Here is a 230686-nt window from a genome sequence, read left to right as displayed (position 1 = left end):
TTCTTTTTTTAGTTCGTAGAAACGTTTTTTATTTTCCTTAAGTGGCGCAACTTCAAAGCTATTGGTGATACGTTCACCTTTAGGCATTTGTTTAGTGATTTCCTCTAAAGCCTTCACCCACTTGTCTTTATTAACGTCCCCTACCACCGAGAAGGTTACGTTTTTAGCGTGAACGATGCGCTCGTAATATTTTTTTAACTGCGCTGAGGTGATTGCATCGATACTTTTATCATCACCGATAAGGTCGCGAGAATAAGGATGACCCTTAAAAATCTCTTCCATGAAGTTTAAAACGCAAATTTGTGCCGGGCTGTCGTTGCGGGATTTAATTTGATTTTTAATCACCACTTTTTCGCGCTGTAAAATACTTTCAGGGAATTGAGGCGCTAGTAGCGTGTCGGCGTAGACCTCAAGCATCTTATCTTCAAAGGGTGATAAATAATCCATTGAAAGACCTGCAGAGTTTCTGCCGCCAAAGGCGCCAAAACCTGCTGCCATTTCGTCCACTTTTAGATTGATATCATCTTCAGTAAAGTTTTTCGATCCTGAAAGCCAGTTGCGTGAAAAGAGTTCAGTTAAACCTGTTTCATTGTTGTTCTCGACTCTTAATCCACCCAGGAACGCGGCTTTCATTGCAACGTATGGAGTGTCTTTTTGCTCGCGAATTAGCAACGTCGCTCCTGATGATAGAACGATTCTATCAGTTTCAGGCGTGTGTTTAACCGCTTCAGTATTAATTTTAAATTTCTTCGCAACGAATTTTTCTTTTTTCGGGCCGATCTTAGCTTTGCTTAAAGAGGCTTTTAGGTCCTTCGCAAAACTGCGCAGGATTTTTTCGGCCGCCTTTTTATCCATGTTAGTCATTAGTGAAAGACCAAAATTATCTGGTTTCAAATATTTCTTCGCGACCTTTTGAATATCTAGGGGCTTTAAAGAATAAACTTGTCTCATGTATTTACGATAGTAGTCGTGATCTTGATAGTAAAACTCGTTACTTCCCGCTTTACGGGCAATGTTATCCACAGTTTCCACAGAGTAGACTTCATGGCTAGCGAAGTTAGTGATCGCCTTTTGCACTTCTGCCGCGGTTGGTGGCTCTTCTATCATTTTGATTAACTCAGGGATTAGCGTGTTCAGGGCCTTACCTAGATTTTCTTTTTCTAGGTTAAATGAAACAGCAAAAAGACCGTCATCCTGCATGGAATAACTAAATGATCCAACTGAATTCGTTATAGGCTCACGAATGCGCAGGCTTTGCATCAGGCGTGAGGAATCACCTTGCCCCAAGATTGCTGATAGCACCTCAAGAGCTGCGATGTCCTTGTGTTTTACATTAGGAATACGCCAAGTAAGATAACCTGTTGTTTGTTCAAACTTCGCTTGTTCGACTTTGATGCGAATATCTTTTTGCGCTGGTTCCTTAGGGCGAGATACTTTTTTAAGTTTATACGGTTCGAAATCGCCGAACATCTGGTCGACTTTTTTGCGCATCTCTTTGGATTCGAAATCACCGGCGATAACTAGATACATGTTCGAAGGAACATAACGGCTATGATAGTAGTCCAAGATTTTCTTCGCAGATACTTTGCGAATCACTTTGTCATAACCTATGACCGGTAAACCATAGGGATGTTTTTTAAATACGTTAGTGAAAAGAAGCTGGCTTGCGCGGCGACCAGGGCTGTCTTGCCCGCGTTTGATTTCCTCGATAACAACTTCACGCTCGTTATCAATTTCTTTTGGATCAAACGTTGGGAAGCCCATCATTTCGCTGATCACGTCCAAAGCGACATCAGAAAATTGCTTAGAAATAGTGACGTAAAAAACAGTTTGGTCAAAGGATGTATAGGCATTTAGCTCCCCGCCAGAACCTTCCACTGTCGAGGCAATTTCGCCGACGCCATACTTGCGGGTGCCTTTAAAAACCAAGTGCTCGATAAAGTGAGAAATGCCCTCTTCTCCCTTTTTTTCATCGGCAGAGCCCGTTTTCACCCACATTTGAACTGAGACCACAGGTGACTTATGACTTTCTAAGAAAAGGACTTTAAGACCGTTTTTTAGTTGAAATTTTTTAGACATACTCTAGATAACTCCCATGGCATTTGGCGTCTACGTTCACATTCCTTACTGTATTCAGCGCTGCACTTATTGTGACTTCGCGACTTACGAGCAAAGTAAAATCTTGCCGCCGGATCAGTACGTGGAACTTCTGTTTAAAGAGATCCGCCAGAAGCATCGTTACTATCCACCACAAAGTCTTGATACGATCTACTTCGGTGGAGGAACGCCAAGTCTGATTCCTGCTCATCTTATTGTAGCTATTATCAAAGAGCTGGGTAGGTTTGGGTTTACAACTAGACCGGATACTGAAATCACAATTGAAATCAATCCGGCTACCATCAACAAAGAAAAGTTAAAAATCTATCTTGATAATGGCGTGAACCGATTCAGTGTTGGTGCTCAAACTTTTGATGATCGTTTGTTAAAAATGGTTCACCGCGAACATTCAGCAAAACAAACTTTGGAAACGCTGGACCTTTTGCGGGAGCACAATCTTAATTTCAGTTTCGATATTCTTTTTGCCCTACCTTCCCAAACTGTTGATGGATTGAAAAACGACGTAAAGATCGCAATCGAACAAGGTGCAAAGCACATTAGCCCCTATTGCTTAACAGTTCCTGATGGACATCCACTTTCAAAAGGTCGTCCGCTGGAAGAAGAGCAAGTAGAGATGTTTGATATTATTGCCAACGAACTGACTGCCAAAGGATTTCAGCAGTACGAAATTTCAAACTTTGCACTGCCAGGCTTTGAATCACGACACAATATGCTTTATTGGGTTGATGAACCCTATTGGTCCCTAGGATTAAGTTCCCATAGTTATTCCAAAGAATCTGCTTGGGGAACCCGTTACTGGAACATCAATAACATCAACGATTACCAGAAGCAGATATTGGCTTTTGATGGGCAAGAGTTCGCTAGCCCCGCAAAACACCTTCCTGAAAACCAATTTGAAATTCTTGAAATGCATCAAGCCCTCACGGACTTTTGTCATACTTCGATGCGTCTTATGCGCGGCCTAAATGTGGCGCAACTTCAAAACAAATTCCCACAAAATGTCAGCGATAAGGTGCTAAGTATTTTAGCGCGCCTTCAAGAAAAATCCTGGGTTAAGAATGACTCTGGGCATTGGTATCTCACGCGTGAAGGACTGGTTCTTAGCAACCGAGTTTTTCAAGAACTTACATTCTTGTCTGAAGACGTCTAAACCCTTTAAGCTTTTCACCTCCGCACATTGACAATACCGTATGAATACACAATCTTAGTTATTACTCTCCGCCAGTAAAATTTATGGCGGGGCCAGCCTATGGTGGACCCGTCCGCCGTAGCTTTAGCGAAGGTGGATCATGTCGGAAGAAAATAACTCTCAAAATCCAAACCAAACACAAGGTTCGTCGCAAGGTGATGCCGCTCCTGCCTCTGATCTTCAAAAGCTTCAAGAGCAAGCAGAGAAGTTCAAGAATGATTATCTTTATCTAAGAGCTGAGTTTGAAAACTATAAACGTAACGCCGTTAAAGAACGCAGTGATTTACTGAAATACGGTGGCGAGCGTTTTATTCGTGATCTTCTTGATGTGGTTGATAATTTCGAACGCGCTTTGCAAGTGAACGTAACCGCTGAAACTATTTCTACCTTCAAACAAGGTATTGATATGACCGCTCAGGAACTAAAGTCCCTGCTGCAAAAACATAACGTCACTGAAGTTCCTTCTCACGGTGCTGCTTTTGATCCTGCCGTTCATGAAGCGTTGGGTAGCGAGCCTACAGATGCTGTGGCGCCTGGACATATTTCTAAGGTTTATAAAAAACCATATAAGCTTCACGACAAAGTGATCCGCACAGGACAAGTGGTCGTTGGTAAAAAGCCAGAATAAAGAGGGTGTTGATTGTCTAAGAAGGACTTTTACTCCATATTGGGTGTTCCAAGAACAGCAACGGCTGATGAACTAAAAAAAGCTTATCGCAAGCTTGCTATGCAATATCATCCGGATAAAAACCCGGGTGATAAAAAGTCTGAAGAGAAATTCAAAGAAATTAGCGAAGCCTATGATGTTCTAAGTGATACCAAGAAACGCGAAATGTATGACCAGTTCGGCCATGCTGGTTCCCAACAAGGGTTCGGCGGTGGACCTGGAGGTTTCGGTGGCTTTGGCGGTTTCGGTGGCGCAGGTGCTGCTGGGGCCGGTGCAGGCGGTGGTCATGGTGACCCCTTCCAGGATATTTTCGGTGATGTCTTCGGGGACATTTTTGGTGGTGGTCGCGCTGGTGGACAGCGCACTCGCCGTCAGCAACAGGCTAAGGGCACTGATCTTCGCTACACTTTAAATATCTCATTTGAAGATTCCGCTTTAGGGGTTGAAAAAATCATCAGCTTCATTCGTCACCGTGGGGGCAAAGAAGAATCAGCAAAGCTTGCTGTGAATGTTCCCGCAGGCGTAAAAGAAGGCCAGCGTTTAAAACTTGCCGGTGAAGGAGATCTGCCTTCAGGCGCAAGCTCCCCTGGTGATCTTTATGTGATCATGCATATTCAAGAGCATCCGTTATTTAAACGAAACGAAAATGATGTCATCTTGGATCTTCCTATTAGCTTTACTGACGCCATCATCGGTACCAACGTTGAAGTACCAACTTTGACTGGCAAAGCGATGATTCGTATTCCGCCAGGAACACATTCAGGACAAACTTTCCGTCTTAAAGGAAAGGGTTTTCCGAAGATTGGCGGCTTTGGCTCTGGCGATATGCTGGTCAAAGTTTTAGTCGATACTCCAGATCATTTAACGAATAAGCAAAAAGAACTCGTCGAAGAATTGGCGAAATCTGTTGAGTCCACCCCGATGGTGAAAGCCTTTCAGGAAAAAGTGGCACAAATCATGAGGAACAGAAAATGACATTGAAGTTTTCTTTGTTAATGGGTGCTTGCCTTTTAGTTTCTTGCACTACGGTCGCAACTAAAAAAAGACCGCCGTTTAAAGCTCCGGTGGCAGCCACGACAAAAAAACCTCGTACCATGGGTGGAATGACTCCATCCAAACCTCCCGTTGGAAAAGAACCTGTGGCGGAAGCCCCGGCTGAGCCAGCTAAACCTGTTGATGGCCTAGTATACCTTAAGGGGCTTGTGAACCAATCTGTGCAAGCTCCAAACAAAGCAGAGCAAGAAAAACATCGCCTTCATGCAATTGATATAGTTGAAAATAAATTAAATGATGAGCAGCTAGAAGAAGTAGCAGACTCTTCTGACTATGGTTATCTAAGAGCCCACGCGATGTTTCGCTTAGGCGAACTAGCTTTAGAAAGAAAAGATTCTTCTGAAGCTAAAAAGTATTTTAATGGTGTGATCGAGTTTTTGCCAGGCAGTGATTTAGCTTTACGCTCTCAGGATTTAATATCTCATTTGGATGCGGCGAAAAATGTTAAATCAGAAGTCGTCGGAGTTGTTTTGCCATTAAGTGGTAAAAACGCAGCCCAAGGTCAACGCGCTTTGCGTGGCCTTGAGATGGGTCTTGGTTTACATATTCCTGGTTCAGGCTTTCAATTAGCTGTGATGGATAGTGAAGGCAATCCAGACTCTGCTCGACGTGGGGTTGAACGCTTAGTGAAAGAAGATAACGTCATTGCGATTGTGGGAAGCTTGCTTAGTAAAACCGCTCCCGCAGTAGCTGCTAAGTCAGACGAATTAGGTGTGCCGTCGTTAGCTCTTTCCCAACGTTCAGGACTGACTGAAATCGGTTCTAATATTTTTAGAAATTCACTTACAAGCGGCATGCAAGTAAGAGCCTTAGTTCGAACAGCCATGGAAGATTTAGGAATGAAGAAGTTTGCAATTCTTTACCCTAATGATGCTTACGGCACTGAGTTTACAAATATCTTTTGGGATGAAGTTTTAGCGCGCGGTGGACAAATCACAGCGGTGCAAATTTATTCTACCAAGGAGACTGACTTTCGCTTAGTGATTCAACGTCTAGTTGGAACTTATTATGGTGAAGCCCGTATGGATGAATTCGCTGTTCGCAATAAAGAGCTGCAACAGTCTGATAAAAAACGTTCAGCACGACATTCGAATATTGAAACTGTGCTGCCGCCGATTACTGACTTTGATGCGATTTTCATCCCCGATAGCGTAAAAGCCATGGGCCAGATTGCAGCGATGCTTTCTTATAACGATGTGAAGAACGTAAAACTTTTAGGAACAAATCTTTGGAATACCAAAGACGTCGCCCGTCGCGCAGGCAATTTTGTTAACGATTTAATTTTCGTCGATAGCGTTTCACCAGCAGCGCAGACGAAGTCGCGCTTTTTTGCTGAATACAAAAGTGTCTATAACGAAGACCCTTCACTTATTGAAATTCAAGCCTATGATGCGGGTCTAATCCTGCGTCAGTTAGTCGCTTCGGGCGCCACCACTCGAACTGAGCTATCGTCGCGTCTGACGCAGCTGAAGCGGTTTCCAGGGGCTTTAGGACCTTTAAGCATGAATAATGATCGTGAGATCGAACGTCCATTAACCGCTTTAACCGTATCTAAAGGTGAAGTGGCTCCCCTTAGCCTTACCAAATAGGGCCCATAAGTTTTTTTAATGACGATTTTTTAACCCCGCCCACGGGGTCCCCGGTCTTAGGAACACGAGCAGCGAGGGGCTGCTTAAATCTGAAGAAAGGGGTTAGTTATGACGAGTCGTATATCTGAAAACTTAATGATGGAGTGTCGCAGGAAACTTTTAATGGCGAAGCAAGATGTCCTTAATCGCTTCCGCACTGCACAGCGCGAGCTCGTTCATACAGAAAAAGGCGGAGACGAAGCCGATCAATCCGTCGCCCACATCGAAGAACATTCTTTTTTAGTTTCTCAAGAAAGAATGAGAAATCAGCTTCTTGAAATTGAAATGGCACTAGGCCGCATCGAACAAGGCACTTTCGGAATTTGTGAAGAGACTGAAGAAGTAATCGAAGCAGATCGCCTACTTGCAATTCCATGGACACGTTTAAGCATTGAAGGCGCAGAGTTAAGAGAAGCAGTCAGTCGTAGATTTGCACGGTAAGAGAATTTAAGCACGGCGCTATGGACATGCTTACTAAAGCGTCACGCAGTGCTTTTTTGATGACTTGATCTCATTCCCCCGTAATAAGGAAGCCACTTTCGGCCATGATCATCATATCGGGGGGTGAGATGAACGCAACCGAACTTTCGGAAAAAGACCTACAAGATTTAAGAGAATCTTTGTTATTTCAAAAGAGCTCTATTCTTAATAAGACACACGAGTTCAAAGAAGAACAATCCAATCTTTCATCAGTTGCTGATGAAGCAGAGATCGCTTCTTTAGATATCACAACAAATATTTCTATTCACTTGCATGAGCGTGATCGCACTGCTCTTTATGCAATTGAAAAAGCACTAGGTAAAATTGCTGACGGGACCTACGGCCAATGTGAAGCTTGCAGCGAAATGATCAATGCTCGCCGACTTCAGGCCAGACCATTCACAGCCCTTTGTATTGAGTGCATGGAAGAACAAGAAAGCCATTCTAATTTGTTCCAATAAATTCCTGTCCTGACATGGATGTCAGTCCAATTTTTCAGAATTGTTCTAAAATTGGATTCAGCGAAAACAATTACACGCCGATCAGATTCATACCAAGAAAACTAAATTCCCGCATATTTTACGCGGAGGAGCGGTATGAGTTTTGACGATAAAGTTTTAGAAATCCCACAGACCCTTCCCATGTTACCTGTGAGAGACATCGTTGTATTTCCCTACATGATCATTCCATTGTTTGTAGGTCGCGATGCTTCTATCCGCTCAGTAGAGGAAGCTTTAGCAAAAAACCGTCTTATCTTTTTGGCTTCACAAAAGGACATTACTGAAGAAAATCCTTCGCCAGACAATATCTACACAGTAGGTACTGTTGCGATGATCATGAGAATGAGAAAACTTTCTGATGGTCGCGTAAAAATCCTTATTCAAGGTGTGGCTAAAGGCCGCGTGAAGAATTTCACTAAGACTTCTCCTTCATTTGAAGTTGCAGTTGAAAAAATCGAAGAAACACCAACACAAAAAACTGTTGTTGAAAACGAAGCACTAATCAGAACAGCTAAAGAGCATATCGAAAGAATCATCGCTCTTGGCCGTCCTCTTTCTCCGGACATCCTTTTAGTTTTGGATGATGTTTCTGATCCAGGTCGTATCGCTGACCTAATTGCTTCAAATCTTGGTGTGAAAGTTCAAGACGCCCAAAAAGTTCTTGAGACTTCTGATGCAACAGAAAGACTTAAACTAGTTAACGAAATCCTGGCTGCAGAACTTGAAGTTATGCAAACTCAGCAAAAAACTCGTGCGAGCGGCAAAGAAGACATGTCGAAATCGCAAAGAGAATACTTCTTGCGTGAGCAAATGAAAGCTATAAAGAATGAGCTTGGCGAAGGTGATTCTAAATCTGAAGAGATGGATGAACTTCGTGACAAGTTAACTAATGCTGGCATGCCTGCCCAAGTAGAAGCAGAAGCTCTTAAACAACTAGGTCGTTTAGAGCGTATGCATCCAGATGCTTCTGAGGCTACAATGGTTCGCACATACCTAGACTGGATGGCGGATCTTCCTTGGAATAAAAAATCTGACGATTTCATCGATCTTAAACGTTCAAAAGAAATTTTGGATGAAGATCACTATGAATTAGAAAAAGCTAAAGACCGTGTCATGGAATTCTTGGCTGTACGTAAACTTAAGCCAAATCTTAAAGGTCCAATCCTTTGCTTCGGGGGTCCTCCGGGTGTAGGTAAAACTTCCCTTGGTAAATCTATCGCTAGAGCAATGGGCCGTGAATACTTCCGTATCGCCCTTGGTGGTGTGAAAGATGAAGCGGAAATCCGTGGTCACAGAAGAACTTATGTTGGTGCAATGCCTGGTAAAATCATCCAAGCTCTTCGCCAATGTAAAACGAACAACCCAGTTATCGTTCTAGATGAAGTTGATAAATTAGGTTCTGATTTCAGGGGTGACCCATCAGCAGCGATGCTTGAGGTTCTTGATCCAGAACAAAATGCAAGCTTCCGTGATAACTATTTGAATGTTGATTTCGATCTTTCAAATGTGTTGTTCATCGCTACTGCTAACGTGTTGGAAAATATCCCACCAGCTTTACGCGATCGTATGGAAATTTTAAATATCCCTGGTTATACCGAGAACGATAAACTATTGATCACGAAAAAACATCTGATCAGAAGACAAATCGAAGCTAACGGTATCACTGAAGAAAATATCAAGTTTACTGATGAAGGTATCAAATACCTTATCGCTGGCTACACTCGTGAAGCAGGTCTTCGTAACCTTGAGCGCGAAGTAGGTTCTGTTTGCCGTAAAGTCGCTAAAATGGTTGTTATGGAGGAAACGAAATTCGTTGAAGTGACTCCAGATACAGTACCAGAGCTTCTTGGTCCTCCACGTTTCCAACGTGATGACAAGTTTGCTGATTCCCAAGTAGGTGTTGTGCAAGGTCTTGCATGGACTTCTGCTGGCGGTGAAGTACTAACTATCGAAGCTTTGAAAATGAAGGGTAAAGGACATCTTGCACTGACGGGCCAACTTGGCGACGTCATGAAAGAATCTGCTCACGCAGCAATGTCTTACGCTCGTGCTCATCAAGAAGAATTGGGAATCCCAGAAGACTTCTTTGAAAAATATGATGTGCACGTTCACTTGCCTGCAGGTGCTATCCCTAAAGATGGACCTTCAGCTGGTATCACTCTTACAACAGCGCTTGTAAGCTTGATGACAGGAACTCCAGTACGTCACGATATCGCGATGACTGGGGAAGTGACCTTGCAAGGTCGAGTTCTACCGGTAGGTGGAATCCGTGAAAAGTGTCTAGCTGCTTTGAACTTAGGTATTACTAACATCATCATCCCGCTTGCTTGCAAAAAGGATCTTGCTGATATCCCTAAGGTCTTTAAAGATAAGATCAACTTTATCTTTGCAGAAAATCTTGATGAAGTGTTTGCAGTTGTTTTTGATAAAACAGCGACAGGCCAAGACAAGAAACCTGTGAAGAAAGAATCTAAGAAATCTCGTGGCCTTGCCGCCTAATTTCTAGATAACAAAACATCGCTCCTCCCGAAACGATGAAAAAGGGTCAGAAGTAATTCTGGCCCTTTTGTTTTTAGGGGAACACATGTTCATTCTGAGTCACCCATAAATACCAAATGCTTTATAAACATTACGAGTTAATACGGTAGGCTAAATTTACCTTCCTAGTCTTGTCCCTCATATTCCCTGTCTTTAGACTGTAAGACAGCATGAAGGTCTTAGATTTAGCGATCGTTTCAGATAATAAGAAATTCCGTCACCGAGCGAACTTCCTCGCTCAGGATTTTCATTTTGATTATAAGGCCTATAGCACCGTTGATAATTTTTTCTGCGACGAAACCTATAAATTAGTGACCTGTGTTTTACTTGATTGCAGTTTTTGTAAAACATCCGATGACGTTTTGGAACTTACTCGCGACGCTAAAAAAGTGGCGAAAGAAAGCTATCTTATCATCGTGGTTGGATCGATGTTCACGGCTGACACGTCAAATGCTGTCAAGGAAGCCGGAGCTTCACTTGTGCTATTAGAAAATGAATTCTTTTCCTCAAGCAAAACAGAATTCGTTTTGTCGCAAACAATTCGCTCAGCTTTCATACCGGTAAAAACCTGCGATCTTATCGAAGGCACGAAAGTAAGCTTTCCGCTTTATCATTTAATGCCTGCGAACTCGCGCTTTCTAAAAGTTATCAAACCCGGCATGAAGGTAAGAAAAGATTTTCTTGAACGCTACGAACCGATTGGCGAGCTTTATTTAAGACGGGAATCCTTTAATGCTTGGGTGAAGTATTCTACAAACCTTGCTAAAGAAGACGAACTTTCCGTGGCGCGCCTGTGCCGCTTAAGATTTTTGCAACTGAATCATTCCTTTACTATTTTAACGTTGCTTATCGGAGATCAAAGTTCCGGAACTTCTTTTAACAAAGGTCGCCAATTGTATGAAAATGTGCGCGAACTTTGTGGTGAACTACTTACCGCGCTTAAAGGAATTTCAGATCCTTGGACTATCGTTAATAATTCTTCGATCGGAGATTTCGGCTCGTTAGAACGCGCCCCAGCCATCGCAGCTTATGCGGGGCTGTTAAGTCTTCAAGCTAAGATTGGTGATCCTGAAGAAGTCATGATCGGCGCCCTGCTTGCCGATATTGGGTATTTAGATTTAAGTCCCTCAACAACCTTTAAAATTCGTAACAACGATATTCAGGGTCTTAATGCCGAAGAGTTGATGGAATATAGAAAGCATCCTATTTTTAGTTTGAATCAATGTCTTAATCGCAAGCTGCCACTGTCTGACTCTATCAAATCCATCATTTTGCAATCCCACGAGCGCACCGATCAGACAGGATTCCCCCACAAAGTTCGTGCTGATAAAATTGCTGAAGAAGCGATGCTGGTGCGACTGTGTTGGGAACTTGATTCAAAAAGCCAAATTCGTTTTGGCGCTATTCGCGCCGAGATTGCAACGTTGAAGGAAGATCTTGCCCACTCGGCGATGAAAGAAAAAGGCAACTACTCCCCCGAATTCTTAAGCAAGACTTTGGGTGTGCTTCAACCTCGCAACTCACCTATCTTTAGTTAATTTATTTCTTATTTATTTTTGTTAAAAAGCAGAAAAATGTAGGCCTTTAGTCCTCCAGGACCTTTAGGAACTAACTTAGTAATACTAATATTAATGTTAAGAGGAATTTGCATGCGCACATTGGATCTTGCGATCATTTCAGAAAGTAACGTCTTTCGACAACGAGCTGAGCTTGTCGGAAGTCTTTTTACTTTTGAATGCATGACCTATCCCAGCGATGAAGCATTTTTCATGGAATCCAATTTGTTCAAGAATGTTTCCTGTCTTCTTTTTGATTTCTGCAAACCTCAAGATATCAAAGATATTACTGGCACCTTGCACGTTGCTCGCCAGGTTTCGCCAGCAAGTTATATTCTGGTCGTCTGCAATAAAATGAGCACTGAAGAAATGGATATGGCAATTTCAGCAGGCGCTTCACGTATTATCACGCAACAAGAATACTATGATTCAAGTAAACCTGAATTCGTACTTAGTCAGGTGATCAAATCGGTATTTGTGCCGGTGAAGACAATGGATCTGGTTGAGGGCACCACCCCGACATTTCCGCTTTATCACTTCATGCCTTTGAATCGTCGCTTCTTGAAAGTCTTCAATACAAACTCAATGTTAACTAAAGATTTCTTAACGAAGTTTTCAAATGCCGGAGATCTTTACGTGCAACGAGAAAGCTTGGATTTGTGGCAGGAATACACTTCTGGTTATGTCGCAAAAGACAGTGCCGAGGCTTTACAAAAATCTAGGCAAAAATTCCGTCAATTGAATGAGTCGTTTTTAAGTCTTGCACTTCTTGTTTCTGATCGCAGCACCCCGGCAACTTTTGCTAAAGGGAAAGAGCTTTATTCCCACTGTGAAAAGTTCTCTGCTGATCTTCTTTCGTCATTATTAGATTTAGAAGACCCTTGGTACATTATCAGCAGTTCTGCTGTTGGGGATTATGGTTCCATTGAAAGAGCTCCGGCAGTTGCCGCCTATGCTGGATTTATGAGTGCGACATTAAAGGTGGGATCTCCAACAGAAGTGATGATTGGTGCGTTGCTTGCTGATATTGGGTATTTGGAATTAAGTCCTTCCGTTGCAGCAAAGTTGCGAACAAATAGAACCCATGAAATGAATGCTGAAGAGCGAATGGAATATCAAAAACATCCGATCTTTAGCTTAAATCAATGTCTAGCCCGTCGTCTTCCGTTATCTAATAATATTAAAGAAATTATTTTACAGAGCCATGAGCGTGTTGACCAAAAAGGTTTCCCGCGTCGCCCCAGAGCCGACAAACTTTTAGAAGAAGCAATGTTAGTTCGTTTGTGTTGGGAATTGGATCAACAGTGCCAAGGACGCATGGGCGAGCGCAAGCCTGACATTCGCGAAATTAGACGACAGTTTTCTAGAGCCGCAATGAATGAAGTTGGTAACTACAATCCCCGCTTAATCGTCAAAGCAAACAGCGTTCTTTTGCCCGCGGTTTTTTAACATAGATCCTTTTGATTTCTCATTAGTCTTTTCAATTTCTTGATAATCACTTTTTAATATCTTGGTGAAACAAGAAAGCAACCTCACGTCAGGTGGACATACCGGTTTGTGGGACATTGCGGGATTTTCCTGCTTTGCTACACTTATTTCCTATTACGCCTACTATGTGACAGGTATTTACTTTTTAGAAATTTCCAAAGGGCAGCTTGATACTGGGGATATTGGTATCATCGCCTCTTCCTTGAGTTATGCGGGTGGATTCATTCTTCGCCCCATTGGCGGCATGTATTACGGGGCTCTTTCCGACTTGCGTGGAAAGAAATTAGCCTTTGTTCGCGCACTTAAATTTTTGGCGATTGTTTCGTTTAGCTTTATTTTTATCGATGTGGATATTCTTGGACCAAAACTGGCGGTCACTCTAGTGATGGTTTTACGATTGGTTCAGGGATTTTTTATGGGTGGCGCTTCAACACTGGGATTGATTTACCTTTATCAACTTTCTCCAGATAATGAAAAAGGGAAATTCACATCGCTACTTCAGATGTCAGCGCCTGCTGGGTATGTAAGTGCGATCGCTCTGATTCTAATAACTCGTTTGGTTTTTCCCGCGCAGGAATTGGGACACTGGGGGTGGCGGATAGCTTATGCTTTCTGTGGATTTCTTTATCCTATTGCGATGTATGTTGATAAAAACTTTCCCGATATTAAATCTCACACTATTTCTGAATGGAATGTTGAAACCTTTAAAAATCATCTGCATGGTTTTTTCGGCGATACACCCTTGATGAAAAGAATTTTAACCTTTCCACTGTTGGTCACCGCCTCTGCCGGAGTGATGTTTTTCTTTTTCATCGTCTTTAGAGGCTACTTCATGGGCCCCGTCTTAAAACTAAGTACAGACCAATCCAGTTTTATCATTGGTATTTCAAGCCTGCTTGCCTTGCCTTTTTTTCCGGTGTTTGGGTGGATGTCTGATAATTATGGGCGCTTAAAATTTGTTTTTAGCGGTATCATTTTAGGCGCTCTATTTTTTATTCCATTTTTTAAGGGGCTTGAATTTACCAATCTAGTTCAAGATCGATATATGGAGATGATCACATTGATCGTTATTTACGGAATACTGCTGACTTTAAGCCAAGCAAGTTTAGCCGCTCTATTGTGTGATCTGATGCCTAAACAATATATCGGGCTTGCCTTTGGCTTTACTTATAATTTTGGTTTGATTTTGCTGGGTGCTGTTTTGCAAACGATGACGACTTCTTACTTTGAACAAACGGGAGATATCTATCACGGCCTTCAGATAACTTTGGGCGTGATCGTCGTGTGCGGCATACTTGCCTTTTTCACCAGACCTAAGAATTCAAATATTTAAAGAGAGAAAGTACGGGAGGGGGCCTTCGGAAAACCGAAAGCCTTCTATTGTTTAAAACCCTTAAGGCGGTCGTTTTCTTGTTCCAAAACGCGCACTAAGGTTTTTAAGTCTGACACTTCGTCTTTGAGTTGGAAGATTTGTTCTTCCTTTTCTTGTAAGATTTGGGTGTAGGCTTTTTTAAGTTCGTTTAAAAGTTTGTTTGCGGCAGTGAGGATCGGCTCATCCTTGTTTGCTTTGACGGATTTATCTAGGTCCTGAGCCTTTAAATCATCTTTTGAAGAAGCAGACATAGTGTCGTTACCTTTCATCATTCCTTGATGAGCACCCACCAAAGCAAGGTCGCTTTCTTGGGAGGGGCGATGTACTCTTTGATGGGTACCCATCGGTTCGTCCATGATGAAGTACTTGCCGTCTTCAAATCGGTAATTGATGTCGTCGGCTTTGATTCTACGGCGGAGTGTGCTCACACTAATTTTATATTTAGTGGAGTAATCCGTTAGCGGTAACCAAGAACCATAAGTTTCAACGTTCATCAAATCCTCTAACTTCAGCTTCTGCTAAAGCTTCTGCAAGCCTTTTGGTTAGGTGGTCACCCTACTCAGCCTGCATAGCCAACACTATCACACGACTTCGGTCTGTCAAATTTAGAATCAATGCATATTCAAGAAGTTTTTAATTTCAGGACCTTGATCTGGCTATTCAACGCCTATTCACTGGACTTTTGTCTGACTACGCAACCCTTAGTCATGCTGTAAAATCAAATGGCGAAAGAATTCTTTGCTCCTTTCCCATGAAAATTCAATACTTAAAGAGATGGTACGTATTCGTGATAAGAAAAAGATTGCTCTAGTTCTTAGTGGTGGCGGGATTAAGGCCGCTGCTTTTCACATCGGCGTTTGCCTTGCATTGCAAGAAAAAGGCTTCAAGTTCGCCGGTGGAACTAAAGAGATGGTGCGTCAGAATACCAATGAAAATGACCCCATGACGATCCGTTTGTACGTCGGATCTAGCGCTGGAGCTTTTGTCGCTTCCATTTTAGCTGCTGGGTATTCAGTTGAATCTTTAGTTAACGCCTTTCAAGTGGGGTCTGGAACTTCACCGACATTTGAAAAATCAGATCTTCGTTATCTTAAGCCGATTTCTTATCGCGATATTTTTAATCTTAACTCTAGTGGCCTATTGAAATTCATTCCGCGCACGTTGATGGAAAAAGCCCTGGTTACTGGAGGCTTTGAATCTCTTTTAAAAAACGGACTTAAGCTAAACGGTCTATTTTCCACTAAAGGTATGGAAAGCTATCTGCGCAAAGAAGTTTTGCTAGACAATGACTTTAGCCGTTTAGGGGTTGAGCTTTATGTTATCGGAACTCAGTTAAACCATTCCCGCAAAGCTATCTTTGGTAATTTCCCTGAATCCTATAAAACCGAAACTACTAAGTATATTAACTATGCAACCATAAGTGATGCCGTTGCTTGTTCCACAGCTCTTCCGCCGGTGTTTGCGCCTTACGGAATTAAGCGTCCTGATGGTAAAGAGTTCTTTTATTATGATGGCGAGATTCGCGACACTCTTTCAACTCACGTTGCTGCTGATAATGGGGCTGATTTAGTTATTTCTTCTTTTTCTATTCAGCCTTATCACTACACGAAAGAAATGGGCTCGCTTCACGATTACGGAATTCCATTGATCGCCAACCAAGCTTTGTATCAAGTGGTTCAGCAAAAGATTGCCCGTCATATTCAGTATAAAAACGACATCAAAGGCATCTATAACGCCGTTGATGGATACTTTAAACAAATGAACTTGCCATCTGAACATCGCGAGAAACTACTTGAAATCATTAGAGCTCGTGTGAACTACAGACCCGAAGTTGATTATATTTACATCTCCCCGCGCCCGCAAAACTATGAAATGTTCTTTGTCGATCATTTCAGCTTAAGCCCCGAAATCCTAGCACGCATCGTGCGCATCGGATTCAAATCTGGCATTAGCGCCATGAGACACTACGACCTTTAAAATAAAAAAACCCTTTTAACCGGCCTTGTTTAAGGCGAATCAAAAGGGTTCATATGCGAGGCGGAGGTTCTTTTGCGGAACGGAGGCGGAGAGCAGAGCTACGTCGGAGAGAAGTAAAAGGGCCTCCAACGAAGTCAGATGGGCCCTTTTCATTCGCCGCTTACAGAAGACTTGCTTCTACTGCCGCGAAGATCGGGCCAGAAACAAAGCCCATCAAAACAATTGCTAAAGCCATAACTACCGCTGTTACCGTCGTTGCATTCAATGAATGACCCGCGATTTCCGCGTTTCCTTCTTTCATGTACATAACAACGATCGGGCGAAGGTAGTAATAAACTGCGATAACAGAGCTCAACATACCCCATACTGCTAACCAAAGAAGACCTTCTCCGATAGCTGCATTGAATAGATAGAACTTACCGAAGAATCCAAGTGTTGGTGGAATACCAGCAAGTGATAACAAGAACACAGTTAAGCAAAGAGCTAACATTGGTCTTTGTTTTGCGAAGCCACTAAGATCGTCGATGTTGATGATGTGGTTTTCAGATTTTTCAAGCATGCTTGCGATTGCTAGCGCACCGATAGTCATCAAGCCGTAACCTAGAAGATAGAAGATCACACCAGAAGCACCGAAAGCACCGCTGTCACTTACTCCCGCCGTGATCACGCCGATTAATAAGTAACCAGAGTGAGCAACAGATGAATAAGCAATCATGCGTTTTAAGTTGTTCTGCATGATCGCAGCCGCATTACCAACGATCATTGTTAGAACCGCTAGCCATTGCAAGATATCAAAAAGGTGATCTGAACCAACCAAAGATTTCGTCGCAATCACTCTTAAGAAAGCTGCAAACGAAACCGTTTTTACCGCCGTAGCCATGAATGCCGTGTGCGGAGTTGGAGAACCTTGGTAAACATCCGGAGTCCAAGCATGGAATGGGAAGATTGAAACCTTAAAGCAGAAGCCCAAGATCACAAACGTCATACCGAATAAGAACATGCGGCTTGATTGAACAAGCTCTGCCGCTGTTTCCATGAAATTTAGGATGTTTGTTCCACCCGTAGATCCAAAGATGAATGCAACACCGTACAAGAAGATCGCTGAAGCAAAAGATCCCAAGATGAAATACTTAAGTGAGGCTTCTTTTGAAAGTTTCTCTTCATGGCTCATGCCGATCATCAAATATAGAGCCAATGACATTAACTCTAGGCCGATGAACACCATTAAAAGATCCACAGCCGAAACAAGGATTAACATCCCGATCGCAGAGCTCATCGCAAGGAAGATCAATTCAGAGAATTGTTTTCCTGTCGTTGATGGATTTTCGTACATCATCACCATACCAGCACCCGCTGATGCTAAAGCAATGATACCCATCCATTGAGTTACACCATCAAAGATCAAACCGTTATTGAAAGCTGTTTTTCCGCCACCGCCGAAAACAATCAATAAACCAATTGCGATCACGATACCGATCAAAGCTTGTGACAAAGTCACAAGTGGATGTTGTTCACGGTTATTGCGCAAAACTTTAGCTGTGATTGGGATTAAGCTCACCAAAAACAACGCTAGCATTGGTGATACCAACAGGATGTCGCTTAAGCCGATAGTTGCTGCGTTCATTAGTTACCTCCCTGAGCGGCCTGAGTTGAAGCGGCCGTTCCAGGTTCTACGATAGTCAGATTGTAGTTCGTTCTGTTGTTCACCAAGTGATCAATACTTGCTTTAGAGAAATCAAGGAAATGGTTCGGGAATAATCCCATCCAGAAAACCATGACAACCAGTGGCACAAGAACTGCGATTTCACGCGCATTCAAATCATGAAGTGGGTGATGTTCGTCAGCGACAAGCTCCCCTTTTTCACCGAAGAACACGCGCTTAAACATCCACAACATATAAACCGCACCAAGCACCACACCTGTTACTGCAAAGTATGCAAATTCTGGTTGTGCTTGGAAAGTTCCTAAAAGAATCAAGAACTCACCTACGAAGCCGTTCGTCATCGGAACCGCAATCGAAGAAAGCGTGATGATAAAGAAGAAGATCGTGAATAGAGGCAAGGCGCTAGCCAAACCACCGTATTTAGAAATTTCACGGGAATGCGTTCTTTCATAGATCATACCGATCAGAATGAACAGCGCGCCAGTTGAAATACCGTGATTCAACATTTGGTATAAACCACCGGCCATACCGTAAGCGTTGAAAGCAAAAAGACCAAGCAGGATGTAACCCATGTGCGAAACTGAAGAATACGCGACAAGTTTTTTCACATCCGGTTGAACCATCGCTACCAAGGCGCCGTAAATGATACCTACTGCACCGATAAGCATGAACAACCATGCCCAGTATTCAGAAGCCTCTGGGAAAAGAGGGATCACCCAGCGCATGAAACCGTAAGTACCCATCTTAAGCATAACACCAGCAAGAATGACTGAACCTGGAGTTGGTGCTTCAACGTGGGCATCAGGTAACCATGTGTGAAGTGGGAATACCGGAACTTTGATCGCAAATGCCAAAGCAAAAGCGAAGAACAAAAGAGTTTGCAAGCTAAAGAACGTGCCGCCAACAAACGGAATTTGCAATTTATAGAAGTCCAAAAGACTTGCGCTCATTTGGCCTGTAGCTTCTTGAGTTAGGTACATCATATAAATGATCGCAACTAACATCATCACAGAACCCGCGAAAGTATAGATGAAGAATTTTACTGTCGCATAAATTCTGCGAGCACCACCCCAGATACCAACCATGAAGTACATTGGCACTAGTGACAATTCCCAGAATACATAGAAGAAAACTGCATCAAGAGCCAAGAATGTTCCGATCATCGCTGTTTGCAAAACAAACATCGCTGCGTGGAAACCTTTAACTCTTTCGGTGATTGAAGACCAGCTTGCTAGGATAATGATCGGAGTAAGGAACGTAGTTAGAAGAACCAACCACAATGAAATCCCGTCAATACCCATGAAGTATTGAATTCCGAATCTTTCAATCCACATGAACTGTTCAACCATCTGCAAGCCGGCGCTGTTAGCGTCGTACTGGCGGAAGATCGCAAGACTTAGCAAGAATTCGATAACTGATAAACCCAAAGCAAGATGTCTGACCGTATTTGATTTCGGCCAAACCATCACTAGCAGAGCAAACAATAGAGGTAGGAAAACTAAGCTACTCAGGATCATATCATTACCTCATGATCACAAATGAAAGAGCAACAACAACACCGATACCGATGTACATCGCGTACTGTTGCATATTACCGGTTTGAATAGAGCGAGCAAAAGAACCCATGCCGCGAACTAAATCGCCCGCAAGATAAGTCATTTTGTCGATAAAGTTCACATCAACATAATACCAAGTATTACGGCTGATATTCACAAGCGGATTGATGATGAATGCGAAGTAGCCCTCATCAACAAAGTACTTGTGGTAAACCACGTTGTAGATCGGCTTAATTTTTTCAGCCACGCGGTTTGGAGTTTCAGGCGAACGCACATAGAAGTGGTAAGCAACTGCCGCAGAAATCGCTGCCAAAGTTACTGAAATACCCATCAGTGTAAACTCTGTCACTGCATCCAAATGGTGGAAGCCAGGAATTGGCTTAATCAAAGGATGTAACCAGTGTTCCCACACATTTGGAATGTGACCAAGATATTCACCAATCACGTGCGGGATACCAATCCAACCACCGATCACTGACAAGACGCCAAGAACGATAAGTGGGATCAACATCAACGCTGGCGATTCATGTGGATGAATGTCGCTAGGTACACGGCTTTTACCCCAGAAAGTAAGCGCCATTAAGCGTGTCATATAAAACGCTGTCAAAGTTGCACCGATCGCACCCATTGCCCAAAGCACTGGTGAACCTAGTGGAGAGTTGAAAGCGTAAGCTAAGATTTCATCTTTAGAGAAGAAACCAGCAAACGGCGGCATACCAATAATCGCTAGCCAACCCAGGAAGAACGTCAAGTGAGTGATCGGAAGATATTTTTTCAAGCCACCCATTTTACGGATGTCTTGTTCTTCGTGCATCGCATGGATCACTGAACCTGAACCCAAGAACATAAGGGCTTTAAAGAATGCGTGAGTCATCAAGTGGAACATTGCTGCCCCGAACGCGCCCACACCGCAAGCTAGGAACATATACCCAAGTTGTGAAACTGTAGAATATGCCAAAACTTTTTTGATATCGTTTTGAGTGATACCGATTGTTGCCGCAAAAACCGCAGTCGCCGCACCGATGATAGCGATAACCATCATTGTATTAGGAGCCGCCATGAACATTGGGTTTAAACGAACGATCATGTAAACACCGGCAGTAACCATCGTCGCCGCATGGATTAGTGCAGATACTGGAGTCGGACCCGCCATCGCGTCTGGAAGCCAAACGTACAATGGTATTTGCGCTGATTTACCAGTAGCGCCGATGAACAAGAACAATGTTCCCAACGTCGCAGCACCCAACCAAGAAGCCTCAACAGTAGTTGGCGCTAAAGCATTTAGTTCAGCGAAATTCAAAGTTCCGAAAGTCAGGAACAAAACAAACATACCAAGCAAGAAAGCCGCGTCACCGATACGATTCGTTACGAAGGCTTTCATACCAGCTGCTGCTTTTTCTTTATCCGTGAACCAGAAACCGATTAGTAAGTATGAGCAAAGACCCACACCTTCCCAACCTACGAACATCACAAGCAAGTTATCACCAAGAACTAGCAACAACATGTTGAAGATGAAAAGATTCAAGTAAGAAAAATACTTCGCTGCACCCTTATCGTGGTGCATGTACCCGATAGAGAACAAGTGAATCAAAGTACCAACACCCGTGATAACTAAAATCATGATCGCGCTGATTTGGTCGATCACAAATCCTGCGCTGACTTTAAGTTTATCAATCGCCATCCAGTCAAAGAAGCTTACTGCAATTTTGCGAGTTTCTTCTGGAAGGCTGATTAGGTCTGCCACCAAGATGATAGAGCAGATAAAAGAAATACCCACTGCGATCGTTGCGATTGTACCCGCAAGATTTGCAGAGTGTTTTTTATAACGAAGACCGTTGATTAGAAAGCCTACAAACGGCGTCAGGATCACAAGGGCCATTAATAAAGAATAATTCACGGCTGACTCCCCTATCCTTTTAAGTGTTCAAAGAAGCGAATGTTCACTTCGTTAAAACGTTTAAAGATTGATACGGCTAGGGCCAAGCCCACCGCCGCCTCTGCAGCGGCGATAGTCATTACGAAGAACACCATGATGTGCCCATCAATCAGACCCAAGTATTTACTGAAGGCTACAAACGTTAAGTTTACAGAGTTCAACATCAATTCAACCGACATCAAAAGAACGATCACGTTACGGCGAAGAAGAACCCCAGCCATACCCATTACGAACAATAAGGCGGCAAGAACCAGATAGTGTGTCAGGCCGATGTTGTTAATAAAATCAGTGTTCATGTGTTCCACCTTTACTGCGCGCCAAAGCCACGGCACCTACTGCGATAACCAGTAACAAGATCCCTAAAGCTTCAAATCCAAAGATATATTTATTGAACAACGCCATACCTAGAGCCTTTGTAGACTCCATGCCTGCGCCTGTAGTTACGATATTGTCTGTGGTTTTTTCAGTTAGAAGACCTACAGACATCGCAATCGCACCCACAACCAAACCAGCTAACAATCCAACAGAAGCAATCTTAACTGCTCCAGTGAATTTGCCGCGGGTGAAAGCTTGAAGATCTGTTTTTAAGTCGAAAAGCATGATCACCATTACGAATAGAACCATCACGGCTCCGGCGTAAACGATTAGCTGAACACCGGCGATAAAGTAAGCATTTAAGGTTACGAACAAAGCTGAAATACCAACCATTGTCATCGCAAGTGATAAAGCTGAATAAATCGGGTTCGATAAAAGAACCACACTAAGACCGCTAACCAATGTGACAATCGCCAAGAACCAAAATAAGAAAGCATCTGCTGACACGTTAAACTCCTAGCTCGCAGCGATGAAGATGATCAAAGCTGTGATAATCGTATTTGCCAAAGCCCACGGAAGTAGGTTTTTCCAGCCGAAGTCCATCAACTGGTCATAACGGAAGCGTGGAAGCGTCCAACGAACCCAGATGAAAACCCAAAGGAAGAAAGCAAATTTCACGAAGAATGATAAGAAGTGAAGAAGTGCTGTTAGCGCACTTGCTTTACCTGCTGTTGGCGCTACAGATGAAGCCCATTGCTGAACTTCCGCAACTGTCACACCTGGAATGCTGAATCCACCAAAGAAAAATAAAGCCATCAAACCAGAAGCGATCATCATGTGACCGTACTCACCGATGAAGAACATGTTGAATTTGAAACCGCCGTACTCGGTGTGGAAACCCGCAACTAGTTCTGATTCACCCTCTGCCAAGTCGAATGGCAAACGGTTTGATTCAGCAAAAGTTGTTGTGAAGAACAAAAGAGCTGCCAGAGGTTGATAGAAGATACCCCAGTTTGGCAACCAGTCTGGTCCCGTCACTGTGTGACCCATGAACACGAACTGCAATGGACCTTGTTGAGCCAAAGTCATTTCAGTCAGATTGAAAGTTCCATAAAGCATGATCACGCCAACGATTGAAAGACCCAAAGCAAGTTCGTAAGAAATTGTTTGAGCAGAAGCACGCAAAGCACCCATCAAAGAGTACTTATTGCCTGATCCCCAACCCGCCATCAAAAGTGTGTACGCCGCAAGCGACGAAACACCTAGGATGAATACGATGCCAACGCCCATGTCGTAACCTTGCACTAAGAAAGTGTAAGGACCCCATGTTTGGCCAAACATTTCAAATGAATCCACCAAAATTGGTGTCGCCATTGGAATCGCGGCAAATGCCACCGCGCCCGGAATCAACGCAAACACTGGAGCTGCATAGTACAGAAGTGGTTTTGCTGTATCTGGAACGAAGTTTTCTTTTGTTAAGAACTTCACGGCATCAGCAAGAAGCTGCATTAAACCCAAAGGACCAACACGATTTGGACCAAGGCGGTTTTGGATGAAGGCAGAACCACGACGCTCTACCCATACAAGCAATGGAACTGCTTGAACCATCATCAAGAAGATGACGATAAGTTTTAAACCATTGACGGTAATTTCGAAAATATCTTTACCCATTCCCATTTTCTAGTCCCACTCCAAGGCTCTTGCTTTAACTAACCAGAACAAACCGAATACAAAGATCGCAATGAATTCAACCATCGCAAAGAACACCAAACCACCGTTACCAGCAGCGATGAATTCGCGGAAAGAAACTGACCACGGATACATGAAGATGATCTCGATATCGAACAAGATGAAAAGGATCGCAGTAAGGTAGTACTTTACTGATACCTTTGTGTCTTTCTTATCAAGCGCCGGAATACCGCACTCATACGGTTCGTACTTAATCGGGTGATAAATAGGTTTGCCGCCTGTTTTGGTTGCAACCCATAGCAAGAACGCTCCGAAAAGCGCGATGAAGATGACGATGAATATGACTCCACCGAGTGGCACTGAACCCTCCAAAGTTGGATTATTATTTGGATTTCATTTAAGCAGAGTTAGTTATATATGTGTCGACGGTTAAAACCAAGAAATATGAATGGATACAAGGCGATAAGCGTGGCAGGATACGTGAACCGATGAAAGCCGAACTTACGCACACAAGGCTTGAAACAATTCTTGAAAGAGCCTTTGAAACATCGCGAGGAAAAATTCAAGTAACCGGGGCTGCCTCCCCGCTTGCGCTTGCTTTCTTTTTGTCGCAAACATACTCTAAAAAAATCAACGGCTTGCCGCACTTAGTTGTGGTTGGAAGTCTGCAAGAAGCGACAAAACTTCAGCAGCTTCTAGAGTTCTTTGACCCAACTCGTCAGAGCTATATTCTGCCGTCGTTTGATGTTTCGCCTTATTCGGGTCTTTATCCAAACTCGAGAGTTACTTCAGACCGAATTCGTTTTCTAGCAAAAGCGCAAAACGCAAAGCCTGGTGAAATCTTCATTTCCTATTCTGACGCGCTGATGCAAAAAACAATGCCGGTGAAAATCCTGAAGGATTATTCGCGTATTCTAAAATCTGGTGACGAACTTCCTGAAGACATCGCGGAGTATTTAAATTCGCTCGGTTATACTTCAGCGCCGATGGTTGAAGATAAAGGACAGTATGCTTTGCGAGGAGGTATCGTTGATATCTTCCCGCCTTGTGAAGACTCGCCAGTGCGTTTGGATTTGTTCGGCGATCAAATCGAATCGATAAGACATTTCAATGTTTCTGATCAGCGCAGTTCTGATGAAGTGAATAATTTCTGTTTAACCCCGGCGCGCGAAGTTTTATTTCGCGATGAAACCCACGAGCGCCTGTTGCAACGAGTGCGTGAAACTCTAGGTGATCGCCCGGTTGATAAATCAGATTCTGAAGAGATGCTTCGTTCTTTAGTTTTAAAGAACTCATTTCCTGGAATTGAGTTCTTGCTTCCGTATTTTTACGGCGACCTTTGTTCCCCGGTAGAACATTTTGGTTCTGGTTTACATATTTGGTTTTTAGATCCCGTTGAAATCTCTCGCTGGGCCGATGAAGTGTCTGCCGAACTGAAAGCTGATTATGCTTCAAGCCTTTCCCATGTGATTAGGCCTGAGCTTAGTTTGTTATATACTCCTTTTGATAAAATAGTGTTTCCTTCAGGGTCGCGAGAGATCTATTTTTCTTCATTAGAATACTTTGAAGATGAAAACACCGAAGACGCCAGGGTTGAGTATCGTACTGCTTTGACTCAAGATTTTACAAACTTGGCTTTGGCTAACGCCGTTGGATCTGAACAGTGGTTGCAAGCAGCGGCAAACAAACTGCATCGTTGGCGTGGCGAAGGGTACCGCATCTTTATTGGCACAAAAAACCAATCGCACATTGAACGGTTGAAGCTTGTTTTTGATAAGTTGGATTTAAAGGCGGCCCGCGCTGCTGAGGATGAATACCGGTGGGATTCTTGGCTTGCTGAACAAGAAGCCGATCCCCATTTAGTACATATTATTCCTAGATACTTGATTGAAGCTTTGCGTTTGGAGGAAGAACGCATCGTCTTTTTGCGCGATGAAGATTTTTACGGAAAAAAACAACGGGCCCGGGACACTTCGGGCGCTCAGGATTTTCAAAAGCAGGCCAAGCGCCTGGCATTCGGTGACTTAAAGCCTGGTGATTTAGTTGTTCACGTTAAACACGGCGTGGGTCAATACGAAGGCTTAAAGATCATGAACATCGGCGGAGTCGAATCTGAATACATTCAGATTGGCTACAAAGATAAAGATAAGCTGTATTTGCCTGTTTATCGCGTCGGCCAGTTGCAGAAGTTTTCTGGGGCTTCGCCGACTTCTATATTAGATAAGCTTGGTGGTACGGGGTGGGAAAAGACTAAATCAAAAGTTAAAGCCCATGTTCGTGATATTGCTTCTGACTTATTAAGCTTGTATGCGAAACGCGCGGAAATGCACCGTCCTCCGTTTAGTTTGAACGAGGGCGAGATCACTACCTTTGAAAATTCTTTTCCTTATGAAGAGACCGACGATCAAAACCGCGCGATCACGGATATTCACCGAGATTTGTTGTCGACTAAACCAATGGATCGTTTGATTTGTGGTGATGTAGGTTTTGGTAAAACGGAAGTGGCGATGCGCGCGGCGTTTTTTGCGGTTCAAGCGCGCAAGCAAGTGGCTTTGTTGGCTCCGACGACTGTTTTAACTTTCCAGCACTTTGAAACCATTAAGAAGCGTTTTGAAGGATGGCCGGTGGACATTCGCGTGTTGAATCGTTTTGTTTCTACGGCTGAAACTAAAAAGACTATTCAAGATCTAAAAGATGGTAAGGTGGATATCATTGTTGGTACCCACAAGTTATTGGGCTCTGCGATTCAATATAAAGATCTTGGCTTATTGATTATCGACGAAGAACAAAAGTTCGGCGTTACCCATAAGGAAAAAATTAAGAAGATCAAAACCAGTGTTGATACTTTGACTTTGTCTGCCACCCCGATTCCTAGAACTTTGAATATGGCTCTGGTTGGTATTCGAGATTTAAGCTTAATTAATACGGCTCCTGTCGATCGGCTTCCTACCCGTACGTTTGTCACTAAGTTTGACGAAGAAACAATTCGCAAGGCCGTGACGGCTGAAATTTCGCGTGGTGGTCAGGTTTACTTTATTCACAATCGCATTGAATCTATTTACGGACTGGCTGATGAGATTCGGGCCATTGTTCCCGAGGCCCGCATTCGCGTAGCCCACGGGCAGATGGAAGAACATGAATTAGAAAAAGCGATGCTTGCGTTCTTCCATCACGAAATTGATGTCTTAATTTGTACGGCGATTGTTGAGTCCGGCATGGATGTGCCGCGCGCGAATACGATGTTCATCGATTCAGCGCACATGTTTGGTTTATCGCAATTGTATCAATTACGTGGCCGCGTAGGGCGAAGTAAAACCCGCGCTTATTGCTACTTGATGATGCCAAGAAATCGCAAGCTAGATAAAGAACAGCAAGAACGCTTAAAGATCATCCAAGAAAACACTGCTTTAGGAAGCGGAATCAAAATCGCCCAATACGATTTAGAATTGCGCGGAACCGGAAACATCTTAGGCGAAGAACAATCTGGCCACGTAAATTCCGTAGGCTATGAATTGTACATGGATCTTTTAAACGAAGCTTTGGCAGAAGCAAAAGGCGAAAGCATCGAAGACATGGAACTAGATCCAGAAATCAACTTGCGAATTCCAGCGATGATCCCAGACAACTACATCGCAGATATCAGAATTCGTTTAAGTTACTACAAAGCATTGGCTGACATTACTTCCCACGAGGACCTAGATCGCATCGAAGAGGAACTACGCGATCAGTTTGGCCAAATCCCAGAACCAACAATAAACTTGATGGGGCTAATGTTGATTCGTCGCCAGTGTAAAGAACTAGGCGTGCGCGACATCAGCGCTGGTGTAAAATCAGTTTCTTTGATCTTCACAGAAAAAACGAAGTTAAAACCGGAAACTGTAATTCAATTGGCGGTAAGGGAAAGCAAGAAGTACTCTCTGACGCCGGATAATCGATTGAATATTAAGCTGCCGAGTATTTCTTGGTCAGCAGTTCACGATGAGCTTGAGCAACTTTTGAAACTTATTTAATATCTCTTGGATCTTTTAATACATTTTTAATTCTACTTTATTCCTTGAGAAATAATTTTGGATATTTTGATTAAATATGAGCTCCTTGCGCTTCAAATAACCTTTCTTTAAAGGCATAACACCCAATCTTTTAAGCTCGATATAACGCTAAAAACATAGTGTTCGCATATTACTTGGCAGCAATGATTCTTATGAGGATGTGCAAGGTAAGTATCATAAAGACACTATTGTTTATGGCCTTAAACTTGCTAGAGAAGAGTATGTTGAAAGGAACTTTATATGAAACTAACTAGAATCGAACTTATCTCCTTACTTTCTTTGATATCTTTAGGCTCCCCTGCTGTTACCCAAGCAGATCAAGCAATAGTTCAAGTTGATCAAAGGATGGCAAAATTTGAGATTGTCCAAATACTTAACACTTTAGACAATCACTCACAGGACGCCGAAGTCCTCAAAAAACTTATCATTGGTGGAAAATTAACCTATGATCCGGCGACTGGTCATTATATCCTAAATACGGACATTACCGATCTTTTGAATAAGAAAAGAGTTGAACAATTAGACGCCACAAAAAGCGTAATTTGTACTGGTAATGAAACTGATGTTAGGACGAAATGAATCCATTTACGATTCGCAAAATTATTATTCTTACGTGCCTGCTAACTGCAGGCATTTTTTTGTCTTTGGGTATAAAGATGACAAGCACCAAAATTAGCAACCGTATTCTAAGGGCAGCAACAGCGCATAAATCATCAGCCAGATCTCTTGACACTAGAAGAATCCACAGTGCCTCAGACGCGTTACTATTAATGAACCTGTATAGTCCAATTATTGACGTAGATAATGATGGAAATTATGTTCCGGGATTGGCTAGCAAATTTTATTGGCGCAACGGAAGTCTTCACATCGAATTTAAAAGAGGATTTAGATCGGTCGACGGTAAACCCGTAGGGGCGGCAGATGCTCTATTTTCGTTGAAACGCCTTATATTAGATAAAAACAATACACATGGCGACACGGCGAGAATCCTTTGCCCTAACTGGGATGGTAAAAAGATTTCAGACGAGTGCCCTGGGTTAAAAATCATTGAAGATACTTTGATAATTACTCCAGTTGAAGAATATCTCGGAAAAATTTTGATTCCACTTCTATCTTCGCCTGACCATCGAATTATACCTGAAAATTCTGTCGATCCCCTATCATTAGAAATAACTGATTTCAGAAATACTTCTGGTGCTTATTACGTAGATAAAGATTCATCTGATGGAAAAATAGTGCTGCGAGCGAATATGACTTCCCAGCTCTACTCTGAAGACATGCCCCAGCTTATTCAAATGGTTCCGTACGATTATAATTCAATTGTCGATTTGGTACGAGAAGACAAGATCGATATAATTGGCCCAGATTTTAGTTACATGCCAAAAATGCTAAATAACCTTTTTGAGGATCATAACGACTTCACAATTTTTGCAACAGAGCCAATCAAAGTAAGTACAATCTTCTTTAATCTGAAAGCAATGCACGACTTTACTCCGGAAGAGAGAGCTTACGCTGCTTTTAAATTTGTCGAGAACAGAAGAAAGCAAAATATCGTTAACTACGGCAGCCAAAACACCATGCAGTTTTTTCAGTTTGCCTCAGCTGGATCATTAACAACCGACCAACTTGAACAAATTGAAAAAATGCGTTTGGATGCTGCTGATTACGGACAAAAGTTTCATCCCAAGCGAAAAATGGAATTTCTAGCAAGCAAAAGTTTAATAAAAAACTGGGGCAATTTTTTTGATATCAACTCATATTTTGAACCATATTTACTCGACAAAGGGTATTTATCTTATGCGCCAGAGGACCGGCCTGGCGATGTTTTTAGTGGCGTCACGGATGTAGCCTTTGACACTGATTACTCCCTTCTCAGTTATAATTTTTCGCAACTAAATTTTGGACTATCAGCCCATGAGGGGAAGATGTGGTTGGACGCTTTCATAAAAGAAAAGTCGCCCGAAAGGTCGCTAGCATTAGTAAATGAATTACACTTCAGCTTCCTTAAAAAGGTTGCCATGTATCCTCATAGCGTATCCCCATATACAGTGATTCATAAAAAGGATATTCGTGTTGAAATGACGAGGCTCAGTGCGACATATAATTTATGGCAAGTGAAAATGAATTAGCTATTTGGACGCTTATCAATCAAGAGAAAATCGATTTTAAAGTTAAGGTGCTTAATTGGCCCCAGCTTTGGGGAATTGATATCCATGATTGTGAAGTTACAATTCAATCTGAAGGTCGGTTTTTTTCCGGAAGAGGAACTGACAAAGATAAAAGCATTGCTATTAATAAGGCGACAGCGGAAGCAATCGAACGTTCGGTTCTCACACATAACCACATTGACACTTCAAATGGCGTCGCAGCACATCTAAGCATATCAGAGGCTAAAACAGCTGCTTGTTCGGAATTAATTGAACGTGATTTGTTTCTATCTCATTATTTAACAAAAAAACCATATTATGAAATTCCGCTGCCGACTGTTTTAAAGAAAGAATATGATTTATTTTTTACTGAGATCTCAAGAAACCTTCTTAAAACAAAAAGTTATTTTTTGGGCGAAATTAACGGAGTGGGTGTTTATGCTACAGCGTTATTTGGAATTAATTTCAAAGTTCCTTTTGGTATTGAGATAGGCTTGGGGTCATCTACGGATCGAACAAAATCGCTTGAGAAATCACTGATCGAATGTTTTAGGCAGGCTTCAAATATAATTTTCCACCCTACAACAATAAATAATATTACAATAGACGATTTTTCAAAGATCGATTCGCCGACTTTCTTGGATCACGGTAATCTTGCCCTAAATTTGGATTTCTATAATTCGATCGCAGAATATTTTAATACTGAGCCCAATGCTCTGATACCGCCAAAAAATTTTAAAGTTGATACAATACAGTATAGCATTTTGGAAACTGGATTCAGTGATTTAAAGTCTGCGCCTTTAAAGTTTGCGCAAGCTAAATGTAAAGATCTCCAATCGCTTTACCTTGGTATACCAAAGCCTAATGACATCAATCTCGGCCGACTACGCCTATTTTCTAATAATAAAAATTTAAATTTTATAGATCTAAACCTATTTCCTCATCCGCTTAGGTAATAAATGATTGATCGACTTACAAAAAGATTGCTTTTAAAAGTTACTGTTCTTTACCTCTCACTATTATTAGTGGTCATAGGTTCAGTGCTAATAACTATTTCGAACAAAAAGCAAGAGTTTGCGATTTCGATAAGCAACTCAGTATACAATTTCGCAGTTACGCATGATCTAAGGAGCGTTCAGAGAGTAATTCATCCGGTTATCCCCAGCGTATTTTCGATGGTCGAGATCATTGAAAATACTAACAGTCAGCTTTTCAAGATGGGCCAAGCCTCAAAATTCGATATACGAATAGAGCTGAATCTTTACGATCTAAAGTTTATTTTCCAGTACAATGTTTTAAATATCCTGTACTTAATTTTGACTTTCGCACTTATCTTGTTCATGGTTATTTTGATTTTTTTCTACTTCGAAAGGAAAAAAATCGATGCTGAAATTCGGGTTCAAATCAAACTCAAAAATGCTGTGGTCGCAGAGTCTATGGCTCGACGTTTGGCACATGATATAAGATCACCTCTAAGCGCCTTGAATGCTATTGTTACGGCAAAAACATCTATTGCAGGTTCAACTGATATTATCTCTGCCGTCGTTACAAGAATCAACGCCATAGCTGATGACCTACTTATTCAGTACAAAAAGGATACTCTCAGTAAACAGTCAGATTTTCCCGGCGAATCACACACAAAAAAAATAAACATAGTCCCTATTATTAAAAATCTTTTGCGAGAGAAGACCGCGCTTTATGCAGACTTTAACTTTGAGCTTAGAACTGATAACGAGGAGGTGTTGCTGGAAATAGAACCCGAAAGTCTAACCAGAATAATTTCCAACCTTGTTAATAATTCTGTTGAAGCTAGTGACCAACATAAAAGCGTAGTAATAGCCATCAATTGTTTTTCCGATAGAACCTTAATTACTATTACCGACTATGGAGTTGGTATTTCCGGAGATGTGCTAGAAACTATTGGAAAAAAGGAAATCACTACGAAGAATAATGGAAATGGTATCGGTCTGTACTCGACATTTCGGCAAATGGAGGCGTGGAATGGTTCATGTAAAGTAGTTTCAAAGCCCGGCATTGGCACTCAGGTGTCATTAACCTTTAATAGTAGTGCGAGTCTTAAAGACACTCTCTAATTTAAACTCGCATGAATTTATTATTCGATCAAAAAATCACAGATATCATAGAGTCTTTTACGTCTAAATTTTTCCATCAGAATTTTGATTGTTTCTGGTTAAATACCAATCAACCAAAACATATATCGGCATAATAATAAGAATCTGTCTAAAGAACACCAACGTACCAAGTCCCCCAAGAACGATGATTGCGGAGATGTCTGTATAATGTTTTGGTGCGTTGCTAAGGGGTGTTACCATTAATGCCACGAATACAATCCATACTGTTGCGATATTTGCGACGATATAGACCCACCATGGCTTTTTCGATAATGCTGTTAGGTATGCCCATGAAATGGTACCGGCTAAGGTTGATGGAATAAACCACCACTTAATGAAGTTGTTATCAGCCAATCCGAAGATACTTAGATAAATCAATGCGCCTGCTGTTGCAGTTAATAGTGATCTGATTAACTTCAATTTATTAAGGGACTTCATTGATTAGCTCCATCTTTTTTTCTAGCTGATGAATTTGAATTTCAATTTTTTCAAGTTCTTTTACATTTCTTTCGTCGCCATAGTGATTCATTGAGAATACCATCACGTTAGACTTTAGCGCTGCTTGTTTTGATCTTAAAAGAACTAACTCTTTTTTCCATGGACTGTAGCAAGTTTTTAGAACACTGAAAATTTGCGACACGCCATTGATCGTCATAACGTCACCGACATCGACGGTATTTCCGATAGTCGTCATTTCATCGTAGCTAAGATCACAAATCGAATTGCCTTTTTGAGTGTAGCATCCGGCATGGGTATCAAACGCAAATGCTTTTAAATCGCCACACGTTCTAACGTTGTTTGAACTATATAAAAGATTGGATATTTGATTTTGAAGGCAGACCAACGTTGCATCTCTCCACTGTATGCCCTTAAGTGATAAGTCCTTATAAGTAAGACTTAGAAATCGTTCACAGTATTTTTCACCGTATGCAATGGGATATCCTTGGCCTCCGCAATTATACTTAGTTTCAACGCAGCTTCGGTAAAAGCCACACTGTTTCGGACTGGGGGTGCGGCAGGCATCGCCAGCGGCAGCTGCCGCGCTAAGAAAAACCCACAGGAACATTATTAAAGATCCATAATTTTTAATTGAATTCATCGACAGCCCTTTCAATAGCCCAAAGGTATCTGAGCAATTGCAGGGCCACCCACCTTGCTTTTCAACTCGATTTAAATGGCTTCCGGTAAGCGGCAATATCCTAAAATAAGGACTTTTTATTTAAATCAGGATTTCCTGGGCATTGCTAAAGCTGTAGTGCGAAATGAGTTCTTCGAAATCTAGCATACCTATTGCTTGTACTGAGTTGGTTAGAAATTTTTGACTAACTGGCTTTTTCTCTTCAGACCAAACCATTAAAGGAATTTCTGTGAATTCTAAATTAGGTAAAAACTTTTTTTATTATAATATCGGGCAGCTGGTTTCTTCTCTTGGTGATGTGACTGCTTACATCGCACTATCCTGGTGGGTTTTGCAAAAGTCTGGATCCGCGCTGCAATTTTCAATGATCTTAGCACCCGTTGCCGCGATTCAGATTTTTTTGCCGCCCTTAATTGCGCCTTTGGTAGACCGATATTCAAGAAAAGCGATTATGATTCTTTGTGATGTATTAAGGCTTTTCACGTCACTATCTGTGTTCCTAATGATGCACTTTGATTATTTTAATATTTCTGCTTTAGTTTTTATTTCATGTCTTGGCGCTATTTTCACTGCGGGTTTTGAGTCTTCGGTTGCAGGGCTTACTAAATTTCTGGTGAGTGAAAAAGATCTTCCTTCGGGTATGCAAACCGCTCAGGTGTTTTCAGGTCTAAAAAGCTTCGTCAATCCTGCAGTTTCAGGAACCATTCTTGGTTTATATGGTCCGGCGATGGCTGTGCTTTTTAATATTGCCTCTTATGGTTTTGCCCTACTTTTCAACTCCCTACTTGAATTAAAAGGTCCCATCCTTAGTAAAACCTCATTAACTTCAAAAGAATCGTTTGCTCTCTGGTGGAAAGACTTGCACGCAGGATTTTCATCCCTTTTTCAGGCAAAAGTGATTTTTCATGCATTACTTTTATCGGCAACTTTTCAATTCATGTTTTCTCATCTTCACGTAACTTTGCCTGTTCTAATCCTTAAGGAACGCATGCTTCCTGCCTGGAATTTAGGTGTTGTTGAATCTGCACTGGGTATTGGTGCTATGGTTGGTGCAGTTACATTGGGCAATGGACAAAAAATGCTTCCGGGTAGATTGCTTTGGGTCGTTTCGTTTATCTTGGCCGGCGCAAGCATCTTCCTTTTAGGCTTCAGTAAAAGTTTAGCGATCGGTGTGGTAGTTCTTTTTGCCTCAATGATTTTTATGTCCTGGTTGAACATTCAATTTCAAACAAAGATCTCAGTTGCTATCCCAGCGCAATACGTAGGAAGAATTTTTACATTCATAGGCGTTTTTATGTCTGGGACGCTTCCCATTGGGATTAGCATGGCCGGCGGGCTTGTTGAAAAGTATGGGGCTAGCACAGTCATTGCTTCAAGTGGAATTACGGCAATACTATTGTTTCCACTAATTTTCCTCGTACCATTTTTGAATACTTTTTTGACTAAACCAAATGAGGAGCTTGCCGGATTTATTGCTGAAAAGTATCCTCAAGCCTTTAAGTAACTAAAATTCCAAGCGAAGGGCACCACCGTAAATCATGTCGGTTTCAGTGTTCGCATCATCAGTGGCGTTGGTCTTAGCGTATTTTGTAGCATAGACGTCGATGAATGTGTTTTCTAGTCCCCAATTGAACGTCGTATTTTTGGCAGTTTCATAATCTAGCCAATCAAGTTGCAATAGCAATCCTACCGTGTAGTTCATGCCCATTTGGGTCTCGGCGGAAAAACTTGTTGTGGGGTTTGTTTCGGCGATTGTCATCTTCCAGATATTTAAGCCGATATAGGGTGCTACGATGGGCTCGTTCATAATCATGTCTAGTGTGAACTTGAACCCTACACCCGTCTTTGTAACATCCATGGTTCTTTCTTCGCCGCTGTCTTCTCCGGTTACATTGCCCTTACCGTATTGGATACCGAAGGCTAAGGAACCAAGGGCGAAATTGTATTTATAATCTACACCTAAATACATCAACGCAATCGGAGCGGTGCCAAACATATCCCCATAAGTTTTTGCATCTATGGCTGAGATATAATTTTTTAACTCTAAGCTTTCGTATCCCAGCGTCACGTAGGAACCGTGGTTTTCTCTTCTTTCCTTATACGGTGCCAAGTAATCCTGATAAACCTCGACCTCAACAAGTGGTTGCTTGGTATCTGTGGCAGGCACTACTGCTTCCTCGGCAAAAGCAAATGAAGAGCATAGAATTAGAAAAAGGAAAGGAACTATTGATCTAAGACTTTGGTGCAAATTCATGCTAACTCTCAAATCTCGCCTATCTTCGTAAAGGCGCGATGATATTCTAGTCGTATGGGTAAGTATATCAGGGAAATCATTCAGAATTTTAGTCTTAGTCTGCTGATATTTTTATTTCCCCACCTTGTTCTAGCTTCTGAGTCCAAGACTGCACCAAATCTTCAAAAAATTATCACCGAAAAAATCGCGCAGATGAGCCTTGAAGAAAAAGTAGGACAACTTTTTATCATCGGCTTTCCGCAAAAAGAAATCGGACCGGATCTTGAAAAGTTCTTATCTGAGTATAAACCGGGTTCCTTTCTTTTATTTAAACGCAATATCACTTCTGGTGAACAGATTCGCGATCTGAATAACCAGCTTTACCGCAAAAGTTATCTTTATACGAAGCTGCCACCGTTAATTGCCATTGACCAAGAAGGTGGCACAGTGTCGCGTCTGCCAATTAAGCCTGCCCCACCGAATGCCCTTGCGATTGGACAAACGCAGTCGCCACTCTTAGCCGAAGAGATGGGTTATCAAACCGGTCTTTTCCTGCGCGAAGTGGGTTTTAATATGAACCTTGCACCTGTGCTTGATGTTTCTGATCCGCTGACGGGAAGTTTTATTGGAGTTCGATCTTTTGGCGCGAATCCAAAAATAGTTGGTGAGATTGGTGTGGCTTATTCTAAAGGTCTTTTAAAAGCGCGCGTGATTCCTACAGCAAAACATTTTCCGGGAACTGGAAACCTGAAGGCGGATCCTCATCATAGTGTGGTGATGAATAAATCTTCGCTTGAAACTCTGCAATCGCGAGATCTAAAACCTTTTGAAGCTTACAATTCGTTAGGTGAAAACATCGCAGTGATGCTGTCGCATTTAATTTATCCCGCTCTTGATAAAAGCAATGAGCCCGCGAGTTTTTCCAAAGAGATATCTACAGTCTTACTTCGTGAGAAAATGAAATTCGCAGGCCTTGTAGTGACTGATGACTTACAGATGCAAGGTTCAAAACAGCTATTGCGACCAGAAGCTGCGGCTTTGAAGGCTTTGCAGGCTGGCGCTGATGTCGTGATGTTAACTTGGTCGTTTGAAGATCAAGCAAAGGCTTTTGATTTTGTGAAAGCTGCGGTTAAAAATAACGAACTTCCAGAAACGGATCTTAATAAAAAACTAAGCCGTATTCTTACGGTAAAAGCCTTCGCAAATCTGTATCGCAGAAATCCGCATCAACCTTCCCTGCTTGCTGGTCCCGTCATGACTTCGAAAAGTTATGCAAAAGTGGAAGAAAATATCTTAGATCAAAACTTAAAAACAAATTTGATAGCTCGGGAACAGCAAACCAAAGAGCGCACACCCTCTTCGATTTCAAAAGTCTGCGTGCTGTCGCCGTCTTCCACTTTTAATAGTTCATTTAAAAAGACCGCTAAGAAAGAAACCAAGGTTCTACTATTAAGCGCTAAAAGTACTTCTGAAGAAATCACGGCTTGGATCAATAAAGAAAATTGTCCTGCCTCTGTAATCGCCGTCACTGGCCCTAAAACAGCAACAACCGTAAAAGCCTTGTCCGAAGACCTAAGAGGCACTTTGATCGTCGTAAACCTAGGTTCCCCGCGTTTATTCAACGAAGGGAAGGGTTACCGCAAAGTTCTGCAGCTCTATTTTAACCACAAGGATTCTGGCAAAAAGGTCGCTCAGCATTTAGATGAAATATTAAACGCCAATACGTCCCACTATGTCCTTCGATAGGAACTATCCACGCATAATCCGCGCTTCTCGACAAAAAAACAAAAGGCCCCTTTTCAGGAGCCTTTCATTCAAATCAAAATTTAAATTTCTGATTACTTCTTTAAGCTAGAACCCACGTCGATTTTCGCGCGTGCTCTTGCCCATTCACGTTGATACTCAGTCCACTCTTCGTCAGTGATGGATTCATTCATCACTTTTTTCTCAGAGTCAGCTAAGTAAGCTTTCGCTGCTTCAACGTCAATCTCTTCTGGCAATTCAGCGATGTTCGCTAGAATGTTCACGCCTTCAGGACTTACTTGGCAATAACCCCAGCTGATAACTGCGATTTCTTGCTTTTCTTTTCCTTTAAGTTTCCATTTCATCACGCCAGTTTCAAGTGTCGTGATCAAAGGCGCGTGACCAGGAAGAATGTTAAGCTCTCCCTTGAATGCAGGAACAGTCACCTCTTCAACCTCTTGGCCTACTAGGATGCGCTTTTCCGGAGTCACGATAGTTAATTTAAACATATCTCAGCCTTTCAACAGGCAAGCTGAAAATCAGCCTGCCCTTGTGAGGAAGAGCAAGGATTAACCCTGCAACTTCTTCGCTTTCTCGACAACGTCTTCGATTGTTCCAACAAGGTAGAACGCTTGCTCTGGAAGAGCATCGTGTTTACCGTCAAGGATTTCGCGGAAACCTTTAACAGTGTCCTTGATATCAACGTATTTACCAGTAAGACCAGTAAACTGCTCAGCAACGAAGAACGGCTGAGACAAGAAACGTTGGATTTTACGAGAACGAGATACAACAAGTTTATCGTCTTCAGACAACTCGTCCATACCAAGGATCGCGATGATGTCTTGAAGTTCGCGGTAACGTTGCAACAATGCTTGAACGTCACGAGCGCACTTATAGTGCTCTTCGCCGATTACGTTTGGATCAAGCAAACGTGAAGTTGAAGTCAACGGATGAACCGCAGGGAAGATCGCCATAGCAGCGATATCACGGTCAAGGTTTGTCGTTGCATCCAAGTGAGTAAATGTAGTTGCAGGAGCTGGATCCGTGTAGTCATCGGCAGGTACGTATACCGCTTGAACTGAAGTGATCGAACCTTTTTTAGTAGATGTAATACGCTCTTGCAAAGCACCCATTTCAGTCGCCAAGTTTGGTTGGTAACCTACCGCAGATGGGATACGGCCAAGAAGTGCAGACACTTCGGCACCCGCTTGAGTAAAGCGGAAGATGTTATCTACGAAGAAAAGAACGTCTTGGTTTTCAACGTCACGGAAGTATTCCGCAACAGTCAAACCAGTCAATGCAACACGCGCACGTGCTCCAGGAGGTTCATTCATTTGACCGAATACTAGCGCTGTCTTAGCGATAACGCCTGATTCTTTCATCTCTCTCCAAAGATCGTTACCTTCACGAGTACGCTCACCTACACCGGCGAATACAGAGAAACCACCGTGCTCAGTCGCGATGTTACGAATAAGTTCTTGGATAAGTACTGTTTTACCTACGCCCGCACCACCGAACAAGCCGATCTTTCCACCTTTTGCGTATGGAGCAAGAAGGTCAACGACCTTAATACCAGTCATAAGCATCGCTGCAGAAGTAGCTTGGTCTTCGAATTTAGGAGCAGATCTGTGGATGCCCCAGTGTTCTTTTGCGTTTACTGGACCCGCTTCATCGATTGGTTCACCGATAACGTTGATGATACGACCCAAAGCCTCGCGGCCTACTGGTGCAGTGATCATGTTGCCAGTTGGTTTTACTTTTTCGCCACGAACTAAACCTTCAGTTTGGTCCATAGAGATAGTTCTTACAACAGAGTCACCCAAGTGCTGAGCAACTTCTAGAACTAGGTTGAATTCAGAGTCAGAGATAAATTTGTTAGTTACGCGAAGAGCAGAGTTGATCGCCGGAAGTTCTCCGCCTTCAAACTCTACGTCCACTACGGGACCCATTACTTGTTTTACTTTACCGAATGCCATTATTCAGCTCCCTATTTAAGCGCTTCCGCGCCCGATACGATTTCAGTCAATTCTGTAGTGATTTTTTCTTGTCTCAATTTATTGTATGTCAGCGTGAGTTTGTTGATCATATCACGCGCATTGTTTGTCGCGTTTTCCATCGCGCTCATACGAGCACCATGTTCACCGGCAACAGACTCAGACATAGTTCTGTAAACTTGAAGGTCGAAATGCTTTTCAAGAAGTTGTGCAACAATCTTCTCTGGAGCTGGTTCGAAAATCATATCTACTGAGAACGCTGCAGTTTGTTCAGCTTCTGTGTTGAAAGCGCTTAATTCCATATTGATTGGAAGAAGAGTTTCACAAACAACAGACTGAGAAATAGCAGATTTAAATTCGTTATGAATGATACGAACTTCGTCGTATGAACCTTCAAGGTAATCATTCATCACGCGATTTGCGACTTTAGAAGCCAGTTCGTAAGAGATGTCTTTATCAAGCTTGGTGATGTAATCAACTGCCTTGATGCCTCTCTTAGCGAAATAGTCGTGGGCCTTACGACCTACGAACAAGAAATCGATTTTCTCTAGCTTGCTTTTGTTCTCGTTAATGTAGTTCTCAGTGAATTTGTTGATATTGCTGTTGAAGGCTCCGCAAAGACCTCTGTCAGAACTAATAACCACAAGTAAAACATTTTTTACCTGAGCCTTAGTCTCCATCAAAGGATGCGTCACCTTGTTAGTCACAGCGATATCCGCAATCACCTTACGCAAAGTTAGAGCATAAGGACGCATATTAACGATGTTATTCTGCGCCTTTCTCAACTTCGCAGCAGACACGAGCTTCATAGCTTTCGTGATCTGCTGGGTGTTTTTAGTGGACTCAATTCGAGCCCGGATATCCTTCAAACTTGCCATTTAAGCACCAAATTACTTCTTAACAGAAGGTTGGAAGATTGCTTTAAACTCGCCAAGAGCATTAAGAAGAGTTTTCTTAGTGTCGTCAGCAATAGCTTTTTTCTCGCTAATAGTTTTAAGAATTTCTGGGTGCTTGCTGCGCAAGAAGTCCATAAGTTCTTTTTCGTATTTTTTAACGTCAGTCTCTGGATAAGCGTCCACGAAACCGTTGTTCGCTGCGAAGATCATAGCGATTTGCTCTTCCACTTTTACTGGAGAGTATTGACCTTGTTTAAGAACTTCAACAAGACGACGACCACGCGCCAATTGTTGTTGAGTTGCTTTATCCAAGTCAGAAGCAAACGCTGCGAAAGCTTCCATCGCGCGGAACTGAGCAAGTTCAAGTTTCATAGAACCCGCAACTTGTTTCATCGCTTTGATTTGAGCCGCACCACCTACGCGCGATACTGATTTACCTACAGAGATCGCTGGACGGATACCTTTATAGAACAAGTCTGATTCAAGGAAGATCTGACCGTCAGTGATAGAGATAACGTTTGTAGGAATGTAAGCAGAGATATCGCCCGCTTGTGTCTCGATGATTGGAAGAGCAGTCAATGAACCGCCACCTTTATCAGCAGACAATTTAGAAGCACGCTCTAACAAACGGCTGTGAAGATAGAATACGTCCCCTGGGTACGCTTCACGTCCTGGAGGACGGCGAAGTAGCAAGGAAACTTGACGGTAAGCTTGAGCTTGTTTCGTCAAATCATCGTATACGATAAGAGCATGTCTGCCAGTATCACGGAAGTACTCAGCCATTGCAGTACCAGAGTATGCAGCCAAGAATTGAAGTGGAGCTGGATCAGATGCATTCGCTGCGATGATAGTCGTGTACTCAAGAGCACCCGCTGCACGCAATTTTTCAACCACTAGAGCAACAGTCGATTGTTTTTGACCGATAGCTACGTAGAAGCACTGAACGTTTTGACCTTTTTGATTGATGATAGTGTCAACCGCGATTGCTGTTTTACCAGTTTGACGGTCACCGATGATCAACTCACGTTGGCCACGGCCGATTGGTACAAGAGCATCGATCGCCTTGATACCAGTTTGAAGAGGTTCTTCAACTGGATGACGGTAAACGATACCAGGAGCTTTTAATTCAACTACGCGGCTGTGAGGTGTGTTGATAGCACCGCGACCGTCGATTGGGTTTCCAAGAGCGTCAACTACGCGACCAAGAAGAGCTTCACCAACTGGAACTTGAACGATTTTCTTTGTTCTCTTAACAGTGTCGCCTTCTTTAATGTGACGGTCTTCACCGAAGATAACCACGCCCACGTGACCTTCTTCAAGGTTCAATACCATCCCGAATACTTCACCTGGGAACTCTACTAGTTCACCGGCCATTGCATTTTCAAGACCGTAAATACGGGCAACACCGTCCCCTACGGAAAGAACGCTACCTGTTTCGCTTACTTCAATCTTTTTGTTGTATTGATTGATTTGTTCTTTGAGAACACGACTGATTTCGTCAGCACGAATTTGTGTTTCCATTGTTAGTTGGCTCTCCTGTTTAATTCTTCATTCAATTTTTTTAAGTGTGTGTCGATGCTGTCATCGAAAGTCCATCCGCCAACATGGGCAACTACGCCGCCCAAAAGCTTAGGGTCTTGTGTGTAAGTCAATACGATCTTCTTATTAAGAACCTTACTGATTTTACCTTCGATATCTTTTTGTGCTTCAGCTGACAGAGGCTGAGCAGATTGAACTACCCCACGAGTCACGCCTTCTTCGATGTCCAATAATTCTTGGACAGCAAGAACAACTTGCTCAAGAGCTTCCAAACGACCTTTTTCAGCCAAAAGAACGATGGTGTTCATCACTTCTTCAGACACGCTTTTACCAGTAAGAGCCGCTTTTACCGCAGTCACTTTTTGGTCAGAGCTGATCATTGGATTTTCAAAATAACTTTTCACTGAAGCATCGCTAGCGAATGCTTGAGCTACGGCTTGCAGCTCTGCAAATGCTTTAGAGTGCGTGCCCTTTTGTTTTACGACTGCCAAAAATGCTTTGGCGTATCTTTTAGAAACTTCGCTGGCTCTCATCGCCTATACTCCGAGGTGATTGATGAATTCTTTTTGCAACTTTTGTTGGTCGTTAGAACCAAGATCTTTAGTCATAACGGTGCGAGCTGCTTCTAATGAATCTTTTAATAATTGTTCGCGAAGCTCAGTTTGTGCGCGTTGCACCTCAAGCTTCACTGTTAGCTCTGCATCTTGGCGGATGCGTTTACTAACTTCTGCAGCTTCAGCCATGATTTGCGCTTTTAGTTCTGCAGAATGAGTTTCAGCTTTTTTCAAAGACTCGGCACGAGTGTTTTCAAGAGTCTCAAGCTTGTGTTTGATTTCTACGAATTCTTTTTCAGCTTGCTCACGAGCGAATGCAGATTTTTGAGCTGCTTCTAAGTAAGCTGCTTTTCTTCCAGAGAAGAAAGAAACCACAGAATCTTTTGTGAAATAAATAAGACCAGCAACCAAAATAGTTACGTTGATCAATTGATAGATAACTACTTTAGGTACACCTTCGCCGTGTGCGCCGCCAGCTGCGAAAACTGCCGCAGGAGCTAGGATGATGAAAAGGTTTAAAAGCAATTTCATGATGAAGCCCTACCTTATGTTAATAACTTTTTAGTGATAGACATCGCCACATTTGGAACTTGAGTTTTTAACTCTGCAGTTGCCGCTTGAACCGATGTAGTGATTTGCGTGCGGTTGTCATGAACTAACTTTTCAGCTTCAGCGCGAGCTTTGCTTACCAGTAATTCATAGTCTTTGTTAGCCGCAGATTTTGCGCCATCAACGATCGTTTTGATTTCAGCATTAAGCTGGCGTGCACCCGCTTCGTACTTACTAGTTAATTCGATAGATTTGTTTTGATATTCCAAAGCAAGGTCTTCGCCCCCTTTGGTTCTGTTTTGTCTTTCTTCTAAAGCGTGCGCATATGGTGCGAACACAACTTTGCTAAGAAAGATCAATGCAATAGCGAAAAGAACGAACTGGAAGGCTGCTGTGGTATTGATACCTAGTTGTCCAAAAATGTCCATTTAGTTGAAATCCCTACTAGTTTTTTGTGCTTCGGAATTAGCATTCGAGCTAGCAGGGGGTCAAGACGTATTTCTAACTGATAATGTTCTTGCCTAGGACTTAGGCATATAGGACGCACCCTCAAATACGACGCCTTCATCTATGCGTAAACTTGGGGATGTAACAGTACCTTTAAAAATTGCGGGAGGGTGCATAATAACTCGGCGACGGGCAAAAAGATTTCCTTCAACCCGGCCGCTAATAACAATAGTATCGGCTTCAATTTGGGCTAACACGGTGGCGCCCTCATTAATTACGATAGTGTCTTTGGTGAAGATTTCCCCTTTAAAGTCCCCGCCGATTTGCACGGTGCCTTCAAAACTGAGCTTTCCTTCGAAATGAGTCCCCTGGTCAAGGATTGCAGTCACATGACCAGAAAGATGATCTTCTTGAAGTGAGGGAGGAAATGCTACTGCCATCCTTCTTTAAGCCTATCTACAAACTGCGTAAGTTCGTCGTCAGAATAGAAATGAATACTGATTTTACCTTTTGAGTTGGAATAATCAATGTTCACTTTTGTTCCCAGGATCTTTTGCAGCTCATCGCTTAATCCAGAAATTAGACGCTGAGTTACGTTTGAATCGAAAGTTGGTACTTCTAACTCTTCTTCGTCACCTTTTACGATGGCTTGAACCATTTTTTCTAACTTACGAACCGCGATTTTTTCGTTCACCACTTTTTTCGCTAATTCGATTTGTTTTTTCTGTTCAGGCAAAGAAAGAAGAACCTTCGCATGACCTACTGAAAGGGTGTTTTCAGAAATCATGGTTTTAACTTCTTCAGGCAAAGATAATAGGCGAACTGCATTGGCTACAGTCGCACGATCTCTTCCCACCTTTTCAGCTACTTGCTGTTGCGACAATTTGAACTCAGAGATTAGGCGAGAATATCCTTCTGCCTCTTCAATTGGATTCAAATCTTCACGTTGAATATTCTCAACAATGGCTAATTCAAGGGCTTCTTTGTCTGTGAAACTTCTAAGGATAACTGGAACTTCATGCAAGCCCGCTAGTTGAGCAGCTCTCCAACGGCGTTCACCGGCTACGATTTCAAGCTTTCCTGAAGTCGTACGGCGAGCCACGATCGGCTGGAGGATTCCGTTTTCTTTAATAGACTGAGCAAGCTCTTGAAGCGGCTCTTTTTCAAAATGCTGGCGCGGTTGATACTGGCCAGATTGAAGTTTATCAATTCCCACCTTCCAGATTTTGCTTTCCGGATCCACGGGAGGGGCTACCGGAGCAGGTGCTGGAGTTGGATTTTGAATAGTCGTCGTTGCGGTCGCTGCTGTTACGGGAGGAGCGATGGGTGCTTTTACTTCAACTGTTGGTTTTGCTACTGGGATATCTGCTGGTGCAGGTCCGCCCAATAAAGATCCTAAGCCGCGGCCAAGACCCTTCTTTTTGTTTGTTGATTCAACAGCAATATCAGACATTTACTTCCCCTTCGTAAGCATGTTGTTCTGCCTTTGGCGCCACTTCAGGAGTCACTTTTTGCTCTGAACGAGCAATAACTTCCTTAGCTAGCTCCAAATATCGGATCGCACCTACGGATTTGCTGTCGTATTCAAGGATGGATTGACCATGGCTAGGTGCCTCGCTGAGGCGCACATTTCTTGGAATGATGGCGTTAAAAACTTTCTCGCCAAAATGATTTTTGATTTCAGTGACTACTTGATGACTCAAGTTATTGCGCACATCAAACATAGTCAAAACGATGCCTTCAATATGCAACTGAGGATTCAAATTCTTTTTGATTAGTCCTGCAGTATTCAAAAGCTGACTAAGCCCCTCAAGTGCATAGTACTCACACTGAAGTGGAACCAGGAAAGAGTCAGCAGCATTCAACGCATTTAAAGTTAAAAGACCTAAAGATGGAGGACAATCGATCAATACGAAATCATATTGATCAGCTACGGTTGCAATCGCCTGCTTTAGACGATATTCGCGCTGCGGCATATCAACAAGCTCAATCTCTGCACCAACTAGGTCAGGATTAGCCGTGGATATCTTCAAGTTGCCATTTGAAGTATTCTGAGTAGCCTCGGTCAGAGTCTTTTCGCCGATGAGTACGTGGTAGCTATTATTATCCTGGCTTTCGTAGCGTTTGATACCCAAACCGCTTGAAGCATTCCCTTGAGGATCCATATCGATCAAGAGTACTCGCTTACCTAGAGTAGCCAGAGCAGAAGAGAGGTTCACAGAGGTAGTTGTCTTACCAACTCCGCCCTTTTGATTTGCTATGCAGATCGTTTTTGCCATTTTTCCTCCTTGAGGTTTAAAAGTCCTGCGTTTTTGAAAAGTTTTCAAGCGGAAAGACTAGTTTTACTGCGCCACACCTTATGTTTTTCATTCAAAATGCCGATGTTCCACGTGGAACAATTGGTTTTATGAGAATAATCAGTCTAATCATCATCAGTTTGTGCCTATTGGCGTGTAATAAGCCCGAAAAAAACCCGGAGCTGCGCGATCCTATTCATTCGGCTATTGAGGCTGAATTAAAAGCTACAGATGTAGCTATTGCGGGCGAACAAAAGACCCTTGCTGATCACGAAAAGACTTTAGCAGACGTTGTTCCCCAAACAGGTCAAATTAAGTACGCCCAAAAGCGCGTAAGAGAATCAAAAGAGAGACTCACGAAGCTTTTGCAAGAAAAGCAGTATTTAGAACTAAAGAAAAAGGCTCGCGCCCGGGATTCAAAGAAATCTTACCTGGCGGCGTTTAAAAAAGGCGAAACATGGCCCGATCCAAAAGAGTGGGATTCTTACCAGGCCGAAGAACGCTTAAGAAAAGCAAAAAGAACCTGGGATGTACAAGAAAGAATAAAACAAGCGGGTTTGGGAAATGAAAAAGCGGGTTCTGCACCCGCTCCATCAGGACATTAATGTTCCACGTGGAACATTAGGCAATTTTCTCTGTTTTAACGATAGAAAATTTAACTTGGCCGATCGGAAGTTTATATTCTCCGGCTAAAGCGGGACTCCAGATTGAACAAAGCTGTGTCGGGATCTCGCTGACTTCCATCCCCCACTCTTCGCCCTTGATGTGATAAAAGATCCCGCCTTTAGGCATTGATTTTCTTGCAACTAGAATTGTCTTTGAAATACTAGAAAAGCCGCGGGCCATAGCGTAGCGAACAGAACCATCCGGCAAAGCGTCCACGTTCTTACATTCGACCGTAACATTCGAAAGCTTTAAAGTCGCAGCCATACCCTTAAGGAATTCACACTTCTTTGAATCACTCTCGACAAGGACTACTTTTACCTGGGGATACAAGATCGCAAACACCAGACCCGGAAAGCCGTTGCCGCTTCCGAAGTCATAGATCTGGTCGATCTTAGAATTAGAGCCAAAGATAGTTTTTGAAGATAAAATAGAATCAGCAAAGTGGATGGCATCACCCACAAAGATGGTCTTTGGCGAAATAAGATTTAGCGTACGATTGGCCTTAATAAGTTCATCGTGATAGGTCTTTAGACTAGCTTTGACCGCAGGACTTAAATCCGGGAACCACTCGTTAATCCGCCAAAATATGACCGGGGCTTCTTGCTCCTTGTTGTCCTTCAAGTTCGATCTCCTTGATTTTCTTATGTCCTTTAAGATGTATCATGATCGCTTGAATAGCTGAAGGATTTACCCCGCTTATGCGTTGAGCTTGGCCTAAGGTACGTGGTTTAACGCGTTGCAGCTTATCCTTCTCTTCATTCGAAAGACCGCGTACATCCGCATAAATCAAAGTGTCTGGAAGTAACATTTCTTCCAGGCGTTTCGACTGATTGATAAGTTCCATCTGTCTTTTTACGTAACCAGAGTATTTTACTTCAATTTCGACTGGTTCACTAACATTTGGATCGCTATCAACGACAAAACCGAATTGTTCTAGATGTGAACAAACAATTTCAGGACGTCGCAGTAACTCTTCAAAAGTTAAAGACTTTGTTAGTTCTGGAGTCGGAATTTTCGTAAGAAGTTCCTGCACATCTTTGGTTGGATAAATCTTTTCTGTGCGCAATTTTCCAAGCAAATTCTTACGTTTTTCTTGCAAGCCTTCCAGTAGTTGTAATGACTGATCATTTACAATACCGATTTTCGCAGCAATAGCACCTAATCTATCGATAGTATTATCTTCTCTTAGAACAAGTCTGTGTTCAGCACGCGAAGTGAACATGCGATAAGGTTCGCGGGTTCCCTTAGTCACAAGATCATCGATAAGTACGCCGATGTAGGCTTCATCGCGACCAAGAATGAATTCTTCTTTTCCTAAAACAGAGTGCGCAGCATTTACGCCGGCAACAAAACCTTGTGCAGCTGCTTCTTCATAACCAGAAGTTCCGTTAATTTGACCAGCTAGGAAAAGCTGACGAATCGTTCTGGTTTCTAAGCGATGCCAGATTTGCGTTGGTTCTATATAGTCATACTCAACGGCATAACCGTAACGAACGACCTTCACGTTTTCTAATCCTGGGATCGTTTTAAGAAATTGGTCTTGAATATCTTCAGGTAAACTTGTTGAGATACCTTGAAGATAAATAAGATCCGTATTTAAACCTTCTGGTTCCAAGAAAGTTTGATGACTGGTTTTTTCAGCGAAACGAGTGATCTTATCTTCAATCGATGGGCAATAACGAGGTCCCGTACCTTCAATAATCCCGCAAAACATCGGAGATTTATCTAGGTTATTACGGATAATTTCATGTGTGAGCTCTGTTGTTCTAGTAAGGAAGCAATCAATTTGCGGAAGCTTTAGATTGCTAGAAGAACGATAGCTGAATGGATAGATCTTTTCATCGCCACCTTGAGCGATGGTTTTAGACCAATCGATACTATCTTTATGTAACCGGGCCGGAGTTCCAGTTTTTAATCTTTTTACTTCAAAACCAAATTGCGCCAACTGATCGGAAAGACCAATTGAAGGTTTATCCCCTACCCGACCGCCAGCTTCCTGGCGAAGACCGATATGCATAACACCGTTCATGAAGGTGCCAGTTGTAATCACAGTTGCTAAAGCAAAAATCTCAGAACCGTCTTGTAAAACCACGCCCACACACAAATCTTTTTCCAAGATCAGGCGTTTCACTTCACCTTCAAGCAGATCTAAATTTTCTTGGTTCTTTAAGGCTTCAGTTTGAAATTGAGAGTAAAGATGTTTGTCATTTTGAACTCGAGTTCCGCGAACTGCGGGTCCTTTCGAAGAGTTAAGACGCTTGTACTGAATACAAGTTTCATCAGCAGCAATCCCCATCTGTCCACCAAGGACATCAATTTCACGAACCATGTGGCCTTTTGCAAGTCCACCGATCGAAGGGTTGCAGCTCATATAAGCAATACGACTGATATTGGAAGTGATCATCAAGGTTTTTAAACCCAAACGCGCGGAAGCCAAACAAGCCTCAACACCTGCATGGCCGGCACCAACAACTATCACGTCATGTTTTTTTGTGCTCATAAAATCTCCGCTGCTTCAGCCTACGCGCCGTGCGCTTTGGCACTGCCGACACCCGTCGACCTATTTACCAATGCAAAATTCTTTAAATACGCGATCCATGATCTGATCATCAAACCGTTTGCCCAAAGTTTCGTGGATCGCGATCAATGCTTCTTTTAATTCAAGAGCAATGAACTCTTCACCCATTCCGCTTTCGACCAGGGATTTGGTGCGAATCGTATTTTCTAAAGCCCGAGAGAGATTTTCTAAATGGCGGGAGTTGGAAATTAAAACTGTGTTTTCTAGCTGCAAATCTGCAAATTCTGCCACTAACTCTTCAAGAACCTTAGCGCGCACAGTTTTATCAAGAGCGCTTACAAAGAACATCCTTCTTTTGCGGAAGAGCTCTAAGTCCTTGATCTTTTGGAAAAATTTACTGTTTTTAAGTGCTTTTTCGACAGTTTCCGAGCCCACTGGAGCCGATAAACGGTCGGTTTTATTAGCTAAAATGTAGGTTCTTTGCGGGTCTAAACCATCTAAAATGGTGATTTCTTCTGCTGAAAGACCCTTTTCGATATCTATAACAAAGAAAACAAAGTCGGATTCCCCTGTTGCTTCCTTGGATTTTTGAATACCAATTTTTTCGACTAAGTCAGAAACCGATTCACGCAGACCCGCGGTATCTAAGAAAGTAAACTTAACGCCTTTAAAGCTAGTATCCCCGTGAATCACATCGCGAGTAGTTCCAGGGATATCAGTGACGATAGCTCTTTCATCTTCTAAGAAAAGATTTAAAAGGCTCGATTTACCTACGTTTGGAAGACCTGTAAGTACGACTCTAAAACCATCTTTTAAAAGACGGCCGACTTTAAAAGTACCAACTAATTCAGTAAGGCCTTTTTCAATATTATTTAAACGGTTTAAAACAACCGTATTATCGACGACCTTGATGTCTTCAGTAGAAAAATCAATTCCCGCCTCAGCGTGGGCAAGAATCCAAGTCATGTCGTTTTCGATATCTTCTAATTTATGGGAAACAGATCCCTTTAACTGTCGAAGAGCTAGCTTCGCAGCTTGCTGACTTTGCGATTCAATCAACGAAAGAACGCTTTCAGCTTGGACAAGATCTAATTTTCCATTCATGAACGCGCGATAAGTGAACTCTCCGCGATCTGCAGGGCGAGCACCTAAAGCCACTAATTGATGAAGGATGCTTTGGCAAATAACCGGGCTTCCGTGACAAGAAATTTCAATAACTTCTTCGCCGGTAAAAGAGCGACCATGCTTAAAGTAAGTTGCTAGAACTTCGTCAATCTCATCTGCTTCAGCTACGGCCCCTTGGCCCTTCGCTCTACCGGCGTCCGCCGTTAAAGATCCAAAGTAAGCGCGCTGGGATTCAGGATGTTCAGGCAAAAATGTACAGATTTTTGAAACGATAGATAGAGCGTTGGGACCACTAATACGAATAACAGAGATTCCCCCAACACCGTGAGGTGTGGAGACCGCACAAATAGTATCTTTATCACGATCTCCACGAAACATAGGAACCTCTGTGACCTTGTAAATCTAAGTCGTTGTCGACTTAGTCGTTAGCTGCAGACTCTTCAGCAGAATTGCCTTGAGCTTGCCCTTTAGCAGGATAAATTTTGATTTTTTTGTAAAGGCCATCACCTAGTGAACGGCTTTTTACACGCGGATCTTTTGCCAAATATTGGTGAACAACTTTGCGATCCTTTGGCGGAAGAGCACGGTAATAAACTGATTTACCTTGTTCTATGCAGATGGCTTTAAGATTTTCAGCGCGCTCAATCAAAGCATTTGCTGATTCATCACGGTAACCACCGCAATCAACAGTGATGTTAGTTTTATCTTCTGGAAAATTGTGTTGAACAACGCGCTTTAGGAACAATTGGAAAGCGTCCAACATCTGACCTTTTTTATCTTTAAGGATTTCTTCATCAGCACCATTGAATTCAACCGATAAAGTAGAGCCACCGTCTTCTTCTTTTTCAGTGTTAATTTCAAAAGTTAAATCGAATTGTGCTTTTTCGATGATTCCTTCTAAGGTCTTTTGAATCAGTGCTTCAACTTCGCTGTTAGCACTTTTGCTTTTTCCCCCGAAAAGCTTACTAAAAAAACCCATTTTTCCTCCTAGTTATAAACTTAAAATTTAATCAAAAAAACTACGCTCTATTAAAATAGAGCAGCTGTTACACGGCTTCTAAGCCTTCTTTTCTCTCATGATCAGGTATTGTTGAATGATTCCAAACAAAGTACTGACAACCATGTAAAGTGTCAGACCCGCTGGTAACTGCAACATGAACAACGAAAACACTACTGGTAAGAACAACATGATCTTAGCTTGAGTAGGATCCATTGTAGACGGCGTGATCTTCTGTTGGATGAACATAAATACCGACATCAATACTGGCAAAACATAGAACGGATCGTAAGAACTTAGATCATGAATCCAACCAATGAATGGAGAATGATAAAGTTCGATGCTTGAACCGATTACGCGATACAAAGCAAAGAAGATTGGGATTTGCAAAAGCATTGGAAGACAGCCACCCATTGGGTTAGCGCCGTTTTGTTTCATAACGGCCATCATCTCTTGATTCAAACGCATTGGATCTTCTTTATATTTTTCGCGCAGGTTTTGAATCAAAGGTTGAACCTTAGCCATCGCCTTCATTGATTTGAAAGACATGATATTGAAAGGCAATACACATAGACGAACCAATAATGTTAATAGGATGATCGCAAAACCCCAGTTACCAACCACAGAGTGGAAAGCCTTCATCACATATAATAGAGGGCGTGCGATAAACCCAAAGAAACCAAAATCAATGATGTTAGCTAATTCAGGATCAACTGCTTTTAAAGCATCGATGGATTTTGGACCTACGTAAAAGATCTCTTCAAACTTCATTTCGCTTTGAGTTTGAACTGGCTTGTAAGTTAATTCCGCCAAAGCTTTTTTATTATTAAGATCAGCAGCAACTTTTACTTCAGGAATCACTGCAGATTTATCTAAAATCGCAGCTGCAAAGTATTGCGAGCTTACTGATAAAATAGAAGTCGCTGGGAAAGACTGAAGAACATTTTCAGAAGCGTTATTGAAGTTTACTGTCTCGTGTTTTCCACCGTTATGAACAACGAAGAAGTCCTGGTGTTCATAGTTAGGGAAAAAGATCGAGCTAGATTTAGCAACTTGGATATTCTCTGGAATTACGATTGAGAAACCTTTTTTGATTTCTTCATTCGGGTTAGTCAATATGATCGTGTTTGTGAATGAAGAGTTTTCAGCGTTGAACTTCAACTCTCTTTTTACTGACATCTCACCCACAACGGCTGTTCCAATGTAATGACCAGGAGCTTGTTCAGTAACATTAAAATCCAAAGCTTTAGCATCATTTGCTAAGCGCATTTCGAACATGGATTCTTGAGTACCATGGCCAACTTTGATCGGATTTTTTTCTTTGTCTTGGTAGTTATTCAAAGTGAAGTTCTTAAGACCCATTCCGTGACTAGTCAGGGTGAAAGCTACTTTATCATTTGAAAATTGAAAGGATTGATCTTGAACTGCCGGAGCTGCGACGACTTCTGATTTTGTTTCAACAGTGTTAGGAGCTGTTGTTGTCGTGCCTTGGGTAGCGTCTGTCTTTTGAGTCTCAGTTTGTGCTGTTTTTGGTTTGTTATAATTAGGATATTTATTTCCTAAATAGGTCTGCCAACCAAAATAAACTAAAGCGACAGTGGCTACGGCAATAAGTGTTTTAGGATCAAAAAACGATGGTGAATCATTCTTTTGCTGCATGGGTATTCCCCTCTTTGTGCGGAACCGGATCGTAACCATAAGGTCCACCTGGTCGGCACTTACATACTCGTTTAGTGATTAACCAAAGAGCTGTGTGAGTATGATGTGATTGAATTGCTTCTAATGCGTAGGCAGAACAGCTAGGTTCAAAGCGACAAGAACCACCTAAATGAGTGGTACCAAGAGTTCGATAAGCACTTACTAAAAACCAAAGAAAACCTTTAGATATTTTTTCGTAAGACTTCCAAACCCCGATCCATAGCTTTAACAAATTCCTCGTGGTTGAGGCCTTTGTAGAAGTTGGAATCCATAGGTTTAAAAATAATGTTGATGTCGGCTTCAATAGACTTTCCATCTACAGACAAAGCCCTGAAATATTCCCGAGACCAACGCTTCAGTTTATTGCGAACAACTGCAGAGCCCACTTTGCGACTTGCAGTGACCCCGAAACGTAACTGACCTACCTGATTCTTTTGATAATTCAAAAGTAACCATTTAGTAGGCCAGTGTCTTTTTCCCGTTTGCTTTAGAGAGAGAAATTCAGAACTTCGCTTAATAATTAGTGGAGAACTATTTTCCACCTGTAGAAACCGTCAAACGCTTTCTACCTTTAGCGCGACGACGATTAAGAACTTCTTGACCAGCTTTAGTAGCCATACGAGCGCGGAAACCGTGTGTAGTTTTACGACGTTTATTTGATGGTTGGTATGTACGTTTCATAACTCTTATCTCCCCGAGATTTTTACGACGCTAAATGACGTCTTTTATTCATCCGCGATAACTAAGTCAACGGCGGATCTCTATATATGTGCCACAAAGTTGGGTCCCAACTAGATACGTGGGGCACTAATTAATCACAATGCGGCATCAAGGTCAACTGTTGAAAATTTAAGCTGCACTTGTTAAAGAGGGTTCGGACTGCGTTGAGGGGAAACACGTGGAATTAAACTCGTCTTTTTGGACACTGATCAAAACTAAAATGAAAAGCCGGAACGACAACAACAAGTTGTTGGATACCTGGCTAGATCCTATTGAGTACGTGAATACCTTGGGTAGTCTTGAGCGACCAAGAATTGTCCTTGGCGTACCTAATGCCCTTCATCAATACTTCGTTATTGAGAATCTGCAGGATAAAATTTTCACAGAGATTTCAGATACTTATGGAAGACCTTTTGAGGTCGAGTTTAGTATTACTGGAAGCAAAGTAAATTCTCATATTGAGACAGCTAACCAGCCTCCAGAAGAGGTTTTGGGTGGTAGCGAAATCCTTCAGGCTCAATTAGCTCGTGCTCAGAATATCCAGGTTACTCAACCAAGGTCTGGCCAGGAGGCTTTAAACTCTGAACTGACCTTTTCCACATTTGTAGTGGGTAAAAATTCAGAATTTGCTCACGCGGCTTGCTATAACGTTGCCCGCAACCCGGCAGCTGATGATTATAATCCTCTCTATATATATGGACCAGTGGGAATGGGTAAAACCCACTTGCTTCACGCTGCGGGAAACCAAATTCGTGAGCAATTTCCGCATCTTAGAATTACATATATATCTGCAGAACGTTTCTTAAATGAATGTATTTCAGCCATCCGCCGCTATGAAATGGATAAGTTTCGCCAAAAATACCGCGAAAATTCAGACATCTTATTGGTGGATGACGTGCAGTATATCGCCCGCGGGGAAGCTGTTCAGGAAGAGTTTTTCCACACTATTAATAGCTTCATCGATACGCGCAAACAAGTCATCCTGGCTTCAGACCGAATGCCTAAAGATATCCATGGCTTAGAAGACCGTAGTCGTACGCGTTTAGAACGTGGTTTGATTGCGGATATCACCATGCCGGATCTTGAAACCAGAATCGCGATCCTAAGATATAAAGCCGAAAAATTTAATGTGCGCGTACCTGAAGACGTTGTGAATTATATCGCACGTATTTCTAAACGCTCGATCAGAGAGTTAGAGGGCAATTTACGTAAGATTAAAATGTTCTCTGAGCTTCAAGGTTTACCGATTGATTATGACCTTGTGAAACGCATTCTTGCGCACCATGAAACTCAATCCACAATCAGTGTGGAAGAGATTATGAAGCTTGTTGCAGACCACTTTAAAGTGAAAGTTTTAGACTTAAAATCATCTACGCGCGCAAAACCTATTGTCGTTCCACGTCAAATTGCCATGTATTTGATTAAAAAGTTCCTGGATAAATCACTGGTGGATATCGGCAAAGCTTTCGGCGGAAAAGATCATACAACTGTGATGAATGCGCTAGAACGTGTTCGCAATCTACAAGCAACCGACCAAGATATTGCTAAAGATATCGAAGATTTAGAACAAAGAATCCACAATATCACAGGGGTGTGAATGTGGACTGTGGAAAGGGCTGTGGAAGATTCAGGGGTTTGGATTGTGGATCCAAGTTACCCCCAAAATCGAGCCCTTTTCAGCAGAATTATGCAGAGCCATTATCCACAACTGTTTTTTAGTGTTTACAGGGATTTAGGGGATTTGTTAGGTTTTCCACGCCCCTACTACTACTACTAGTATTTATATATATAAGTAATAGGTATTAAGAGAGTTCAAAGAAGAGCTCAAAGATAGATTCTGAACTAGAGGATGAAATGAAACTAGAAATTGATAAGAGAGATCTATTAGGCCTTATCGGTAAAACACAGAACATCGTAGAAAAGCGCAACACAATGCCAATTCTGATCAATGTTCTTTTGGAAGCAGACCAGAACTCTCTTAAAGTTTTTGCCACAGATTTGGAAGTCAGCCTTACTGACCAAATCAAGGTTCAAGTTCATCAGCCAGGTAAAGTGGCAGTAAGCGCAAAAAGTCTTTTCGACATCGCTAAAGAACTTTCTGAAGGACCAATCACTTTAATTAAAAAAGAAAATAATTGGTTAGAGATTAAACAAGGTAAGTACACTTCAAAAATTGTTGGTATCTCTGCTGAAGAATATCCGATCTTCCCTACTTACAACTCTCAAGGTTTCATCAGCATTGATGCACAAGTTTTGAAAGAGATGATTGATAAAACAATTTACTCTGTATCAAACGATGAAACACGTTATCACCTTAACGGTGTGTTCTTTGAATTAAGTCCACAAGCTGGATTTAAAATGGTTGCTACTGACGGTCACAGAATGAGTTTGGTTAATAAGCCATTGTCTGAAGTGAAAGTGGCAGCGACTCAAGGAGTGATCATTCCTAGAAAAGGTCTTCATGAAATCAAAAAGATTTTAGAAGGCATTGAAGGAAATGTGGAAATCGCGATTGAAGGATCTCAATTCGTACTTAAGCATTCATCAACAATCCTGATGATTCGTTTGATCGAAGGAAAGTACCCGAATTATCAACAGTTTATTCCACAGAAGCTTCCGCAAAAAGTGATGATCAACCGTGATGCTTTCTTAACTTCACTTAAACGCGTATCACTTTTGGCGAATGCAAAATCAAAAGCGGTATTGTTGAACCTGACAAACGGTCGCATGGAAATTTCTTCGAACAATCCTGAACTAGGAGACGCAAAAGAAGAAATCGAAGTGGATTACGCAGGTAATGAAATTAAAATTGGTTTCAATGCTAAATACATCACAGATATTTTAACTAGCATGAACCAAGATAAAATCGATTTTGAATTAAATGATCACTTATCCCCAGGATTGATGAGACCTCATAACGACAGTTCTTACACTTGCGTTGTGATGCCTATGAGAATCTAATGATTTTCGAAAAACTACGTCTTGTTAATTTTCGCAATTATCGGGACGTAGTGTTCTCTTTCTCTCCGCGTGTGAATGTTTTTTTAGGAGAGAACGGCCAAGGTAAAACAAACTTACTAGAGGCTTTGTATCTAATTTCCCAAGGCGATTCTTTTCGCTACAGTGATAACTCCACTCTTATCAATTCGAATAATCAGCAGGCGCTTATTCAAGCTCTGATTACTCAGAACGATCTTCATTACAAATTAAAATTAGGGCTTACGAAAAGTCGCAAAGTTTTAACTTTGAACGATAAGAAAGTGACTTCGACAGATATTCGAAAAATTTTTGCTAGTGTTGTGTTTAGTCCTGAAAGTTTAGCATCGATCAAAGAAGGTGCTGATCACCGCCGTGAACTGGTGGATGAGTTGCTAGTGACCTTTGATCGCAAAAATGCCGATTTGATCGCCGATTATCGAAAAGCGCTGAAAACGCGCAATAAGATACTTAAAAACTACGTAGAGGGTTTAAACGATAAAATACTCACCCAGAACCTTTTGGACAGCCTAAACCCCCAATTCTTGCGTTTAGGGGCCGATTTCGCCTATGCCCGCATCAGTGCTTTGAACGGTTTGGCCAAAGAGTTTAATAATGCCATGCAATACATTTCTGGGAATTTCGATGTGGATATCTCAGTGGAATATGTGATTAGCGATCAAAATGCGCTGAATTTTTCCCGAGAAGAAGTCTTTTTTGCACTTCAAAAACGCATTCAAGAACTTCATGATGCGGAGCTTTCGAGCGGCACTAGTTTAGTAGGTCCTCACAAGCACGATATCGTGTTCCTATATGGTCAAAAAGACTCAAGATTTTATTGTAGCCAAGGGCAGCAAAGAGCGATCATATTGTCTTTCAAAATGGCTCAAATCGTGTATCATCGTAAGGCTCACGGGACCTATCCTGTGCTGATGTTGGACGATGTTTTATCCGAACTCGATAAGGGCAAAAGAGAAGCCTTGATTACGTTCCTACACGAAATCAATACGCAGATTTTTGTAACGACGACGGATTTCACACTGCCCGATTCTTTCAGCCTCGATCAGCTTTCTGTGATGCGTATCAAGGATGGTCACATTCTTGAGTGATGCTCCCTCAGTTTTTTAAGCTGAGCGGAGAACAAGCCAGCTTATGAGGGGTTACTAGTGTCAGTCGAAGAACAAAAAACATATTCCGCCGATTCGATTCAAGTTCTTGAAGGACTTGAGGCTGTTCGTAAACGTCCAGGGATGTACATCGGTGATACCGGCTTCAAAGGTTATCATCACCTTGTGTATGAAATTGTGGATAACTCGGTAGACGAACATCTTGCGGGATATTGCAAAACTATCAAAGTCACTATCAATGCCGATGAGTCAATCACAGTTGAAGATGATGGCCGTGGTATTCCAGTTGGAGCGCACAAAAACGGAAAATCCGCTCTAGAAATCGTAATGACAGTTCTTCACGCCGGCGGAAAATTCGACGGTGGTGGTTACAAAGTTTCTGGTGGTCTGCATGGCGTGGGTGCTTCCGTTGTGAATGCACTTTCATCTCGCGTGAATGTTGAAGTTCAACGTGAAGGCCACATGTGGAGACAAAACTATGAGCGCGGAAAAATTCTAGCGCCTGTGGAAAAAGGTGAGGATTCTGCGAAAACTGGAACGAAAGTTACTTTCAAACCAGATCGCGAAATCTTCAAAGACGAAACAATCATTTATGACTTCGCTACCCTTGCGAATCGTTTCCGTGAACTAGCGTTCCTAAATGCGGGTTTACATATCGCTTTGACAGATGAACGTTCAGGTAAAAAACAAGATTTCCAATACGCTGAAGGTGTCGCGGAATTTGTGAAGTACATGAACCAATCAAAAAAATCTTTGCACAATGAAGTGGTTTACTTCAAAGGTGAAAAAGACAATGTCGATGTGGAAATCGCGATGCAGTGGAATGATTCTTATTCAGAATCTATTTTCACTTATTGCAACAACATCAACACTCATGAAGGTGGTACTCACCTTGTTGGTTTCCGTGCGGCTTTGACTCGTACAACAAACCACTACGCGACTGAAAAAAATCTTTTGAAAGACCTAAAAACAAATCTTGAAGGTGAAGACATCCGTGAAGGTTTGGCTGCGGTTATTTCAGTAAAAGTTCGTGAGCCACAATTTGAAGGTCAAACAAAAACCAAACTTGGTAACACCGAAGTAAAAGGTATTGTTGAATCTTTAGTGAATGAAAAATTAGCGGACTGGATGGATCGCAATCCATCAGTTGCAAAAAACATCATCATGAAGTGCGTGGAATCAGCACGCGCGCGTGAGGCTGCTCGTAAGGCCCGTGATTTAACTCGTCGTAAAACAGCTCTGGATGGTGGATCTCTTCCAGGAAAAATGGCTGACTGCCAAGAACGTGATCCTGCACTTTGCGAATTATACCTGGTGGAGGGAGACTCGGCAGGTGGATCCGCAAAACAAGGTCGTAACCGTAAAACGCAAGCGATCTTGCCTTTGAAAGGTAAAATTCTAAACGTAGAAAAAGCGCGTTTTGATAAAGTTATTTCAAGTGAAGAGATCAAAGTTATAATCTCGGCCCTTGGTACTGGTATCGGTAAAGACAACGTGAACGTTGATAAAATCCGTTACCACAAAATCGTTATCATGACGGACGCCGACGTCGACGGATCCCACATCAGAACTTTGTTGTTAACATTCTTCTATCGCCAAATGCCTATGGTGCTTGAGCGTGGATATGTTTACATCGCGCAACCACCTCTTTACCGTGCGAAAAAAGGTTCTAACGAACAATACCTAAAAGATGAAGCTGCTTTGACAGAGTACTTATTAAGCTCTGGTCTTAATAACTTCAAAATCAAAGGCAAAGAAAACTTGCCTGAATCTGAATTAAGAAAATTGATTTTGAACATTCAGAAATTTAACAACCTTCTGAAAGTATCTTCGAAAAAATACGATAAAGACGTTTTGTACTTCATCTTAAGCAAAATTACAGATCTTGAAAAATCTGTGACTGATGAAAAGAAAATGACTGCGGCGATGAATGATCTGCAAGCGTGGATTAAAGCAGAACCAAAATTGGGAATCACTGAATTCAAATCTGAATTTAAAACAGATGCGGAAACAGGAAAACCTTACACTGAAATTTACACTGTTCGTTACGCGGACCGCATGACGACGAAGTTCGGTGTTGATTCACTTCGCTCTTCAGAAATCATTGAGCTAAGAGCTATCTGGGCTGAAATTCAGTCAGTATCTTCATTGCCATTGACGATTCTTCAGGGCGAAACAGAACTTCAATTTGATAACTATAACGACTTCTACACTCACGTGATGGAATCGACGAAAAAAGGCATCTACATCCAACGTTACAAAGGATTGGGAGAGATGAATCCGGAACAACTTTGGGAAACTACTTTGAATCCGGAAAACAGAACCCTGCTTAAAGTAACAATCGATGATGCCGTAGCTGCTGATGAAACATTCAGTATCTTGATGGGTGAGCTAGTTGAACCTCGTCGTCAATTCATCAATGACAATGCATTGATGGCTAGAAGTTTGGACGTTTAGTTTTTTCGACAAAGTCGAAGTGTAGATAGAGTTGGTGAATTATGGATAATATGAATGAAAAAGGTGTAACTCTCGTCGATATCAACAAGGAAATGCGTGAAGCCTACCTTCAGTATTCCATGTCAGTTATCGTGGGTCGTGCTCTTCCAGACGTGCGTGACGGTTTAAAGCCGGTTCACCGCCGTGTTTTGTTTGCGCAAAATGAAATGAACAACCGCCCGAACAGACCCTACTTAAAGTCTGCTCGTGTGGTCGGAGACGTCATCGGTAAATACCATCCACATGGTGACTCTGCGGTTTACGAAACTATGGTTCGTATGGCCCAGGATTTCTCTTTGAGATATCCACTTGAGGATGGACAAGGAAACTTCGGTTCTATCGATGGTGATAACGCAGCAGCCATGCGTTACACAGAAATCAGAATGACCCACTTAGCAGAAGAACTGCTAATGGATATCGATAAAGAAACGATTCCATTTGGACCGAACTACGATGACTCATTAGAAGTTCCGTTAGTTCTTCCAGCAAAATTCCCAAATCTTTTAGTGAATGGTTCTACGGGTATCGCCGTAGGTATGGCGACGAACATTCCACCGCACAACTTGGGTGAAGTGATCGATGGTTGCGTTCACTTGATCAACAACCCTGATTGCCAACTAGAAGATTTATTAGTGCACATCAAAGGCCCAGACTTCCCGTCTTACGGTGTGATCGCGGGTCGTGAAGGTATTCTTCAGGCTTACAAAAAAGGCCGTGGTATTATTTCGCTTAAAGCGGTTGCTGAAATCGTTCAAGCCAAAGACCGTGAAGAAATCATCGTTACGGAAATTCCGTACCAAGTTAATAAAGCAAAATTGATTGAAAGCATTGCGGACCTTGTTCGTGATAAGCAAGTTGAAGGTATCTCTGATATCCGTGACGAGTCTTCGCGTGAAGGTATGCGTATCGTAATCACTTTAAAACGTGGTGAAAACGCAAGCGTGATCTTGAATAGACTTTACAAGTACACCCAACTGCAAACAAGCTTCGGTATTATCATGCTTGCTTTGGATGCGAAAAACCAACCGGTTACTTTCGATCTTAAAGGCATGCTTGAAGCGTTCGTTGATCACCGTCGTGACGTTGTTACGAAACGTTGTATTTTCGAACTTAAAAAAGCTCAGGAACGCGCCCACATCTTAGAAGGTTTAAAGAAAGCTTTAGACCACATCGAAGAAGTGATCAAAACCATCCGCGCTTCAAAAGAAGCTAATACAGCTCGTGAAGCGTTGATGTCGAAATTCGAATTCTCTGAAAAACAAGCAGTAGCAATTCTAGAAATGCGTTTGCAACGTTTGACTGGTTTAGAGCGTGATAAAATCATCGCTGAACTAGCAGAGTTGATGAAACAAATCGACTGGTTGAAATTCGTCCTTTCAGATGTTCGCGAAATTTACAAAATTATCGTGACAGAACTAGAAGATATCAAAAAACGTTACGCAGATCCGCGCCGTACGCAAATCACGGGCGATTTGAATGATATCGAAGATGAAGATCTTATCGCTGACGAACAAATGGTTGTGACTGTGACAAACACAGGTTTAATCAAACGTATCCCAGCGCAAGAATACCGCGTGCAAAAACGTGGTGGTAAAGGTCTTAAAGGTATGGAAACGAAAGAAGAAGACTATGTCACAGACATCTTCTCTGCTTCGACTAAGACCATGCTTTTGATCTTTACTGATAAAGGTAAAGCTTACTGGGTGAAAGTTCATAGACTTCCACTAGGCACTAGAACTTCTAAGGGTAAATCTTTAGCAAACGTGGTTCAGTTATCTAGTGGCGAAAATGTTCGTTCGATCTTGCCTGTAAATGAATTTAGCGAAAATAAATTCGTGGTGATGTTGACTGAAAAAGGTGTGATTAAGAAAACATCTTTGGATGCGTTCGCGAACCCACGTACCGCAGGCATTATCGCTTTAACTACAGATCTTGATGACGGCGTTATCGACGTTAAGATTTCAGACGGTCAAAGCGATATCTTTATTGCGACCAAAGAAGGTATGTCGATTCGCTTTAACGAAAACGACGTGCGCGGCATGGGCCGTACCGCTCGTGGCGTGAAAGCGATCACTCTTGCTAAAGATGATATTGTTGTGGCGATGGAAGTTCTTGAAAAAGGAACTAAAGATACCATCTTAATGGTGACATCAAAAGGTTACGGCAAACGCTCTGAAACTGAAGAATATAGAATTCAGTCTCGTGGCGGTGTTGGTATCATCACGCAAAAAACCACAGACAAAGTGGGCCTTGTTATCGGAACGAAAAAAGTTTCTGAAAAAATGGAACTTATTCTTTCCACTGACAATGGACAGGTTATCCGTATGAAAGTGACTGATATCTCTGTTCTTGGCCGTAATACTCAAGGTGTTCGTTTGATCAACTTGGACGACAAAGAAGAGACAGTGACAGGCGTTGCCGTGGTTGAAGAAGAAGTCACTCCAGAAGAAACAACACCGGCTCCTGAAGGAGTCACTCACTAAGATGACCAGAGCACTACTGGTCATCCTAGTGCTAGCACTGACCGCCTGCTCCTCCCAGGAGGAGGCGGAATTTAAACAAGCGCAAAAAGCCATAACCCAAGAGCATTATCGCACGGCCTTGGGTTATCTTGATCGAGTCATTAAAAGAAATCGTCCAACTAAATATCCACTAGAAGCTGCCCGCGAGGCCGCGCGCATTTCGTTTTTTGAAGTGAAGGATTTTAATAAGGCGATTTCTTATTATCAGTTCATTGTTTTACATTCTTTGGACGAAAAAGAGCGTCTAGAAGCGCAAAAACAGATTGCTTCGATCTATTTTAATAATCTGCAGAACTATAGTCTTGCGATCATCGAATATAGCAAACTTCAACAAATGCCTCACACGGATCAAGAAGCGGCTCAATATAAAATGAACATCGCAAGATCCCAGTATTACTTAAATAACTTTTTTCAGTCAGAATCAGAGATTGATTCTTTATTGCTGCTGAAAAGTGATGACAACATTCGCTTTAATGCTTTGATGCTTAAGGGCAATATCCTAGTTGGCAAAAAGGAATTTTCAAAAGCCGCGGATATTTTTAAGATGTTAATTCAAAAGTATCCTGAAAAAGCAGTGCAAGAAAACGTGGCTTTGATTTTGGCTGTTTGTTACGAAGAGAATTTTGATTTTAAAAGTGCCATCGGCATTTTGGAACAATATCGCGGTAAGTACAGTCCACCGGAATACATTGAACTTCGTATTAAACGACTTCAAGAACGCATGAAGAATGCTCCGGGTGCGAAAGGATATAGGAAGTAATGAAAAACTATATAATTTTTGCATCGATGGGCTTTGAACTTGTCGGTCTTATCATCGGATGTTTTTACCTTGGCGAATACCTTGATCGGAAGTACAACTCGAAGGGCCTTATATTTGTCGGCCTTTCGTTTGCGGCTTTAATCGGATGGTTGTGGCGGGTTATCTGGCTTTTGCGCCGTATGCAAAAGCAGGAAGAAAAACAGGATGCAGGCCCTAAAGGGCCCGTTCAATAAAATGAAGATAGTTCTGATAGTTCAATCGGTAGTGACCCTAATTGGTGGGTTGTTACTTCAATATTTTTACGCGCCTCAGCAAGCCCTTTCATTTGTCGCTGGCTCTTTAACCATCCTTACAAGCTGTATTCTTCTTGCTGTTGGCTTTAGCTTGATCTTTCGTAAGAAATTGATTGCCCTGGCTATCGGGATCATTGTATTTAAGTACGCGATTTTAGGGATTATTATCTTTACGCTTGTTAAACTTTCGTGGTTTAGCCCTTTGTGGTTTTCCATGGGAGTCGCAAGCTTAATTCTTTCCGCAATTTCATTTGCAGTGAAAGAAGCCTCTAGAGAAGGAAAAGACAATGTCGTTTAACTGGACTCAACTTATTCCTGGTGTTGGTCACCACTACTCTCACGTTGCTACTCTTGGTGTTGCAACTGTTGCAGCCGCAGGTATCGGCCTTGCCGCTCGCGCAGCACTTGGTAAAGGTGAAGCAGCGATTCTTCCTGCTAGCAAATTTTCTCTTCGTGGAATCATGGAGATGCTAACAGAAATGATGTCGGGACTTGCCGACATGGTTATCGGCGAACACGGCAAACACTACGTTCCGTTCTTCACGTCAGTCTTCTTCTTTATCTTATTTAATAACTTAATCGGAATGATCCCAGGGATGACTCCTGCGACAGAAAATATCAACACCACTTTCGGTTTCGGTGTGTTGATGTTCTTGGTTTATAACTTCCAAGGTATCAAAGAAAACGGCATCGTCGCTTACCTTAAACACTTTATGGGTCCGGTGATCTTCTTAGCTCCATTGATGTTTGTGATCGAACTTGTTTCACACATGGTTCGTCCTTTCTCTTTGGGTCTTCGTCTTGCGAACGTAATGATGGGCGACCACACAGTACTTTCTGTGTTCCTTGATTTAGTTCCAATCGGCGTACCAATTCCATTCTACATGATGGGATTGTTCGTCTGCTTTGTTCAAGCTTTTGTATTTACATTGCTTTCAATGGTTTATGTGGCATTTGCGATTGCACACGACCACTAAGAAGCAAAATTAACCACTCTATTTAGAGGAGAATATCACATGAAAAAAATGATCGTTGCTATGGTTGCTATGTTGGCTTCTGTATCTGCATTCGCTCAAGAAGCAGCTCCTGCTGCTGTTGAAGCTACTACGACTGCTACTGCTGCAGTTCCTGCTGACCGCGGTTTGGTTGCTATCGCAGCTGCTATCGCTATCGCATTGTCTGTATTCGGTGGCGCTATGGCTCAAGGTAAAACTGCAGCTACAGCTCTTGACGGTATCGCTCGTAACCCAGCGGCTTCTGGTAAACTATTGATCCCAATGATCTTGGGTCTAGCACTTATCGAGTCTCTAGTAATCTACGCATTGATTATCGCTCTACGTCTTGCGTAGTCGCGGTCGTCGATAAGGGCCCAATCGACTGCGTTGTGTTTGGGGCTCCTGCCCCAAACCCTTCGGGCTTCGCGCAAAAAACGCATCCTGCGATTTTTGTGCGGTTCTTCGCTTCTCTCCGACGTACCTTACAGGTACGCCTGCGTTTCGCGAAGAATCCTCCGCCTTGCGCTTGAACCCTTCTCGCCAACCTTAAGTGGTTGGTAGATTGTGAAAATAGAAAACCCCAGTTGCTTTGCTTCTGGGGTTTTTTTGTGTCTGAAGTAATGTGGTTTTCTTTATTTGAATTTTTCTAGGGCTACGTCTTTGCCTAACCACTTTTGTAGAATCTTGTCGTAGTCGCCGGATTTTTTTAGTTCGGCTAAGCCTTGATCTAATTTTTCCATTAAGACTGGTGTGTCTTTGTGGGTTTTTGAGAAATGCACGTAGATCGGTTCGTTGGTTAGCTCTAGGACTGGGACGATTTTTCCTTTTAAGGATTTATCGTTATTTAGATAGAACGCTAAAACCATTTCATCAATGGCTGCGTAAAGAACTCTTTCTGCTGCTACCATTTTTAAACTGATTGAATCGCTGGCTACGGCGTGTTTTAGGATTTTTTTGTTATCATCGAATTCTTGTCCGAAGGGAAACTCTGCTGGTAGGGCTACGGATTTACCCTCCAGATCTTTTACTTTTGTTAGCGGCTTCATCACGTTTAGTTTTTTACTAACGATTAAACCGCGGCTTCTGAAAAGGTGTTCTTTTGGGAATAAAAATTTAGATGTCAGCTCTTCGTTTTTTGCAGAGTTAAAGCAGCCTGATTCTTTTCCTGATTCTGTCAGGGCAATACATCTTAAGAATGGCACTTGGATCAATTCTATTTTCACGCCGGCTTTTGCGTAGGCTTCTAAAACAATATCCACTGAAAGTCCGCGAGGTTTGCCTTTTTCTCTGAAAGCAAATGGTGGCCAGTTGTCTTCAACTAAAATTTTGTAAGTTTTTGCTTCTGCCTGAAATGAAAACAGCAGAGCTATTACAACCAACATAAGTCTTTGCATCTTAACACCCTCTAAAAAAGGCTTCATACCGAACGCATTAGGATTATCCTAATTACCAGTAGGAAACATTTCATCCATAGAGTTTATAGTAATAAACAATCAGATCTACTCAATCATTTGTATTATAGTTCACTGCGAAAACAAGGATTTATAAATTAGGTCTAGTTTACGAAGGGTGTAAAAAAAGCCCACCTGAATAGATGGGCTTAAAAATATCATTATAAGTACTTATTTACGACGGCTTCCACTCGAGAGCGGATTTTATCTAATCCCGCTTGCGATGAAGATTCGTAACGAACAACCACAACGGGTTGAGTGTTCGATGAACGGCACAATGCCCATCCATCAGCAAAACTTAAACGAATACCATCAGTAAAATCCACTTTGTAATCTGCATCGGGCTTATTCGGGAAAGCCTCGATCATTTTTTCAACGATCAACACCTTCTTTTCTTCAGTAGTATCAATGCGAATTTCTGGCGTGTTGAATGCTGGAGGAAGTCCTTCAAGCAGCTGCGGAATAGTTTTTCCGGTCTTTGCTAGAATCTCTACCAAACGTAAAGCTGCGTATGGAGCATCATCATAACCGTAGTTGCGATCGGCAAAGAACACGTGGCCCGACATTTCTCCACCGAAGGGTGCTTTTTCAACCTTGATTTTTTCTTTTACTAGCGAGTGTCCCGTCTTCCACATGATGGGTTGGCCACCGTGTTTTTCAACGTCTTGGTAAAGACGATCAGAACACTTCACGTCGCCGATGATCTTTCCACCCTTTTGTTTAGAAAGGATGTCACGAGCGATAATAACCATCAGTTCATCGCCGTAAACCATCTTACCAGTGTGATCAACCACACCGATACGATCCGCATCACCGTCAAAACCGATTCCACAGACCGCAGCCTCTTTTAGAACTTGCGTCTTAAGGTCTTCTAGGTTTTCTTCGACAGTTGGATCTGGATGGTGATTCGGGAATGTGCCATCAGGTTTTTCAAACATGATTGTTGGCTTTAAGCCTACAGCTTCAAATAAGCCACGCACAACAGATCCACCAGCCCCGTTACCGCAATCTAAAACAACCTTGATGTCTTTGATTTGACCGAACTCTTTTTTGTAGCGCTCATAGTACATTGGTTTAATGTCGAAGTGTTCTTCAGAGCCTTGACCGTTGATGAATTCGCCACGATCAATGATCTGACGAAGCTTTTGGATTTCAGCACCAAAGATTGTGCCTTTACCTACAGAGATTTTAAATCCATTGTATTCAGGAGGATTATGGGAACCAGTTACTTGGATTGCACCATCAACGCCTTTAAGTTCAAAAGTCGAAAAATAACAAACGGGTGTTGTAACTAAACCCAAGTGAATAACTTTAGCTCCCGATTCCATCATTCCTTTGGCAAGGTTTTTAATGATAGCCGGGCATGATTCACGAGCATCATGACCTAAAGAGATTGTTGGATTAGTAAGACCTTTATTTTCTTTTAAATAAACAACGTAAGCGCGACCCAATAGATAAGCAAAGTGGTCGTCGAATTGCCCGTTGTAAACTCCACGGATGTCGTATTCTCTAAAAATAACCGGTTGAAACATATACACCTCAAAATTAAACAAGAATTTAGAAATATAGTCTAAGCCCGCTTGAGTCGAGCTAATTTTACGGCCCAAGTAATTGCATCCATCATCGAGTGAGGATTTGCGACATTTTTTCCAAAAATATCTTTAGCTGTGCCGTGATCGACACTTGTGCGAATGAAAGGAATACCTAAACTAATATGAACGCCCGAGTCCTGCCCGTGAATCATCTTAAACGGAATAAGGCCCTGATCGTGATAAAGAGCTAAGTATACGGAATATCTTTTCCAATTAGTTTCAAAGAAGGCCGCATCGGGAACTAACGGCCCTTCAATAGGGATCTTATTTTTCTTTGCAAAGTCTAAGATCTGCGGGAAAAGCTTTAATTCTTCGTTGCCAATCAGACCTCTTTCGCCCGCATGGGGATTCAATCCCAGAATGGCGATAGGTCGCTTACTTTGCAATTTTGTAAGCTTGGTTCGTAAAGAATTTGCATTGATTAATGCTTGAGACAAGTTATCAAAGCGCAGACTTTCGCTGACTTTGTTAATAGGTAAATGTGCCGTCGCCAAAACCACATTAAACTTTTCGCCGATAAAACCCATATTCACGAATTTGGATTTTGAAAGACGCTTTAAAATATCAGTGTGCCCTAGGTCTTTGAAGCCGGCTTGCTTAATAGCAGGCTTAGATAAGGGAGCTGTCGCCATCGCGTCGATCTTTTTATCTAGACAGGCCTTTGCTGTGACTTCCACCCAATGCGCTGGCGAAAGCTCAGAGGCGATGTCGATAAGATAAGGGCCTTCGATTTTTAATGCTTCTTCTAAAGTGTCGACAGTGATTCGTTCATATTTTTTATCGATCAGCGAAAGATATTTTTTATCTGCGCCATCAGTACGCCACATGATGAACTGCACGCCTTTTTGTTTTGGCAAAAGACTTAAGGCTTTGGCGGTAACTTCAAAGCCAATGCCGTCGGCATCACCAGTGGTTAAGGCGATTCTAATTTTACTCATTGATGCGCACGAAGGATTCTTCGCGTTTATTCGCAAGCCACGTTTTTAATTGGCGTTTGAAGCTTTCTTCTAAAAGGAACGCTTTAATTCTTTCTTTAGCAGCCTCAAACTTTGGATCGGTGGTTAGTTTTTTACCAGTTAACTTAACGATATGAAAACCCATGCGGGATTTCACGATACCACTAGTTTCGTTTACTTTTAAAGTTGAAATGGCTTGTTCGATTTCAGGCAAAAACTCACCACTTTTAAAAGTACCTAAACTTCCGCCAGCAGAAAAATTCGGATCTTCACTGTGTTGTTGAGCCAAAGTATCAAAATTATCCCCGTTACGAAGTTTGATTAATACAGTCTCAGCTCTTTTTAAGGCTGCTTCACCACCGCCTTTTTTAGGGCTAAAGAAAATGTGCGCCACGCTGAACTCATCAATGGAAGGACCTGCGTTTGGATTTTTCTTTAAGTATTCATTTAAAGCATCTTCATCAGAAATACGCAGTTTTGAAATGATCTCTGCATCCATCAGAGAGCGCTTTTCAATACTTTGTTTTAAAAAGTTTTTGTATTCCGTAGCAGAAATCCCCTGGCCCTTAATAATGTTGAAAAGTTCGGATTCATTTACATTATTTCTTTTAGCCATGTCTTTGATTTCAGAATCAACACGGTCTGCAGTCACAGATAAATTCAAGCGTTTGATCTCGGATTGTAAAAGACTTTCGTTGATCAAATAATCAAGTTGCGCTTTGCGGTTTCCCTTAAGGCTTTCGATAGGCTTGCCAAAAAGAAGAGACTCATCCACCAGGCCTTGCTTACCTAATTTTTTTTCTAAATCTTTAAAATCAGATTCAAGAACGACCTCGGATCCGACGATAGCCACAGTTTTTTCCACAAGCTCAGCGTGAACTGGAGTTGCTGCAAGAAGTGCGAAAATAAAATTAATCATTACTGCCTCGAGTATCTATCTTAATAGAGTTCATAAGATCGTAGTCTTTTAGAACTTTACTACTTCTGAGCTGGGCATCAAGCCACGCCACGTATTCTGCCTGCTCGCGTTGAGCACGTAGAGCCCTTAAGATCTGCGACCTTACATCCTCAAGCGCTAAAGTCATTGCTGGGGCTTTTTTTTCAACCTTAATCAAATGCACACCAAAAGGACTTTTCACTGTTTGTAGGCCCGATGCGGCGCTAAAAAGCGGGTCAAAGTAATCAACCGTACCTTTTTCAATCCAACCTACGACCCCACCCGTCTTACCCTCAGGAGTGATTGAATATTTTTTGGCAAGTTCTGCGAAATCCGCAGTTTTTAGATCAACTTTTATCGCATCAGCCTTAGCATCCTCGTCCACGACGATTTGGCGAAGGTAAATGCGCTCTTTCTTTTTGTAGCGCTCTTTATTTTCTTCATAGTAACGCTTCACTTCTTCTTCGGTAGGTTGCTTTATTTTTTCATTAAGAATTTTAAAGACCTCACGTTCAACCAAAGAATATCTAAGTTCTTCGCGCCATTCTGAAAATGACAGATTTTCTTGAGCCAAAGCACGGCGGAATGAAAGGTCATCAGGATAGTTGCCGCGAAGTTTATCGACTTCTTTATCTAAATCACCTTCTGAAATAACGATCTTTTGGGCGCGGGCCCAATCCAGCGTCAGACTTTTAACTAAAAAGTCCTTCAGAATATCTTCTTTAACCCTGTGGATGTTGCTGGGATCTTTTGCTGCCAGGGCATCGAAGTTACGAAGTTTACGCGCCAACTGGTTGGCAAATTGTTTGGTAGTTAGAACGTGGTCATTCACCTTTGCCACAGGTTTTGTAGAAACCTTTTGGTATTTCGAAGGACAACCCGCCAAAGCTAAAGCTATAAAAAGAAAAAGCCCCGTTTTTGCGGGGCTCTTTAAAAATTTCATAAGTTATAATTCCTTATTTGATCGCACTCTTATTTTCTTTAATCGTGTACGACTTTTTCAACTTATCAAAGTAGTCGTTGAAAAGCTGTTTTCTTTTTTCATCGAAAACAGCGGCTCTGATTTGACGCTTATTTGCGTTTTCAAAGCTTCTTTTTCCAGTCAACTTAAGGATGTGGAAACCGAACTGAGTTTCGATGAGCCCCTTGATTTCACCGACCTTCATGTTCGACGCAGCCTCATAGTAGTTTGGAACAAGAGTTACGCGAGACTGCCAACCTATGTCGCCGCCCGCTTGTTTAGAAAGAGCATCGTCTGAGTACAATTTTACAAGCTCTTCAAATGGTCTTTTGCTTTTTTTAACTTCTTCAAAAATTTCTACGGCACGCTTTTTAGCTTCCGCAATTTGCGCAGCAGTCGCGCCTGGTTTGAATTCAATCAAAATGTGGCTAGTGCGTAGTTCTGGATTTTTTGCGTACCACTCAGCCATTTCTTTATCAGAAACTTGGATTTTTTGAACGCGTGGACCGATGTCTTTTTCAAGCAACGCTTTATACATTTCTTGGTCAAAACGTTCTTGAACGATTGGATCTTTTTGTAAATTGCGTTTTTCTGCTTCTTGCAAACCCACTTCGTAACGAACTAGGTCTTCAAGGAATTGTTCTTTTGATGGTGGATTGATGGTTTGCGATTTGATCTCGTTGTACTTTTTGTTGAAGTCTTCAACAGTGATCGATTTTTTGCCCACCTGAGCCACGACCTCCGTGGATTTTTGCGCAAAAGAAGTAGTCGAGATGAGCATCAAGATGCTGATTAGAAGTTTCATACTTTAAAAGTCCCTTTAAAAAGTTGAGAGTCGAACTCACCTTAAAAAGCTAGCACTAGGTTTTATTATCGGCAATGAAATTAAGAGCTTGCTGTCTAGAGTGGTGTAAAAGGGACTCTAACTCTAGAGCAAGGTCTGGGTTTCTTGCATCACCATCTCGAGGCACTGGATTCATTGGATTGTGCCAATAAATAATCACCTTCGCGAAAGGTTTCGGCAGAAAAGTTTTGTTCCAAGATTTTGGAAAATGAATGGCACGATCAACAGCAATACCGGCAGCATAAATAGGCGCATTGACCATACGGGATAATTCAAAAACACCGGGCTTTACTTTGTGTAACGGGCCCTTTGGTCCATCCACTGCAAAGCTGCAATTTCCCCCGTCTTTTAGTAAACGCAACAAACCTTTTAAGGCTTGTACGCCACCACGAGTGGAAGAACCCCTGCTAGTTCTTGCACCCATCCATTTTAAAACAGTGTTCATTAGCTCACCGTCTTTGGATTGTGATGCAATGGTCGCTACACGATAACGTCTTACTGTGTGAAGCAAAGCAAGTTCATCACCATGCCAATGGGCGAAGATAACGGACTCTCGATTTTTCAAAGATTGTTTTAAAGAATCAGGCTCAATAATTCGAACCCTCCACGTTGCCGAGAGGGTTCGATAAAATACAAACACAATAATCGGAAGAATATATTTTCTAAACACAATTAGTGGTGAAGAGCTTTTTTGAACTCTTCAGTCAGTTTTGGAACGATTTCAAAAGCATCGCCCACGATACCGTAAGTTGCCTTTTGGAAGATCGGAGCATTTGGATCGTTGTTAATTGCAACAATCACTTTTGATCCACTCATACCAGCCAAATGTTGAATCGCGCCAGAGATACCAACAGCGATATACAAAGTTGGAGCTACTGTTTTACCAGTTTGTCCTACCTGCATACCATGTCCTACCCAACCCGCATCAACAACCGCGCGTGAAGCGCCCACTGTCGCACCCAAAACATCAGCAAGATCGCTTAACATCTTGAAGTTCGCAGCTTCTTTCAGACCACGACCACCGCTAACGATCACGTTAGCTTCAGTCAGATCCAATTTTTCACTCGCACCTTTAACGATTTCTTTGATCAAAGTTTTTAGATCAGGTTTTGCTGCCGCATGTTCAACAACAGTTGCTGATTTAGAAGTATCAGCCGCCGCCACAGGCAATTGATTGGCGCGCATTAAAACGATTTTCACTGGGCTGTTTTCAAAATTAACTTTTGCAAAACATTTCCCAGAGTACATCGGTTTAGTTGCCGTTACAGTGTCGCCAGAGATGTTTAGTTCTGTGCAATCACTTGCAACACCTGTGTTTAAACGAGCCGCTACACGTGGGAATAAATCTCTTCCAGTAGCAGACGCTGAAGCCAACAAGATTGTTGGTTGAACTTTTTCAACGACAGAGGCGATGTTTGCTGTGAAAGCTTCTGGATTGTATGAATCCAAAGATGCATCTTTCACTACGTAAATTTCATTAGCGCCGTTGTGACCTGCCGCTGCAGTCACATCACCCGCGTGAGAACCGAAAGCAACAGCAACAACTGTGTTACCAGATTTAGCAGCCGCTTGAAGAAGTTCCATTGAGCTGCGCTTAAGGTTGCCATTTGTATGTTCAGTAAAAACTAATACTTTTCCCATTTTTGCCCCTTACAGAACTTTCGCTTCGTCGCGAAGAAGTTTAACAAGCTCACTTGCTTGAGCCGCAGCATCACCTGAAATCATTTTCACAGGTGGTTTTTCTGCAGGAAGTGTCATGCCAGAGTATTTTACTTTCACGTCAGTTGCAGGAATGTTCAAAGATGCGAATTCAACTTCTTTGATAACTTTCTTTTTAGCCTTCATGATGCCAGGAAGACTTGCGTAACGAGGCATATTTAAACCCTTGTTCGCACCAACAACTGCTGGAGTCATCATTTGCACAACTTCTTTAGCTCCGCCTTCAACATCACGCTCAACCACTACGTTTTCACCAGCAAATGTGAATTTAGAAACCACCGTGGAGTGAGGAACATTTAAGAATTCAGCTAACATTTGGCTTACTGAAGAAGCGTTATCATCAATCGCAAGTTTGCCAGAGAAAATAACTTTTGCTCCGCCTTCAGCTTTAATCACTTCTGCTAAAGCTTTTGCAGTTGCAAAATTATCAAGGTTTTCAGCATTGATTACGATGGCTTCATCAGCACCCATCGCCAAGGCCGTACGCAAAGATTCAACAACGCGAGTCTTTGGTCCTGCGCTAAGTACCCAAACTTGCGAACCTGGGTTTGCGTCGCGAAGCTTCACAGCTTCTTCTACTGCGTATTCGTCATAAGGGTTTAAAACCCATTTAATTCCCGCCGAGTCGATACCGGTTTGGTCGGGAGAGATTTTAATCTTTGTTTCGGTGTCAGGCACCTGCTTGATACACACAAAAATCTTCATGTTTTTACCCCGTTTTTTAGAGGATTTGTTCTATCGCAAGTCTAAGAAAGGCAAAACTAAATTCCATATTTAACGTGTCGCGAAACATGACGGGTGTCATAGACAAATTACAGTCCAAAAGAGTAAGTTAACTGGAAGCTTATTGAGAAAATACAAGGAGTCTTTGGCCATGTTGTCTGGGTTTCTCGGTTCCACCGTCGGGAAGAAATACGTGATGGGAATTACAGGTCTGATTTGGGCTGGCTTTGTGCTAGCGCATATGGCGGGTAATTTATTAATTTTTATTAGTAACGATGCCTACAATGCTTACGGGCACGCACTAACAAGCGGTAATTTAATTTACGTTGCTGAAACGGTTTTGGTTTTAGCTTTGCTTGTGCACGTGTACATGGCCTTTTCACTCACTGCTGCTAACCGCGCAGCTAAACAACAGAAGTATGCAGTACAGGCTAAGGGCGCGAAAAGAGTTTCCCTTGCTTCACGTACGATGGCAATCCAAGGATCTTTGATCCTGGTTTTCGTTATTCTTCATATCGCTACTTTTAAGTTCGGCACCTACTATGAAACGAACGTGAATGGCGTGGTGATGCGTGACCTAGCAAAACTGATGGAAGAAGTTTTCCAAAGCCCAGCTTATGTTGCTTGGTATGTGGTTGCTTTGATTCTTTTAGGTTTCCATCTTAGTCACGGTGTTGGCTCCACATTCCAATCTTTGGGATTGATGGAAGGCACTTACCGCCCCGTGTGGGCAAAGCTAAGCATCGCTTACGCGGTGATCGTAGCTTTAGGTTTTATCGCTCAACCTCTTTATCTTTTCCTCACGCGCTAAAAGGAATGAGAAATGTCTAAAAAACTTGATAGTAAAATCCCTAGTGGCCCTATTGAAAAAAAATGGGAAAGTTCAAAGTTCAACTATAAGCTGGTGAACCCTGCGAACAAAAGAAAACATTCTGTCATCGTAGTTGGTACTGGTCTTGCCGGTGCTTCAGCGGCCGCTTCTTTGGGTGAGCTTGGTTATAAAGTAAAAGCATTCTGTATTCATGATTCCCCTCGCCGCGCCCATTCCGTGGCGGCTCAAGGTGGTATTAATGCTGCGAAAAACTACCAAAACGATGGCGACTCAACTTACCGTCTTTTCTACGACACTGTAAAAGGTGGCGACTTCCGGGCACGTGAAGCCAACGTTTTCCGCTTAGCTGAAGTATCTGCAAACATCATTGATCAAATGGTGGCTCAAGGCGTGCCATTTGCTCGTGAATACGGCGGAACTTTAGCAAACCGTTCATTCGGTGGTGCGCAAGTTTCAAGAACATTCTATGCCCGCGGTCAAACTGGTCAGCAGCTTTTATTAGGTGCTTACTCTGAAATGATGAGACAAGTGGACGCTGGCACAGTAGAGCTTCGCACTCGTCGCGAGATGCTTGATCTAGTGATGATCGATGGAAAAGCTCGCGGTATCGTTGTTCGTAACTTAAACACCGGCGAAATTGAATCCCACGAGGCTGATGCAGTTATTATTGCCAGCGGTGGTTATTCTAACGTGTTCTTCCTTTCTACGAATGCTATGAACTGCGCGGTGACAGCAGCTTGGAAAGCTCACAAACGTGGCGCTTACTTTGCGAACCCTTGCTTCACGCAAATCCATCCAACGTGCATTCCTGTACACGGTGAAAACCAATCAAAACTGACATTGATGTCTGAATCTCTTCGTAATGATGGGCGCGTATGGGTTCCTAAGGCCCAAGGTGACAAACGTCATCCAAACGAGATTCCAGAAAACGAAAGAGATTACTATCTAGAGCGAGTTTACCCTTCATTTGGTAACTTGGCTCCGCGTGACGTTGCTTCCCGCCAAGCGAAGTACCGTTGTGATGAAGGCCGTGGCGTAAATGAAACTGGTAAAGCCGTTTACCTAGATTTCAAAGATGCCATCCAGCGCTTAGGTGTAGATAAAATTTCTGAGCGTTACGGAAATCTTTTTGAAATGTATGAAAAGATCACAGGCGATAACCCATACAAAATGCCAATGATGATCTACCCTGCTCCACACTACACTATGGGTGGCTTGTGGGTTGATTATAACTTGGAATCTACTATTCCAGGTCTTTTCGTAGCGGGTGAAGCTAACTTCTCTGACCACGGGGCAAATCGTTTGGGTGCTTCGGCGTTGATGCAAGGTTTGGCTGACGGTTACTTTGTATTGCCATCAACAATCGGCAACTACATCGGTGGAACGAAACTAGAAAAAGTTTCTGCTACCCATGATGCATTTAAAGCAGCTGAAGACGGCGTTAAAAAAGAAATTCAAAAACTAATGTCTATCCAAGGTAACCGCACAGTGGACAGCTTCCATAAAGAACTTGGTCACATCATGTGGGAATACTGTGGAATGGCTCGTAATGAACAAGGTTTGAAAAAAGCCTTAGAACTAATACCAAAATTGAAAGAAGAATTCTGGCAAAACGTGCGCGTTCCAGGTGATGCAAATTACTTGAACGTTGAGCTTGAAAAAGCGGGCCGTGTTGCTGACTTCATCGAGCTTGGTGAGTTGATGTGCCGTGATGCTTTAGAACGCAAAGAATCATGCGGTGGTCACTATCGTGAAGAATACCAAATTGACGGTGAAGCAAAACGTGATGACGCGAATTTCTGCCACGTAGCTGCTTGGGAATACAACGGCGATGGCGTTCCTGAAACTCGTCATACAGAAGAACTTCAATTTGAAAACGTTCACTTAGCAACTCGTAGCTATAAATAAGAGGCTTAAGATGGCTGGAAAATTATTGAATCTAACATTGAAAGTATGGCGCCAAAAAGGTCCTAAGGATCAGGGTGGTTTCGTGGAATATCAGGCTAAGAACGTTTCTGAAGATGCTTCTTTCTTGGAAATGCTTGATGCAGTTAATGAAGAATTGATTTCTAAAGGCGACGAACCAATTGCCTTTGATCACGATTGCCGTGAAGGAATCTGTGGATCATGTGGATTTGTGATCGATGGCGAAGCCCATGGCCGCCTTCGTTCAACAACAGTCTGCCAATTGCACATGAGAAATTTTGATGACGGTGAAGTTCTGACTTTAGAACCGTGGAGAGCCCAAGCTTTTCCAGTGATCAAAGACTTGATGGTGAATAGATCTGCTTTAGACCGCATCATTTCAGCTGGTGGTTACATCTCTGAAAATGCCGGAAATGCAGTGGATGCAAACTCAATCCTAGTTCCTAAGGCAGACGCTGATGAAGCGATGTCTTCGGCAACTTGTATTGGTTGTGGAGCTTGCGTGGCTGCTTGTAAAAATGCTTCTGCAGCCCTATTCACTTCAGCAAAAATCTCTCACATGGCTTTGCTTCCGCAAGGTCAGGTTGAAAGAAAAGAACGCGCAATTAAAATGGTTGGCGCGATGGATGCTGAAGGTTTTGGATCGTGCACGACAACGGGTGCGTGTGAAGTGGCTTGTCCTAAGGACATCTCATTAACAAATATCTCGCGCATGAATCGTGAGTTCTTTGTGGCTAGCGCGACTCAACGTCCGAAACATAAAGACGGCGGCGCTGGTTAGTCTCTAACCTTCAAAAAGTAAGATTAAAGAGGAGCCATTTGGCTCCTCTTTTTTTTTAACCACTCAGTAAGTTTACGGTGTTTCAATTAGAGACATCGTTGATCAACTTCTTTTGAAATCTTCATAAAGCTTCTTCAGCAAAATACCGAACTAGACTTAAGGCGTAAGGATTTTCAATGAAGAAGATTGACCAATTAATGGCAGAACTAGGCTTTAATAAGAATGCACCTGACAGTGTGAAGGAAGCCTTTATCAAACATCTTATTAAATCTTCGACAGGAACTATCGTAACGACCCCATCAGAACGAAAAGAAATTGCTGAAAATCCGGATCGCGTAGTGGCACTCGCATCTCCGGTGCAGTTAAGTTTTGGATTTATTGATCTAGAATCAAAACCAACATCCAGTAAAAAAGCTGTTTCTTAGTCTAATTTCCTAGACCTTCATCCTAAAAATCACCTCGCCTAAAGCGAACGAAAAAAATAAATAACCAGCTCACCTTCACATTGGTACCATTTTGGAACTGGGACGTCTTATACCCCAATTGAAGGAGGATTTTATGGTTAGGCTTATCGGAAGAGCCTTCACAGCAGGCCTTGTAGGAGTGATTTTTACGGCAGCTAATTCTTTTGCAGCAGCTCCTGAATCAGTACCGGGCGAATATATCGTAAAACTAAAGGATACAGTTTCTGCTCAATCCTCTGTCCACACTTTGAGCCAAGCTCTTGGTTCATATGTTAAGTCTACCATTCCGGGTCAAAACATCGTGGTGATTAAGCGCCCGGTTTTTGAAATTCAATCTAACGTTATCAAAACACTTTCCGAAAATCCGTTGGTTGATATCGTTGAACCGAACTTCATTTATCGCATCAATAAAACTTCAAATGATCCTTTGTTGGGAAATCTTTGGGGGATCAAAAACACAGGACAACAAGACTCTCAACGCCGTGAAGGTATTGCCGGAATGGATGTGGGCGCGGAGCAAGCTTGGGACATCACAACTGGTAACAGAGATATAATTGTTGCGGTGATCGATACTGGTATCGATTACAACCATCCGGATTTGAAAGAAAATCTTTGGATCAATGAAGCTGAAGCCAAAGGTCAAGCGGGAGTGGATGACGACAACAACGGTATCGTCGATGACATCCATGGTGCTAACTTCGTAGATTCGAATAAACCAACTGGAAATCCTCTAGATGACCACGGTCACGGTTCACACTGCTCTGGCACTATCGGTGCTACAGGTAACGATGGTCGCGGGATCGTGGGTGTAGCTTGGAACGTGCGTTTGATGGGCGTTAAGTTCCTATCAGCTAGTGGTTCTGGTTCATTAGAAGGCGCACTTAAAGGTATCGACTACGCAGTTAAGATGGGCGCAGTGATTCTTTCAAACTCTTGGGGTGGCGGTGGCTATTCTGAAACTTTAAAACAAGCAATTGAAAGATCTCACCAAGCAAATACACTTTTCGTAGCTGCTGCTGGTAATGAATCAAACAACAACGACGCAAACCCTACCTACCCTGCTACTTATGATGTTGCGAACATCGTTTCTGTCGCGGCTGTTGATAACCGCGGTCAAATTGCTTCTTTTTCTAACTACGGTAAAACAAAAGTGCACGTTGGTGCTCCGGGTGTGAATGTTTATTCGTCTATCAAAGGTGGCGGTTATGATTCATGGTCAGGAACTTCAATGGCAGCTCCTCACGTGTCAGGTATGGCGGTACTTCTAAAAAGTAATGAGCCGAATCTTTCAAACGTCGAAATGAAAGAAAGAATCGTTACAACAGCAAAACCAATCGCCGGTCTTCGAGGAAAATCAAAAGCAGGTATGGCGAATGCTTATGCGATGTTAACGAACACTCTTCCGCAGCCAGATCCAAACGATCCAGCAAACTGGGCAACTGTTGCAGTCAGTGTTTCTTCTGCACATCCATACAAAGAAAAAACGAACGAAACATATGAAGTTCGTGTACCAGGCGCACAACAAATCGCTTTATACTTCTCTAAATTCGACACAGAAAGAGATTACGATAAGGTCGAATTGTACGATGCTTCTGGAAAAAAATTAGCCTCAATTAGCGGTAAAAACGATGATTCATTCTCTACACCAATTCCTGGCGAGTATGTGAAAATCGTGTTCACTTCAGATGATTCAGTGAACCGTTATGGTTTCGACATTACAAAAGCTGCTTGGAAATAAAGCGCTTTAAAAATCTGAAACTAGAAAGGTCGTCGCAAGACGGCCTTTTTTATTTTTAAGGTCATGTAAAGGAACAGATAAATAGCTCTATAGCGAATTCACGTCACTTGCTAAGATTTCCAAACATTCTTTGCGAGGAGGACGTCTTTGGAGTTGAATTTTAAAAAAGCTTCTTGTGGGCTTTTGTTTTTTTTCTTAGGTCTTGGCTCTGAACTGTTGGCTGCAGTTGATGCAGTTCCTGGTGAATATGTTATTAAGTTTAAAGATTCAGTTTCTGTGCTTGATGTTATTCATCAGCTCGATGCGGGCGCGGGCTTTGTTATTGATGTGATCCCGGAACAAAACACAGTTCTTCTTCGTCGCCCTGTGTTTGAGCTGCAGTCTTCGGCTATTGATATTCTCGCAGAAGATCCAAATATTAAAATTATTGAGCCCAACTATATCTACCATATGAACAAGTCTGCCACAGACCCTATGTTTACGTTGATGTGGGGATTAAAAAATACCGGGCAATATGATTATCAGCGCCGCCTTGGTGTTGCCGGTATGGATATCTCTGTGGATAAAGCTTGGGATATCACGACAGGTTCAAAAAAAGTTATAGTTGCCGTGATTGATTCAGGAATTGATTACTTTCATCCTGATTTAAAAGAAAACATGTGGACGAACACAATAGAACTGAACGGAAAAAGTGGCGTCGATGATGACAGCAATGGAATAGTTGATGATATCTACGGTGCCAATTTCGAAATTCCAGATAAGCCCACCGGCAGTCCTTGGGATGATCATGGCCATGGCACCCACTGCGCTGGTACCATTGGGGCTAAAGCCAATAATGGCATTGGTGGCGCTGGTGTAGCGTGGGAAGTTCGCCTTATGGCGATTAAATTCTTAAAGGCATCTGGCAGTGGTTCGTTATTCGCGGCTTTAAAAGGTGTTAACTACGCAACCAAAATGGGAGCAAAAATTTTAAACAATTCATGGGGTGGTGGTGGAGTTTCAGAAACTCTGAAAGAAGCCATTGAAAAAACGAACGAAGCGGGCGCCCTGTTTGTTGTCGCCTCTGGAAATGAAACAAATGACAATGATAAAAATCCCCGTTACCCAGCTTCTTATGATGTGCCAAATATTCTGACCGTCGCTGCTGTTGATAACCAAGGTAAGCTTGCTGAATTTTCAAACTATGGTGCAAGCACAGTGCATGTGGCAGCACCAGGGGTTAACATTCTTTCGACTATTAACAATGGGAAGTATGGTTATTACAGCGGTACGTCCATGGCAGCGCCGCACGTTTCCGGCTTAGCGGCTCTTCTTTCTGCAAAAGAACCAGACCTTTCGGGCCGTGGTCTAAAAAGAAGAATCGTTGCAACATCACGCTCATTAAAATCCTTACAAGGAAAAACCAAAGCGGGATTGGTCAGCGCACATTCAGCACTGACAGTTCGTTAGAATGTTATCAGTCACCTGGCCACCCTCACGATCGGTTGTTAGGCTTTTCCTTAGTAGCTGAAACAACTTTTCTGTGAGGGGCGCAGTGAAAAAGAGCTTTTTATTTCTGTTATTCCTGATCTTTCAATTTCCAATTTTATCTCAAGCAGGAAAAATTAAGACAGTACCCGGGGAATTCGTCGTAAAACTAAAGCCGCAATTGTCAGTGCATTCACCTCGCCACGAAATTGAAGCTCGTCTGAAATCCACAGTGATATCCACAATTCCAGAACAAAATATCGTCGTGATCCGTAGACCCGTATTTGAATTGCAAGAAGAAGTAGTCAAAATACTTTCTGAAAATCCTTGGGTTGATATCGCTGAGCCAAATTATATTTACAAAGCTTCGCGTATCCCGAATGACCCGATGTTGGGATTGTTGTGGGGATTAAGAAATATAGGTCAATCTGATATAGATCGTAATCCGGGCGTAAGGGATATGGATATTGACGCCGAAAAAGCCTGGGATATCACGACAGGTTCAAAAAAAATCTTAGTCGCCATCATTGATTCAGGGGTGGAATACACTCACCCCGACTTAGTAGAAAATATTTGGGTGAATGAAAAAGAGGAAAACGGAAAAGAAGGAGTTGATGATGATAACAATGGCATCATCGATGACATCCATGGCGCAAACTTTGTAAAAGCCGACAAACCAACAGGAGACCCCCTTGATGATTATGGGCACGGCACCCATGTCGCAGGAACATTGGGAGCGATTGGTGACGATGCCATGGGGATTGTGGGCGTAGCGTGGCACGTGACAATGCTTCCGGTAAAATTTTTAGACGAAGAAGGCGAAGGCACATTGGATGCCGCCATCAAAGCAATTAATTACGCAAACAAAATGGGTGCAAAGATACTTTCAAACTCTTGGGGTGGTGGCGGCTATTCTGCCAATTTAAAATTAGCCATTGAAGAATCCCATAAAGCCAACGCCTTGTTCGTAGCTTCTGCAGGTAACGATGAAAACGATAACGATAAGACCCCTTCTTATCCAGCGAACTATGAGGTTGCTAACGTTATTTCTGTTGCTGCCATTACCAACAAAGGTCAGCTTGCTGATTTTAGTAACTATGGACGCTACACGGTTGATGTCGCTGCACCTGGTGTGAATATTTATTCATCTTATCTATATGGTGATTACACTTCTATGTCTGGAACATCGATGGCAGTTCCCCATGTATCTGGAATTGCAGCCCTAATGTGGAGTGATAAACCAGATCTTTTAAATACACGCGTGCGCTCGCGAATCATGGCAACATCTAAGCGAGTGGGAAATTTAAAAATCCGTCGAGGTATTGCTAACGCCTATTACGCCCTTACCAACACCGAATGGCCAGATCCTGCGGATCCGGCAAACTGGAGTAAGGTAAATTTAAAATTTTCTACGGCCCACCCTTATGCTGCAAACACTCGCCAAGAATTTATCGTAGATATCCCACAAGCTAAGCGCATCTCTTTATACTTTTCGCTTTTCAATACGGAAGCTGATTTTGATAAAGTTGAACTTTTTGATCAAAACGGAACCAAGGTGACAGAGATTTTTGGGCGCAACAACGGGCTTTATACGGCACCCATTGAAGGCCACACAGTCAAAGTAGTTTTCACTTCTGATGGCTCGGTGAATCGTTATGGATTTGATTTAACCAAGGCTGCTTGGCAGTAGAAAATTTAAGCGCGTTTCTTTTTTAATTCGACGGCGGCTAAGGTATAGCCGCCTTGGGCGCCATCAATAAAGTGCAAATGCTGGTTTTGAGTCGCAGAAAAAACAAGACAAGTCATTAAAGCTTGATTGGATTTGTGAGTACCAAACACAAGCTCGCCCTTTTCTTCAAACTCTGTTAGCACTTTTTCAATTTCTAATACTTGTTCACTTGAACAATCTAAAACCATGCGCAATAAGTCGTCATATTTTTGGAAATCTGAATTAGAAATTAATTCTTCCTTGTAGCGCTCTGGATTGAATAGACCGGCTTTTAAGTTAAAACGAAAAAATAGATAAGCAACAAACGATTCCCACGAAGAAAGAAAAAAACTTTTTAGAAAGTTTCCTTTGCGGCTTTTTGCTTCTATTAACAATGTTTCTGGCGGCCACTTTATTTTTAAATTATGGCGTTGCACGGGGCAGGCATATTTAAAATCGCCGCCGATGATATTGCGCAAAGATTTTAAAAGATTTTTATAAATCTCAAAAGCACTGGCTTCATTGCCGTTGGCGCTTACTAACACCGTCAAGATCAAATCCTTTTTTGCGGTTAAAGGCTCCCAACGACAAGTCAGTCCTTCAAGATTGGGACTACTTCCTGCTTTATCATCGCGTACGCTACGATCCTCTTGTTTCATTTTATCTTCGGCGCGCTTTAAAGCTCCGCCGCGAAATTGATAAGTATGATTGCCCGGGGATAAGCGATGTTTACCAAGCAACAACTGGTGGCCTTCTTTGTAAACCTCAGAAAGATCAAAGTAAGCACTACGCAATTCTAAGCCAAATTCCTTCATGGACCAATTTTGAACTTCAGCCATTGTTTTTTGTGCTAGGTCTTTACTAAGTGGTGGGACTAAAAGACTTGCGCCGTCTCCACCAAAGACAAATGGAAGATCGCGATCATTCAGTTCATTTAAAATCGCTGTGATGCAAGCAGCACCAATCATATTCACTTCACGGTGTTTGCCCGCTTGCACGGCTTTTGTAGAACCTTTAACGTCAGTAAGAATCAAGCCCCAGTTTTCTGGGACTAACTTAAAATATTGATCATTAGAAACTTGCAGAAAATCGTCGAAAACGGGAATGGAGTTTAGAAAGTCTTTATAGCTTGTCACTGCGTCTGACTCTCTCAAAGAAGTTTTCCATTTTTAAGTTCGTATAATCAGGAAAGTCTAATTGAGTGCAGTGCGATCCGTAAGGAACAAGTACGAATTCTGAATTTTTAATTTTTTCTTTAAAGTGATACTGAAAGCGAATGGGCGTAACCATGTCTTTTTCACCCGACAAGATTAAAACCGGAACATTGATCTTTTCTAAAACGTTTTCCCCATCGTATTCCATTAACACTTCAAACAGATTCAAAAAAACTTCTAGATTTAGCCGAGCCACGCCCCGCATGTAGACTTCAATGTCTTTAATGTGTGTGACTTTAAGATTAAAACCACCAGCTAGTGCCGCTAGATAAATCGACATGGGATTATCAACAGCCATTTTCCACATAGTATTCCACACCTGCGGTTGTTTTTCGTATTGGGTTTTTACGAAATAAAAAAACGGCTCGATAACATCTAATCCAAACATTCCCTTAATTGGATTTTTAGCAAAGCCGTTAATCAAAACCATGGAATGAAAAAGCTCTGGACGGTCATCGTATAATTTTAAAATTATAGGCACACCAAAACTGTGCCCCGCAAAATGGGCCTTTTCGATGTTTAAATGACTCATCAATGCTTGAATGTCTTTAGAAAGAGCTTCCATAGAAAGCTGATTCATATCGACAACGGGATTGCTTTTTTGATGGCCACGCAGATCAAAGGTGATGACCTTATAGCGTTTACAGAAAGTTTCGGTTTGGTGATGCCAATGGTTCATCAAACACGCAATACCGTACACCAAAATCAAAGGCTCGCCTTCGCCGCGAACTTCATAATAAATCGAAGTTCCGTCAAAACTTTCAAAGCTGCCCGTTTGTTTCGGTGTTGTTTCCATCACGTCCTCTACAAGTACGCTACCTTAATAAGGGTGCTGCCTAAAGAGATCAAGTCCCCATCTTTTAACATTTCGGCACTGACGGATTTATTGTTAAGTAAAACCCGACCTGCAGACTTAATTTTAATTTCGACCATGCCGGGGCCAGGGATTAGTTCAAAGGCCTCTTTAGGTGCTTCTTCATCCAAAAGTTCGATATCCAAAGAGTCCGACCCTGCCATGCGCGGTCCATACCCTAAAATAATTTCTTCATCGGTTTGAATACCTTGAATGAAGGTCAATTTTAAAGCGGGGCTGAATCTTTCAAGTTGCGCCTGTTCAATAAGTCCCATTGGTTGAAGCTCGCTAAGACGGTCCTTTAGAATGTTGCGCCACGTTATAAGGCGACTGAAATCAAGAGCAAGCTCTTCTTCAACCGTAACAACTCTAAACTGAGTGCGACCGATCTCAAAGATAACCCCTGATAATAAGGCCACTTTTTTCACACGGCGACCGGCAATGTGGATTCCGTTAGAAGAGTCCATGTCCATTAAAACGAACTGACCCTTCCCGTCGATGGCAAATTGAGCGTGGGTGCTAGAGGCTTTGGGGTCCTTAATCACGATATCGGCTCGCGATCGACCGATGGTCAAACCCTCTTCAACTTTAAAACGGGAGCCTTCGTTGGCGCCCTCCACAATCTCAATAAATGTAACCATTTAGACATTCTAGGGCTGGAATGTTGAGGATTCAAATGCCTAATCCTTGTGCTTAGGCTTAAGCCGTGCTAAACCCTTAAAACATTTTTAAAAAGTCATCCTTGCTCCCGCTCAAAGAGGTGGGGGCTATAAACCGAAAGGATCGTTACATGGCTACTACTACTGCGACAAAACCATACGAAGTTGTCGTTCTTATGCACCCAGATGCAACTCTTGAAGATCAAAAAGAGCTTTTCAAAAAAAATAAAGCGACAATTGAAAACTACAAGGGCTCTGTGAATTCACTAGAGACTTGGGGCAAAAGAAACTTGGCTACTCCAATTGGCAAGTTGAAAAAAGCTGTCTACTTCCATGCTACATTCGAAGCAGACACACAAGCGATTGCAGAGCTTGAAAGAACTATGCGTATCAACGATAAAGTTCTTCGCTTCATGCACACTCGTCTTGATGAGCGCGTGCCTTTGGCAAAATACTTGGAAAGCTTCAAAAAAGGTCTTTCTGAGTCTGCAGCTCGTGAAAAAGAACGTGAAGCAAAAATGGCTGCTCGTAAAGCCGCTTTTGCAGCTGCGAAAGCAGAGCGTTCTGAGCGTTTCGATAAAGGCGAATAATTAAAAATAAAGGCGTAAGCCATGAAGAAGACTGCTACCACACAGAAGTTCATCACAATCTCATCTCTCTCGATTTTGTTGTCGATGCTCACTGTGGTTATGGGAGCTCCTCTTCTTCGTGTCCTACGCAAAGCTTATGGTCCCCTCGCCTTTTGGATTTTGGGACTGTTAGCAACAGGAACTGCGTGGTTCCTGAACGCACAACCTCTCGCACTTTTTCTTGGCTCTGTTTGGATGACTTTAGGGGCCTACATGGAATTAGAGCAAAAAGGTATTGGGTGGTGGATTTCGGGACTTCTAAGTATTTCTGCAGGGGCAGCGGCCACAGGCCTTGGTCTTCTTGGGGCATTTAGAACAAACGGAATTAATACGCAGGCTGAAATTCAAAGGTTAGCGGAACAGTTTGCCGGCAAAGTTCAAGCTATGAACCCGACGGTAAAATTAGATCCAGAAATTTTGGTTCAGCAAATCCCTTCAGCTATCGTCATCATTTTAATTTTGGCGTTAGGTTTGGGATTAATTTTTGAGAAACGCGTTTTTTCATGGCTCAATTTGCCCCGTGAGAAAATTGCCTCTCAGCTCAAGTTGTTAGAATATCGTGTTCCTGATTACGTGATCTGGATTGCGATGACTGCCTTCCTTCTAACAATGGTGAGTTTTGGCGGTAAGGCCATTGCCATCCTGGCTGTAAATATTGTGAACGTAATTATCGTTCTTTATTTTTTTCAAGGGCTGGCGGTGTTGGAGGTATTTCTGGATTCTATGAAGGCTGGTGCCTTTACAAGAATTCTGACGTACATAATCTTGGTCGGACAATTATTGCTCTTACTGAGCGTTATTGGCCTGATCGATTACTGGGTTGATTTCAGAAGTCGGATTAAAAAAATCAAGACTGCTGAAAATAACTAAGTAACTTTACTTAAATTGCACTTCGGCGACGAAGTAGTAAATGGAGATCACATGAAAGTTATTCTTCAAAAAGACGTTAAAGATGTAGGTCGTGTTGGTGAGCTTGTGAACGTTTCTGAAGGTTTCGCAAGAAACTTCTTGTTCCCACGCAAACTTGCTGCTGAAGCAACTGAAAAACGCGTAAAAGAATACGAACACTTGAAACGCGTTGCTGAAACTAAAAAGAAAAAAGCAATGGCAGAGCGCCAAGAGCTATTGAACAAAGTTAACGGTACAACTGTTACTTTCAAATTGGCTGCTGGTGAAACTGACAAACTTTTCGGTACTGTTACAACAACAGATATCTCTAAAGAATTGCAAAAAATGGGTCACTCAGTAGACCGTCGTGACATCCACCTTGAAGAGCCAATCAAAGTATTGGGTCAACACAAGGCTGTAGTTCGTTACTCAGAAGGTATGGAAGCTAAAATCCAAATCTCTGTAGAGCGCGCTTAGTTAGTTCTTTTGAATTAATTAGTTACGTAAAGGGAACCTTCGGGTTCCCTTTTTTATTTCCTATTGAAGCTGCTTCAGCCTACGCGCGCAGGCGCTTCGGCTCTGCCGGGCGCAAGCCCGCCATAAGATTTTCTTATGAATTACATTTGAAAAATTGTATTGCCCTGGTTCCAAAATGGGTGTTTAACGGCGCTCACCTTAGGAGGGAATATGATTTCTAAACTTTCAACGAAAGTACTTTTAGCGACTGTTGTTCTAAGCTCAATGGTTGCTTGTTCTCCTAAAAGCACTCCTAAGTCTGAATTTGGCACTTCTACTTCTACAGCCTCTATTATTGGTGGCGAAAAAGTAAAAGCTGACGATCAAATCGTTAAATCCACAGTAGCTTTGATGTCATTCAGAGAAGATGCTCAAGGCGAACAATCTCAGTCGTTTTGCACAGGCACGCTCATCGCAAAAAATGTTATTTTAACTGCCGCTCACTGCATTCCCTATATTGCCGAAGATGACAAAAGAGGCGGAATGCTAGTGATTTTCCATTTGGATTTGAACAAAGCGACTCAGAAAGATGTTTTAGAAATCGTCGATGTAGTGATGCACCAGGATTATGGAACAGACGTCGAAGCACAGGAAGATTTAAATGACATCGCTTTAGTTAAGTTCACTGGCGAACTGCCAAAAGGCTATGGCGTTGCTAAACTTCTTACTGATTCATCCCTTTTGAAAAAAGACGCGACAGTGACATTGGCAGGATACGGTTACATCAAAACTGACGGTGTGAACGTAGAAAACGACTACAATCTTCGTAAAGCCAATGTGCAAATTTACGACAGAATGGGAAATACAGAAATCGTTTTGGATCAAACTAAAGGCAAAGGGGCTTGCCACGGAGACTCTGGTGGGCCTGCCTTTTTAAAAGTAGATAACGTTGAGTACGTTTGGGGCGTAACCAGCCGTGGAATCTACAAAGAAGGTGATCCTGATAACTGCCAGACTTACAGTGTTTACACTGAGGTGGCAGCACAGGCCGCTTTCATTAAAGAGGGTTTAGCTAAGCTTTCAAAATAATTGAAGGCATGTGTTCTAGAGGGGAAATAAGAAGGGGTCCGCAAGGACCCTTTCTTATTTTAAAAAACTGAAAATTAGGCGCTGTATTCTTCGCAGCACTCAAGCATCACTGAATGCAAGTAATCAGCGACAATTTCGCGTAAATCTTCAATCGTAAGATCGTCAGGATTTTTCCCGTGTTGAGCGATAAGTTGATTCAGTTCTCTTTGAACTGGGTCTTCAGGTAAACCTGTTGCTTCAACCACTGTCTTGATAAGAGGTTTTTCCATCCTCATTGCCTCCGTGCAAATGGGTCCCTTCGCTTGAAACGAAGAATAAGTCTTCCGAATCCGTTCAGAAGCCTCATTATTTGGACGTTACTAGTCCATCAAGAGGTTAATAGGAACTCAACAGCTAAGGCGCAATTCGGGCCTTGGTCGAGCCAATAGTGCTGTTAACGGCGATGGGAATGTTCTTTCGACCACTTTCGGGCGTTTGGTAAAAACCAATACAAGATAGGTAGCAAAATTCGGCGGGGTAAAGCCCTGCGCACATAATAGAATAACTTTGCATCAAAAGTCGCTGGAACCCATAGCGGTGGATTGTTGGTTTTCATGATTTTAAGAATTTGTTTAGCGACTTTTTCGGGGGTCGTTAAAGACATATTCATCATCTTTGCTACAAACGGGGTCATGTTCTGATAAAAATCGGAATAAGGTCCCTTCCAATTGCGTGTCGGATCAGAACCATCGGTGTGGTATACGTTCATAAATGAAGTGCTATGAATGAATCCTGGTTGTACTAAAGAAATAGTTACGCCAAAGGGGCGCATTTCATACCACAAGGCTTCACTGGCCCCTTCTAAGGCAAATTTAGAAGCAGAATAAGAAGCCATCGTTGGCATCGCAAGCATTCCGCTTACTGAAGAAATATTGATGATCTTTCCACGGCCCGTTTGGCGCATATGCGGAAGTGAAAGTCGAATCAAACCCATCGGTCCAAAATAGTTGGTGGCCATTTGTTTGAATTCATCTTCTTCGGTCATGTGCTCAATCACTGAACGATATGAAATACCCGCGTTATTCACTAACACATCAACCCCACCCCACAGCTTACCGATTTCACTGTAAAGTCGGGTGCGATCTGCTTCACTAGTGACATCTAAAGGGCGAACCACAAAGCGTTCATCATCAAGAAAATGTTCGCGCAGCTTAGCGATACTTTTTTCTCGCGCTGTCGCGACCACGCGGTATTCCGTTTGTTGATGAAGAAGTTTAGCTAAAGCTAAGCCGATACCAGAAGAACAACCTGTTACTAAAACAACAGGCTTGAAGTTTTGCGGTTCCGATTTTTTCTTAAGAAGATATCGCAAGGGCCTCATAGAGGCCCATTATCTTAAACTGGGGCGCCAGGTGCAAAGTTTTTAGGTCTGCCGCCTGGCATTGGTGGAGGTGCTTGAGGTGGCGCAAAAGCTGTTGGAGCTTCTGGCTCTGCGTCTCTGAATCTATTGTATTGAGCATCAAAGCGCAGTTTAACAGGGCCTGTGGCACCATTACGCTGCTTACCAACGATAACTTCTGCGTGACCTTGTTTATCTGGATTTTCTTTATCGTAGTAGTCATCACGATAAAGCATCATGATAACGTCGGCATCTTGTTCGATCGATCCAGACTCACGCAGGTCAGATAGCATTGGTTTCTTTTCCGTACGACCCTCTACCCCACGATTCAGCTGGGCTAGTGCGATGATAGGAATTTGTAATTCCTTGGCAATGGCTTTTAGAGATTTTGAAATCTCCGCAACCTCTTGCTCACGGGAATTGAATTTCTGTTTCATGCTCATCAACTGCAAGTAGTCGATCATGATCACATCAAGACCGTGCTCTGCTTTTAAACGACGGGCACGGGAACGAATCTCAAAAGGTGAAACACCTGGAGTATCATCAATGAAAATAGAAGCTTCAGAAAGGGCGCTAGCTGCATTGATCAACTTAGGCCAAGCTGAATCTTGAATACGACCGTTACGAATTTCACTCATGCTAACTTTGGATTCAGCAGACAACATACGCATCATCATCGACTCTTTACCCATCTCTAATGAGAAGTAAGCAACAGTCTTTTTCAAACGTAAAGCCACGTGCTGAGCAATATTTAAAGAGAACGCTGTTTTACCCATGGACGGACGAGCGGCAATGATCGTCATCTCGCCTGGATGAAGACCCGCGGTCATTTCATCAAGCTTTTTAAAGCCGGTACCGATACCAGTGATTTCTGCTTTGTTTTTATAAAGCTCTTCGATCTTTTGGATGGAAGCCTTAACGATTTCCATTGAACCGACAAGACCTGTCGCTGTTTTAGCTTCGCCGACTTTGAAGATTTCAGATTCAGCCTGATCGACGAAAGATTCAACGTCGACGAAATCTTGATCGTAAGCTTTTTCAATAAGGCTGCTATTGATTTGAATCAAACGACGTAAAGTCGCTTTGTCTTTTACGATCTTAGCGTGGCTGCCGATATTTGCTGATGAGATAGTTTTATCTAGTAAGCCAACAAGGTATTCAGGTCCGCCCACCATTTCCATGGAGCCTTCGCCCTGAAGGACGTTCGTCACCGTGATGATATCAATCGGCTGACCCTTGCTGTGCAATTCTTTAATAGCGTTATAGATCTTTTGATGGGCTGGCTTATAGAAATCATCAGCCATAAGCACGTCGCCAACTTGGTCTAATGCTTCTCGGTCTAACATGAGACCGCCCAGAATTGATTGTTCTGCCTCGAGATTTTGAGGCGGAATTCGCGTACTCATTGAACCCCTCTTAGAGTAACGAAAGTAGTTTTCTACACTCCGACTTCGTCGTAGTAGCTTTTCTACACTCCGACTTCGTCGTAGTAATATTTGTGGGCCTTAGACTGAGACGCGGTTCAAATGATGGCCCACTGATGCCTGAAAAGAATGTATTAGTTCATTTTCTTTACACGGATCTTATAGTTGTCAATTTTCTTCTTAAGAGTATTGCGATTGATGCCAAGCATTTGCGCGGTTTTCACCTGATTGCCGTTATAAGCACGCAAAGCAAGCTCTAATAGAGGCTTTTCCACTTGTTCGATAACTACGTTGTATAAGCCATTAAGCTCAACTTGTGCTTCTTTTTGCTGAGCAAATAGAACTTCAAGTTTGCTCTTCACAAGCTTTTCCAAGCTTACAGACTGAAGATTAGCGACAAAAAGATTATCTGAACTGTTTAGGTTCGGCGTCATGGGTCTCCCAAAATTTTCAGGCTTAACAAAAATTGCCAGGCTTAATTGGAGTGATTGTTGTTTCAAAATTCTTTCGAGGACAAAGTCGGCTCAGAAAAAATCACTGAAATAAAATCCTATACTCCGCGTGTTTCGGAAGACCAAATATACTTATGAAGCTGCAATTGCAACCTTGCAGATGAATTTTGCTGCAATATTTTTTCTGCCAACCAGCGTTCAGATACTTGGCCGTATGATGGACTGTATAAAACAACGAAATTTTCGAATAAATTATGTTGACGACAGAAAGTTTCAGACCAAACGAAGTCTTCTTCTGAACAGATGACAAACTTGTATTCCGTGCTGGTCGTGGAAAAGCGGATGTTATCCATAATGAAAGAATCTGCTGCACCACTATCAGGAGTTTTTACGTCTAAAATTATTTTTACTCTTGGATCCACTGCTTCAACGCTTTTTGATCCGCTAGTTTCCAAAGAAACCTTGTAACCTTGGTCACACAAAGTTTTCATTAATGTGTGAACTTCTTTTTGTAACAAAGGTTCACCACCGGTGATACAAACGTAAGGAGTTTTGTGCGAAGCGATTGTTGCGATGATAGCATCAAGGCCTTGCATCTCGCCTTCGTAATAAGAATATTTCGTGTCGCAATAAGTGCAGCGCAGATTGCAAGCCGTTAGACGCACGAAAACCGTGGGATTCCCCACATAAGTCGTTTCGCCCTGAATACTATAGAAAATCTCATTTATTTTAAGCATATAGGCCTAAATTCACTCGCTGTTACAGGACGTTTTGCCTGTGTCTCAGGGCTTAAGTCAAGTACACGGGCTTTAAGCCTGACTAACTGTAGGGAATTTCGTAAATTTTTTAAATGAATCAATTCCTAAAAAAGTACCGACAGGACGTTATCTCAATTAGCTTTTTAGGTTTAGGGCTCTTTTTCGCTCTAGCTTTAATTAGTTACAACCCTATGGACCCATCGTTAAATTCGACGGGTCAAAGCCTAAGGGCCACCAATTACTGCGGTATTGTGGGAAGTTTCCTGGCGGATATGCTTTATCAATCCCTGGGTCTTGCTGCCTGGGTTATGGTGACCTGCTTTTTCCGCGTCGCTATCGCAAGTTTTCGAGGAGAGTCTTTAAATCTTAAGAATATCCGCTTCGTTTGGGCCCTTATGCTTATCGTAAATACAGCAGCCTTGTTGTCGCTGTATTTGCCAACGACAAAGATCTTCCAAAAACAAATTTATCTGGGCGGCCTTTTAGGTTTAGGTGTTTCTCAAGCATTAATGCGCGCATTTAATTCTATCGGTGTGCAAGTCATCTTGCTTTCATTGATGGCTGTGCTGATCGTGTTTTACTTTGAAAAGTCGTTGCAGGAATTGACTGAAGCACCACGTGATTTACTTGCTTATCTAAAAAAGAAAAAAACGACAGACAAAATTGCCGCTTTCTTTGGTGGCATGTTTGTTACTGATAAAAAGAAACCAAAAGCTTCTAAGGCTGATAAGAACAAAACTGTATTTCCACTTTCTGACAAAAAATTTGTAGATAAAGACGAAGAGGAAGAAGAAGAAGGCGACGAAAAAGAAACAGTAGATCTTCGTGGGGCCGTACAAACAAAATTCAAAGCCATTGCTGACGAAGAAGAAGTTGAAGAAGATGAAGAAGAGGGCATGGAGGATGAAGAAGAAACTCCAGCAGTCCGCCTATCGCAGAAACGTAAAGTCGTGATGAAGGTCAAACCACCTCGTCGAATTGAAAATTGGGATATGCCTAAGCTTGGACTCCTTGAAGATCCTCCGGCTTCCCGTATTAAAATTGATAAAGCCGAAATTCAGCGTAAGGCCGATTCACTTGTAGAGAAACTTAAGAACTTCTCTATTGAAGGCCAGATTGTCGATGCGAAACCAGGGCCCCTGGTTACAATGTACGAATTTAAACCTAATGCCGACGTTAAGATCAGTAAGATCTCTGAGCTAGAAGATGATTTATCTTTGGCACTTTCTTCTGAATCAGTGCGCGTGGTGGGACACATTCCTGGTACAGACGTTGTTGGTATTGAAACTGCGAATTTAAAGCGTGAAACAGTTTATTATAAAGATCTTATCGCCGAAGACACTTTCTGGAGTGAAGATCTTGCTTTACCAATGGCCGTTGGCCGTGCGGTGGATGGTGAACCAAAAGTTGTCGACTTAAGAAAAATGCCTCACTTACTTATTGCTGGTACGACAGGCTCTGGTAAGTCGGTATTTGTAGGATCAATTATTACGGGTCTTCTGTTTAGACATTCCCCTAAAACCCTACGTTTAGTTTTGATTGACCCGAAAATGGTCGACTTAGCTCCGTTTTCAACTGTGCCTCATCTAGTGCTTCCACACGTGACAGAACCTAAAAAAGCTTCGACTGCTTTAAAGTGGGCCGTGCGTGAAATGGAAAAACGCTATAAATCTTTATCAAAATTCGGTGTTGGTAAGATTGAAGCTTTCAATGAAAAAACGGGAAATCTTGCCAAGAACGAAGTTGAAGAGCATGAAAAAATCAACTTGGAGCTTGAAGAAGGAAAAGCCAAGCTTGAGCAGTACTACTATCAACCACTTCCTTATATCGTAATCGTCGTGGATGAGCTGGCTGACTTGATGATCGTTGAAAAACAAAACATCGAGGAACCCATTCAGCGCTTAACTCAGAAAGCTCGTGCTTGTGGTATTCACTTGATCCTTGCAACCCAATCACCGCGCAAAGACGTAGTTACGGGATTGATTAAAACCAATATCCCAGGTCGTGTCGCTTTGAAGGTGGCATCAAAAATGGACTCGCGAATTATCATTGATGATTCTGGCGCAGAACGACTTCTTCCAAATGGTGATATGTTATTCCAAGCTCCAGGTGTGGGTAAGCCGACTCGTCATCACGGTCCTTATTTGTCAGATAAAGAAATTGGCAATGTCGTTAAACACTGGGCCGTTCAAGCAGAACCTGAATACGATCCTTTAGCAATGCGTGCTCTTGAAGGTTTTGCTCCGGATGGATCAGAAGCTGGCGAAGGTGGAGCTTCTGGATTTGAAGAAGAAGAGTATGATGAACGCTATGACGAAATACTTTCTTGGGCTTCAGCACAAAAGGAAGTTTCAGCTTCATTAATTCAACGAAAATTCAAATTGGGTTACCCAAGAGCAGCAAGATTGATTGAAGTTTTTGAACGCGAAGGTGTTGTGGGACCATCAAATGGCAGCAAGCCGCGTCAAGTTCTCGTAGGAAGTTTCGGAGAACAATAAATTGAGCCTTGACGGGCCCTCCCTTGGTCGTGGTGTGATTAAAAGCACCATAAACAATCAAGGAGGAATTATGTTTAAGGCTCTTATCGCCGCTTTAGGTTTGGCGTTCTCATTAAATGCAGTTGCTGCTCCAACAGCACACGATGTTTTAGTTCAGGTTCAAATGCCTGCAATCATGGACCAAGCTCGCACTTTGGGTTTGGACTGGAAAGTTGGCGATCGCGCTGACTACACGATCGACATGGGTTTCTTAAAAGGAACTATGGTTATGTCTGTGAAGTCTATCGGCAACGATGGAATCTGGATGCAACAAGATGCTGATCTTGGTTTTGCTGGCAAACAAAAAATCGAAACTTTGATCGATCCAAACACTGGCGAAATCAAAAAAATGCTAGTTAACGGTAAAGAACAACAAGTACCTAAACAAGACGTAGAAGTGATCGAAGTTAAAGAAGCTACAATCACAGTTCCTGCTGGTACTTTCGAGTGCATCCACGCTCGTCTAAAAGACAAAGAACAAAACGCTGAAATCAACGCATGGATCAACCCAGAGAAAGTTCCAATGTCTGGTTTGTTGAAACAAGTTGCTCCAAGCCAATTCGGTCAAGTGACTGTTGTTTTGAAATCATTCCAAAAACAATAATCAATGAGATTGAATTTTAAAAGAGCCGCTCTTATAGCGGCTCTTTCTTTTTCTTGCCTTGTTAGTTTCGCTCAGACCAAGCCCGCTAAGTCTGAGACGTATAAAGATATTATCGAAAAAGCCTACAACTTAAGTTTGCAAAGAGATCGCCAACAGGCGCTCAACATCCTTGCCAATGCTTTGCAAAAAGAAACCCGTCCGCAGGCTATTGCTGAACTTAAAAAAACAATTTCTGAAGTGGGGCATATTTTCTTTAGTGATAAGGCCCAACAGCTTTTTGAAACCGGTGTTTCACTTCGTAAAAACGAACTTAATCAAGCCTTAGATAAGGTCGTCGAAGCTTCTCGCATTGAACCTGACAACTTTTCTATCATCAAAGAACAGTCCCGCCTTTTAATCGCCAAGGGGGACTGCAAAAATGCCCTAGAGCTTGTGCAAAAACAAATTTGGGCTCTTCCCTATGATGAAGAATTCAAACTAAGCCTGGCCCAAGCCTATGGGTGCCTTGGTAAATGGGTTGATTATCAAAGATTGGCCGATACCGTGGTTATTAAGAAATCCCCACTGCAAAAGTTCTGGTCAGTTTTAGAAGCGGACAAATATATTTCTGCCAAGAACCTAGTAAAAGCCCAAGAAGTTCTTACCAATTTGAAAAAGTCCGACGATAAGTACCCTGAAACATCCTATTGGTTGTGGAAATTTGATTTAGCGCAAAAACGCACGAACTTAGACATTGCCCAGAAATACGTGATGACCTGCAAAAACATTTCAGCGAATCAGTATAGACAGTATATGATAGACCCCATGCTTTGCCGACACCTTGCCGAGGTTGAAAGCGAGTTAAAGGGGATGAATGGAACGCCTGAATAATATTTTCTTAGCGATGGTCGTCGTTTTTGGGCTTAGTGCATGTGGAGTGAAAGGGAAACCGCTTCCGCCACTAAACCCTGCACCCATTGGACATGGAAAACCCATCCTAAAAGAAGCCGAACAAAAAAAGTATCAGAAAAAATATCGTTCACTTGAAGATGAAGAAAATGATTCCTCAACCACGGAGGAGCCGTGAAAAACTTTTTACCGGTGAATATCACAAAGATGTCCGGAGCAGGAAACACGTTTGCCTTAGTAGACGCGCGTGACGGTTCTGAATGGGTCGGCACTGAAATCAAGTTGGGACTTTCTCGGCCCCAATTTGCAAAACTTGTTTGTGATAAAATCTTAGGGCTAGCAACAGACGGTCTATTGTTGATCGAGTCTGGCGACAAAGACTTTGATTTTAAATGGGACTTTTATAATAGCGATGGCTCGACAGCAGAGATGTGCGGAAACGCGGCTCGCTGCGCGGCTCTTTACTGTTATGAAACCATGGAACCTGCTGAAAAAAATTCTTTAAAGTTTGAAACAGGTGCAGGGTTGGTAACGACACAAATCCTTGGGGATGGGCATGTTCGGGTATTAATGCCTGAAGCAAAGATGGTAAACCAAGAACAGATTTTAAAAATCGGCGATAAAACCGAAAAGTTTGTTTTGGTGAACACAGGTGTACCTCACTTGGTACAAAAAATTTCTGACTTATCTGCGACCCTTTCTTTAAAAGAAATGGCAAGAGCTGCCCGCCACCATCCGGATTTAAAGCCTGCCGGGGCGAATGTGACTTTTTATGCTGTAGATTCTGAAAACCACATCAAAGCTGTCACCTTTGAACGTGGAGTTGAAGATTACACTTTAGCTTGTGGCACGGGTGCCGTGGCAGCGGCTTTCGTTCATGCGCAAGGTAGTAATCAACCCAAAGTGGTTGTGCAAATGCCTGGTGGATCTTTGCAAGTAGTCTTTAATGACAAAGAGGTTCATCCGCTTATGACTGGTGAAGCCGTATTTGTTGGTGATTTTAAATATAATCTTGAGGTGGTTCGATGAAAGACTTTAGAGGTACGTTCACGGCGCTAATTACGCCTTTTAAAAACGACAAAATTGATTTTTCATCTTTGGATCGACTGCTAAAGCAACAACTTGATGGTGGCATTAACGGTTTTGTCGTTAATGGTACAACTGCGGAAAGCCCTACACTTTCATCTTCTGAAGTGTCAGAGCTTTTTAAACATATTCGTTCGTCAGTAGGACCTTCCGTTCCTTTGATCGTAGGAACAGGATCTAACAATACAGCAAAGTCCATTGAAGATTCAAAAAAAGCTGAAGCCATGGGCGCTGACGCGATTTTGGTTGTTGTTCCTTATTACAATAAACCTCCACAAAGAGGATTGTATGAACACTTTAAGGCAATCGCATCGTCGGTGAATATTCCAACTTTGCTTTACAACGTTCCTGGCAGAACTGTGACCTCACTTGCTCCTGAAACTGTGACCAACCTTTCTAAGGTTAAAGGAGTTATTGGCATTAAAGAAGCCACTGGAAAAATTGATCTTGCTAGCGAAATCATGAAAGCTTGTGGAAAAGATTTCGTGATGCTTTCAGGGGATGATGGAACTTACGTTGAATTCTTAGCAGCTGGTGGCCATGGTGTTATTTCAGTAGCAACCCATGTGATTCCAAAACAAATGGTGCAATGGAGACAGTGGGCTTCTGAAGGGCAAATTGAAAAAGCTCGCACGGATATTAATAAATACATGAACTTGATAAACTTGCTTTTTGTTGAAGCAAATCCAATTCCTGTCAAAAAAGCATTGCAGTTAATGGGTGTAATTGATTCAGCTTCAATGCGTTTACCGTTGGTGGAATTATCACCAGAGCATACAGAAAGCTTGCATGCCGAGATGAAAAAAGTGGGTTTAGTGTGAAGAAATTGAAGTTCGGGATCGTCGGTGCCAGCGGACGCATGGGCCAGGAAATTGCTAAAGTAATTGAAAACACGAAGGGCGCTGAAGTTTTTTATCCGTTTGATCGCGAGGACAAATGGGATTCAAGAAAAGCAGCTCAAGTCGATGTGTGGATTGATTTTTCTTCACCCGAGGCTTTAAAAGACGTTCTTAAAAGAGCCAGTGAACACAAAACTCCCGTAGTTTGCGGCACTACCGGCTTTTCAAAAAAAGAAAAAGATTTACTAGAAAAATATAGCAAAACCTTTCCTGTTCTGTGGTCTTCAAATATGAGCTTAGGTGTTGCTGTACTTAACGAAGCACTTAAGTCACTAGCTGCGATTTCTCACTTTGACTTCCAAATTGAAGAAATCCACCACAATAAGAAAAAAGACAAACCGTCAGGCACTGCGATTACTTTGCAGGAAAATTTAAAAAAAGCCGTGCAAAAAGATTTGCCAGAACCCTTAGCGATTCGCGGTGGCGGTGTTTTCGGGATTCATAAAGTTTATTCGATGAGTGATGAAGAAGTTTTGGTGTTTGAACACAACGCCCTTAATCGCACTGTTTTTGCTAAAGGTGCCGTTCAAGCAGCGACTTGGTTAGTTAAACAAAAAAAGCCAGGCCTTTATCAAATTCGTGACGTGCTTTTTGGTAAAAAAGCATGAACCCTACCCGCCATTCGGCATTAATTCATATCGCCCTGGATTTAGTGGGTGGAATTGAAAAGGCAAAAAACCTTTTAAGCCAATTTACAGAAATTGGTGAGATCGTAGCGATCTCATCAGTTTTTAAAAGATACCTGACACCAGAGCATTTAGATCTTAGTGCCAATATTGAATTTGTGGTTCGTTATGAATCGCAGATGAGCGTCGATCAGATGTTGTACTTTGTAATGTCACTTTCCGATGAAGGTAGCCAAGGTGTGAACCGAAAAGGTAAAACAGAACTTATCTTGTTAACCTACGATGATAAGATTTTGATGTCGCCCCGTCTGACATTGCCTTATCCGATGCTGCACCAAGACCCGCTGATAATTCGCTGCTCCTCAGAAGCGTGGCCTCAATATGAGCATCCTATTTATCAGAAAAGTCTTAGTGAAATCTCTCGATCGGCGCCGCCAGCACAGCAAGCAGAGTTTTTTATTCAAGGTAAAAGCCTGGTTGATTTTTAATAATAGGCAACGTACAAATTTGGGGTACCTTTAATCTTTAAGACGGAGCCCCTCATGAAGTTTTTCATTGATACAGCTGAAATCGAAGAAATTAGACAAGCCAATCTGCGCGGATGGGTTGATGGCGTTACTACGAATCCATCACTGATCGCAAAATCTGGAAAACCATTTCATGACGTAATCAAAGAAATCTGTAAAGAAGTTTCTGGCCCGGTTTCGGCTGAAGTAATCAGTCTTCAAGCTGAAGAAATGATTCGCGAAGGTAAAGAGCTAGCTAAACTTGCTTCTAATATCGTTGTTAAAATTCCAATGACTGAAGATGGAATGATCGCCGTTAAAAAATTAAAATCTGAAGGTATCAAAACAAACGTTACATTGGTTTTCTCGCCAATGCAGGCATTGCTTGCTGCTAAAGCTGGCGCGACAATGGTTTCGCCATTCGTAGGACGCTTAGATGATATTGGTGTTGAAGGTATGACAATGGTGGATCAAGTAATCCAGATGTACCACAACTATGACTTCGACACTGAAGTTCTAGTTGCAAGTGTTCGCAGCCCAATGCACATCCAAATTGCCGCTGAAATGGGTGCTGATATCGCGACAATTCCATTTAAGGTAATGCAGCAAATGACTCATCATCCTTTGACTGACAAAGGTATCAAATTATTCATGGACGACTGGAACAAGGCTCAGAAGAAATAATGAAACATTTCTTTGTTAGCTGTCTTTTTTTATCGACTGTTCTTTTGTCTAGTTGCACGACTGGCGGAGTGATCTTACGGGAAACTCCGCTGAGTGTCAGTGAAACCAGACGGGTGATTGTTGGAGTTATCGGCGAACCTCGCTCGATCAGTCAGAATGGTCGAGAAATCGTTTCCCAGTTTTATGACAAGAAAAACAAGTCGATAGAGAAGATGGACATGGCAAAGGAGCGTTTTTACTCTCATTTGACAATACTTGGGGACCGCCGTCCCTATGACGTCCAGGTTGAAGTCCTAGTCGAAGGTCGAAACGAAGACGGTGGTTTTGACCTTGTTGACCGTGATGACGACAAAGCTGGAATCCTTGCTGAGCGCTTAAGACAGGCGCTTAACCAAAGTCGTGACACCCGTAACGTCATTGACGACTTCCGCTCATTTTAAATACCCTTAAAGAGTAGTCAAAAGTGACTATCCTTAAAATTAAGAGGTTGTCGTTGCAAGGAATGCGACTTAAGCGGATTATCCCGCTGGCAGTATTAGCCTTAAGCTTTTGCTGGCCAAGCCATCTCGGTGGCTTGAAGTTCATTCCTATTTATGAAGCCTTAACGATCAAGGCGCAAAAAAACTCCCCTCCTCACATCGCTTTCGAAGAAGTATTAGAATCTGAAAAAGATCTGTCTGAATGGGCACGCATCGAGCAATTGAAGCCACTGACCTTGGCAGTTGAAAGAAATTCTTCAACTCCGGTATTCAGCAAAAAAGTGGCGCTTCCAGAAATGGTGTTGCAGAAAAGCGTCGAAAGAATAAACTTTGATTCGCAAAATGTAGCGGAAGCAGATTCAGGACAATGGATTGATCAGCTTCCTGCGAAACAAGCTTTACGCCTACAAGAAGCACAAAGACGCAGTGAGGTTCTTGGCCAAGATTGGACTGTGCCTACGTGGTCTGACATGGCTAAGGAAGTTTTAGAAAAGTCCGGAGTGTTAGTTCACTCGGCTCCGGCAAAAAATGTTTACGTTGCTGGTGCAGGAAACAAAACACAACTTCCTGGTCCGAAGGTGCAATTCCCTGGAAAACCAAGTGCTGAAACTGGCGTCGATAATGAATCGTCATTTTCTCCAGCAAATTCTTTAATTGAAGAACGCGCTTTGGGAAAATCCATCGTCGGCCCACTTGAGATCACCGGTGGTCTTGCGATCACAAATGAACATCATATTGAAATTCGTCGTAACGATGAAGGTGTTTTAAAGGAACTAGGACGCGTCGATCTGATTAAGGGTCTTTATAATATCGATGTTGAAGACACTTCAGGCTCTGTGGTTGCCCGTTTAGTAGATAAAGACGGAAAAACTTTAGGTGAAGGTTCATTTAAGTTAAGTCGACTTATCAGTAGCGAAGAAAAATCTGTGCAAGGGCCCGCAATCAAAATCGCTCCCCGTCCTGACTTTGCTGGGATCATTGCAAGTGCTTATAATTCTAAGCCGAATGATGTCGCCCCATCTAGTACGCGCGCCACCTTCGTAAAAGGTGTCAGTGAAATCAGCGTTAAAAAAGATGGATATGCATCCATGGATAATGTGGCGAAGGGTTCTAGTACTGTTCTTCGTGCGGCAGCTCCGAATCATTTGCAAACTTCAGCCATCATTCTTTCTGGTGCTGAATTTAAAACCCAGCTTTTCCCTGAAAGCATGATAAATGCCCTTTTGGATATCGTTTCCCAACAGCGCAATCAGTCTTTTGAAAACCATGAAACAATCATCTGGGGTAAAGTCAGCCTGGATGGAAAAACAGTTTCAGGAATCGAAGTCAGCGTCGAATCAGATCCAAGCTTAGTGCCGATTTATTTTAATCAGTTTATGCTTCCGGATCCGACGCTGAAGTCCACCGGTGAAAATGGACTTTATGCTTTCATCGGCGCAAATCCAGGGTTTCATTCATTATTAGCTGTAAGATCAAATGCGATATTTGGTTATATGAATGTCGTGGTTGATGAAGGTGCTTTGGCTGAAGGAAATATCGATGCCACGATTCGCAATGAATCTGTGCCATTAAGAGTGTTTGATGCCTTTACCGGTGAAGCCAAAAACGCTGTCGTCACGTTGCAAAGCTTAACTAACGATGTGAACGTTGAAAATGGTGTCACCACAGTTACACTTCCTTCTATCGCGCGTATTGGTATGATGCGTGTTCAACCTGAAGGCTCTGATTATGTGGCGGCAAGGTATTTATATAACGATACAGACAGCTTCCTGCATTTACCTTTAGTGCAGTGGCCGTGGCTGAATTCAATTAAGACTTATTTGAAAATCGATGATACGCCAACCTCGGGGTTTATCGTCGGCTTTGTTCCGGATGAAGATTTTGAAGTGCATTTAGCGGCTTACGATAACTTTGAATCAAGATTTATTGTGTACTTCGATATGCAAGGACGAATTCTTCAAACTGGCAAAGGTATCGCTGGTGGTGGATTTATTATTTATAACGTTCCTGAAGACACCCACGAGGTTGTGGTTCTAGGGCAAAGAAGCGGAAGAATATACTCCCGCGTATTGCCGGTGGATGCTAATTCGCTATCCGTGTTGTCGTTTAGATAGTTTTTGAAAACTCTTCGATTTTTTTCTTAAAGAAATTTCCACGGTCTTCAAAGGATTTAAATTCGTCTAAGCTTGTTCCACCTGGGCTTAATAAAACCGTGTCGGTTTTCTTAGCTTTCTTGAAAGTGTCTTCTAAAGCTTCAGAAAGATGCGCAAAAGAAGGTCCCGGCAAAGCGGACTTTTTCTGAGCAATTTCTCTGCATTCACCAAAGAAAATAAACTCTACACCTTGTAATTTGTTAAGCGGAATTAAATCCTGCCAGGGAAGATTTTTGTCTCTTCCGCCTAAAAGCAGGTAAAGCTTTCCACCATTTTCTAAGGTGTCAAAGGCTGCAGTGGTGGCGATCAGCACGCTGTCCATTGCTGTAGCTTTACTGTCGTTGATAAAACGAATGCCATTAATGTAGCCTAAGTTTTCTAAGCGATGGGCTAAGCCTTTAAATGATTTCATTCCTTCAATGGCTTGTTGAGGCCAGCCCGCAGCAATGGCAAGTGCTGAAGCAAGTGCCAGGTTATCCTGATTGTGTTGACCAATTAGTTGAGCTTTTTCAAGTTGGTAGCTTGCTAGATCAGGATCATTTTTTGAAATGACCTTGATTTGTTCGCCATCACCATTTTTCTTAAAGTACTCAATCAGATCGCCACCTTCGCTATTTAAAAACATGGAGTTTTTAGTCAACGAAAGGATATTCCACTTTGTACGATAATAATGTTCTAGGTTGTCGTATCGTTCTAGATGATTAGAGGTGAAATAAGTAATCGCGGAATAGTCGAGTTTTAAGTTTTCACAGTTTTCAAGTTGATAGCTTGAAAGTTCCAAGACCACCCAATCCGCTCGCGGACGTTTGCCTTCAAGAACATCAGCCGTATAATCGGCAAAAGGAAATCCCAGATTTCCGCCGATAAAGCCACTTTTAGAAAAGGACTCTAATCCGGCACCTAAAAGTGAAACCGTCGTGCTTTTTCCTACTGAACCCGTCACACCCATTAATTTTTCACTGGTTAAACAAGACGAAGCAAGTGAGATTTCACTTGTGATTTTCGTGCCTTGCTCGCGCGCTTTGGTGATCCAACCAGCACTTAAGGGAACCCCTGGGGAAACCACCAGAGTTTGTGGTCTAGCTTCAGTCATCAGCGAATCGGGGTCTTTAAAGTCTGCCGTTTCAAGTTTGACGTCGAAAGTAAGAATTGAATCTGAGGCAAATCCCAGTTGTAAAAGCAGACGTCTAGTTGCTTCGCCACTTTTACCCATACCGACTATTGCTATTGGAGTTTTCAGGTTCTTGATAAATTCGTTCATCTGCACGATCATATTCTTGGGAGGAAGATTTGCCCACTTCTTTTTCACAAGCTTTTCCTGATTTCAAAAATGCCACACACACTGCCATAATCAGTGATTTGCACTTGTGTGAGGCGGAACCTATTAATCCGAAGTATCCCTTGTGGAAGAAGTTTAAAACTCGGCAATTTTTCTTTGACGATACCTTTACCCAATTCGTTAAACACATCGAAGACAAAGCGCAGGGCGCGCCCGTTGAACTGATTCTTAACGGCGACATCTTTGATTTTGACAGCGTTACCAGCGTCCCTAAAGAACCGGTGTTTCACGTAGAGTGGTTAGAGCGTCAGCGCGGTTTATATCCACGGGAAGAACGTTCTCGCTATAAGATTGAAATGATTCTTAAGGATCATGTCGATTTCGTAAATACTTTGCGTGAATTCATTCTGCGCGGAAATCGTGCCGTTTTCGTTATCGGTAATCATGATTTAGAATTGCATTTCCCCCAGGTGCAGGAAGAAATTTTTAAACACCTGAACCTGCCGGATCACAAGCGCCATGAAGTTCGTTTTGCAGAATGGTTTTACATCAGCAACCAAGACACTTTGATTGAGCATGGCAATCAATACGACCCGTATTGTATGTGTGAAGACCCAATCAACCCCTTTGTGCGTGGTTATAACTACGTTTCACTAAAGCTGCCGTTTGGGAACTTGGCTTGTCGTTACATAATGAACGGTATGGGATTTTTTAATCCCCATGTTGATAGTAACTACATCATGACTTTGCCTGAATACATTCGCTTTTTCTTTAGGTACGTGGCCCGCGCCCAACCACTTCTTGTCTTAACTTGGTTTTGGGGGGCAGTGATGACTTTGATTCACTCTTTCTTTGACCGCTTGGCTGCGCCGATCAGAAATCCTTTAAAGATTGAAGATCGTGTTGCCTTGATTGCGCAAAAATCAAACGCTGAACCGCGCATGGTGCGTGAACTTAAAGAACTCTTTGTAGCACCGGCTGCAAGTAATCCATTTTTGCTAGCGCGCGAACTATGGTTAGATCGTGCGTTTATGATTTTCGTGACCTTCTTTTTAATCTTTCAACTAATGGTCTTTGTTCGCTCCGTTTACGAAGTGTCGTTTTTTTGGGCGTTTATTCCGTTATTTTTGTTGCTGCCCTTCTTCTTATTTTACAGCAAGTCAGTGACTTCGCTCGTTTCTGGCTACAAAGAGCCGGATGATCGGGTGTTAGCAATGGCTAGTGCCATCACGAAGGTACACCGGATTGTTTTTGGTCATACACACCAGACCCGCCATGAAATCATTGGATCAGTGGAACACCTTAACAGTGGCTGTTGGTCACCGGCGTTCTTAGATGTGGAATGCACAAAGCCCCTTGATCAAAAAACCTACGTGTGGCTTTCTCCGGGTGAACAGGGGACCCGACAAGCTGAACTTTTTAGATTTATGGATGGCAAGTCAGAGCTGATGACGAACCCAGGACGTGGAAGTTCATCAAATAATTAGTGCGCCGCAAGAAGATTTCATATTGTCAATTTCTTGACCCTATGCAACCCTTTTTACTGTTTCAATAACATGGATGGAGAGGTTTAATCATGGCAGACGTACTTGTAGTGACAAGCAAAGTGAAAAAACTCATCAAAGATAAAGGTCAAATGAACACTTCTGCTGAGACAATTGATGTACTTAGCAAAGCTATCGAGCAACTTTGCTTGAAAGGTATCGAGAGCGCAAAAGCTGACGGTCGTAAAACTGTTATGGCTCGCGATATCGTTATCGACCATCTTTAATTTGATGTGTATCTAAGAAATTAGACCCCACGGCGTAAAAACCGTGGGTTTTTTATTTTTAAAGCATCTTCTGTAAATCATCCCACGAGATGATTTTCACACCCAAGCTTTGTGCTTTCTCAACTTTAGATCCCGGGTCATCGCCGACCACCAAATAACTAAGCTTCGAAGATACAGAGCTTAAAATCTTACCGCCATTTTGTTCGATGACGTCTTTGGCATCATCGCGTTTTACTGGCAAAGTGCCGGTGATTAAAAAACTCATTCCAGATAACGCCCCTTCAGTAGAGCGCACAGGATTTGTGATGTTCACGCCAAGCTTAATCATGTCGTGAACCTCTTTCACTAGAACTTTGTTTCCAGTCCAAGTAGCAATTGCTTTAGCCACCTTCGGACCGATTTCAGGAACTTGCAAAAGTTCTTCTTCAGAGGCCTTTAGGAAATTTTCAATATTAACAAAATGATCAGCCAAGTGTTTCGCTGTCTGTTCACCGACGAAGCGAATCCCTAAGGCAAAAATAAAACGCGCTAGTGTCGGTGTTTTGCTGTTTTCAACGCTGTTAATGATATTTTCAGCCGACTTATCGCCTTGGCGTTCTAAAGAAAGAATGTCTTCTTTAGTAAGTCGATAAAAATCTGAAAACTTCGCAAGCAACTTATTATCAACAAGTGTTTCAATTAAACGATCACCGACTTTATCAATATTCATCGCTCTGCGCGCGACAAAATGTTTTAAGGATTCTTTAACGACCGCGATACAAAGCGGATTCACACAGCGAGTGACAACCTCTTCTTCAGCTTTCACCACTTTTGATCCACACGCAGGACAATGATCAGGAATTAAGAACGGTTTGCTGCTCTTTGGACGCTTGTCCAAGATCACAGATACGACCTCGGGGATCACATCGCCGGCACGTTGAATGATGACTGTGTCACCAATGCGCACATCTTTACGATTGATCTCATCTTGATTGTGCAAAGTAGAATTCGTTACTGTGACACCGCCTACTTTTACTGGCGTCATGATCGCAACCGGAGTTAAAGCGCCGGTTCTTCCCACTTGGACAGCGATATCTTCAATCACAGTTTGCGCTTGTTCAGGTTTAAACTTAGCGGCCGTAGCCCAACGTGGGCTACGCGCTACAAGACCTAGATCATCTTGCAGACGTAGGGAGTTAACTTTGATAACAACACCATCAATATCAAATGGAAGTTTTGGCCTGACTTTTTCGATGAAGTGGTAATAGTCGACCACCGCTTGCGGGCCTGTGGCCTTTTTAACTAGCTCAAGATCCTCTTTGGTTTGCACAGTAGGGATGTTTGCTTCAGAAAAATAATTACCAATGTCAGCTTGGGTTTTAAATTCTACACCCTCCATAGCGCCTAAAGCATAGGCAAAGAAACGCAGAGGACGTGAAGCCGTGATTCGGGGATCTAACTGACGAACTGATCCCGCAGCTGCGTTTCTTGGATTAGCAAAGGTTTGTAAACCATTTTCTTGCTGAGTTTCATTAAGTTTTGCGAAGTCTTGTTTGAACATCAAAACCTCACCACGCACCTCAAGCAAAGGCGGTGGTGTTTTAAGTGGAAGCTTTAGTGGAATGCTTTTGATAGTGCGAATACCTTGACTGACATCTTCACCGACAGTGCCATCCCCGCGAGTCAGTGCGCGCACGAATTGACCATTTTCATAGATCAATTCCATGGAAAGCCCGTCAAACTTAGGTTCGCACAGGTATTCGATTTCCTTATCAGTTTTCAAAAACTTTTTTACGCGTTCATCAAAATCAAAAATGTCCTCAGGCGAATAACTGTTCGATAAAGACAACATCGGCAAACGGTGCGAAGCCTTTTCAAAAGCACCTAATGGAGCCCCACCGACACGTTGAGAAGGTGAATCGCTAAGGTCTAAATTCTTTTCGCTAGCTTCGATTTTTAATAGCTCACTGAAGAGTTGATCATACTCGTAATCTGAGATCTGTGGACTGTCCTTGACGTGATAGTGGTAGTCATGGTGGGAAATAATCTTCTTGAGCTCTTCGTGGCGCTTTTTCGACATGCATGGAATCTATCATTAAGGTCCAGTCTGGAAAAGATGCATCGCCCTAAGAGTGACTGAGTTATGTTTTTTGATTACTTTTATTTTTTGTGAAGGAGAAATGCCCATGATTGACAAGAAAACCATTGAGCATATCGCCAAGCTTGCACGTTTACATGTAAGCGACCAGGAAGCTGAAGAATACAGCACACAACTGGCCAAGGCGTTAGGTCACTTTGAGCAGATCTCAAAAATTAATACCGCAGGCTTAGAGCCTCTGATCACTCCCACGGAAATTGAAGCCTATTGGCGGGAAGATGAAGTGAAACAAAGTTTCACCGCTGAAGATATGACGGCCAACGCTCCTTCGCGTGCTGGCAACCTATTTAAAGTTCCACCTGTTGTTTAAGGACTAAAAAAATGGATTTAACATTTGCCTCGATCAGTGAAATTGCTGATGCCGTAAAAAATAAATCAGTAAGTGCAAAGGAAGTGGCGCAACACTTTCAGACACGTATTGAAACTTTGGATAGAAAATTAAATTCTTTTACTTCCATCAATCCTAACTCTTTAAGCGATGCCGCGGAAATTGATGCGCGCATTGCTAAAGGTGAAGACGTGGGTCCGATGGCTGGTGTGCCCTTTGGAATTAAAGAAATGCTTTGTACTAAAGGCATTAGAACCACAGCGGGTTCTAAGATTTTAGAAAACTTTATTCCGCCCTATGATGCAACGGTGGTTGCGCGCTTAAAAAAGGCGGGTGTGGTTGTATTAGGAAAATTGAATCAAGATGAATTCGCTATGGGTTCATCAAATGAAACTTCATTTCATGGATCAGTGAAAAATCCATGGAACTTAGAATGTGTTCCTGGTGGATCATCTGGTGGATCAGCAGCGGCACAAGCAGCACGCTTAGTCGCTGGAACAATCGGTACTGATACCGGTGGATCTATTCGTCAGCCAGCAAGCTTCTGTGGGATTGTCGGTGTTAAACCAACCTATGGCCGTGTAAGTCGTTACGGTATCATTGCCTATGCGTCTTCGTTAGATCAAGCGGGGCCCATGGTATCAAGTGTGAAAGATGCAGCCCTTACCCTAGAAGTTATTTCTGGTTTTGACGAAAACGATTCGACAACCACGCAAAAACAAGTGCCGGCGTGGAGCAAAAGTCTGAAGTCTGATATCAAAGGCCTTAAGATCGGTATAAAAAAAGAAAACATGGCAGGAAGCCTTCATCCAGATGTGCAAAAGACTGTGGAAAAATCCATAGAGACTTTAAAACAAATGGGGGCAGAGATTGTTGAAGTTTCTGTTCCACTTACCGAGATGGCGGTTCCGGTTTATTACCTAGTTGCCGCTAGTGAAGCCTCATCAAACTTAGCTCGCTATGATGGTGTGAAGTACGGCTACCGAGCAGACTTTAAAAATCTTTCAGCCATCGAGCTTGATGAGTTTTACGGAAAAACTCGCGGCGAAGGATTTGGTGCAGAAGTAAAGCGTCGTATTATGCTTGGCACTTACTGCTTATCAAGTGGCTACTATGATGCTTACTACAACAAAGCTGGCCAAGTGCGCCGCCTGATCACCAATCAGTATTTAGAGGCGTTCAAAAAATGCGACGTGATTTTAAGCCCGGTTACAACAGCACCGGCATTTAAACTCGGTGAACGCATTGATGATCCTTTAGAAATGTATTTAAACGATATCTTTACGACCTCTACAAATCTCGCGGGTTTACCGGGAATGAGCGTGCCATTTGGATTATCCCAAGACGGCCTGCCAATCGGTATTCAATTAACCGCATGTCACTTTGAAGAACAAAAAATGTTGGACGTGGCTTTTGCCTTAGAATCCGCTTCATCGGTGAAAGGAAAACATCCCCATGTCGTATAGAGGATATGAAGCCGTCATTGGTATTGAAATTCACGTACAACTAAGCACAGCTTCAAAAATGTTTTGTCCTGCACAAACAACCTTCAATGCTGGCGATAACGAAAACACAACACCTGTCAGCGTGGGAATGCCCGGTACTTTGCCAGTGGTAAATAAAAAAGCCATCGAATACTCGATTAAAACCGGGCTTGCTTTAGGTTGTGATATTCGCAGGAAATCGGTTTTTGCGCGTAAAAACTATTTCTATCCAGATTTGCCTAAGGGCTATCAAATTTCTCAGTACGACCAACCTATCTGCGAGAATGGCTCAGTGACATTCAAGTTAGACGGTGAGGAAAAAACTATTTCCATCGCTCGCGCTCATATGGAAGAAGACGCGGGTAAATCAAATCACCACGGCGATTATACCTTGATTAATTATAATCGTGCGGGGATTCCTTTACTAGAAATCGTCACCGGCCCGGATTTAAGATCTCCGGCTGAAGCTGCGGAATACGGCCGAACTATCCATCAAATCGTTCGCTATCTTGATGTTTGCGATGGCAATCTTGAAGAAGGCTCCATGCGCTGTGATTGCAACGTCTCCGTTCGTAAAGTTGGGGCTCCGCAATTTGGAACGAAAGTTGAAATTAAAAACGTCAACTCTTTCCGTTTCGTCGAAAAAGCAATTGAATATGAAATCGAAAGACAGATCGACGTTGTAGAGCGCGGTGATAAGATCATCCAAGAAACAAGACTATGGGATCCGGATAAAAATCGCACATTCTCTATGCGCACGAAAGAAGACGCGCAAGACTATCGCTACTTTGCAGACCCTGATTTGCTTCCGGTGATCGTGACGGATGCGATGATCGCAAAATTTAAAAGCGAATTGCCAGAATTGCCAATTGCTCGCGCGAACAGATTCCAAGCCGAACACTCGCTGCCAGAGCACGATGCGAAAGTTTTAACTTCAGAAAAGCAACTTGCTGATTATTACGAAGAAACTGCGAAGGTTTCGAAAAACTATAAGTCTTCTGCAAACTGGATTATGACAGAGCTTTTGCGCGAATTAAATTCAGCAAATAAGCCCATCACTGAATCCCCGATTAAGCCTGAACAATTGGGGCGCATGATCGCTCTTATCGATAACGGCACTATTTCTGGAAAAATCGCTAAAACAGTTTTTCAAGAAATGTGGGAATCAGGAAAAGATCCTGAGGTCGTGGTGAAAGAAAAGGGACTTGTGCAAATTTCTGATCCTGCGGCGATTGAAAAAATTGTGGAAGAAGTTTTAGCAGCTAACGCTCAAACCGTTGAAGATCATAAGTCCGGAAAGAAAAAGAATTTGTTTGGTTTCTTTGTCGGTGCCGTGATGAAATCTTCTAAAGGTCAGGCGAATCCTGAACTCGTGAATAAAATTCTTCAGGAGAAGTTGAAATAATGAAGGTTGCAGCTCTTGATCTTGGTACGAACACTTTCTTGTGTCTGATTGCTGAAGGTGGCGAAAAGGGAATTACACAAGTCCATGCCGACTTAGTAAAAGTCGTTCGCCTGGGTCAAGGGGTTGATAAAACCGGAGCGTTTCATCCTGATGCACTAGTTCGCGCGCGCGAGTGCTTAAGCGAATTTAAACAAGAAATCGATAAACACAACGTAGACGTCATCTTGGCGATGGCAACCTCAGCGGCCCGTGATGCAAAAAACGGTGGCGAATTATTCAAAATCGGCGCTGACCTTGGAATTCCTATTGAAATTATTCCTGGGGAGGATGAAGCCCGCATCACCTATCAAGGTGCTACAGCCGGACTTAATCACCAGAATCGTACTTCACTCGTTATCGATGTTGGCGGTGGTTCTACCGAGCTTATTTCCGGTCGCGGAGATCAAATCCTTTTTGGGGAAAGTTTGAATATCGGCGCAGTACGATTAACTGAAAAGTTTATTTCAACGCAGCCGGTTCTTGCTTCAGAAAAAGCTGCCCTGCAGGAACACATCGAAAAAGAAATTAAATCGGTTATCGCAGAAATTAAAAAAGAAAAGATCGATCAAATTATAGCTGTTGCCGGAACACCCACTTCCTTAGTTGCTATTGAAATCGGCGGCTTTGATGAAAAGAAGGTGGATGGCTATTTCTTGCCAAAAGAACGCCTTGATTACTGGGTGAATGAATTTGCCAATACCACAGTAGAGGAAAAAAAATCTAAGTATCAACTCGGGGGCCGAGCAGATATCATTTTTGCAGGGACATCTATTTTGCTAGCAGTGATTAATTCATTAAATCTGCCCGGCATGGTTGTTTCTACTAAAGGGGTTCGCTATGGCGTTGCTTTGGAAATGCTTCGTAAATAAATGTTCCGCACTCATTTTAGTTTTAGCTTTTTCTTTATCGAGCTTCGCGGTTGAATTTCCCAAAAAGAATATCACTCTTGGTGGCAAGACCTTGGTTGTGGAAGTTGCTGAAACTCCCGCTCAGCATGAGCGTGGACTTATGTATAGAGACACACTTGCCGAAAACGACGGCATGTTATTTATCTTTAAAAATGAAGAGACAAGATTCTTTTGGATGAAGAATACTTTGATTGATTTAGCTATTGCCTACTTTAATAAGGACGGAGAGCTGATCGATATTCAGGAAATGAAGTCTGGAAAAGGAGTTACCGACACAATGTTGCCCTCCTACCCAAGTTCATTACCAGCAAAATACGCTCTTGAAATGAATAAGGGTTGGTTTGCAAAAAATAAGATAAGAGTTGGTAGTAAGTTAAAAATCAAATAGCGAAACAGTCTGGTTTCCATCCAAAGTCCAGTGACTTCTTTAGTGTTTGCCTGACCTTTATCTTCTGTTTAAATTGTTAGTAAGGCTTAAGTGAAACAGTATGTTTCATAGCATCACTCAAGGATGAACAAATGATGAAAAAACTTCTGATCTTATTAGCGTGTTCAGCTCTGGCTTTCCAGACTACAAGCTGTACGTCCAAAGACAGCGCAGCCGATACTGAGGTTGCAGCCGATGTAGATTCTGCTGACTTAGAAAAATTGGAAGGTGATGAAGCTCTTGATGTCGCTGATGATTCTTTAGCTAGCGATCAACTTCCAGAAGAAGCTTTAGGTGAAACAACTCCAGCTCCTGAATCCATCGCCGCAGCTCCTGCTGAAACAACGACAACTACTGAAACTGCGACTACTACTAAAGAAGAAACTTTAGGTGACGACTTAGCGACGACTGAAAAAACAGATGTTGCTACGACAACAGAGACTTTGCCAGCTGATCCATTCGCAGAAGCTCCTCCTGCGACTGAACCTGCCCCTGCGACCGTTGCTGATTCTTCAACAACTGTAGTTGATGAAACTCCTTCTGCTCCAGCAGCTGAACCCGAATCAAGAACTGAAACAGCGGCCTCAGAAGAACCAGCTCCTAAAAAAGCTTCATCTCCTTTGCAAAAAGTGGCAACAGCTCCTTGGAAAGTTGGAAACACTTTATATAATACGATCTACTTCGCGCGCCCAGGTGACACTTTAAAAGGTATCAGCCAAATGATTTATGGCGCTGACAAAACTAAAGAGATCAAAAAAGGAAATCCACTTTTACAATCTCGCGCGGTAAAACCTGGTGACAAAGTTTATTACAACTCGCCAAACCGTCCTGATGATGCTTCAAAAGTAATTACTTTCTACGAAGATAACGGAATGGCCCCTGAGGTTTATGTTGCTAAGCCGGGCGATGACATTAAAAAAGTTTCTAAAGAAATTCTTGGTTACGACAATGCTTGGAAAGAAGTTTGGGCAAGTAACTCTGTAGAATCTAAAGGTTCAATTTCTGAAGGCACTGAGCTTCGTTACTGGAGAGGCGGCCAAATGGCTCAAGCTCCGGCACAACCGCAAGCTCCTTCTCAAGAAATCGCAGCTTCCGAGCCGCAAGCTCCGGCTGTACCAGCTCCTCCCCAAGAAGCAATGCCTCAACAAGCACAACAGGAAATTCCTCCTCCACCAATGCCACAAGAGCAAGCTGGAATGGACATGCCTCCGCCTCCACCACCAGACGTAGCGCAAGAGATGGCTCCGCCACCACCACCTCCACCAGAGGCAGTGAATCCTCCAGCACCTGCACCTCAATTTGCTGAAGAAGAAGCTCCGCAAGGAATGGATCAAGACACAACGATGGCTTTGGGTGTAGTTGGTTTAGCAGCAGCCGGTCTTGCGATTCTGATTGTAATGAGAAAGAAAAGAAAACAAAGAGAGCTTGAACAGCAGGGACTAGACAACACCCACGTTGGTACTTAGGCGGTCGCCGATAAGGGCCCAATCGACTGCGTTGGAAACCTCTTGTCCTCGCTCCGATGTGGCGCTGCCACACCTGCGCTGCGGGAAGAGGCTTCCGCCTTGCGCTTGGACCCTTCTCGCCAACCTTGGCTCGTGGATATGCTGAAAAAATAAAAAGAGCGAGTTATCCACTCGCTCTTTTGTTTTTTAGAAACTTTGTTCAGTGTTAATTAAGATACTTTTTTAAGGATTGTATCAAATACTGAACGGCGTTCGTCGCGATTGTTTTCGATGAAATAAATTAAATCATCAACGATTTGCACATCGCGATTATTCACAGGTTTGAATCGAACTCCGCAACCTTGTGAATTGGTCCAGATAACGTGAGCGGCAACTTTGCGCTCGCGTCCTGCGACAACAAAAATCAGGTTTAGCTTTTCATTTGGGCGAACCTCGCCACCAGTAAACTCCAAAAAGGCGCCAGTGATGCTAATATTTTTAAGCGTGCCTTTAGCTTCATCGCGCGCGTAATTGCGCTTAAATGAAACTTCGAGGTTTAGAGGGGTTCTTGGTGCCGGAACTTGTAAAGTATCCTCCACGATAGACTCCTTATGCTTATTGGATATTAACTTTTCGGATTTCTTTACGAAAAATTAATAGCAAGTCTGGGTCATTTTCATTAAATCAGCGCAAAAATTTTGAAAACCAGACTTGGCTCGACTCATATTTAAACACCTGAAAATCGGTCACTTTTAATAAACTTGACCATAAAGGCTTCCTCGGGCCTGCTAAGAATTTAATCAACTAGACGATTCATATGTTCTAAAGCGAAGGTGCAGGCCAAAATGTCTCAAGTTGAGATACTGAAAGAAATTCGGCCTAAACCCCAAAAAAGATTTTCGGTTGACAAAAGTAGGGCCCTTTAGGACAGTGGGACCAGAACTTAGTCATCCAATCGGATCATTCTTTTTTTCGTTCTTTATTTTCTTTATTAAATCCTACAAGGAGAATCTGTTTGTCTGAACCAAAAGATCAACAAGGCGTTGAGGTGGTAAAAAAACGTACCCGTACGAAAGCTACCACAGAAGAAACTGCTGCTGCAGCTCCTGCAGAAGCTCCTCAAGCCGCAACTCCAGCTCCTGAAGCTGCCCCTGCCCCTGCCGCTAGCGCGCCAAGCGAATCAACTCCCTCCACTTCAGAAACACCGGCGCAGGCACCAAGACAAGATCGCCCACAACAACATCAACGTAGAGAATTCCGCCCGCACAATCGAGACAATCGTGACCGTGGGGACAGAGACAGAGGCGACAGAGGCGGACACCGCCATGACAGACAAAACAATCAACGCCGTGACTTCAGACATGACCGCAGAGACGAAGGTCAACCAACTGGTGACGATCATTCAAATGCTCCAGCACAAACTGAAAATATCGATTTAGCGGATATCCAGTTAACGGATGAAGAAAAAACGTGGTTATCTTCTAAGGACTTAAAGTCTAAAAACATCACGCAGCTGACAGAGCTTGCGACAAAACTTAAAATCGAAAACGCTGCCGGTCTTCGTCGTCAGGACATGATCTTTGAAATTCTTAAGCGTGCAGCAAAATTGGGTCAGGACATTTATGGTTCTGGTGTTCTAGAAATCCTGCCAGACGGTTATGGTTTCTTGCGTTCTCCAGATTATAACTATCTTCCAGGTCCGGATGATATTTACGTAAGCCCGTCACAAATCCGCCGCTTCGGCTTAAGAACGGGTGATACTGTTACAGGTACAGTTCGTCCGCCAAAAGAAGGCGAACGTTACTTCGCTCTTCTAAAAGTTGATTCATTGAACTTTGAAACAACTGAAAACGGAAAAGATAAAATTCTTTTCGACAACTTAACGCCGCTTTATCCAAATGAAAGACTTAAACTAGAACACAGCCCTGGTGAATACACGACTCGCGTTGTGGATTTGATGGCTCCTTTAGGAAAAGGTCAGCGTGCGCTTATCGTTGCTCCGCCAAGAACAGGTAAAACCGTTCTTATGCAACAAATCGCTAATGCGATCACAAACAATCATCCTGAAGTAAAATTGATCGTTCTTCTAATCGATGAACGCCCAGAGGAAGTAACTGACATGCAAAGAACCGTAAAAGGTGAAGTTGTATCGTCAACTTTCGATGAGCCACCAACTCGCCACGTTCAAGTTGCAGAGATGGTTATCGAAAAAGCGAAACGTTTGGTTGAGCACAAACATGACGTGGTGATCTTGCTAGATTCCATCACTCGTTTGGCTCGTGCCTACAACACAGTTGTTCCTCCATCTGGTAAGATTTTATCGGGCGGTGTGGATTCAAATGCTCTTCACAAACCAAAACGTTTCTTCGGTGCTGCCCGCAATATCGAAGAGGGTGGTTCTTTAACCATCATCGCAACTGCACTTATCGATACTGGTTCGCGCATGGATGAGGTTATCTTCGAAGAATTTAAAGGTACTGGTAACGCTGAGATTCACTTAGATCGTAAGCTTATGGAAAAACGTATCTTCCCATGCATGGACATCAACAAATCTGGAACTCGTAAAGAGGACTTGTTAGTTGAAAAAGCAGATCTAAACCGTCTGTGGATCCTAAGAAAAGTTCTTGCTCCGATGAATCCAATCGATGCGATGGAATTCTTGTTGGATAAAGTGGAAAACACGAAAACCAACACGGACTTCCTAAAAGCAATGTCAGGTCCGTCGTAGTTTTTTTGATAAATTAAAAACTAAAAAGGGAGTCTTCATGACTCCCTTTTTTTATGGAATTCTTTGAGCCCTTTTTAGTTCGTCCGTTTCACATCCCCCAGTAAGGGAAGTGCTAGCGGCAACCGCCGTGACCTTGAATGGATAAATGGAGTCTGTGACTTTATCGTGGAATGTGGAAGTCGTATCCACTAACAAGTGTTCAGTGATTCCTTCAGCCGTAATTTTTAAAATTCCATTTTTCTGAAAATATAGTGTGCCCTTTAGCTCATGGGTTTCACCAGACGGAGCCACGATCGTGACCTTGTTTGTTTCAGAGCTGTAAGTCGCTTTTAAATTAACGTCATTAAAAGCACAGTAAATGCTTTCCGCATGGGCCGAAGAAAATCCGAAAAGTGTGGCGGCCATAAATAAGTACTTCATAAAAAGTCCTCCTGTTAATGGCCCCAGCATGGAGTTTTGGGTTTTCAGCTGCAACTTTCCCGAGGGCCGGAGGCTAAAAAGCAAATCCTCCCCAGAGGGCAAAGGGTCTGGATCTCTTGCTAAGAACTGCACCGCAAATACTGCTACAGCAACACCCACCAGCTAAAGCTAAATATATGATATTACGACGATAAGCCTGAACTTAAAGATTGCCTGAAAGCCCGCCCCGCTGCCAAAAAAAGCAGCGATTAGTTCTCGACAGGGGGGACCCGCTGTGTTAAACCGTTACATCTTAACAGACCCATAGGTTAAATTTTTTAGAAGGAATCAGGTCATGAAACAAAACCTACATCCAAAAGTAAATACAGTAGTATTTAAAGACATCTCTTGCGACTTCTCGTTCTTGGGAACTTCAACTCTTCACTCTAGCGAAACAGTTAAATGGGAAGACGGCAAAGAATATCCATTGATCAAAGTTGAGATCTCTTCTGCATCTCACCCTTTCTTCACTGGTAAACAACGTGTGATGGATACTGAAGGTCGTATCGATCGTTTCAAAAAACGTTACGGCAAGAAATAAATTTCGGGCCTCCGTTCGGAGGATCTTCGTGTATGAAATGCGGTTCATCATTCGAACCGCATTTTCATTTCCAGTGTTGGCAAATTAGAAAATCATCTTGAAATACCAATAGATCTAGAGGCGGTTCGCATGTTCTCAAAATTGAATGAGGTGGAATCTCGTTATGAAGAAGTCAATCTGGCTCTTCAAAGACCCGATATTGCTTCAAATCAAACTCAGTACCGCGCTTTGATGAAAGAATTGGGAAATCTAGAAAAGATTGTCATCCCTTATCGCGATTTTAAAAAGAAAACCGAAAATTTAAAAGCCAGCAAAGAACTTCTGACTGCGGAACAAGATCCAGAAATGCGTGAAATGATCCGTGAAGAGGTTAAAGAGCTGGAAGCTGCTTTACCAGAACTAGAACAGCAATTAAAAATCGCTCTGATACCGAAAGACCCTAACGACGAAAAGAATATTATCTTAGAAATTCGTGCGGGTGCCGGCGGTGACGAAGCGGCATTATTTGCTGACGAGATGTTCCGTGGCTATGGTCACTATGCATCTTCTCAAGGTTGGAAAGTAGAAATGATTTCTTATTCTGAAGGCAATGCCGGCGGAGCTAAAGAGATCATCGCCAGCGTTACTGGTGATTCTGTATTCAGTAAATTGAAATACGAATCAGGCGTTCACCGCGTGCAACGAGTTCCTAAGACCGAAGCAGCGGGACGTATCCATACTTCCACCGTAACAGTGGCTGTCATCCCAGAAGTTGAAGTGAACGAAATCAAGATTCCAATGTCTGATGTTCGTATTGAAACTATGCGCTCCCAAGGTGCTGGTGGTCAGTCGGTGAACAGAACTGAATCTGCGGTTCGTGTCGTGCATCTTCCTACGGGCCTTGAAGTAAAGTGTCAGGAAGGTAAATCGCAATCTTCAAATAGAGAGCGCGCTTTCCAAATCCTTTACGCTAAATTGCAACAAATCGAAGACGAAAAAGTTCGTAAAGAAGCTTCGGATGCCCGTTTAGAGCAAATCGGAACTGGTGATCGTTCTGAACGTATTCGTACTTACAACTTCCCGCAAACGCGTATCACCGATCACCGTATCGGCTTGACGATCCATCAGCTAGACCAAGTCATGAATGGTTCATTTGAGTTGCTGATTGATCCACTCGTTGCTAACTTTCAAGCAGAGGCTTTAAAAAAGCAAACCTCTGCACAATAGATGAAACTAAAAGAGATCTTAGATAAAACAACAGCGTTCTTTAAAGAGAAAAAATTCGAGACGCCCCGTCTTGATGCTGAGCTGTTGTTAGCCCATGGTTTAAAGCTAGAGCGTATCCAGCTATATTTGCGTTTTGATCAGCCCATGAAAGAAGATGAACTGGCAGTTTTAAGAGAACTTGTTCGTCGTCGCGCCCAAGGGGAGCCTGTCGCTTACATTCTAGGCTATCGCGACTTTTATAAAAGCCGCTTTGAAGTGAATTCTTCAACTTTAATTCCCCGCCCTGAAACAGAACATATAGTTGAAGAAGTAGTTGAATGGGGCAAATCAAAAAAAACCGACTTAGGCATTATTGATTTAGGCTGTGGTTCTGGCTGTATTGGTTTAAGTCTATTAAAAGAATTCCCTGAAGCAAAATTGATCGCAGTAGATCTTTCCGAAAAAGCCCTGGAAGTCGCGCAAAGAAATGCGCAAAGTTTAGAAGTTTCTGATCGCGTTCGTTTCATTCACACCGATGCAGCAAATGCTGATGTCGTTCTGTCAGCTTACAAAGACTTTGTGGGCAGTAATAAGGTGGACGTTTTAGTTTCAAATCCGCCCTACATTGCCCATGATGATTCACAAGTTGAAGCCAATGTTAAAAAATTTGAACCGGCTTCAGCGCTGTATGCTGATGATAATGGATTGGCGCTTATAAAAAATTGGTCAAAACAATATGCTTCAAGTCTAAATCATCCCGGCATCATGCTTATGGAAATGGGAATGACCCAAGGCCATGCATCGAAAGAGCACTTTGAAAGCTTAAGAACATTTAACGAAATCAGTGTAACCAAAGACCTTTCAGGTCATGATAGAGTCATTCGTGGAGAAACCTAATGGATAAAATGGTAGTCATGGGCAATGGCCCACTTCAAGGTACGGTCGCTACGAGTGGCGCAAAAAATGCTGCTCTTCCTTTATTGTTCTCAACTTTGCTTGCAGAGGGTGAGCACGTATTTACAAACGTTCCAAAATTAAAAGACATCGAGTCAACAGCCGCACTTCTTGAAAGCCTAGGCTGCACAACTCGCTGGGACGGCGATAAGTTTCGTGTGAACGTGACTCGCTTACAAAGCTATGAAGCAAGCTACGACTTAGTTCGTAAAATGCGCGCAAGCTTCTTGTGCATGGGTCCTCTTTTAGCTAAATACGGCGAAGCTGTGGTTTCTCAACCTGGTGGTTGTGCGATCGGGAGCCGTCCGATTGATTTGCATCTTGAAGGCTTTAAGGCTTTAGGCGCAGAGATCTCGCAAAAAGAAGGTTACGTTCAAGCGAATGCTAAAAAATTAAAAGGCTCTACATTCCTGTTTGAAACAGTAACTGTTGGCGGAACTGAAAACATCATGATGGCAGCAACACTTGCTGAAGGTCGCACGATTTTAGAAAATGCGGCAAAAGAACCAGAGATCGTAGATCTAGCTGAATACCTAATCAAAATGGGTGCGAAGATTTCTGGTCACGGTACAAGTGTTATCACTATTGATGGCGTTGAAAAATTAAAACCAGCCGAACATTCAATCATGCCTGACCGTATTGAGGCAGGAACACTTTTGATCGCGGGTGCAATCACTCACGGTCAAGTGACTGTTGAAAAGTGCGTTCCAGCGCACTTAGAAGCTCTGATCTCTAAAATGCGTGAAGCTGGATTTAAAATTGATACGACTAAAGACACTATGACAGTTTATAAAACTGACGCGTGGGATGCTGTAGACATCACAACAGCTCCGCATCCAATGTTCCCAACAGATCTTCAAGCTCAGTTTATGGCTTTGATGACTGTAGCAAGAGGAACAAGTGTGATCTCTGAAACAGTTTTTGAAAATCGCTTCATGCACGTTCAAGAATTGATTCGTTTAGGTGCTGACATCGTTCCTAAAACTAGAGTGGCCGTTGTTCACGGTCGCCCAGGTCAATTAACCGGTGCTCCAGTGATGGCAACAGACTTACGCGCAAGTGCTTCACTTGTGTTAGCAGGTTTGGTTGCCGGTGGTGAAACAGTTGTAAACCGTATCTATCACTTGGATCGCGGTTACGAAAAACTTGAAGATAAGTTATCAGCACTAGGCGCTAAAATCCGCCGCGTCACTGAAGAATAAATCATTTTGAAAATTCGAATGAAAAGGGAGTTCCGAATGAACTCCCTTTTTTATTTGTCCTACTTATTTGCGAAATTTGCCGACGATGAAAAGCAAGATGAGCGCACCTAGCACCGACATTATAAATCCCGCAGGCTCCCCGACAGTATAGAAACCCAAAGCTTGTCCAATGTAACCACCTATAACAGCACCTAAAATACCCAAAATCGTAGTAAGAATAAAACCAGCCTTGTCTTTTCCTGGCATGATGAAACGAGCAACAAGGGCCCACTAAGAATCCAATGATGATTGTCCAAATAATGCCCATACGAACCTCCATCAACATAGTTTAATGTAAGGATCTGCAGACCAACTTGTTGCTGGGTAATTTGTGGCAAAACATTGCTTTAGAGAAAAAGAAAAAGGCCTAACAGGAGGGGGTCCGTAGGCCTTTATAGGAAAAAAAAGAAAAGTCTCAGCCCGCGGAGGGGATGGGGCTGAGACTTAATGATCACAGGTTATTATCTAACCTCGCTGATACCGAACACAAAGAAGACGACTGCTTTGTTCCCAGAGTTGATATTAGGGAGGGGGTCCACAATATCTAGCTCGTAGTTGGGAGCAAGTTGATGTTCAAGTTCAATACCGCTAATCATAACTTTATAACCAATATAAGGAGTCAGATCGAATTGTGCCTTTACGTAGAAGAATGTTTGCTGATCTTCCAATGCTAAAACAAGGGAGCCATCAGCTAAGGCAACGATCTCACCAACGTGAGTTTTGAAGTTGTAGTTTTGCAATTCACCAGAAGAAACTAAGTCTTCACCTTGTGCATTGTTCGGAAGAACACCCGCACGCGCAACTGCAGAGATGGTCAAAACTATGATGATGTATACTGCGATTAATGCGTTTCTTACCACTTACGTACTCCAGGAAATTCGTCTAACGCTATTCCTTAAAGCAATCGCTGTGCCAACTTGAGACAGTTGCGGAAGCGCATTTATTTTGAGATGAGCTGCGCCCACTTCCTTGGCCACACTCAAATCGGAACTAGGGGTAATTCCAGAATGGGTCTAGGTTCTAGTTTGGAACCACTTTTTCGGGTGTTTCCTTGACGAAAGCACAGGACTTTCAAGACCCCGTTCAGGTTCATAGTCCTTTGTTAAAATCCTCAGTAGAATCAAGTGTCTATGTCGCGCATACAGGTTACTTGGGTTGTTAAAACACGAACGGGTCAGGTTAAGGGCCCTTATTCTACTGAAGCCATTCTTCGCATGATTGGTGAGGGTGTTTTTTCGGGTCAAGAGATGATCTCAAAACTTCCCGACGGTCAGTGGACTTTGATTTCTAAAGAAGCCGCTTTTTATGACAAGTTACTTGAAGCTCTTGAAGGTATCGTTGAAGTTGATCCAAAAAAAGCGCAAAAGATGGAAGCTGAAACGGTTATCGTGCATCCACCTCCGCAGCAAAAGCCTAAAGATTCTCTGCCGTCTTTAGAAAGCTTTGCGAATATCAAAATTGAAAAATCCAAACAAAAAGTGGATGTGTATGACGTTCCTCAGAACGTGCAACCGGCATCTATCCCCATTGCGAACGTAAAGTCAGAATCGGTCATCGATTTATCAAACATCAAGAATATGGAAAAAGGGGAACTTTTTAAAAATCTCCGTTTGCCAGCATTCGTTCTTGTGATTGTCATTTTAGCGGCGGTGTTTTTATTGTGGGAACAAGGTCCTTCTGATGGCACAAAAATTCACTTACTTGCGCCAAAAAAATCTACCAGTACCATGTCTGAAGAACAGGTTAAGGTTAAATTAAACGAAGCCATTTTTTCTATTGAACAAGACACCTTTGAATCCTACCTAGAGGCGCAGAATAAACTTGTTACGATCATTGAAGGTTCTGGCATGAATTTAGAGGTGCGCGGTCTTCTTTGTGTCGTTTATAAAGAGCTTTGGCCCTTTGCCGTTCAAGATGCGCAGGATATTAAAACCATTGTTACGATGACCCAATCAACAAGAGCCTTAAACGTTATCAGTCCCTTTGGACAAGTGTGCGAAACGGTAAAGCTCATGACTTCAGGTCGCTTTAAAGAAGCAAAAGGTGTGATTGAAGCAACACTTGAAAGCAACGAACCGTTTTCGTTACTGCCAGTTCTTTACGATTTTAAGGCAGAGCTTCTGCGCGGGGAGCATGATTATACGAATGCTATCCCATATTATGAAAAGGCATCACAGCTGTGGGATAAATGGCTAAACCCCTTAGTATCATTAGCCGCTGTTTCCTATGAAACAGGTGATTTTAATACGGCATCAAGCATTTTAAAAAATGTTTTAGCTAAAAACCCAAGGCATCGTGAAGCAAAAATCCTTGCTGGGATTATCGATTATCGTGGCTTTAAAAAATCAGACACAGCCTATAGCTATCTATCAACAGCGTTAGAAGCAAAAGGCAGAGTCGCAGCCCTAACTTTAGCAGACGGATATTCTTGTTTAGCCGAGATTTATCTTTTGCGTGGTGAAAAAGGAAAAGCTCTTGAAGCCGCGCAAAGTGGATTTGATTTAAATCCCAACAACAGTGAGCTTCGTCAGTTAGTGATTCGTTTGGGTGGTAACGACAAAGTTAAAGGTGAAAAAGGAAAAAACAATGAACTGCTTTACCTAGGTGACCAGTACATTCGCCAAGGGGATTATCTAGCAGCGCAAGCAGAGTTTAAGGCGGCCTTTGAAGTTGATCCTAAAAATGGCACGGCAGCGATGAAAGCAGCAAAAGCTTTATGGCAGCTTAATCAAAGTTTTGAAGCTATTGAGTGGCTTAATAAAGCAATTAAGGCAGAACCGAAATTAGTTTCTGCTTACGTTCTGCAAGCTGACTATATGTCTCAGCGTTTTGACTTTATAGGTGCATTAACAATTCTTACAAACGCAACGCGAATAGCGCCGAATAACTATGAAGTATTGCGGGGCCTTTCGATGTTAGAGTTTAGAAAAAACAATATGCCTGGAGCGATTAACTATGCTTTACGCTCAGTGAAGGCCTATGACGGTGACATCGAAGCGTTTATTTTGCTTTCAAAAGCAAATGGAATTTTAGCCCGTTCGATTATGCCGATTAATAAAAAAGAAATTGAAAGAAAAGAAAACGCAGCTAAAGACGCCATTCGCTATGCAACCAAGGCTGTTGAAATCGATGCTACAAATCCAGAAGCGCAAATCACCTATGCAAAAATGTTAGCGCAAACCAATGGTGTGGATTCAGGTATCAATTACCTCAACGAGTTGATCAAACGCTTTTCCTATACCTTGGATTACCGCATTGCCTTAGCTGAGATTTATAAATCTGAAGATCGTTTCACCCAATCTAAAGAAATTTATGAAAAGGTTGTTGAATCAGATCCGAAAAACAAAAAGGCGTGGCTTGGTTTAGGTGAAAGTGAAAAAGCATTAGGTTTAAATGACAAGGCTTTAAAGGCTTTTTTAAACGCAGCAATTTTAGATCCGACAGATGGGGAAGCTCTTTTCCAAGCCGGAAAACTGTATTTAGAAACAAGCCGGTTTGATGAAGCTATTCAACAGTTTAAAAGGGTCCAGCGTTTGAATCCGAAATATCCGCGAACTCATTATTATATTGGTAAAGCGGCCTTTTCTTCCGGGGATTTTACAACCGCGCTAGAAGCATCGAAAATGGAAAAGAAATTAAATCCGAATGTTGCTGATTCCTACATTTTAGCTGCGGAAGTTTATACGGCAAGAAAGCAGTATGCTGAATGTGCGGCTGAATACTCTCAAGCCATGAAGCTGCGTCCTCAAGGCGCAGAAATCTATGTGAAGTCGGCGACTTGTTACAGACAATCCGGCTCAATGGATGTAGCTGAAGATATGTTGGCATTGGCATCTGCGCGGGAAAGTGGTTATGCCGAGATTTATCGCGAGCAAGGGGCCATTTATGAATTGCGCGGGGATAATCGCTCTGCGGCGACAGCTTATAATAAATATTTAGGACTCTCGCCAAATGCGTTGGATCGTGCTGAAATAGAGATGAAAATTTTAAGACTTGGTGGCAACTAGGACGTTCAAAAGGAGAAGCCATGGGAATCGGCGACAGAATGCGTGGTATCGCAAGCAGCGCTCAAGACGGAGTTAAAACCACGACAGTTTCACTTCTTCACTTTTCTTTAAGATTTATCACGGGTCTTCTTTTGGGTCTCGTCATCGGACTTATCGGCCAAGAACTTGTCGGTTATGGCACTTTCGCTTTATTGTTTGTAATGGTTGTGGTTCTTTCTGTGTGCATTAAAATGCTAGGCAGTTTAAGTATTCCCCAAATTTTGATTTTTGATCTTATCTGCGTCCTTGTCGCCATGCTTTTGAGAATGTATATACTAGTGGCGCCTTAGGCATATCTGATACAGCTAGTTCGTTAAAGGAAAACACATGATCGATATTAAGCTTCTTGAGAAAAAAGCAGAAACAGGCACGTCTTACTATGACGATTATAAGCAAGGTCTTATCAATCGTGGTGCTTCAACTGAAGTTCTTGAAAAGATCATGGTGCTTTCCAAAAAGCGTAAAGAAATGATCGCTACAGCTGAAGCAGCCAAAGCCAATCAAAATAAATTAAGCGGCGAGATCGGCAAACTTAAGCGCGAAGGTAAAGATGCGTCTGCGATCTTATCTGAAGTTGAAACATTAAAATCTGAAGTAAAAGAACTTGAAGCGAAAGCCGCTGAAGCAGATCAAGAGGTTACTGATTTGCTTTTAACTGTTCCAAATAAACCGCACTCTTCAGTTCCAGTGGGTTCTTCTGCTGATCAGAATAAGGAAACAAAATCTTTCGGTACTCCGACTAAGTTTTCTTTTAAAGCAAAGGAACACTGGGAATTGGGTGAAGCCCTAAACATCATTGATTTTGAAAGAGCTGGTAAAACCACAGGCACCCGCTTTGCTTTCCTTAAAGGCGCAGCAGCACAAATGGAAAGAGCTTTGATTCAATTCATGATGGATCTTCACTCTATGAAACACGGCTATACGGAAATGATTCCGCCATTTATCGTGAACAGCAATTCTTTATTGGGTACGGGTCAATTCCCGAAATTCAAAGAAGATGTTTTTCATCTTGAAGGCTCTGATTATTTCTTGATTCCAACCGCGGAAGTGCCAGTAACTAATTACTATAATGGCGAGATCTTGGATGAAAAAGATTTGCCACAAAGTTTCTGTGCATACTCCCCTTGTTTCCGTTCTGAAGCTGGCAGTGCGGGCCGTGATACAAAAGGTCTTATTCGCCAACATCAGTTCGATAAAGTGGAGCTAATGACTTTCTGTCATCCGGATAAATCCCACGAAGTGCATGAACAGCTGACAAGTCACGCTGAACAAGTGCTTATTGATTTAGAACTTCCATTCCGCCGCATGCTTCTATGCACAGGCGATATGGGTTTTGGGTCAGCTAAAACTTTTGATCTAGAGGTGTGGTTGCCAGGTCAGGCCGCCTTCCGCGAGATCAGCTCATGTTCAAACTTTGAAGACTTCCAAGCTCGACGTGCGAATATCCGCTTCCGTCCTCAAGGTGGAAAGCCTCAGTTCGTACATACGTTAAATGGTTCCGGCTTAGCTGTTGGCAGAACATTGATCGCGATCCTAGAAAACTATCAAAGAGAAGACGGAAGCGTCGCAATTCCAAAGGCCTTGCAAAACTATATGGGCGGAAGAACCGAAATCCGCTAAAGGTGCCTGCTTCTTTTTGGTATTGCATGGCGTCAAGGGCCAAACACTGCTTGAACACTCACCCCAAAACCCATAAAACGGTCGACGGAGAGTTGGTAGAGTGGTTGAATACACCAGTCTTGAAAACTGGCAGCCCTTCGCGGGGCTCGAGGGTTCGAATCCCTCACTCTCCGCCATTTAGATTTTAATAAAAAGCCGCTTAACCAGCGGCTTTTTTCGTTTCTAACTATCCTAAAGATTCTAACTACTTATTTGGCCTATGGGTTGTTCTACGGTTTGATGGAACTGCTCTTCCGTAGAACCTTTTAAAGCGCCGGTTGAGGCTTTGCCCTCCATTACTGTTTGCAAAACCTGATCAAAGTAGCCCGTTCCCACCTCAGCCTGATGTTTAACTGCGGTGTAGCCTTTTTGGGCCGCCGCGAATTCTTGATCTTGCAAGCGTACGTAAGCAGTCATACCTTCAGCCGCATATTCATGGGCTAAGTTAAATGCATGATAATTTACTAAGTGCCAGCCTGCTAAAGTGATGAATTGGAATTTATATCCCAGCGCGCCCAAGCGACTTTGGAATTCTGCAATTTGCGAATCGTTTAAATGCATTTTCCAGTTAAACGATGGCGAGCAATTGTAAGCTAAAATCTTACCTGGATATTTTTTGTGAATTTCTTGAGCAAAGCGTTCTGCTTCTTTCAGATCTGGTTTTGAAGTTTCAAACCAAAGAACATCAGCCCAAGGAGCATACGCCAATGCACGGGCAATAGCGTAATCTAATCCGCCTTTGATAACGTAATAACCTTCAGGAGTTCTTTCACCAGTTAAGAACGCTTTATCTAGTGGATCAATATCTGAAGTCATTAAGGTAGCGCTTAAAGCATCCGTGCGAGCAACGATCACTGTCGGTACATCAAGAACATCTGTTGCTAAACGTGCTGATTGTAAAGAGCGAATGAAAGTGGAAGTTGGAACTAAAACTTTTCCCGCTAAGTGCCCGCACTTTTTTTCGGCTGCTAATTGATCTTCAAAGTGAACGCCTGAAGCCCCGGCTTCGATCATTGATTTCATCAATTCAAACGCATGCAATGGTCCACCGAAGCCAGCCTCAGCATCAGCAACGATAGGAGCATACCAGTCAACACCCTTCACGTCTTGATTGGTTTGATTAGCGATCTGATCGGCGCGCATGAAAGCATTATTTATTCTGCGCACAAGTGATGGTACGGAGTTGCAAGGATAAAGGCTTTGATCTGGATAAGTTTGACCGGATAGGTTTGCATCCGCAGCGACTTGCCAGCCACTGAGATAAATGGATTTTAAACCCGCTTTCACCATTTGTACAGCTTGTGCACCTGTCATTGCACCAAAGGTATTTAGATATCCATCACCCTTTAAAGAAGCCCATAGTTTTCTAGCACCGACTTCGGCGATGGTGTGTTTTACTGGAAGAGTCGTGCGCAGGCGAACTACGTCCTCGGCAGTATAATTTCTTTGAATCCCTTTCCATCTATCGTCAGTGCTCCAATTTTCATTAAGCTGGCGATGCTGAAGGTCCTTGCTTAAAATCATTGATTACTCCTTTAACGTTCGTTTGATTTAAAATTTCATAAGCGCTAATGGACATGAATTCGTGAAACTCTGGTGCGAGCACTAACGAATCTAGTAATTCGATCGCTTCATCCAGGCACGGAAGATTAAGCGGAATCAGTTTCATCACTTCATCATCAAGAAGTTCTTTATAAGTTTCTTTTGTAAGGCGGCAACCGTTGGAAAGTTCTACCTGATGGTGCAGCCATTGCCATAGTTGACTGCGGGAAATTTCCGCCGTCGCCAAATCTTCCATCATGTTAAAGAGGGCCGCAGCCCCTGTTCCCATTAGCCAACGATCAATATATAAAAGACTGATGCGAATGTTAGATCTGACACCCTCTTCAGTGATTTGGTTTTTGGCTGGCGGAATATTGAGCAACTGATCTCGTTCAATCATCAGCGGTGGAATCGCGTGCATTTGGTGCGGGTCATTTTTTAAAACGCGAGTGAGTTCTTCTTCAGCCACAGGAATTAAATCTGGATGGGCAACCCAGGTGCCATCAAAACCAATGCGGGCCTCACGTTTTTTATCTTCGGCGACTTTTCTAAAAGCGTTTTCCGTTAACTGAGGATCACGACGATTTGGAATGAACGCTGCCATTCCGCCAATGGCGTGAGCCTGGCGTCGGTGACATGTTTGCACAAGCAAGTGACAGTAGGCATCCATGAAAGGAGTATTCATAGTGATAAGAGATCTATCCGGAGTAATGAATTTATCGTGAGCGTGGAATTTTTTGATCATACTAAAAATATAATCCCAGCGTCCGGCATTTAATCCTGAGGCATGGTCTTTCAAGGCGTAAAGAATTTCTTCCATCTCGAAGGCAGCGGTGATTGTTTCAATTAAGACAGTGGCTCTAATTGTGCCGCGAGGAATTTTTAAAGCGTCTTGAGCAAAATTAAAAACGTCATTCCACCAGGCCGCCTCTTCATGATTTTCTAATTTCGCTAAATAAAAATAGGGACCGGAATTACGGTTGATAAGTTCGTGGGCATTGTGGAAAAAATATAAACCGAAATCAAAAAGTGAAGCGGATATAGGCTGACCGCGAATCAGAAAGTTTTTTTCACTTAGGTGTAAACCGCGGGGACGAACCACAAGCGTCGCCGTCTTTTCATTTAAGGAATAGGTTTTTCCATCAGTTTTGAATTCTAGTGTTCTTCTGACGGCATCCTTAAGAGCTTTCTGTGCCAGCAAGACATTGTTCCAGCTTGGTGATAGCGAGTCTTCAATGTCTGCCATGAAAACCTTAGCACCAGAGTTCATCGCATTAATCATCATCTTAGGTTCTGCGGGGCCGGTGATTTCAACTCTGCGATCGCGCAAATCGTGGGGAGCATCAGCAACTTTCCAATCTGTATTTTTAATTTCAGAGGTGTGATTTAAAAAATCAGGTTGATGACCTTGCGCAAATCTTTCTGCATGGATCTTTCTTTGAATTAGAAGATTGCTTCTAAGGTTGTCGAATTTTTCATGGAGTGAAATTAGAAACGCAGCTGCATCTGGCGTGATGATCTCAGCCTTTAATTGGTCGCTCATGCTGGCCCCCTTGATGTAACTAGAGTGCCTGAAATAAACTTTGTTTTATAGCTAGGTATGTCTAAAATATGGCTGTATTTACGCAAGCTTAGAGTAATTATTCAGATGCATAGTCGAGCTTAGAAGATTAATCCCAAAGCAGTAATCGCTTGCTCTTAGCGGGTTTTAAATTAATGTTAGCTACCTATGATGGAATTTATCGATATTATTTTACATTTAGATCAACACATCCCTACTTGGATCGCCTTTTTTGGTCCCTGGCTTTATGTCATTTTATTTTTAATCATCTTTGCGGAAACTGGTTTAGTTGTTACACCATTTTTGCCAGGTGATTCTTTGTTGTTTGCCCTAGGTGCGTTTACGACTGTTGAAAATGGTCTTAACCTTTGGTTGTTACTTATCAGTTTAACCATCGCAGGAATTTTAGGCGACACAGTTAATTACCATATCGGTAAGACTTTAGGTGTGAAGGTGTTTGAATCGCAATCGCGGTTTTTCAAAAAAGAATACCTTTATCAGACGCAAAGTTTTTATGAAAAATGGGGTCCATTTACGATCGTAGCGGCTCGTTTCGCGCCGATTGTTAGAACTTTCGCTCCGTTTGTAGCTGGTATCGGTGGAATGAACTATCGCAAATTTGTAGTCTACAACGTTGTCGGTGCTATTTTGTGGGTTTTTCTTTTCATTCTTGCCGGTCATTTTTTCGGGAACTTGCCGATCGTAAAAAGAAACTTTCATATCGTTATTTTTGGTGTGATTGGCGTTTCTTTAATACCAATGGTTTGGCCCTGGATTTCTTCTAGAGTCCAGCGCGCCCGCTAAGAAAACTCCTTTTTATCCGTGGGTCGGACCTTTCGGATAAGTCCGTCCTTTAAAAAGTTTTAATTCTAATGGCTTTGTGCATCGTTAGTGCAAAGTCAGGCGGAAACTTTTTAAAGGATTTAAAATGATAAAAAAAATTCTGGCCTTATTTCTCTTGTTCTTTTCTTTAAACGCCTTTGCTGATCTAAAACCAATCCCTAATACTGGCACTCTTAAAGCCCTAGAAACCGAATGCAAATTTGTTGAAGAAAGATATCCTGATTTTGCCTGCATTCGTTTTGAAGTTTTTCAAAGCTCATCAAGAAATCTGCAATCCGATTTAGAAGAAATCATTGAATATAACGAGTTCAATCTTAAACCCACCTCATGGGAAATTATGCGTGAGCACCTTTTGGGTGCTATGGAAAATCAAATCAATCGTCATGCTGATTTTGGCGACCTAGAACCTCTGCTAAGAGTCCGTGATAAAAATTATTGGGAATTATTGCAGCTGAAAAAATATTTCGGCGATATTCAAGTGGATCCCCACACTTATTGGTATCCTAGCGTTGATGCAACTAGCTTTGTCACAGTGAATGCAAGTACAAATCAGATTATTATCATTACCCATGGGGAGCGTAACTAAAACTCCCCTAATACCGGTTCCAATAACTATTTTTTTTTTATTCCATGGTGAAACGGCAATAAAAGTCCATCGGTAGGGATTGACTAATTCCTATCCCCTGGCCAATATTGTCCACCTTATGAAAAAGGAATTCATGCTAAGAGCCATCGAGCTCTCTAGAAAAAATATGCAAGCCGGTGCTGGCGGTCCTTTTGGGGCCGTTATTGTTAAGGACGATAAAATCATTGGTGAAGGTTGGAACAAAGTGACCTCCACCAACGATCCTACGGCCCATGCTGAAGTAGTCGCTATCCGTAATGCCTGCGAGAATGCAAAAAATTTTAGTTTAGAAGGTGCAGAAATTTATACCAGCTGCGAGCCTTGTCCTATGTGCCTTGCCGCAATTTACTGGGCACGTATTGATAAAATCTTTTATGCAAACACGCGTAAAGATGCTGCCGATATCGAATTCGATGATGATTTTCTTTATCAAGAAATTCCTAAGGAGATCGCCCTTCGCAAAGTGCCGATGATCCAATGCGGTCACGATGAAGCCCTAGCTGTTTTCAAAGAATGGCAGGCAAAGTTAGACCGAATCCAATACTAAAGTAGAGGCTGACAACTTCAGGACTGCTGTCCATGGGGTTGATTCGACAATAATAGAGGAATGAAAACTATTTGTAGTGCATTCCTCTTTTTATTGGGCTTTTTTATTTTAAATTCATGCTCTCACAAAGAACGACAGATTCCTCGCGACATCGCTTCGTTGCAAGCAAATGGCGGAATGGAAGGAATCTGGTTTGTGCAAGGGTCTTCTTCTACTCGCGGTCCATACAATGGCGAGATTGAATTACGTCGTTCCAATGACGGCACATTCAATGTCGTCCGCGTAGTTACTTACATCAACTATTTCTTTGATGGTTTAAAGGTCCAAGAAGTTTGGACTGGCAAGGCTGTTGCTGAAAAGGACGCTTTGACAATCAGTTATGATATTCGTCAAGGCGATTTCATTCAAAAACTTGGCAATGTAAAAAGAGATCCTACGGATTTTAGAAACTCGATCAATGTAGTTTCGCGTTTTGCAATTTCACCCCAAGGTTTAGCAAGCCACTATAGCGATAAAAAAGTTTCTAGTTATACAGAATGGATTACAACCCGACGTGATTTAGAAACAAAACCTTTATGGGTCAATGAGCGAAAAAAGTTTGATGCTAAAGGTGACAAGGTCCCATTGATTGTTCGTGGAGTTATAAAAGCGTTTAAAATGGATATTGGTTACGAAAAGGATCCATTGGTTAAATCCTATAAGGATCGCTCTGAGTATAAAAACGAACAGCCATACGTAGTTTTTGATCCGACGGACTTTGAATTTTATCGCCACAATAACGACGTGATCCGTGTCGTAAATAAGGTCACCGATGATATCAGCATCACTGAATCAGTCGTGAAAAGAAATGCCTATGCCCCGACATTGGATCAAAAGGCCACTGGTTTTGAAAAGAACGCCCGTGACTTTCACTTAAATGAAGCAGGCATGCTGTCCCATGCGGTTTTAGATCCGCAAGGTCGTTTGCTTGAATACGCATATGATGGTGATGCTAGTTTGTGGACCGGTATGTATGTGGGTTCTCAAGCGATGCGCTATTTAACTACGAAGAATGAAGAAGCGTTAGAAAACGCTCGTCGCGCGACGAAAGCTCTTATCATGTTGATGGATATCACCGGAAATGAAGAAGAGTTCGCTCGCACTATTGCTATTTATAATCCAACAAAACCGATTTCTGAAAAGTGGCACCGCGGTACAGGTAAATATGAAAAGTTCATCTGGCTAGAAGGCGGAAATAACGACATGGTTAAGGGGATCACCCATGGGTTCATGTGGGCAAGCCTTGTGATTCCAAAAACTGATACAGAAATTTGGAATGGCCTTCGTGAAAAATCAAAAAAATTGATCAAACTACAAATCATGGAAGATAAGCCGCAAAATAAATCTGCAGCTTACGGGCTTGATGCTTGGATCAACGGTAACACCGATTCAAAAGAAAAATTTGAAAAGTTCTATTCATCCATTCGTACGAAAGTTTCTGGTTATAGTTTTGATACTACATTTTACTGGAATGGTTCTGCGGATTGGAGCGGTATCAATCTAAGCATGGTTGGTGATATCACCGACATCGTACTTGCTGATCTACTAGGTAAAAATAAGATCCGCGATCAATTACGAGAGCGTTTGATTGATGCCTGGATCACTTATCGACCAGCTCATCGTCACTTCCAAACTATTGGAACATATGCGTTTGCTTATAAGCATGGTACGCGCGGTGGGAAGTTCAGAGACGATAGCAGTGAACTTCAATTTGAAACTTCACTTGCGCAATCTGTTTGGGGATTAAGAGAAATCCCCTATCCTCGCCCTAACCTTGATGTGAATATTGATCATTCACTTCGCCCAGACTGGTGTATGTCACCTATTCCTAGATTGTTCTGGAAGTCGCTTAAAAAACCGGAACCTCCGGTAAGCTATTTCTATCAAGGTTTATATCAGTACCCAACCTTTGAATTAAATGCTTTCACAAGTAATTTCTTGTGGAAGGAACAGGGTTTTGCTTACCAAGGTGGTCATGCAAAAGGTGTAGAGTATTCAGGAGTTGATTACCTTTATGCTTATTGGATGGCCCGTTATTCAGGAATGAAGAATGTTAACTAAACGAGCAGCCCTCGGGCTTCTCTTTTTATTTTTTAGTTTTTCGGCTTACGCAAAAAAAGAAGTCGTTTTTTTCGGGGGTGGTGGTGAACCAGCAACCCCGGGAACAATTTTTGATAAGACTTATCAAGATTTCGGTTTATTTTCTTCGCAAAGTGGTTGGAGCTCGCGCTCTTATTTTGATGGTGGACATCCGCAGTCAGAAGCTTTGGCGAATACTATGTCTAAGGGACAGAATAAACCGATGACGGCGTTTCATGTTAATAATGAAATTGCGAATCTTAAAAAACGCATTCAGTCCGGTGACCTTAAAAGCGGCGATCAGTTGATGGTCACGATTGCAACCCATGGTCTGCCTACTCAACCACCGCAAATTGCGCACAGTGTGGCTGCTACAGATGGAATCATTGATCTTGGTCAATTAAAAGAGCTTCGTGATTTAGCTGAAGCTAACGGAGTTCAGTTAGGTATCGTAGATTATTCCTGTCATTCGGGGGTGACGTTAAATTTAGGTTCTGACAAAACGTGTGTCGTGTCTGCAGCTTCTCATAATGTCGGTTATGTAAATGCGGGTGAAGAAATTGGAAAAAATATTAAAAAGGGTTCCAATCTTGAAGAGGCTTTTTTAATGGGGCGAAAGGCTCCATCACCAGGGGCCCCGCAAATTTCAACAGAAGCGGGTCGTAAAGCGTATGCGGCTACTCAGTTTTTATCTGAATCTATGCGTGAAAGAACCAGTATTGCGCCAGCAATGGCTCAAGATGCTAAGGACTGTTATGGAGTGAATTCGAATCCTTTTAAAAAACTAGTTTCGCAACTTCGCGACATTGAAAAAAACAAGGGCCTGTATCATCAAGCGCGAATACGCTTGGGTCTTACGGATTCCGAGGTTGAGCCCATCATAAAAAAGCTTGAATCCTCTATGCAGAGCTATGAGAACGCTCGTCAGCATGCTCAAGAATCTTTTGTTTCAGTCAACAGTATTGATAACGGAAATAAGTGTAAAAATGTTTTAAACTATCAACTTTGCGGAAGCCTAAAGCAGTGGGAGTTTGGTTATAAACAACTTGAAAAAAAGGCTCAGGCTGGCAGTCTGAGTCAGAAAGAAAGTGCTGAACTTAAAGCTTATAAAGAACAGGTTTCCAGCCCTGAATTCCAACAGTGGAAAACAAAACAAGCTGAGTTTGATAAAAAGGCCCATGATATTTATTGGGAAGCAGATAAAGTGGCCCAAGCTGAAAGAGATGTTTATGAAAAACTTTATCAGCACTTTTCAGCACAAGAGAAAAAACCAAACCCATGCAGGAACTTTGTTTTATGAAAATGAAAATGTGGAAAACGTTGTTGGCAGTGTGGATATTGCTAGCCACTTGCCAAAGTTATGCAGAAAAATTTAAGTGCGGCAGATACGAAATTGATGGCGTGATTAAAAAAGTCGACGGAAAAAATGTACTGAAGCTTTATCCGGGTTCAATGAGCGAAACCACGTTTACGTTAGCTCCTGACTTAGAAGAACTTGCTGAAGTCTTCATAGATAATTCGGTCACTGTTAAAGGCAAAATTCTATCACCGGTTAAAGAGTATCAAGGCAAAGTCAGTTCGCTATTATCTGAAAAGGAAATAAAGGCGCTGACAGCTCCAGACAAGCCATCTACGGCGCGTTTTATGAGGGATGATATAAAACAGCGAGTCGCTGATCCCTTGCATCCCGATCTAGATTCTAGAATGAAACTAGTGAAAGAAATGCCCTGTACTGGGGAGCAATCCGCCCCTGCGCCTAAGAAAAAGGGCAAGAATAAGTAGACCATTGAAAATTTAAGGGCCTTGCTTTAAAAAGGCCCTATGAAAAAGAAATCCGGCAGAGACGCAAAAGAACTAGAAACCTTCGCCTTGGGTGAAAACCAAACCCATTACCCTGAGACTTACGCCCCAGAAGTATTAGAAGCTTTCGATAACAAAAATCCAGGCAAGGTCGCTTGGACAACTTTTGTTTGTACTGAATTTACTTCGCTTTGCCCAAAGACCCGCCAGCCTGACTTCGCAAAAATTTTTATCAACTACATCGCTGATAAAAAAATGGTCGAATCAAAATCTTTAAAACTTTACCTTTTCAGCTTCCGTAACCACGGTGATTTCCACGAAGACTGCGTGCAAACGATCTGCGATGACTTAGTGAAGTTGATGAAACCAAAATACATTGAAGTGATCGGTGAATTTACTCCGCGTGGAGGTATTGCTATTTACCCTTACGCAAACTACAGTGCGAAAGATAAGTTCTTCCAAGATCTTTATAAAAAGCGCCTGGCAGAATATGCCCCAGGCAAATACTCGATGGAGCTTTCTAAGCTTTATTAGTTTGTTTTTTCGATCAAATTTTAAAATAAAAAAAGGGCGACTTAATCGCCCTTTTTTTAGTAAACACAAGACCCCTCTTCTAGTTCCAAAGATTGCCTAAAAGATTCATCGTAGGCAGAAATCTTATCTTGGTCGTACGGACAGCTTTTCTGTATAAGTGTAGTCATAAAATACATAAGTTTCGCGTTTTCCTTGGCACTGTCGCAAATACCTTGCGTATTAAAATTTAAACGCGGACGAATCTGCTCAACCGCAGCATCAATAGCTTGATCGGTACAAGCAGTAAGAGGTCCCTCATATCCTTTTAGGTATGAGCGAGGCGCCTCGAATGTATTTGCACGCGAGCCTGAAACATTACCGTTGGAACCTGAATCATATCTTGAAGAACTTGGAACTAATGGCGGTTTTTGTTGGCCGGGAATGCCGTATTTTTCTGCGTTTTCAATTCTTAAACACTCCGGATTTTTATCGCATGAAGCATACGAGTGTAAGCCGTACCCCTCATTTATTTTCATGGTGCTTTTCTCCAATCCGCCATACCCAGTATTGTTAAGGTGGAAATATTTGTTAGAAAGTTTTCCTTCTTTTAGCTCCAGTAAAAGCTTGTAGTATTTTGTTGTATCATTGACTGTGTCTTCGAACGTCAGCCAGCCCAGGCCACTGCCAAGACCGTTAATACATTTTCCTGTCCATGATGGATTTTTATGGCGCTTAAGAATTCGTGTAGAATCAATGACCGTACATCCTTCTTTCGTTTTTACTTCTGGATAAGGATTTGTTTTCTTTAGGGCAGCCATGATTCGGGCACACGATTGACCGTGGGTAGGATTTGCCTTGCAATCACCGATAGCTGCTGTAAATCCTCTTTTGAATACTCCTTTGCTCTTATATGCAAAAAAAGTGGAGTCCTCATCAAAGATGTAAAGAAATACATCACTAACCAGACGACCCTCTTTGAATTCTGCGAACATTTTACTGAGATATCTTGAAGGTCTGATGTATCCCCAGCCACTCACTAAACCATTTTTGCATTCTCCGGACCATTGCGGAGACTGCTCATCGTCACCGCCGACTTCGATAAACGGGTTATAAATAGTGCAACCATTTGTCGTAGTATTTTTTTTTGGTTTTTCAAAACCCCAAGAATAATTATCGGCATAAACGTTTGCCGAAATTAAAATCGTACTTAAGAAAAGTAATAAGCTCTTCATCGCTTGCTCCAACATAATTTCGTTTTGTTGGAGCAAATTAGCATAGGGGTCTTAAAAAATTAGAATTACAGCCGCAGAATGGGCTGTCTTTGGAAAAGAAGTTTCGATTGATTAGAAGTTCGACAGAGGAAAATGGCGGAAAGGGCGGGATTTGAACCCGCGGTACACCTTTTGAGTGTACGAGCGTTTAGCAAACGCTTGGTTTCAGCCACTCACCCACCTTCCCGCGGTCGGTTTAAACTCGACTGAAGATTCAACCTGCCATAGCGGGACCCGTTAATCAAGGTTTTGAGCTAATTCTTATTGTAATTTTATCAAGAATGCTTGATTTTTCCCTGGCCGCAGTCTATCAATACGTCTCTTTCACAGTGCACTCGTAGCTCAGCTGGATAGAGTACATGACTACGAATCATGTGGTCAGAGGTTCGAATCCTCTCGAGTGCACCATTTTCTCCCCCAAAAATCCCTGAAATCACGAAAAACTGAAGAAACCACCGTTCAAAGCTTTATTTTTTTACCCGCTTCATCCTGGTACATTTAACTTATCAATCAGTAATTGTTTAAGGTTATTACGGACTTGGGTCTAAAAATAAGTCACCCTAAACGGATCAGTTCTAAGCCGAATGCATCTCGCGTAAACTAAGGACTGAGGATCAAAAATGAAAAATCAGATTTTGTCATGGTGTGTCTTTGGGGTGCTTAGTTTCCAAGTAACTGCTTTTGCCGACGATATGTACGGCGTCTTCATGGTAACTAAAGGGAGCGTGAAGGTTCAAAGCGCAAAAACAGGTACAACTGACGCCAAGGTCGGAGTGAAAGTTTTTGAGGGTGATACAGTTATTACTGCAGCCGATTCCAGAGCGAAAATCGTGATGGCGGACCGTAACGTTATCAACGTCAATCCTGACACCAAAATTCAAATCGCAAAATATCAAAACGATTCTGCCACAGGCAAAAAAGACGTTCAGTTGAATCTGCTGCAAGGTAAGGTTCGTAACAACGTTCAACAAAACTATGATGGCGAAAAAAGTAAGTTCTTAATTAAGACACCAACTGCAGTCGCAGGAGTTCGTGGTACCCAGTTCCTTGCGGGATTTGATCCGTCCACGCAAATGACTTCGGTGGTAACTTTTAAAGGCGCTGTTTCAGTAGCGTCAGTTAATAAAGCAGGCCAAGTTGTTGGCGCTCCAGTCATGGTTAAAAAAGGTGAAATGACGACTGCGACTGCGAATGCAGCTCCTGAAGCTCCGAAACCTCTTCCTAAAGAAGAAGTTAAAAAAATGGACGTAGAAAGTGCTTCTACGAGCCAAAACAAAGAAGGCAGCGAAAAAGCTTCTAACGAAGCAGCTCCAGCAGGTGATAACAAATCTGCTGATAACAAATCTCCTGAAGGTAAAGAAAACGGCAAACGCGACCCTGCAAGTGAAGGTTCAGCTCCTGCCGGTGATGCTGGTGGAAATAAAACAGCTCAGGGCGAGGCTCCGCCTCCAGTGAAAGAAGCAGCTCCTCCGATGATTGATAAAAAAGATATGGATATCGGTATGGCAAAAGAGATCAACGACGTACGTCAGCAGCCTGTAGCGGCTCCGACGACGACGATGCCTCGCGCGCCAACGGCTGACGCAACTTCACCGGTGAAAGATATCATTCGAGATACAATGGGTAAAACTCGTGTGATCGTAAGACCGCAAATTGGTAATTAAAATTTTAAACTAGATAGAGCGACAATTTATGAAAGCAGCTTTGATTTTTCTTCTGAGTTTCCTTTTGGCCGTGCCGTCTTTTGCGATTGATACAAAGATTGCCCAGTCTCAAGTAATTGTCGTTCACTTGCATGATGCAAACGCCACGGGTGATGTGCAGACGGTTCGGGTTCGCGATGTCGATTCAAATAAAATAGCGCAAATTTCACTTCATCCTAATAAAGCCAATCCAAAAATTTGGAGCGGCTTTTTCGTTATTAGCTTTTTTAAGGGTGATACAGCGGCAAGAACTTTAGAGTTCTTTGGTGTTGGTAAAAATCCTTATTACACTTACGTTTCAGGCACAGACACGATTCAAAGGGTAAACCTTTTTGAAAACTCTGATTTAATGGCGGCCTTTATTACCAGAGACGTTGAGGCTAAAGCAAAAGCTGCAGCTAAAGCGGCACCAGTAGCGGCAGATAAGAAAAAGGCCGAAGTTTTTTCTCAAGAAAAAATGGTGCAAATTCAAAAACAAGTTCGCGAACAAGTTCGTGTTCAAGAGCAAGTGCAAGTCAGCTTAGAAGAACAGCAAGCGAAAAAAAGAGCTGAGCTTTTAGAGCAACAACAAAAACTTAGCCAAGCTGAAAAGAAAAGAAAACAAGATGAAGCGGCGGCCTTAGTTAAAAAGGCGGATGCCCAATATGTAAAACAAAACTATGCAGCTGCAGAAAAGCTTTATTCAGAGGCTATTGAGTTAGATCCAGAAAACGAATCTTACTTTTACCGTTATGGGGTTAGCTTATATAAGACTGAAAACTATAATAAGTCCTTAGTGACTTTAAATATGGCGGAAGTTGATACCGATAAGCTGCTTGAAAAAGACTATTACATCGCTTTGAACCAGTTAAAGCTTAAAGACTATGATAAAGCTTTAAAGGCGCTCGTTGAAGTTCGTGACGAAAATGATCCTAACTTCAGTCCAACGGCTGCTTATTTCGCTGGTACTATTGAATATCAACAGCAGAAATTCCCAGAAGCTCGCAAGAGTATGGAATATGTTTTAGATAATTCCAAAGATCCACAAATGGATAAGGCTGCTGAAGACATGCTAGATCAAATTGATCGCATGGAAAATTTCTTGGCAAGCAAAAAGGAACGTTTCAGATTCACCTTTTTTGCCGGACCTGTTTACGACGAAAATATTCTGAATGTCGCTTTAAATAATGGACAAACAGATGTGCAAGCTTTCCGCGCCAACTTCGGTGCAAGTGCATTGGGTTATATCTATAAAGGCTTGAATTCAGATTTAGCAGCTCAGCTAGCGGTATCTGACTACTATAGTACTAATACGCGCTTTCAAGGGGACGCCACCTTGCAAACAGCAGACCCTTTAGAATTAGCTTTGACCTTACCGTATCACTTAGAGATCGTCGGTAAAAGCAGATCCTACAACCTTGATGTCTTGCCTTCCTATAGAACCATTTATATGAGCCCTACCGGCGGCACGCGCGCAGAGATCTTGCGAACAACCGGGGTGACGACCACATTGGCGGCACCGGTTAAAAGAGACCTGTATTTGTCAGGAAAGCTTGAGTATTCAATTGATACATCGCTAGCAGATATATCTTCTGACGATGATGATCAAAGCGGTAACAAATATGGATTAACTATTACGCCGACAAAGTTGTTAGACCTTAAAGGCGAAAAATCCATTTCAACAGATATCAGCTACATCATGAATCAAGCAAATGGTAAGAATTTTCGCTATCAACGAATGGGTTTGGGTGTGAGCTATAGTTACCCAACGTTCTGGAAGTCGACAGGCACTCTGCGTGGGGATTATGCGAATCAAAGTTACGGGGAGGCTGATACGGCCCGTACCGATAGCACAATGACTTTCACGTATTCTTTAAATAAAGATCTTACGAAAAAATGGAATATGGGCGCTACAGCTCAATACACTATAGCAAATTCCGAAGTTGAACTTTATAAGTACAACAAGGCGATGCTAAGTGCTCTTTTCACATATACTCATAGCATTCTAAGCAAATAAAAAAAGCCACTGAATATGGTGGCTTTTTTTATTTTTTCAGTCGTCAGTTTTAGTTATTAACTGTGACTGGGATGGATGGTGACGTTGTTCCGCTTGAATTCACCTGCACATTTACATTCAAAGGCCCACCGCTTTGGTTATCTACTTTAAAGTAAACTTGTATTGTAGCTGGGCCTGAACTTGGCCAGTAAAGGTAACTTTGTGGGTAACTGCTGCAGGACGGGTCGTTGTAGAATCCGCCTAGTGAAGGGCCCGGAATGCCGGTTACATTGGGATACACGCTCATGCCCATGCCTTGCGCCACAGAGCCAGAAGCATTTTTCATTGTAAGTGTCACTGGCACACACTGATTATTACTTAATGTCCCTGGCAGCATCGGAGTAAGTTCAATCATCGAAGGGCCATCTATGATCACCGGGTAACTTACCGAAGTAAGGCCCGCCGCTGAAACGATGATGTTATGGGTTCCCCAGGCTGTAAAGCGAGAGAAGAATGCACCCTTATAATTGCCTGCCGGAATGCTTACTGAAGAGATAGCACCAGTGCCGTATCCGCAATCTCCTGTATTGTTGTAATAACTAATGCCGCTATTGTTAGTGCTTAAATTTACCGTCATCGCACTTGGGAGTACGATTGGAGTGTGAAATTCGTTAACAACTAACACTTCGTGTGCCATATTTGAGCAGTAATTGAGGCTGCCCATCTTATTGTTTCCGCGAATCTCGAGATATTTCGCGATGTTAGTTCCTTGTCCTTTATGAATATATTTATAACCATCATCATAAGCACCACCTTCAGCGAGTAGCTGAATCGGCTCTTGGTCATCTGACATCGGCTTAACTTTCACGTAAATAGTTTTTCGAATCGTAGAATTAGGCATTAGCACGGACGTAATAGGGGATGTATTTGACTGACATGTCGCAAGAGTAGAATAGATTTTTTTGTTAACACCATAACCTATATTAATATTTTCATCTGAATACTTATACACAGATCCATTATCCATTTTTTTAATAACTAGATCAAAAGGATAGCAGTTATCTGGTAATACACTCCAAGGACCTTCAAGATCCATAGTAGTTGCATTTTTATCATAGATTAGAAAGTGTCCCGCCCCAAATACAGTCACACCATTCGGAGCAGAAGTAACTGCTGCACTTATAACTGCGGTTGTTGGATCATAAGGAGTTTTGAAAACAACTTGCTTGCGATCTTGGAACGCTGGAATCGTAATTGAAGATTGAGGGCTAGAGCTTGCCTGACATTCTTCCCAACTATTATAAATAGGCTGACTTGAACCATTGATTTCAATGGTAGGTGCTACTGTGATGGCTACAGGGAAGGTCGAGTGACGACCGTAACTATCTTTAAGTGCTAGATCAAAAGATTGGCAAGAGTCTGTCGTGAATGAATTGTACGGGAACCACTCTTTTGTAATATGCAATTGCGTAGGAGCAGAAGTGCCGGGGCCCGTTGGACCATCACTATGTCCATCATCTGGGAAGTCAGGACCATCGCAAGTATCGAAACGATTTGATTCGCTAAATGAAACTTTAATTGGAAGATCCTTAGTCTCGCCTGGTTTTAACTCTAAAGCGCCGACTTCACCTACTAGATAAGGTGAAGACATCACGTCATGTTCAGGGAATGAATTCACTTTAAAGTCTTTACATGCACCTGCGGCAGCGTAAAAACCAATGACGTAAATCACGCGGTCTTTTCCGGATGGCACATCAAAAGATAATGCTGAACCAGCAGGCGCGCCACCCACCCACATACCAATTTTTCTTTGCGCAAAAGTTGTATCATTTTTTCTATAGCACACGTTTCTTTGCAGAGCCTCTTCAGGCCCACCAGCCGCGATCATAAAACAGTTGATCGGACGATCGCCTGTGAATCCAGTCGGAACTGGGCGAGTTTCATCACCAGTCGATGCAACTGAAACATCAGTGGCCTTTGATAAGGAAGGCGTTATTGAAGGTAATTGAATCTGCACCTTGGTTTTTTCATCCATTGCTAAACGATCACAACCAAGAAGAGCCGTCACACTGAGTGCTAATAAAATATGATTTTTCATATACTTACTTCTCGGCATAATGGGGCCCATAATAAAAGAAATCGGTAAAAAAAATTTTGAATGTGAATGAGACGCCCGGAAATTTAGACTCATTTTGAGAATTGGGTTCATCAGAATTTGATAAGAACATTGGGTGCTCGTTTTGAAACGCCGTTTTGCATCGCCGATAACGTATTAAATATTTCTAACGATGAAGAACTAAACAAATCGTGCTGCACTTCGCTGGACATTGTTCGGTCCCTTTGATCTTATAGTTGTGCAATGAAAACAGGTTTAATCTTAAAAATCTCGATGTTGGTTTTTGCCTTTGTTGCCGTGCTTTACGGGATCAAGGCGCTGCAATCTCCTCAAACACAAAAGCATGCTGCAGATCCTAATAGCATGATTGGTTTATTGGTTGGCGGGGAATATCGATTGCTTTCTTGGTGCCCGGAAAAAACCGTAAAGGTTGAACTTCTCTCTGAAAATTCAGAAGTCTTAAAAACTTTTTCTTCAGCCCAAGATCTTTCGGCCGCGTGCGAACTTATGGTGGGGAGTTTTAGCCAAGAGCAAAATTATGAACCTAAGTATCGCCCGCTTCTTAAGGCTATTTCAGAATCTGGTGAAACAAAGATTTTAGAAAAAGACGCGGTAAAAGAAATTTTCCGGGTTCAGGGGATGCCTTTTTCATCGCCGGGCCTGGTAAAAGTTTTGAAGAGATTTGAAGCGCCCTAGACTTCTGAAATCTGTTTGACAACAGCCAGGCAAAGCCCTATTTATGGAACCTCACCGAGTTCAGGAGTAGCTCAGTCGGTAGAGCAAGCGGCTGTTAACCGCTGGGTCGGGGGTTCGAGTCCCTCCTCCTGAGCCAACTTTTTTAGTTGTGAAATTTAAGCCCTAGGTAACCCCTGGGGTTTTTTTTATCCCCAGATCGACGCCTGGCGTCGATGCCCTCTGGTTTACGAGCTAGCTGCCAAGCCAATTTTGTCTCAAAGTAACACATTTAGGCCTCCTCAAGGATTCAACTCCTTTATATTGCAAATGGGTCATCTAAGCCCCGGCACGGGCTTTGTAATAACCCCGCGTGGAACAATCGGACGTCTGCTGGAGGATCGATGCGTATCTATAAATTACTCCCTCTATTAGCTTTTTGGAGCGTTACTGTGCTTTCGGTAAATGCCGGAGCTCAGGTGAAAAGCTATCGCGAATGGAAAACGGAACGCGTTCAACAGGCGCAAACCAAAGTTCTAACTTTGAAGGCCCAAATTGATTCTAAGAAAGCGACTAGAACCCTGGCACACGGAACGGACCCTAATTTAAGCCAGAAAACTGCCGTAGAGGCTGTTTCAACCACAGATATGGCTGTAGAAAGATTAGAAAGATTGTTACGTGCAGAACAATATGACCTTGAAGTCGCAAAAGACCTTTCTGTAACCGATTACTTCGTTGGATATCTCACTAAAGTTCAAGATAAGAAATCAGCTTTTAATGAAGTTGCGGGAAAGTTAACGCCCGAAGAAGTAGCGGAGTTAATGACTGCTTATGCCAATTCAGTATTTGGCGCATCAACAGCGGACCTTCCGGCAAGTGCTTCTAATATGGGAAAAGAAGTTACAAAATAGTTCTCTAAATCCGATATTTTTACTCGCCGCACAATAAGATGCGGTGTGATTTCTAAGAACCTTTCAAAAAAATAGCTCGCCCAACCTTGACTTAAAATCCCCCGGCTTCATATTACCCTCGTCATTAATAAACGGAGGCAAATATGGCTAAAACTGAACTTAGCGTTCGTCCACTTCACGATAGAATCCTAGTGCGCAGAATGGCGGAAGAAGAAAAAACCGCTGGCGGACTTTTCATCCCTGATACAGCAAAAGAAAAACCACAAAAAGGCGAAATCGTAGCAACTGGCAAAGGCCGTGTTACTGAAGACGGTAAAATCCTTCCATTGGAAGTTAAAGCTGGCGACAAAGTTCTTTTCAGCAAATACGCGGGAACTGAGTTGAAACTTGAAGGCGCAGAGTACTTAATGATGCGCGAAGAAGACATCTTGGGCGTGTTCCAATAGTCTTTCGATTTTTGAATTTTTTATTTAATTTAAACGGAGAAAAAAATGAGCAAAGTATTAACATTCTCAGAAGACGCTCGCACACACATCCTTAAAGGTGTGAACACTTTAGCGAACGCTGTAAAAGTAACTCTTGGACCTAAAGGTCGTAACGTAGTTATCGACAAATCTTTCGGTTCGCCTCTTATCACTAAAGACGGTGTAACTGTTGCTAAAGAAATCGAACTTGAAAACAAATTCGAAAACATGGGCGCGCAAATGGTTAAAGAAGTTGCTTCTAAAACCAATGACGAAGCCGGTGACGGAACTACAACTGCAACTGTTCTAGCTCAAGCGATCTACCGCGAAGGTGCTAAACTAGTTTCTGCTGGTCATAACCCAATGTCTATCAAACGTGGTATCGACAAAGCTGTTGCTACTATCATTGAAGACCTTAAAGCAATGTCTAAGCCTGTTAAAGGCACTAACGAAGTTGCTCAAGTTGGCGCGATCTCTGCGAACAATGATAAAGAAATCGGTCAAATGTTGGCTGATGCTATGGAAAAAGTAGGCCGTGAAGGCGTTATCACTATCGAAGAATCTAAAACTGCTAAAACTGAAGTTTCTGTAGTTGAAGGTATGCAATTCGACCGTGGTTACCTTTCTCCATACTTCGTAACTAACGCTGAAAGAATGGAAGCAGTTCTTGAAAACGCTTACGTTCTAGTTACTGACAAAAAAATCTCTTCTATGAAAGACATGATCGGCATCCTTGAAGGCGTTGCAAAACAAGGCCGTCAATTGTTGATCATCGCTGAAGACGTTGAAGGTGAAGCACTAGCAACTTTAGTTGTGAACAAACTCCGTGGCACTCTTCACATCTGTGCAGTTAAAGCTCCTGGCTTCGGTGACCGTCGTAAAGCTATGCTTGAAGACATCGCGATCCTAACTGGCGCGAAAGTTATTTCTGAAGATATCGGTCGTAAACTTGAGCAAGCTACTATCGCGGACTTGGGTGTTGCGAAACGTATCGTTGTAGACAAAGACAACACGACTGTTATCGATGGTTCTGGTAAAAAAGAAGACATCAAAGCTCGCGTTTCTGCTATTAAAGCACAAATCGAAGAAACTACTTCTGACTACGACAAAGAAAAACTAAAAGAGCGTCTAGCTAAAATGGCTGGCGGTGTGGCAGTTATCTACGTTGGTGCTCCGTCTGAAGTTGAAATGAAAGAGAAAAAACACCGTGTTGAAGATGCTTTGAATGCAACTCGCGCGGCAGTTGAAGAAGGTATCGTTGCTGGTGGCGGAACTGCACTTCTAAGAGCAGCTTCTAAAATCGACAAAACTAAATACGCTGAAGAAGAAGCTTTCGGTGCGACTATCATTAAACGCGCTTGCGAAGAGCCAATTCGTCAAATCGCTGCGAATGCAGGCCTTGATGGCGCGATCGTTCTTGATCGTATCCTTCAAAACAAATCTGCTTCATGGGGTTTCAACGCTTACTCTGACGAATACACTGACCTAATCAAAGACGGTGTTATCGATCCAGTTAAAGTTGTTCGTTGCGCATTAACTAACGCTGCTTCTGTAGCGTCTTTGATGCTTACTACTGAGACTATGATTGCAGAAGCTCCTAAGAAAGAAGCTGCTGCTGCTCCAGGCGGACACGGAATGCCAGGAATGGGCGGAATGGGAGATATGATGTAATTTGCTCGAAGAGCAATTACATTCGTTCTTTCAACGAGAGCCTGGGGAAACCCGGGCTCTTTGTTTTTTAGAAGAGGTATTGAACTCCGCCTAAGAGGGTTGTCATTTTGTGGCTGGCGCTGCTAGCTGTTCTTTCGCCGGTTCCGCTGAAGCTTGAGTTGTAGTTTTCAATTAGGATTTCGCCGCGGATTTTGAATCTGGTTCTTAGTTTATAGTCGAAGAAGAAGCTGAAAGCGTTAATGCTGCTGCTTGAACTTGAGCCGCTGGTTTTACTTTCAGAGACTGTAGGGTTGTAGAAGAAATCTAACTTACCGCCGATGTCTACCGGAGTTTCTTCGGAAAGTGGTACTTGCCCTGCGACGCTAAATACTAAGCCACTGTAGCTCATGGTTGTGAAGGCTGTTGGGTTGCTATCGTCTACGCTAAATTTTGTGTTTAAATAGCCGCCAGAGATTTGGATTTTTGGACCGAAGAAGTCATTGGTCATTAAGAAGTTATAGCCAAGACCCACGCCGTATTGGCCGATTCCAAGATTTAATGAGCTTGGAGCTGATCCTGTGAGGTCGTTAGAGATAGAGAAAACGGATTGTCTTAGAACTAATCCAACATACCATTCTGGGCTTAGCCACATTTCACCACGAACCATGATATTGGGTGCAAGGGTGTTGCTACCGCTAATGGATTCCGTTGGTAGTGATGCGTTTTGAGTGTAGTTGCCGATCCCTGCAAGTAAATCTATTTTCCCGTATTGCGGGGGCATTGTTGGGAGCCATTCTTGTGGGTCTTCACCGAAGGCTACTTCTTTATCTGGTCTTGTTGAAACATCCTGTAAAACTTTTCCTGATGGGGTTGTAACAGGTACCGAGTATTTAACGAATTCATCCGGCATTACTTTCGAACCTACCGTGATAATGCCTGGATCTTTTTCCATTTCCACGTAACCGAAACTTAAATGCGGTTCTACTTTAAAAAGTTTTACTCTGCCTAAAACTTCTTTTTCGGTGCTGACCATGATCTTTAATTTTGGGTGGCGATTGATTTTGATGATTTGTACAACCGACACGCGACTTTCTGGTTTAAGTCCGTAGTTACTTCCTAAGTTTAATGTCACTTGCTGACCACGACGACTTAGGATTGTTGCCCTGAAAGGCATTCGGGATTTTAGATTTTCAAAAAGTCTTTTTACTTCACCGCGAACTTCGGCGGTTTCAAAACCTTTATATTCACTTAAAGCCTCTTGTAAAAGAGGAAAGCCCTCGCGTCCCACGAACAATGTCATCGTAATCGACATGCCTCGGGGACCGCGGATGATTTTTGTCGCTAGGGCTGCTTCCGATCTTGCTGACTTTAAAATTTTCTGAACATCTTCAGGGCGCTCATCTAAAAGTTCTGGTTTTACTTTTAAATCTGCAGGCATTGGCGATAATGACCACTGCTTGTCTTCATTTAAAAGATTTCTTAATTCTTCTTCAACAGGTTTTGCGTAAATGCCACCCACATTATCAGTCGGGGGAACTAAGACGATGGATTTGATTGCCAGGTCTTGGTCGACAGCACTAACGAAGACATTCTGGGCATTGGTCTGGGCCAAAGCTGGCGGCAATATAGAAATGAAACAGATCCACACGAAGATAAAACACTGAAGAATAGATTTCATAAAATAATTCTGCACTGCCTCTGAAAACAGGTCAATTTGACATCAAGTAATTAAGACCGAGAGCCGAAATTATTTGTATGAAGACTTCATCTGCTATTTTACTTTTGTCACTGCTATCGACCTCGACTTCGTTCGCGCAAACAGGTCTAGAAGGTTTTAGTTCTGGTCGTTATGAGATTCGTAAGTCCTCTTCTAAGCGAATGCCTGCGTCTGAGACTGCACTAGTGACTGACAGTGATGGAGTCAAAGTCAGAACTTTAAAAGAATCTGAACTAGCTGCGGAAGAAAAAGCCCACAAAGAGGCTGCTGCTGCGAAAGAAGAAGCTGCGAAAGCTGCTGAAGCTTCTAAGATTGAAAAAGACAAAACCGTTATCTCTCAAAAAGTTGAAATCACCAAAGTGGAAACAGTTGTGGATAAGTCTACACTAGAGGTCCAGGAACCTTCGATTGGTGAACAAGCAGAAAGCCTTTTTTCAAATAAGGCTGAAAAGATCTATGACTTTTACCGCGAACAAGTTCATCCCGATGACATTCGGAACAATAAAGCTGAATTAGATTTCGCTCCGGTGCTTATTTATAACGATTCCCAGTCGAATTATTCTTTCCGTGATTACAATAGTTTCTTTAATGCTTTAAAGATCAAAGCGGCAGTGTGGTTTACGCCATTAATTGGTGTTAGCGGACAGATGCTTTTTTCTATGGGTGCTGACGTTGATTCTATGGATGCAGATAAATCCCGCGTCCCTGCAAAATATGAATTTACGGATCTAGCTGTTAATTTTAGAAGGTTTTTTGGTGTTTCCCGCAAATCAAACTCTGTGGAATTTTCTGTGATCTTAAGTGAAAACAAGATGACAGTTCCAAGTGACAATACTTCTCGTGCGCGTTTAAAGACATCTGGCGTAGGCATAGGTTTGAAAACACGTTTACCATCTTCCGCGAATTATTCGTGGGTGATGGGGGGGACTTTCTTTCCAAGATTACAACATGATGAAAGTGAAACGGGCGTTGCTATTAATTCAGGAACTGCTGAAGATACAATCCGCTTGGGATTGGATTTCGGTGGAGAATGGAAATTTGATCGTGAAGGTCAGATGACTTGGAACTTAGGCACAACCGTAGAGCGCAACGTCTTTGCTGACACCGCAAGTTTGCCAGACCCAAGTACTGGTTCAACGCCTTCAAATGTCAGCGTGACCAATACGCTGTACATGTTTTCCCTAGGCTATCGTTGGGGCCACTAAAATCCGCTCATCAAAAGTCGTAATAAGTTCTATTCTAAAGCGGTATGAAGATACGTTTTGCTGTTGTTGATGATGCCGCTTTTTTACGTGAACTGCTGAAGAATATAATTACTTCTGCTGGCGGCGTATGTGTCGGTGAAGCGGAAAACGGTGATGAAGCCGTTGCGCTTGTTAACAATACCCTGCCCGATTTAGTTTTATTGGATATGGTGATGCCACTTCGTAATGGTATCGAAACTGCTAAAGCGATCAAAGAACTTCATCCTGAAATAAAAATCATCGGCTGTTCTACTGTGGATCAAGAATCCCTGGTGCAAAAAGCTTATGAAGCAGGTTTTGATGCCTATATCGTTAAGCCATTTACAAAAGATCAAGTTATCTCTGCCATCCACAAGGTCTTACCTCATCTAGGAGAATCAACCCATGGAAGAACTTAAATATATCTTAAAATGCTTTTGTTTCACGGCCCTATTGATCGTGCTAATGCAGGTCAAAGTCGGCGGTACTTCGATGGAAGAGCATTCATTTCGTTGGTTAAGAAGTTCGACGGTTTCAGAATACATTCAAAGTGCCGCAGCAGGTGGGGCCATGGCTTTACGCAGTCTTGGTAAAACACTCAAAGATGGCGTCGAAAATACTGTGAGCGGCTTTCAAGAGGGTGCTCACCAGAAAGCGATTCGATAAAAAAAGAAATGGGAGAGCCACCTCGGGGGTATAGGAGCTCTCCCAGTTTTGGGGGTTGATCTAGTTCAGGATTACTTCACGCCTGATTTCGTGGATTCAGTGCCCGTCGAAGATTTAGATACTCTTTCCTTCACCGGGTTCGTATTTTTAAACATATCGTTTTTTCCTGACGCCAATCTGTGTGCGCATTTTGGATTGGCAAATGTCACCGCAGAAAATGCGATTACAGAAAACATCACTACAGCTTTAATAGACTTTTTCATACATAACTCCTATCACGCCTCTTCCTAAGGAGGACTGTTCGTTAAAGAAAACTACTCAATGGAGTTCCATTGCAGCGGGTGTGCCAGCTTTTCTGTATCAAAATGAGATTACGACAGGGATATAGAGGTCTTCAGATCAAATAAAAAGGGCCTTGGTTCCCCAAAGCCTTTTTAGGTTAGCGTGTGACAAATAATTAGACGGCGGCTGGAACTAGCGAGTTCCCTCTTTCGAAGAGCTTCCGCCACTTGGTGAGGAAGAAGTGCCTGCAGGACGGTAAGTTGTATCGTCGTTGATGCGGCCGTGTTTCATTCTGGCGATACATTCTGGGCAATACCCCGGAGCAGCGACTTCAGCTTCTAATGCGCGAGTCCCTTTAGCTTCGTTAGGATCAGTGCCTGGATTTACAGTTCTTTTTGAGTCATCCTCTTGTGCAAAGGAAGTTACTGACACCACAGAGAAACCAAGAACTAGTGAAATGGATAAAGCTAAAACTTTTTTCATAATCCACCTTTTCCTTATAGATACAACTCTGCAGTAGCAGGGGCAATGATATCTAATAAATTATTGAACGTACTAGCAACTTGCATCGCCACAGATGGTCCTTCTTTACTATCTACCTTATTGATTTCACCATTTGGCTTATAGCTAACTACGATAGTGCCTAAGCCGGGGCGGGTCACGATCGATGGTTTGCCATAACGTTCTTCGTATTCAATCTTAACTACTTTTTTAGCGTGATCCGTGATGGTAGCAATACGACCGCGGTTATCGTACGTCATATTGATTTTTTGGCCATCGCTATTTTGGGCAAATACTAAATTACCTTTACCGTCGTACTTAAATTGAGTGGCTTTGGTAAGAGCCTTCTGACCTTTTTCATTAAAGAAGGTGCTTGAAACAGAGCTTACTTTTTTAAGGGCAGAATCATACTCAAATGCCATACGCACATTAGGTGATGCTTTAATTTTCACTAAACCATCTGGATAGTATTCGTATGTTACGCGGTCAGTATTACGGCGAATAGAAACTGGTTTGCCAAATACAGGATGATAGGAAATGTCAGTCACGTTGCCGTTAACTGAAGTCAAAACACGTTGCAAATAGTACTGACCATCTTTGCGTTGATCGTGCCAAAATTCGTATTTGTTATCTGCAGTCAATTCTTTGCCGCAAGTTTTTTTAACTGTCGACCAGTAGTGGTTTTTCGGGTCGTTTTCAGAGAACTCATATTTATATTGCTCAATACATTTATCGCGGTCAGCAAAAGCCACAACCCAGTCATTCTTTTTATCGTATTTGATAGCTACGAAAGTTTTATCGGGCCAGCCGGCTTTAGTTAAATTGTGAAGCTCGTCGTATTCGTAAGTGTAAGTTTTTAACCAAGCGTTCTTCACGGATGAAAGATCATCAAGGTTGGCGAATTTATAATCAGCCATCAGACCGTTAGGGCCCGTGATAGACTTAACTTTTTTGTTTTGATAGTACTTAAAGTTTAAACGACGACCGTTGTTATCTTGAAGTGTCGCAATAACATCTTTGTCGTAATCAAATTTTAAGTAATTACCATTTTTATCATAGATATGGGTCAATTTTCCTTGCGGGCTAAAGCGTTGAGCACTGCCATCAGGAAGATTGCGTGTGTAGTGGGTTTTGTTAAAAACAAAATGTTCTACTTCACGTCCGTTTGCATAGAACTTCGTCCCTTCGCGCACAGCTACATTAATTCCGTAGCGGGAAGCAAAGTCAGAACGAAGATTGTCATCTTCAAGAAGCTGAGTTTTTAAAGACGTGATGTAAGCTTCAGTCACACCCACTTTCTTTTCAGCTTTCATTTTATTGATAATAGAGTTGATAGTTCCATCAACTTCTTTTCTAGTTACTTCACGCGGTGAAAAGGTGACTTCAAGGCCGCCGCCGCATTCTTTAACTTTAATATTTCCTTCGGCATTCACTTCCATGGAAGTTTCAAAATCAGAACACCAGCCAAATCCGAACATTCCGTTAAATAGCGAACGGCTATTATAAGTGCGCACGATTTTTAAATCGTAGCCACTTCCGGGAACATCCATATCAATCCATGTATTTGAGTAGTTGGCATTTTTCATATCTACAAGCGCATAGGCTTGAGCTGAAAAAAGAAAAGCGAACCCAAGAATTGCCTTCTTCATTAGTGAATACCTCTTCCGTGAAATATCGTAGCAAGCTCTGGTCAAAACCAGAGTAGGCATGACAAACTACACTTTGATGGTAACAAGCTTTTTGATTACTACGCCACCGATTATTTGCAGGCCCAGCATGACGAATAATAACACTAGACCTAGGGTTGTGCTGAACATGGGCTTGATAAAACCCGGATCAATCAGCATAAAGACGCCCATTAAGATAAACGGAATCATGGTGACGATTATCCCTTGCATCATCCCTTGTGCGGTCATGGCTTGAATTTTTTTCTCTACCTTTTGACGCTCACGAATGACTATGACGATGGTCTGGAAAGTTTCAGCTAGGTTACCACCAGTTTCTTTTAGGATATTGATCGACGTTACAAACATCTGCACATCAGGGCGTGGGATGCGTGTTCCCAAATCGTTCAATGCACTTTCAAAACTATCACCGACTTGCATCTGATAAAGAACTTGGGCGAATTCTTGGCTCATAGGATTCCCCATGATTTCAACCACGCGTTTCATTGATTCTTGGGGATTGGAGCCGGCTTTAATACCGTTAGCCATGATTGTAAGACCATCCACCATTTGATCGGTGAACTTGTTGCAGCGTTGTTCGTAAATCATACGCACAGCAAATAGTGGCAACTGCCAACCGGCGATAGTGACTGAGGCACCGATAAAGAAACCCACTAGGACACTTGGCCAAAACGCTAAGAAAACTAAAGCGCCGATACCGAAACTCATTAACAGAATTAAGATCGTGATTTTTCGCTCGTCAACTTCCATGCCCATGACACGCAATAAACGCATAACTTCATCGCGTTGACCTAAGCTGCGTTTATGAAGCCAAGCTATGGCCTTGTCAGCCCAAAGGATGACGACCGTGAAAACACAGATGCCAAATAACGGAATCATGATCCATTCGTTAAATAAAAAACTCACTCATTACCCCGATTTTTTCACTGGAGCGACACCTGGCATTTTCGGCATCGCTGCAGTAATTGGTGGTTTCGCAGCGGCTTGCGCAGCTGCAGGGTTGTTGGTGTTAGGGTCATTAGCAAAAATTTCGCGAGGAATAACCACGCCTTTATCACTGAGTTTCTGGATAAAGCTGGGGATTGTTCCCGTTGCTTGGAAGATCCCTTGGATTTTTCTATTTTTATCGTAACCGGTTTCTTTAAATCTAAAGATCTCTGCTAAAGTAACAACATCACCTTGCATGCCGGCGACTTCCGTGATGCTTAGGATCTTACGACTGCCATCAGATAGGCGCGAGATTTGAACGATTAAGTTCACTGCGCCAGAAATCTGTTCACGAATCGCGCGCACAGGTAATTCCATGCCCGACATCATACAAAGAGTTTCAAGACGGGCAATACACTCACGCGGGCTGTTGGCGTGGGTCGTCGTCATTGAACCATCATGACCCGTGTTCATGGCTTGCAACATGTCTAGGGCAGCACCGTCACGGCACTCACCGACGATGATACGATCAGGACGCATACGTAACGAGTTCTTAATCAAATCACGAATGGTGATGGCGTTAGTGCCTTCCATTGATGCGGGCCTTGTTTCAAGGCGCACGACGTGCTCTTGTTCTAATTGAAGCTCGGCCGCGTCCTCGACAGTGATCACACGCTCATTTGAAGGAATGAACGTTGAAAGCATGTTCAATAAAGATGTTTTACCGGAACCGGTACCACCAGAGATCACCACGTTCAGACCGTTTTCCACGCAGATGCGTAGGAAATCGATCATGTTCTTTGTGACGCTTCCATAGTTAATATATTTTTCAGGCGTTATACCGCCCTTTTTAAATTTACGAATTGTTAGTGCTGGTCCGTCAATCGCTAATGGTTCAATCACCGCATTCACACGGGAGCCATCTTTAAGACGGGCATCCACACACGGAGTCGATTCGTTGATCTGACGTCCTAATGGCGTCACGATACGTTCAATAATACGGCGAAGGTGATCATTGGAAGTAAACGTCACAGGACTTAACTGAACTTTACCACTTTTTTCAATAAAGATTTTCTTATAACCATTCACCATGATCTCTGAAACATCGTTATCAGCTAATAGATCTTCTAATGGTCCCAGTCCTAAAGCTTCTTCTAAAACTTCTTTAATAAGTTTTCCGCGTTCTTCACGGCCTACGTCAGGAGCTTCTTTATCAACAATCAGCGTGATTTCACGTTTTGCTTTTTCGCGGACTTCTTTTTCTTTGCCTTCATCTTGCTTACCATCGATCAAAAGCTTTTTAAGGTCGACCGTACGGATAAGTTCATTATGCACACGGATTTTTAGTAAAGTCCGCGCATCCATACCGCTAGCGTTTGCAGGAAGATTTGTACCAGCACCTCCAGCCTCTGTTGGTGCAACAACCGGCTTTGGTTTTGAAACTGTTTTTAGGCGTTGTAAAATACCGCCCGTTAATTTTCTTGCGATATCATAGTAGGAAGCAGTCACCGGAGCTTTTGGTGCCGCTAACACAAAAGGCGTGTACTTTTGTAAAGCCATCATTGAAGTCGCTTCGTCTTGGGGAATTACACCTAAGAAGGGCAACTGCAACTGATTAGAGATTGTTTGCGGAGATAAACCCGTTGGTGAAGCTTTATTAATAACCAGCTGGAAAAGATCTTTAGGAATTGTCGCTGACAAAAGTTCATTGATCAAACGCTGAGTTTGCGTCACCACCAAAACTTCAGGGCTTGTCACAATCATTATCGCTGTAGCTTCTTGGAGTACTGCCATTTGCGCAGGACCCAAATCAGTTCCTACGTCGACAACGACGTACTTGTAAGCACGACTGAAAAACTCTAAAAGTTTTCCTAATAGATCAGGAGATATATTTAATGACTCTTCCGGTCCACGCACAGCGCCTAGGTATGCAAGGCCCGATTGGTGCATGGTTACTAGCGTGTTCATGGGTTGAGAATTTAAAGAGCCTTGGAAAGTAGTAAGTTCTTTTAAAGTCTTTTGCGGCTTTAAGCCCATGATAACGTTCTGATCGCCGACGCTTTTCGCATCAGCATCAATCAAAAGAACTTGAGAGCGCAGTTCCGACATGATGGTGCAGGCAAAGTTGGCGGCAAATACTGATTTACCTACGCCACCTTTACCACCAACCACGGCAATGAGATTACAATTTGGATTAATAGCCACTGCGGACCTCCGTTTCCCTTATCGGTTGAAAAGGGAGGTCCGTTTACGAGACTAAGGCCTAACTATTAGTCACGTAAACGGAACTTCTTTTTAATTTGCTCAGCGCCTGAGCTTGCAGAAGTTTTCACAATCGGAGTCACGAAGACCACGAACTGGCTTTGTTGTTTTACGAAGTCTTTAGATGCATACAAGCTGATGATCGGATTCTTTTGTCCAGCAGGACGATTGTAACCTGTTGAACTAGAATTTCTGATCAAACCACCGACTGCGGCACTTTGACGGTCACGGACAGTCACTGTGCTAGACATTTGGTTTTTACTTACGATCGGTGCACCCGCTGGAGTGTTACCTAGTAAGCTTGATACTTCAAAGCTCATTTCCATGTGAACGCTTCCTGATTTTTCACCAAGAAGTACTGGCGTGATAGCCGTCACGATACCGACAGAAGCAAACGCAGTACCTTGCGTACCATCTTTACCGATGACTGGGTAAGGTTGGTCGGTTACTTGTTTGATTTCACCTTTTTTACCGTCTTCAACAATCAAGCTGGTGCTTTCAAGGACACGCGCATGACCATGTTGTTTTGCCCAGTTTAGTTTTGGTAACAAGTTCATCACAGTACCAGTGATCGAGCTGACAACACCACCTGGAGAATCACCACCAGTTTGGAAAGTCATTTGCGAGTTATCGCCAAGTTCCGGAGTGAACTGGAATTTAAATGCTTTTGAGTAGTCTTTATTCAATTCAACGTAGTGAACCACTAGCTGGATCATTTTTGCTGGTGGTTTTGGTGCCGCTTCCTTAATTTGAATAAGGTTGATGACACCATCGTTCACGGGACGACGCTTTTTAATTGGACCACCATCTTCGGCAGCATCGATGATGATGTCTGGAAGATAAGTTTTTGCGATGATCTCTGCACGTTTTGCTTCTTCATCACTGTTAGCCCAGCCTTGTAAAATGATTTTATCATTTACCGCGCGAACTTCGATTTCAGGGTTATTGATGTCACGGGCGATAAATTCAGCAATCTTCTTTTGCGCTAGGGGACTTAGCGTAACAAGTGAAGAAGCTTGATTTTCAAATTGTTTAATAACGTTGAAAATACGCGCAAGGTCTTTTGGCAATAGGATCTGACCGTCAACAACAACTTTGTTATTTACGATCTTGATGTTGATACCTTCGATATCGCCAAGAAGTGCACGCATTTCACGAACGACTTTGTCGAGCTTGCTTTTCTTTACGTCAATACGATATTCCGCAACGATTTTACCGTTACGTTTATCGTGGATCGTAAGAGTTGCAAAACCTTCCGACTTAGGAATGAAGCGGATGATATTAAGGTCTTTAGCATAAGAGGCAACGACGATACGACGGAAATCACCTTTGAACTCGATATCCGGCGGTAAAGGTGGAAGCTTTTCGTCTTGCTCAATCCCCGCAGTTAAATTGATAAATTTACGAGAGCGATAAACACCCGTACCTTCATCAGCGGTGGCTTGAGAGGGCTCTGCAACCAGTTCTTCTTGCGCAAAGGCAAGCTGGCCGCAAGAGAGACTAAGCAGCAGTCCAACTAAAAAATATCGTCCCATAAATCCCCCTAAAAATCCCATAAGACCTTTTTCACACCCTGACCCCCGTCAGAGTAGTGCTATTACAGCGTTTGGAAGCCACCGCGTCTTGCGGGCGGAGCTGTCCTTTGTTGTTGTTGCACTGGTGGTGTAAATGCAGGTCTTGGTGGTATAGCAATCGGCGGTGCCACTGGCGCCGCATCGAACGACACAACAGGTTTCCCCATCACCGATTCCGACGTCGAGCTAGGCATGCGCGGCGGAACGGTTCTGTCGCTTGGATTTCTTAAAGCAAAGAATAAGTTTCCAGGAGCAGTTGAAAGAATATAGAAAAGATCCTGGGCTTCTTTCGGCGTCGCTTCAACCGTGATCGTTGTATACTTCGTGTCCCCAGTTAAAGCGATCTGAGTTAAGTTTTTACCCGTAGAATCTAATTCAAACATACGTGGAATGTTGTTCACGACACTTACGCCCGTTGCAAGTACAACAACGTCAGACATCATCGTGAAAACCTCACGACGTTGATTCACACCTTTACCGTTATCAACAGCAGCAAAGATATCCACGCGATCACCCGGACGAATTAATTTCGCAACACCGCGAACTTCATCTACCGGAATCGTCACGGCACGTTTACTAGGAGCCACTTGCAATGCAATCCCTGTATCCGGGCCTGGAGTTAATAAGTTATTCTTTAAAACCATCTGACCTTTACGAATAGGTACAGCTGCCACGTTACCGATGATTTCATCAGGAATCGTAATGGCATCGGGTTGAATAAAGTCAGCAGGAAGCTCTTTAGTTTCAACCATTGTGTCATAGATCGTTTGCATTTCAGCGATATCTTCTTTTGCTACCACCACACGTTTTGTAGAACCGAAACGCTTATCGTATTCAGCTTTCTTTTCTTGGGAATAGCTATAAAGCAAGAAAGTCGCAAAGACGCCTGCTGCGATGGATAGCCATAAATTTCTAGTCTCGTTTGATCCCATAAGGTCCTACTTCTTTCTAGCTTCCACACGTTGATGTTAAGCACAGTCCATAGGTAGTTTTAATCCAGATCGGATTGACTCCGACCGTGGTATTTCTACCATCAGACATGTTACGAATGCCGGAGTGGACATTCTTACTGTTGCCTTCGATGTCAGCGGCTCTTTTATCAAAACTAAAGCGGTCAATGAGTCGGCTGGTGGCAACCCACTTCTGGCCGGTTTCTTTTTCCGCGGTAATACCATGAACACGCATCTGACTTTTTGAATACTCATAGCGTGTTTGGCTTGAATCCAAATTCGAAAAGTAAACTAGGCTTGTTCTGTTTCTGAAAGTTTCAAAAGCATAGTTTCTAGCGGCGATGGAATTTAGAATGCCAGTGTGGATCGCACCAAAGAATCCTAAAGAGAAGTTTAAGAATAATACGATCACCACAATGATCGGAATCATTTCAAAAACGGCCATGCCTTTTTCATTGCTAATGTGGGATTTGCGGCGTTGTTTTAACATCCGTTATCCTCCATCGGCTGATATTTACTTGCGCCCGAAGCGCCTAGAACTTTATAGCGAGAATCTAATTCTAGAATGGCCGTGTAACGTTGGCGAATTTGCAACTCACGACATTCTTTTTGGGTTGGTTCACGAATCAAAAGACCTGTGACCTTGGCGTTGAAGCCCGCATCTGGTTCTTCACTAGTCGCGCCCAGAAATGGAACTTTCATGTTTAGAATACGAGCTTTAAAATTAAAACGGACGCCTACTTGAGGCATACGGTTTTCGGTTGTCTTGTATTCATCATTAAAGCTGCGTCCGCTAGCTCCGCCGCCGCGAACTTCTAGGTCAGTTAATTTAAACCAGCCACCTTCGGCACTATTGAAGATAGGTTTTAAAACTGGATTGTTAATAAGATCATTGAATTTTTCACGCGCCAGCTGTTCTTGTTTTTCACTATCCACATGACCAGCAGCGTGGGCGCGAGCAGAAGAAAAGGCGATGTACTGTGCTACTTCTGCCATGGATAAGGTGAAGTTCAGAGAGAATAAGACAATGCAAAGCCCCGCGCAAAGCACGAGAGAAAAGATAAACTCCGCAGTCAACATACCGCGGTTGTTTTGCAATGGCTTAAGAAAAGCTCTCTGTTTTATCATGCCCCCTCATTCACCATTTGGGTCTACCGTTAAAGAACGGTCTCTTTGATTCGGATGTAAGGCGCGAGCTTTTTCAGGCTCTTCCCAAACTCCCGACTCAATCATTCCAGCAATTGCAGGCCAGGAACCGCCAATAAGCTTGGCGAAGAATTTTCCGTCGCGAAGCTGCTTGGTTCCCCACACAAAAAAGCCAATAGAAACGATCATCAGTAGAACCATCTCGATAACGAACTGACCTTTGTTATTATCAAGTCCAGCGCGTTTCATTGTTCTTTACCGCTCCAACCAATATGGTTGCCATTTTGTGGTTTAAAGCCGTCACCTGTTGCTAATTGCTGTTCAACCCGGGCACCTAAACGAGGTCCCGATTCTCTAAAAGCTTTCGCTGGGGCTACCATGAAAGCTTTTAGCCCAATAAAGAAGACGCAAAATAGCAACAGAACGTATTCTATGGTCATCCAACCTCCAGATTGGAGAAGCCGACCTAGTTTCCGTTAACTTGACCGATCATGCCTTGAAGCTCATCGATCTTTCCGCTTACGGTCTCTTGGATTTTCCCTTTGAACATAATGACCAATGCAACAACCACAACCAGCAATAGGATGTACTCAGTCGCACCTTGACCGGACTGATTCTTCAATAGCTTCTTAGAAAAGTTCGATAACTTCTTCATTAGATTTCCCCCTTAACTTTCGTATCGGCTAATATTGGGATTCTCTTTAGAGGACGCATTACAAAATCAAAGCCAGATGTGGCCCATTCTGAGACAGTAAACGAAGATTAAATCAGCTGATTTTCATGGACCAAGGTAGGGCCCACCAGTTGACGAAGGTCCTAATTGTGTTAGATTGGCGCGTAGAGGGGTTTTCAGCATGCCGAAGCAACTGGTTTTTCTTTACGCGTTTTGTGTCGTTATTTTGTTCTTAGTTAACGTCGCAGTTTCTTAAGCCGCTTAGTTTTTTAAAGTATAGATATCTGGATAATTTCTTCCGATTTCTTCGGAATCCATCCCGTACCCAACTACATAACGGTCATCAATAGTCTTTCCAATGTAGTCTGCCTTGATTGGCAATTCACGGCGGGCTGGTTTATCAAGTAAAGTCACGATTTTCAAAGATGCTGGGGCAGAGGCAAACAAACGGCTTCTTAAGAAGCTTAAAGTTCTGCCTGTATCGATGATCTCTTCTAGGATCAGAACGTGTTTGCCAGCGATATTGACGGAAATGTCTTTAACGATCTTGATCGCTCCGCCTTTTTCAACGGCTTGAACGTGTACGAAATCGATTTGTTGAGGCAGATCCACCTTGCGCATAAGGTCTGCCGCAAAATGGATGGAACCGCGAAGTGGGCAGATGAAAACAACGTCTTTACCGTCGTAATCGTATTCAATTTGCTCAGCCAAATTTTCAATGATTTCTTTGATTTCTTCGTTAGTAAGGAAAGTAACCATTTGATCTTTTAGCTGTGACATCTTGTTGCCTCTGTTACAAATCTATTGAAGTAATTCCTGCTGCTTGAGCCATTTTTAAATAGCGTAGAGCCTCAGGGTGTTGCGGATCACGAATAAGGATATTCTCCCACTGTTCAGTGGCTTCAGCAATATTGTTTGAGTTGTAGTAAATAGCCCCAAGCTTTAGGCGAGCTGGAATCAGGTGCGGATACTCGCGAATAAGACCTTTTAGATCTTTGACAGCTCTTTCGGTTTGACCTAACTGCACGTGAACTTCGGCAATACGCATGGTTACTTCAGCTTTGCGGCTGGAAAGTTTTTGCGCCTTTAATAATTGCTCAAGAGCTTCGTTATAGCGTTTGTATTGGTAATATAAATCAGCCAGTTCTTCGTGCTTAGAAGCAAGTTTTTCGTCAACAAACGGATCTTGTTTTCCAGATTTCTTTTCTAGCTGGGATTGGGCATCTAAGAAAACCTGTTTACCTTCGTCGTATTTACCTAAGTCATTTAAAATAATAGACAATCCAACGCTGGCGTCAGTGTAAGTAGGATCAATTTCTAAAGCGCGACGGAAGGTTTTAATCGCTTTGCTGAACTGCCCTTTGTCGTAAAAAATGGTCGCAAGCATCTGATAAACTTCAGGATTGCGAGTGTTCTGCAATAGCATTTGATTCAAGATAGGTTCAGCCATCTTGTAATTGCCATTGATGAAATAGCCGCGAGCTTCTGAAAGCATGTCATCGTGTAGGGCGTTCATTTACTCGATCTCCTTTTGGGCTGCTTTCAATTCTTTACTGTCGGGGAAGTCTTTTTTTAGTAATTCTTCGTACTTTTTCGCTTTCTCAGTGTTCCCGATTTTTTGGGCACTGATTGCTGCTCGTGAAAGTGCGCGGGCATCAAACCCCAACCTGCCATAATTGTTATAAAGACCTTCATAGCGGCTTAAAGCGGAATCAAAAACCTTGCGGATAAAATAGAAATTCCCGATATAGTCTTCTTTTTCGGCCAACATCTTAATAGCAGCACTGCGCTTTTCTTTAGCTTCAGCCAAGTACTGTGAGTTCGGATATTTCTTAATAAGTTCAGATAGATTTAAGATGGCATCGTTTGCCAAAGTTAAATCTCTGTCAATCGACGAAGGAAGTTGATTGTAGTAACTTAAACCAATTCTGAACTGCACATAATCTGATTGCGGAGCTGTCGGATGAAGTTCTTTAAAAAGTTGATAAGCAACTTGGGCTTCAGCGTAGGATTCTTGTTTGAAGTAAACATCTGCAATTGCTAACTCTGCTTTTGTAGCAAAGTTGCTATAAGGAAATTTGTTTTTTACTTCAGTATAACGGCGAATGGCTTCTTCATAACGCTCGCCCTGATCGAATTCTTCTGCAATTGCAAAAGCTCCTTCAGGGGTGTTGGAGTTTTTTTCGGTCGTTGAGCAGCCCGAAACTAAAAGTCCCATGACTGAAAGGATGATTATGACTCGGAGCGTTTTTAGCATAGAAGTAAATCATATTTTGGTCTAGGACCAGCTGTCAACGCGTCATCATCACAGAGGATTTTTTAATCCACCCCGTAAGGGCTCCAGGGTAAGTGACTTGCACCCAATCGTCTTGAGTTTGGCGTAAAATCACTTCCATTCCGCCAAAAAGTTCAAGAATCGCAACTTGGTTGTCGCCAGGCGCAGTTTGCAGGGAAACTTTTTCATCGATAATGGTTCCGCGCATTATTGTTGCGTCGTAAATTTTTAAGATCGCAAGCGTCGTAAAGACGACGAAGCAGACACTTAAAATTAAACCAATCACAGGAAATGACGGCAAAGAAGCTTCTTCTTCAAGGGCCTTTTTTCGACGCCCTCCATAAGAAAGTAAAACCCAACCCATCGCGAAAAAACTAAGAGCAGAAATGACTAAATACGCAAAAAGTGGAACGGGTTGCAGCAAGTTTGCGCGCACAGTTTCATAGGTTTCGATTTGGTGAGGCACTTCTTTGACCTGAAGCTGGCCTTGAATGAATTTAAGACCGGCCTGCGCAGTAGCTAAATCCGGTTCCGATGCCAAAGCTTTTCGTAAAAGACCGATGGCGAGAGGTTTTTTCCCCAGCTGAAATTCGCTTAATGCAAGGTTAGTAAGAATAGTTGCGTTATTAGGATCTTGGTCTAGCAATTTGGCAAATTCGTCGCGCGCTTTTTCGTAATCTTTTTTCAAATAAAGTTCTGTGGCCTGCTTAAAAGCCTGTTCTGTTGATGGGTTCTGAGACCATGCAAGAGCGGGCAAAATGAAAAATAGAACGAACACAGAGAGAAACTTAAATTTCGACATAGCTTTTTCAGTGTAGCGATAAAAGTGTTTCCGTGTCTACCACGTGTCTTGTCTTAGTCCTGACCCGGGAGTAAACTAGCTAGGCATTTCAAACACCACTTCGGACGGAATTCGAAGTGTTTGCTAACAATGGGGTCTGCGATCTAGCGCGCCCGCGAAAGGTATTATGAGTTCTCTTGTAGGTCATCAAATCCGACAATCAGAAAAAGTAAACACAATGGTCAAAGACCTGATCAGCGAAGTGACTAAGATCAATTCGCAAATTTCTGGAGTGCGCGCACCTCTTGATGAATTCAAAGAATCTGGAAAACAAAAAATCGATCTAGCTGGTCAGTTCCGCGGTCGTCCGTTGCACTATGCTTACATGGGTACGGGCGCAGGTCGCGGTCCTTATGTTGAGCTTGAAGACGGCAGCATCAAACTTGATTTGATCAACGGTATCGGCATTCACTTGATGGGACATTCTAATCCACGCGTGATGGCAGCAGCAGTTAGAGGTTCGTTGGCTGACATTTTAACCCAAGGCAATTTGCAACCAAACAATGAATACCGCTTGTTCACTGAAAAACTTGTGGGCCTTGCTAGTAAAAAAAGCCGCATGAAATATGCATGGATTGCTACATGCGGAACGATGGCTAATGAAAATGCGCTGAAACTTTCTCGCCAAAAAAATTCGCCAGCGCGTTTTGTGATGGGTTTTAAAGATGCATTTGCGGGCCGTTCAACAATGATGGCTGAAGTAACTGACAACCCCGCTTACAAACAAGGTTTGCCAGAGTATCACGAAGTTCTTCGTGTTCCCTTCTTCGATAAGCGTGATCCGCGTTCAGGCGAAAAAGCATTGAACGTGATGAAAGAGCACGTAGCAAAACATGAAGGCAATATTTCGGTTTTCGGTTTTGAGCCCATGTTAGGTGAAGGGGGTTATCAAGCAGCTCCGCGCGAATTCTTCACTCCGCTTTTAGAGTTCTGTAAATCTAAAAACATCGCGATCTGGGCTGACGAAGTTCAAACTTTCACTCGTACAGGTGAATACTTTGCTTACGAAACTTTGGATTTGGGTCAATACATCGATATCTGCACGATTGCTAAGACCGCGCAAATTGGTGCGACTTTATACACTGAAGAATACAATCCAAAACCAGGTTTGATCGCCGGAACATTCTCGGGAGCGACTCCGTCACTTTGTGCTGGTATGGAAATGCTTGATATGTTGAGCGAAGGCTTCCTTGGTCCTCAAGGTCGTATCGCGCAAATTCATAAACGTTTCATCGATGGCTTTAACCGTTTGAATGAAACGACTTGCAAAGGCATCTGTCAGGATGCGGGTGGTATGGGTCTGATGATCGCCTTCACTCCGCTTGATGGAAAAAAAGAATCAGTAAATGCATTTCTAAATAAACTTTATCACAATGGCGTTATCGCATTCCCGTGCGGTAAGGATCCAGTGCGTGCTCGCTTCTTAGTTCCAGCAATCATTGAAGACGCTGATATCGATATCGCACTTAAGGCAATTGAAAAAACTTTGCTTGAAGGAGTGTAGTTGGACTTTATCGAGTCTTGCCGACAGCTAATTGCAATAGATAGCACGCCCACCCATGGCAATCGAGATTTAGCCAAGTGGGCGTCGGCCTTTTGTCGTCAAAAAGGTCTTATCGTTGAAGAGCAAGAAGAATTCGTCGGTGACTTAGAGCATGCGAACATCATCGCTCGTACACAAGAAGAGCGTCCCACTGCTGAATTTCTTTTTCAGACTCACTTAGACACTGTGGATCCTGGGCCATTTTCGTTATGGACTGAAAATGGTGCAAATCCATTTGATGCCCACATCATTGATGGAAAGATCTATGGCTTGGGTGCTGCTGACGTGAAGCTTGATTTTCTTTGTAAGCTTGAAGCGATTGCTTCTTTTCCCAAAGACAGCAAATGGCGTCTGCCGCCGGTGTTAGTTGGAACATTTGGTGAAGAATCGGGAATGACCGGTGCTTTAAAGCTGATTCGTAAAAATAAAATCGCTGCGAAGATGGCCCTTATTGGGGAACCTAGTGATTTGCAGCTCATCAACGCAGCGAAAGGTTTTGCAAGCGTTGAAATTCGTGTGCCTTTTTCAGATGAAGAAATGCGCTATCGCCAAGATCATAACTTGCGCGAAAGTACGACGACGCAAAGTAAACTTTTTAGAGGTAAAGCTGCGCATTCATCTGTTCCGCATTTAGGTGAAAGTGCGATTGTAAAGTTGTTTGAATATTTGATGATGCTTCCAGATACAGTGAACATCATGGAAATGGATGGCGGTATTAATTTTAATACTGTTCCAAGCCATGCTTTCTTAGAAATCGATATGGTGTCTATGGTGCCAGATCCGATTGCCAAAAAAGTGGCAAATATCTATCGCGCGGTAAAAGCGCTTGAACAAGATTTCCTGAATTTTGAAGATAAAGATTTTTATCCGACGACTCCGACACTGAATATCGGTCTTGTTCGTACCAACGAAAACGACATTCAAATTTCCGGCACTTGTCGTTTACCTCCGGTCATCACCCATGAAGTGTATGAAGGTTGGATGGAAGGTTTACGCCGGGTCTGTGAATCTAACGGCGCTACTTTTATTATTAATAATTATAAAAAGCCCTTCCGCACTGAAATGAATTCTATTTTGGTTAAAGGGTGTTTGGATGAATTAAGGGCGATGGGTTTAAGTGATCGTCCCATCACCCAAGCATCAACAAACGAAGCCAGCATCTTTTCCCGCATCGGAGTGGACTGCGTGTGCTTCGGGCCCGGCAAGCGCGAAGGCAACGTGCATACTCCGCAAGAGCATGTGGCTTTAGCGGATTTAGAAAAAGCTATTCAGTTCTATAAAAAGGTCATCGAAAGGTTCTGTTTATGAGTTTCATAATTCGCCCTGTAAAATACGATGATTTAACGCAATTAGTGGACCTAGCTAAGCAGTTTAATCTGCTGAATCTGCCCGGAGATAAAAAAGTCATCGGTGAAAAGATAGATCGCAGTGAATTGTCTTTTGCTGGAAAACTTCCTAAGCATAAGGCTGAGTATTTATTCGTAGTTGAAGACATCGAAGAAAAACAAGTGGTGGGTAGTTCTTTAGTCATCGCTAAGCACGGTGACGATAATGTTCCCCATAGCTTCTTTAAAATTCTAAAGAAAGATCATTTTTCAGAAGATCTGGGAATTGGCTTCATCCACCAGGTTTTACGTTTTCAATTGGATTGGGACGGACCAACGGAAATTGGTGGTTTGTTAGTAGATAAATCATATCGTCGTCGCCCAGAGAAACTGGGAAAACAAATCAGTCTTTCCCGATTCTTGTATATGGCTTTACATCCGGATCGCTTTGAAAAGCGTGTACTTTGCGAATTAACTCCGCCGTTAACTGATGAAGGCCGTAGTGAATTCTGGGAAGCTTTAGGGCGCAGGTTTACAGGTCTTCCTTATCAAGAGGCAGATCTTTTAAGTCAGTCCCATAAAGAGTTTATCGAAAGCCTGTTTCCTCCGGATGATATTTATCTGTGTTTGTTAGATTCAAAAGCGCGTTTAGTTTTAGGCCGTGTTGGTGAGGCTACTAAACCCGCACAACATCTTTTAGAAAACATTGGGTTTAAATATTTAGATGAAGTGGATCCTTTTGATGGTGGACCTCATTACGGGGCAAATACGACTGATATTCTGCCCATCAAATACGGTAAACGTTTAAAAGTCGCTGAATTCAACGATGCTGCTTACAAAGAGCAGGCTTTGATTGCGACAACGGGTGAAGATTTTAAAGTGTCACTAGGTTCTGCGGATGTTCGTGGGAACGAAGTGGCCATTGCTCCGAAAACTCGCCAGCTTTTAGAAATTGAAATTGGTGATGAAGTATTCATGGCTCCATTTAATTACAGCAACAGAGGAAACTAAAATGACTACCACACTGTTTGACATTAAATACAAAGGTGATTTTATCAATGGCCGTTTTGTACCGGTCACCAAAGGTGATGGTGAATTCAAAGACATTAGTCCTTCTGATTTAAATGATCTGGTCATGACAGTTCCTTTTAAGCACGATCACATAGATGAAGCCTGTGTGGCAGCTAAACAAGCTTATCAAGCTTGGGCAATGCTACCGATGGCAGAACGCCGTAATTATCTTTTGCGCTTAAAAGAATTATTTGATGGTCACGCTGATCAAATGGCACAAATCATTTCCCGTGATACCGGTAAACCCACTTGGGAAGCGATGACTGAAGCTAAAGCATTGGGTGCAAAGATTGATATCACTTTAAATCAATCCATCAACTTGATTGCAGAAGAAAGAATTCCAAATGCACTTCCACAAGTGGACGGCGTGATTCGTCACAGATCCCGTGGTGTGATGGCCGTCGTTGGACCATTTAACTTTCCAGCGCATTTACCAAATGGCCACATCATTCCAGCACTAATTGCTGGGAATACGATAGTCTTTAAACCTTCGGAACAAACACCAGCGGTTGGCCAATTTATGGCTGAACTTTTTGAAAAAGCTCAATTCCCTAAAGGTGTTTTCAATTTGGTGCAAGGTGATGGAGCAGCAGGTGGCAGACTGGTTGCCCACGAACACGTGGATGGAATTCTATTTACGGGTTCTTACGAAGTGGGTTTAAAAATCAAACAAGAAACGTTAACTCACTACTGGAAAATTCTTGCACTTGAAATGGGTGGTAAGAACGCCACTGTGGTGTGGGATGATGCCGACATGGATAAAGCAATTTATGAAACTCTAGTCGGCGCTTACATGTCATCTGGACAGCGTTGTTCAGGTACAAGTCGCGTGATTTTACATCCAAAAATTGCGGAACAATTTACAGATCGTTTTTACGAAGCTGCGAAAAAACTTTCTATCGGTCACTGGTCAGAAAATACCTTCATGGGTCCTTTGATCAATGCGGGGGCGGTGGAAAAATACATTCGCTTCCAAGAAATCGCGAATCGTGAAAACTGTGAAAGCTTGATGCGTGGTAAAGCTTTGGATTTAAAAAACAAAGGTTACTATGTAACGCCATCGATCCATTTGGTGAAGAAATTTGATCCAAATAGTGTTTATCAAAAAAGTGAGATTTTTGGACCAAACGTAGCGATATATCAAAGTGATAACTTTGATGAAGCAATGAACATTGTGAATTCAACAGGTTATGGCTTGGTGATGGCGCTATTTTCTAAGAATAAAGAACTTTATGAACAAGCCTTGTTTAAAGCTCGCGTAGGTCTTTTGAACTGGAACAGGACTACCAATGGTGCAAGCTCAAGACTACCATTTGGCGGTATGGGAAAATCTGGTAATGATCGTCCATCAGCACACTTTGCAATTCAGTATTGCACGGTTCCGATGGCAAGCTTAGAAGATCCAACACCTTTTGATCCGACAAAAATTTTGCCGGGCATGAATTTGGACATGAAATAATGAAAAAGACAGTTGTTGTTTTAAGTATTGCAGTAGTGGCACTCCTAATCGCTATCGGCGGGGGGGTTGCTTATCTTGGTTATACTTTTTTAAACACACCTCCAAACCCTGAGGCGAATGAGGTTGTGTATGAAGTAGTGCCTGGGAAGGGTTTTGCTTCTATTGCTCAAGAACTTGAACAACAAGGTCTGGTTAAAAACGCCATGTTTTTTAATTTGTATGCGCGTTTCAAAGGGGATCGTTCTAAAGTTAAAGTGGGTGAATACCTTCTTCGCACCAATATGTATCCAACTGAAGTGTTAGCAACTATCATTTCTGGAAAAAGTGTAGCCCGCAGCTTTACTGTCAGTGAAGGCCTTAGCACATACGAAATTGCTGATCTTTATCAAAAACAAGGTTTCGGTACTGCAGTTGAGTTCCTTTCATTGGTTCGTGATCCAGAATTTGTGAAGAGTGTTTTAGGTGAACAGCAAGAAAGTTTAGAAGGGTATTTGTTCCCTGAAACCTACATGCTGACTAAGTACACAGACACTCGTACTTTAATTTCAAACATGGTGAAACGTTTTCTGCGTGTTTATGATGAAGTAAAAACAGATGCTTTGGTGCAAGGTTGGAATCGTCACCAGGTGGTGACTTTAGCAAGTATCATTGAAAAAGAAACCGGTGCTCCAGAAGAGCGACCACGCATTTCATCTGTGTTCCATAATCGTTTGCTCAGAAAGATGCGCTTACAAACAGATCCAACCGTAATATACGGTAAAGCTGAATCAACGGGTAAAATCGAGATCAATATCACTCGCTCTGATCTTCTTACACCGACTCGCTATAATACCTATGTCATTTACGGTTTGCCTCCAGGACCGATTGCTAATCCTGGGAAAGAAGCAATCATGGCTGCCCTTAAGCCTGAGACTAGTAACTATCTGTTCTTTGTAAGCCAAAACGATGGAACCCATGTGTTTTCTGAGGACTACAAAGGACACAATCAAGCTGTTCAAAGATTTCAGTTAGATCGCAAAGCCCGCGAGGGAAAATCGTGGAGAGACCTTAAAAAAAGAACCGCATCTCCTACTAGCCAGAACTAGGTTAAGAATTTCAATAGCTCCGATTAAGACTTGAAATTTAGGGCCTTCACCAACATAAACAAAGACATACTATCTTGTTAAAGTTGACGAAGGCGTCATGGCGAATAACACGAAACTGGGATCTTTGGAGCTCGAAATTCGTAAGGTCGATTTGCTTTATCAGCAAAACGTCGGCGGCCTTATTGCGGTCCTGCTTAACTCATTCGTATACATTTACATTTCGCGAACTTCAGTCAGTCCTTTGTTCTTAGGGATTTGGTTTGCGATTTTGCTTTCTTCGGTTATCGCTCGTGTTGTCACAATGAAAAGGTGGCACAAAACCAAAGATCAGATTCGCACCATCGCAGAAACAAAAATTTGGCTTTACCTGATGTTTTTCTTTCTACTGATTTCCGGCTTTAGCTGGGGAGCTTTAGGGGCTATTGTTGGAAACAAGCCAGTCGTCGTGCAAATTACGACAGCGCTAGTACTTTCTTGTATGATGGCGGGTGCACTGATCACATACGTTTCGTATCGGCGTGCTGTAGCTTGTGTGATTTTGCCGGCGTGTTTTGGATGGACCTTTGGATACTTATCTTCGGATCAGCCTCATCACCTTGTTTTAGGTGTCTTAGTTTTGGGGTATGCAAGTTTGCTGACCTTCTTAAGTAGGAATTTAAATTTCTCAGTATTGAATTCTTTAGCTTTGGATGTGGAACTAAAAACCAGTGAAGAGCGTCTTCGCATGTCGATGGAATCTTCCGAAGCTTTAACCTGGGATTGGGATGTAGCGAACGATGAATTTCACTGCCAAGGAAATATGAATTTGTTTCCCGGCGGAGCTGAACAATTAAAAACTCTTCTTCGTCCCGCTATCGAAAAACAAATGGATTTGGATGTAGAGCATATTGTTCAAGAAAATGATCAAACCTATCACCACATTGCCATTCGCGGAAAACCAATAAAAAGTAAATCAGGTAAAGTCCTGCGTATGGCGGGGATTTGTTGGGATGTGACCGCAAAAAGAAATGAAGACATCCTTCGTCGTGAAAGAGATCTGCACGAAGCGGCCAATCAGGCGAAGTCGGTGTTCTTAGCTAATGCCAGCCACGAAATTAGAACTCCGCTATCAGCGATTTTAGGTTTTACCGATGCGCTTTTACGCAGTCCTGATTTAACAAAGGATGATAGGCATGATGTTGAATCCATATACCGCCAAGGTAACTATATGGGTTCACTAATTCATGACTTATTGGATCTTTCAAAGATTGAAACCAATCGCCTGTATGTGCAACAAGCGCCGATGGATCCTGTGCGTGAAATTGAAGATTCTTTGGCTGTAGTTAAATACCTAATGGAAGATAAGGGTCTGCATTTAAAAATTAACTATAACACGTTAGTGCCAAAGATTATTCAATCCGACTCGGTTCGCTTTCGCCAAGTACTAATTAATTTATTATCCAATGCTATTAAGTTCACAGCTGATGGCACAATCATTTTAGATGTAGCTTGTACAACGGACACCAATAACCAAGCGACCTTGTCGATCAAGGTTACCGATTCTGGAATTGGCATGGATAAGCTTACGCAAAGTAATTTATTTCAGCCGTTCGTGCGTGGGGAAGATCCCAAAGTTCAAAGAGTACAAGGTTCAGGATTAGGCTTAGCTTTATCATTGAATCTAATGCGACGTATGGGTGGTGATCTGAAGCTAGTCTCTTCTACTCCGGGTCAAGGTACTACTTTTGAAATGAATCTAGATATAGGGCCCATCGCAAACTTAGAACTCGTTAAAGCAGAAGAATTTAAAAGAAACACTCGTGAAAAAGTTCACCCCGAAAAAGAAAGCAATTTTCTGGAGGGAAAACACATTTTGGTAGTGGATGATTCAGAAGATCTGCGCAACCTTATGCGCCGTTATTTACAACGCGAAAAAGCCACGGTTGAAGTCAGTGAAAACGGCGCGGACGCTGTTGAAAAAGCTATGGCCAATCACTTTGACGTCGTGTTGATGGATATTAAGATGCCTGTGATGGATGGCTACAAAGCGACAGCTTCGCTAAGAGCGAAGGGTTATGATAAACCCATTGTCGCTTTAACAGCCCAAGCCAGTGTCGATGGCGAACAGATGAGTTATAAAATGGGCTTTGACGGATATTTAAGTAAGCCGGTTGATTTAAGTTTGCTTAAACAGATTTTAAAAAGCCGCGCGACTTGATCTTAGTGTTCAAAGCCTTCGGGTGCCGTCGCTCGATCAAATGATCTAGATTCTTCATTGAAACGAAAAATATTTAAGCGTGGTACCATTTGTTCATCGTAAGTGGGCGCTACGATCTCTAGCGTTCCATCTTTATCAACATCCGTGACTGCTAAGTTCGTGGCACTTCCTTGCAGATGGAAATATCCATCGCGGGTGCTGTACAGAGGAAGCTTGGTTAGCAAGTTCATGCTGCCATCATCTTCCAAAGTATAAACTTCAAGATTGATTGTATCCTGGGTGCGGATTTTAAGGATTACTAATTTGGGGCCTTCAGCGGACAATTTTCCGCTAACCTTGGCAAGAACAGTCCGTTTATCAGGAATGAGCGCTTCTTTAACAGAGTTTTTAAGCGATGGAATCACTGCAACTGTAATTAGAGTCATTGCTACTAGTGCTAGGACGCTTAGGAAGATCAGTTCTTTTTTCTTAAATGCCGAATCTGCTGATGTCATGGAAGAATTCTGCCATAAAGTCATTGAATGAAAAACTAGAAAAGGCATAAGATCCTAAGTCGCAAGGAGTTTTTATGGCACAATTGATTGTTTCAAAATTTGGCGGAACTTCTATGGGTGATGCAGCCTGCATGCTTCGCAGTGCTGAAGTGAGTTTTAAGCAGGGATCCAGTCTAATTGCGGTTTCGGCAACTTCAGGCACAACCAATGACTTAATTGCTTTGGGTAAGACTTCAGAATCGCAAAGCTGGCCAGAGGCTGAAAAAATTCTTTGTAAAATTCAAGATAAGCACATCAAGATCGCTAACGATCTAACTATCTCTCAGGGTGCTAAAGACAAATTGCATACTCTTTTTGACGAAATGAACTCGTTGGCAAAAGGTGTTCACCTGTTAAAAGACTGCTCAGTCAAAGCGATGGATGCTTTGATGAGTTTGGGCGAACGCATGTCTTCAGTTTTATTTACTGAAGCGATGTCGCAAATTTTGAAGAAAAATGGTTCATCAAAAACGGCAGAACTTTTTGATGTACGCACCGTTTTACGTACAGACGATAATTTTGGAAAGGCAAAACCATTAACTTCTGAAGTTGCAGCTTTATGCCGTGAACACTTGTCGTTCTTAAAAGACGGTAAGCATATCGTGTGCACGCAAGGTTATATCGGTATGACCGATGAAGGCATGACGACGACTCTGGGTCGCGGTGGCAGTGATTACTCTGCGGCGATCTTAGCAGAAGGAATTAACGCTGACGTTTTAGAGATTTGGACGGATGTAGCGGGTATTGCGACAACGGATCCAAGAATTTGCCCCAAAGCAAAACCAATCAAAGAAATTTCATTTAAAGAGGCTTCAGAGCTTGCCACTTTCGGAGCAAAAGTTTTGCATCCGGCAACTTTACTGCCAGCGATTCGTAAAAACATTCCGGTTTTTGTTGGCTCTAGTTTTGATGCTGAAGCAAAGGGAACTTGGGTTAGAAAAGACGTTGATGATCATCCGCTGATTCGCGCTATGGCAGTTAGAAAAAAACAAGTTTTAGTGACACTTTCCACTCCGGAAATGCTTCATGCCCACGGTTTTTTGTTCCAAGTTTTCAGAATCTTTAATGACCACAAAGTCAGTATCGATGCCATCACCACTTCGGAAATTTCAGTCAGCGTTACGCTAGATGATTCTACTTTATTGAACAAACGCTTGATTGCGGATCTTTCAACGATTGCGGAAGTTGCAGTTGAAGAAAACTTAGCGTTAGTTTCGCTAATCGGTAACAACATCAACCACACGCCAGGTCTTGGTAAACAAATCTTTGAGGCGATCTCTGATATTAACGTGCGCATGATTTGTTTGGGCGCTAGTAAACACAACTTCTGCTTTTTAGTAAAAGAAGATGCAAGCAGCGAAGCGATCACTCGTCTGCATAGAAGTTTCATTGAAGAAAACGCAGAAGAAATGGCTTAAGGTTCTTTAGGAACAGTTTGGTGATTTATGAACAAAGAAGATTTTTATCAGCTGCTTGAAAATAGAAAATCCATTCGTAAATATAAAGCCGAACCGGTTCCTAAAGAATTGATCGAAAAAATTTTAATGGCCGGCATGCAGGCGCCATCAGGAAAGAATCGCCAAAACTGGCGATTCTTCGTGGTGACCGGTGCAAAACGTGATGAGTATTTGAAGTACTCGCAAAAATCTTGGCTTAATCTTAAAGACGTTCTCGCTAAACGGTTAAAGCCTTCTTTATACGATTTCACAGAAAGATTTTTTTATACCTTGGGTGATGCGCCGGTGATTATTTTTGCGTATTCACATAACGACATGGAAGAACGCTATCATACCAGCATCGGCTCTGTGTATATGGCTGTGGAAAATATGAATCTTGCCTGTTTGGCTGAAGGATTAGGTTCTTGCACCATGGGGGCCCCACTAGAAATCAAAGAAGAAGTGGATAAATTCCTGGGGGTTGATCAACTTCCTGAATACCAAAAAGGGGAGTTAGAACTTCTTTGCGCCATGGTTTGTGGTTATCCCGATCACAATCCCCCAAAAGCTCCGCGCCAACTTGACGGCCGCGTGACTTGGATGGAATAGACTCTAGAAATTTGCAGCTAAACATAAGCTATTGATATTTTAGCCTTTTATTTAAACTAAAAGGCTCATCCGGTATCCTTCAAAGCTCCTATATCGTATCTGGCTTAGACAAACCTGAAAAAAGGTTTAAGTTCTCGATTTATTTGAACTATTTTCGACCTTTTCTCTACCGTAAGACTCGGGACTTTGATATACCGCTGCACTTATGAATCCAGTTGAAGCTTTAAAGAAAAATCCCTTTGTTCTAGCCCCTATGGCTGGAATCACGGATCACGCTTTTCGCACCTTCATGAGAAAACTTGATGCCAGCGTTGTTGTTACTGAATTAGTCAGCGCAACCGGTATTGAGTATAAGTCGGAGCGTACTTTAAAACTGATGAGCTTTGATGAAATACAAAGACCCATTGGCATTCAACTTTTTGGAGAAGACCCAGAAACTATCGCACGCGCAGCCCAAGTTGCTGAAGCGGATGGTTGTGATTTCGTAGATTTGAACTTCGGGTGTCCTGTTCCGAAGGTAGTTAAAAAAGGCGCTGGCTCTGCGATGTTAAAAGACCCAGTGGCTTTGCAAAAAGTTTTATCGACGGTTAAATCCGCAATTAAAATTCCTCTGACAATCAAGATCCGTACGGGCTGGGATGCAAGTTCCAGAAACGCCGTTGAAGTGTGCAATATCGCTTACAACGAAGGGATCGAATGGGTGGCTATTCACGGCCGTACTCGTGCTCAAGCCTATTCAGGTTTAGCGGACTGGGATTTTATCGCTGACGTAAAATCAAAGACCAAAGTTCCTATCTTGGGGAATGGCGATATCCTCACTCCTAGACAGGCTAACCTAAGACTAGCTCAGTCCGGAGTTGACGGTGTAATGATCGGCCGGGGCTGTTTAAAGAATCCCTTCATTTTCATGGATGCCCTCTCATTATTTAGAGGTGAAGCACCCAAAGATGTGAAGAGAGATTATGTGAGCCTGTTTGAAAGCCTTAGGTCTGAAATCACGGCGCATTGTGATGAGCACATTACAGGGATCCAGCTCAGAAAGTTTGCAGCTTGGTTCTCTACAGGGTATTCTGGGGCAGCTCAATTTCGTAAAAATCTGTTTCAGTCTAAAAGCAATGAAGAAGTCGTGGCTTTGGCTCACGAGTTTTTTGCAAGCCTTGGCAACGTAGAGCAAGAAGATACTAGTTCAGAAGAATTTCTGATGGGAGGTCACGGTTAGACCGTGATCGATATCTTAACAAAAGCTTGAGAGAGTTTTTGTTGAGAGTTTAGTAGAATAATTTTTTAAGTTTTTTAAGAGAAGATAACGAAGGGTAAACTGAATGATTCAAGATCCAAAGAAAATTAGAAATATCGCGATTATCGCGCACGTTGACCACGGTAAAACAACTCTGGTTGACCACTTAATCAAACAAGCCGGTACATTCCGCGACAACGAGCAAGTTGAAGAACGCTTGATGGACTCGATGGATCTTGAAAGAGAACGCGGTATCACTATCGCGGCGAAGAATGCTTCGTTCATGTACAAAGATATTAAAGTAAATATCGTAGATACTCCGGGACATAGTGACTTCGGTGGTGAAGTTGAACGTATCTTGAACATGGTTGATGGTTGTATCCTTCTTTGTGATGCTTCCGAAGGTCCACTTCCACAAACTCGTTTCGTTTTGAAAAAAGCGTTAGAGGGTGGCAAAAAAGTTATCGTTTGTATCAATAAAATCGACCGTTCCGATGCTCGTATCCAAGAAGTTCACAACGAACTTTTCGATTTGTTCATCGATCTAGATGCAACTGAAGAACAATGTGATTTCCACACTGTTTACGCTATCGCGCGTGAAGGTATGGCGACTCTTGATCCAAAAGTAAACACGGGTTCTTTGGAAGTTCTTTACGATGCAATCGTAAATCTAGTTCCACCTCCAGTGATCGAAGAAAACGCTCCACTTCAAGTTATGGTTTCTAACATTTCATACAACGACTACGTAGGTCGTCTAGCGATCGGTCGTATGAGAGCGGGAACAATCAAAGTTGGTGACGAAGTTCTTTGCGTTCAAGCGAACCAACAAAAGAAAGTAAAAGTATCTGCACTATTCCAATACAAAGTGAACTCGCAAGTTCCAGCTCAAGAAGTTGGCGCCGGGGACATGGTTGTTATCGCGGGTATGGAAGACTTCACTATCGGTGACACTATCACGTCTGTCCTTGATCCTCGTCCACTTCCACGTATCCGCGTTGAAGAGCCGACAGTAGGTATGGTGTTTTCAGTAAATAACGGACCATTCGCAGGTCTTGAAGGTAAAAACGTAACTTCACGTAAAATCCTTGAGCGTCTTGAAAGAGAGCTTTTGTATAACGTGGCAATCCGCGTAGAAAAAACTGACTCTACTGACGCTTTCAAAGTTGTTGGTCGTGGTGAGTTGCAATTGGGTGTATTGATCGAACAAATGCGCCGTGAAAACTTCGAACTTCTAGTTTCTAAACCTACAGTTGTCTTCAAACAAGAAGGCGGCAAGAAAATGGAACCAATGGAAATCGCGGTCATCGATATCGAAGACGCTTACGTTGGTGCGGTTACTGAGAAAATCGGTAAACGTAAAGGTGTAATGACGAACATGGTTCAAAAAGGTTCAGGCCGTACTCGTTTGGAATTCCGTATTCCTTCACGTGGTTTGATCGGTTACCGTTCTGAGTTCTTAACTGACACTCGCGGTACTGGTTTATTGAACACTCAGTTCGACGGTTGGGATGATTTCCGTGGTGAAATCGAAACACGTCTGAACGGTGCGATGATCTCTGACCGTAAAGGTATGGCAACTGCGTACGCGATCTGGAATCTTCAAGAGCGCGGTGTGATGATGGTTGAACATGGTGACGAAGTTTACGAAGGCATGATCGTTGGTGAGCATGCTAAAGATAACGATCTAGAAGTAAACATCTGCCGTGAGAAAAAATTGACGAACGTACGTGCTTCGGGTTCTGATGAAGCTATCCGTGTTACTCCAGTGAAAAAATTCACCTTGGAAAGAGCAATGGAATGGATCAAAGAATCTGAGCTGATCGAAGTGACTCCGAAGAACATCCGTCTTCGTTTGAAAGAACTTGATCCGCACAAACGCGCAAAGGCATCTAAGGAGTAGTCCTTTTTTCTGAACTACTCCGGCACTGCCGGGGTAGGGAAGAATGAGCACCAACGTCGCCATTGAAATTAAGGACCTGACTAAAAAATACGCCGACAAAATCGCCGTAGATGGAATCAGTCTGGAAATCTTTAAGGGCGAATGTTTCGGAATCCTTGGTCCCAACGGGGCTGGCAAATCTACAACCATGAAAATGATGTATTGCTCAGCCCTCGTTACAAGTGGGGAACTTTACGTACTTGGTTTAAACGTAAAGAAAAACTACCGCGAAATTAAGACCCGCATCGGGGTCGTTCCTCAAGAAGACGGGCTTGATCCGGACTTCACCGTTTTAGAAAATCTTTTAGTCTACGCTAGCTTTCATAACATCCCAAAGGCCGACGCTGAGTTGCGTGCTCAGGCATTGTTGCGTTTAATGAAATTAGAAGAGTACAAGGACCGCTCAGTGGAAACACTTAGTGGTGGTATGAAACGTCGCCTCGCGATTGCTAGAGGCCTTATTAACTCTCCTGAAGTGATTTTCCTAGATGAACCGACGACAGGTCTTGATCCGCAGGCGCGTATCTGGATTTGGGATTTCTTTAAGAATTTAAAATCGCAAAAAAGCACGTTAGTTTTAACGACGCACTATATGGAAGAAGCCGAGCAGATGTGTGATCGTGTGGCGGTCATTGATAACGGTAAGATTCTGACTGTTGGTAAACCTAAAGATTTGATTCGCGAATTGATCGGTAAGGAAGTTGTCGAATTTGATACGAACCCTGTCGATCTTAACTATTACCTGGGTCGCTTACGCTCAGAAGGCTATTCTTACCAGGTTATTAAAGACACAGTTTCAGTTTTAATTAAAGATAACCAAGAAGGGCGTAAGGTCGTTGATCTTATTGCTAGTGATAAAATCTTTATTCGTAAACCGACGTTGAACGACGTGTTCCTAAAACTAGCTGGTCACCAGTTGAGGGATGAGTAATGAAATTTAAGGATTATTTTTCTCTTCCTAAAGTTGATCCGGGTGCTACTCAAGTTTGGTCGCGCAACTTTTTATATTTTAAAAAGACCTGGATGGTTTCGTTATTCTGGATTGTTCTAGAGCCGGTTATTTATTTGGGTGCTATGGGCTTTGGCTTAGGCGCTTTCGTAAATAACATGGGTGGGATGTCTTACATCGAATTCTTCTTCCCAGCTCTGTTATCAAGTACAGCGATGATGGTGGCGTTCTTTGAAGGTACTTATGGGAACTACACAAAACTAACCCACCAAAAAACCTACGCAACAATCATGCTTACACGCGTGGGCCCTGAAGAAATCGTAGCAGGCGAATTATTATGGGCAGCAAGTAAGGGCTTCTTCGGCGTGATGGGTGTAACTATCGTCGCTGGATTTTTTGGTTTGATTGATTCGTATCGAATTCTGCTAGCTTTGCCGATTTTATTTTTATTGTCGTGCTTGTTTTCTTGTATCGGAATGATCTTTACAAGTTTTGCAAGAAATTACGATTCCTTTATCTATTCGACATCGGGATTGATCGTTCCAATGAGCTTACTTAGCGGAACCTATTTCCCACTAGAGCAACTGCCTACAGCATTAAGATATGTGGCATACCTATTCCCACTAACACACGCAGTAGCGGCAACAAGAGCGATCCTTCACGAAGGCCCAACGTTGATGGTCGGAGTTCACGTGCTAGTCCTACTAATAGCGACCTGGATCTGCATGAACGTAAGCTTCTATAGAATTCGCAAAAAACTCCTAAAATAAAAGGTGCCTGGTTGCTGCGGGCTCCTGCCCTTGCCCTTCGGGCTAACGCCCAAAAATGCCTTCCTGGCATTTTTGGCTTTTTTGGGTCTACAATGCGTCAACCGATATTAGTTAAAACGAAAAAAAGCCTGCTTATCGCAGGCTTTTTATTTTCCAGAATGTTCGGCACTTATTAGCGTAAGCTTTTTACAAACTTATGAAGGTCTTCAGTATCTTCCGTTGCAGCTTGCTTTTTAAAGCGGCTAGACAAAGCGAAAGTGCGGTTGTTGTTTACGAATACAAACAAGTGACGTTCTTTAAATTGCGCTTCCTTATCCGGATCTTCGAAAACAATTTTGCACACCATTCCACTGCGTGGAGACTGGAAAAGTTCCGGTTCTTTAGCTTTTAAGGTGATGTCCTTAAAAGGACCATAGATCACTTCGCCCAGCTTTACGCATTGGTCTTTATCCATTTTTTTAATAGAAACGTTTTTAAAGTGATAAAGGTCCATCATGGCTTGGTCTTCATCGCTGATAGAAGTTCTGTGTAAGACTCCAATGAAATCTTGGGATTTATTTAATTTGAACAAAGCTTGATCTTTTGTATCAAGGAAAGTGATTTCCTCAGAAGAAGTTAAAGGCAAAGCTTTTTCTTTAGCAATAACCCATGATCCATAAAGACCTGTGATAAGAACAACCGCAGTAACGAATTTTCTAAAATTGTTTTTCATGGTCGGCTCCTATCTCACACCTGGGTTGACTGATTCTACATCAGGCATCATTGGCAGTTTCTTTTTTCTACGAACTTCATTTACTAATTTTGCAAACTCAGCCGGGGTACTTTTAGTGAAAGTGCCACCTTCAATTTTAGCTTTATTACCATTGATTTCGACTTCTTGGGTCTTTCCGTTTTCAAACGTTAAAACCAAAAGGTTGCCGCTAGAACAAATGGATTTCACATAAGCATCATCATTATAAAATCCCTTAAGAGTGTCGACACTTCCCTCAAGTTTAAATTTGTTTTCAACCACGCGTACTCTGACGCCACCCTTGGCGACGAAAGAATCAATGGTGAAGACAGTCGGCATTGATTGAACGGCTTTTGGAAAACCTGATTTCTTTTGCTCAAATTCTTTAAAGTTACTCACGCAAACCGGAGCAGCCAAGGAAGCAAAAGGACAACACATCAATAGAAATAGAATTTTAGATTTATATTTGCGCATAGAAACCCTATCGGCTCTAGATTAGTAAATATAAAGAATTCTCTCATTACTGTAAGATTTGGGAAGAACGAAGGGAAAAATACAGGGTAAAGGTCCTGGTAAACTAATCAACAGGGCTTACTTTAATGCCATTTTTCTTTAATAGCTCAGCAAAGACTCCGTCACCTTCTTTTAAGCTGCCAGTAAAGGTTCCGTCATATATTTTTCCAGAGCCACACATAGGGGACTTGGACTTTAAAAGCGCTTCGCTTGCTCCACACAGTTTGGCAATTTGGAAGGCTTCTTCAGCACCTTTTTTATATTGGTCAGTAACATCAACACCTTTATTCGTAAGAACTTGCTCACCAATGCGTTCAGCCGGTGGGCGTGGCGTAGAAAGCCCACCCAACTGCTCAGGACAAACGGGGATTGCTTCGCCTTTACCAACCATTTCTTCAATTTCAGGTCGTGTTTGTGCCTTGCAATCGTAGCGACAGTGAACGCCAGCAAGGCACGCTGAAACTATCTTCATTCTTCTTCCCCTTCTAAATCAGCAGTTTCAAGTTCCTGCAAAGTGGGAATCGTTTCTTCGGTTAACTGCAAATCTTCCGGGGGAGGTTGCGGTTGAAAGAAGTAAGAAAGATCTAAAATAGCCTGATTGTACTCATCATCATTAATGCGATGATAGCGATACATATTGTCGATAATATTGTTTAAGCGTTTACTCGCAAACGGAGTTAGCTCTTTACGATAATAAGACTTCGAATACTTAACTGGATTAGGCAGAACCATCGCTAAGAAGGAACTTTCTACGATGTTAAGTTCCGCTGGTGATTTCTGAAAATAATATTTAGCAGCGGCTTTAATGCCGTAAATATCTTTTCCGAATTCAACCACGTTTAAATAGCGCTCTAAGATTTCTTTTTTCGTTAAAGTGCTTTCAATGCGATCGGTAATCAAAGCCTCAAGACCTTTACGAATGAATGTGCGGTCTTTAGAAAGAAACATGTTCTTTGCTAGCTGTTGAGTGATAGTGGATCCGCCTTTTTTAAAGACACCACTTTCCCAGCCTTCACGGGCATTTTTCTCAATCGACTCCCAATCAAAACCTTTATGGGTATAAAAGCTCGAGTCTTCAGTAAGAATGATGGCCTTTTGTAAGTACGGGGAAATCTGTTTTAATGGAACGTAATTTTTAGAAGTAGGGCAAAGTTCGACCTGATACATTTTGGTTGTCAGGCATCCCTTGATAGTCTCTTTAGTTGGAAGCCAATTCCAAAGACAACCCACGGCTCCCGTCAACAACGTCGCAACACCTAGGATGAAGAACAAAACCTTTTTCAATTCAAACCCTTACGAAAGTAATCCCTGATCTTTCATCCACTGTACACTGTTATGGATCGCCTCTCTAGCGGGACGGGGTTTAAAGTCGAGTTCTTTTTTTGCTTTTGAAGCATCAAACCAGTGGTACATGGTCGCGGTGTAGGCGTTTTCTTTACTCATTGGACCTTTAAGGCCCATTTTTTCCATACCATCACCTAGGCTGCCAACCACATGCAGAACTTGATCAGGCAGTTGAATAGTTGGAGGTTTTACCCCCGCTTCTTCGGCGATCATTTTGAAAAGATCCTTAATCAGCATGTTTTCACCAGCTAAGATGTAGCGTTCACCTGATTTGCCTTTTTTCCATGCGCTTAAAATGCCTTCGACAACGTCTTCAACAGCGACGACATTCACGCCGCCTGAAGTGTAGAATTTTAATTTTCCTTGCGCGACTTTCAGCTGCATTTTACGGCTGCCTTTTTTCGCGTCGCCTGCCCCATAAATAGTGGAGGGGTTTAGCATGACGGCATCTATTTCACCGCTATCACAAGCCTTCTTAACTAACTTTTCTGCTTGGTGTTTAGTTTCAAAGTAACCAAGATTCAAATCAGAAATGTTGTAGTGAGAATCTTCAGTTAAAACGTCAGAAGTTGTGAATCCGGCGCCAATGGCGACGACAGAAGAAAGATATACTAGACGTTTGATTTTATGTTCACGGCAGACAGAAATTATGTTGGCAGTACCTTCAACGTTCACTTTGTCCATTTGATGACGTTGTGATTTTTTGTAAGCGATGACGCCAGCAAGGTGGAAAATATAATCCATTCCCTTTGCAGCCTCATATAACGAGTGAACATCTGTCACATCGCCATGGACGAATTTGCAGTCAACTCCCTTAAGTTCAGAAAGGTCGCTCTTTGGTCTTACTAACGCAAAAACTTCGTGGCCTTCTTTTACTAGGGCTTTAGTAACCCAACTTCCTAAAAAACCGTTTGCGCCTGTTACTAGAATTTTCATGCTGACTTAGTTCCTTGCTGTGGTAATCGCGATAACAATCTTAAACAAAGGGTAGCGAATAAAAGTCCAAAGGCCATTCCCAGTAAACCGCCGCAGATCACGTCTGCTGGATAGTGAACGCCGTTATAGACGCGGCTATAAGCGACGATTGAAGCCAATCCGTATAAAGGAATTGTGGCAGGAGGAAAAATAGCACTCGTAAAACTAGCAAAACTAAACATGTTCGTTGCGTGATTAGATACGAAACTAAAACCACCACCGTACGGAGAGCGATTCACAACTTCTAAACCAACAGTGTCGCCAGGTCTTAGGCGCTGAACAGTTTTTTTAAGTGCGTAATTACCAAAGCCATCAGATATGCCCACTGAAAGTAGGCAGAATAAAAAGATTGTAAGACCTTTTTTAAGTCCTCTGCGCCACATGAAAATCGCAGCTAGCAAGGGAACTAAAACAAATTTAAAAAGCGGGGTCTTGTGCAAGTCTGTTACGAAGGGAAAAAACTGGTCGGCCCAGGGTGCAGTCCACTTAGAATTTATAAGAATAAAAAGAGACCTATCTAAGTTCAGTATATAATCCAACATCATCAAAACTTACCCTAGATTTTCGCTCGCAGAAAGTCTAGGTCTTCGATTGGTCCAAGTGTCATGCGTGATTCCCTGTGGCATCATTTTGTACATGGACAAAGCTACATTGATAGGGCTCCTGGTGGGCTTCGGTGGGATATTACTTGGGAACGTTCTTGAAGGGGGCCATACAAGCTCGCTCATGCAACTTACCGCATTTATTATCGTTCTTGCAGGAACCATCGGTGCAGTGATGGTATCAAGTTCTGAAAAAGACTTAAAAGTTGGTTTACGTCTTGCAAAGAAAGCTTTCAAAAAAGAAGAAAGCCCAACTAAAAAAGTAATCCAAGAAATCGTCGATTGCGCGCGCTTAGCAAAAAAAGAATCTTTGTTAGCTTTAGAGCCAAGAATCAATCGCATCGAAAATCCATTCTTTAAAAGCATTCTCCGTAATGTCGTTGACGGTGTTGAGGTAGAAACAATTCGCGATATCTTTGAAAACCAAATCGCCACTGAAGAAGAAGAGCTCTTAGGTGGAGCAAAAGTTTGGACTGATGCCGGGGGCTTTTCACCCACGATTGGTATTATCGGTGCGGTACTAGGATTGATCCACGTAATGGGAAATTTAACTGACACTAGTAAATTAGGTGCTGGTATCGCAGTGGCGTTCGTTGCCACAGTTTACGGTGTTGCCTCTGCCAATCTTTTATTCCTGCCAATGGGAAATAAACTAAAACGCCGTGTTCAGGCTTTGTCGCGCGAAAAGATGATGGTGCTTGAAGGTGGAATTCTTATCGCAAGCGGTATGAACCCAGTGGTTTTAGAGCAGAAACTTTATTCATTCTTAGATTCTGAACAACGCTAGGAACTAAATGGCTAGGAAACACAAGAAACACGAAGAGCATGAAAATCACGAGAGATGGTTAGTCTCTTATGCGGATTTCATTACTCTTCTATTTGCGTTTTTTGTGGTGATGTATGCTACGTCTGAAGCTAACGAAGGTAAGCAAAAACAATTTGAAGAATCAATTAAGCTAAATCTTCATTTAGCCGCAGCGAAAGCTGATGCTGCAGGCCGTGGCAGTATCTTAGAAGAAGCCATGGCAGAATTAGAAGCTCCCGTTTCAGGCTTCCCACGTAAAGGTGGACCTAAAGAAGTTGAAGACTATGTGGAAAGATCTCTGGATAAGTCCATGAACGGGGAACAAAAACAGAAATCAATTCAAGATGTTTATCATGATTCCGTAGGAGTGCGCATTGCACTAGCCGCTTCGACGTTTTTCCCTGCAGGTTCGGCGAAGTTAAAAATGTCTGCCTTAAATTCGTTAGATAAAGTGGCTGAGGTTTTAAAGTCCCATCAAAAACGTGTGATCATTGAAGGTCATACAGATGATTTACCGATTGAGGACTCGTATTTTCCTAGTAACTGGGAACTGGCCGGGGGCCGTGCGACTGCGGTTGTTCGTTATTTCGTTAAGTATCACAAAATTGATCCTAAAAGATTCCTAGCTATTTCCTATGGTGATCAAAAGCCGATTGTTCCGAATGACAATGAAGAACATCGGGCCATGAACCGCAGAATTGAAATCTTCATAATTACCGATGATAAGAAGGTAGAAATATAAAAAGCCAAGGTGATCAGACCTTGGCTTTTTAGTTTTTAGACTTTATTTAAATTTTTAAACGCACTCTTTTAATTTTTTAACTAACTCAAGAGCTTTGGTTCTATCAACCTTTTTAACTTCCATGATCGCTTGAACAAAGTTGTCTTCTGCTCTTTTAGCTCCAGGAGAGTTATTTAAAAGGTCATATTTTTCAATAATTTTAACATAAGCAGCTCTTTCGGTTACGGAAAAGTCTACTAGAATTTTTGCCGGTAATTCATTTTCCATTTTATCTAAAGTTTTCGTTACCAACTCTAGATTTGTTCCTAACTCTGAAGGCTTGTTTGCGTCTCTTAAGTAATTGTTAGCAATAAGCTTAGCGGTTGCATCTGCTGATTCCAGCATTGATTTTCCTTCAACAGCATCAGTCTTAATAATCTCTGTACTTAGCTTTTTAGCCGCTAAAACAGTCATCATAGATTCAATTCTCGAGGCACTTCCTGAATTGCTCAGTGACTTTTCGAGATCAAATGATTTACCTGGAATATTTATCTGCTTAATTATTTCTTTGTGTGCTGCTGATGAAGACTCGAGCGATTTGGCTGTTCCACCTTTATACATGAATTCTTTAATTTGTTTAGTGTAGTCTTTCAATAGTTCACGTGAAGTTTTGACCGGCGCAGCCATGCCAATAGAAGAAGCTAAGAATATTGCTCCAAATACAAAGGCTTTTTTCATAATTCACTCCAAGTATAGTTATTATTATAGTTTTATATAGAGCAAGATCCTCGCCAGCTTATAAATCTCTTAAATATTACAGGTTAGAACTGAGGTGTAAACCTTCAGACGGTATAACAATTTTTGTTAGACGTCTCATTTTGAGACAGGTGCATCCGGATTATAATCGAATGGTTGCCCGAACATCTCTCTATAGATGGACACAATCGGACTGGTAAAATCCTCATTTCTAGATTGATCGACAGCTAATGTTCTTAGACTGAACTTTAGCTTACCGTCTTCGATAATCACTAGATCAAATTTTTCAATCTCTTTAGCGCCGATCTCTTTCAAAAAAACATCAGCCTTATTATCAAATCCTTCAGCGAGCTGATTCGGAGGTGAATAGTACTGGATATACCTTTGGGAGACAGCAAAGACTTGCTCTGTAACGCCTTCTACCTTTTCTATTCTGTTTGGGTCGATATAGCAGCTTGGCTGGCCTTTTTTAAACCTTTCTTCATTAGCAAAAGTACAAATTTTTGAGATTCGATACAATGCGCCGATATGTACAAGTGAGCCACTGGGTCCAACAGGAATCATTAAACTTAGATTCGGATAGTTGTTCAAAAGATAATTTAATAGGTGGGGTTCGCTGAATTCTGATTGAAATTGGCGCTGAACTTCAAGGTGATAAAGTTGAACAGCCCTTCCAGGAGCTATTGAATTTGCCTTACATCCCACATCATTAATAAACTGAAGAATTCGATTCAGTGGAGTGAGAACTTCTTCTGATACGACACCTAAAATTAAGGCCTCGTTCAAAAACTCACACGAGATATCTTTGGAATTAACGGCTATGGCGGCACTTACAAAATCATTTCTATTAATGCTTTCCTTTAGAATCTCATAGTCGTTGGTCTGTCGATTATGCAAATAAGTTAAAGCTTTATTTTCCAATTCAACTTGAGGAGAGAAGTTTCCAGTTCTATTCAATTTGTCATGAATCCGCTTTAACAAATATTCGGCAGCGTTTCCGTTTTTAATCGGAAGATAAAGAGAAAGACCATGCTTATGGAAAATATCCAAGTGGGATTCACTGCCTAGATTAACTAAAAGCTGTAAAAGATTTTCATCAGTTCCCCAAGGCAAATTAAGGTCTTTAGCAGTGAACTTATTTAATTTTGATTCTATTAACTTTAGATCGGCATTATAACTCAAACTAATTAGTTGTTCTTTAACTTCTGAATTGCGTGTTTTTATAGTTTCATAAATGGTTGGATCTTGCGGCTTATTTTTAGAAAACGAGCAACCAACTAATGAAATAAATATTGTCAGCAAAATTAATTGGCTCATCGAATAACCTCTGGAGGCGAAGGCCAAGTGTCATCATAGGGCTCAATATAACATTTCAAACCTAATGGTGCACAAATTTCCTGAACAATTGTTTTAGAGTTTATACATTTAGAATGGACTTTTCTTTTCCTACTGTTACAAATATCTGGATTGTCATCTAATTGATAAAAATAGAATGATGTGATTTCCGAATTCACAAACTGTGTTAGAAATGGCCACCATTTATCAACCTTTTCATTCCACTCGTCATCGGTCATATCAGACAGGAAAAGCAGAATTCTAGGGTCAGCTTTAACCTGATATTCCTGATTAATATTAATTGAGGCGTTTTTTACGGTATTTAGAGTCGCAAAAAACTGTAAAAGACTGGAGCTTTCGAATCTGTTCCTTGCCTGGCGAATAATTTCAAGCTCAAACAAATTCCTAACCTCGTCGGAGGCAAAATTACTTTTTAGGCTGGCACATTGTTTTGTGGATAAAATCTTATTTAAAATGGATGCTGCATCATCTGTCACTCGCATGTAGACATAAATTGATTTCCCGGTAATGGAATAGAATCTATTGCCAATTGCAGAATTGAATATTGCCTTACATGCCGAAGTTGTTACCTGTAACTCATCAAAGGCAAGTTCCACGCGGCTTACCGCTTCAGAACCAAGATAATCATAGAAAAGATCGTTGATGGTGTTATTCAGAAAGCTATCGTGTATCTCTTTAAGCTTTACGTTTTTATTTAAAATAGATTCGGACGCTTCATTAAAATTCATCGGCGACAGATATTTAGTGAGTACTAGAGAAAGTAAGCCATCATCTCCGCGTTTTATTATTAAATCCAGAATGCTGTCGCCCCTGTGTATAAAACCTTTTAGAGATTCCCTAGAAGTCGCCTCTAAAGCAGCGATTACTTCACCATTACTACCATTATTTATAATTTCATTCAGGGACTTGGCGGAGGAATTGCCGCTTTCATTTACTTTAATTTGTTCAGTTTTAGACGCAGGCATCTTCTTAAATGTGCAAGCTTGCATTCCTAAGAATACAAGCAGGAAAATTAAATAAGAAAGCCTGAGATTTATCATTCTAGTGATTCCCTGGCATTGCAACGCCTCTTAAAGCGCTCAAGCGAGCTTGAATTTCATTGTTAAACTTCTGCTGTTCGATATCCATTTTCTTAATATTTCTAATTTTGCTCCAGCTTACAGCGTTCGCCATCGATCCATACATCATCACTTCTGTTGCTAAACTTTGCAGTTGCTCAAGTGCAGTGACAGCGAGATCTCTTTGTTGCTTGTTAAGCTTAATTGATGCAGTTGATTCTGAGTCGCCAACGCCTAAAGCATCTGAAGCCTTTTTTAAAGAGGCTTGAATGTGAGTTAGCTGTTCTTCCAGTTGATAGTTTTCGAGATCAGATTCAACAGCCTCACGTCCTTCGACTTGAACAACTTTAATTCTCTTAATTAGTCCATTTAATACTGCAAACTGTGTATCCACTTCTTTAAGAACTGGATGTGTAACTTCTTTTTCCAGAATCTTAGCCATATCAACATCAAATTTTTCTGATGGATTTAGAAGTTCTGATAGAAGCGCAAGGTAAACGCGCTCTTCCTGGAAGGAAGCGTTCATGCCACCATTAAAGATAGGTCCACCCTCAAGATAACGATCTCGAGTTATCTTATCAAAGTAGATTTTAACAGTCTTAACCGGATTTGTTACTAGGGGGCGCCCATTAAAGAAGGTACGGCCAGGGTAGTAAATAGCTTTTACCATTTTTGCAACGATCTGGTCATAGCTTTTGCCGTATTCTTCAAATGCTTGTTGCATTTGCGCTTCGGTTTTATTTTTCCACCAGTTTTGAAAAGACTCTGTGTCTGAATTTAAAACTGTAGGACGAATTTCATTAGAAAGATAATCAATTGCTCCTTCATATTTTTTAGAAGAAGAAGTTTGAAGACTGTATTTATAGATGTCTTTCGCTCTTAAAGGCGCCATGCCTAGATGATCACACACCGTAAAAGTGTCACTGCTGTTCTTAATCTGCGGTGGAAGGAAAACAGATGGAAAGCCAACAGAGTTTTTTACTACTTTTTCTCCTTTTTCGATATCTGGACCGCAAATCATCTGCATGACAAGATAGTCTGTCACCTTCGGTGTCATGAAGATGCCCACTTGGCGATAGTATCTCGCACCTTTAACAGTTTCCTCGTTCATTGGAGCTTGAGCATAAGATTCCAACCATCCGCGTCCCGGTTCCATCATTGGATCAGGTTTGCCTAATGACTGTTGGATAGTTCTAAGTGCGTCACGATATTGCGTGGATGCCGAAAGGTTCTGTACTGCATGGAAAATTTCCTGATTTAGCTCAATTAACCCAGTTCCAATTACATCCCGATTGTCTGAGCGAAGTTTACCAAGGATTGAAGCCAATCTTTTCTTCTCTGGTTCGAAAATGTATTTGCTATCAGCTGAGGCTAAAATACCTTCAGCTAAAGTAACTGTGTCTTTTACAGTTTCAATCTGCATACTTTCAATATACTGAGGCTTAATAAAGTATAAGTCTTTGCGATCGTCGGAAAGGTTCTTAGCCGTCACGCCATTAAGTGGATAAGTCACCTTAAGGAACTTATAAGGATTATTTTCGTCGTGAGTGTTTCTTACTTCATTAACGAAAGCATTATAAAAGCTGTGACTTGTATTAAACATTGAAGTTAGCTGCTGAAGGGCGTTTGTCCAATTTTGATGTGCCTCATAAATCTCTGACATATTCATCATACGCCAATCAGTCATTTTCTTTCTGAAGTCTTTAATCTCAGCCTGAAGATCTTTATCGCTTCCTGACCATTTGCTTTTCTTTAGGTTGTTAACTTGTTCATTAATTCTGTCGTTAACATCATAGAAGGCAGCGCCATCGTACATATTTTTCCATGTGGAAACGACAATTCGGTTCAACCACATATCAAGTGCTACGAACGCAGTAATTTGAAGACCTTTTACTAGTAATAGTCTGATACCTTTTAGCTGCATTGAACCTGGAACCAACCATAGAGCAATATCAACTCCAGTAATGCGCAATACGGTCTTTGTAACTATTGATTGCGCCATACCAGCAAGGCCAGAAGAGATTAGCATTGAAACGATACCTGGTGCGAACTCCCAGATTTTTTTATGTACTACAAGATACTCATAAGCTTTTGAGCAGGGATCTTGGTCAGCACCAGCAGCTAGCGCTTTATCCGAAACTTTTCCGCCTATCATAACTTTCGCACAAGCCATAACATTTGGATCTGACACTACTTGTGAAAGATATGTTTGTAAGAAAGCACCAACCGTCATTCCAAGATAAGGAATCATGTGATGAAACTTTGGGTTCTTCATATACATCGCTAGTACGTTTGAAGTTACACCTTGTGAATACATGAAGGTAAAAAAGCCAAAAACTCCAAGTGGCGAAAGGGAATGATCAATGTGTTGCTGCATAGCCGTCGGATTTTGCGAATAATTAGTAATTAATTGACCAGCAACCACCGCACCCATAGCGACGAAGAAAATCGCCGATTCAGTAGGAAGGTTTCTGACGGAGTGTGACCAGGAAGATTTCGAGGCTGCTTTAACACGGACCATCTCGTCCATTAGCATCTTATTTAAAGAATTCGGTGAGAACTTTCTAAGTTGGGATTCCTTAGCAAATGGTACTTCCATCGCCAATTTATTAGTGTTCTTGTCATAGACTAAGGCTTTTTTAGATTCAGAATCAAGGGTCATGCGGTACCCAAGAGGTTCCAGATAATTACGATATTGCTCTAGCTGCGCTTTTTCTTTTTCAGACCATTGAGGAGCGGCCCCAGCAAAGGCTGGTGAAACTACTAGATTGATAAGGGCAATCAAAGTTAGAATCTTTTTAAACCAAGTCATGGACTACTCCTATGAGACACTTTGTCTCACAGTGAATAGAAGCAAGCTCTGGGCCCTTCAGCTGAAATATACAGAAGAAGGCCCATCTCAAGATGAGACAGAGCCGCTTGTGGGCACCCCCCTGTCGGTACTGTAATCACATGACGGGTTTTAAGGATTGAATAACTGGCTGGATCAGCTAAGACAGAATTTAGGAAAAAAGGAGTCTTTATGTCCCTTATTGATGTCACTAAAGACAACATCAAAGATACCATCGAACAAAACGAACTTATCATCTTAGATTTCTGGGCTGAATGGTGTGGACCATGTAAACGTTTTGCTCCGATTTTTGAATCGGTTGCTAAGAAATATCCAGAGGTTCTTTTTGGTAAAATCAACACTGATTTAGAACAAGAAATCTCTGCGACTTTTGATATCAAATCTATCCCGACGCTTGCTGTGATTAAAGACCGCGATATCATCTTTATGCAGCCCGGGGCCGTGAACGAAGAAGTCTTTGAGCAAATCGTAAAAAGAGCCAAAGAAGTCGATATGGAAGAAGTTCGCAAACAGAACCCAGAAAGCCCCGAAGATCGCTAGAAGCTTGCGCATGGCCGACCTCTAGGGTAGAGGTTGGGCCATGAAATCAGTCGTCTTTTTAGCCTTATCTTTATTTGCTTTTCACGCTCACGCCATCACTTGGCAAGTATTCGGTCCTTGTGACACGAAGCCCGTTCATCAAGGTAAAACTGAAGTAGACCTTTCTAAATCCCTAGGCACGTTGACGGTCGAAATCCTTACGCAAAATCAAATTCCTTTTATCGGTACAGAAAGCGGATTTAATTCGATCATCAACACGCCAACAGGCATTGATGCCATGGAAATCGTTTCACAAACAGAACTTCGCGCTTACGGCTGGTGTTATTCTTTAAACGGTAAAGTACCAGATATCATGCCTGATCAAGTTCAACTGACTTCGCAGAAAGACCATGTGACGTGGTTTTACGCTTACACCACAAATATAAAAAACCACTGGCAAGATGACTATTGTTCACCAGCTTACTGGATTAAGGCTAAGCAGTTTTGTAAGTAAATAAATTTAAATGTTTAGTTTCTTGATCAGTCGGTTCCCGTAAATTTTCCCTAAAGGGGCAGGCATAATCTTTAAAAACAAAAAAAATGTAATTGCCGAATTCATGGGATGAACACGGATGATTGCCTTGGTTTTGTAAAGTTTAACAGTCGCCTGTACCGACCATAACCCAAAACCAGACACGATAGTTGAATCAGTATTAGTGGTGATTTTTACTATAAAGAATTCTTTTTTGATGCATTCAATTAAGTTTTCTAACTGAAGGCTCTCTATAGCAATTTCTTTTTCCCAATAAGGACTATCAATATTGTCTTTTAAGTAATCCACAAGAAGTTTAAGTACAAAAAGAACAATTACGGCGAGTCCAATAAAAGAATAAACTCCGTTATTTTCAATCGCGAAACCTATTCCGATTAATATTATTAAAGTGAGAAGCATTAACACATGTTTATAATTTAAGTGCGGTCTGCGATTTTTTCCAAAGAAGTCCTTATAACTAACGCCGAAAAAGATCACGCACAATATGGGATAGAACACGCTGGAAATAAAAAGTTTCAAATCCTTATTTAGAGCTGAAACATAAATGCTTTCAATTGAAATAAAACCTAAGTAAATAGTCAGACTAGAGGATAAGAAAACTAACGTCACAAAGATCGCTATCTTTAACAGTCCATTTTGCTTTATCAAATCTTTCATATGTAATTATCTTCCAAAAGAATGCATGTTTATACCCGGAACTGGCTGGGGAAGTTTACCGGATCTTTCATTTAATATATGTGGCATCGGTGTACTGGACATATCTCTCGGTGTAACTATTCTACCGTTTCTATCTAAAATCCCTCCAAGATAACCGTCGTTATCGGAAGTCTTTATGATTCGGATTGCTTTTTTATCGATTTGCTCTTCACTCTCGGGGATTCCAATGTCATTTCCATGATAATCCATCAAATCGTTTGAGGTATGCGGAATTTCCCATGGCTTTGTGCTACCCGGTCTGTCGTACTCGTTAAATTCTTTTTCTCTTTCCCAACCTGGGATAACTAGTGCGTTCGCAGTGTTATCGCATGTTTTGGTTGTTTCGCATGATGCAGATGAATCACTTCTGGCGTCCTTATTTTTACCTGGATCGGAAGCTTCTTTAATTTTATCCTCTACTATTCTTTCATGGTGTTCTTTAATTCTATTTCTCGATTCTTTATCCTCTTTTTCTTGTTGAGCCTTATCATTCAGTTCATTTTTTTTTCGAAGCTCCTGTGCCCTCATTCTTTCCTCTTTAAGGTCATTTTCAGCTTTAAGTTTGTTTTTTTCAGCGTTAATTCTCGAAGTCTCTTGTTCGAGCCTTTCTTGCTCTCTTGATTTGTTGCATCCCATAGTTGACGAACAAGTCAGTGCTCCTAAAGAGCCTCCTAATACACCTCCAGCGACCGCAAGGTGTGCTGAGCCCAATTTCAATCCTCCGAAAAAACCTCCCGCAGCACCTACAGCAACATCCCTGATACAGGTTGTTACACATTCGTTAGAAGCTGATACGAGTTTAACGTCGACACCTTGGCGAAAGGAATGTTTTGTATTATTGCGACTTTGTGGAAATCTGTTATGAACTTGTGTCCATTCGTTTTCCGAATAATCACCTGGATTTTTTAAAACTCCTTTAAAGATATCTTCTGCGACTCTGTTATTTTGGAGACCAAGGAAAAAAAGCCCACAATAATCAAAACATTTTTTGATATCGTCGAATCTTTGGGGCATCAAAGCAGATTGAATTTCATAGTTTGGACCAAATTGGATCTCATCCGCCAAATTACTCAGGCTTTTACCAAATGAGGGGTTCAGTTTATTAACTGCTTGAACATACGCATCTACTTCATTATGCAATCCAAGTCGGGTACCTAAATTTATGCGCTCAGTTCCGACGGTGCTAAGTAGGAATTGGGGACCGCCCTGAGAAAGAACATCTTTTTTAAGCAGCTCGTAGGCTTCTTCAGAAGTTACTGAATAGATTCTCGAAGTCAAATCACTCAGCCTAGAAAGACTTTCTTGAAGGTCTCTGCCGTCTGTTGAATATTCGCCATAATAAGCCCAATAGTTAGCAATTTTAAAGCTGAGGCTTATATTCTCTGAAGCCTGGGATGCGTTGGCAGTAAATGGTAAGAGCGTGCCACCAATGAAAGCAGCACATGTGATTCCACGATTTAAATTTACAAAAAAATATTTTATTAAGTTCACTTTTTTTCCTTGGTTGAAGCGATGTGCCCTCTTGTTCCAAGGATGATGCCATTCTTTTTCGCGTCAAAAGGTAGCTATTTCGTTTTGAAGCCCTTTACTTCTTAATTCTTAGAAAAATTCTGAATTCAGAGAATGTTAATTTTAGCGTCATTATTTTTTCATTCTTTGATGTGGAGTGAATGAGTTAGCAATAATAGCGATGTGTCGAATCTGCATTTCTTCTAGATCCTGGTACTCAAAAATAAAAAAGGCCTCCCGTCACCGGGAAGCCTTCACAAATCCAAATTTTAAAAACAAGTTACTTAGTGATAGTAACGTGCTTAATAACTACAGGCTCAACCGGGCGGTCCATTGCGCCTGTTTTAGAGTTTTCGATAGCGTGAACTACGTCCATGCCTTCAACAACTTCTCCGAAAACAGCGTGGCGGCCATCCAACCATGGAGTTGGAACAGTCGTTACGAAGAACTGTGATCCGTTAGTGTTAGGACCTGCGTTCGCCATTGAAAGGATGCCTGGCTTAGAGTGCTTTTGTTGGCCAGCTGGGAATTCATCGTCAAAACGGTAGCCTGGGCCGCCAGTTCCTGTTCCAAGTGGGCAACCACCTTGAATCATGAAATCTTTGATCACGCGGTGGAAAGTTAGACCGTCATAGAAAGGCTTTTTAACTTTTTGGCCCGTTTTAGGATCAGTCCATTCTTTAGTGCCTTCAGCAAGGCCTACGAAGTTTTCAACAGTCTTCGGAGCTTTATCAGCAAGAAGTTTTACTTTGAAGTTTCCTTTGTTTGTTTCAAAAAGTGCGAACATTTCTTTTCCCTTCGTTGTCGCTTTTTTCTCAGTCTTTGCATCGGCGCGGAAGCTAAAAGCCGCTAGTAAGAATGCAAATAGGTAGATCCAAAAAACCTTTTTAATATCGATATTCTTCGACATTTTTACTCCTGGTTTTGTTGTAATCGAATGAGCCATCATCCAAAGCACCGTTAGGCCCCTCGACTAAAGCTAGTATTCAAAAACATTTCTACCACTATTAGTGAGGCTGCCTGCGAGGGTCAAGGTTCTTCAAAATGGCGATATTGTCCGCAAGCAAAGAATGAATCTCATTTAGAAGATCCGGCGGAGGCACTTGAAGCGCTAAGGCAAGAGCTTGGAAAGACTCATGATTTAAAGACACTTCGACGACCGCCTCTGACGCAACTAGCTGAAGCATCTGTTCAATCTGACGCAGTCGTTCATAGTTATGCAAAAGAACAGCGCCTTCACTCTGCAATTCCGCAAAAAAACCTGCAGTCGAAGCATCCTGCGGAGTGATCTTATGAAAAAGTAAATAGGTCTGCACAGCAAGTTCAAGATCCACCAAAGCGCCTTCGCTGTACTTTAAATTCACGTTCGGACCTTGGGATAATAACTGCAAACGAATGCGCTCGAGCTCCGCCAACTCATCAATCGATAGTCCACGCTGAATAAATTTAGAAACGGGTAGGGGAGTAGAATTTGCTAGCACCCAACGAGCTTTAAGATAAGCCTGACGTTCCCATGCCGCTGCTTCCTTAGTGAAGTATTCATCTAAATCTTTTTTCGCCATCACTAAGGGGCCCGCTTTGCCAGATGGTCTTAAGCGCATGTCGATGGAATAAATATTTCCCCCGCGATGTGATTCAGTCAGACGAGTAATAAAACGTTTAGCAACCTTCAGATCGTTTTCAGTGGCTTCATCGTTAACGACGAAAATGAAATCAAGATCAGATCTGAAACCCAATTCTTTCCCGCCCCATTTACCTAAAGCTAGAACTTCAATGTCAGATGTATATTCTTTTTTTAAAGCAGAAAGCAAAGCCACAACGACCGAATCAGCAACCGAAGAAAGATTTTTTAAAAGAGTCGGAACATTCTTATCTTCTAAAAACCCAATCCCGTTAATGATCTCTGATAACAGACGCTTTTCAGCAAGTTCCTCTAACAAAGTCCCAAGATCATCAGAGTGTTCATTCTGTGAACGGTAAACGATACTATCTAATAATTCAGGTCGATTACATAGAATGCGCGAAAGATACGGAGAATGCCCAAACAACCAAGCCAGTTGTTTTAATAAATCTTTTTCCCGTAATAGCATTGCAAAGAAACTAGCTTTTGCACGAGTGCTATGAATGAAATCTTTTAAGAGCAACAAAGCCCGGCGAATATCGCCCTTTTGCTCCTGCAAAGTTTCAAGGAACGCCGCTAAGAAAGCTTTGCGTGAAAGTTCATCGCGGCCTTTGTTACGAGAAAGGACTTCTTGGCCAATGATTTCTTTCCACAATTCTTCAATGTCAGCTTCATTTAAGCCTGCTTTAGAAAGTTCCTCTTCTAAAGCCACTTCTTTCGGTGCTTCCCCTAAAAGACTTTTAACGATCTGTTCACACTGACGCATTTCAGATTTTAATGTCTTTAAAGCATCCACAACAAAATCAGGATGCAACAAACTTGTATCCAGCTGATGGGTTTGTTCATCATGCAAAGCCTGCACGTAGTTTTCTAAAATCCGTAAATTCCAATAATGACGAATTAAAAAGTCAGCTTCATGGGAAGGTAAAAGATTTTTATCTTTTAAAAGACCAAAGGCTTCAGTTGTGCCCTTCACTTGCAGTGAAGGATCTTTACCCCCGTGAATGACTTGAAGGGCGTGAGCAAATAATTCGACATCGCGAATGCCACCCAAACCAAGTTTCAAATCAATCGTGTTTTCAGAAGTTCGTGCCCAGTAATGACCTTGGATTTTCGTACGCAGACTTTTTAAGTCTTCAAGCAAAGTAAAATCTAAATGGCGTCTAAAAGAAAATTTCTTAGCAAAGCCTAAAACTTCTTTTTGAATCCCGGCATCACCACAAATCGCACGCAAGCGAACAAACGCTAGACGCTCCCAAGTTTCGCCATAATTACCATAATAGTCTTTAAATTGATCTAAAGTCGGAAGCAAAGGCCCTTGCTTACCACCGGGACGTAAATCAAAGTCTACGCGAAACACAAAACCCAAGGCGGTTCGTTCGTTTAAAATCTTTTGAAACTTACGCAGACTTGAAAGAGCTTGCGAAGACTCTTCTTCACAAACTAAAAGCACATCGACATCAGAACTTAAATTCAGCTCTAAAGAACCAAGCTTACCTAAAGCAAACAAGGCTACCTTTTGACCCGCAAAACAGTAATCAAAAGCGCGGGTTAAAAGATCATCCGCAGCCAAACTCCATTGCCGGCAGATCTCATAGGGATTTTCAGAGTTGTTTTTAGCTAAAAGAGCGAAGCGAGACCAGATCTCGTTTCGCTCTTTTCTTAGATTTTCCTCGAAAGGAAGATTACTCAATGTTCTTAGACCAGCGCGGTTTATAGTAGTTGTAACTATCTTTAGTTACGCGGCGTTCTTCAGTGCCATCAACCGTGGAAATATAAATTTGATTCTTTCCAGTGCGGTTACTTGTGTACATCACAAAACGGCCATCAGGTGAAAAGCTTGGATCTTCGTTGTTCGCGAATCTGCCATTAGCTTTTTTCGCTGAAGTTAAACGAATCATGCCAGTTCCATCTGCATTCATCACAAACACATCAAAGTGATCTTCACTTTGGCCAGAGAAAGCAATTTTCTTTCCATCTGGAGAAAACGAAGGCGAAGAGTTAAACACACCCGCAAAAGTAATACGTTTAACACCATTCCCATTTGCATCAGCTGTGTAAATCATCGGGCGGCCCGCACGATCTGATGAAAAAGCAATTTGTCCGTCATTTGAAGCCGTCGGTTCAACGTTCATAGCTCCGGCTGGACCATTCGTGATTTTTGCCACCAGTGCGCCGTCAAAAGTCATTTTATAGATATCAGGATTAGTCCCTTGGGAAATCGTTAGATAAATATGTTTATTATCCGGAGCAAACGCAGCGCCAGAGTTCATACCTTGGCGGTAAGAAACTAAATTGCGTTTTCCGGAAGCAAGATCCAATAAAAGCATGTCAGCATTTCTAAATTTAGCACCAACACGTTTTACATAAGAAGTGTAAGCAATCTTTTTACCATCTGGTGACCACGCTGGCGAAATCGAGATCGTTCTATGGTTCGTTACTTGATCCATATTCGCACCATCCCAATCCATCACAAAAATTTCTTTTGTTTTTGAATTGTCACGGTCACTAGAAACAACAACGCGAGAAAGGAACGGACCTTCTTTACCAGTTAACGCTTTTAACACATCATTAGAAAAAGTATGGGCAATACGCCGAGCACTGCCTAATGGCCCTTTATATTTTTTCCCAGCCACTAAGCTTGCGCGCGGTACATGATAAACATAAGTTTCTAAAGTCAGCTCATTCCCAACAATCGAAAAACCAGCGCGGATAAGAAAGTCAGCACCAATCGCGGACCAGTTTTGAAACTTAAAACCATTAGGTTGACCCGGAGCTGGCATAAGTCCCGTTTTAGAAGTGTCTTCTAAGAAAGCCGTTTGGCTAATGAACTGAAAATAAGATGAAACAGATAAATCATTAGTGATGGTATTAAAAATCTCAACACCGACGGATTGATACTTAGACGCTGAAGAAGGCGCACCGAAATATTGTAAAGCCGGTAAAGCCATCAAACTTTTTTTCGTGCGAGCTTCACCAAGCTTAATGTAAATGCCGCTTTCTTGAGCTTTAGCAAAAATCGGAATAAGATTTAAAACGATCAACAGCGCTAACAGATTCTTTATCACAGGGTCCTCCTATTCGGGGAATCCAATTAAGATTCCATCGACAGACACAATCGCTAAAAACTTTTCTGGCGGAGCCGGGAAAGGAGCAGAGCGATCAATAGTTGCTAATACTTCTTCATCGTAGCTTTGATTACCACTAGATTTAACAATTTTTCTTCCCAAAATATTGCCACGCGAATCAATAAACACGCGCGCTTGGGCTTTAAAATCTCTTTTTGCTAACCATTCTGGAAGCGACCAGTTTTGTTTAATATGCTGATCAAGTGTTCCAGCATAGTTATCATGCTGCAGTTTTGATAAACCCGTTAACGAAGTGCCAGGAGACAAAACATTGCCCTTAATTTTTTGCGTTCCCGAATCAGCTTTGCCAGCACCAGGGGGAGTTTTAGCTCTTTCTGCCTGAACTTCGTCTTTGATCTTTTCTAATGCCGCCATGGCTTTTAGTTTTTCAATCGCACTTTGCTGCTTAGCTTTTACTTTTTCTAAATTAATGCCGTCTTCTTTTTTCACCACCGGCGGAAGTTTCGGAGCTTCAGGTTTTGGCTGAGGCTTTGGCTGTGGCGTTGGTACAGGTTCTGGCTTCGCAACAGGCTTTGGTGGTTCTTTTTCAGGAAGCGCAGGTCTTGCTTCTTCGGCTGTCGGTGGCGCTAACTGTTTTGGTTCAACCTTATCAGGCAAACCCACCATATCGACACGAATGGCTTGGGAAAAATCAATCGCTTCCGGCGTAAATAACGCCGCCTTTAATACAAAAAACGACAATAGCACCGCGTGAATGGCAAAGGAAATCCCTAAGCCGCGGGAAAGTTGCTCATTTTTCTGTGGTTCAAGCTCAAGATGATTCACTGATCTTTAGGTTGCGTGATTAAGCCAATGTTAAAGATCCCAGCGGCACGAACTTCTGCCATGGCTTCCGCGACGAAGCCATAATCCACTTTGCGGTCCGCTTGGATGTACACTTGTTTATCTTTACGATTTTCAAATATCGCTTTTAATTTAGGACGAAGTTGTTCCATGGTGATGCGAGCTTTAGCGATCGTCATTTTTTGATCAGGCCCAATCACTAAAACGAAAGGCTCCTCTTTCATTTCAACACCGGATGCTGCTGTCTTAGGAAGATCCACAGAAATCCCTTGCTGCATCAATGGTGTCGTCACCATGAACATAATAAGTAACACCAACATCACGTCCACTAAAGGCGTAACGTTGATTTCACTTAGTGTTGCGCGGCTTTTAGATTTGCCGCCGCTAGCTCCCATACCCATTGTTAGTTTCCTTGGAAGAAGTTTCTTTTAACAATGTTTAAGAAGTCAGAGCTGAAATTCATCAGCACAACTTCTTGCTTACGAATACGAGAAATAAAGTTGTTATATAAGACAACTGCTGGGATCGCGGCCGCTAGACCAATCGCTGTTGCGATCAATGCCTCAGAAATACCAGGCGCCACAACTGCTAAACTAGCTGTACCAGTTTGACCGATTTTATGGAAAGAACCCATGATCCCCCAGACGGTACCAAAAAGACCGATGAAAGGACCTGTACTTCCGGTTGTTGCAAGTACGGTAAGTCTTGATTCAAGTTTCGCGATTTCATTTTCAGAGGCTTTGTTCAAAGCACGTTCTAAGTTATCAATGCCAGAAAGAATTGGCTTATCACCTTCAGACTTTGCTAGAAGCGGGGACTCAGAAATCTTTTTCATTTCTAGGTAAGCCGTTTTAAAGACGCGCGCGATTGCAGAGTCTTTATATTGATCGATATCTTCATACAAAGTATCTAGCGAATTTACTTTCCAGAACTTGCTTAAGAACAAGCTATCGGAATGATTCATTTTCACGAAAGTTTGATATTTCGTGTAACCAATCGCCCAGCAGAAAACAGATAAAACGATAAGGATTAATAAAGTCAGTTGGACAACAGGGCTAGCTTGAAAAATCGCATCAATGGAGCTCGTGTTCACTGATACAGAGGGTGCGGCCTCGGCCACGTTTACAAACATTGCGGACATATCTAGGACCTCCGTTGGGGTTCCCTAAAACGATATGCCCAAATGCAGGCGAGTTCAACCTATTGTGCAGGACCTTCGCCGAGGAGAAGAAGCAATTCAGAAAGATTTTCTGTGATCAACGCTTCTGCTTTATGACGAGTCGCAATTGTTAACTCTTCTTGATTTCTTATTGGGCCCAAAAAGATTCTTAAGTGTCTTCGACGCATTTCTGCGATGATTTCATCGTTAAACGCAGGACGTTTTTTTAGAGTAAACGGCGCGATAAAAACGTCACCTTTAAATTGTGTCGAAGGCAGAATCCACATTGAATCAAAACTCAAAAGTCGCATCAAATCAGGAGTGCTCGTCCCATACACGAATTGCGGTTTTAATTCTTTGATTGAAGTCATTATAATAAGAGCATCACTCTGAATAAGAGTTCTGTCGTTAGGTTTAAATCCTTCAATTGTATTCATAATCGCAGTATGCGCATCAGAAACGTTATCAACGATGTTTAACACAAAACGCGTCGTCGGAAATTGTTCGTAAAATTCTTTAAGTGCAGGAGTCGTTTTATAAAACTCGTTGATCTGCTCCCAGGTATATTCTGAAAGTCTGCCGCCTGTAAAAATCGGAGCGGAAGGATTTTCTTCCTGTTGCTTTTGTTTAAAAGTCAAAAATTCCTGATCGCGGGATGCCACTAAAATATAAGGAGTACGTTCTTTAGAAAGACGCACATCCAACCATAGAATCGCATCTGATTTCTGCGCCAGAACCTGTTTCGCTTTATCAAGAGTGTCCACTTTAACGATAATCAGCGGAGCCGGGCCGTTAAAAAAGGCGTGTTCAAATTTAGGGAAGGTTTGACCCATGCCCCAAATACGGGCCATCAAGATAAGGACACCAAGGACAATAAAGCTTACAAGCGTGATGAAAAAGATTCTCATAAGCCTTTCGTATAGCACCCTAAATTATTGAAATCAGCATATTTTTCTGGAACCAGCACAAAGTTTTCTGTCATTACCTTAAATACGCTAAAATATGGCGTATTTAACCTTGTTTTTCATTACACTTTCGTTTAGAAAGCCAAGACACACTGTGCTTATAGCGAAAGCTTGAAAGCTGAAATTGAGAATTTATGAATAAAATCAATCGTAAATTAGAATACGCCCTCATGGCTTTAAAGCACATGAGCCAAAAGATTCCAGGCGAATTAACCTCGGCAAAAGAGGTTTCTGATTCTTTTCATACTCCTTTTGATGCTACTGCCCGCGTGATGCAACAAATGGCACAAAAAGGCGGCATTCTTCGCGCTGAATATGGTGCTAATGGTGGTTACCAAATCACGAAAGACCTTGCGAAAGTTTCAATGCAAGATCTTTTAGAAATTATCGAAGGTCCCACAGCGCTAGTGAAGTGCCTGCACAAGGAAGAACCTTGTGAAATCAAAGGCACTTGCAACATCGTTTCTCCGATCACGAATTTAAATCATCGACTTACTGAATTTTATAAAGGCTTAAGCTTAAAAGATCTGCTTGTCGAAAAATCCCAAGCTGGTTTCAAAAAATCAGCGGAGGTAGACTTCCATGGATAACAACAATAAATCTTCTAGCAATCCACTAGAGTCCTACGAATACAAATACGGTTTCACGACAGAGATCGAAACCGACGCCGTTCAAAAAGGTTTAAACGAAGATATCATTCGTTTGATTTCTGGAAAGAAAAACGAACCTGAATGGATGCTTGAGTACCGCTTAAAAGCTTACCGTCACTGGTTAACAATGACTGAGCCAGAGTGGGCGCATGTTTCTTATCCAAAAATCGATTTCCAAGATATCGTTTATTATTCTGCTCCGAAAAACCAAGCTGAAGCTGATAAACCAAAATCTTTGGATGATTTAGATCCAGAGCTAATTAAAACTTTTGAAAAGCTAGGGATTCCTTTATCAGAACAAAAACGTATTTCTGGTATTGCGGTAGACGTGGTGTTTGACTCTGTATCAGTTGGTACAAGTCATAATGAAGTTTTAGAAAAAGCGGGAGTCATCTTTTGCTCTATTTCTGAAGCGGTTCAAAAACATCCTGAATTAGTAAAAAAATATTTGGGCTCTGTTGTTCCATACACAGATAACTATTATGCCGCTTTAAATGCAGCAGTCTTTACTGATGGATCTTTCTGCTACATCCCTAAAGGGGTGCGTTGCCCGATTGATTTATCAACTTATTTCCGTATCAACGCCAAAGACACCGGCCAATTCGAAAGAACTTTGCTTGTGTGTGATGAAGGTGGATACGTAAATTATCTAGAAGGTTGTACAGCTCCACAACGTGATGAAAATCAACTTCACGCCGCCGTGGTAGAGCTTGTGGCCTTTGATGATGCTGAAATTAAATACTCAACAGTGCAAAACTGGTACACGGGCGATAAAGAAGGCCGTGGTGGTATTTATAACTTCGTTACTAAACGTGGTAATGCCAAAGGTAAACGCTCTAAAATCTCCTGGACCCAAGTTGAATCAGGTTCAGCGATCACTTGGAAATATCCATCATGCGTATTGATGGGTGATGGCTCTGAAGGTGCGTTTTACTCTGTGGCGCTGACTCACGATCTTATGCAAGCTGATACTGGAACTAAGATGATCCATATCGGTAAGAACACGAAAAGCACGATCATCTCTAAAGGTATTTCTACGGATAAGTCTTCAAACACTTACCGTGGCCAAGTGAAGATCATGCCTTCAGCTGAAAACGCTCGTAACTATTCACAGTGTGATTCCATGCTAGTGGGTGATAAGTGTTCAGCAAGCACATTCCCTTATATTGAAGTAAAAAATAAAACTGCAACGATTGAGCATGAAGCAACCACTTCACGCATCAGTGAAGATCAGATCTTTTATTTGCAATCCCGCGGTCTTGATATGGAAAAATCCATTTCAATGCTTGTAAACGGATTCTGTAAAGAGGTCTTTAAAGAGTTGCCTCTAGAGTTTTCTGTGGAAGCAGTAAAACTTATTGAGATGAAATTAGAAAACTCAGTTGGCTAGTCTGCACTTCGACTTCGTCGAAGTAGGCAAGTTTAGAAAAGGTATTAAAGATGTTAGAGATTAAAAACTTACACGCAAGAGTTGAAGAAAAAGAAATCCTTAAAGGATTAAACCTGACAATCAAGCCAGGTGAAGTTCACGCGATCATGGGACCTAACGGTTCTGGTAAATCTACTTTATCTAAAGTACTAGCTGGTCACCCAGCGTACGAAGTGACTTCTGGTGAAGTGAATTATGAAATCAACTTCATGATGAAAAACCTTTTAGAGCTTGAGCCGGATGAGCGCGCTAAAGAAGGTATCTTCCTTGCTTTCCAATATCCAATTGAAGTGCCAGGGGTTTCTAACTTCACATTCCTTCACACTTCTTTTAACTCGATCTTGCAACATCAAGGTTCTGAACCAATGCCTGAAGGGGAGTTCCGTGAATTCCTAGTTCAGAAGTTAAAACTTGTCGGTATGAAGCCAGAATACTTGGATCGTCCTGTGAACACAGGGTTCTCGGGCGGTGAGAAAAAGAAAAATGAAATCCTGCAAATGGCGGTGCTTGCTCCGCGTTTGGCACTTCTTGATGAAACTGACTCTGGTCTTGATATTGACGCTTTAAGAATTGTTTCTGAGGGTGTTAATAAACTTCGCCGCAAAGACAACGCGATTGTTCTAGTGACTCACTATCAAAGACTTTTAGATTATATTAAGCCTGACTTCGTTCACGTTTTATTGGGCGGAAAAATCATCGAAACTGGTGATAGTTCCCTTGCCCTGAAGCTTGAAGAAAAAGGTTACGACTGGTTGGAAAAATAGGTTATGGCTATGAACTTACTTTCTACCTACGATAGATTCAGTCAAGCCTACCCGGCAGAAGGGGCGTTAGCTTCTTTCCGTCAGGCTGGGTATGACTATGCTCTTCATAAGGGGTTGCCAAGCCGTAAAGATGAAGACTGGCATTATACGAATGTAAAAGTTTTGGCTGATGTGAACTTCATGCCAAGCGCTTTTAATCCGGTAGAGCCAAGCCATGACACTATTTTAGAAATTAAAAAGATCTTAAATCCTGAATTCACCAATGTAGTGTTCTTTAATGGTGTTTTAAATAAAACATTATCTTCGGAGCTTCCTCACGGTTTCACATTGCGTGAGCTTTCAGAGTATCCAAATCACTTTGATGACACTTTTGATGCTTTAAACGGAGCTTACTTAGCAAAACCCTTTGTCGTGGCCTTAGCTAAAGAAACCTCTGTGGAAAAACCTGTGAATTTCGTGTTTTTCACTTCTGTTGAAGGTGGACCTGCTTTAATGGTGCACCCACGCATTCGCGTAGAAGTGGGAACTAGATCTTCAGTTAAAATTCTTGAAAGCTATTACGGTAAAACCGGCGTTTCATATTTTGTAAATTCCGTTTTGGATTTGCAAATCGCGGAAAATGCAAAAGTTAGCTACACACGCGTGCAGGCTGAATCAGAAAATGCGATCAACATCGGTAGAACTCGTATCCATGTTGCTAAGAATGCGACTTTAGAAAGTTTAGCGTTTGCAACCGGTGCCGGCCTTTCTCGTCACTCTTTAGAAGTGTTGTTAACCGGACCTGGTTCAAATTCTGAGATCCTAGGCGTTTACGCTGTGAAGGGTTCTCAGCACGTGGATAATACGTCTGTGATCGATCACCAAGTGGGCGATTGCAATACCAATCAATTATACAAAGGTATTCTTGATGATGAATCAAGAGCTGCCTTCGTAGGTAAAGTATTAATCCAAAAGGGTGCGCAAAAGGCTAATTCAGCCCAGCTTAATAACAACTTGTTGTTAAGTTCAAAAGCTGAGGCTGACAGCAAACCTTGTTTGCAGGTTTATGCTGACGATGTGAAAGCGGCCCACGGTTCAACTGTAGGACAGTTAAACCGTGAAGAGCTTTTCTATCTTCAGTCAAGAGCCATCCCGAAATCGGTAGCTATTCCGATGTTAAGTTATGGTTTCTTATCTGAAGTGATTTACAAAATTTCTGACGACGGCATCCAAAAATGGCTGACTCGTCATTTGGATGAAGCTTTTAAAAAGCTTCATGTAGGTAATTAAGTATGAGTAGTGCTTTAGATAAAATCTTTGCTGATGTTCGTGGGGAATTCCCGGCGCTAACACAAAAAGTGTATGGCAAGGATTTGATTTATCTTGATAGTGCTGCAACGACTTTAAAGCCTGTTTCCGTAGTAAATCGTATTTCTCATTTCTATTCTTTTGAAACTTCAAATGTGCACAGAGGTGCTCATTATCTTGGTGACGTGGCGACGGGATTCTTTGAATCTTCTCGTCATAGAGTCGCGCAGTTCATTGGTGCTCGCCAACAAGAAGAAGTTGTATTTGTTCGTGGGACTACAGAAGGTATTAACCTTGTCGCTCATTCTTGGGGTTTAACGAACCTACAAAAAGGTGACGAGATCTTGGTTACCGAAATGGAACACCATGGGAACATCGTTCCTTGGCAAATCGTTGCTGAAAAGGTAGGAGCAAAAGTTTTATTCGCAGCTATTCATGATAACGGCGAATTGAACGTCGAAGACTTCAAAAGCAAACTTTCTTCTAAAACCAAGATGGTGGCATTCACGGCTAGTTCCAATGTACTTGGCACTAACACGGATATGCCGCTATTAACAAAATTGGCCCACGATGTTGGCGCCAAAGTCTTAATTGATGGCGCTCAGATCGTTTCCCAAGGCAAAGTCGACGTTCAAGCTATTGATTGTGACTTCTTTGTATTCTCTGCGCATAAACTTTTTGGGCCATTCGGTTTTGGTATCTTATACGGAAAAAAAGAAATCTTAGATCACATGCCTCCTTACCAAGGTGGCGGGGCGATGATTTCTAAAGTGACTACCGAAGGTACGACATTTAATGATGTGCCAATTAGATTTGAAGCGGGAACGCCACACGTCGAAGGTGCCGTGGGCTTGCATGCGGCTATCGATTTTATCGAAAAGATCGGTTTTGATAAAATCCATGCTTATGAAATGGATCTATTAAAAGTAGCGACAGAAAAACTTTCTGCTATTCCGGATTTGAAAATATTCGGAACTGCCGCGAATAAAGGTCCGATTGTTTCTTTTAATTTAAAAGGGGCTCACCACTCTGACGTTGGTCAAATTCTTGACCGTGAAGGGGTCGCTGTTCGCGCCGGAAACCACTGTACTCAGCCATTGATGGCAAGACTTGGTATCCCAGGCACAGTCAGAGCTTCGTTTTCAGTGTATAATAATCACGATGATATTGATGCATTAGTGAAGGCCGTGGTGAAAGCCCGGGAGATGTTATTATGAACGCGCAAGATGTACTAATTCGTATTCAAGCAACACCTAATCCGAACGCTTGGAAGTTCGTATTGGATCGTCCTGTTCTTAACGAAGGCAAAGCGACTTATGCTGATGCTAAGGAAGCAGAGATGAGCATGCTGGCTTCAGCTTTGTTCCAAGTTGAAAACGTTCGCCAAGTTCACTTCTTTCAAAACGTTATCACGATCACTCATAACTTTGATGCTGATCCTGAAGAAGTGCAAAAGAACGTGTGCGCTGTGATTCAAACAAGAATGGCGGCACATAATCCGAACGTCACCCAAGTGGATGAAAAGAAAATGCGCAGAGCAAGTCTGCCACCGGAAGTTCAGCAGATTGAAGAGATCCTTGATCACACGGTTCGTCCTGGATTGCAAGGTGACGGTGGTGACCTGGATGTGGTGAAGTACGAAGACAACAAGCTTTACGTATTTTACCAAGGTGCTTGTGGTACTTGCCCAAGTGCTACATCTGGCACACTGATGGCGATTGAAGGGATTTTAAGAGATCAATTCAACCCAGAAATCGAAGTAATTCCGATGTAGAACCGTTGAAAAACGGCCATCTGACTGCGTTGTCGGCCGTTTTACTACTCTCCGACGTGGCGCTGCCACGCCTCCGTTTCGCAAAACAACCTCCGCCTTGCATCTGACCATTTTTGAACGGTTCTGGCTTAGCGGCGGGATTTGAATTCTGTCCCAAGCTGTTCTTCGGCTGATTTTTTAAGTTCCGGGGCTACGGCCTCGAAAGTTTCTTCTGGGCGGCTAGCTAGAACAGCCGAGTTCCCCATAGCGCGAGTGCCTTGTGCACCGTTTGCTTCTAAAGAAATCAGTCTTTGTTTTTCACGGTTAAAGCCAGAAACAACAAGTCTGACTTCTACGATCTGGCCTGTATGCACGGAAGATAAAGTATCAGAGATGTTTCCTTCTATGACTTCAACACCTTCTGGTAAAGTCCAAGAGTAAGTAAGATCAGAATCCATTTTTTGATTTACAAGAATTCTTCCAAGCAAAGTCACTTCTTCACTGCCTTCTTCTGGAATAATTTCTGGCTGCGCGATTTCGACTTTTAATAAGGCAAGATGCTTCCCCATCGGAGCAGGCTTCCAATGCGTCACAGAAGAAGGTTTGCGTTCAGATTGATTTTTAGAAAGGAAAAAATTCCCCCCGAAAACTCCAACCGCTAATCCTAAGGATAAAACTGTTAAGGTTGTTCTGTTCCACATAGTTGTACTCCAGTTTTATAAACCTTGTAAGTTGAGGTTCCGGTCATCTGGGATTGAGTTTTTCCGTAAGCGTTGATCTTTACGTTCAATACGTAGTAACCAGCGGCCAAGCCGCTTAAGCTCACGGATTCAGTAGTCCCCCCGACAGTGCGGCTGGATTTCGCCACATAATTAGATGAGTATCCGCCATACCAGTGGTCATCTTCAAAGTAGACGTAAGATTTACGGTAAAGAATCAAATCTAAATCGGGAGCATTGCCAGTTGTCGAATAACTAATACTTAAATTCGTGCCGGTGCCATCATGGTAATACAAATAGAAATCATTGTTCATTTGTTGGTGAGAACGATTGATCGGGTCGCTGCCCATTCTGTTTCCGGTTTCAACGGCACCACCGTTAAAAGTAGTCCCGGCACAGGTCGCCGCAGCTAAAAGATAAGCATAATCATGAGTTGTCTTATTCTGTTTTTCTTCACTTAAAATGCTATTCCACTCGGCCCCAGCTACGCCATTTTTAGTAAGAAGCCAGTTGAAAAGACCAGAGTTCGGAATTGGGAAAGAAGTTGTTTTATTTAGACTGTAAGGAAGTGGATTTGAACGACTGTAACCGTTCGTGTTTTCACCTGCAAAAACTTTCCAAATATTTTCAAACGACACGCCACCGCCAGCCTTCGTCAGTGCATAGCTTTCTGTAGTTGCGCGAGTGGATTTATAAAGAGTTCTAGAAATTGAAACCTCACGGAAAGTGCCAGTACCCGCAAGGTCGCCGTACGTACTATCCGGCTCTGAAATATCACTTCCAACGGCAGCAAGGTTGAATTGAACCCCAATACCCGCCGAACCGCCACCCTTGTAGCCGTAGGTATCAACGTAATAATGATATCTTTTAGCTGCAGGAATGCGTGTTTCACTAGCTGAGTTATCAAAAGCGTCAGCACCAGTTAGCACTGCGCCTTGGAAATAATTAGCAAAGCCTTCACTCCATGCCAGACGGGCATCAATGACGAAGTTTCCAGTATGTGAACCGCCTGGTGAAGCGGAATTTCCATAAGTGTCTTCTAAGAAATGGGCATATTCATGAAGGATGACTGAATCATCGAAGTGATCAGTATCAGCGGACTTCACGTCGCCGCTGCTGCCACCTAGAATATATAATTTCTTTTCGCCAGGTGAATAAAATGACAACGGCGCTGAAGATCCAAAATAAGTATAAGGATTAAAGCCCGCTTTCCAATAGACTGTTACCTTATCAGCGACCCACCACTCATCGGAATCTAAAGATGGGGTACCATCATTTGAAGCCCCGTTTTTGTGAATATTGCGACGAATATATTCATTCGCAATTAACACGTTAAACATGATATTAAAGGCGCCACCTTCAATCTTCGTTGAAGCACTTTCATTAGCTTCTGCATAGACAGGGCTAGCACTTAAATCTAAAGTTCCAGATGCGATATCGGAACTAGAGATCGTAAAGGATTTGGAAATCGAATAAGGTGTATTCGAATAAATATTTTCTAAAACGCTAATCTTTGCGTAATCATTAAATGAACGTGAATACACTTTCAAAGTGTAGGTGCCAGCAGTTTTTGGCATTTCAAAAATCGCATGGCCCGAAGTATTCGTTTCACCTTGTTGCACACGTTTTCCAGCAGAATCATAAACGTGGAATTCAGCAAAAGGAATCGCTACAGCATTTCCTGCGGCTACAACACTTCCTAATCCGTTATTTACTCCACCAGGTGTAAAGTCTAATTGTGGCGATAAAGGAACTTTGCTGCGATAGTTACAGTGACAGGGTCAGCAATGTCAGTCGGGGTGCCGTAGTAAGTTGGTTCTGTTGCGGCTGGAGAATTGGAAGATGAGTCGTTACTCTCAAAGGAGCCGCCACCACATGCTGATAAAACTAGAGAGAGAGCTATAACAAAAGCCCTGATATTCCTAACTAAACTCATACTGAGCTTATCGGACTTAAGGATATGTGACTGAACGATTCGAGGGCTAAAATGTTACTAAAAGTCTTGGTGAAAGCGTCGAACTTCTAAACAGCTTGTATCACCTTGAAACGGGGAAAGAGCTTGCTAAGTCCCGGTAAATTTCTTTGAACGAAATCTTGTGGAGCATATTGAGAACTTGCAGATTGAATTCAGTCTCAGCGGAACTATGCTATTCGTATTCGCGAAAGGACACTTCTATGAAATTATTCACTTTGGGTTTATTACTTCTATGGTCTTCTACAAGTTTTGCAGCCGTCGAATTTGCGTCACAAAAAGATGCTTTTGTGATTCACGGCAATTCCTTAAGCTGCATGGCTTTTGAAGATGGATCGACTGTGCCTGACATTCTTTCGCCCTACGTTGATATTCCGCAGATTCGTATTTCTAATTTAACTGCGACTCCTTATTTACCGATCATGCTGACTTTGAAATTCTCTTCGTCATTGGGAGCAAACGAGTGCGTTTACCATGATTATAAATTGGCGGCTTTAGGAATTCCTAGCAAGATGAAGCCAAATGAAATCTTAGACCTAGGTTGCACGATGAAGTGTGGCGGCTTAAAGATTGGTTCAAAAGAATCAGTGACTGCGACTTTGGAACTTCTTGGTTTTACCGAAGACGCTAACGGAATGTTAACTCCAGTCAGGCTTGAAAAATATATTCAGATTATTAATGCTCGCTAGGGAAATCTCAATCTGAGACACAAAAGCGATCGGGCGTAGAAATAAAAAAAAGGCCCGATGGCTACTCTGAAACCTAAACCTGTTTTAGCTAAGGTGGGTCACCATGATAACAACTTTAGGCTTCTCAGTACGAGCTGAGCTTGCTCACCATTGTCAGGGACGGTCCCCAATTATATGCTTGTAAGGTTTATTTTCGATGAGCTTTACGCCGTCGAACCCTATTTCATAATATTATCACGTCTCTTATTTCCGTCAATAATCCAAGACTCTTACTTTCCCGCAAAACTCCGATAAATTGAATATGACACCTGAAAAGTTAGATTTTATTTTTCCTTTCGTCGTTTTTTTGTATGGACTACTTATGGTAGTTGTGCTGGAAAATCCTTTCCTGGTGCGGATTGGCCAAGAGCGCATGGGAGAGATGTATCAGAACTTAGCGCGCCATAAATCCCTTGGCTGGGTGTGTTTCTTTGTCGGCGGGCTATGGGCCGCACAAAACGTTTGGTACTCCTCTTTATAAGAGTGAAAACCTAAGAATAAAGTCTGCGTGACTTGACTCAAACGGCCCCCAGGATTAGCCTTGGGCGCGTATGTCTGACGTCTCTAATCAAGCCCTTAGAAAATCCGAAATTTCTGCGCAACTAAGCCTTGGCGCCAATGAAGTTTCCACAAAAAGCAATGAGCCTTCAGTTCTTTCTGTTGAACAGTTGAATGTTTACATCAAACAACTGCTTGAAGGCCAAGTCGGTGTGATTTGGGTGAAGGGTGAGATTTCAAATTTCAAAGCTCACACCTCAGGGCATTTCTATTTCAGTTTAAAAGATTCTAAATCGCAAATCACAGCGGTGATGTTTCGCGGGAACAACGCGCGTTTAAAATTTAAACCGACGGACGGCATGGAAGTGATCGTTCGCGGTCGCATTTCTGTGTATGAGCCGCGCGGTAACTATCAGCTAATGTGTGACATGATGGAGCCTGTCGGTGCTGGAGCTTTGCAAAAAGCTTTTGAGCAACTGAAGATGAAATTAAAAGCCGAAGGCTTGTTTGAATCGGCTCGTAAAAAACCGATACCAACTTTCCCTCGTCATATTGCGGTTGTTACTTCTCCGACGGGTGCGGCGATCCGCGATATTTTAAATGTTCTTTCAAGACGCGCTCCAAGCATTCAAGTGACTGTGGTGCCAACCATCGTTCAAGGTGAATCTGCGGCTCCGCTGATTGGGGAGGCTTTAAGAAAGGCCATCAATCTTCCGGATGTTGATGCAATCATTGTTGGTCGCGGTGGAGGTTCCATTGAAGACATGTGGTGCTTTAATAACGAAGTGCTAGCAAGACAAATTGCCGCAAGTCCCATTCCGATCATTTCGGCCGTAGGCCATGAGATTGATTTTACCATTGCCGATTTCGTCGCTGACTTAAGAGCGCCAACGCCATCAGCAGCGGCAGAGCTAGTCGCGAAAAGCTCTGGCGAGCTAAGTGCTAAGATTAAAAACTTCGAGCGCTTGCTTGCTTTCAGTCTTGAAAAAAAGATGAAGCTTTTGCATCAACGAATCTTAGGTTTATCAAAAGGCTTAATTGATCCTCAAAGACGTTTGCAGGATTTAAATCTGCGTAACGACGATCTTTTAAATCGTCTTGAATTTGCCTTAAGAAGATTGTTTTCAGTTCGTCATCACAAAGTGGAATTGTTAACGGAAAAACTGGGAACGCCAGAAGATCTGATCGATGAAAAAAGAAAAGATCTGGAATTCCTAATGGCTCGCGCAGATAAAGCGCTTGTGCACTCTTTAGATCGTAAAAGATCCAGCCTTTCTAAGTATATGGCTATTTTAGATAGCCTAAGCCCATTGAAAGTAGTGGACCGTGGTTATTCGATTGTAACCAAAAATAGCGAAGTAATTAAGGCAGGTGGTCAGGTGAAAAAGGGAGACCTTATCGATATTCGCTTGGCTGAAGGATCACTGACTGCTGTTGTCGACAGCGTGAAGGGAAAATAAAATGGATTTCGAAAAAAAATTAGGCCGTCTTGAAGAGATTGTGCAAAAAATGGAAAAAGGCGATTTGGCATTAGAAGAATCCCTGAAACTTTTTGAAGAGGGCGTGAAACTTTCTAGAGAGTGCAACCAACGTCTTACAGATGCTGAAGCAAAAGTTAAAATTTTGATGTCAGTAGGTGCCGACGGTAAACCCGTAGTGGCTGACTTTACCCCAGAGGAAAACTAGTTTTGGATTTCGCCATTCAGCTTGATCAAGAAATCGCCGCCCGCACACACGCTGTGAATCAGTATGTAGAGCAGTACTTTGAAAAAATGCAGCTTCCCATGGGAGATGCCATTTTAGAATTACGCAAGGCCATGGTTTATTCAGGCACCAATGGCGGAAAAAGATTCCGTCCGGTTTTATCTTTGTTAGTGGGAGAGCTTTTTGGTTGTGACCCAAGTAAGATGTTACCTTTTGCTGCTGCGGTTGAATTTATTCACACATATTCTTTGATCCATGATGATTTGCCATGCATGGATAACGATGACATTCGCCGTGGTAAACCGACTAACCACAAAGTCTTCGGTGAAGACTTTGCTTTGCTTGCGGGTGACGCTTTATTGACGGAAGCTTTCTTGCTAGTGGCAGAAGGTTATAGCGATACTACAGTTCTAGTCGGACAATTAACTCGTCTTCTTTCAGAAGCTGCCGGTATTCGCGGCATGGTGGGTGGCCAAGCCATTGATCTTCGCGCGGGTGATCGTCGTTTCACGAAAGAAGAACTTAAGCATTTGCATCTGTTAAAAACGGGAGCATTGATTCGCGTTTCCGTGGAAGGTGCCGCAATCATCGCAGGCGCAAGACCTTCTGAAATCGAAGCTTTAAAAAAGTTCGGTGAAGGTTTGGGGATCTCGTTCCAAGTCGCTGATGATGTATTAGATCACGGTGAAAAAGAACAAGACATCCGCAGCTTCACTGGCATCATCGGTTTAGAAGAAACTAAGCAGTACCTTAACGAGCTTAGTAAAAATACTTTAGCTGAACTTCACAAAGTCTCTGCTGAAGCACCGATGCTTGAATATCTAATTACCTACAATCAAACCCGTAAGGTTTAGTCATGTCTGAAAAGTCGCGCTTAGATGTCCATCTTGTTGAAAAGGGACTGGCTCAATCGCGCACCCATGCTCAAGAACTTATTGAATCTGAGCAGGTGTTTCTTGTTCAAGGAACGCAAAAAAAAGTTTTAAAGAAATCTAGTTTTGCAGTCACGGCCGATATGTTTATTGAAGTGACTTCAGGTCCTGCCAATCGGTTCGTTTCCCGTGGGGGACTAAAACTCGAAGGTGCATTAGAGCATTTGAAACTGTCTGTTGCCGGAAAAAAAGCACTAGATGTGGGGATTTCGACTGGTGGATTTACGGACTGCCTTTTAAAAAATGGTGCTGAGTTCGTCCTGGGTGTGGATGTTGGTCACGGCCAAGTTCATCCAAGTCTGTTATCTGATCCCAAGTTAAAAGTAATCGAAGGCATTAATGCCAGAGGCCTTTCCCAAGATTCCACTGTCGCTGCTGCAGTTCCGAAAGAAAAATTCGATCTGATCGTGATGGATGTTTCATTTATTTCCATTTCTTTAATCATCCCGGAACTGATTGGCTTTCTTAAGACTGAAGGCTGTCTTTTAAGTCTTGTTAAGCCCCAATTTGAGGTCGGCGTTGACGGCCTTGCAAAGGGGGGTATAGTCAAAGATGCCTCACTGTTTAAGGACGTTGAAAATAAAATTAAAAAGATCTGTTTAGAACAAAACTTAAAAGTGCTGGATTATTTTTCTTCGCCGATTCAAGGAAAGGACGGAAATAATGAGTTCTTTATCTTCGCGCAAAAATAAATCTCCTGTGATGCGAGCTACTTGCGGGGCGCTAGCTCTGTTATTCATGGTGGGTTGTCAAACGATCCGCACTAGAAAAGATGTACCTAAGCAACCTGTGCCTCGTCCGGGTCAACCGAGCGCGCCAGTGGGGCAAGCGCCAATTCCGGATCGTGATGATGAAGAGGAAATTGCGGAAGTTCCACCTGCACCGCCACCTCCACCAGCACCTGTGATTCCCACGATGCCTAGAATCGGAATTATCTTAGGCGGCGGGGGAGCAAAGACTTTTGCGCACATTGGTTTTTTGCACGAGCTGACTCGCGCGAAAGTTCCTGTGCAAGCAATTGGGGGCGTAGAGTTCGCAGCACCTATGGCAGCACTCTATGCCAATAAGGGACTTGCTAACGATGTAGAATGGCAGATGTTTAAGTTAAAGGATGAAGAGATTTTAAAAAAGTCACTGTTAGGTGCTGCTAGCAAAAATGTCGACGTCACCAACCTTCGCGATTTCTTAAACGTGGCATTCAACCGTATTAAACCTGAAGACTTCAGAGTTCCATTTGCTTGCCCGGCAAATAGCTTAAAGAAAAACCAGGTGTATCTGATGAATCGCGGCAGTGTGGATCAAGTCATGTATCAGTGCATGGCTTATCCGCCGTTCTTTAAACCTTATGAGGGTGTTGTTGCCGGGGTTCGCGATATCACGGCTTTAGCTAATTACCTAAGATCTAAAGGGGCGAACTTCATCGTTTTCGTTAACGTCCTGCAGCCACCTTCTGCGGGTAAAGCCTATGTCCCTGATCCTTCGGGGACCGATAACGTCTTATGGGCTGAGATCGCGGGATCATATAGTAAGCCTTTGCCAGGAATTGATTCTGTCATTTCCCTTGAGACATCAGGTTATGATATTATGGATTTTGAAAAACGTCGTGAGATCATGGCGAAGGGTGCTGATTCAGCCGCTCGCCAATTAAAAACTCTTACGCGCAAATGGGGCCTTTAGGAGAGCACAATGAGAAAACCCACTTTTGATATGAGTATTTTTGCAGAACGTAGAAAAAAAGTCGGTCAAGAAATTACCGGCGGAGCTTTAGTGGTTTCTGCTCACCCCGAGCACATTCGTAATCACGATGTGCACCACCCTTATCGTCAGGATTCAAACCTGTTTTATCTAACAGGTTGGGAAGAACCAGAATCTATTTTGATTCTTCGTCCTGGCATGAATCCAGAATCAGTGATGTTCGTACGCCGTCGCGATCCTGAAAGAGAAACTTGGGATGGCTTCCGCTATGGACCAGAAGGTTGCGAGCGCGAATTTAAAATCGACAAAGCCTATCCAATTGATGAGTTCACGAAAGTGGCCCCGCAATTGTTAAAGGAAGTCGATCGCGTTTACTATCGCCTTTATAAAAATAAAGAGCTTGATGAACAAATGGCGGGCATCCTGCAAACTGTGAAACAGATGAGCGGCCGTACTGGTTATGGTTTGCTGTCTATTCATGACGCTGACACCTTACTGGGTGAACAACGTTTGATTAAATCAGAATACGAACTGACGCAAATGCGTGAGGCGTGTGAGATTTCTGCCCAAGGTCACTTGGCGGCAATGCGCTTTACTCGTCCTGGTGTTACTGAAAGACAAGTTCAAGGTGTGCTTGCCCATCATTTCTATATGAAGGGTTCAGCGCGTGAAGGTTATCACCCAATCGTTGCATCAGGAAATGCAGCAACGACTTTGCACTATAACTTTAACGATCAAGTCTGCAAAGACGGCGATCTTTTATTAATCGACGCTGGTGCTGAATACAATTACTACACAGGTGACATCACTCGCACTTTCCCAGTCAGCGGAAAGTTCACTGATGAACAAGCGCGTGTGTATGAAGCTGTACTAAAAGTACAAAAGGCGATCCTTGATTACGTAAAACCAGGAATCGTGTTTAAAGATTTACACGATATGGGCACTTCGCTTTTAACCGATGCGATGCTTGATCTTGGTTTGTTGTCAGGTCGTAAAGATGATTTGATTCAAGCCCTTGCACAGAAAAAATACTACCCACATGGCATCGGTCACTGGTTAGGTATGGATGTGCATGATGCTGGTTTGTACTATAAAAAGAACGAACCACGTCCACTTGAAGCCAACATGTGCTTTACTGTAGAACCAGGTTTGTACATTCCTGCAGATGATTCTTCAGCTCCAGCGAAATATCGCGGTATCGGTATTCGTATCGAAGATAACATCCGTGTTACTTCAAGCGGCTGTGAGAATATGACTTCATCAGTTCCTAAAGAGATTGCGGATCTAGAAAAAGTCGTTGGCAAAGCTTAATCAATTTAGAATTTCATTCTTAAAAGGCGCGAGGAAGCTTGCGCCTTTTTTTATTTTAGCATCACAAATCAAAGTGCCATTCTTGCGCACTGTAAAAGCATTTCCCTCTTAGAACCCCATATAGTGGCGATTAGTAAGGCCCAAGGCATGCATATTTAATCCCGTGAATTCGGAAAATTCGGGAGTGTATCATGTTGAGACAAATTAAATTTGCAGTCATAGCTCTGTTTTTGGTCCTAAGATTTGCGTCGGCCGCACCGGCAAGTTCGGGTGGCGAGCTTTATTTGTCGTTCGAACAACGCTTGGCAATGACCTATGCCTTGGTAGCGCAAGGTGAAGGCGAAGCTAAGAAAGAGGAAATCCTAGATCGCGCTAAAAAATATTTTGGTGGCGTTTATAAAGCTGAAGTCAAAGAAGTTAAAGTGAAAAACTTTGGCGAGTTCATGGCGCAATTTCGTGGCGAATGGCCTGACACCCACAGTGTTGCACTTGATTTAGATCTGATTGAAAAACGCGGTCCGCGCGCGATGATGACCTTCAAATCTGACAGCCCACGCGTGCAAAGACAAATTGATCAATATATTGAATGGCAACAAAACAAGCTTAAAGCCATGGTTGAAAAAAACGGTGGGGCTTCGCAATTACAATTAGAAGCCATCGGCAGTCAGATTCTGGCGTTAGCACAAAATCCAGATGGAATGAAGATCGCTGAAAAATGGGCGATGAATGAAACTGACGCTCTTTTAACGGACCGTATGAAAGAATTAGACCGCGTTGGTGAAAAAATGGCGGAATCAAGTTTTGCCCAACAACAAGATGCGACGATGCGTATTTTCATGCAGACGATGTTCAGTGAATATTTCTCTCGTCTAAGCCCAGCTTCTAAGAAACTTATCGTTTCCTCTTATTTAGGTGGAAATTTAAATCTTACAGACATGCAGAAGTTTGAAATCATGGTGCAAAATAGCGGTCCGCAATTGCAAAAGCTTTTGCAGGTTGTTGCTCGCCAGGCTGATTTGAATCCAGAGATGCTTGAAGTCTTCAGACGTCTTGAAAACTCAGTACGACCAGTACCATGGGTTCAGGTCAACGACATGGTCGATGCTGAAAAGAAAAACTATCAATTCGAGTACTTTGAAAGAAAGGCGTTGGGCGTGGGCACAATGGCGCAAGTTCACCGTGCAAAAATCGTTTTAGATGGAAAACGCCAAGACGTGGTTGTGCGCTTTATTAAACCAAATATTGAAGACCGTGTAGCAGAAGATAAAAGAATCCTTACTGCAGTAGCTGAAATTCTAGATAGCAATCCTGAATTTAGAAAAACAGGGGCGCCGAAGCTTGCTCCAGTAGTTGAAGATATCACCGCCACGGTGACGGCAGAGCTTAACCAAGAAGATACAATTGAAAGACAAAAGATCGCTAAGACTCGTTACGAAAAAACTGTTTTAATGAACACTCCAGAATATAAAAACTGGATTGAGTTTCATGTACCGGCTCTTTATGAAGGTAAAGGCAAATCAGAGTTCATGGTTCAAGAAATGGTTATCGGCAGAAAACTTGATAAAGAAGTCGCGACTTACGCATCTGTGGCACCGGGCTTGAAAAAGAGCGTGATTGAAGCCATGGCGCGCGTGTGGGCTAGCGAAGTTTTATTTGGTGGTGGTTTCTACCACTCAGATCTGCACCAAGGTAACTTCATGATTCAGCTGACGGATCCAAAAATTCGCGTAAACATTCTTGATTACGGAATGGGCGGTGTTTTGCCAGAACATTTGCAACGTCAGGTGATGGTATTAGGTGCGGGTACTGAATTAAAAAATCCTGAGTTGATCGCTCGTGCCTTCTGGAGAATGAGCAATCAGGCGCAAAATACCGTGAATGAAACTCAATTTAAATCTTTGGTTCAAGAGCGCATGAAGAACATTCTTTCTGGAAAAGAAAAGAATGCTTCCATCGAACATTGGACCGCGTGGGCCATGGATCACGGTTTAAAACTTCCCTATGAGTTTATTAGTTTAAATCGCGGCATGGTGATCGTGAATAAGCTTTTAGCAGATAGCGGAAGCTCTTTATCGATTTCTCAACTTATGAAGTCACTGGCGAAGTCTCACCCGATGCTTATGTATAAGCGTTTAGTGATTCAAGAAAAGATCTCTCATAAGGATCTAGTAAGACTTGGTTGGGCAGAATTAAAAGACATGTGGTCTTCATCGCCAAAAGTCACGGAAGCCGCTAAAGCGGTGGAAAAAGCCCCAGAAGCTTTAATGGGTGTTCGCTGCGAAATGGTATTCTAAATTAGATTAACGGGCCCGCAGAAATGCGGGCTTTTTTTTTTAGATAAAACGGTGAGAAAGCCATCCGAATTTTTCAGCGTTCTGCTGAAGTTCAAATTCAGTTTTAAATAACTTATCATCACGAGCTGCGGCGCTGACCGCTAAGCTTAAATGCGTGGCATTTTGCAGTAATTGATAGTCACCCATCGTGTTACCCGAAGCAAAGAATGGCTTTTTGCCATTCGTTGCCGCAAGCAAAGCGTCGACCTTCCCTTGGCGATAAGTGATGATGCCTTTTTGTTGATCGTTGATAATCCCGTTTTCCACATGGGTTTCCACACCTAACACGCTATCTTTGGTTAAACCCAAAATCTCAGCACCCGGTTCGACAGCCCACTTCACTGAGGCGGTTACGACATAAACTTTGACGCCTTTTGAAAGAAACAAATCGATCAGCTTTTTTTGCTCTAAGAAGATCGGAAGGGGATGCTGCTCTTTAACGCCTTCAACAGCCCATTGATGAATTTGCTGCAGGCTTTGACCTTTGCAAATTTGAGCTAGCCAAAGGTAGGCTTTCTCCGGATTTTCAGCCTTCATATCCTCATAGTGTTCGAACGGATGTGGGGGCAACGGTGCAAGTTTATTGTCGATTTGATAATGAAAGAAAGTTTCGCCAAGATCGATATCCCACAAAGTTCCATCCGCATCAAAAGCTGCTACGGGGTTGGGATCTTCTTTTAAAACTTGGTCCAGTGTTGTATTTATGCGGCTCCAGATGTCTGTGGAATAGTCTTTGTATTTCATAGGCGCATAGTATGAAATAAGAAAAGAAAAATGACAAGGAGACCCCAGGCAATGACCCTTTTTTGCCGCGTGATTCAGCCGGAAGATTTGCAAAATATTTTGGACTTAGAAACTAAGAAGCTTACCGAAGCCTATCCGGATGAAATGGAACGCATGATAGCAAGCTGGAACTCTAAACATAGAGTTGAAGCTTTAAATCATTACATCGCTTTGGGATGGAGTTTTCTAGCTCTAGATAAAGAAACCAATCAACTGATGGGTTATTTTATCGCACAACCTTTGTTGTTCTTTGATGGCCACACCCAATCTTTGTGGGTCGAACATGTTCAGCACAACTCTTTGCAGGCTCGCGATGAATTGTGTGAATTGGCGTATAAGTTAGGCCGCGAAAAAAATCTGCAACGCGTATACTTCCCGAATGAAAACGGAGTCCCGAATTCAGTAAAAGGTTTTAAACCCGAAGGCTGGCAGCCGGGAACACTTTCTGTCAAGACGACAAAGGGATCTTAAAATGAAAAATTTCTCTTTCGCTAATCGCATCCAGAATATCAATAAGATGAAAAATCAAGAATTTGATCTGGTCGTCATCGGGGGAGGAATTAACGGAGCAGGAGTCGCAAGAGACGCCGCTGCCCGCGGAATGAAGGTGGCCCTAATTGAAGCCCGCGATTTTGCTTCAGGGACTTCTTCAAAATCGAGCAAGCTCATTCATGGTGGAATTCGTTATCTAGAAAACATGGAATTCAAATTAGTGTTTGAAGCTTTAAATGAACGAACACGTCTATTTGAAATGGCTCCGCACCTAGTGCACCCATTAAGATTTATGATTCCGCTTTATGAAGAAAGCCGTGTCGGCATGGCAAAAATGGGAATGGGCATGTGGTTATATGATGCTCTTTCCTTATTTCAAGCTCCTGAAATGCACGAACGCTTAAACCCGCGCATGACCGCGGAACGTATGCCTGCAATTCGCACGACGAACCTTTTAGGTTCTTACATTTATTCTGATGCTTACATGGATGATGATCGCTTGGTGCATGAAACTTTGCGTTCAGCAAATGAACTTGGTGCTACATGCGTAAATTACGTTAAGGGCATCGGTGCAGATTTCGATCATGGTCACATCACCGGCGTAAGATGTATTGACCAGGTTTCTAAGGAAAAATTCACTATCAAATGTCGTCACGTGATTAGCAGTGTGGGACCGTGGACTGATGAACTAGGACAAAGTTTATTTTATGATTGGAAAAAGATTCTTCGTCCAACCAAAGGTATTCACTTAACTTTACCAAAACATCGCCTGCCACTTTCAAGTGCGGTGGTGATGGGCGCAGAAAAAAGTGAACGTATTGTCTTTGGTATTCCTCGCCATGAAATGATCATTATCGGAACTACAGATACAGATTTTAAAGAAACGCCTGAGGAAGTGACGACCACGCCTGAAGACGTGGTTTATTTGCTTAAAATTATCGATCACTATTTCCCTCAAGCTGAACTGACAGCCCATGATGTGATTGCAAGTTACGCGGGCGTACGACCGCTAGTGCATGACGGCTCTTCTAGTGAAGGAAAAACCAGCCGCGAACATACGATTATCAACGATCCTCGCGGAGTGACTTTTGTTGCTGGTGGAAAATACACAACTTATCGTTTGATGTGCCAGCAGACGGTGGATAAAGCTCTTCATTATTTTTCAATCGAAGATCGCGCTCGTTTTTCCGCGGTTAATACAGCCGTCCCATTAAACTCGTACACTTCGCCTGAATCTTTCCAGCAAGCTTTAAGTTTTGCTGATGTATGGGCAAGTGAAACAGGCAAATCCAGTGCAGATATGACTTTACTAGCTGAACGCTATGGAATGGAAGGGGAGCAGATTTTAAATAAATACTCTTCTGCTTACAGTTATTTGCAACTTGAAGCTGCCCAGGCCATCGATGCAACGATGTGCTTACATCTTACGGATTTTTATGCGCGCAGAGTTCCGTTATTCTTAGCCGACCGAAACCACGGGTTGCATAACCTTGATGAAATCGGTGCTGTTTTCCAAGAAAAGCTAGGATGGAGTGAAGCTCGTTTGAAGGAAGAGCAGCATCAGCTTTCTGAATACATGGCTAAAGAAATCGAATGGAAAAGACATTTTTAGGACGCCCTGATTTGGCAGGCTGTCTAACTTTTTGATAGTTGTTAAGTCTATAGACTTCTTTAAATCTTTTTAACTCTGGCAGGATCCTTGAAACAACGGCAGTTGGTTCGTAAGGAGGATTTGCCATGCAATTCAAATCAACCATCACTTTTACACTTTTAGCTCTATCATTGGGCGCTTGCTCTAATGGTGGCGGTGGTTCTCCTTTAACTCCAATTAAACCCGTGGCAACTCCGACTCCAGCCACGCCAGCGGTCCCAGGTACCTTTGAGGAACTAAGCTATACTTTTACAGAAGCCAATCGCTGCACGACTGGCACGCACAAGTTCAATAACAAAAAAGACTTCTGTAACGCTCTTTTAGATGATGCTCGCAACCAGAACTGCGCAAGAAATGAACGCTCCCACGCGTATTCGGCGCAATGTTCAGGGACTCAACCGACACGCATTGAAACTTTACCGGCTTATAGCGCCATTCGCTGTGTTGTGAACGCCATGGATCTAAAAGACCGTTCTTTTTTTGGCAAACTCAATATTTTTAACCCGCAACGCCAGCAAAGTTTCACTGACATGCCTTGGAATGGAAGAAAATCAGAAGAGTTTGGGTTAATGTCTCTATTGGGTGGGCAATATGGTCGTTCTCGCTTTATTGCAACCCCGGCTAGGGCTGAACACTCAGCATTGGGCGAAGTGCAGCTTTCTCAAAATAAAGGTATCGATAGCTTTTCGGTGCGCGCCGGTTTGGGTTCGCAACTGAGAACGGTAGTAACCAATCATTATACTCAAAAAGAAGTCGAAACAGTTTGTCTTTCTGATAAATCTTTTAGAAGAAAAACCGCTCCGTCGAATCTGATTCGCTGCTCTTACCATCTTGGAAAAATCGGTGAAAACCGCAGGGCACAAGAGTTTTCAGTTCACTGGGATGGTCAAGCTAACTTAAGAAAAGAAATTCTAAGTGCTCGCTCCGGCGAGTCAGTGATGATGACTTTAAAGCCTGGATCTTTATCTCAGCAATCCCGTATCGAACTTCACGCTTCTGATATCGACGGTGAAAAAACCATCGTTGCAGAAAGTGCCATCGATGAAGGTCTTGAGCTTCGGTACCGAGGTCATGAAAACAAGACCGACTTCTTTGTCATCTGTGCGCCCGCGTCAAAATAACTCGCTTGCTGGTCTAAATATCTGCATTGACTCTGGTTTTTATAGAACCTAGACTTGAGGTGTTTAAGCCACATGAATTGACTTCTGAAGTGAGATTTCAGCATGAGTTTTTTTGACAAAGTTCAAGATTATTTTTCTAACGATATTGCCATTGACCTTGGCACCGCCAACACCCTTGTTTACGTAAAAGGCCGTGGCATTATCCTCGATGAACCTTCAGTGGTTGCAGTTCAAAAGAACTATCGTGGAATGCAAAATCGCGTTCTTGCTGTTGGTAAAGAAGCCAAAGATATGTTGGGTCGTACTCCAGGCAGCATCGTTGCTATCCGCCCAATTAAAGACGGCGTTATCGCTGACTTTGAAGTTACTCAAAGCATGCTTAAGTACTTCATCGGTAAATCACTGGGTGAAAAGAAATCTTTCATCAGACCAAGAATCATCATCTGCGTTCCTTACGGAATCACTCAAGTTGAAAAACGCGCGGTAAAAGAAGCTGCTCAGTCAGCTGGTGCACGCGAAGTTTATTTGATCGAAGAACCAATGGCAGCTGCTATCGGTGCGGGACTTCCAATCACTGAACCATCTGGAAACATGGTTGTTGATATGGGGGGCGGTACTACGGGTGTAGCAGTGATTTCGTTGGGCGGTATCGTTTACTGTAAATCAATCAAAGTTGCTGGTGATAAGTTTGATGAAGCAATCGTGAACTACGTTCGCCGTCAGTTCAACTTGTTGATCGGTGAAAGAACTGCTGAAAATATCAAAATCCAAATCGGTAACGCTTACCCATTTGAAGAAGAAAAATCGATGGAGATCAAAGGTCGTGACCTAGTGGCAGGCGCACCTAAGACAATCGAAATCACTTCTTCACAAGTAAACGATGCTTTGATGGATCCTTTGTCTGAAGTTGTTGATGCTGTTCGTACAGCGCTAGAAAAAACTCCACCAGAACTTGCTTCTGATATCGTTGATAACGGGATCGTTCTAACAGGTGGCGGAGCATTGTTAGCTAACCTTGATGTGCTTTTGAGAGAAAGAACTGGCTTGCCAGTTTCTATCGCAGAAGATCCATTGTCTTGCGTGGTTATGGGGTCTGGAAAAGTTCTAGATCAACTAGACCTGCTAAGACAGCTTACAGTGGACTAAGCCACTCGCATGAAGAGGCCCCTGACGGGGCCTTTTTTATTTCCGGCCTTCCAGATAGTTCGTTGACTGACAAATCATAAAAGCTGCCCAACTAGTTTTTGATCCATTAAGATATCCCAGTATGACTGAAGCAGATGTGCAATCCATTGCATTGTTTTTCTATTTTTCTTTATTGGATGATCAAAAAGCGATCGAAGCTTCGTCGCAGGCTTTAGCCATTGGTCGAGCACGCCAGCAAAGAAATCCTGAATTAAAAAGCTCTGTGGCGATTGTCGCTGCAACAAAAACTGTCTGGGATAAGTATAAATCGCGCGTTTCAAGAGGTCGCCCCAATACCACCGTAGAATCTGGCTGGCTAATTCCCGAAGGAACTGATTTAGGTCCTTGGCGTGAGTTTCAGAAGTCAGCCTCTGAAGATGAATTGTTAACGGTGATCTGGTCTAAAATTTTAAGAATTGATGATGATGATATTTCAGAGGGACTGGGTATCACTCAAGGAACTATCCGCTATCGTTTGGGAAGAGCCCTTCGCAAGTTAGGTAGCATGACTCAAAGTGTGAGTAAATTTAAGCATGGCACAGGAAAACAATAAGATCCCTCTTTCAAAAAAGGGTCGCAGAGACGTTTCGCCTTTCATCGGGCATGAACTTCTTTATGACTATCTAACGGGAAGCTTAGATAAAGAGCGTCGCAGTGCCGTTGAAGATCACGTGAAGTTTTCAAGAGACGCGCAACTTGATTTATCAAAAATTCAAAGCGGCCAACTGTATGCTGAAAAGTTAGCAGATACGGTGGTATCTCAGCCCATCATCACCCAGATCAATACACCTTCTAGTTATTTATCTGTCTTGATGCAAAAGTCGAATTTTGAAAAGTGGCCCCAAGGTTTAAAATGGGGGCTTGAAGCTTTGGTAGTTGTTGCTGCCATCGTCACTGTTTTATCCATCACTCCATGGCAAAAAGTAATGGAGATTGGTTCTAACACAGGTTCAAAAGAAGTCATCTTAGCTGAAGTTGAAAAAACGGGAACAACTCTGGTTGTTGAAGATACGCCTCAGTTCGTCGATGAAGGTGTAAGCCCGAAAGACTCTTCAACTGCGGCAAAACAAGTTACCGCTACTCCAACTCCGACAAATACGGCAGCACCAACTCCAACCCCTTCGCCTACAGCGAAAGTAGCTGATACGAAAGCGGATGCATCAACAACAGCGTCTGCAATGGGGGGCGGATTTTTATATCGTGGAACGATCGCTCTTACGAATATCGATGATGCTGCCCCGAAAATTAATGAAAAAATCAGAGAGCTGGGTGGCCGTAAAGCCGGTTCCGTGGAATTAGGTTGGAAGAAAACTCCGAACTCACTTTATTATCACTTCACAATTCCTGAAGCGAAATACCAAGATCTTATGACCTTCCTTGGAACCTATGGTTCACCAAGAATGGGCAAAGAAAAACATCCGCGTGTCATGCCTGACGGTATTGTGCGTATGATTATCACCGTGGATGAAAAGTGAAAATTTTAAGACGGAAACCTAAAAGATCACTACGAACTATTTTAATAGTTTGGTTTGTGCTTTTTACGGTGGTTCCGTTAGCATTCGTTACTGGCTATTCGATGTTGAAATACGAAAAGGCCATCGACTATGAACTTTCACAGCGTTTAAGTGGTAATGCTCGAGAGATCGATTTAGTTCTTAAAGATATCCGTACAAATTTGCAGGAAAAGCGTGATCGTTATTCCCGTGATCCAAGTCTTCTTTATCACCTTACAGTCGGTGATGGTGCGACGATTCGTTCGATTGCTTCGCAATGGATGAAGACGGACGGCATTTCAAGTCTGACTTTCTTTAATCGTGAAGGCCGCATGTTGGCTTCGGTATTTAGGGATGACAAAGAAGTTTTAAGAAGTTTTTTGCCTGTGCAGGATGCCGTCTTTTTATCAGCGAAATACATGGCTGAACTTAAAGAGCAGAAAGAAATCGCCCTTTCAGAAGCTAGAGAAAACCAAAAGTACAATTTGATTTTAATTTCTAAGGTGACTGGCCCCGGCGGTCGCTTAGTGGGTTACGTTGAACAAGTCGTTGATTTAAATAAAAGCTTTGCGATGAGATTAAAAAATCGCCTGAAGCTTGAATTGATTTTCTTTAAAGATAACGGGCAAGTAGTCGTCGCCAGCCACCCGGATTTTTATCTTTATAAAAAAGATTTCTTCCGCCCTTATGTAAAACCAGGTGGGGAGCCCTTCTTTGATTTAAATATTCGCTCTGTACCCTATGGTTTTTTGATCTATCCACTTTCTTGGGGAATCACAAAATTTTCAGTAGCATTGGGCGCTTCAAAAAGTGAAGCGAAAGCTGTTTTAAAGAATGTAAACTACGCATTCATAACAGTTGTTGGCGCGGTCGTCGTTCTTCTTATCTTCACCATTTTTGTAACGTCCAACTGGGTATTAAAACCTTTATATGACTTGGTGGACGCTTTACAATCATTCGAATCCCAAGAACAAGCCGTTACCATTCCAGTAAAAAATGACACAGAAATCGGTCTATTAACTGAGTCGTTTAATGAAATGAGTAAAAAGATCTGGCAAGCCCGTTCTGATCTACGTAAGAAAATCAGCGAGCTAGAATCCGCAAATAAAGAACTTAAAGACACACAAACGAAACTTGTTCACTCAGCTAAAATGGTAAGCCTAGGGCAGCTCGTGGCCGGCGTTGCTCATGAACTAAATAACCCAATTGGTTTTATTTATAGCAACATGACTCATCTTAAAGAATATTCAGAAAAACTGATTACCCTTGCTGAAATAGCTGAAAAAGATCCACCGAAACTGCCCGCGCTTAAAGAAGAATTTGAATTTGATTATATCGTTAAAGATTTACCGAAACTTGTGGCTTCTTGCCAGGATGGTGCCCGCCGTACGCGTGATATCGTTTTAGGTTTAAGAAACTTTTCGCGCTTAGAAGAAGCAAAACTGCAAGAGATCGATGTGCAGCAAAGCTTGGATACCACTCTTAATCTTTTACAAGGTGAAATTAAAAATAGAATTGAAATTCATAGACAGTATGAGCCGACTCCGTTGATTCACTGTTATGCCAGCCAGATTAATCAGGTCTTCATGAACATTCTTTCAAACGCGGTGCAGGCAATTGATGGAAGTGGTCATATTTGGATTTCAACGACACCACTTAAAGATTTCAAAGGCTCAAAAGACAAACGGGGCTTTGTACAAATCTCAATTCAAGACAGTGGCAAGGGCATGTCTGCTGAAACTTTAGAAAAGATTTTCGATCCATTCTTTACTACTAAGGGTGTTGGCCAAGGTACAGGTTTAGGACTTAGTATCTCTTATGGAATAATCCAAAATCACGGGGGAGAAATTCAAGCGCGCTCGGAAGTGGGCGTGGGGACTGAATTTATCGTGATTATCCCAGTTTTCCCCCCAATTCAAGAGAAGAGCCCATCGTTACTAACCTAAAGCTTTAGTCTAGGTCCGCCGAAGAGTTTTAAGTATGAGAACTATATTGGCTTTATCTCTATTAACGATGTCATCAAGCGTATTTGCAAAGGGCAAAGGCGGCGTGAAACTTTCTGGTGTCGTTCCCATGGCTGCGGAGGTGGTTATCGCTGATAATGGAAGCGTTGTAAACAAGGGCTCAAAGGACTTAAAGGTAAAAGTCCAAAAGCGGGGCCCAGCCTCTGTAGTCACAGTTTCTGCTCCTTAAGCTCGCTGTCTAAAGACTAGTTGTTAATTTCTTTTATCATTCTTGAATTCCACCACGTATTTTCATCGCATAATCTTGATATATGCCTGGAAAATTCAGTAAATTCGCGATCTTTCTATTCTTGTTTCCGACGTTTTGCTTTGCTTTTCGCTTAACCCCGATGGTCGTTCATTTCGCGCCAAGCGGAGCAAAATCAACGCAGGTTCTAACGGTAGAAAATACGGGCACTGATAAAATCCCAATACAGATTGAAGCTTTCACACGCACAACGGATGCAAAAGGCGAAGAGGTGCGCAAGAAAACGGAAGACTTCACCATCTATCCAGAGCAGCTAGTGCTTTTACCAAAAGAAAAAAGAAATATCCGTGTTACCTGGGCAGGCGAACTTAACGGTAACACCGAAAAAGCCTATCGTATTGTCGCGGCCCAGCTGCCGATCGAGTTTCACGAAAAAAATGCGAAAGCCCAGCAAGCCTCTGTAAATTTAAAATTCCTTCTTCAGTACGTGGCTTCAGCTTACGTCACACCTCAAGATGCGGTGTCTAAGATCCGGGTGACTAGTGTAGAAAAGAAATCAAATCGCAACCTTGTTTTAAAAATTAAAAACGAAGGCACGGCCCACCAAGTTCTTAGAGTTAAACAAATTAAAATCTTTGCTGGCGATAAACTGCTGACATCGTTGGAACCAGGCAAATCCTTTGACGGCGTTAATATCTTAGCAGGGGCGGAACACAGTGTCCCTGTGGCTTCCGCTAAAGATATCGTCGAAGGAAATTTAAAGGCTGAATTAGAATTAGCGGAGTTCCACGATTGAAGTTCCTTTTAGTTCTTCTATTTAGCTTTATTACTCTGCTTTACAGCACAAATGCTTTTGCTGGTGTTCGCCCTGCATTGCCTAAGCCGTATTTTGTCGCGCCTTTTATTCTCGATAACAAAGTAGTGGCAGAAGCTTGGGTTTTTCCACGCGACGACAGAAAACAATTTGTCGTAGAATCAAAACCCCTTTTGCAAACCTTAGAAAACATTTTAAAAGAGCCTCAATATAAGGAGCTAGAACGTCGTGTTCAGCCCGAAAATGTATTATCCCTTTATGATCTTGAAGCGGTGGGTATTTCCGTACGCTTTGATGAAAAAACATTAGAGCTAAAATTGGATGTTCCATTATCTCAAAGAAGAACCAATGAACTGGATTTAAATTATGCGGAAGGTGCTAATCAAAAGTATCTTCGCCCTTCAGCGCATAGCGGATATATCAACCTTCGTCTTTTACAAGCCTATCAATACGGTGCAGATGTTCCGGCAGAAGAAAAAATGCCACTGACGGCCCATGTAGATCTGGTAGAAAATATTCGCGGTTTTACTTTTGAAACCATGGCTGAATATTTAGAAAGTGATGAATATCCATGGCA

Annotated in this window: 220 protein-coding genes, 4 tRNA genes and 1 other RNA gene (2 of these 225 only partly in view); 126 read left to right on the top strand and 99 right to left on the bottom strand. The window is 42.4% G+C overall.

Going from position 1 to position 230686, the window contains the following annotated elements:
* Positions 1 to 2079, bottom strand: partial view of a M16 family metallopeptidase gene (locus MNR06_RS12120; RefSeq protein WP_243536392.1) — the 5' portion only. Its footprint begins 522 nt before the window's first position; the window shows 2079 of its 2601 coding nt (coding positions 1–2079); its start codon is at positions 2077 to 2079; its stop codon lies beyond the left edge, outside the window.
* 16 nt (positions 2080 to 2095) lie between these two features.
* Here MNR06_RS12120 and hemW point away from each other — a divergent pair, with 16 nt between their 5' ends.
* The 10 genes from hemW to MNR06_RS12070 all read left to right on the top strand — a co-directional run bounded on the left by hemW (position 2096) and on the right by MNR06_RS12070 (position 14550).
* Positions 2096 to 3268, top strand: coding sequence for a radical SAM family heme chaperone HemW (gene hemW, locus MNR06_RS12115; RefSeq protein ID WP_243536390.1), 1173 nt, complete (start codon positions 2096 to 2098; stop codon positions 3266 to 3268).
* Positions 3269 to 3407: 139 nt separating this feature from the next.
* Positions 3408 to 3935, top strand: coding sequence for a nucleotide exchange factor GrpE (locus MNR06_RS12110; RefSeq protein WP_243536388.1), 528 nt, complete (start codon positions 3408 to 3410; stop codon positions 3933 to 3935).
* Between the two features lie 12 nt (positions 3936 to 3947).
* Positions 3948 to 4949 (top strand): DnaJ C-terminal domain-containing protein, encoded by a 1002-nt coding sequence (locus tag MNR06_RS12105; protein ID WP_243536386.1) that lies wholly within the window; start codon positions 3948 to 3950, stop codon positions 4947 to 4949.
* The gene (locus MNR06_RS12100) at positions 4946 to 6616 is read left to right on the top strand and encodes a penicillin-binding protein activator (RefSeq protein ID WP_243536384.1); all 1671 of its coding nucleotides are present in this window, start codon (positions 4946 to 4948) and stop codon (positions 6614 to 6616) included. Before MNR06_RS12105 ends, MNR06_RS12100 begins: the two co-directional genes overlap by 4 nt.
* Positions 6617 to 6724: 108 nt before the next feature.
* Positions 6725 to 7096 (top strand): TraR/DksA family transcriptional regulator, encoded by a 372-nt coding sequence (locus MNR06_RS12095; RefSeq protein WP_243536382.1) that lies wholly within the window; start codon positions 6725 to 6727, stop codon positions 7094 to 7096.
* A gap of 128 nt (positions 7097 to 7224) precedes the next feature.
* A complete protein-coding gene (locus MNR06_RS12090; protein ID WP_243536381.1) occupies positions 7225 to 7596 on the top strand; it encodes a TraR/DksA family transcriptional regulator in 372 nt (123 codons plus the stop codon).
* Between the two features lie 135 nt (positions 7597 to 7731).
* The gene (gene lon, locus MNR06_RS12085; protein WP_243536379.1) at positions 7732 to 10134 is read left to right on the top strand and encodes an endopeptidase La; all 2403 of its coding nucleotides are present in this window, start codon (positions 7732 to 7734) and stop codon (positions 10132 to 10134) included.
* A 209-nt stretch (positions 10135 to 10343) separates the two neighbouring features.
* On the top strand, positions 10344 to 11711 hold the full coding sequence (locus MNR06_RS12080) for an HD domain-containing phosphohydrolase (RefSeq protein ID WP_243536376.1): 1368 nt from the start codon (positions 10344 to 10346) through the stop codon (positions 11709 to 11711).
* Between the two features lie 111 nt (positions 11712 to 11822).
* Complete coding sequence (locus tag MNR06_RS12075) at positions 11823 to 13178, top strand: HD-GYP domain-containing protein (RefSeq protein ID WP_243536374.1); 1356 nt, start codon at positions 11823 to 11825, stop codon at positions 13176 to 13178.
* A 64-nt stretch (positions 13179 to 13242) separates the two neighbouring features.
* Positions 13243 to 14550: an MFS transporter gene (locus MNR06_RS12070; RefSeq protein WP_243536372.1), complete on the top strand. Its 1308-nt coding sequence runs from the start codon at positions 13243 to 13245 to the stop codon at positions 14548 to 14550.
* A gap of 44 nt (positions 14551 to 14594) precedes the next feature.
* On the opposite strand, the gene MNR06_RS12065 is transcribed toward MNR06_RS12070, so the two are convergent.
* The gene (locus MNR06_RS12065) at positions 14595 to 15083 is read right to left on the bottom strand and encodes a hypothetical protein (protein WP_243536370.1); all 489 of its coding nucleotides are present in this window, start codon (positions 15081 to 15083) and stop codon (positions 14595 to 14597) included.
* 280 nt (positions 15084 to 15363) lie between these two features.
* On the opposite strand from MNR06_RS12065, the gene MNR06_RS12060 reads away from it, so the two are divergent.
* Positions 15364 to 16566: a patatin-like phospholipase family protein gene (locus tag MNR06_RS12060; RefSeq protein WP_243536368.1), complete on the top strand. Its 1203-nt coding sequence runs from the start codon at positions 15364 to 15366 to the stop codon at positions 16564 to 16566.
* A gap of 160 nt (positions 16567 to 16726) precedes the next feature.
* Here MNR06_RS12060 and MNR06_RS12055 read toward each other — a convergent pair whose 3' ends face one another.
* From MNR06_RS12055 to MNR06_RS12025, 7 genes are read right to left on the bottom strand one after another with little or no spacing between them, the layout of a single operon-like run.
* Positions 16727 to 18190: an NADH-quinone oxidoreductase subunit N gene (locus MNR06_RS12055; RefSeq protein ID WP_243536366.1), complete on the bottom strand. Its 1464-nt coding sequence runs from the start codon at positions 18188 to 18190 to the stop codon at positions 16727 to 16729.
* Complete coding sequence (locus tag MNR06_RS12050) at positions 18190 to 19746, bottom strand: complex I subunit 4 family protein (protein ID WP_243536364.1); 1557 nt, start codon at positions 19744 to 19746, stop codon at positions 18190 to 18192. Before MNR06_RS12050 ends, MNR06_RS12055 begins: the two co-directional genes overlap by 1 nt.
* A gap of 4 nt (positions 19747 to 19750) precedes the next feature.
* Positions 19751 to 21664 carry an NADH-quinone oxidoreductase subunit L gene (gene nuoL / locus MNR06_RS12045; protein ID WP_407933223.1) on the bottom strand — a complete coding sequence of 638 codons (1914 nt, stop codon included), beginning with the start codon at positions 21662 to 21664 and terminating at the stop codon, positions 19751 to 19753.
* Between the two features lie 29 nt (positions 21665 to 21693).
* A complete protein-coding gene (gene nuoK, locus MNR06_RS12040; protein WP_243536360.1) occupies positions 21694 to 22017 on the bottom strand; it encodes an NADH-quinone oxidoreductase subunit NuoK in 324 nt (107 codons plus the stop codon).
* On the bottom strand, positions 22007 to 22543 hold the full coding sequence (locus MNR06_RS12035) for an NADH-quinone oxidoreductase subunit J (RefSeq protein WP_243536358.1): 537 nt from the start codon (positions 22541 to 22543) through the stop codon (positions 22007 to 22009). Before MNR06_RS12035 ends, nuoK begins: the two co-directional genes overlap by 11 nt.
* Positions 22544 to 22552: 9 nt before the next feature.
* Positions 22553 to 23707, bottom strand: a complete 1155-nt coding sequence (locus MNR06_RS12030) for a complex I subunit 1/NuoH family protein (RefSeq protein WP_243536356.1) — start codon at positions 23705 to 23707, stop codon at positions 22553 to 22555.
* Between the two features lie 9 nt (positions 23708 to 23716).
* The gene (locus MNR06_RS12025; protein ID WP_243536354.1) at positions 23717 to 24085 is read right to left on the bottom strand and encodes an NADH-quinone oxidoreductase subunit A; all 369 of its coding nucleotides are present in this window, start codon (positions 24083 to 24085) and stop codon (positions 23717 to 23719) included.
* A 128-nt stretch (positions 24086 to 24213) separates the two neighbouring features.
* On the opposite strand from MNR06_RS12025, the gene mfd reads away from it, so the two are divergent.
* The 5 genes from mfd to MNR06_RS12000 all read left to right on the top strand — a co-directional run bounded on the left by mfd (position 24214) and on the right by MNR06_RS12000 (position 32014).
* Positions 24214 to 27735: a transcription-repair coupling factor gene (mfd, locus tag MNR06_RS12020; protein ID WP_243536352.1), complete on the top strand. Its 3522-nt coding sequence runs from the start codon at positions 24214 to 24216 to the stop codon at positions 27733 to 27735.
* Positions 27736 to 28014: 279 nt separating this feature from the next.
* Positions 28015 to 28353: a hypothetical protein gene (locus tag MNR06_RS12015; protein WP_243536349.1), complete on the top strand. Its 339-nt coding sequence runs from the start codon at positions 28015 to 28017 to the stop codon at positions 28351 to 28353.
* On the top strand, positions 28350 to 29903 hold the full coding sequence (locus MNR06_RS12010; protein ID WP_243536347.1) for a periplasmic substrate-binding domain-containing protein: 1554 nt from the start codon (positions 28350 to 28352) through the stop codon (positions 29901 to 29903). The genes MNR06_RS12015 and MNR06_RS12010 overlap by 4 nt, the downstream gene beginning before the upstream one ends.
* Complete coding sequence (locus tag MNR06_RS12005; protein WP_243536345.1) at positions 29882 to 30877, top strand: YcaO-like family protein; 996 nt, start codon at positions 29882 to 29884, stop codon at positions 30875 to 30877. The genes MNR06_RS12010 and MNR06_RS12005 overlap by 22 nt, the downstream gene beginning before the upstream one ends.
* 3 nt (positions 30878 to 30880) lie before the next feature.
* A complete protein-coding gene (locus MNR06_RS12000; RefSeq protein ID WP_243536343.1) occupies positions 30881 to 32014 on the top strand; it encodes a sensor histidine kinase in 1134 nt (377 codons plus the stop codon).
* Positions 32015 to 32077: 63 nt separating this feature from the next.
* Here the strand turns inward: MNR06_RS12000 and MNR06_RS11995 are convergent, their stop codons facing one another.
* Together MNR06_RS11995 and MNR06_RS11990 are read right to left on the bottom strand one after the other, a co-directional pair.
* Positions 32078 to 32491 (bottom strand): hypothetical protein, encoded by a 414-nt coding sequence (locus tag MNR06_RS11995; RefSeq protein WP_243536341.1) that lies wholly within the window; start codon positions 32489 to 32491, stop codon positions 32078 to 32080.
* Positions 32478 to 33152 (bottom strand): hypothetical protein, encoded by a 675-nt coding sequence (locus MNR06_RS11990; protein ID WP_243536339.1) that lies wholly within the window; start codon positions 33150 to 33152, stop codon positions 32478 to 32480. The genes MNR06_RS11995 and MNR06_RS11990 overlap by 14 nt, the downstream gene beginning before the upstream one ends.
* A 268-nt stretch (positions 33153 to 33420) precedes the next feature.
* Between MNR06_RS11990 and MNR06_RS11985 the strand changes: the two genes are divergently transcribed.
* The gene (locus MNR06_RS11985; protein WP_330220890.1) at positions 33421 to 34695 is read left to right on the top strand and encodes an MFS transporter; all 1275 of its coding nucleotides are present in this window, start codon (positions 33421 to 33423) and stop codon (positions 34693 to 34695) included.
* Here the strand turns inward: MNR06_RS11985 and MNR06_RS11980 are convergent, their stop codons facing one another.
* Entirely contained in the window at positions 34696 to 35445 is a 750-nt protein-coding gene (locus MNR06_RS11980; RefSeq protein WP_243536337.1) for a hypothetical protein, read from the bottom strand.
* Positions 35446 to 35499: 54 nt separating this feature from the next.
* On the opposite strand from MNR06_RS11980, the gene MNR06_RS11975 reads away from it, so the two are divergent.
* Complete coding sequence (locus MNR06_RS11975; protein WP_243536335.1) at positions 35500 to 37170, top strand: glycoside hydrolase family 3 protein; 1671 nt, start codon at positions 35500 to 35502, stop codon at positions 37168 to 37170.
* Positions 37171 to 37262: 92 nt separating this feature from the next.
* Here the strand turns inward: MNR06_RS11975 and atpC are convergent, their stop codons facing one another.
* The 10 genes from atpC to MNR06_RS11925 all read right to left on the bottom strand — a co-directional run bounded on the left by atpC (position 37263) and on the right by MNR06_RS11925 (position 45425).
* Positions 37263 to 37676 carry an ATP synthase F1 subunit epsilon gene (atpC, locus tag MNR06_RS11970; RefSeq protein WP_243536334.1) on the bottom strand — a complete coding sequence of 138 codons (414 nt, stop codon included), beginning with the start codon at positions 37674 to 37676 and terminating at the stop codon, positions 37263 to 37265.
* 60 nt (positions 37677 to 37736) lie between these two features.
* Positions 37737 to 39143, bottom strand: a complete 1407-nt coding sequence (gene atpD, locus MNR06_RS11965) for a F0F1 ATP synthase subunit beta (protein ID WP_243536332.1) — start codon at positions 39141 to 39143, stop codon at positions 37737 to 37739.
* An 11-nt stretch (positions 39144 to 39154) separates the two neighbouring features.
* Complete coding sequence (gene atpG / locus MNR06_RS11960; RefSeq protein ID WP_243536330.1) at positions 39155 to 40039, bottom strand: ATP synthase F1 subunit gamma; 885 nt, start codon at positions 40037 to 40039, stop codon at positions 39155 to 39157.
* 12 nt (positions 40040 to 40051) lie between these two features.
* The gene (gene atpA, locus MNR06_RS11955) at positions 40052 to 41578 is read right to left on the bottom strand and encodes a F0F1 ATP synthase subunit alpha (RefSeq protein ID WP_243536328.1); all 1527 of its coding nucleotides are present in this window, start codon (positions 41576 to 41578) and stop codon (positions 40052 to 40054) included.
* A 2-nt stretch (positions 41579 to 41580) separates the two neighbouring features.
* Positions 41581 to 42129, bottom strand: a complete 549-nt coding sequence (gene atpH / locus MNR06_RS11950; protein WP_243536325.1) for an ATP synthase F1 subunit delta — start codon at positions 42127 to 42129, stop codon at positions 41581 to 41583.
* A gap of 3 nt (positions 42130 to 42132) precedes the next feature.
* Positions 42133 to 42681: an ATP synthase F0 subunit B gene (locus MNR06_RS11945; RefSeq protein WP_243536323.1), complete on the bottom strand. Its 549-nt coding sequence runs from the start codon at positions 42679 to 42681 to the stop codon at positions 42133 to 42135.
* A gap of 14 nt (positions 42682 to 42695) precedes the next feature.
* A complete protein-coding gene (locus MNR06_RS11940) occupies positions 42696 to 43127 on the bottom strand; it encodes an ATP synthase F0 subunit B (RefSeq protein ID WP_243536321.1) in 432 nt (143 codons plus the stop codon).
* A 93-nt stretch (positions 43128 to 43220) separates the two neighbouring features.
* Positions 43221 to 43586 (bottom strand): bactofilin family protein, encoded by a 366-nt coding sequence (locus tag MNR06_RS11935; RefSeq protein WP_243536319.1) that lies wholly within the window; start codon positions 43584 to 43586, stop codon positions 43221 to 43223.
* The gene (locus MNR06_RS11930; protein WP_243536317.1) at positions 43577 to 44599 is read right to left on the bottom strand and encodes a ParB/RepB/Spo0J family partition protein; all 1023 of its coding nucleotides are present in this window, start codon (positions 44597 to 44599) and stop codon (positions 43577 to 43579) included. Before MNR06_RS11930 ends, MNR06_RS11935 begins: the two co-directional genes overlap by 10 nt.
* Positions 44592 to 45425: a ParA family protein gene (locus tag MNR06_RS11925; RefSeq protein ID WP_243536315.1), complete on the bottom strand. Its 834-nt coding sequence runs from the start codon at positions 45423 to 45425 to the stop codon at positions 44592 to 44594. The genes MNR06_RS11930 and MNR06_RS11925 overlap by 8 nt, the downstream gene beginning before the upstream one ends.
* Before the next feature lie 80 nt (positions 45426 to 45505).
* On the opposite strand from MNR06_RS11925, the gene MNR06_RS11920 reads away from it, so the two are divergent.
* The gene (locus tag MNR06_RS11920) at positions 45506 to 46048 is read left to right on the top strand and encodes a baseplate J/gp47 family protein (RefSeq protein WP_243536313.1); all 543 of its coding nucleotides are present in this window, start codon (positions 45506 to 45508) and stop codon (positions 46046 to 46048) included.
* Between the two features lie 16 nt (positions 46049 to 46064).
* Here MNR06_RS11920 and rsmG read toward each other — a convergent pair whose 3' ends face one another.
* From rsmG to rpmH, 8 genes are all read right to left on the bottom strand, one after another.
* The gene (rsmG, locus tag MNR06_RS11915) at positions 46065 to 46730 is read right to left on the bottom strand and encodes a 16S rRNA (guanine(527)-N(7))-methyltransferase RsmG (protein WP_243536311.1); all 666 of its coding nucleotides are present in this window, start codon (positions 46728 to 46730) and stop codon (positions 46065 to 46067) included.
* The gene (gene mnmG, locus MNR06_RS11910; protein ID WP_243536309.1) at positions 46681 to 48609 is read right to left on the bottom strand and encodes a tRNA uridine-5-carboxymethylaminomethyl(34) synthesis enzyme MnmG; all 1929 of its coding nucleotides are present in this window, start codon (positions 48607 to 48609) and stop codon (positions 46681 to 46683) included. Before mnmG ends, rsmG begins: the two co-directional genes overlap by 50 nt.
* A 60-nt stretch (positions 48610 to 48669) precedes the next feature.
* A complete protein-coding gene (gene mnmE / locus MNR06_RS11905) occupies positions 48670 to 50130 on the bottom strand; it encodes a tRNA uridine-5-carboxymethylaminomethyl(34) synthesis GTPase MnmE (RefSeq protein ID WP_243536307.1) in 1461 nt (486 codons plus the stop codon).
* 40 nt (positions 50131 to 50170) lie between these two features.
* On the bottom strand, positions 50171 to 50731 hold the full coding sequence (locus MNR06_RS11900; protein ID WP_243536306.1) for a Jag family protein: 561 nt from the start codon (positions 50729 to 50731) through the stop codon (positions 50171 to 50173).
* A 78-nt stretch (positions 50732 to 50809) separates the two neighbouring features.
* On the bottom strand, positions 50810 to 52408 hold the full coding sequence (yidC, locus tag MNR06_RS11895) for a membrane protein insertase YidC (RefSeq protein WP_243536304.1): 1599 nt from the start codon (positions 52406 to 52408) through the stop codon (positions 50810 to 50812).
* On the bottom strand, positions 52392 to 52679 hold the full coding sequence (gene yidD / locus MNR06_RS11890) for a membrane protein insertion efficiency factor YidD (protein ID WP_243536302.1): 288 nt from the start codon (positions 52677 to 52679) through the stop codon (positions 52392 to 52394). Before yidD ends, yidC begins: the two co-directional genes overlap by 17 nt.
* The gene (gene rnpA, locus MNR06_RS16755; RefSeq protein WP_407933181.1) at positions 52630 to 52989 is read right to left on the bottom strand and encodes a ribonuclease P protein component; all 360 of its coding nucleotides are present in this window, start codon (positions 52987 to 52989) and stop codon (positions 52630 to 52632) included. Before rnpA ends, yidD begins: the two co-directional genes overlap by 50 nt.
* A complete protein-coding gene (gene rpmH, locus MNR06_RS11885) occupies positions 52979 to 53128 on the bottom strand; it encodes a 50S ribosomal protein L34 (protein ID WP_011166211.1) in 150 nt (49 codons plus the stop codon). The genes rnpA and rpmH overlap by 11 nt, the downstream gene beginning before the upstream one ends.
* Positions 53129 to 53345: 217 nt before the next feature.
* Here rpmH and dnaA point away from each other — a divergent pair, with 217 nt between their 5' ends.
* The 10 genes from dnaA (at position 53346) to MNR06_RS11835 (ending at position 64690) form a co-directional block, all read left to right on the top strand.
* A complete protein-coding gene (dnaA, locus tag MNR06_RS11880; protein ID WP_243536300.1) occupies positions 53346 to 54764 on the top strand; it encodes a chromosomal replication initiator protein DnaA in 1419 nt (472 codons plus the stop codon).
* A gap of 257 nt (positions 54765 to 55021) precedes the next feature.
* Positions 55022 to 56128: a DNA polymerase III subunit beta gene (gene dnaN / locus MNR06_RS11875; protein WP_243536298.1), complete on the top strand. Its 1107-nt coding sequence runs from the start codon at positions 55022 to 55024 to the stop codon at positions 56126 to 56128.
* Entirely contained in the window at positions 56128 to 57252 is a 1125-nt protein-coding gene (recF, locus tag MNR06_RS11870) for a DNA replication/repair protein RecF (RefSeq protein ID WP_243536296.1), read from the top strand. Before dnaN ends, recF begins: the two co-directional genes overlap by 1 nt.
* Positions 57253 to 57309: 57 nt before the next feature.
* Entirely contained in the window at positions 57310 to 59727 is a 2418-nt protein-coding gene (gene gyrB / locus MNR06_RS11865) for a DNA topoisomerase (ATP-hydrolyzing) subunit B (protein WP_243536294.1), read from the top strand.
* Between the two features lie 41 nt (positions 59728 to 59768).
* Positions 59769 to 62249 carry a DNA gyrase subunit A gene (gene gyrA / locus MNR06_RS11860; RefSeq protein ID WP_243536292.1) on the top strand — a complete coding sequence of 827 codons (2481 nt, stop codon included), beginning with the start codon at positions 59769 to 59771 and terminating at the stop codon, positions 62247 to 62249.
* A gap of 1 nt (position 62250) precedes the next feature.
* Entirely contained in the window at positions 62251 to 63048 is a 798-nt protein-coding gene (locus tag MNR06_RS11855; protein WP_243536290.1) for a tetratricopeptide repeat protein, read from the top strand.
* Positions 63048 to 63281 carry an AtpZ/AtpI family protein gene (locus MNR06_RS11850; protein ID WP_243536289.1) on the top strand — a complete coding sequence of 78 codons (234 nt, stop codon included), beginning with the start codon at positions 63048 to 63050 and terminating at the stop codon, positions 63279 to 63281. Before MNR06_RS11855 ends, MNR06_RS11850 begins: the two co-directional genes overlap by 1 nt.
* Before the next feature lies 1 nt (position 63282).
* A complete protein-coding gene (locus MNR06_RS11845) occupies positions 63283 to 63639 on the top strand; it encodes a hypothetical protein (protein ID WP_243536287.1) in 357 nt (118 codons plus the stop codon).
* The gene (gene atpB, locus MNR06_RS11840) at positions 63629 to 64318 is read left to right on the top strand and encodes a F0F1 ATP synthase subunit A (RefSeq protein WP_243536286.1); all 690 of its coding nucleotides are present in this window, start codon (positions 63629 to 63631) and stop codon (positions 64316 to 64318) included. Before MNR06_RS11845 ends, atpB begins: the two co-directional genes overlap by 11 nt.
* A 39-nt stretch (positions 64319 to 64357) precedes the next feature.
* Entirely contained in the window at positions 64358 to 64690 is a 333-nt protein-coding gene (locus MNR06_RS11835) for an ATP synthase F0 subunit C (protein WP_243536284.1), read from the top strand.
* 278 nt (positions 64691 to 64968) lie between these two features.
* Here MNR06_RS11835 and MNR06_RS11830 read toward each other — a convergent pair whose 3' ends face one another.
* The 9 genes from MNR06_RS11830 to MNR06_RS11790 all read right to left on the bottom strand — a co-directional run bounded on the left by MNR06_RS11830 (position 64969) and on the right by MNR06_RS11790 (position 73501).
* A complete protein-coding gene (locus tag MNR06_RS11830; RefSeq protein ID WP_243536282.1) occupies positions 64969 to 65730 on the bottom strand; it encodes a substrate-binding periplasmic protein in 762 nt (253 codons plus the stop codon).
* A gap of 218 nt (positions 65731 to 65948) precedes the next feature.
* Positions 65949 to 67319: a phosphomannomutase/phosphoglucomutase gene (locus MNR06_RS11825; RefSeq protein ID WP_243536281.1), complete on the bottom strand. Its 1371-nt coding sequence runs from the start codon at positions 67317 to 67319 to the stop codon at positions 65949 to 65951.
* Between the two features lie 38 nt (positions 67320 to 67357).
* Positions 67358 to 68317, bottom strand: a complete 960-nt coding sequence (locus MNR06_RS11820; protein ID WP_243536279.1) for a 4-hydroxythreonine-4-phosphate dehydrogenase PdxA — start codon at positions 68315 to 68317, stop codon at positions 67358 to 67360.
* Complete coding sequence (locus MNR06_RS11815) at positions 68310 to 69254, bottom strand: peptidylprolyl isomerase (RefSeq protein WP_243536277.1); 945 nt, start codon at positions 69252 to 69254, stop codon at positions 68310 to 68312. Before MNR06_RS11815 ends, MNR06_RS11820 begins: the two co-directional genes overlap by 8 nt.
* Entirely contained in the window at positions 69247 to 70215 is a 969-nt protein-coding gene (locus MNR06_RS11810) for a peptidylprolyl isomerase (protein WP_243536275.1), read from the bottom strand. The genes MNR06_RS11815 and MNR06_RS11810 overlap by 8 nt, the downstream gene beginning before the upstream one ends.
* Positions 70216 to 70228: 13 nt before the next feature.
* Positions 70229 to 71038 carry a peptidylprolyl isomerase gene (locus tag MNR06_RS11805; protein ID WP_243536274.1) on the bottom strand — a complete coding sequence of 270 codons (810 nt, stop codon included), beginning with the start codon at positions 71036 to 71038 and terminating at the stop codon, positions 70229 to 70231.
* 55 nt (positions 71039 to 71093) lie between these two features.
* Entirely contained in the window at positions 71094 to 71642 is a 549-nt protein-coding gene (locus MNR06_RS11800) for a lysophospholipid acyltransferase family protein (protein ID WP_243536272.1), read from the bottom strand.
* Positions 71643 to 71749: 107 nt separating this feature from the next.
* Positions 71750 to 72718, bottom strand: coding sequence for an electron transfer flavoprotein subunit alpha/FixB family protein (locus MNR06_RS11795; RefSeq protein WP_243536270.1), 969 nt, complete (start codon positions 72716 to 72718; stop codon positions 71750 to 71752).
* Positions 72719 to 72727: 9 nt separating this feature from the next.
* A complete protein-coding gene (locus MNR06_RS11790; RefSeq protein WP_243536268.1) occupies positions 72728 to 73501 on the bottom strand; it encodes an electron transfer flavoprotein subunit beta/FixA family protein in 774 nt (257 codons plus the stop codon).
* A gap of 169 nt (positions 73502 to 73670) precedes the next feature.
* Here MNR06_RS11790 and MNR06_RS11785 point away from each other — a divergent pair, with 169 nt between their 5' ends.
* The 7 genes from MNR06_RS11785 to MNR06_RS11755 all read left to right on the top strand — a co-directional run bounded on the left by MNR06_RS11785 (position 73671) and on the right by MNR06_RS11755 (position 82417).
* On the top strand, positions 73671 to 74330 hold the full coding sequence (locus MNR06_RS11785) for a succinate dehydrogenase cytochrome b subunit (protein ID WP_243536266.1): 660 nt from the start codon (positions 73671 to 73673) through the stop codon (positions 74328 to 74330).
* Positions 74331 to 74342: 12 nt separating this feature from the next.
* Positions 74343 to 76259, top strand: a complete 1917-nt coding sequence (locus MNR06_RS11780) for a fumarate reductase/succinate dehydrogenase flavoprotein subunit (protein ID WP_243536264.1) — start codon at positions 74343 to 74345, stop codon at positions 76257 to 76259.
* Positions 76260 to 76269: 10 nt separating this feature from the next.
* Positions 76270 to 77058, top strand: a complete 789-nt coding sequence (locus tag MNR06_RS11775) for a succinate dehydrogenase/fumarate reductase iron-sulfur subunit (RefSeq protein ID WP_243536262.1) — start codon at positions 76270 to 76272, stop codon at positions 77056 to 77058.
* Positions 77059 to 77234: 176 nt separating this feature from the next.
* A complete protein-coding gene (locus MNR06_RS11770; RefSeq protein ID WP_243536260.1) occupies positions 77235 to 77483 on the top strand; it encodes a hypothetical protein in 249 nt (82 codons plus the stop codon).
* 133 nt (positions 77484 to 77616) lie between these two features.
* Complete coding sequence (locus MNR06_RS11765; RefSeq protein WP_243536259.1) at positions 77617 to 79260, top strand: S8 family serine peptidase; 1644 nt, start codon at positions 77617 to 77619, stop codon at positions 79258 to 79260.
* A gap of 147 nt (positions 79261 to 79407) precedes the next feature.
* Complete coding sequence (locus tag MNR06_RS11760; RefSeq protein WP_243536257.1) at positions 79408 to 80709, top strand: S8 family peptidase; 1302 nt, start codon at positions 79408 to 79410, stop codon at positions 80707 to 80709.
* An 85-nt stretch (positions 80710 to 80794) separates the two neighbouring features.
* Entirely contained in the window at positions 80795 to 82417 is a 1623-nt protein-coding gene (locus MNR06_RS11755) for a S8 family serine peptidase (protein ID WP_243536255.1), read from the top strand.
* Between the two features lie 5 nt (positions 82418 to 82422).
* Here the strand turns inward: MNR06_RS11755 and MNR06_RS11750 are convergent, their stop codons facing one another.
* The 3 genes from MNR06_RS11750 to MNR06_RS11740 are packed head-to-tail and all read right to left on the bottom strand — an operon-like array spanning position 82423 to position 85143.
* Positions 82423 to 83571, bottom strand: a complete 1149-nt coding sequence (locus tag MNR06_RS11750) for a DUF3095 domain-containing protein (RefSeq protein WP_243536254.1) — start codon at positions 83569 to 83571, stop codon at positions 82423 to 82425.
* Positions 83558 to 84445 (bottom strand): alpha/beta fold hydrolase, encoded by an 888-nt coding sequence (locus MNR06_RS11745; RefSeq protein WP_243536252.1) that lies wholly within the window; start codon positions 84443 to 84445, stop codon positions 83558 to 83560. Before MNR06_RS11745 ends, MNR06_RS11750 begins: the two co-directional genes overlap by 14 nt.
* Positions 84446 to 84453: 8 nt before the next feature.
* The gene (locus tag MNR06_RS11740) at positions 84454 to 85143 is read right to left on the bottom strand and encodes an FHA domain-containing protein (protein WP_243536250.1); all 690 of its coding nucleotides are present in this window, start codon (positions 85141 to 85143) and stop codon (positions 84454 to 84456) included.
* A gap of 149 nt (positions 85144 to 85292) precedes the next feature.
* Here MNR06_RS11740 and rpsF point away from each other — a divergent pair, with 149 nt between their 5' ends.
* The 4 genes from rpsF (at position 85293) to MNR06_RS11720 (ending at position 88223) form a co-directional block, all read left to right on the top strand.
* Entirely contained in the window at positions 85293 to 85751 is a 459-nt protein-coding gene (rpsF, locus tag MNR06_RS11735; protein WP_243536248.1) for a 30S ribosomal protein S6, read from the top strand.
* A gap of 21 nt (positions 85752 to 85772) precedes the next feature.
* Positions 85773 to 86660, top strand: a complete 888-nt coding sequence (locus MNR06_RS11730; RefSeq protein WP_243536246.1) for a DUF2232 domain-containing protein — start codon at positions 85773 to 85775, stop codon at positions 86658 to 86660.
* 51 nt (positions 86661 to 86711) lie between these two features.
* Positions 86712 to 87155 carry a 50S ribosomal protein L9 gene (gene rplI / locus MNR06_RS11725; RefSeq protein ID WP_243536244.1) on the top strand — a complete coding sequence of 148 codons (444 nt, stop codon included), beginning with the start codon at positions 86712 to 86714 and terminating at the stop codon, positions 87153 to 87155.
* Between the two features lie 210 nt (positions 87156 to 87365).
* Positions 87366 to 88223 (top strand): S1 family peptidase, encoded by an 858-nt coding sequence (locus MNR06_RS11720; protein WP_243536243.1) that lies wholly within the window; start codon positions 87366 to 87368, stop codon positions 88221 to 88223.
* A gap of 74 nt (positions 88224 to 88297) precedes the next feature.
* Here MNR06_RS11720 and MNR06_RS11715 read toward each other — a convergent pair whose 3' ends face one another.
* The 5 genes from MNR06_RS11715 to MNR06_RS11695 all read right to left on the bottom strand — a co-directional run bounded on the left by MNR06_RS11715 (position 88298) and on the right by MNR06_RS11695 (position 92214).
* On the bottom strand, positions 88298 to 88492 hold the full coding sequence (locus MNR06_RS11715; protein WP_243536239.1) for a hypothetical protein: 195 nt from the start codon (positions 88490 to 88492) through the stop codon (positions 88298 to 88300).
* Positions 88493 to 88656: 164 nt separating this feature from the next.
* Positions 88657 to 89583, bottom strand: coding sequence for an SDR family oxidoreductase (locus tag MNR06_RS11710; protein WP_243536238.1), 927 nt, complete (start codon positions 89581 to 89583; stop codon positions 88657 to 88659).
* 14 nt (positions 89584 to 89597) lie between these two features.
* Positions 89598 to 91007, bottom strand: coding sequence for a replicative DNA helicase (dnaB, locus tag MNR06_RS11705; RefSeq protein WP_243536236.1), 1410 nt, complete (start codon positions 91005 to 91007; stop codon positions 89598 to 89600).
* Between the two features lie 152 nt (positions 91008 to 91159).
* Positions 91160 to 91459, bottom strand: a complete 300-nt coding sequence (locus tag MNR06_RS11700) for a helix-turn-helix domain-containing protein (protein WP_243536234.1) — start codon at positions 91457 to 91459, stop codon at positions 91160 to 91162.
* A 116-nt stretch (positions 91460 to 91575) separates the two neighbouring features.
* The gene (locus MNR06_RS11695) at positions 91576 to 92214 is read right to left on the bottom strand and encodes a radical SAM protein (RefSeq protein WP_243536231.1); all 639 of its coding nucleotides are present in this window, start codon (positions 92212 to 92214) and stop codon (positions 91576 to 91578) included.
* A 113-nt stretch (positions 92215 to 92327) separates the two neighbouring features.
* Between MNR06_RS11695 and MNR06_RS11690 the strand changes: the two genes are divergently transcribed.
* From MNR06_RS11690 to MNR06_RS11640, 11 genes are all read left to right on the top strand, one after another.
* Positions 92328 to 94733 carry a DNA translocase FtsK gene (locus MNR06_RS11690; protein WP_243536230.1) on the top strand — a complete coding sequence of 802 codons (2406 nt, stop codon included), beginning with the start codon at positions 92328 to 92330 and terminating at the stop codon, positions 94731 to 94733.
* 70 nt (positions 94734 to 94803) lie between these two features.
* Positions 94804 to 95376 (top strand): hypothetical protein, encoded by a 573-nt coding sequence (locus MNR06_RS11685; RefSeq protein ID WP_243536228.1) that lies wholly within the window; start codon positions 94804 to 94806, stop codon positions 95374 to 95376.
* Between the two features lie 3 nt (positions 95377 to 95379).
* Positions 95380 to 96246 carry a tetratricopeptide repeat protein gene (locus MNR06_RS11680; protein WP_243536226.1) on the top strand — a complete coding sequence of 289 codons (867 nt, stop codon included), beginning with the start codon at positions 95380 to 95382 and terminating at the stop codon, positions 96244 to 96246.
* On the top strand, positions 96230 to 96442 hold the full coding sequence (locus tag MNR06_RS11675; RefSeq protein WP_243536224.1) for a lipoprotein: 213 nt from the start codon (positions 96230 to 96232) through the stop codon (positions 96440 to 96442). Before MNR06_RS11680 ends, MNR06_RS11675 begins: the two co-directional genes overlap by 17 nt.
* Positions 96439 to 97293 carry a diaminopimelate epimerase gene (gene dapF / locus MNR06_RS11670; protein WP_243536222.1) on the top strand — a complete coding sequence of 285 codons (855 nt, stop codon included), beginning with the start codon at positions 96439 to 96441 and terminating at the stop codon, positions 97291 to 97293. The genes MNR06_RS11675 and dapF overlap by 4 nt, the downstream gene beginning before the upstream one ends.
* Positions 97290 to 98171 carry a 4-hydroxy-tetrahydrodipicolinate synthase gene (gene dapA / locus MNR06_RS11665; protein WP_243536220.1) on the top strand — a complete coding sequence of 294 codons (882 nt, stop codon included), beginning with the start codon at positions 97290 to 97292 and terminating at the stop codon, positions 98169 to 98171. The genes dapF and dapA overlap by 4 nt, the downstream gene beginning before the upstream one ends.
* Entirely contained in the window at positions 98168 to 98857 is a 690-nt protein-coding gene (locus tag MNR06_RS11660) for a 4-hydroxy-tetrahydrodipicolinate reductase (RefSeq protein ID WP_243536218.1), read from the top strand. Before dapA ends, MNR06_RS11660 begins: the two co-directional genes overlap by 4 nt.
* Positions 98854 to 99363, top strand: coding sequence for a hypothetical protein (locus MNR06_RS11655; protein WP_243536216.1), 510 nt, complete (start codon positions 98854 to 98856; stop codon positions 99361 to 99363). The genes MNR06_RS11660 and MNR06_RS11655 overlap by 4 nt, the downstream gene beginning before the upstream one ends.
* 54 nt (positions 99364 to 99417) lie before the next feature.
* Positions 99418 to 100065: a fructose-6-phosphate aldolase gene (gene fsa, locus MNR06_RS11650; protein ID WP_243536214.1), complete on the top strand. Its 648-nt coding sequence runs from the start codon at positions 99418 to 99420 to the stop codon at positions 100063 to 100065.
* Positions 100065 to 100505 carry a hypothetical protein gene (locus MNR06_RS11645; protein WP_243536212.1) on the top strand — a complete coding sequence of 147 codons (441 nt, stop codon included), beginning with the start codon at positions 100065 to 100067 and terminating at the stop codon, positions 100503 to 100505. Before fsa ends, MNR06_RS11645 begins: the two co-directional genes overlap by 1 nt.
* A 23-nt stretch (positions 100506 to 100528) precedes the next feature.
* On the top strand, positions 100529 to 102658 hold the full coding sequence (locus tag MNR06_RS11640; protein ID WP_243536210.1) for a hypothetical protein: 2130 nt from the start codon (positions 100529 to 100531) through the stop codon (positions 102656 to 102658).
* Here MNR06_RS11640 and murD read toward each other — a convergent pair.
* Positions 102651 to 104006, bottom strand: a complete 1356-nt coding sequence (gene murD, locus MNR06_RS11635; RefSeq protein ID WP_243536208.1) for a UDP-N-acetylmuramoyl-L-alanine--D-glutamate ligase — start codon at positions 104004 to 104006, stop codon at positions 102651 to 102653. The genes MNR06_RS11640 and murD overlap by 8 nt on opposite strands.
* Between murD and MNR06_RS11630 the strand changes: the two genes are divergently transcribed.
* Together MNR06_RS11630 and MNR06_RS11625 are read left to right on the top strand one after the other, a co-directional pair.
* Positions 103988 to 105463 carry a metallophosphoesterase gene (locus tag MNR06_RS11630; RefSeq protein ID WP_243536206.1) on the top strand — a complete coding sequence of 492 codons (1476 nt, stop codon included), beginning with the start codon at positions 103988 to 103990 and terminating at the stop codon, positions 105461 to 105463. The two genes, murD and MNR06_RS11630, sit on opposite strands and share 19 nt — an antisense overlap.
* A gap of 89 nt (positions 105464 to 105552) precedes the next feature.
* Positions 105553 to 105747 carry a histone-like protein gene (locus MNR06_RS11625; RefSeq protein WP_243536204.1) on the top strand — a complete coding sequence of 65 codons (195 nt, stop codon included), beginning with the start codon at positions 105553 to 105555 and terminating at the stop codon, positions 105745 to 105747.
* A 58-nt stretch (positions 105748 to 105805) separates the two neighbouring features.
* Here the strand turns inward: MNR06_RS11625 and ligA are convergent, their stop codons facing one another.
* The gene (gene ligA / locus MNR06_RS11620; protein ID WP_243536203.1) at positions 105806 to 107806 is read right to left on the bottom strand and encodes an NAD-dependent DNA ligase LigA; all 2001 of its coding nucleotides are present in this window, start codon (positions 107804 to 107806) and stop codon (positions 105806 to 105808) included.
* A gap of 106 nt (positions 107807 to 107912) precedes the next feature.
* Between ligA and gatC the strand changes: the two genes are divergently transcribed.
* The 6 genes from gatC (at position 107913) to MNR06_RS11590 (ending at position 113941) form a co-directional block, all read left to right on the top strand.
* A complete protein-coding gene (gene gatC / locus MNR06_RS11615; protein ID WP_243536201.1) occupies positions 107913 to 108194 on the top strand; it encodes an Asp-tRNA(Asn)/Glu-tRNA(Gln) amidotransferase subunit GatC in 282 nt (93 codons plus the stop codon).
* Positions 108195 to 108205: 11 nt separating this feature from the next.
* Entirely contained in the window at positions 108206 to 109678 is a 1473-nt protein-coding gene (gene gatA / locus MNR06_RS11610; protein ID WP_243536199.1) for an Asp-tRNA(Asn)/Glu-tRNA(Gln) amidotransferase subunit GatA, read from the top strand.
* Positions 109668 to 111101: an Asp-tRNA(Asn)/Glu-tRNA(Gln) amidotransferase subunit GatB gene (gatB, locus tag MNR06_RS11605; protein WP_243536197.1), complete on the top strand. Its 1434-nt coding sequence runs from the start codon at positions 109668 to 109670 to the stop codon at positions 111099 to 111101. The genes gatA and gatB overlap by 11 nt, the downstream gene beginning before the upstream one ends.
* Complete coding sequence (locus tag MNR06_RS11600) at positions 111101 to 112009, top strand: Ppx/GppA phosphatase family protein (protein WP_243536195.1); 909 nt, start codon at positions 111101 to 111103, stop codon at positions 112007 to 112009. The genes gatB and MNR06_RS11600 overlap by 1 nt, the downstream gene beginning before the upstream one ends.
* The gene (locus MNR06_RS11595) at positions 111978 to 112436 is read left to right on the top strand and encodes a DUF192 domain-containing protein (protein ID WP_243536193.1); all 459 of its coding nucleotides are present in this window, start codon (positions 111978 to 111980) and stop codon (positions 112434 to 112436) included. Before MNR06_RS11600 ends, MNR06_RS11595 begins: the two co-directional genes overlap by 32 nt.
* A 131-nt stretch (positions 112437 to 112567) precedes the next feature.
* On the top strand, positions 112568 to 113941 hold the full coding sequence (locus MNR06_RS11590) for a hypothetical protein (RefSeq protein ID WP_243540804.1): 1374 nt from the start codon (positions 112568 to 112570) through the stop codon (positions 113939 to 113941).
* Positions 113942 to 114150: 209 nt separating this feature from the next.
* Here MNR06_RS11590 and MNR06_RS11585 read toward each other — a convergent pair whose 3' ends face one another.
* Complete coding sequence (locus MNR06_RS11585; protein WP_243536191.1) at positions 114151 to 114519, bottom strand: PilZ domain-containing protein; 369 nt, start codon at positions 114517 to 114519, stop codon at positions 114151 to 114153.
* A gap of 416 nt (positions 114520 to 114935) precedes the next feature.
* Here MNR06_RS11585 and rho point away from each other — a divergent pair, with 416 nt between their 5' ends.
* Complete coding sequence (rho, locus tag MNR06_RS11580) at positions 114936 to 116648, top strand: transcription termination factor Rho (RefSeq protein WP_407933180.1); 1713 nt, start codon at positions 114936 to 114938, stop codon at positions 116646 to 116648.
* Positions 116649 to 116699: 51 nt separating this feature from the next.
* Here rho and MNR06_RS11575 read toward each other — a convergent pair whose 3' ends face one another.
* A complete protein-coding gene (locus MNR06_RS11575) occupies positions 116700 to 117068 on the bottom strand; it encodes a hypothetical protein (protein WP_243536189.1) in 369 nt (122 codons plus the stop codon).
* 334 nt (positions 117069 to 117402) lie between these two features.
* Here MNR06_RS11575 and MNR06_RS11570 point away from each other — a divergent pair, with 334 nt between their 5' ends.
* The 4 genes from MNR06_RS11570 (at position 117403) to murA (ending at position 120989) form a co-directional block, all read left to right on the top strand.
* On the top strand, positions 117403 to 117648 hold the full coding sequence (locus MNR06_RS11570; RefSeq protein WP_011162689.1) for a type B 50S ribosomal protein L31: 246 nt from the start codon (positions 117403 to 117405) through the stop codon (positions 117646 to 117648).
* A 129-nt stretch (positions 117649 to 117777) separates the two neighbouring features.
* The gene (prfA, locus tag MNR06_RS11565) at positions 117778 to 118854 is read left to right on the top strand and encodes a peptide chain release factor 1 (protein ID WP_243536188.1); all 1077 of its coding nucleotides are present in this window, start codon (positions 117778 to 117780) and stop codon (positions 118852 to 118854) included.
* Positions 118855 to 119730, top strand: a complete 876-nt coding sequence (prmC, locus tag MNR06_RS11560; protein ID WP_243536186.1) for a peptide chain release factor N(5)-glutamine methyltransferase — start codon at positions 118855 to 118857, stop codon at positions 119728 to 119730.
* Complete coding sequence (gene murA / locus MNR06_RS11555) at positions 119730 to 120989, top strand: UDP-N-acetylglucosamine 1-carboxyvinyltransferase (RefSeq protein ID WP_243536184.1); 1260 nt, start codon at positions 119730 to 119732, stop codon at positions 120987 to 120989. Before prmC ends, murA begins: the two co-directional genes overlap by 1 nt.
* Before the next feature lie 63 nt (positions 120990 to 121052).
* Here the strand turns inward: murA and MNR06_RS11550 are convergent, their stop codons facing one another.
* Positions 121053 to 121235, bottom strand: coding sequence for a GlsB/YeaQ/YmgE family stress response membrane protein (locus MNR06_RS11550; RefSeq protein WP_243536182.1), 183 nt, complete (start codon positions 121233 to 121235; stop codon positions 121053 to 121055).
* 254 nt (positions 121236 to 121489) lie between these two features.
* Positions 121490 to 121888 (bottom strand): hypothetical protein, encoded by a 399-nt coding sequence (locus MNR06_RS11545; RefSeq protein ID WP_243536179.1) that lies wholly within the window; start codon positions 121886 to 121888, stop codon positions 121490 to 121492.
* Positions 121889 to 122158: 270 nt separating this feature from the next.
* On the opposite strand from MNR06_RS11545, the gene MNR06_RS11540 reads away from it, so the two are divergent.
* From MNR06_RS11540 to MNR06_RS11525, 4 genes are all read left to right on the top strand, one after another.
* Positions 122159 to 125035, top strand: a complete 2877-nt coding sequence (locus MNR06_RS11540; RefSeq protein WP_243536177.1) for a tetratricopeptide repeat protein — start codon at positions 122159 to 122161, stop codon at positions 125033 to 125035.
* A 20-nt stretch (positions 125036 to 125055) separates the two neighbouring features.
* Positions 125056 to 125364: a hypothetical protein gene (locus MNR06_RS11535; protein ID WP_243536175.1), complete on the top strand. Its 309-nt coding sequence runs from the start codon at positions 125056 to 125058 to the stop codon at positions 125362 to 125364.
* Between the two features lie 37 nt (positions 125365 to 125401).
* Positions 125402 to 126694, top strand: coding sequence for a serine--tRNA ligase (gene serS / locus MNR06_RS11530; RefSeq protein ID WP_243536173.1), 1293 nt, complete (start codon positions 125402 to 125404; stop codon positions 126692 to 126694).
* 86 nt (positions 126695 to 126780) lie between these two features.
* Positions 126781 to 126870, top strand: a tRNA-Ser gene (locus MNR06_RS11525).
* Positions 126871 to 126934: 64 nt separating this feature from the next.
* On the opposite strand, the gene aceA is transcribed toward MNR06_RS11525, so the two are convergent.
* Both aceA and aceB read right to left on the bottom strand, forming a co-directional pair.
* Positions 126935 to 128257: an isocitrate lyase gene (gene aceA, locus MNR06_RS11520; protein ID WP_243536171.1), complete on the bottom strand. Its 1323-nt coding sequence runs from the start codon at positions 128255 to 128257 to the stop codon at positions 126935 to 126937.
* Positions 128220 to 129818, bottom strand: coding sequence for a malate synthase A (aceB, locus tag MNR06_RS11515; RefSeq protein WP_243536169.1), 1599 nt, complete (start codon positions 129816 to 129818; stop codon positions 128220 to 128222). The genes aceA and aceB overlap by 38 nt, the downstream gene beginning before the upstream one ends.
* A gap of 189 nt (positions 129819 to 130007) precedes the next feature.
* Between aceB and MNR06_RS11510 the strand changes: the two genes are divergently transcribed.
* From MNR06_RS11510 to queF, 7 genes are all read left to right on the top strand, one after another.
* A complete protein-coding gene (locus MNR06_RS11510) occupies positions 130008 to 130640 on the top strand; it encodes a DedA family protein (protein ID WP_407933222.1) in 633 nt (210 codons plus the stop codon).
* Between the two features lie 124 nt (positions 130641 to 130764).
* Positions 130765 to 131265: a hypothetical protein gene (locus MNR06_RS11505; protein ID WP_243536165.1), complete on the top strand. Its 501-nt coding sequence runs from the start codon at positions 130765 to 130767 to the stop codon at positions 131263 to 131265.
* A gap of 118 nt (positions 131266 to 131383) precedes the next feature.
* Complete coding sequence (locus MNR06_RS11500) at positions 131384 to 131851, top strand: nucleoside deaminase (protein ID WP_407933179.1); 468 nt, start codon at positions 131384 to 131386, stop codon at positions 131849 to 131851.
* A 60-nt stretch (positions 131852 to 131911) separates the two neighbouring features.
* Positions 131912 to 133951: a hypothetical protein gene (locus MNR06_RS11495; RefSeq protein ID WP_243536161.1), complete on the top strand. Its 2040-nt coding sequence runs from the start codon at positions 131912 to 131914 to the stop codon at positions 133949 to 133951.
* Positions 133941 to 135269, top strand: a complete 1329-nt coding sequence (locus tag MNR06_RS11490) for a hypothetical protein (RefSeq protein WP_243536159.1) — start codon at positions 133941 to 133943, stop codon at positions 135267 to 135269. Before MNR06_RS11495 ends, MNR06_RS11490 begins: the two co-directional genes overlap by 11 nt.
* Positions 135266 to 135751 (top strand): hypothetical protein, encoded by a 486-nt coding sequence (locus tag MNR06_RS11485; RefSeq protein WP_243536157.1) that lies wholly within the window; start codon positions 135266 to 135268, stop codon positions 135749 to 135751. Before MNR06_RS11490 ends, MNR06_RS11485 begins: the two co-directional genes overlap by 4 nt.
* Before the next feature lie 39 nt (positions 135752 to 135790).
* The gene (gene queF, locus MNR06_RS11480) at positions 135791 to 136303 is read left to right on the top strand and encodes a preQ(1) synthase (protein WP_243536155.1); all 513 of its coding nucleotides are present in this window, start codon (positions 135791 to 135793) and stop codon (positions 136301 to 136303) included.
* A gap of 56 nt (positions 136304 to 136359) precedes the next feature.
* On the opposite strand, the gene MNR06_RS11475 is transcribed toward queF, so the two are convergent.
* The gene (locus tag MNR06_RS11475) at positions 136360 to 137514 is read right to left on the bottom strand and encodes a hypothetical protein (protein ID WP_243536153.1); all 1155 of its coding nucleotides are present in this window, start codon (positions 137512 to 137514) and stop codon (positions 136360 to 136362) included.
* Between the two features lie 133 nt (positions 137515 to 137647).
* Positions 137648 to 137740, bottom strand: a tRNA-Ser gene (locus MNR06_RS11470).
* Positions 137741 to 137884: 144 nt separating this feature from the next.
* On the opposite strand from MNR06_RS11470, the gene MNR06_RS11465 reads away from it, so the two are divergent.
* The 3 genes from MNR06_RS11465 (at position 137885) to MNR06_RS11455 (ending at position 141252) form a co-directional block, all read left to right on the top strand.
* Positions 137885 to 137961 (top strand) — tRNA-Arg (locus MNR06_RS11465).
* Between the two features lie 212 nt (positions 137962 to 138173).
* Positions 138174 to 139217 (top strand): FecR domain-containing protein, encoded by a 1044-nt coding sequence (locus tag MNR06_RS11460; RefSeq protein WP_243536151.1) that lies wholly within the window; start codon positions 138174 to 138176, stop codon positions 139215 to 139217.
* Between the two features lie 28 nt (positions 139218 to 139245).
* Positions 139246 to 141252, top strand: coding sequence for a tetratricopeptide repeat protein (locus MNR06_RS11455; protein WP_243536148.1), 2007 nt, complete (start codon positions 139246 to 139248; stop codon positions 141250 to 141252).
* Between the two features lie 49 nt (positions 141253 to 141301).
* On the opposite strand, the gene MNR06_RS11450 is transcribed toward MNR06_RS11455, so the two are convergent.
* On the bottom strand, positions 141302 to 143329 hold the full coding sequence (locus tag MNR06_RS11450) for a hypothetical protein (protein ID WP_243536146.1): 2028 nt from the start codon (positions 143327 to 143329) through the stop codon (positions 141302 to 141304).
* 261 nt (positions 143330 to 143590) lie between these two features.
* Here MNR06_RS11450 and MNR06_RS11445 point away from each other — a divergent pair, with 261 nt between their 5' ends.
* From MNR06_RS11445 to groL, 5 genes are all read left to right on the top strand, one after another.
* Complete coding sequence (locus MNR06_RS11445) at positions 143591 to 144043, top strand: hypothetical protein (RefSeq protein ID WP_243536144.1); 453 nt, start codon at positions 143591 to 143593, stop codon at positions 144041 to 144043.
* Positions 144044 to 144103: 60 nt separating this feature from the next.
* Positions 144104 to 144179, top strand: a tRNA-Asn gene (locus MNR06_RS11440).
* Between the two features lie 244 nt (positions 144180 to 144423).
* Complete coding sequence (locus MNR06_RS11435) at positions 144424 to 144930, top strand: hypothetical protein (RefSeq protein WP_243536142.1); 507 nt, start codon at positions 144424 to 144426, stop codon at positions 144928 to 144930.
* A 143-nt stretch (positions 144931 to 145073) separates the two neighbouring features.
* A complete protein-coding gene (gene groES / locus MNR06_RS11430; protein WP_243536141.1) occupies positions 145074 to 145376 on the top strand; it encodes a co-chaperone GroES in 303 nt (100 codons plus the stop codon).
* 45 nt (positions 145377 to 145421) lie between these two features.
* Complete coding sequence (gene groL, locus MNR06_RS11425; RefSeq protein WP_243536139.1) at positions 145422 to 147065, top strand: chaperonin GroEL; 1644 nt, start codon at positions 145422 to 145424, stop codon at positions 147063 to 147065.
* Between the two features lie 67 nt (positions 147066 to 147132).
* Here the strand turns inward: groL and MNR06_RS11420 are convergent, their stop codons facing one another.
* Positions 147133 to 148722 carry a hypothetical protein gene (locus tag MNR06_RS11420; RefSeq protein ID WP_243536137.1) on the bottom strand — a complete coding sequence of 530 codons (1590 nt, stop codon included), beginning with the start codon at positions 148720 to 148722 and terminating at the stop codon, positions 147133 to 147135.
* A gap of 77 nt (positions 148723 to 148799) precedes the next feature.
* Here MNR06_RS11420 and MNR06_RS11415 point away from each other — a divergent pair, with 77 nt between their 5' ends.
* Genes MNR06_RS11415 through MNR06_RS11405 form a run of 3 tightly spaced genes read left to right on the top strand, consistent with a single transcriptional unit; the run spans position 148800 to position 150650 of the window.
* Entirely contained in the window at positions 148800 to 149966 is a 1167-nt protein-coding gene (locus tag MNR06_RS11415) for a hypothetical protein (protein WP_243536135.1), read from the top strand.
* Positions 149967 to 150010: 44 nt separating this feature from the next.
* Positions 150011 to 150403, top strand: coding sequence for a response regulator (locus tag MNR06_RS11410; protein WP_243536133.1), 393 nt, complete (start codon positions 150011 to 150013; stop codon positions 150401 to 150403).
* Positions 150390 to 150650 (top strand): hypothetical protein, encoded by a 261-nt coding sequence (locus MNR06_RS11405; protein ID WP_243536131.1) that lies wholly within the window; start codon positions 150390 to 150392, stop codon positions 150648 to 150650. The genes MNR06_RS11410 and MNR06_RS11405 overlap by 14 nt, the downstream gene beginning before the upstream one ends.
* Before the next feature lie 71 nt (positions 150651 to 150721).
* On the opposite strand, the gene MNR06_RS11400 is transcribed toward MNR06_RS11405, so the two are convergent.
* The 16 genes from MNR06_RS11400 to MNR06_RS11325 all read right to left on the bottom strand — a co-directional run bounded on the left by MNR06_RS11400 (position 150722) and on the right by MNR06_RS11325 (position 163727).
* Positions 150722 to 150913, bottom strand: a complete 192-nt coding sequence (locus MNR06_RS11400; RefSeq protein ID WP_243536129.1) for a hypothetical protein — start codon at positions 150911 to 150913, stop codon at positions 150722 to 150724.
* Between the two features lie 211 nt (positions 150914 to 151124).
* Positions 151125 to 151415, bottom strand: coding sequence for a hit locus (locus tag MNR06_RS11395; RefSeq protein WP_243536127.1), 291 nt, complete (start codon positions 151413 to 151415; stop codon positions 151125 to 151127).
* Between the two features lie 14 nt (positions 151416 to 151429).
* Positions 151430 to 153082 carry a DUF6531 domain-containing protein gene (locus tag MNR06_RS11390; RefSeq protein ID WP_243536125.1) on the bottom strand — a complete coding sequence of 551 codons (1653 nt, stop codon included), beginning with the start codon at positions 153080 to 153082 and terminating at the stop codon, positions 151430 to 151432.
* A gap of 66 nt (positions 153083 to 153148) precedes the next feature.
* Entirely contained in the window at positions 153149 to 154024 is an 876-nt protein-coding gene (locus tag MNR06_RS11385) for a type II secretion system F family protein (protein WP_243536123.1), read from the bottom strand.
* Positions 154025 to 154027: 3 nt separating this feature from the next.
* Entirely contained in the window at positions 154028 to 156250 is a 2223-nt protein-coding gene (locus MNR06_RS11380; RefSeq protein WP_243536121.1) for an ATPase, T2SS/T4P/T4SS family, read from the bottom strand.
* 65 nt (positions 156251 to 156315) lie between these two features.
* On the bottom strand, positions 156316 to 157842 hold the full coding sequence (locus tag MNR06_RS11375) for a BON domain-containing protein (protein WP_243536119.1): 1527 nt from the start codon (positions 157840 to 157842) through the stop codon (positions 156316 to 156318).
* 62 nt (positions 157843 to 157904) lie between these two features.
* Positions 157905 to 158813: a Flp pilus assembly protein CpaB gene (gene cpaB / locus MNR06_RS11370; RefSeq protein WP_243536117.1), complete on the bottom strand. Its 909-nt coding sequence runs from the start codon at positions 158811 to 158813 to the stop codon at positions 157905 to 157907.
* A gap of 16 nt (positions 158814 to 158829) precedes the next feature.
* A complete protein-coding gene (locus MNR06_RS11365; RefSeq protein ID WP_243536115.1) occupies positions 158830 to 159321 on the bottom strand; it encodes a hypothetical protein in 492 nt (163 codons plus the stop codon).
* Positions 159315 to 159959 (bottom strand): hypothetical protein, encoded by a 645-nt coding sequence (locus MNR06_RS11360; RefSeq protein ID WP_243536113.1) that lies wholly within the window; start codon positions 159957 to 159959, stop codon positions 159315 to 159317. Before MNR06_RS11360 ends, MNR06_RS11365 begins: the two co-directional genes overlap by 7 nt.
* Before the next feature lie 6 nt (positions 159960 to 159965).
* Positions 159966 to 160226: a hypothetical protein gene (locus tag MNR06_RS11355; RefSeq protein WP_243536111.1), complete on the bottom strand. Its 261-nt coding sequence runs from the start codon at positions 160224 to 160226 to the stop codon at positions 159966 to 159968.
* The gene (locus MNR06_RS11350) at positions 160223 to 160417 is read right to left on the bottom strand and encodes a hypothetical protein (RefSeq protein ID WP_243536110.1); all 195 of its coding nucleotides are present in this window, start codon (positions 160415 to 160417) and stop codon (positions 160223 to 160225) included. The genes MNR06_RS11355 and MNR06_RS11350 overlap by 4 nt, the downstream gene beginning before the upstream one ends.
* Positions 160418 to 160443: 26 nt before the next feature.
* Positions 160444 to 160632: a Flp1 family type IVb pilin gene (locus MNR06_RS11345; RefSeq protein ID WP_243536109.1), complete on the bottom strand. Its 189-nt coding sequence runs from the start codon at positions 160630 to 160632 to the stop codon at positions 160444 to 160446.
* A gap of 279 nt (positions 160633 to 160911) precedes the next feature.
* Positions 160912 to 161430: a hypoxanthine phosphoribosyltransferase gene (gene hpt, locus MNR06_RS11340; protein WP_243536107.1), complete on the bottom strand. Its 519-nt coding sequence runs from the start codon at positions 161428 to 161430 to the stop codon at positions 160912 to 160914.
* A 13-nt stretch (positions 161431 to 161443) separates the two neighbouring features.
* Positions 161444 to 162166 (bottom strand): tetratricopeptide repeat protein, encoded by a 723-nt coding sequence (locus MNR06_RS11335; protein ID WP_243536106.1) that lies wholly within the window; start codon positions 162164 to 162166, stop codon positions 161444 to 161446.
* Positions 162167 to 162907 carry an outer membrane protein assembly factor BamD gene (locus MNR06_RS11330; RefSeq protein WP_243536103.1) on the bottom strand — a complete coding sequence of 247 codons (741 nt, stop codon included), beginning with the start codon at positions 162905 to 162907 and terminating at the stop codon, positions 162167 to 162169.
* A gap of 34 nt (positions 162908 to 162941) precedes the next feature.
* A complete protein-coding gene (locus MNR06_RS11325) occupies positions 162942 to 163727 on the bottom strand; it encodes a tetratricopeptide repeat protein (RefSeq protein WP_243536101.1) in 786 nt (261 codons plus the stop codon).
* Between the two features lie 166 nt (positions 163728 to 163893).
* On the opposite strand from MNR06_RS11325, the gene MNR06_RS11320 reads away from it, so the two are divergent.
* The 6 genes from MNR06_RS11320 (at position 163894) to MNR06_RS11295 (ending at position 172446) form a co-directional block, all read left to right on the top strand.
* Positions 163894 to 165270, top strand: a complete 1377-nt coding sequence (locus MNR06_RS11320) for an aminotransferase class III-fold pyridoxal phosphate-dependent enzyme (RefSeq protein ID WP_243536100.1) — start codon at positions 163894 to 163896, stop codon at positions 165268 to 165270.
* Positions 165271 to 166617: a M20 family metallopeptidase gene (locus MNR06_RS11315; RefSeq protein ID WP_243536098.1), complete on the top strand. Its 1347-nt coding sequence runs from the start codon at positions 165271 to 165273 to the stop codon at positions 166615 to 166617. It abuts the gene before it with no gap.
* On the top strand, positions 166614 to 167645 hold the full coding sequence (locus MNR06_RS11310) for an arginine N-succinyltransferase (protein WP_243536096.1): 1032 nt from the start codon (positions 166614 to 166616) through the stop codon (positions 167643 to 167645). The genes MNR06_RS11315 and MNR06_RS11310 overlap by 4 nt, the downstream gene beginning before the upstream one ends.
* Position 167646: 1 nt before the next feature.
* Positions 167647 to 169164 carry a succinylglutamate-semialdehyde dehydrogenase gene (locus tag MNR06_RS11305; protein WP_243536094.1) on the top strand — a complete coding sequence of 506 codons (1518 nt, stop codon included), beginning with the start codon at positions 167647 to 167649 and terminating at the stop codon, positions 169162 to 169164.
* Complete coding sequence (gene mltG / locus MNR06_RS11300; protein ID WP_243536093.1) at positions 169164 to 170249, top strand: endolytic transglycosylase MltG; 1086 nt, start codon at positions 169164 to 169166, stop codon at positions 170247 to 170249. The genes MNR06_RS11305 and mltG overlap by 1 nt, the downstream gene beginning before the upstream one ends.
* 97 nt (positions 170250 to 170346) lie before the next feature.
* Positions 170347 to 172446: an ATP-binding response regulator gene (locus MNR06_RS11295; protein ID WP_243536091.1), complete on the top strand. Its 2100-nt coding sequence runs from the start codon at positions 170347 to 170349 to the stop codon at positions 172444 to 172446.
* Between the two features lie 2 nt (positions 172447 to 172448).
* On the opposite strand, the gene MNR06_RS11290 is transcribed toward MNR06_RS11295, so the two are convergent.
* Positions 172449 to 172940, bottom strand: a complete 492-nt coding sequence (locus MNR06_RS11290; protein ID WP_243536089.1) for a hypothetical protein — start codon at positions 172938 to 172940, stop codon at positions 172449 to 172451.
* A gap of 74 nt (positions 172941 to 173014) precedes the next feature.
* Between MNR06_RS11290 and lysC the strand changes: the two genes are divergently transcribed.
* From lysC to MNR06_RS11260, 6 genes are all read left to right on the top strand, one after another.
* Complete coding sequence (gene lysC, locus MNR06_RS11285; RefSeq protein ID WP_243536087.1) at positions 173015 to 174397, top strand: lysine-sensitive aspartokinase 3; 1383 nt, start codon at positions 173015 to 173017, stop codon at positions 174395 to 174397.
* 27 nt (positions 174398 to 174424) lie between these two features.
* Positions 174425 to 175024, top strand: coding sequence for a nitroreductase family protein (locus MNR06_RS11280; protein WP_243536085.1), 600 nt, complete (start codon positions 174425 to 174427; stop codon positions 175022 to 175024).
* Between the two features lie 205 nt (positions 175025 to 175229).
* Positions 175230 to 176243, top strand: coding sequence for a tRNA dihydrouridine synthase DusB (dusB, locus tag MNR06_RS11275; RefSeq protein ID WP_243536083.1), 1014 nt, complete (start codon positions 175230 to 175232; stop codon positions 176241 to 176243).
* A gap of 103 nt (positions 176244 to 176346) precedes the next feature.
* On the top strand, positions 176347 to 178161 hold the full coding sequence (gene typA / locus MNR06_RS11270; protein ID WP_243536081.1) for a translational GTPase TypA: 1815 nt from the start codon (positions 176347 to 176349) through the stop codon (positions 178159 to 178161).
* Positions 178162 to 178204: 43 nt separating this feature from the next.
* On the top strand, positions 178205 to 179131 hold the full coding sequence (locus MNR06_RS11265; RefSeq protein ID WP_243536079.1) for an ABC transporter ATP-binding protein: 927 nt from the start codon (positions 178205 to 178207) through the stop codon (positions 179129 to 179131).
* Positions 179131 to 179919, top strand: coding sequence for an ABC transporter permease (locus tag MNR06_RS11260; RefSeq protein WP_243536077.1), 789 nt, complete (start codon positions 179131 to 179133; stop codon positions 179917 to 179919). Before MNR06_RS11265 ends, MNR06_RS11260 begins: the two co-directional genes overlap by 1 nt.
* 172 nt (positions 179920 to 180091) lie before the next feature.
* Here MNR06_RS11260 and MNR06_RS11255 read toward each other — a convergent pair whose 3' ends face one another.
* From MNR06_RS11255 to MNR06_RS11230, 6 genes are all read right to left on the bottom strand, one after another.
* Complete coding sequence (locus MNR06_RS11255) at positions 180092 to 180631, bottom strand: hypothetical protein (RefSeq protein WP_243536075.1); 540 nt, start codon at positions 180629 to 180631, stop codon at positions 180092 to 180094.
* A gap of 9 nt (positions 180632 to 180640) precedes the next feature.
* Positions 180641 to 181123 (bottom strand): hypothetical protein, encoded by a 483-nt coding sequence (locus MNR06_RS11250; protein ID WP_243536073.1) that lies wholly within the window; start codon positions 181121 to 181123, stop codon positions 180641 to 180643.
* Positions 181124 to 181226: 103 nt separating this feature from the next.
* Entirely contained in the window at positions 181227 to 181634 is a 408-nt protein-coding gene (locus MNR06_RS11245; protein WP_243536071.1) for a DUF523 domain-containing protein, read from the bottom strand.
* Positions 181631 to 182446 (bottom strand): monofunctional biosynthetic peptidoglycan transglycosylase, encoded by an 816-nt coding sequence (mtgA, locus tag MNR06_RS11240; RefSeq protein ID WP_243536069.1) that lies wholly within the window; start codon positions 182444 to 182446, stop codon positions 181631 to 181633. Before mtgA ends, MNR06_RS11245 begins: the two co-directional genes overlap by 4 nt.
* A gap of 9 nt (positions 182447 to 182455) precedes the next feature.
* Positions 182456 to 183442: an NAD-dependent epimerase/dehydratase family protein gene (locus tag MNR06_RS11235; RefSeq protein ID WP_243536067.1), complete on the bottom strand. Its 987-nt coding sequence runs from the start codon at positions 183440 to 183442 to the stop codon at positions 182456 to 182458.
* Entirely contained in the window at positions 183439 to 183864 is a 426-nt protein-coding gene (locus MNR06_RS11230) for a phosphatase PAP2 family protein (RefSeq protein ID WP_243536065.1), read from the bottom strand. The genes MNR06_RS11235 and MNR06_RS11230 overlap by 4 nt, the downstream gene beginning before the upstream one ends.
* A gap of 253 nt (positions 183865 to 184117) precedes the next feature.
* Here MNR06_RS11230 and MNR06_RS11225 point away from each other — a divergent pair, with 253 nt between their 5' ends.
* Both MNR06_RS11225 and MNR06_RS11220 read left to right on the top strand, forming a co-directional pair.
* Entirely contained in the window at positions 184118 to 184870 is a 753-nt protein-coding gene (locus MNR06_RS11225; protein ID WP_243536063.1) for a flagellar motor protein, read from the top strand.
* A gap of 7 nt (positions 184871 to 184877) precedes the next feature.
* Positions 184878 to 185630 (top strand): OmpA family protein, encoded by a 753-nt coding sequence (locus MNR06_RS11220; protein ID WP_243536061.1) that lies wholly within the window; start codon positions 184878 to 184880, stop codon positions 185628 to 185630.
* 54 nt (positions 185631 to 185684) lie between these two features.
* Here the strand turns inward: MNR06_RS11220 and MNR06_RS11215 are convergent, their stop codons facing one another.
* From MNR06_RS11215 to MNR06_RS11200, 4 genes are all read right to left on the bottom strand, one after another.
* Positions 185685 to 186347: a hypothetical protein gene (locus tag MNR06_RS11215; RefSeq protein WP_243536059.1), complete on the bottom strand. Its 663-nt coding sequence runs from the start codon at positions 186345 to 186347 to the stop codon at positions 185685 to 185687.
* A 135-nt stretch (positions 186348 to 186482) separates the two neighbouring features.
* Positions 186483 to 187682 (bottom strand): hypothetical protein, encoded by a 1200-nt coding sequence (locus MNR06_RS11210; RefSeq protein WP_243536057.1) that lies wholly within the window; start codon positions 187680 to 187682, stop codon positions 186483 to 186485.
* Positions 187679 to 188761 (bottom strand): hypothetical protein, encoded by a 1083-nt coding sequence (locus tag MNR06_RS11205; RefSeq protein WP_243536055.1) that lies wholly within the window; start codon positions 188759 to 188761, stop codon positions 187679 to 187681. The genes MNR06_RS11210 and MNR06_RS11205 overlap by 4 nt, the downstream gene beginning before the upstream one ends.
* Position 188762: 1 nt before the next feature.
* Entirely contained in the window at positions 188763 to 191591 is a 2829-nt protein-coding gene (locus MNR06_RS11200) for a hypothetical protein (protein ID WP_243536053.1), read from the bottom strand.
* 210 nt (positions 191592 to 191801) lie between these two features.
* Between MNR06_RS11200 and trxA the strand changes: the two genes are divergently transcribed.
* Together trxA and MNR06_RS11190 are read left to right on the top strand one after the other, a co-directional pair.
* Positions 191802 to 192170 carry a thioredoxin gene (gene trxA, locus MNR06_RS11195; RefSeq protein WP_243536051.1) on the top strand — a complete coding sequence of 123 codons (369 nt, stop codon included), beginning with the start codon at positions 191802 to 191804 and terminating at the stop codon, positions 192168 to 192170.
* 40 nt (positions 192171 to 192210) lie between these two features.
* Positions 192211 to 192663: a DUF4430 domain-containing protein gene (locus MNR06_RS11190; protein ID WP_243536049.1), complete on the top strand. Its 453-nt coding sequence runs from the start codon at positions 192211 to 192213 to the stop codon at positions 192661 to 192663.
* 6 nt (positions 192664 to 192669) lie between these two features.
* On the opposite strand, the gene MNR06_RS11185 is transcribed toward MNR06_RS11190, so the two are convergent.
* The 9 genes from MNR06_RS11185 to MNR06_RS11145 all read right to left on the bottom strand — a co-directional run bounded on the left by MNR06_RS11185 (position 192670) and on the right by MNR06_RS11145 (position 202527).
* Positions 192670 to 193359 (bottom strand): hypothetical protein, encoded by a 690-nt coding sequence (locus tag MNR06_RS11185; protein WP_243536047.1) that lies wholly within the window; start codon positions 193357 to 193359, stop codon positions 192670 to 192672.
* 6 nt (positions 193360 to 193365) lie between these two features.
* Positions 193366 to 194889 (bottom strand): hypothetical protein, encoded by a 1524-nt coding sequence (locus MNR06_RS11180; protein ID WP_243536045.1) that lies wholly within the window; start codon positions 194887 to 194889, stop codon positions 193366 to 193368.
* Positions 194890 to 195187: 298 nt separating this feature from the next.
* Positions 195188 to 195694 carry a peptidylprolyl isomerase gene (locus MNR06_RS11175; RefSeq protein ID WP_330220903.1) on the bottom strand — a complete coding sequence of 169 codons (507 nt, stop codon included), beginning with the start codon at positions 195692 to 195694 and terminating at the stop codon, positions 195188 to 195190.
* A gap of 220 nt (positions 195695 to 195914) precedes the next feature.
* Positions 195915 to 198221 carry a [protein-PII] uridylyltransferase family protein gene (locus tag MNR06_RS11170; RefSeq protein ID WP_243536041.1) on the bottom strand — a complete coding sequence of 769 codons (2307 nt, stop codon included), beginning with the start codon at positions 198219 to 198221 and terminating at the stop codon, positions 195915 to 195917.
* A complete protein-coding gene (locus MNR06_RS11165) occupies positions 198214 to 199596 on the bottom strand; it encodes a translocation protein TolB (RefSeq protein WP_243536040.1) in 1383 nt (460 codons plus the stop codon). The genes MNR06_RS11170 and MNR06_RS11165 overlap by 8 nt, the downstream gene beginning before the upstream one ends.
* Before the next feature lie 9 nt (positions 199597 to 199605).
* The gene (locus tag MNR06_RS11160; RefSeq protein WP_243536038.1) at positions 199606 to 200442 is read right to left on the bottom strand and encodes an energy transducer TonB; all 837 of its coding nucleotides are present in this window, start codon (positions 200440 to 200442) and stop codon (positions 199606 to 199608) included.
* The gene (locus MNR06_RS11155; RefSeq protein ID WP_243536036.1) at positions 200439 to 200861 is read right to left on the bottom strand and encodes an ExbD/TolR family protein; all 423 of its coding nucleotides are present in this window, start codon (positions 200859 to 200861) and stop codon (positions 200439 to 200441) included. The genes MNR06_RS11160 and MNR06_RS11155 overlap by 4 nt, the downstream gene beginning before the upstream one ends.
* 2 nt (positions 200862 to 200863) lie before the next feature.
* Positions 200864 to 201601 (bottom strand): protein TolQ, encoded by a 738-nt coding sequence (tolQ, locus tag MNR06_RS11150; RefSeq protein WP_243536035.1) that lies wholly within the window; start codon positions 201599 to 201601, stop codon positions 200864 to 200866.
* Between the two features lie 59 nt (positions 201602 to 201660).
* Complete coding sequence (locus tag MNR06_RS11145; RefSeq protein ID WP_243536033.1) at positions 201661 to 202527, bottom strand: PI-PLC domain-containing protein; 867 nt, start codon at positions 202525 to 202527, stop codon at positions 201661 to 201663.
* A 191-nt stretch (positions 202528 to 202718) separates the two neighbouring features.
* Between MNR06_RS11145 and MNR06_RS11140 the strand changes: the two genes are divergently transcribed.
* Genes MNR06_RS11140 through MNR06_RS11115 form a run of 6 tightly spaced genes read left to right on the top strand, consistent with a single transcriptional unit; the run spans position 202719 to position 208488 of the window.
* Positions 202719 to 203174: an RrF2 family transcriptional regulator gene (locus tag MNR06_RS11140; RefSeq protein WP_243536031.1), complete on the top strand. Its 456-nt coding sequence runs from the start codon at positions 202719 to 202721 to the stop codon at positions 203172 to 203174.
* A complete protein-coding gene (sufB, locus tag MNR06_RS11135; RefSeq protein WP_243536029.1) occupies positions 203167 to 204624 on the top strand; it encodes a Fe-S cluster assembly protein SufB in 1458 nt (485 codons plus the stop codon). The genes MNR06_RS11140 and sufB overlap by 8 nt, the downstream gene beginning before the upstream one ends.
* A 50-nt stretch (positions 204625 to 204674) precedes the next feature.
* Positions 204675 to 205427: a Fe-S cluster assembly ATPase SufC gene (sufC, locus tag MNR06_RS11130; protein ID WP_243536027.1), complete on the top strand. Its 753-nt coding sequence runs from the start codon at positions 204675 to 204677 to the stop codon at positions 205425 to 205427.
* 9 nt (positions 205428 to 205436) lie between these two features.
* Complete coding sequence (gene sufD / locus MNR06_RS11125) at positions 205437 to 206696, top strand: Fe-S cluster assembly protein SufD (protein ID WP_243536025.1); 1260 nt, start codon at positions 205437 to 205439, stop codon at positions 206694 to 206696.
* A gap of 2 nt (positions 206697 to 206698) precedes the next feature.
* On the top strand, positions 206699 to 207931 hold the full coding sequence (locus tag MNR06_RS11120) for an aminotransferase class V-fold PLP-dependent enzyme (RefSeq protein WP_243536023.1): 1233 nt from the start codon (positions 206699 to 206701) through the stop codon (positions 207929 to 207931).
* Positions 207928 to 208488, top strand: a complete 561-nt coding sequence (locus MNR06_RS11115) for a NifU family protein (RefSeq protein ID WP_243536021.1) — start codon at positions 207928 to 207930, stop codon at positions 208486 to 208488. The genes MNR06_RS11120 and MNR06_RS11115 overlap by 4 nt, the downstream gene beginning before the upstream one ends.
* Before the next feature lie 128 nt (positions 208489 to 208616).
* On the opposite strand, the gene MNR06_RS11110 is transcribed toward MNR06_RS11115, so the two are convergent.
* Both MNR06_RS11110 and MNR06_RS11105 read right to left on the bottom strand, forming a co-directional pair.
* Positions 208617 to 209168, bottom strand: coding sequence for a hypothetical protein (locus tag MNR06_RS11110; protein ID WP_243536019.1), 552 nt, complete (start codon positions 209166 to 209168; stop codon positions 208617 to 208619).
* Positions 209147 to 210808 (bottom strand): hypothetical protein, encoded by a 1662-nt coding sequence (locus tag MNR06_RS11105; RefSeq protein WP_243536017.1) that lies wholly within the window; start codon positions 210806 to 210808, stop codon positions 209147 to 209149. Before MNR06_RS11105 ends, MNR06_RS11110 begins: the two co-directional genes overlap by 22 nt.
* A 553-nt stretch (positions 210809 to 211361) precedes the next feature.
* Here MNR06_RS11105 and MNR06_RS11100 point away from each other — a divergent pair.
* Positions 211362 to 211847: a hypothetical protein gene (locus tag MNR06_RS11100; protein WP_243536016.1), complete on the top strand. Its 486-nt coding sequence runs from the start codon at positions 211362 to 211364 to the stop codon at positions 211845 to 211847.
* A 45-nt stretch (positions 211848 to 211892) separates the two neighbouring features.
* Here MNR06_RS11100 and ssrS read toward each other — a convergent pair.
* Positions 211893 to 212070, bottom strand: a non-coding RNA gene (gene ssrS, locus MNR06_RS11095) — 6S RNA.
* Between the two features lie 367 nt (positions 212071 to 212437).
* On the opposite strand from ssrS, the gene xseA reads away from it, so the two are divergent.
* The 7 genes from xseA (at position 212438) to MNR06_RS11060 (ending at position 220320) form a co-directional block, all read left to right on the top strand.
* The gene (xseA, locus tag MNR06_RS11090; protein ID WP_243536014.1) at positions 212438 to 213844 is read left to right on the top strand and encodes an exodeoxyribonuclease VII large subunit; all 1407 of its coding nucleotides are present in this window, start codon (positions 212438 to 212440) and stop codon (positions 213842 to 213844) included.
* Between the two features lies 1 nt (position 213845).
* Positions 213846 to 214070, top strand: coding sequence for an exodeoxyribonuclease VII small subunit (locus MNR06_RS11085; protein ID WP_243536013.1), 225 nt, complete (start codon positions 213846 to 213848; stop codon positions 214068 to 214070).
* Between the two features lie 2 nt (positions 214071 to 214072).
* Positions 214073 to 214942: a polyprenyl synthetase family protein gene (locus MNR06_RS11080; protein ID WP_243536011.1), complete on the top strand. Its 870-nt coding sequence runs from the start codon at positions 214073 to 214075 to the stop codon at positions 214940 to 214942.
* Positions 214943 to 214944: 2 nt separating this feature from the next.
* Positions 214945 to 215712: a TlyA family RNA methyltransferase gene (locus MNR06_RS11075; protein ID WP_243536010.1), complete on the top strand. Its 768-nt coding sequence runs from the start codon at positions 214945 to 214947 to the stop codon at positions 215710 to 215712.
* Entirely contained in the window at positions 215684 to 216697 is a 1014-nt protein-coding gene (locus MNR06_RS11070; RefSeq protein ID WP_243536008.1) for a patatin-like phospholipase family protein, read from the top strand. Before MNR06_RS11075 ends, MNR06_RS11070 begins: the two co-directional genes overlap by 29 nt.
* Positions 216698 to 216706: 9 nt before the next feature.
* Complete coding sequence (locus MNR06_RS11065) at positions 216707 to 218026, top strand: aminopeptidase P family protein (protein ID WP_243536006.1); 1320 nt, start codon at positions 216707 to 216709, stop codon at positions 218024 to 218026.
* A 191-nt stretch (positions 218027 to 218217) separates the two neighbouring features.
* Positions 218218 to 220320 carry an AarF/UbiB family protein gene (locus MNR06_RS11060; RefSeq protein ID WP_243536005.1) on the top strand — a complete coding sequence of 701 codons (2103 nt, stop codon included), beginning with the start codon at positions 218218 to 218220 and terminating at the stop codon, positions 220318 to 220320.
* A 39-nt stretch (positions 220321 to 220359) separates the two neighbouring features.
* Here the strand turns inward: MNR06_RS11060 and MNR06_RS11055 are convergent, their stop codons facing one another.
* Complete coding sequence (locus tag MNR06_RS11055) at positions 220360 to 221103, bottom strand: HAD family hydrolase (protein ID WP_243536003.1); 744 nt, start codon at positions 221101 to 221103, stop codon at positions 220360 to 220362.
* 51 nt (positions 221104 to 221154) lie between these two features.
* Here MNR06_RS11055 and MNR06_RS11050 point away from each other — a divergent pair, with 51 nt between their 5' ends.
* The 10 genes from MNR06_RS11050 to MNR06_RS11005 all read left to right on the top strand — a co-directional run.
* Entirely contained in the window at positions 221155 to 221613 is a 459-nt protein-coding gene (locus MNR06_RS11050) for a hypothetical protein (protein WP_243536001.1), read from the top strand.
* 1 nt (position 221614) lies between these two features.
* Positions 221615 to 223246 (top strand): glycerol-3-phosphate dehydrogenase/oxidase, encoded by a 1632-nt coding sequence (locus tag MNR06_RS11045; protein WP_243536000.1) that lies wholly within the window; start codon positions 221615 to 221617, stop codon positions 223244 to 223246.
* A gap of 125 nt (positions 223247 to 223371) precedes the next feature.
* Positions 223372 to 224406: a hypothetical protein gene (locus MNR06_RS11040; protein WP_243535999.1), complete on the top strand. Its 1035-nt coding sequence runs from the start codon at positions 223372 to 223374 to the stop codon at positions 224404 to 224406.
* Positions 224407 to 224508: 102 nt separating this feature from the next.
* Positions 224509 to 225552 carry a rod shape-determining protein gene (locus tag MNR06_RS11035; RefSeq protein WP_015089392.1) on the top strand — a complete coding sequence of 348 codons (1044 nt, stop codon included), beginning with the start codon at positions 224509 to 224511 and terminating at the stop codon, positions 225550 to 225552.
* A gap of 121 nt (positions 225553 to 225673) precedes the next feature.
* Positions 225674 to 226144, top strand: coding sequence for a hypothetical protein (locus MNR06_RS11030; RefSeq protein ID WP_243535997.1), 471 nt, complete (start codon positions 225674 to 225676; stop codon positions 226142 to 226144).
* Positions 226125 to 227066 (top strand): hypothetical protein, encoded by a 942-nt coding sequence (locus tag MNR06_RS11025; protein WP_243535995.1) that lies wholly within the window; start codon positions 226125 to 226127, stop codon positions 227064 to 227066. The genes MNR06_RS11030 and MNR06_RS11025 overlap by 20 nt, the downstream gene beginning before the upstream one ends.
* Positions 227067 to 227122: 56 nt before the next feature.
* A complete protein-coding gene (locus tag MNR06_RS11020) occupies positions 227123 to 229030 on the top strand; it encodes an ATP-binding protein (RefSeq protein ID WP_243535993.1) in 1908 nt (635 codons plus the stop codon).
* Positions 229031 to 229064: 34 nt separating this feature from the next.
* Positions 229065 to 229277 (top strand): hypothetical protein, encoded by a 213-nt coding sequence (locus MNR06_RS11015; RefSeq protein ID WP_243535991.1) that lies wholly within the window; start codon positions 229065 to 229067, stop codon positions 229275 to 229277.
* A gap of 82 nt (positions 229278 to 229359) precedes the next feature.
* The gene (locus tag MNR06_RS11010; RefSeq protein WP_243535989.1) at positions 229360 to 230091 is read left to right on the top strand and encodes a fimbrial biogenesis chaperone; all 732 of its coding nucleotides are present in this window, start codon (positions 229360 to 229362) and stop codon (positions 230089 to 230091) included.
* Positions 230088 to 230686: the start of a fimbria/pilus outer membrane usher protein gene (locus tag MNR06_RS11005; protein WP_243535988.1), read on the top strand. 1804 nt of this gene lie beyond the right edge of the window; the window shows 599 of its 2403 coding nt (coding positions 1–599); its start codon is at positions 230088 to 230090; its stop codon lies beyond the right edge, outside the window. Before MNR06_RS11010 ends, MNR06_RS11005 begins: the two co-directional genes overlap by 4 nt.

It is taken from the genome of Bdellovibrio reynosensis, assembly GCF_022814725.1.
Taxonomy (GTDB): domain Bacteria; phylum Bdellovibrionota; class Bdellovibrionia; order Bdellovibrionales; family Bdellovibrionaceae; genus Bdellovibrio; species Bdellovibrio reynosensis.
This window is presented reverse-complemented; position numbering and strand designations above follow the sequence as displayed.

Coding starts and splice junctions, on each gene's coding strand:
- hemW (WP_243536390.1), top strand. CDS start 2,096: ATGGCATTTGGCGTCTACGTTCACATTCCTTACTGTATTCAGCGCTGC.
- MNR06_RS12110 (WP_243536388.1), top strand. CDS start 3,408: ATGTCGGAAGAAAATAACTCTCAAAATCCAAACCAAACACAAGGTTCG.
- MNR06_RS12100 (WP_243536384.1), top strand. CDS start 4,946: ATGACATTGAAGTTTTCTTTGTTAATGGGTGCTTGCCTTTTAGTTTCT.
- MNR06_RS12095 (WP_243536382.1), top strand. CDS start 6,725: ATGACGAGTCGTATATCTGAAAACTTAATGATGGAGTGTCGCAGGAAA.
- MNR06_RS12090 (WP_243536381.1), top strand. CDS start 7,225: ATGAACGCAACCGAACTTTCGGAAAAAGACCTACAAGATTTAAGAGAA.
- lon (WP_243536379.1), top strand. CDS start 7,732: ATGAGTTTTGACGATAAAGTTTTAGAAATCCCACAGACCCTTCCCATG.
- MNR06_RS12080 (WP_243536376.1), top strand. CDS start 10,344: ATGAAGGTCTTAGATTTAGCGATCGTTTCAGATAATAAGAAATTCCGT.
- MNR06_RS12075 (WP_243536374.1), top strand. CDS start 11,823: ATGCGCACATTGGATCTTGCGATCATTTCAGAAAGTAACGTCTTTCGA.
- MNR06_RS12065 (WP_243536370.1), bottom strand. CDS start 15,083: ATGAACGTTGAAACTTATGGTTCTTGGTTACCGCTAACGGATTACTCC.
- MNR06_RS12060 (WP_243536368.1), top strand. CDS start 15,364: ATGGTACGTATTCGTGATAAGAAAAAGATTGCTCTAGTTCTTAGTGGT.
- MNR06_RS12055 (WP_243536366.1), bottom strand. CDS start 18,190: ATGAACGCAGCAACTATCGGCTTAAGCGACATCCTGTTGGTATCACCA.
- MNR06_RS12050 (WP_243536364.1), bottom strand. CDS start 19,746: ATGATCCTGAGTAGCTTAGTTTTCCTACCTCTATTGTTTGCTCTGCTA.
- nuoL (WP_407933223.1), bottom strand. CDS start 21,664: ATGGCCCTTGTGATCCTGACGCCGTTTGTAGGCTTTCTAATCAACGGT.
- nuoK (WP_243536360.1), bottom strand. CDS start 22,017: ATGAACACTGATTTTATTAACAACATCGGCCTGACACACTATCTGGTT.
- MNR06_RS12030 (WP_243536356.1), bottom strand. CDS start 23,707: ATGGGTAAAGATATTTTCGAAATTACCGTCAATGGTTTAAAACTTATC.
- mfd (WP_243536352.1), top strand. CDS start 24,214: ATGAAAGCCGAACTTACGCACACAAGGCTTGAAACAATTCTTGAAAGA.
- MNR06_RS12015 (WP_243536349.1), top strand. CDS start 28,015: ATGAAACTAACTAGAATCGAACTTATCTCCTTACTTTCTTTGATATCT.
- MNR06_RS12010 (WP_243536347.1), top strand. CDS start 28,350: ATGAATCCATTTACGATTCGCAAAATTATTATTCTTACGTGCCTGCTA.
- MNR06_RS12005 (WP_243536345.1), top strand. CDS start 29,882: ATGGCAAGTGAAAATGAATTAGCTATTTGGACGCTTATCAATCAAGAG.
- MNR06_RS12000 (WP_243536343.1), top strand. CDS start 30,881: ATGATTGATCGACTTACAAAAAGATTGCTTTTAAAAGTTACTGTTCTT.
- MNR06_RS11995 (WP_243536341.1), bottom strand. CDS start 32,491: ATGAAGTCCCTTAATAAATTGAAGTTAATCAGATCACTATTAACTGCA.
- MNR06_RS11990 (WP_243536339.1), bottom strand. CDS start 33,152: ATGAATTCAATTAAAAATTATGGATCTTTAATAATGTTCCTGTGGGTT.
- MNR06_RS11980 (WP_243536337.1), bottom strand. CDS start 35,445: ATGAATTTGCACCAAAGTCTTAGATCAATAGTTCCTTTCCTTTTTCTA.
- MNR06_RS11975 (WP_243536335.1), top strand. CDS start 35,500: ATGGGTAAGTATATCAGGGAAATCATTCAGAATTTTAGTCTTAGTCTG.
- atpC (WP_243536334.1), bottom strand. CDS start 37,676: ATGTTTAAATTAACTATCGTGACTCCGGAAAAGCGCATCCTAGTAGGC.
- atpD (WP_243536332.1), bottom strand. CDS start 39,143: ATGGCATTCGGTAAAGTAAAACAAGTAATGGGTCCCGTAGTGGACGTA.
- atpG (WP_243536330.1), bottom strand. CDS start 40,039: ATGGCAAGTTTGAAGGATATCCGGGCTCGAATTGAGTCCACTAAAAAC.
- atpA (WP_243536328.1), bottom strand. CDS start 41,578: ATGGAAACACAAATTCGTGCTGACGAAATCAGTCGTGTTCTCAAAGAA.
- atpH (WP_243536325.1), bottom strand. CDS start 42,129: ATGAGAGCCAGCGAAGTTTCTAAAAGATACGCCAAAGCATTTTTGGCA.
- MNR06_RS11945 (WP_243536323.1), bottom strand. CDS start 42,681: ATGAAATTGCTTTTAAACCTTTTCATCATCCTAGCTCCTGCGGCAGTT.
- MNR06_RS11940 (WP_243536321.1), bottom strand. CDS start 43,127: ATGGACATTTTTGGACAACTAGGTATCAATACCACAGCAGCCTTCCAG.
- MNR06_RS11935 (WP_243536319.1), bottom strand. CDS start 43,586: ATGGCAGTAGCATTTCCTCCCTCACTTCAAGAAGATCATCTTTCTGGT.
- MNR06_RS11930 (WP_243536317.1), bottom strand. CDS start 44,599: ATGTCTGATATTGCTGTTGAATCAACAAACAAAAAGAAGGGTCTTGGC.
- MNR06_RS11925 (WP_243536315.1), bottom strand. CDS start 45,425: ATGGCAAAAACGATCTGCATAGCAAATCAAAAGGGCGGAGTTGGTAAG.
- MNR06_RS11920 (WP_243536313.1), top strand. CDS start 45,506: ATGTTTTTCATTCAAAATGCCGATGTTCCACGTGGAACAATTGGTTTT.
- mnmG (WP_243536309.1), bottom strand. CDS start 48,609: ATGAGCACAAAAAAACATGACGTGATAGTTGTTGGTGCCGGCCATGCA.
- mnmE (WP_243536307.1), bottom strand. CDS start 50,130: ATGTTTCGTGGAGATCGTGATAAAGATACTATTTGTGCGGTCTCCACA.
- MNR06_RS11900 (WP_243536306.1), bottom strand. CDS start 50,731: ATGGGTTTTTTTAGTAAGCTTTTCGGGGGAAAAAGCAAAAGTGCTAAC.
- yidC (WP_243536304.1), bottom strand. CDS start 52,408: ATGCAGCAAAAGAATGATTCACCATCGTTTTTTGATCCTAAAACACTT.
- rpmH (WP_011166211.1), bottom strand. CDS start 53,128: ATGAAACGTACATACCAACCATCAAATAAACGTCGTAAAACTACACAC.
- dnaN (WP_243536298.1), top strand. CDS start 55,022: ATGAAACTAGAAATTGATAAGAGAGATCTATTAGGCCTTATCGGTAAA.
- recF (WP_243536296.1), top strand. CDS start 56,128: ATGATTTTCGAAAAACTACGTCTTGTTAATTTTCGCAATTATCGGGAC.
- gyrA (WP_243536292.1), top strand. CDS start 59,769: ATGGATAATATGAATGAAAAAGGTGTAACTCTCGTCGATATCAACAAG.
- MNR06_RS11855 (WP_243536290.1), top strand. CDS start 62,251: ATGACCAGAGCACTACTGGTCATCCTAGTGCTAGCACTGACCGCCTGC.
- MNR06_RS11850 (WP_243536289.1), top strand. CDS start 63,048: ATGAAAAACTATATAATTTTTGCATCGATGGGCTTTGAACTTGTCGGT.
- MNR06_RS11845 (WP_243536287.1), top strand. CDS start 63,283: ATGAAGATAGTTCTGATAGTTCAATCGGTAGTGACCCTAATTGGTGGG.
- atpB (WP_243536286.1), top strand. CDS start 63,629: ATGTCGTTTAACTGGACTCAACTTATTCCTGGTGTTGGTCACCACTAC.
- MNR06_RS11835 (WP_243536284.1), top strand. CDS start 64,358: ATGAAAAAAATGATCGTTGCTATGGTTGCTATGTTGGCTTCTGTATCT.
- MNR06_RS11830 (WP_243536282.1), bottom strand. CDS start 65,730: ATGCAAAGACTTATGTTGGTTGTAATAGCTCTGCTGTTTTCATTTCAG.
- MNR06_RS11825 (WP_243536281.1), bottom strand. CDS start 67,319: ATGTTTCAACCGGTTATTTTTAGAGAATACGACATCCGTGGAGTTTAC.
- MNR06_RS11820 (WP_243536279.1), bottom strand. CDS start 68,317: ATGAGTAAAATTAGAATCGCCTTAACCACTGGTGATGCCGACGGCATT.
- MNR06_RS11815 (WP_243536277.1), bottom strand. CDS start 69,254: ATGATTAATTTTATTTTCGCACTTCTTGCAGCAACTCCAGTTCACGCT.
- MNR06_RS11810 (WP_243536275.1), bottom strand. CDS start 70,215: ATGAAATTTTTAAAGAGCCCCGCAAAAACGGGGCTTTTTCTTTTTATA.
- MNR06_RS11805 (WP_243536274.1), bottom strand. CDS start 71,038: ATGAAACTTCTAATCAGCATCTTGATGCTCATCTCGACTACTTCTTTT.
- MNR06_RS11795 (WP_243536270.1), bottom strand. CDS start 72,718: ATGGGAAAAGTATTAGTTTTTACTGAACATACAAATGGCAACCTTAAG.
- MNR06_RS11790 (WP_243536268.1), bottom strand. CDS start 73,501: ATGAAGATTTTTGTGTGTATCAAGCAGGTGCCTGACACCGAAACAAAG.
- MNR06_RS11785 (WP_243536266.1), top strand. CDS start 73,671: ATGTTGTCTGGGTTTCTCGGTTCCACCGTCGGGAAGAAATACGTGATG.
- MNR06_RS11780 (WP_243536264.1), top strand. CDS start 74,343: ATGTCTAAAAAACTTGATAGTAAAATCCCTAGTGGCCCTATTGAAAAA.
- MNR06_RS11775 (WP_243536262.1), top strand. CDS start 76,270: ATGGCTGGAAAATTATTGAATCTAACATTGAAAGTATGGCGCCAAAAA.
- MNR06_RS11770 (WP_243536260.1), top strand. CDS start 77,235: ATGAAGAAGATTGACCAATTAATGGCAGAACTAGGCTTTAATAAGAAT.
- MNR06_RS11765 (WP_243536259.1), top strand. CDS start 77,617: ATGGTTAGGCTTATCGGAAGAGCCTTCACAGCAGGCCTTGTAGGAGTG.
- MNR06_RS11745 (WP_243536252.1), bottom strand. CDS start 84,445: ATGGAAACAACACCGAAACAAACGGGCAGCTTTGAAAGTTTTGACGGA.
- MNR06_RS11740 (WP_243536250.1), bottom strand. CDS start 85,143: ATGGTTACATTTATTGAGATTGTGGAGGGCGCCAACGAAGGCTCCCGT.
- rpsF (WP_243536248.1), top strand. CDS start 85,293: ATGGCTACTACTACTGCGACAAAACCATACGAAGTTGTCGTTCTTATG.
- MNR06_RS11730 (WP_243536246.1), top strand. CDS start 85,773: ATGAAGAAGACTGCTACCACACAGAAGTTCATCACAATCTCATCTCTC.
- rplI (WP_243536244.1), top strand. CDS start 86,712: ATGAAAGTTATTCTTCAAAAAGACGTTAAAGATGTAGGTCGTGTTGGT.
- MNR06_RS11720 (WP_243536243.1), top strand. CDS start 87,366: ATGATTTCTAAACTTTCAACGAAAGTACTTTTAGCGACTGTTGTTCTA.
- MNR06_RS11715 (WP_243536239.1), bottom strand. CDS start 88,492: ATGGAAAAACCTCTTATCAAGACAGTGGTTGAAGCAACAGGTTTACCT.
- MNR06_RS11710 (WP_243536238.1), bottom strand. CDS start 89,583: ATGAGGCCCTTGCGATATCTTCTTAAGAAAAAATCGGAACCGCAAAAC.
- dnaB (WP_243536236.1), bottom strand. CDS start 91,007: ATGAGTACGCGAATTCCGCCTCAAAATCTCGAGGCAGAACAATCAATT.
- MNR06_RS11700 (WP_243536234.1), bottom strand. CDS start 91,459: ATGACGCCGAACCTAAACAGTTCAGATAATCTTTTTGTCGCTAATCTT.
- MNR06_RS11695 (WP_243536231.1), bottom strand. CDS start 92,214: ATGCTTAAAATAAATGAGATTTTCTATAGTATTCAGGGCGAAACGACT.
- MNR06_RS11690 (WP_243536230.1), top strand. CDS start 92,328: ATGAATCAATTCCTAAAAAAGTACCGACAGGACGTTATCTCAATTAGC.
- MNR06_RS11685 (WP_243536228.1), top strand. CDS start 94,804: ATGTTTAAGGCTCTTATCGCCGCTTTAGGTTTGGCGTTCTCATTAAAT.
- MNR06_RS11680 (WP_243536226.1), top strand. CDS start 95,380: ATGAGATTGAATTTTAAAAGAGCCGCTCTTATAGCGGCTCTTTCTTTT.
- MNR06_RS11675 (WP_243536224.1), top strand. CDS start 96,230: ATGGAACGCCTGAATAATATTTTCTTAGCGATGGTCGTCGTTTTTGGG.
- dapA (WP_243536220.1), top strand. CDS start 97,290: ATGAAAGACTTTAGAGGTACGTTCACGGCGCTAATTACGCCTTTTAAA.
- MNR06_RS11655 (WP_243536216.1), top strand. CDS start 98,854: ATGAACCCTACCCGCCATTCGGCATTAATTCATATCGCCCTGGATTTA.
- fsa (WP_243536214.1), top strand. CDS start 99,418: ATGAAGTTTTTCATTGATACAGCTGAAATCGAAGAAATTAGACAAGCC.
- MNR06_RS11645 (WP_243536212.1), top strand. CDS start 100,065: ATGAAACATTTCTTTGTTAGCTGTCTTTTTTTATCGACTGTTCTTTTG.
- MNR06_RS11625 (WP_243536204.1), top strand. CDS start 105,553: ATGGCAGACGTACTTGTAGTGACAAGCAAAGTGAAAAAACTCATCAAA.
- ligA (WP_243536203.1), bottom strand. CDS start 107,806: ATGTCGAAAAAGCGCCACGAAGAGCTCAAGAAGATTATTTCCCACCAT.
- gatC (WP_243536201.1), top strand. CDS start 107,913: ATGATTGACAAGAAAACCATTGAGCATATCGCCAAGCTTGCACGTTTA.
- gatA (WP_243536199.1), top strand. CDS start 108,206: ATGGATTTAACATTTGCCTCGATCAGTGAAATTGCTGATGCCGTAAAA.
- gatB (WP_243536197.1), top strand. CDS start 109,668: ATGTCGTATAGAGGATATGAAGCCGTCATTGGTATTGAAATTCACGTA.
- MNR06_RS11600 (WP_243536195.1), top strand. CDS start 111,101: ATGAAGGTTGCAGCTCTTGATCTTGGTACGAACACTTTCTTGTGTCTG.
- MNR06_RS11595 (WP_243536193.1), top strand. CDS start 111,978: ATGGCGTTGCTTTGGAAATGCTTCGTAAATAAATGTTCCGCACTCATT.
- MNR06_RS11590 (WP_243540804.1), top strand. CDS start 112,568: ATGATGAAAAAACTTCTGATCTTATTAGCGTGTTCAGCTCTGGCTTTC.
- MNR06_RS11575 (WP_243536189.1), bottom strand. CDS start 117,068: ATGAAGTACTTATTTATGGCCGCCACACTTTTCGGATTTTCTTCGGCC.
- MNR06_RS11570 (WP_011162689.1), top strand. CDS start 117,403: ATGAAACAAAACCTACATCCAAAAGTAAATACAGTAGTATTTAAAGAC.
- prfA (WP_243536188.1), top strand. CDS start 117,778: ATGTTCTCAAAATTGAATGAGGTGGAATCTCGTTATGAAGAAGTCAAT.
- prmC (WP_243536186.1), top strand. CDS start 118,855: ATGAAACTAAAAGAGATCTTAGATAAAACAACAGCGTTCTTTAAAGAG.
- murA (WP_243536184.1), top strand. CDS start 119,730: ATGGATAAAATGGTAGTCATGGGCAATGGCCCACTTCAAGGTACGGTC.
- MNR06_RS11550 (WP_243536182.1), bottom strand. CDS start 121,235: ATGCCAGGAAAAGACAAGGCTGGTTTTATTCTTACTACGATTTTGGGT.
- MNR06_RS11540 (WP_243536177.1), top strand. CDS start 122,159: ATGTCGCGCATACAGGTTACTTGGGTTGTTAAAACACGAACGGGTCAG.
- MNR06_RS11535 (WP_243536175.1), top strand. CDS start 125,056: ATGGGAATCGGCGACAGAATGCGTGGTATCGCAAGCAGCGCTCAAGAC.
- serS (WP_243536173.1), top strand. CDS start 125,402: ATGATCGATATTAAGCTTCTTGAGAAAAAAGCAGAAACAGGCACGTCT.
- aceA (WP_243536171.1), bottom strand. CDS start 128,257: ATGATTTTAAGCAAGGACCTTCAGCATCGCCAGCTTAATGAAAATTGG.
- aceB (WP_243536169.1), bottom strand. CDS start 129,818: ATGAGCGACCAATTAAAGGCTGAGATCATCACGCCAGATGCAGCTGCG.
- MNR06_RS11510 (WP_407933222.1), top strand. CDS start 130,008: ATGGAATTTATCGATATTATTTTACATTTAGATCAACACATCCCTACT.
- MNR06_RS11505 (WP_243536165.1), top strand. CDS start 130,765: ATGATAAAAAAAATTCTGGCCTTATTTCTCTTGTTCTTTTCTTTAAAC.
- MNR06_RS11500 (WP_407933179.1), top strand. CDS start 131,384: ATGAAAAAGGAATTCATGCTAAGAGCCATCGAGCTCTCTAGAAAAAAT.
- MNR06_RS11495 (WP_243536161.1), top strand. CDS start 131,912: ATGAAAACTATTTGTAGTGCATTCCTCTTTTTATTGGGCTTTTTTATT.
- MNR06_RS11490 (WP_243536159.1), top strand. CDS start 133,941: ATGTTAACTAAACGAGCAGCCCTCGGGCTTCTCTTTTTATTTTTTAGT.
- MNR06_RS11485 (WP_243536157.1), top strand. CDS start 135,266: ATGAAAATGAAAATGTGGAAAACGTTGTTGGCAGTGTGGATATTGCTA.
- queF (WP_243536155.1), top strand. CDS start 135,791: ATGAAAAAGAAATCCGGCAGAGACGCAAAAGAACTAGAAACCTTCGCC.
- MNR06_RS11475 (WP_243536153.1), bottom strand. CDS start 137,514: ATGAAGAGCTTATTACTTTTCTTAAGTACGATTTTAATTTCGGCAAAC.
- MNR06_RS11460 (WP_243536151.1), top strand. CDS start 138,174: ATGAAAAATCAGATTTTGTCATGGTGTGTCTTTGGGGTGCTTAGTTTC.
- MNR06_RS11455 (WP_243536148.1), top strand. CDS start 139,246: ATGAAAGCAGCTTTGATTTTTCTTCTGAGTTTCCTTTTGGCCGTGCCG.
- MNR06_RS11450 (WP_243536146.1), bottom strand. CDS start 143,329: ATGAAAAATCATATTTTATTAGCACTCAGTGTGACGGCTCTTCTTGGT.
- MNR06_RS11445 (WP_243536144.1), top strand. CDS start 143,591: ATGAAAACAGGTTTAATCTTAAAAATCTCGATGTTGGTTTTTGCCTTT.
- MNR06_RS11435 (WP_243536142.1), top strand. CDS start 144,424: ATGCGTATCTATAAATTACTCCCTCTATTAGCTTTTTGGAGCGTTACT.
- groES (WP_243536141.1), top strand. CDS start 145,074: ATGGCTAAAACTGAACTTAGCGTTCGTCCACTTCACGATAGAATCCTA.
- groL (WP_243536139.1), top strand. CDS start 145,422: ATGAGCAAAGTATTAACATTCTCAGAAGACGCTCGCACACACATCCTT.
- MNR06_RS11420 (WP_243536137.1), bottom strand. CDS start 148,722: ATGAAATCTATTCTTCAGTGTTTTATCTTCGTGTGGATCTGTTTCATT.
- MNR06_RS11415 (WP_243536135.1), top strand. CDS start 148,800: ATGAAGACTTCATCTGCTATTTTACTTTTGTCACTGCTATCGACCTCG.
- MNR06_RS11410 (WP_243536133.1), top strand. CDS start 150,011: ATGAAGATACGTTTTGCTGTTGTTGATGATGCCGCTTTTTTACGTGAA.
- MNR06_RS11405 (WP_243536131.1), top strand. CDS start 150,390: ATGGAAGAACTTAAATATATCTTAAAATGCTTTTGTTTCACGGCCCTA.
- MNR06_RS11400 (WP_243536129.1), bottom strand. CDS start 150,913: ATGAAAAAGTCTATTAAAGCTGTAGTGATGTTTTCTGTAATCGCATTT.
- MNR06_RS11395 (WP_243536127.1), bottom strand. CDS start 151,415: ATGAAAAAAGTTTTAGCTTTATCCATTTCACTAGTTCTTGGTTTCTCT.
- MNR06_RS11390 (WP_243536125.1), bottom strand. CDS start 153,082: ATGAAGAAGGCAATTCTTGGGTTCGCTTTTCTTTTTTCAGCTCAAGCC.
- MNR06_RS11375 (WP_243536119.1), bottom strand. CDS start 157,842: ATGGGACGATATTTTTTAGTTGGACTGCTGCTTAGTCTCTCTTGCGGC.
- cpaB (WP_243536117.1), bottom strand. CDS start 158,813: ATGGGATCAAACGAGACTAGAAATTTATGGCTATCCATCGCAGCAGGC.
- MNR06_RS11365 (WP_243536115.1), bottom strand. CDS start 159,321: ATGTTAAAACAACGCCGCAAATCCCACATTAGCAATGAAAAAGGCATG.
- MNR06_RS11360 (WP_243536113.1), bottom strand. CDS start 159,959: ATGATAAAACAGAGAGCTTTTCTTAAGCCATTGCAAAACAACCGCGGT.
- MNR06_RS11355 (WP_243536111.1), bottom strand. CDS start 160,226: ATGAAACGCGCTGGACTTGATAATAACAAAGGTCAGTTCGTTATCGAG.
- MNR06_RS11350 (WP_243536110.1), bottom strand. CDS start 160,417: ATGACCATAGAATACGTTCTGTTGCTATTTTGCGTCTTCTTTATTGGG.
- MNR06_RS11345 (WP_243536109.1), bottom strand. CDS start 160,632: ATGAAGAAGTTATCGAACTTTTCTAAGAAGCTATTGAAGAATCAGTCC.
- hpt (WP_243536107.1), bottom strand. CDS start 161,430: ATGTCACAGCTAAAAGATCAAATGGTTACTTTCCTTACTAACGAAGAA.
- MNR06_RS11335 (WP_243536106.1), bottom strand. CDS start 162,166: ATGAACGCCCTACACGATGACATGCTTTCAGAAGCTCGCGGCTATTTC.
- MNR06_RS11330 (WP_243536103.1), bottom strand. CDS start 162,907: ATGCTAAAAACGCTCCGAGTCATAATCATCCTTTCAGTCATGGGACTT.
- MNR06_RS11325 (WP_243536101.1), bottom strand. CDS start 163,727: ATGTCGAAATTTAAGTTTCTCTCTGTGTTCGTTCTATTTTTCATTTTG.
- MNR06_RS11320 (WP_243536100.1), top strand. CDS start 163,894: ATGAGTTCTCTTGTAGGTCATCAAATCCGACAATCAGAAAAAGTAAAC.
- MNR06_RS11310 (WP_243536096.1), top strand. CDS start 166,614: ATGAGTTTCATAATTCGCCCTGTAAAATACGATGATTTAACGCAATTA.
- MNR06_RS11305 (WP_243536094.1), top strand. CDS start 167,647: ATGACTACCACACTGTTTGACATTAAATACAAAGGTGATTTTATCAAT.
- mltG (WP_243536093.1), top strand. CDS start 169,164: ATGAAAAAGACAGTTGTTGTTTTAAGTATTGCAGTAGTGGCACTCCTA.
- MNR06_RS11295 (WP_243536091.1), top strand. CDS start 170,347: ATGGCGAATAACACGAAACTGGGATCTTTGGAGCTCGAAATTCGTAAG.
- MNR06_RS11290 (WP_243536089.1), bottom strand. CDS start 172,940: ATGACATCAGCAGATTCGGCATTTAAGAAAAAAGAACTGATCTTCCTA.
- lysC (WP_243536087.1), top strand. CDS start 173,015: ATGGCACAATTGATTGTTTCAAAATTTGGCGGAACTTCTATGGGTGAT.
- MNR06_RS11280 (WP_243536085.1), top strand. CDS start 174,425: ATGAACAAAGAAGATTTTTATCAGCTGCTTGAAAATAGAAAATCCATT.
- dusB (WP_243536083.1), top strand. CDS start 175,230: ATGAATCCAGTTGAAGCTTTAAAGAAAAATCCCTTTGTTCTAGCCCCT.
- typA (WP_243536081.1), top strand. CDS start 176,347: ATGATTCAAGATCCAAAGAAAATTAGAAATATCGCGATTATCGCGCAC.
- MNR06_RS11265 (WP_243536079.1), top strand. CDS start 178,205: ATGAGCACCAACGTCGCCATTGAAATTAAGGACCTGACTAAAAAATAC.
- MNR06_RS11260 (WP_243536077.1), top strand. CDS start 179,131: ATGAAATTTAAGGATTATTTTTCTCTTCCTAAAGTTGATCCGGGTGCT.
- MNR06_RS11255 (WP_243536075.1), bottom strand. CDS start 180,631: ATGAAAAACAATTTTAGAAAATTCGTTACTGCGGTTGTTCTTATCACA.
- MNR06_RS11250 (WP_243536073.1), bottom strand. CDS start 181,123: ATGCGCAAATATAAATCTAAAATTCTATTTCTATTGATGTGTTGTCCT.
- MNR06_RS11245 (WP_243536071.1), bottom strand. CDS start 181,634: ATGAAGATAGTTTCAGCGTGCCTTGCTGGCGTTCACTGTCGCTACGAT.
- MNR06_RS11235 (WP_243536067.1), bottom strand. CDS start 183,442: ATGAAAATTCTAGTAACAGGCGCAAACGGTTTTTTAGGAAGTTGGGTT.
- MNR06_RS11230 (WP_243536065.1), bottom strand. CDS start 183,864: ATGTGGCGCAGAGGACTTAAAAAAGGTCTTACAATCTTTTTATTCTGC.
- MNR06_RS11225 (WP_243536063.1), top strand. CDS start 184,118: ATGGACAAAGCTACATTGATAGGGCTCCTGGTGGGCTTCGGTGGGATA.
- MNR06_RS11220 (WP_243536061.1), top strand. CDS start 184,878: ATGGCTAGGAAACACAAGAAACACGAAGAGCATGAAAATCACGAGAGA.
- MNR06_RS11215 (WP_243536059.1), bottom strand. CDS start 186,347: ATGAAAAAAGCCTTTGTATTTGGAGCAATATTCTTAGCTTCTTCTATT.
- MNR06_RS11210 (WP_243536057.1), bottom strand. CDS start 187,682: ATGAGCCAATTAATTTTGCTGACAATATTTATTTCATTAGTTGGTTGC.
- MNR06_RS11205 (WP_243536055.1), bottom strand. CDS start 188,761: ATGATAAATCTCAGGCTTTCTTATTTAATTTTCCTGCTTGTATTCTTA.
- MNR06_RS11200 (WP_243536053.1), bottom strand. CDS start 191,591: ATGACTTGGTTTAAAAAGATTCTAACTTTGATTGCCCTTATCAATCTA.
- trxA (WP_243536051.1), top strand. CDS start 191,802: ATGTCCCTTATTGATGTCACTAAAGACAACATCAAAGATACCATCGAA.
- MNR06_RS11190 (WP_243536049.1), top strand. CDS start 192,211: ATGAAATCAGTCGTCTTTTTAGCCTTATCTTTATTTGCTTTTCACGCT.
- MNR06_RS11185 (WP_243536047.1), bottom strand. CDS start 193,359: ATGAAAGATTTGATAAAGCAAAATGGACTGTTAAAGATAGCGATCTTT.
- MNR06_RS11175 (WP_330220903.1), bottom strand. CDS start 195,694: ATGTTCGCACTTTTTGAAACAAACAAAGGAAACTTCAAAGTAAAACTT.
- MNR06_RS11155 (WP_243536036.1), bottom strand. CDS start 200,861: ATGGGTATGGGAGCTAGCGGCGGCAAATCTAAAAGCCGCGCAACACTA.
- tolQ (WP_243536035.1), bottom strand. CDS start 201,601: ATGTCCGCAATGTTTGTAAACGTGGCCGAGGCCGCACCCTCTGTATCA.
- MNR06_RS11145 (WP_243536033.1), bottom strand. CDS start 202,527: ATGAGAATCTTTTTCATCACGCTTGTAAGCTTTATTGTCCTTGGTGTC.
- MNR06_RS11140 (WP_243536031.1), top strand. CDS start 202,719: ATGAATAAAATCAATCGTAAATTAGAATACGCCCTCATGGCTTTAAAG.
- sufB (WP_243536029.1), top strand. CDS start 203,167: ATGGATAACAACAATAAATCTTCTAGCAATCCACTAGAGTCCTACGAA.
- sufC (WP_243536027.1), top strand. CDS start 204,675: ATGTTAGAGATTAAAAACTTACACGCAAGAGTTGAAGAAAAAGAAATC.
- sufD (WP_243536025.1), top strand. CDS start 205,437: ATGAACTTACTTTCTACCTACGATAGATTCAGTCAAGCCTACCCGGCA.
- MNR06_RS11120 (WP_243536023.1), top strand. CDS start 206,699: ATGAGTAGTGCTTTAGATAAAATCTTTGCTGATGTTCGTGGGGAATTC.
- MNR06_RS11115 (WP_243536021.1), top strand. CDS start 207,928: ATGAACGCGCAAGATGTACTAATTCGTATTCAAGCAACACCTAATCCG.
- MNR06_RS11110 (WP_243536019.1), bottom strand. CDS start 209,168: ATGTGGAACAGAACAACCTTAACAGTTTTATCCTTAGGATTAGCGGTT.
- MNR06_RS11100 (WP_243536016.1), top strand. CDS start 211,362: ATGAAATTATTCACTTTGGGTTTATTACTTCTATGGTCTTCTACAAGT.
- xseA (WP_243536014.1), top strand. CDS start 212,438: ATGTCTGACGTCTCTAATCAAGCCCTTAGAAAATCCGAAATTTCTGCG.
- MNR06_RS11085 (WP_243536013.1), top strand. CDS start 213,846: ATGGATTTCGAAAAAAAATTAGGCCGTCTTGAAGAGATTGTGCAAAAA.
- MNR06_RS11075 (WP_243536010.1), top strand. CDS start 214,945: ATGTCTGAAAAGTCGCGCTTAGATGTCCATCTTGTTGAAAAGGGACTG.
- MNR06_RS11070 (WP_243536008.1), top strand. CDS start 215,684: ATGAGTTCTTTATCTTCGCGCAAAAATAAATCTCCTGTGATGCGAGCT.
- MNR06_RS11065 (WP_243536006.1), top strand. CDS start 216,707: ATGAGAAAACCCACTTTTGATATGAGTATTTTTGCAGAACGTAGAAAA.
- MNR06_RS11060 (WP_243536005.1), top strand. CDS start 218,218: ATGTTGAGACAAATTAAATTTGCAGTCATAGCTCTGTTTTTGGTCCTA.
- MNR06_RS11055 (WP_243536003.1), bottom strand. CDS start 221,103: ATGAAATACAAAGACTATTCCACAGACATCTGGAGCCGCATAAATACA.
- MNR06_RS11050 (WP_243536001.1), top strand. CDS start 221,155: ATGACCCTTTTTTGCCGCGTGATTCAGCCGGAAGATTTGCAAAATATT.
- MNR06_RS11045 (WP_243536000.1), top strand. CDS start 221,615: ATGAAAAATTTCTCTTTCGCTAATCGCATCCAGAATATCAATAAGATG.
- MNR06_RS11040 (WP_243535999.1), top strand. CDS start 223,372: ATGCAATTCAAATCAACCATCACTTTTACACTTTTAGCTCTATCATTG.
- MNR06_RS11035 (WP_015089392.1), top strand. CDS start 224,509: ATGAGTTTTTTTGACAAAGTTCAAGATTATTTTTCTAACGATATTGCC.
- MNR06_RS11030 (WP_243535997.1), top strand. CDS start 225,674: ATGACTGAAGCAGATGTGCAATCCATTGCATTGTTTTTCTATTTTTCT.
- MNR06_RS11025 (WP_243535995.1), top strand. CDS start 226,125: ATGGCACAGGAAAACAATAAGATCCCTCTTTCAAAAAAGGGTCGCAGA.
- MNR06_RS11015 (WP_243535991.1), top strand. CDS start 229,065: ATGAGAACTATATTGGCTTTATCTCTATTAACGATGTCATCAAGCGTA.
- MNR06_RS11010 (WP_243535989.1), top strand. CDS start 229,360: ATGCCTGGAAAATTCAGTAAATTCGCGATCTTTCTATTCTTGTTTCCG.